The sequence below is a fragment of the Pseudomonas orientalis genome, from assembly GCF_022807995.1.
GTDB lineage: Bacteria > Pseudomonadota > Gammaproteobacteria > Pseudomonadales > Pseudomonadaceae > Aquipseudomonas > Aquipseudomonas orientalis_B.
In genome coordinates this window covers 1,000,851-1,231,536 of sequence record NZ_CP094351.1, presented here as the reverse complement: position 1 = coordinate 1,231,536, position 230,686 = coordinate 1,000,851, and the positions used below count along the sequence as shown (strand labels likewise).

The 230,686-nt window shown below is 60.8% G+C and carries 191 protein-coding genes, 1 other RNA gene, 1 pseudogene and 1 riboswitch (2 of these 194 only partly in view); of the genes and pseudogenes, 87 read left to right on the top strand and 106 right to left on the bottom strand.

Annotated elements, in window-relative coordinates; genetic code table 11:
* Nucleotides 1–1,771, top strand: the 3' end of a protein-coding gene (locus MRY17_RS05320) for a membrane-targeted effector domain-containing toxin (protein ID WP_243353395.1). 4,436 nt of this gene lie to the left of the window's left edge; only the last 1,771 of its 6,207 coding nucleotides appear in the window; the start codon falls outside the window, past its left edge; it ends in the stop codon at nt 1,769–1,771.
* A 134-nt stretch (nt 1,772–1,905) separates the two neighbouring features.
* Nucleotides 1,906–7,086, top strand: a complete 5,181-nt coding sequence (locus MRY17_RS05315) for an NEL-type E3 ubiquitin ligase domain-containing protein (RefSeq protein ID WP_243353394.1) — start codon at nt 1,906–1,908, stop codon at nt 7,084–7,086.
* A gap of 30 nt (nt 7,087–7,116) precedes the next feature.
* Here MRY17_RS05315 and MRY17_RS05310 read toward each other — a convergent pair whose 3' ends face one another.
* The 6 genes from MRY17_RS05310 to MRY17_RS05285 form a co-directional block, all read right to left on the bottom strand.
* On the bottom strand, nt 7,117–8,361 hold the full coding sequence (locus tag MRY17_RS05310) for a hypothetical protein (protein WP_181284690.1): 1,245 nt from the start codon (nt 8,359–8,361) through the stop codon (nt 7,117–7,119).
* Between the two features lie 43 nt (nt 8,362–8,404).
* Nucleotides 8,405–8,887 carry a CS1 type fimbrial major subunit gene (locus MRY17_RS05305; protein ID WP_243353393.1) on the bottom strand — a complete coding sequence of 161 codons (483 nt, stop codon included), beginning with the start codon at nt 8,885–8,887 and terminating at the stop codon, nt 8,405–8,407.
* A 5-nt stretch (nt 8,888–8,892) separates the two neighbouring features.
* Nucleotides 8,893–9,651, bottom strand: a complete 759-nt coding sequence (locus MRY17_RS05300) for a molecular chaperone (RefSeq protein WP_181284692.1) — start codon at nt 9,649–9,651, stop codon at nt 8,893–8,895.
* A 60-nt stretch (nt 9,652–9,711) separates the two neighbouring features.
* Entirely contained in the window at nt 9,712–10,938 is a 1,227-nt protein-coding gene (locus MRY17_RS05295) for a hypothetical protein (protein ID WP_243353392.1), read from the bottom strand.
* A gap of 44 nt (nt 10,939–10,982) precedes the next feature.
* Nucleotides 10,983–13,505 (bottom strand): CS1-pili formation C-terminal domain-containing protein, encoded by a 2,523-nt coding sequence (locus tag MRY17_RS05290; RefSeq protein ID WP_243353391.1) that lies wholly within the window; start codon nt 13,503–13,505, stop codon nt 10,983–10,985.
* Nucleotides 13,506–13,619: 114 nt separating this feature from the next.
* Nucleotides 13,620–14,117, bottom strand: coding sequence for a CS1 type fimbrial major subunit (locus tag MRY17_RS05285; protein ID WP_191951572.1), 498 nt, complete (start codon nt 14,115–14,117; stop codon nt 13,620–13,622).
* A 502-nt stretch (nt 14,118–14,619) separates the two neighbouring features.
* On the opposite strand from MRY17_RS05285, the gene MRY17_RS05280 reads away from it, so the two are divergent.
* Nucleotides 14,620–15,129, top strand: coding sequence for a PadR family transcriptional regulator (locus tag MRY17_RS05280; RefSeq protein WP_181284695.1), 510 nt, complete (start codon nt 14,620–14,622; stop codon nt 15,127–15,129).
* On the top strand, nt 15,126–15,893 hold the full coding sequence (locus MRY17_RS05275) for a siderophore-interacting protein (RefSeq protein WP_243353390.1): 768 nt from the start codon (nt 15,126–15,128) through the stop codon (nt 15,891–15,893). The genes MRY17_RS05280 and MRY17_RS05275 overlap by 4 nt, the downstream gene beginning before the upstream one ends.
* Before the next feature lie 107 nt (nt 15,894–16,000).
* On the opposite strand, the gene MRY17_RS05270 is transcribed toward MRY17_RS05275, so the two are convergent.
* Nucleotides 16,001–16,627 carry a Pr6Pr family membrane protein gene (locus tag MRY17_RS05270; RefSeq protein WP_243353389.1) on the bottom strand — a complete coding sequence of 209 codons (627 nt, stop codon included), beginning with the start codon at nt 16,625–16,627 and terminating at the stop codon, nt 16,001–16,003.
* A 4-nt stretch (nt 16,628–16,631) separates the two neighbouring features.
* Entirely contained in the window at nt 16,632–16,865 is a 234-nt protein-coding gene (locus MRY17_RS05265) for a VF530 family DNA-binding protein (RefSeq protein ID WP_181284698.1), read from the bottom strand.
* A gap of 169 nt (nt 16,866–17,034) precedes the next feature.
* On the opposite strand from MRY17_RS05265, the gene MRY17_RS05260 reads away from it, so the two are divergent.
* The gene (locus MRY17_RS05260; RefSeq protein ID WP_243353388.1) at nt 17,035–19,053 is read left to right on the top strand and encodes a TonB-dependent receptor; all 2,019 of its coding nucleotides are present in this window, start codon (nt 17,035–17,037) and stop codon (nt 19,051–19,053) included.
* A gap of 454 nt (nt 19,054–19,507) precedes the next feature.
* Nucleotides 19,508–21,925 carry a glucose/quinate/shikimate family membrane-bound PQQ-dependent dehydrogenase gene (locus tag MRY17_RS05255; RefSeq protein ID WP_243353387.1) on the top strand — a complete coding sequence of 806 codons (2,418 nt, stop codon included), beginning with the start codon at nt 19,508–19,510 and terminating at the stop codon, nt 21,923–21,925.
* A gap of 100 nt (nt 21,926–22,025) precedes the next feature.
* Here MRY17_RS05255 and MRY17_RS05250 read toward each other — a convergent pair whose 3' ends face one another.
* The 9 genes from MRY17_RS05250 to MRY17_RS05210 all read right to left on the bottom strand — a co-directional run bounded on the left by MRY17_RS05250 (nt 22,026) and on the right by MRY17_RS05210 (nt 30,370).
* The gene (locus MRY17_RS05250) at nt 22,026–23,201 is read right to left on the bottom strand and encodes an ABC transporter substrate-binding protein (RefSeq protein ID WP_243353386.1); all 1,176 of its coding nucleotides are present in this window, start codon (nt 23,199–23,201) and stop codon (nt 22,026–22,028) included.
* Nucleotides 23,198–24,172 (bottom strand): CobW family GTP-binding protein, encoded by a 975-nt coding sequence (locus tag MRY17_RS05245; protein WP_191951576.1) that lies wholly within the window; start codon nt 24,170–24,172, stop codon nt 23,198–23,200. Before MRY17_RS05245 ends, MRY17_RS05250 begins: the two co-directional genes overlap by 4 nt.
* A 235-nt stretch (nt 24,173–24,407) precedes the next feature.
* A complete protein-coding gene (locus MRY17_RS05240; protein WP_191951577.1) occupies nt 24,408–24,710 on the bottom strand; it encodes a hypothetical protein in 303 nt (100 codons plus the stop codon).
* A 13-nt stretch (nt 24,711–24,723) separates the two neighbouring features.
* Nucleotides 24,724–25,473, bottom strand: a complete 750-nt coding sequence (locus MRY17_RS05235; protein ID WP_181284703.1) for an SDR family NAD(P)-dependent oxidoreductase — start codon at nt 25,471–25,473, stop codon at nt 24,724–24,726.
* Between the two features lie 140 nt (nt 25,474–25,613).
* The gene (locus MRY17_RS05230) at nt 25,614–26,375 is read right to left on the bottom strand and encodes an SDR family NAD(P)-dependent oxidoreductase (RefSeq protein ID WP_243353385.1); all 762 of its coding nucleotides are present in this window, start codon (nt 26,373–26,375) and stop codon (nt 25,614–25,616) included.
* Nucleotides 26,376–26,385: 10 nt separating this feature from the next.
* On the bottom strand, nt 26,386–27,726 hold the full coding sequence (locus tag MRY17_RS05225; protein ID WP_243353384.1) for an MFS transporter: 1,341 nt from the start codon (nt 27,724–27,726) through the stop codon (nt 26,386–26,388).
* A 143-nt stretch (nt 27,727–27,869) separates the two neighbouring features.
* On the bottom strand, nt 27,870–28,748 hold the full coding sequence (locus MRY17_RS05220; RefSeq protein WP_003210406.1) for a polysaccharide deacetylase family protein: 879 nt from the start codon (nt 28,746–28,748) through the stop codon (nt 27,870–27,872).
* A gap of 11 nt (nt 28,749–28,759) precedes the next feature.
* Nucleotides 28,760–30,082: an amidase gene (locus tag MRY17_RS05215; RefSeq protein WP_243353383.1), complete on the bottom strand. Its 1,323-nt coding sequence runs from the start codon at nt 30,080–30,082 to the stop codon at nt 28,760–28,762.
* 75 nt (nt 30,083–30,157) lie between these two features.
* Nucleotides 30,158–30,370, bottom strand: a complete 213-nt coding sequence (locus MRY17_RS05210; RefSeq protein ID WP_191951582.1) for a hypothetical protein — start codon at nt 30,368–30,370, stop codon at nt 30,158–30,160.
* 47 nt (nt 30,371–30,417) lie between these two features.
* Here MRY17_RS05210 and MRY17_RS05205 point away from each other — a divergent pair, with 47 nt between their 5' ends.
* The 6 genes from MRY17_RS05205 (at nt 30,418) to cmoB (ending at nt 37,419) form a co-directional block, all read left to right on the top strand.
* Entirely contained in the window at nt 30,418–31,407 is a 990-nt protein-coding gene (locus MRY17_RS05205; protein WP_191951583.1) for a GntR family transcriptional regulator, read from the top strand.
* A gap of 118 nt (nt 31,408–31,525) precedes the next feature.
* On the top strand, nt 31,526–33,943 hold the full coding sequence (lon, locus tag MRY17_RS05200) for an endopeptidase La (RefSeq protein WP_065885938.1): 2,418 nt from the start codon (nt 31,526–31,528) through the stop codon (nt 33,941–33,943).
* A 575-nt stretch (nt 33,944–34,518) separates the two neighbouring features.
* Nucleotides 34,519–34,908 (top strand): protease inhibitor I42 family protein, encoded by a 390-nt coding sequence (locus MRY17_RS05195; RefSeq protein WP_181284709.1) that lies wholly within the window; start codon nt 34,519–34,521, stop codon nt 34,906–34,908.
* A 247-nt stretch (nt 34,909–35,155) separates the two neighbouring features.
* A complete protein-coding gene (locus MRY17_RS05190; RefSeq protein WP_243353382.1) occupies nt 35,156–35,596 on the top strand; it encodes a hypothetical protein in 441 nt (146 codons plus the stop codon).
* A gap of 126 nt (nt 35,597–35,722) precedes the next feature.
* On the top strand, nt 35,723–36,466 hold the full coding sequence (gene cmoA, locus MRY17_RS05185) for a carboxy-S-adenosyl-L-methionine synthase CmoA (protein ID WP_065897503.1): 744 nt from the start codon (nt 35,723–35,725) through the stop codon (nt 36,464–36,466).
* Nucleotides 36,463–37,419: a tRNA 5-methoxyuridine(34)/uridine 5-oxyacetic acid(34) synthase CmoB gene (gene cmoB / locus MRY17_RS05180; protein ID WP_181284711.1), complete on the top strand. Its 957-nt coding sequence runs from the start codon at nt 36,463–36,465 to the stop codon at nt 37,417–37,419. Before cmoA ends, cmoB begins: the two co-directional genes overlap by 4 nt.
* A gap of 142 nt (nt 37,420–37,561) precedes the next feature.
* On the opposite strand, the gene tadA is transcribed toward cmoB, so the two are convergent.
* The 10 genes from tadA to lptF form a co-directional block, all read right to left on the bottom strand.
* Nucleotides 37,562–38,056, bottom strand: coding sequence for a tRNA adenosine(34) deaminase TadA (gene tadA / locus MRY17_RS05175; protein WP_181284712.1), 495 nt, complete (start codon nt 38,054–38,056; stop codon nt 37,562–37,564).
* A complete protein-coding gene (locus MRY17_RS05170; RefSeq protein WP_181284713.1) occupies nt 38,056–39,438 on the bottom strand; it encodes a multicopper oxidase family protein in 1,383 nt (460 codons plus the stop codon). Before MRY17_RS05170 ends, tadA begins: the two co-directional genes overlap by 1 nt.
* Before the next feature lie 249 nt (nt 39,439–39,687).
* Nucleotides 39,688–40,431 (bottom strand): pyridoxine 5'-phosphate synthase, encoded by a 744-nt coding sequence (gene pdxJ, locus MRY17_RS05165; RefSeq protein ID WP_181284714.1) that lies wholly within the window; start codon nt 40,429–40,431, stop codon nt 39,688–39,690.
* Nucleotides 40,432–40,482: 51 nt separating this feature from the next.
* Entirely contained in the window at nt 40,483–41,172 is a 690-nt protein-coding gene (recO, locus tag MRY17_RS05160; RefSeq protein ID WP_181284715.1) for a DNA repair protein RecO, read from the bottom strand.
* A gap of 317 nt (nt 41,173–41,489) precedes the next feature.
* The gene (gene era, locus MRY17_RS05155) at nt 41,490–42,392 is read right to left on the bottom strand and encodes a GTPase Era (RefSeq protein WP_005785147.1); all 903 of its coding nucleotides are present in this window, start codon (nt 42,390–42,392) and stop codon (nt 41,490–41,492) included.
* Complete coding sequence (gene rnc, locus MRY17_RS05150; RefSeq protein ID WP_003188856.1) at nt 42,385–43,074, bottom strand: ribonuclease III; 690 nt, start codon at nt 43,072–43,074, stop codon at nt 42,385–42,387. The genes era and rnc overlap by 8 nt, the downstream gene beginning before the upstream one ends.
* A 147-nt stretch (nt 43,075–43,221) precedes the next feature.
* Entirely contained in the window at nt 43,222–44,076 is an 855-nt protein-coding gene (lepB, locus tag MRY17_RS05145) for a signal peptidase I (RefSeq protein WP_057724726.1), read from the bottom strand.
* A 5-nt stretch (nt 44,077–44,081) separates the two neighbouring features.
* Nucleotides 44,082–45,881: a translation elongation factor 4 gene (gene lepA, locus MRY17_RS05140; RefSeq protein ID WP_003210439.1), complete on the bottom strand. Its 1,800-nt coding sequence runs from the start codon at nt 45,879–45,881 to the stop codon at nt 44,082–44,084.
* A 151-nt stretch (nt 45,882–46,032) separates the two neighbouring features.
* On the bottom strand, nt 46,033–47,112 hold the full coding sequence (lptG, locus tag MRY17_RS05135; protein ID WP_057724724.1) for an LPS export ABC transporter permease LptG: 1,080 nt from the start codon (nt 47,110–47,112) through the stop codon (nt 46,033–46,035).
* Nucleotides 47,105–48,223, bottom strand: a complete 1,119-nt coding sequence (lptF, locus tag MRY17_RS05130) for an LPS export ABC transporter permease LptF (protein WP_057724723.1) — start codon at nt 48,221–48,223, stop codon at nt 47,105–47,107. The genes lptG and lptF overlap by 8 nt, the downstream gene beginning before the upstream one ends.
* 281 nt (nt 48,224–48,504) lie before the next feature.
* Here lptF and MRY17_RS05125 point away from each other — a divergent pair, with 281 nt between their 5' ends.
* The 5 genes from MRY17_RS05125 (at nt 48,505) to rlmF (ending at nt 55,263) form a co-directional block, all read left to right on the top strand.
* Nucleotides 48,505–49,992, top strand: coding sequence for a leucyl aminopeptidase (locus tag MRY17_RS05125; protein ID WP_181283495.1), 1,488 nt, complete (start codon nt 48,505–48,507; stop codon nt 49,990–49,992).
* Nucleotides 49,993–50,139: 147 nt separating this feature from the next.
* Complete coding sequence (locus tag MRY17_RS05120; protein ID WP_243353381.1) at nt 50,140–50,568, top strand: DNA polymerase III subunit chi; 429 nt, start codon at nt 50,140–50,142, stop codon at nt 50,566–50,568.
* Nucleotides 50,569–50,575: 7 nt separating this feature from the next.
* Nucleotides 50,576–50,950 (top strand): DNA polymerase III subunit chi, encoded by a 375-nt coding sequence (locus tag MRY17_RS05115; protein WP_181283493.1) that lies wholly within the window; start codon nt 50,576–50,578, stop codon nt 50,948–50,950.
* A gap of 211 nt (nt 50,951–51,161) precedes the next feature.
* Nucleotides 51,162–54,008, top strand: a complete 2,847-nt coding sequence (locus MRY17_RS05110) for a valine--tRNA ligase (RefSeq protein ID WP_243353380.1) — start codon at nt 51,162–51,164, stop codon at nt 54,006–54,008.
* 238 nt (nt 54,009–54,246) lie between these two features.
* Nucleotides 54,247–55,263, top strand: coding sequence for a 23S rRNA (adenine(1618)-N(6))-methyltransferase RlmF (gene rlmF / locus MRY17_RS05105; protein ID WP_243353379.1), 1,017 nt, complete (start codon nt 54,247–54,249; stop codon nt 55,261–55,263).
* 180 nt (nt 55,264–55,443) lie between these two features.
* On the opposite strand, the gene MRY17_RS05100 is transcribed toward rlmF, so the two are convergent.
* On the bottom strand, nt 55,444–55,725 hold the full coding sequence (locus MRY17_RS05100; protein WP_005785131.1) for an HU family DNA-binding protein: 282 nt from the start codon (nt 55,723–55,725) through the stop codon (nt 55,444–55,446).
* Between the two features lie 397 nt (nt 55,726–56,122).
* On the opposite strand from MRY17_RS05100, the gene yejK reads away from it, so the two are divergent.
* Together yejK and MRY17_RS05090 are read left to right on the top strand one after the other, a co-directional pair.
* On the top strand, nt 56,123–57,127 hold the full coding sequence (yejK, locus tag MRY17_RS05095; protein ID WP_065885922.1) for a nucleoid-associated protein YejK: 1,005 nt from the start codon (nt 56,123–56,125) through the stop codon (nt 57,125–57,127).
* Nucleotides 57,127–57,477, top strand: a complete 351-nt coding sequence (locus tag MRY17_RS05090) for a glutaredoxin family protein (protein WP_243353378.1) — start codon at nt 57,127–57,129, stop codon at nt 57,475–57,477. The genes yejK and MRY17_RS05090 overlap by 1 nt, the downstream gene beginning before the upstream one ends.
* Nucleotides 57,478–58,074: 597 nt before the next feature.
* Here MRY17_RS05090 and MRY17_RS05085 read toward each other — a convergent pair.
* From MRY17_RS05085 to MRY17_RS05065, 5 genes are read right to left on the bottom strand one after another with little or no spacing between them, the layout of a single operon-like run.
* A complete protein-coding gene (locus MRY17_RS05085; RefSeq protein ID WP_243353377.1) occupies nt 58,075–59,052 on the bottom strand; it encodes a FecR family protein in 978 nt (325 codons plus the stop codon).
* Nucleotides 59,049–59,627 (bottom strand): RNA polymerase sigma factor, encoded by a 579-nt coding sequence (locus MRY17_RS05080; protein ID WP_191951592.1) that lies wholly within the window; start codon nt 59,625–59,627, stop codon nt 59,049–59,051. Before MRY17_RS05080 ends, MRY17_RS05085 begins: the two co-directional genes overlap by 4 nt.
* Nucleotides 59,628–59,634: 7 nt before the next feature.
* Nucleotides 59,635–59,961, bottom strand: coding sequence for a DUF3325 domain-containing protein (locus MRY17_RS05075; RefSeq protein ID WP_181285405.1), 327 nt, complete (start codon nt 59,959–59,961; stop codon nt 59,635–59,637).
* A complete protein-coding gene (locus MRY17_RS05070; protein ID WP_243353376.1) occupies nt 59,961–61,535 on the bottom strand; it encodes a PepSY-associated TM helix domain-containing protein in 1,575 nt (524 codons plus the stop codon). The genes MRY17_RS05075 and MRY17_RS05070 overlap by 1 nt, the downstream gene beginning before the upstream one ends.
* Entirely contained in the window at nt 61,532–61,834 is a 303-nt protein-coding gene (locus tag MRY17_RS05065) for a DUF3649 domain-containing protein (protein WP_057724712.1), read from the bottom strand. The genes MRY17_RS05070 and MRY17_RS05065 overlap by 4 nt, the downstream gene beginning before the upstream one ends.
* 170 nt (nt 61,835–62,004) lie before the next feature.
* On the opposite strand from MRY17_RS05065, the gene MRY17_RS05060 reads away from it, so the two are divergent.
* The 3 genes from MRY17_RS05060 to fecA all read left to right on the top strand — a co-directional run bounded on the left by MRY17_RS05060 (nt 62,005) and on the right by fecA (nt 65,858).
* Nucleotides 62,005–62,493, top strand: a complete 489-nt coding sequence (locus MRY17_RS05060; RefSeq protein ID WP_191956422.1) for a sigma-70 family RNA polymerase sigma factor — start codon at nt 62,005–62,007, stop codon at nt 62,491–62,493.
* The gene (locus tag MRY17_RS05055; RefSeq protein WP_191956421.1) at nt 62,490–63,431 is read left to right on the top strand and encodes a FecR domain-containing protein; all 942 of its coding nucleotides are present in this window, start codon (nt 62,490–62,492) and stop codon (nt 63,429–63,431) included. The genes MRY17_RS05060 and MRY17_RS05055 overlap by 4 nt, the downstream gene beginning before the upstream one ends.
* A 90-nt stretch (nt 63,432–63,521) precedes the next feature.
* Nucleotides 63,522–65,858 (top strand): TonB-dependent Fe(3+) dicitrate receptor FecA, encoded by a 2,337-nt coding sequence (gene fecA, locus MRY17_RS05050; RefSeq protein ID WP_191951596.1) that lies wholly within the window; start codon nt 63,522–63,524, stop codon nt 65,856–65,858.
* Between the two features lie 161 nt (nt 65,859–66,019).
* On the opposite strand, the gene MRY17_RS05045 is transcribed toward fecA, so the two are convergent.
* A complete protein-coding gene (locus MRY17_RS05045; protein ID WP_181283259.1) occupies nt 66,020–66,892 on the bottom strand; it encodes a LysR family transcriptional regulator in 873 nt (290 codons plus the stop codon).
* A 104-nt stretch (nt 66,893–66,996) separates the two neighbouring features.
* On the opposite strand from MRY17_RS05045, the gene MRY17_RS05040 reads away from it, so the two are divergent.
* Nucleotides 66,997–68,508: an MFS transporter gene (locus MRY17_RS05040; RefSeq protein WP_181283258.1), complete on the top strand. Its 1,512-nt coding sequence runs from the start codon at nt 66,997–66,999 to the stop codon at nt 68,506–68,508.
* A gap of 54 nt (nt 68,509–68,562) precedes the next feature.
* Here the strand turns inward: MRY17_RS05040 and MRY17_RS05035 are convergent, their stop codons facing one another.
* Nucleotides 68,563–68,973 (bottom strand): HPF/RaiA family ribosome-associated protein, encoded by a 411-nt coding sequence (locus MRY17_RS05035; RefSeq protein WP_124422499.1) that lies wholly within the window; start codon nt 68,971–68,973, stop codon nt 68,563–68,565.
* 213 nt (nt 68,974–69,186) lie between these two features.
* The gene (locus MRY17_RS05030) at nt 69,187–70,134 is read right to left on the bottom strand and encodes a LysR substrate-binding domain-containing protein (protein ID WP_181283257.1); all 948 of its coding nucleotides are present in this window, start codon (nt 70,132–70,134) and stop codon (nt 69,187–69,189) included.
* Nucleotides 70,135–70,271: 137 nt separating this feature from the next.
* Between MRY17_RS05030 and MRY17_RS05025 the strand changes: the two genes are divergently transcribed.
* Together MRY17_RS05025 and MRY17_RS05020 are read left to right on the top strand one after the other, a co-directional pair.
* On the top strand, nt 70,272–71,648 hold the full coding sequence (locus tag MRY17_RS05025; RefSeq protein ID WP_124431601.1) for an L-serine ammonia-lyase: 1,377 nt from the start codon (nt 70,272–70,274) through the stop codon (nt 71,646–71,648).
* Between the two features lie 348 nt (nt 71,649–71,996).
* On the top strand, nt 71,997–72,314 hold the full coding sequence (locus MRY17_RS05020; RefSeq protein WP_181283256.1) for a DUF3509 domain-containing protein: 318 nt from the start codon (nt 71,997–71,999) through the stop codon (nt 72,312–72,314).
* On the opposite strand, the gene MRY17_RS05015 is transcribed toward MRY17_RS05020, so the two are convergent.
* Nucleotides 72,311–72,799 (bottom strand): phosphate-starvation-inducible protein PsiE, encoded by a 489-nt coding sequence (locus tag MRY17_RS05015; protein WP_057724703.1) that lies wholly within the window; start codon nt 72,797–72,799, stop codon nt 72,311–72,313. The genes MRY17_RS05020 and MRY17_RS05015 overlap by 4 nt on opposite strands.
* Nucleotides 72,800–73,222: 423 nt before the next feature.
* Between MRY17_RS05015 and MRY17_RS05010 the strand changes: the two genes are divergently transcribed.
* Complete coding sequence (locus MRY17_RS05010) at nt 73,223–73,483, top strand: YebG family protein (RefSeq protein ID WP_003171979.1); 261 nt, start codon at nt 73,223–73,225, stop codon at nt 73,481–73,483.
* Nucleotides 73,484–73,538: 55 nt separating this feature from the next.
* On the opposite strand, the gene MRY17_RS05005 is transcribed toward MRY17_RS05010, so the two are convergent.
* A complete protein-coding gene (locus MRY17_RS05005) occupies nt 73,539–74,558 on the bottom strand; it encodes a Leu/Phe/Val dehydrogenase (RefSeq protein ID WP_191951597.1) in 1,020 nt (339 codons plus the stop codon).
* A 187-nt stretch (nt 74,559–74,745) separates the two neighbouring features.
* Between MRY17_RS05005 and MRY17_RS05000 the strand changes: the two genes are divergently transcribed.
* Nucleotides 74,746–75,549, top strand: coding sequence for a SirB1 family protein (locus MRY17_RS05000; protein WP_191951598.1), 804 nt, complete (start codon nt 74,746–74,748; stop codon nt 75,547–75,549).
* 87 nt (nt 75,550–75,636) lie between these two features.
* Here MRY17_RS05000 and MRY17_RS04995 read toward each other — a convergent pair whose 3' ends face one another.
* The 4 genes from MRY17_RS04995 to hmgA all read right to left on the bottom strand — a co-directional run bounded on the left by MRY17_RS04995 (nt 75,637) and on the right by hmgA (nt 80,377).
* Nucleotides 75,637–77,001: an MFS transporter gene (locus MRY17_RS04995; RefSeq protein ID WP_243353375.1), complete on the bottom strand. Its 1,365-nt coding sequence runs from the start codon at nt 76,999–77,001 to the stop codon at nt 75,637–75,639.
* Nucleotides 77,002–77,153: 152 nt separating this feature from the next.
* On the bottom strand, nt 77,154–77,789 hold the full coding sequence (maiA, locus tag MRY17_RS04990; protein WP_181283252.1) for a maleylacetoacetate isomerase: 636 nt from the start codon (nt 77,787–77,789) through the stop codon (nt 77,154–77,156).
* 12 nt (nt 77,790–77,801) lie between these two features.
* A complete protein-coding gene (gene fahA / locus MRY17_RS04985) occupies nt 77,802–79,088 on the bottom strand; it encodes a fumarylacetoacetase (RefSeq protein WP_243353374.1) in 1,287 nt (428 codons plus the stop codon).
* Nucleotides 79,089–79,093: 5 nt separating this feature from the next.
* Nucleotides 79,094–80,377, bottom strand: coding sequence for a homogentisate 1,2-dioxygenase (gene hmgA / locus MRY17_RS04980; RefSeq protein ID WP_243353373.1), 1,284 nt, complete (start codon nt 80,375–80,377; stop codon nt 79,094–79,096).
* Between the two features lie 117 nt (nt 80,378–80,494).
* Here hmgA and MRY17_RS04975 point away from each other — a divergent pair, with 117 nt between their 5' ends.
* On the top strand, nt 80,495–81,274 hold the full coding sequence (locus tag MRY17_RS04975) for an IclR family transcriptional regulator (RefSeq protein ID WP_243353372.1): 780 nt from the start codon (nt 80,495–80,497) through the stop codon (nt 81,272–81,274).
* A 1-nt stretch (nt 81,275) separates the two neighbouring features.
* Here MRY17_RS04975 and dacB read toward each other — a convergent pair whose 3' ends face one another.
* Nucleotides 81,276–82,733: a D-alanyl-D-alanine carboxypeptidase/D-alanyl-D-alanine endopeptidase gene (gene dacB / locus MRY17_RS04970; protein WP_191956412.1), complete on the bottom strand. Its 1,458-nt coding sequence runs from the start codon at nt 82,731–82,733 to the stop codon at nt 81,276–81,278.
* Nucleotides 82,734–82,937: 204 nt separating this feature from the next.
* On the opposite strand from dacB, the gene MRY17_RS04965 reads away from it, so the two are divergent.
* Together MRY17_RS04965 and MRY17_RS04960 are read left to right on the top strand one after the other, a co-directional pair.
* The gene (locus MRY17_RS04965; protein ID WP_243352433.1) at nt 82,938–83,243 is read left to right on the top strand and encodes a transposase; all 306 of its coding nucleotides are present in this window, start codon (nt 82,938–82,940) and stop codon (nt 83,241–83,243) included.
* A complete protein-coding gene (locus tag MRY17_RS04960) occupies nt 83,240–84,076 on the top strand; it encodes an IS3 family transposase (RefSeq protein WP_258232403.1) in 837 nt (278 codons plus the stop codon). The genes MRY17_RS04965 and MRY17_RS04960 overlap by 4 nt, the downstream gene beginning before the upstream one ends.
* A gap of 135 nt (nt 84,077–84,211) precedes the next feature.
* On the opposite strand, the gene MRY17_RS04955 is transcribed toward MRY17_RS04960, so the two are convergent.
* From MRY17_RS04955 to MRY17_RS04930, 6 genes are all read right to left on the bottom strand, one after another.
* Nucleotides 84,212–86,626, bottom strand: coding sequence for a TonB-dependent siderophore receptor (locus tag MRY17_RS04955; RefSeq protein WP_191956411.1), 2,415 nt, complete (start codon nt 86,624–86,626; stop codon nt 84,212–84,214).
* 110 nt (nt 86,627–86,736) lie between these two features.
* Nucleotides 86,737–87,672: a glutathione S-transferase family protein gene (locus tag MRY17_RS04950; RefSeq protein WP_191956410.1), complete on the bottom strand. Its 936-nt coding sequence runs from the start codon at nt 87,670–87,672 to the stop codon at nt 86,737–86,739.
* Nucleotides 87,673–87,747: 75 nt separating this feature from the next.
* Complete coding sequence (locus tag MRY17_RS04945) at nt 87,748–88,020, bottom strand: GIY-YIG nuclease family protein (RefSeq protein ID WP_191956409.1); 273 nt, start codon at nt 88,018–88,020, stop codon at nt 87,748–87,750.
* 36 nt (nt 88,021–88,056) lie between these two features.
* Complete coding sequence (locus MRY17_RS04940) at nt 88,057–88,527, bottom strand: nuclear transport factor 2 family protein (protein ID WP_191956408.1); 471 nt, start codon at nt 88,525–88,527, stop codon at nt 88,057–88,059.
* A 90-nt stretch (nt 88,528–88,617) separates the two neighbouring features.
* Nucleotides 88,618–89,253: a response regulator transcription factor gene (locus tag MRY17_RS04935; RefSeq protein ID WP_181283243.1), complete on the bottom strand. Its 636-nt coding sequence runs from the start codon at nt 89,251–89,253 to the stop codon at nt 88,618–88,620.
* A 198-nt stretch (nt 89,254–89,451) separates the two neighbouring features.
* Nucleotides 89,452–90,270, bottom strand: coding sequence for a response regulator (locus tag MRY17_RS04930; RefSeq protein WP_181283242.1), 819 nt, complete (start codon nt 90,268–90,270; stop codon nt 89,452–89,454).
* 409 nt (nt 90,271–90,679) lie between these two features.
* Here MRY17_RS04930 and MRY17_RS04925 point away from each other — a divergent pair, with 409 nt between their 5' ends.
* The 8 genes from MRY17_RS04925 (at nt 90,680) to MRY17_RS04890 (ending at nt 98,385) form a co-directional block, all read left to right on the top strand.
* The gene (locus tag MRY17_RS04925) at nt 90,680–91,303 is read left to right on the top strand and encodes a DUF1120 domain-containing protein (protein WP_181283241.1); all 624 of its coding nucleotides are present in this window, start codon (nt 90,680–90,682) and stop codon (nt 91,301–91,303) included.
* Nucleotides 91,304–91,331: 28 nt separating this feature from the next.
* Entirely contained in the window at nt 91,332–91,952 is a 621-nt protein-coding gene (locus MRY17_RS04920; protein ID WP_191951606.1) for a DUF1120 domain-containing protein, read from the top strand.
* 11 nt (nt 91,953–91,963) lie between these two features.
* Nucleotides 91,964–92,584 (top strand): DUF1120 domain-containing protein, encoded by a 621-nt coding sequence (locus tag MRY17_RS04915; RefSeq protein WP_243353371.1) that lies wholly within the window; start codon nt 91,964–91,966, stop codon nt 92,582–92,584.
* Nucleotides 92,585–92,587: 3 nt separating this feature from the next.
* A complete protein-coding gene (locus MRY17_RS04910; RefSeq protein WP_191956406.1) occupies nt 92,588–93,271 on the top strand; it encodes a DUF1120 domain-containing protein in 684 nt (227 codons plus the stop codon).
* A gap of 34 nt (nt 93,272–93,305) precedes the next feature.
* Nucleotides 93,306–94,010, top strand: a complete 705-nt coding sequence (locus MRY17_RS04905) for a fimbria/pilus chaperone family protein (RefSeq protein ID WP_243353370.1) — start codon at nt 93,306–93,308, stop codon at nt 94,008–94,010.
* Between the two features lie 118 nt (nt 94,011–94,128).
* Nucleotides 94,129–96,564: a fimbria/pilus outer membrane usher protein gene (locus tag MRY17_RS04900; protein WP_243353369.1), complete on the top strand. Its 2,436-nt coding sequence runs from the start codon at nt 94,129–94,131 to the stop codon at nt 96,562–96,564.
* 11 nt (nt 96,565–96,575) lie between these two features.
* Nucleotides 96,576–97,715, top strand: a complete 1,140-nt coding sequence (locus MRY17_RS04895) for a DUF1120 domain-containing protein (protein ID WP_243353368.1) — start codon at nt 96,576–96,578, stop codon at nt 97,713–97,715.
* A gap of 25 nt (nt 97,716–97,740) precedes the next feature.
* Nucleotides 97,741–98,385, top strand: a complete 645-nt coding sequence (locus MRY17_RS04890) for a DUF1120 domain-containing protein (protein ID WP_181283234.1) — start codon at nt 97,741–97,743, stop codon at nt 98,383–98,385.
* On the opposite strand, the gene MRY17_RS04885 is transcribed toward MRY17_RS04890, so the two are convergent.
* Complete coding sequence (locus MRY17_RS04885; RefSeq protein WP_243353367.1) at nt 98,382–99,647, bottom strand: CynX/NimT family MFS transporter; 1,266 nt, start codon at nt 99,645–99,647, stop codon at nt 98,382–98,384. The two genes, MRY17_RS04890 and MRY17_RS04885, sit on opposite strands and share 4 nt — an antisense overlap.
* A 220-nt stretch (nt 99,648–99,867) precedes the next feature.
* Here MRY17_RS04885 and MRY17_RS04880 point away from each other — a divergent pair.
* Both MRY17_RS04880 and MRY17_RS04875 read left to right on the top strand, forming a co-directional pair.
* Nucleotides 99,868–100,179, top strand: a pseudogene (locus tag MRY17_RS04880) (type II toxin-antitoxin system MqsR family toxin).
* Nucleotides 100,176–100,658, top strand: a complete 483-nt coding sequence (locus MRY17_RS04875; protein WP_065885872.1) for a type II toxin-antitoxin system MqsA family antitoxin — start codon at nt 100,176–100,178, stop codon at nt 100,656–100,658. The pseudogene MRY17_RS04880 and the gene MRY17_RS04875 overlap by 4 nt, the downstream one beginning before the upstream one ends.
* A gap of 50 nt (nt 100,659–100,708) precedes the next feature.
* Here the strand turns inward: MRY17_RS04875 and MRY17_RS04870 are convergent, their stop codons facing one another.
* The 4 genes from MRY17_RS04870 to MRY17_RS04855 form a co-directional block, all read right to left on the bottom strand.
* Entirely contained in the window at nt 100,709–101,473 is a 765-nt protein-coding gene (locus tag MRY17_RS04870) for an amino acid ABC transporter ATP-binding protein (protein WP_003171943.1), read from the bottom strand.
* 11 nt (nt 101,474–101,484) lie between these two features.
* Complete coding sequence (locus MRY17_RS04865; RefSeq protein ID WP_016978216.1) at nt 101,485–102,582, bottom strand: amino acid ABC transporter permease; 1,098 nt, start codon at nt 102,580–102,582, stop codon at nt 101,485–101,487.
* Nucleotides 102,583–102,592: 10 nt separating this feature from the next.
* Nucleotides 102,593–103,774, bottom strand: coding sequence for an amino acid ABC transporter permease (locus MRY17_RS04860; RefSeq protein WP_124431570.1), 1,182 nt, complete (start codon nt 103,772–103,774; stop codon nt 102,593–102,595).
* A 72-nt stretch (nt 103,775–103,846) separates the two neighbouring features.
* Nucleotides 103,847–104,878 (bottom strand): amino acid ABC transporter substrate-binding protein, encoded by a 1,032-nt coding sequence (locus MRY17_RS04855; protein ID WP_016978213.1) that lies wholly within the window; start codon nt 104,876–104,878, stop codon nt 103,847–103,849.
* A 345-nt stretch (nt 104,879–105,223) separates the two neighbouring features.
* On the opposite strand from MRY17_RS04855, the gene MRY17_RS04850 reads away from it, so the two are divergent.
* Entirely contained in the window at nt 105,224–105,880 is a 657-nt protein-coding gene (locus MRY17_RS04850; RefSeq protein ID WP_191951615.1) for an alpha/beta hydrolase, read from the top strand.
* 95 nt (nt 105,881–105,975) lie between these two features.
* On the top strand, nt 105,976–107,436 hold the full coding sequence (gene rhlB / locus MRY17_RS04845) for an ATP-dependent RNA helicase RhlB (RefSeq protein ID WP_191951616.1): 1,461 nt from the start codon (nt 105,976–105,978) through the stop codon (nt 107,434–107,436).
* An 84-nt stretch (nt 107,437–107,520) separates the two neighbouring features.
* Here the strand turns inward: rhlB and moaE are convergent, their stop codons facing one another.
* The 5 genes from moaE to MRY17_RS04820 form a co-directional block, all read right to left on the bottom strand.
* Entirely contained in the window at nt 107,521–107,970 is a 450-nt protein-coding gene (gene moaE, locus MRY17_RS04840; RefSeq protein ID WP_243353366.1) for a molybdopterin synthase catalytic subunit MoaE, read from the bottom strand.
* A 2-nt stretch (nt 107,971–107,972) separates the two neighbouring features.
* Nucleotides 107,973–108,215 carry a molybdopterin converting factor subunit 1 gene (gene moaD, locus MRY17_RS04835; protein WP_243353365.1) on the bottom strand — a complete coding sequence of 81 codons (243 nt, stop codon included), beginning with the start codon at nt 108,213–108,215 and terminating at the stop codon, nt 107,973–107,975.
* Nucleotides 108,212–108,685, bottom strand: coding sequence for a cyclic pyranopterin monophosphate synthase MoaC (moaC, locus tag MRY17_RS04830; protein ID WP_243353364.1), 474 nt, complete (start codon nt 108,683–108,685; stop codon nt 108,212–108,214). The genes moaD and moaC overlap by 4 nt, the downstream gene beginning before the upstream one ends.
* Nucleotides 108,686–108,835: 150 nt before the next feature.
* On the bottom strand, nt 108,836–110,230 hold the full coding sequence (locus tag MRY17_RS04825) for a PhoH family protein (protein ID WP_057724660.1): 1,395 nt from the start codon (nt 110,228–110,230) through the stop codon (nt 108,836–108,838).
* Nucleotides 110,231–110,570: 340 nt separating this feature from the next.
* Nucleotides 110,571–111,695, bottom strand: coding sequence for a polysaccharide deacetylase family protein (locus tag MRY17_RS04820; protein ID WP_243353363.1), 1,125 nt, complete (start codon nt 111,693–111,695; stop codon nt 110,571–110,573).
* A 440-nt stretch (nt 111,696–112,135) separates the two neighbouring features.
* Between MRY17_RS04820 and MRY17_RS04815 the strand changes: the two genes are divergently transcribed.
* Together MRY17_RS04815 and MRY17_RS04810 are read left to right on the top strand one after the other, a co-directional pair.
* Nucleotides 112,136–112,768: a DUF1062 domain-containing protein gene (locus MRY17_RS04815; protein WP_124422464.1), complete on the top strand. Its 633-nt coding sequence runs from the start codon at nt 112,136–112,138 to the stop codon at nt 112,766–112,768.
* 55 nt (nt 112,769–112,823) lie between these two features.
* Nucleotides 112,824–113,579, top strand: coding sequence for a thioesterase II family protein (locus MRY17_RS04810; protein WP_199771546.1), 756 nt, complete (start codon nt 112,824–112,826; stop codon nt 113,577–113,579).
* Between the two features lie 42 nt (nt 113,580–113,621).
* Here MRY17_RS04810 and MRY17_RS04805 read toward each other — a convergent pair whose 3' ends face one another.
* From MRY17_RS04805 to MRY17_RS04755, 11 genes are all read right to left on the bottom strand, one after another.
* On the bottom strand, nt 113,622–114,374 hold the full coding sequence (locus MRY17_RS04805) for a creatininase family protein (protein ID WP_124422462.1): 753 nt from the start codon (nt 114,372–114,374) through the stop codon (nt 113,622–113,624).
* Nucleotides 114,371–115,255 (bottom strand): dihydroorotate dehydrogenase, encoded by an 885-nt coding sequence (locus MRY17_RS04800; RefSeq protein WP_191951619.1) that lies wholly within the window; start codon nt 115,253–115,255, stop codon nt 114,371–114,373. Before MRY17_RS04800 ends, MRY17_RS04805 begins: the two co-directional genes overlap by 4 nt.
* Before the next feature lie 70 nt (nt 115,256–115,325).
* Nucleotides 115,326–115,814 carry a nucleoside 2-deoxyribosyltransferase gene (locus tag MRY17_RS04795; protein WP_124422460.1) on the bottom strand — a complete coding sequence of 163 codons (489 nt, stop codon included), beginning with the start codon at nt 115,812–115,814 and terminating at the stop codon, nt 115,326–115,328.
* A 53-nt stretch (nt 115,815–115,867) separates the two neighbouring features.
* Nucleotides 115,868–117,541 (bottom strand): aminotransferase class III-fold pyridoxal phosphate-dependent enzyme, encoded by a 1,674-nt coding sequence (locus MRY17_RS04790; protein WP_199771547.1) that lies wholly within the window; start codon nt 117,539–117,541, stop codon nt 115,868–115,870.
* A 38-nt stretch (nt 117,542–117,579) separates the two neighbouring features.
* The gene (locus tag MRY17_RS04785) at nt 117,580–119,259 is read right to left on the bottom strand and encodes a beta-ketoacyl synthase N-terminal-like domain-containing protein (protein ID WP_124422459.1); all 1,680 of its coding nucleotides are present in this window, start codon (nt 119,257–119,259) and stop codon (nt 117,580–117,582) included.
* Nucleotides 119,260–119,272: 13 nt separating this feature from the next.
* A complete protein-coding gene (locus MRY17_RS04780) occupies nt 119,273–123,076 on the bottom strand; it encodes a beta-ketoacyl synthase N-terminal-like domain-containing protein (RefSeq protein ID WP_191951620.1) in 3,804 nt (1,267 codons plus the stop codon).
* Nucleotides 123,069–126,338, bottom strand: a complete 3,270-nt coding sequence (locus MRY17_RS04775) for a non-ribosomal peptide synthetase (protein WP_191951621.1) — start codon at nt 126,336–126,338, stop codon at nt 123,069–123,071. Before MRY17_RS04775 ends, MRY17_RS04780 begins: the two co-directional genes overlap by 8 nt.
* A gap of 41 nt (nt 126,339–126,379) precedes the next feature.
* A complete protein-coding gene (locus MRY17_RS04770) occupies nt 126,380–131,590 on the bottom strand; it encodes a type I polyketide synthase (protein ID WP_191951622.1) in 5,211 nt (1,736 codons plus the stop codon).
* Nucleotides 131,590–136,758 (bottom strand): type I polyketide synthase, encoded by a 5,169-nt coding sequence (locus MRY17_RS04765; protein ID WP_124422455.1) that lies wholly within the window; start codon nt 136,756–136,758, stop codon nt 131,590–131,592. Before MRY17_RS04765 ends, MRY17_RS04770 begins: the two co-directional genes overlap by 1 nt.
* 67 nt (nt 136,759–136,825) lie before the next feature.
* On the bottom strand, nt 136,826–138,112 hold the full coding sequence (locus MRY17_RS04760) for a condensation domain-containing protein (RefSeq protein ID WP_243353362.1): 1,287 nt from the start codon (nt 138,110–138,112) through the stop codon (nt 136,826–136,828).
* A gap of 174 nt (nt 138,113–138,286) precedes the next feature.
* Nucleotides 138,287–139,780 (bottom strand): MFS transporter, encoded by a 1,494-nt coding sequence (locus MRY17_RS04755; RefSeq protein WP_124422453.1) that lies wholly within the window; start codon nt 139,778–139,780, stop codon nt 138,287–138,289.
* A gap of 442 nt (nt 139,781–140,222) precedes the next feature.
* On the opposite strand from MRY17_RS04755, the gene yaaA reads away from it, so the two are divergent.
* The 16 genes from yaaA to MRY17_RS04675 all read left to right on the top strand — a co-directional run bounded on the left by yaaA (nt 140,223) and on the right by MRY17_RS04675 (nt 160,603).
* A complete protein-coding gene (gene yaaA / locus MRY17_RS04750) occupies nt 140,223–141,002 on the top strand; it encodes a peroxide stress protein YaaA (RefSeq protein ID WP_191951624.1) in 780 nt (259 codons plus the stop codon).
* A gap of 887 nt (nt 141,003–141,889) precedes the next feature.
* On the top strand, nt 141,890–143,206 hold the full coding sequence (locus MRY17_RS04745) for a nucleotide sugar dehydrogenase (RefSeq protein WP_057724657.1): 1,317 nt from the start codon (nt 141,890–141,892) through the stop codon (nt 143,204–143,206).
* Nucleotides 143,207–143,287: 81 nt separating this feature from the next.
* Complete coding sequence (gene alg8 / locus MRY17_RS04740) at nt 143,288–144,769, top strand: mannuronan synthase (protein WP_164484882.1); 1,482 nt, start codon at nt 143,288–143,290, stop codon at nt 144,767–144,769.
* A 38-nt stretch (nt 144,770–144,807) separates the two neighbouring features.
* Nucleotides 144,808–145,974 carry an alginate biosynthesis protein Alg44 gene (locus tag MRY17_RS04735; protein ID WP_124357124.1) on the top strand — a complete coding sequence of 389 codons (1,167 nt, stop codon included), beginning with the start codon at nt 144,808–144,810 and terminating at the stop codon, nt 145,972–145,974.
* Between the two features lie 131 nt (nt 145,975–146,105).
* Nucleotides 146,106–147,485 (top strand): alginate biosynthesis TPR repeat lipoprotein AlgK, encoded by a 1,380-nt coding sequence (gene algK / locus MRY17_RS04730; RefSeq protein ID WP_243353915.1) that lies wholly within the window; start codon nt 146,106–146,108, stop codon nt 147,483–147,485.
* Complete coding sequence (locus MRY17_RS04725) at nt 147,482–148,969, top strand: alginate export family protein (protein ID WP_057724654.1); 1,488 nt, start codon at nt 147,482–147,484, stop codon at nt 148,967–148,969. Before algK ends, MRY17_RS04725 begins: the two co-directional genes overlap by 4 nt.
* Entirely contained in the window at nt 148,969–150,537 is a 1,569-nt protein-coding gene (algG, locus tag MRY17_RS04720; protein WP_191951626.1) for a mannuronan 5-epimerase AlgG, read from the top strand. Before MRY17_RS04725 ends, algG begins: the two co-directional genes overlap by 1 nt.
* Nucleotides 150,538–150,548: 11 nt before the next feature.
* Nucleotides 150,549–151,997, top strand: coding sequence for an alginate O-acetyltransferase (locus MRY17_RS04715; protein WP_124434618.1), 1,449 nt, complete (start codon nt 150,549–150,551; stop codon nt 151,995–151,997).
* 8 nt (nt 151,998–152,005) lie between these two features.
* Nucleotides 152,006–153,115: a mannuronate-specific alginate lyase gene (locus MRY17_RS04710; RefSeq protein WP_191951627.1), complete on the top strand. Its 1,110-nt coding sequence runs from the start codon at nt 152,006–152,008 to the stop codon at nt 153,113–153,115.
* Nucleotides 153,116–153,333: 218 nt separating this feature from the next.
* The gene (locus MRY17_RS04705) at nt 153,334–154,866 is read left to right on the top strand and encodes an MBOAT family O-acyltransferase (RefSeq protein WP_191956390.1); all 1,533 of its coding nucleotides are present in this window, start codon (nt 153,334–153,336) and stop codon (nt 154,864–154,866) included.
* Nucleotides 154,867–154,877: 11 nt separating this feature from the next.
* Nucleotides 154,878–156,065: an alginate O-acetyltransferase gene (locus MRY17_RS04700; RefSeq protein WP_191951628.1), complete on the top strand. Its 1,188-nt coding sequence runs from the start codon at nt 154,878–154,880 to the stop codon at nt 156,063–156,065.
* 16 nt (nt 156,066–156,081) lie between these two features.
* Nucleotides 156,082–156,738 carry an alginate O-acetyltransferase AlgF gene (locus tag MRY17_RS04695; RefSeq protein ID WP_181283217.1) on the top strand — a complete coding sequence of 219 codons (657 nt, stop codon included), beginning with the start codon at nt 156,082–156,084 and terminating at the stop codon, nt 156,736–156,738.
* Between the two features lie 221 nt (nt 156,739–156,959).
* Entirely contained in the window at nt 156,960–158,411 is a 1,452-nt protein-coding gene (locus MRY17_RS04690; protein WP_124369708.1) for a mannose-1-phosphate guanylyltransferase/mannose-6-phosphate isomerase, read from the top strand.
* A 498-nt stretch (nt 158,412–158,909) separates the two neighbouring features.
* Nucleotides 158,910–159,374 (top strand): multidrug transporter, encoded by a 465-nt coding sequence (locus tag MRY17_RS04685; RefSeq protein WP_181283216.1) that lies wholly within the window; start codon nt 158,910–158,912, stop codon nt 159,372–159,374.
* Nucleotides 159,375–159,388: 14 nt separating this feature from the next.
* A complete protein-coding gene (locus MRY17_RS04680; RefSeq protein ID WP_191951629.1) occupies nt 159,389–160,201 on the top strand; it encodes an SDR family oxidoreductase in 813 nt (270 codons plus the stop codon).
* Entirely contained in the window at nt 160,202–160,603 is a 402-nt protein-coding gene (locus MRY17_RS04675; RefSeq protein ID WP_181283214.1) for a DUF4440 domain-containing protein, read from the top strand.
* Nucleotides 160,604–160,759: 156 nt separating this feature from the next.
* Here MRY17_RS04675 and MRY17_RS04670 read toward each other — a convergent pair whose 3' ends face one another.
* Genes MRY17_RS04670 through MRY17_RS04655 form a run of 4 tightly spaced genes read right to left on the bottom strand, consistent with a single transcriptional unit; the run spans nt 160,760 to nt 165,520 of the window.
* Nucleotides 160,760–161,620 (bottom strand): efflux RND transporter periplasmic adaptor subunit, encoded by an 861-nt coding sequence (locus tag MRY17_RS04670; protein ID WP_124357113.1) that lies wholly within the window; start codon nt 161,618–161,620, stop codon nt 160,760–160,762.
* Nucleotides 161,621–161,630: 10 nt separating this feature from the next.
* Complete coding sequence (locus MRY17_RS04665) at nt 161,631–161,831, bottom strand: DUF1656 domain-containing protein (protein ID WP_124422440.1); 201 nt, start codon at nt 161,829–161,831, stop codon at nt 161,631–161,633.
* Nucleotides 161,821–163,998: an FUSC family protein gene (locus MRY17_RS04660; protein WP_243353361.1), complete on the bottom strand. Its 2,178-nt coding sequence runs from the start codon at nt 163,996–163,998 to the stop codon at nt 161,821–161,823. Before MRY17_RS04660 ends, MRY17_RS04665 begins: the two co-directional genes overlap by 11 nt.
* Before the next feature lie 10 nt (nt 163,999–164,008).
* Nucleotides 164,009–165,520 (bottom strand): efflux transporter outer membrane subunit, encoded by a 1,512-nt coding sequence (locus MRY17_RS04655; RefSeq protein WP_243353360.1) that lies wholly within the window; start codon nt 165,518–165,520, stop codon nt 164,009–164,011.
* 229 nt (nt 165,521–165,749) lie between these two features.
* Here MRY17_RS04655 and MRY17_RS04650 point away from each other — a divergent pair, with 229 nt between their 5' ends.
* The 6 genes from MRY17_RS04650 to MRY17_RS04625 all read left to right on the top strand — a co-directional run bounded on the left by MRY17_RS04650 (nt 165,750) and on the right by MRY17_RS04625 (nt 172,596).
* On the top strand, nt 165,750–167,951 hold the full coding sequence (locus MRY17_RS04650) for a hypothetical protein (protein ID WP_243353359.1): 2,202 nt from the start codon (nt 165,750–165,752) through the stop codon (nt 167,949–167,951).
* Between the two features lie 74 nt (nt 167,952–168,025).
* Nucleotides 168,026–168,994, top strand: coding sequence for a LysR family transcriptional regulator (locus tag MRY17_RS04645; protein WP_181282624.1), 969 nt, complete (start codon nt 168,026–168,028; stop codon nt 168,992–168,994).
* A 213-nt stretch (nt 168,995–169,207) separates the two neighbouring features.
* Nucleotides 169,208–170,182 carry a 2-hydroxyacid dehydrogenase gene (locus MRY17_RS04640; protein WP_243353358.1) on the top strand — a complete coding sequence of 325 codons (975 nt, stop codon included), beginning with the start codon at nt 169,208–169,210 and terminating at the stop codon, nt 170,180–170,182.
* Between the two features lie 173 nt (nt 170,183–170,355).
* Nucleotides 170,356–171,258, top strand: a complete 903-nt coding sequence (locus tag MRY17_RS04635; RefSeq protein ID WP_124431546.1) for a chemotaxis protein CheV — start codon at nt 170,356–170,358, stop codon at nt 171,256–171,258.
* 3 nt (nt 171,259–171,261) lie between these two features.
* Nucleotides 171,262–171,744 (top strand): GNAT family N-acetyltransferase, encoded by a 483-nt coding sequence (locus MRY17_RS04630; RefSeq protein ID WP_243353357.1) that lies wholly within the window; start codon nt 171,262–171,264, stop codon nt 171,742–171,744.
* Between the two features lie 108 nt (nt 171,745–171,852).
* Nucleotides 171,853–172,596, top strand: coding sequence for a YkgJ family cysteine cluster protein (locus MRY17_RS04625; protein WP_181282627.1), 744 nt, complete (start codon nt 171,853–171,855; stop codon nt 172,594–172,596).
* Here MRY17_RS04625 and MRY17_RS04620 read toward each other — a convergent pair.
* Nucleotides 172,574–173,383: a transporter substrate-binding domain-containing protein gene (locus MRY17_RS04620; protein ID WP_243353356.1), complete on the bottom strand. Its 810-nt coding sequence runs from the start codon at nt 173,381–173,383 to the stop codon at nt 172,574–172,576. The genes MRY17_RS04625 and MRY17_RS04620 overlap by 23 nt on opposite strands.
* Nucleotides 173,384–173,547: 164 nt before the next feature.
* On the bottom strand, nt 173,548–173,763 hold the full coding sequence (locus MRY17_RS04615) for a hypothetical protein (RefSeq protein WP_065892608.1): 216 nt from the start codon (nt 173,761–173,763) through the stop codon (nt 173,548–173,550).
* 208 nt (nt 173,764–173,971) lie between these two features.
* On the opposite strand from MRY17_RS04615, the gene MRY17_RS04610 reads away from it, so the two are divergent.
* The 6 genes from MRY17_RS04610 to MRY17_RS04585 all read left to right on the top strand — a co-directional run bounded on the left by MRY17_RS04610 (nt 173,972) and on the right by MRY17_RS04585 (nt 183,683).
* Nucleotides 173,972–175,138 (top strand): efflux RND transporter periplasmic adaptor subunit, encoded by a 1,167-nt coding sequence (locus MRY17_RS04610; RefSeq protein ID WP_243353355.1) that lies wholly within the window; start codon nt 173,972–173,974, stop codon nt 175,136–175,138.
* Entirely contained in the window at nt 175,135–178,230 is a 3,096-nt protein-coding gene (locus MRY17_RS04605) for a multidrug efflux RND transporter permease subunit (protein WP_243353354.1), read from the top strand. The genes MRY17_RS04610 and MRY17_RS04605 overlap by 4 nt, the downstream gene beginning before the upstream one ends.
* 31 nt (nt 178,231–178,261) lie before the next feature.
* Complete coding sequence (locus MRY17_RS04600) at nt 178,262–178,939, top strand: heavy metal response regulator transcription factor (protein WP_065885833.1); 678 nt, start codon at nt 178,262–178,264, stop codon at nt 178,937–178,939.
* A complete protein-coding gene (locus MRY17_RS04595) occupies nt 178,929–180,293 on the top strand; it encodes a heavy metal sensor histidine kinase (RefSeq protein WP_243353353.1) in 1,365 nt (454 codons plus the stop codon). Before MRY17_RS04600 ends, MRY17_RS04595 begins: the two co-directional genes overlap by 11 nt.
* 399 nt (nt 180,294–180,692) lie before the next feature.
* Nucleotides 180,693–182,015 (top strand): OprD family porin, encoded by a 1,323-nt coding sequence (locus MRY17_RS04590; protein ID WP_243353352.1) that lies wholly within the window; start codon nt 180,693–180,695, stop codon nt 182,013–182,015.
* 171 nt (nt 182,016–182,186) lie between these two features.
* Nucleotides 182,187–183,683, top strand: coding sequence for a sensor domain-containing diguanylate cyclase (locus MRY17_RS04585; RefSeq protein WP_191951638.1), 1,497 nt, complete (start codon nt 182,187–182,189; stop codon nt 183,681–183,683).
* 73 nt (nt 183,684–183,756) lie between these two features.
* Here the strand turns inward: MRY17_RS04585 and lpxC are convergent, their stop codons facing one another.
* From lpxC to rsmI, 18 genes are all read right to left on the bottom strand, one after another.
* Nucleotides 183,757–184,668, bottom strand: coding sequence for a UDP-3-O-acyl-N-acetylglucosamine deacetylase (gene lpxC, locus MRY17_RS04580; RefSeq protein ID WP_003171886.1), 912 nt, complete (start codon nt 184,666–184,668; stop codon nt 183,757–183,759).
* A 112-nt stretch (nt 184,669–184,780) separates the two neighbouring features.
* Nucleotides 184,781–185,986 (bottom strand): cell division protein FtsZ, encoded by a 1,206-nt coding sequence (gene ftsZ, locus MRY17_RS04575; RefSeq protein ID WP_012722300.1) that lies wholly within the window; start codon nt 185,984–185,986, stop codon nt 184,781–184,783.
* 75 nt (nt 185,987–186,061) lie between these two features.
* Entirely contained in the window at nt 186,062–187,324 is a 1,263-nt protein-coding gene (gene ftsA / locus MRY17_RS04570) for a cell division protein FtsA (RefSeq protein WP_137199717.1), read from the bottom strand.
* Between the two features lie 15 nt (nt 187,325–187,339).
* Entirely contained in the window at nt 187,340–188,209 is an 870-nt protein-coding gene (locus MRY17_RS04565; protein WP_057724625.1) for a cell division protein FtsQ/DivIB, read from the bottom strand.
* A gap of 3 nt (nt 188,210–188,212) precedes the next feature.
* A complete protein-coding gene (locus tag MRY17_RS04560; RefSeq protein ID WP_124357097.1) occupies nt 188,213–189,169 on the bottom strand; it encodes a D-alanine--D-alanine ligase in 957 nt (318 codons plus the stop codon).
* On the bottom strand, nt 189,166–190,611 hold the full coding sequence (murC, locus tag MRY17_RS04555) for a UDP-N-acetylmuramate--L-alanine ligase (RefSeq protein ID WP_181282635.1): 1,446 nt from the start codon (nt 190,609–190,611) through the stop codon (nt 189,166–189,168). The genes MRY17_RS04560 and murC overlap by 4 nt, the downstream gene beginning before the upstream one ends.
* Nucleotides 190,604–191,674 carry an undecaprenyldiphospho-muramoylpentapeptide beta-N-acetylglucosaminyltransferase gene (murG, locus tag MRY17_RS04550; RefSeq protein ID WP_191951639.1) on the bottom strand — a complete coding sequence of 357 codons (1,071 nt, stop codon included), beginning with the start codon at nt 191,672–191,674 and terminating at the stop codon, nt 190,604–190,606. Before murG ends, murC begins: the two co-directional genes overlap by 8 nt.
* Nucleotides 191,664–192,887 (bottom strand): putative lipid II flippase FtsW, encoded by a 1,224-nt coding sequence (ftsW, locus tag MRY17_RS04545; RefSeq protein WP_065885825.1) that lies wholly within the window; start codon nt 192,885–192,887, stop codon nt 191,664–191,666. The genes murG and ftsW overlap by 11 nt, the downstream gene beginning before the upstream one ends.
* Nucleotides 192,884–194,230 carry a UDP-N-acetylmuramoyl-L-alanine--D-glutamate ligase gene (gene murD, locus MRY17_RS04540; protein ID WP_181282637.1) on the bottom strand — a complete coding sequence of 449 codons (1,347 nt, stop codon included), beginning with the start codon at nt 194,228–194,230 and terminating at the stop codon, nt 192,884–192,886. Before murD ends, ftsW begins: the two co-directional genes overlap by 4 nt.
* A 6-nt stretch (nt 194,231–194,236) precedes the next feature.
* Entirely contained in the window at nt 194,237–195,319 is a 1,083-nt protein-coding gene (mraY, locus tag MRY17_RS04535; RefSeq protein WP_057724619.1) for a phospho-N-acetylmuramoyl-pentapeptide-transferase, read from the bottom strand.
* Nucleotides 195,319–196,689 (bottom strand): UDP-N-acetylmuramoyl-tripeptide--D-alanyl-D-alanine ligase, encoded by a 1,371-nt coding sequence (locus tag MRY17_RS04530; RefSeq protein ID WP_243353351.1) that lies wholly within the window; start codon nt 196,687–196,689, stop codon nt 195,319–195,321. Before MRY17_RS04530 ends, mraY begins: the two co-directional genes overlap by 1 nt.
* Nucleotides 196,682–198,145, bottom strand: a complete 1,464-nt coding sequence (locus tag MRY17_RS04525; RefSeq protein ID WP_243353350.1) for a UDP-N-acetylmuramoyl-L-alanyl-D-glutamate--2,6-diaminopimelate ligase — start codon at nt 198,143–198,145, stop codon at nt 196,682–196,684. Before MRY17_RS04525 ends, MRY17_RS04530 begins: the two co-directional genes overlap by 8 nt.
* The gene (locus tag MRY17_RS04520) at nt 198,145–199,887 is read right to left on the bottom strand and encodes a peptidoglycan D,D-transpeptidase FtsI family protein (protein ID WP_163001703.1); all 1,743 of its coding nucleotides are present in this window, start codon (nt 199,885–199,887) and stop codon (nt 198,145–198,147) included. Before MRY17_RS04520 ends, MRY17_RS04525 begins: the two co-directional genes overlap by 1 nt.
* Nucleotides 199,887–200,180, bottom strand: coding sequence for a cell division protein FtsL (gene ftsL, locus MRY17_RS04515; RefSeq protein ID WP_057724615.1), 294 nt, complete (start codon nt 200,178–200,180; stop codon nt 199,887–199,889). The genes MRY17_RS04520 and ftsL overlap by 1 nt, the downstream gene beginning before the upstream one ends.
* Nucleotides 200,177–201,124, bottom strand: a complete 948-nt coding sequence (gene rsmH / locus MRY17_RS04510; RefSeq protein WP_065892620.1) for a 16S rRNA (cytosine(1402)-N(4))-methyltransferase RsmH — start codon at nt 201,122–201,124, stop codon at nt 200,177–200,179. The genes ftsL and rsmH overlap by 4 nt, the downstream gene beginning before the upstream one ends.
* Nucleotides 201,121–201,576 carry a division/cell wall cluster transcriptional repressor MraZ gene (mraZ, locus tag MRY17_RS04505; RefSeq protein WP_004371993.1) on the bottom strand — a complete coding sequence of 152 codons (456 nt, stop codon included), beginning with the start codon at nt 201,574–201,576 and terminating at the stop codon, nt 201,121–201,123. The genes rsmH and mraZ overlap by 4 nt, the downstream gene beginning before the upstream one ends.
* A 354-nt stretch (nt 201,577–201,930) precedes the next feature.
* Nucleotides 201,931–202,284, bottom strand: an RNA gene (rnpB, locus tag MRY17_RS04500) — RNase P RNA component class A.
* 96 nt (nt 202,285–202,380) lie between these two features.
* A complete protein-coding gene (gene rsmI / locus MRY17_RS04495) occupies nt 202,381–203,286 on the bottom strand; it encodes a 16S rRNA (cytidine(1402)-2'-O)-methyltransferase (protein WP_164484881.1) in 906 nt (301 codons plus the stop codon).
* 176 nt (nt 203,287–203,462) lie between these two features.
* On the opposite strand from rsmI, the gene MRY17_RS04490 reads away from it, so the two are divergent.
* The 4 genes from MRY17_RS04490 to MRY17_RS04475 all read left to right on the top strand — a co-directional run bounded on the left by MRY17_RS04490 (nt 203,463) and on the right by MRY17_RS04475 (nt 206,909).
* Nucleotides 203,463–205,274, top strand: a complete 1,812-nt coding sequence (locus MRY17_RS04490) for a penicillin-binding protein activator (RefSeq protein ID WP_243353349.1) — start codon at nt 203,463–203,465, stop codon at nt 205,272–205,274.
* Nucleotides 205,274–205,645: a YraN family protein gene (locus MRY17_RS04485; RefSeq protein ID WP_181282641.1), complete on the top strand. Its 372-nt coding sequence runs from the start codon at nt 205,274–205,276 to the stop codon at nt 205,643–205,645. The genes MRY17_RS04490 and MRY17_RS04485 overlap by 1 nt, the downstream gene beginning before the upstream one ends.
* A gap of 92 nt (nt 205,646–205,737) precedes the next feature.
* A complete protein-coding gene (locus tag MRY17_RS04480) occupies nt 205,738–206,331 on the top strand; it encodes a phosphoheptose isomerase (RefSeq protein WP_003216190.1) in 594 nt (197 codons plus the stop codon).
* Nucleotides 206,328–206,909, top strand: coding sequence for a BON domain-containing protein (locus MRY17_RS04475; RefSeq protein WP_057724611.1), 582 nt, complete (start codon nt 206,328–206,330; stop codon nt 206,907–206,909). The genes MRY17_RS04480 and MRY17_RS04475 overlap by 4 nt, the downstream gene beginning before the upstream one ends.
* A gap of 79 nt (nt 206,910–206,988) precedes the next feature.
* Here MRY17_RS04475 and MRY17_RS04470 read toward each other — a convergent pair whose 3' ends face one another.
* Nucleotides 206,989–207,759 carry an OmpA family protein gene (locus tag MRY17_RS04470; RefSeq protein ID WP_243353348.1) on the bottom strand — a complete coding sequence of 257 codons (771 nt, stop codon included), beginning with the start codon at nt 207,757–207,759 and terminating at the stop codon, nt 206,989–206,991.
* Nucleotides 207,760–208,032: 273 nt separating this feature from the next.
* Between MRY17_RS04470 and MRY17_RS04465 the strand changes: the two genes are divergently transcribed.
* The 4 genes from MRY17_RS04465 to MRY17_RS04450 are packed head-to-tail and all read left to right on the top strand — an operon-like array spanning nt 208,033 to nt 211,469.
* Entirely contained in the window at nt 208,033–208,623 is a 591-nt protein-coding gene (locus tag MRY17_RS04465) for a paraquat-inducible protein A (protein WP_124357086.1), read from the top strand.
* Entirely contained in the window at nt 208,620–209,264 is a 645-nt protein-coding gene (locus MRY17_RS04460; protein WP_124422417.1) for a paraquat-inducible protein A, read from the top strand. The genes MRY17_RS04465 and MRY17_RS04460 overlap by 4 nt, the downstream gene beginning before the upstream one ends.
* Complete coding sequence (locus tag MRY17_RS04455; RefSeq protein ID WP_181282645.1) at nt 209,245–210,894, top strand: intermembrane transport protein PqiB; 1,650 nt, start codon at nt 209,245–209,247, stop codon at nt 210,892–210,894. Before MRY17_RS04460 ends, MRY17_RS04455 begins: the two co-directional genes overlap by 20 nt.
* Nucleotides 210,895–210,908: 14 nt before the next feature.
* Nucleotides 210,909–211,469 carry a PqiC family protein gene (locus tag MRY17_RS04450; RefSeq protein WP_243353347.1) on the top strand — a complete coding sequence of 187 codons (561 nt, stop codon included), beginning with the start codon at nt 210,909–210,911 and terminating at the stop codon, nt 211,467–211,469.
* Between the two features lie 9 nt (nt 211,470–211,478).
* Here MRY17_RS04450 and MRY17_RS04445 read toward each other — a convergent pair whose 3' ends face one another.
* The 5 genes from MRY17_RS04445 to MRY17_RS04425 all read right to left on the bottom strand — a co-directional run bounded on the left by MRY17_RS04445 (nt 211,479) and on the right by MRY17_RS04425 (nt 220,642).
* Nucleotides 211,479–214,208 carry a LuxR C-terminal-related transcriptional regulator gene (locus MRY17_RS04445; protein WP_243353346.1) on the bottom strand — a complete coding sequence of 910 codons (2,730 nt, stop codon included), beginning with the start codon at nt 214,206–214,208 and terminating at the stop codon, nt 211,479–211,481.
* Nucleotides 214,209–214,459: 251 nt separating this feature from the next.
* Nucleotides 214,460–215,824, bottom strand: coding sequence for a DUF1329 domain-containing protein (locus MRY17_RS04440; protein ID WP_181282648.1), 1,365 nt, complete (start codon nt 215,822–215,824; stop codon nt 214,460–214,462).
* Nucleotides 215,825–215,866: 42 nt separating this feature from the next.
* Nucleotides 215,867–217,726: a DUF1302 domain-containing protein gene (locus MRY17_RS04435; RefSeq protein ID WP_181282649.1), complete on the bottom strand. Its 1,860-nt coding sequence runs from the start codon at nt 217,724–217,726 to the stop codon at nt 215,867–215,869.
* Between the two features lie 333 nt (nt 217,727–218,059).
* Nucleotides 218,060–219,742 carry a fatty acid--CoA ligase gene (locus MRY17_RS04430; protein ID WP_243353345.1) on the bottom strand — a complete coding sequence of 561 codons (1,683 nt, stop codon included), beginning with the start codon at nt 219,740–219,742 and terminating at the stop codon, nt 218,060–218,062.
* A 267-nt stretch (nt 219,743–220,009) separates the two neighbouring features.
* Entirely contained in the window at nt 220,010–220,642 is a 633-nt protein-coding gene (locus tag MRY17_RS04425) for a LysE family translocator (RefSeq protein WP_124431519.1), read from the bottom strand.
* Between the two features lie 84 nt (nt 220,643–220,726).
* Between MRY17_RS04425 and MRY17_RS04420 the strand changes: the two genes are divergently transcribed.
* The 3 genes from MRY17_RS04420 to MRY17_RS04410 all read left to right on the top strand — a co-directional run bounded on the left by MRY17_RS04420 (nt 220,727) and on the right by MRY17_RS04410 (nt 223,567).
* Nucleotides 220,727–221,692 (top strand): 2-hydroxyacid dehydrogenase, encoded by a 966-nt coding sequence (locus MRY17_RS04420; RefSeq protein WP_243353914.1) that lies wholly within the window; start codon nt 220,727–220,729, stop codon nt 221,690–221,692.
* Nucleotides 221,693–221,723: 31 nt separating this feature from the next.
* Nucleotides 221,724–222,722 (top strand): class I SAM-dependent methyltransferase, encoded by a 999-nt coding sequence (locus tag MRY17_RS04415; protein WP_181282652.1) that lies wholly within the window; start codon nt 221,724–221,726, stop codon nt 222,720–222,722.
* A 50-nt stretch (nt 222,723–222,772) separates the two neighbouring features.
* Nucleotides 222,773–222,894, top strand: a riboswitch (yybP-ykoY riboswitch).
* Nucleotides 222,895–222,982: 88 nt separating this feature from the next.
* Entirely contained in the window at nt 222,983–223,567 is a 585-nt protein-coding gene (locus MRY17_RS04410) for a TMEM165/GDT1 family protein (protein ID WP_005784895.1), read from the top strand.
* A gap of 149 nt (nt 223,568–223,716) precedes the next feature.
* Here MRY17_RS04410 and MRY17_RS04405 read toward each other — a convergent pair whose 3' ends face one another.
* The 4 genes from MRY17_RS04405 to MRY17_RS04390 form a co-directional block, all read right to left on the bottom strand.
* Nucleotides 223,717–224,535, bottom strand: coding sequence for a M48 family metallopeptidase (locus MRY17_RS04405; protein ID WP_057724598.1), 819 nt, complete (start codon nt 224,533–224,535; stop codon nt 223,717–223,719).
* Between the two features lie 122 nt (nt 224,536–224,657).
* The gene (locus tag MRY17_RS04400) at nt 224,658–225,278 is read right to left on the bottom strand and encodes an SOS response-associated peptidase (protein ID WP_243353344.1); all 621 of its coding nucleotides are present in this window, start codon (nt 225,276–225,278) and stop codon (nt 224,658–224,660) included.
* A 37-nt stretch (nt 225,279–225,315) separates the two neighbouring features.
* The gene (locus MRY17_RS04395) at nt 225,316–225,576 is read right to left on the bottom strand and encodes a putative signal transducing protein (RefSeq protein ID WP_243353343.1); all 261 of its coding nucleotides are present in this window, start codon (nt 225,574–225,576) and stop codon (nt 225,316–225,318) included.
* A 15-nt stretch (nt 225,577–225,591) separates the two neighbouring features.
* Nucleotides 225,592–225,774, bottom strand: coding sequence for a CPXCG motif-containing cysteine-rich protein (locus MRY17_RS04390; RefSeq protein ID WP_191956374.1), 183 nt, complete (start codon nt 225,772–225,774; stop codon nt 225,592–225,594).
* Nucleotides 225,775–225,905: 131 nt separating this feature from the next.
* On the opposite strand from MRY17_RS04390, the gene MRY17_RS04385 reads away from it, so the two are divergent.
* The gene (locus MRY17_RS04385) at nt 225,906–227,069 is read left to right on the top strand and encodes a 1-acyl-sn-glycerol-3-phosphate acyltransferase (protein WP_243353342.1); all 1,164 of its coding nucleotides are present in this window, start codon (nt 225,906–225,908) and stop codon (nt 227,067–227,069) included.
* A gap of 119 nt (nt 227,070–227,188) precedes the next feature.
* On the opposite strand, the gene MRY17_RS04380 is transcribed toward MRY17_RS04385, so the two are convergent.
* Complete coding sequence (locus MRY17_RS04380; RefSeq protein ID WP_181282656.1) at nt 227,189–227,437, bottom strand: hypothetical protein; 249 nt, start codon at nt 227,435–227,437, stop codon at nt 227,189–227,191.
* A gap of 184 nt (nt 227,438–227,621) precedes the next feature.
* Between MRY17_RS04380 and MRY17_RS04375 the strand changes: the two genes are divergently transcribed.
* Nucleotides 227,622–227,831, top strand: a complete 210-nt coding sequence (locus MRY17_RS04375; RefSeq protein WP_181282657.1) for a hypothetical protein — start codon at nt 227,622–227,624, stop codon at nt 227,829–227,831.
* Between the two features lie 57 nt (nt 227,832–227,888).
* Here the strand turns inward: MRY17_RS04375 and MRY17_RS04370 are convergent, their stop codons facing one another.
* Nucleotides 227,889–228,473 (bottom strand): YajG family lipoprotein, encoded by a 585-nt coding sequence (locus tag MRY17_RS04370; protein WP_057724591.1) that lies wholly within the window; start codon nt 228,471–228,473, stop codon nt 227,889–227,891.
* 182 nt (nt 228,474–228,655) lie between these two features.
* Here MRY17_RS04370 and MRY17_RS04365 point away from each other — a divergent pair, with 182 nt between their 5' ends.
* Both MRY17_RS04365 and mqo read left to right on the top strand, forming a co-directional pair.
* Nucleotides 228,656–228,889, top strand: coding sequence for a hypothetical protein (locus tag MRY17_RS04365; protein ID WP_065951627.1), 234 nt, complete (start codon nt 228,656–228,658; stop codon nt 228,887–228,889).
* A gap of 702 nt (nt 228,890–229,591) precedes the next feature.
* On the top strand, nt 229,592–230,686 hold the 5' portion of the coding sequence (gene mqo, locus MRY17_RS04360; protein ID WP_181282658.1) for a malate dehydrogenase (quinone). It continues 444 nt past the right edge of the window; 1,095 of the gene's 1,539 nt are visible here — the first part of the coding sequence; it begins with the start codon at nt 229,592–229,594; its stop codon lies off the right edge, out of view.

Sequence of the window (230,686 nt, the reverse complement as noted above, 5' to 3'; positions counted from 1 at the left end):
CTCTACCGCGCTGTCGCGGGGGGACTACAGGCTGACCATGGCCACGACCTCTCAAACCTTGCCGACGCCCGGCCCCTCGAAAGCCGTACCGCCCCTCCCATCACCCTCTCATTACAGTGCGTTTGATTTGCCCGCGACGTTTAAACCAGACCTGGACGAAATGGTGCACCGGCATGACAGCTTTGACATCCTCTACGGGCCTAGAACGGGAGACCCGTACCACCCGGCACACCAGGCGTTCAAGCAAACACGCAGCCGTCTGGATGAAGCGGCCAAACAGGCTTTTACCGCCTACACGCCCCCGCCACGCCCGGACTTCGCCGACCTCGCCACAGCGAGCAGTGAAGAGGCGTTTATCAAGCAGCTGTATACAAAGACACGGGGGCTGGTTATCGGCGAATCCCATCTTGATACCTCCAGCAAACAGTTCCTGATCAATCACATGAAGCTGCTGAAGAAGGAAGGCGTCGAAACCTTGTACCTGGAGCACCTGCTCACCGATCTGCATCAGGCAGAGCTGGAGCTTTTCTACCGCACGGGCAAGATGCCGAAAAACCTGAAACGTTATCTGAGTGCCCAGGATGCCGGTCATATGCGTGGGTATACCGGCCCCGATACCTACACCCAGGTGGTCAAAGCCGCGAACAAGGCAGGCATTCGCGTGCGTGCGCTCGACTGCACCGCCAGCTATCACGTCAAACGCATGTACGGGGACAAGGCCCGTATGAACCTGTTCAGCTATTTCGCCAATGAGGTGATCAAGGCAGACCAACTGGCACAGGGCCCGCATCGATGGGTCGCGCTCATGGGCGACTCCCACTGTGATATGTACCTGGGTGTCCCGGGCATCGCGCAATTGCAGGATGGCGTCAGCCTGAGAATACGCGATGTTCACCCCACCCAGGCACTGCCACTGCAGCGGGGAGGATGGGAATTGGTCGAGACTCAGATTGGCTCCCCCGGCACCAAAGCCCTGCGCAGCGACTTCAAATTGCACGTCGGTATCACCGGCATGCGCGCGCCGTTTCCAAAAACTGCACCGGACCGCGCCTGGCTGAGAAACGTCGACGACTTCCTGATCGAGCAGCCTTCAGCCAGCCAGGCCAATGTGCTGCACCGTTCCGATAGCGGAGCGATTGTGTCCACCCCCATTCAAATTACCGATACGGGGCAGTTTTTTGTCGAGCGGTGGCCGCAGTTGCAAGGCCGCACCTACATGACGCTGGACAACTTGGTGGAACAACTCAAGACAGCGGTGAATCTGACGCCTGTCTCCAGGGCGTCCCTGCCAAGCGAACAACTGACCATTGTCGGCGAATTTCTGATCGAGCGGCCCTCGGCGAACCACGCCCATCTGCTCAGCCGTTCAATAACAGGAGAGCTGCGTACCCATCCTGTAAAAAGAGACGCTACAGGGCAGTTCTACGTTGAGGATTTTCTGCTGTTGAAAGACAACCGGTACCTGTCGATGGAAGACTTGCTCGACGCCATCGAATCGGACCTGAGCCTGACCGTCATCCCCAGCAAAATGTCACCGCGCGCTCGACTGAGAACGGCTGGCGACTTCCTGATCCAGCGCCGCTCAGGCGGACACATGAACCTGCTTCATCGCTCCAGAACGGGGGATATCGTTTCCAGCCTTATCAGAGTGGACACTTCGGGGCAGTTGTTGATTGATCGCTGGGATCAGTTGCGAGGTACACCCTTCGCGAACGTTGGCGCATTGATCGAGGCCCTCAAGAGAACGTTGAACATGCTGCCTGCGTTCTGATCGCTTGGCCATTGAGCGTGCATTAACGTCAACTGAACGGACGATGTAGTGGTTATGTAGGCCTGGCCTTTGGGTCAGGGTGATTAGTGTAGGTCGGGTTGATCGTCCGACTGTTCATTCAAGGCACCCTGACCATGTTACTCGAACGCCCCTACCGTCATGCCGCGAGCCACGCCAGGCAAGGTATTCACTTTGATTTTATCCAACGCTCGATTCCCGATTGGCTCAGCACCACCACCCTGGCCCGCGCTCGCGCGGTGCAGGCAGCCAGCCCCTATGTCTATGCTCGACTCACGTCTGTCGATACCCGTGCAGACACGGTGTCCAAAGCAGCCATGGCCGACTGTTGGAGATCCAGGAATGCCGTGGATGAAACCTTCAGGTACGTAAAGGACGCCGCCTCATTCGCTGAACCGCTGCTCAAAAAAGCCTTGCGCGACTATGGCGACATCGATGTCAGAAACACCTTTATCCGTCTCTACGCCCCCGCGAAAAACAGCTGGTGGGTCATTGGCGCACTCAAAGGCGTAACCAGCCGAACCGTGTCGTTAATCGACGCCGCACTGCACAACTTCAGCGCCAGCGAGCAGTTTGCCGACTATGCGTTCCTGTCCGGAGCCGACGCGCGCAGCCAGCAAAATAGCCTGACCCTGACCTCCAGCATCAGTGGCCAACCCTTGACCGCGTTGGGTTTCAAGAAGCTGTGCCGCAGCCTCGATATCGGCCGGCAATACCAGACACGGCTGTTGAGCGTCCTGGGTTTCAATAATCAGGTCCAGGCCGACAAGGTACGGCTCAAGGTCATGGCCTGCGACAAAGCCTCGCTTAAAAATGCCGCCTGCATCGCCTTTTCGCAGCAACACATCACCGCCGACGCCCAGCGCTTGCTGTTCGATATTGTCGAAGGCAAGCCCGTCCCGGCGCTGGATGGTACGCCCGTGGCGTATTACAACCTGAGCCTGTTGGATGCCCGATTGAACGGTGTCCTGCTGATTGCCGCGCCACAAGGTCGCGACAAACACATTGAACGCTTGATTGCCTACATCCCCGAGGACCCCGAGCATCCGTTGAAGGAGTACGCCTCGCCGCTCGCGTTCATGAACGAGCTGACGCGCCAATTGCGCGACAGCCCTTCGCCCCCCGATGCAACGGGCCAACCGCAGACCCAGGCCACCTACCGGCAGTTCTTCAGTCAATTTATCGACCACAAACAACGTGGGCATTTTTTCGCTGAGCTGCAAAACCGTCTGTACACCGTGCGGTGGCACCAAAAGGCACGCACCGACAGCGGCCCCAGCTGGCAAACCCTTGCGGTCGACACACCGCAGTTGCACTTCAGCGTGCAAAACATCTTCGAGGATTACCAGAACCGCCCGCCCTCAGGCGATTCCGGGCCCGACACGTTGTGGCATTACCTGTACCGCGTCAAACTCAACAAGATCGTCAACGACAGCCGGGAAATTGCCATCACCACCGCCTATGCAGACCTGATGGCACGCTGGGCCTGGTGGGACAACCTGAGCAAGATCCTGTCGGACATTTCGAATGCCGCCCTACTGGTCGTCACGCCATTCGTGCCATTTCTGGGCGAGTTGATGCTCGCCTACACCGCCTGCCAGGTGGCCAATGACGTGTTCGAAGGCATCCTTGACTGGGCCCAGGGCAAAGGACTGGAAGCCATTGGTCACGTCATGGATGTGGTGGAGGCGGTGGTGCAATTGGGGGTGTGGGCGGGGGCCGGCACGATCGGTCAGGCCATCAATCTCAAGTTATCGCCCTTCGTCGAAAGCCTGCACCCGGTGGAGCTTGCCAGCGGCGAAAAACGCTTATGGAACCCGGACCTTTCGCCTTATCAACAAGACATCAGCCTGCCCAAAGGCATCGAATCCGACGCGCAAGGCGTGTATCAGCATGCTCAAAAACACTGGCTGGCACAGGCTGGCAAACACTATCAGGTCAAGCCGGACCCGCAACTGCCGCACCACCGTGTCGTGCACCCCGCGCGGCCACATGCCTACCAACCAACCGTGCGCCTCAATGGCAGCGGTGCCTGGGTGCATGAAGGCGAACAACCGCGCAGCTGGGACGATCACGCACTGATGCGCCGTATCAGCCCCACCACCCAGGCGCTCGCGACCGAGCAGCTTGAACAGCTGCGTATCATCAGTGGCAGCGAGCCCGACCATCTGCGCCACATGTACGTGCACAACCAACCGTCCCCGCCGCTGCTGGCAGATACCCTCGAACGCTTTCGCGCCGGTCAGTTTGCCCAAGAGTCGACTCGAAAGATGCGCACAGGCCAGGCACTGGAGCCGTACTCCTATTGGTTCGAACAAGCCGTCACCGAGCTCCCCGGCTGGCCGCCCAACAAAGCCCTGGAGGTGTTTCACAACAGCGACCTGAGCGGCGAGTCGCGCAAATATGGCAATGCCGACGCGGGGCCGGCGGATACCTTGACCATCAGCCTGGCCGACGTGATGGCTGCCCGGCTGCCAGAGCGCGTGCTGGGGTTTCTCGACGAACAACAGGGCAATGCGTTGCTGGGCGACACATTGCCCCAGGCCGAACAGGTCCAGGCGCTTCGCAATAAACTGGCGGACTACGTAGATGGCTTTGGCGGTCATATCGCCAAAAGCCATTATCAACTGGGCCAGGTCAGCAGCGACCCGCACGTGGCCCTGCTGCGCCAGAGCGTTCCCGAGCTGCCGCTGAGCAGTGCCGAGGCGTTGCTCAAGCAGGCTTGGCCGGCAGAGTCCGCGATGATGACGGATGAGCAGCGCCTGCCCTTGCGTCTCAAAAGCCTGGCACGCGAACTGGACTTCGACAACCAGGCCAGCCGCGCTGTCGAAGGGCTTTACCCTCATCAGCCCCCCTCGGTGCAAAGCGAACGGTTGGTGCTCAATACCTTGCGCCTGCACAGCGATACGTTCAACAACCTGAAAATCGACCTACGCGACAACAGCCCCAGCGGCCCTTTGCGCTGCAGCGTCGGTGACGCCGATGCGCCCCAGACCCGCACCCTGGTACGCAGCGCAGACGGCAACTACGCGGTGTTCGACGCCGATGCCAAGCCATTGAACGCTGCCGCCACACTGTACGAGTCCCTGCTCTGGACCCTGTCCCAGGACCCGCAACGCACCCCGCCCTACGCCGTCGGCGAAGGTGAGCAGCTCAGGCAATGGGTGATCGAACACAATCAGACGCCAGCCGAACGACGCCTGGCCCTGGCCGAACCACCCGTGCGCATGCAGCCCGAGACCGAGACCGAAGTGCTCCTGGGCGGCGGCGCGTCCTGCAAAATGTCCCGGGTCGACAGCTACGATATGCAGCCCAAAACCATTGAAGAGCGCATCAAGCAGTTACTTCCCGCCATGAGCAAAGACGGGGTTCGACGCCTGTCCATCACGCTGGGCACCGCCGAAGGCGAGCAAACCCTGACGCAAATGGAGACGCAAAAACAACAGCTGTTCCATCAGCTCGATGCTTACATCAAAAGCCCGACGCGCTGGGAAACCACGCTGTTGGAGCCGCAAGTTCGCAAGCGTCGAGTGGAAGTCGCGACCCGCCTCTATGATGGCTGGAGCAACGGCCTGACGATTCATCTTGACGAAAGCTTTGAGCACCGCGGCGGTATCGCCCTGGACTTGTTCAACACCCCCCTGCCCGACGAACTGCCCACCCTCAATGTGCCACTGAACCACATCAGCGACGTGGACCTGCGCGGTTGCGAGTTTTCAGACCGCCACGCCGCCTTTCTCGACAATTTCCCCCATCTGCGCGACCTCGACCTGAGTCACAACCAGCTCACCAGGCTGCCCGAGACCCTCGGCAAGCTCAAACGCCTGCGCCGCTTGCACCTGGAGAGAAATGCCATCGTGCTGGATGAGGCGGCCATGGCGACACTCGCCCGGCTCAAGCGCCTCAAACAACTTGAATTGGCCGGCAATCCGCTGGGGCAGGCACCGGACATCAGCCAAATGCCGGCCTTGAGCCTGCTGAACCTGCGCGATACGCACATAAAGGATTGGCCTGCCGGGCTGGTCGGCCGATCCCGCGCGCGCGGGTTCCAACTGGACCTGAGCGAGAACCCGATCACTCAGTTACCCCATGTCGTGCCAGGCTCGGATGATGCCGACATCATTGCCCGTACACGCCTTGACCAGAGCCGGCTCACCTCGGACTTTCAGGACCTGCTTGCCGAATACCGCGAATCGGTGGGGTTGGACCCGCTACGCTCCTATGCCCCTAAAGGCGAGAGCGAACCCTGGCTGACCTACATCAAACCGGCAGAGCGCGAGCGCCATCGGCAACTGTGGGATGAGATTGAGAAAGAACCGGGCTCCCAGGGCCTGTTTGAAGTGATCCGATCGCTTGAGGAACCCGATGAGTTTCAAACCGAGCAGGACCGCCTGGCCTACCAGCACAATCGGCCTGAATTGAGCCAGAGGGTATGGCGCCTGTTGCGGGCGGTCGAAGCCGACAGCGACCTGCGCGAACGCGTATTCAAGGATACCCGCTACCCTGGGTTGTGCCCCGACGCGGGCGCGTTGATCTTTCAGAAACTGGGGGTTGAGGTACTCGCCAGCGAAGCCTATCGAACCAGCACATCACCACAGGAACTTGAGGCTCGGCTGGCGGTGCTGACCCGCGGAGCCGCTCGCGATGCGTACATGGGCAAAGCCATTGGCGAAGATATCGCCCGACGCCTCAGGCCCAAAGACCAGGGCGGTCTGGGGCAGCGGCTATGGTCGCAAGTGATCGACGGCGAGCATGGAGAAGTCGACGAGGCCGGCATTCATCTGGCCTATCGCAGCACGCTGGCAGAGCGGTTGGACCTGCCGTGGCTATCGCCCCACATGACTTACCGCACACTCGCCGACGTAACCACCGATCAGGTCGAAAAAGTGGCCGCAGCGGTGGCCAGGCTGGAAGAGGGGGACGGCCTGGTCAATCAGATGCTGTTGGACAAAGGGTGGGAGCGCTACCTTGAGCAGCAGCACCCCACCGCCAAATGGAACAACGACACCACCTTCGACCTGAAGTACAGCCAGCTCGATGAATTGCAGGCGCTGCAAGCGCAATACGCCGAGTCGCAGGACCTGCCAGAGACCGATCGGCAAGCCCTGCAGATCAAACTGCGCGACCTGGCCCAAGCCCTGGAAGTGGACGAAGCCAGCGTGTTATCCGGCAACCCGATGACTGCAGAACAGTACGATGCAACCCTGAACGAGCTGGGCTACCGTCATAACCAGTGGCTGCGAGACCTGACTCGCGCTGCGCTGAACCGGGCCGGGAAACGCAAGAATCGGGCTTGATGGGGTGCCGGCAGGCCGCAATAGGCCTACCTAGACCTCCGAATCCCAGATCACCGTAACCACGCCGGTGTAGGTGCTGCCCGGCTGTTTGAGCATCTCTTTCACATCGTCGCGCTCTACGGCGAAGTGCAAGCTGGCCGGTCGATTGTTCACATAATGGCCGGGCTGAAACAGCTCGGTGCCGCTGCCGTCCAGGCGCAAGGGCAGTTTGTTCACAGCCTGGCCGTACGGGTCTTGCAGACCAAACGGCAGGGTCACGCCGACCTGCAGCGGCACCTCATCCCCAGCGCCGTTGCGCAGGCCGCAGGTGTTGCCGATGGCCAGGCTGCACTCGAGCTGCATCTTGAAGCGCCCACTGGCGGAGATGACGAAGGTCTGGTCACGGAACAGTTTCGCCGGTTGCCGCCCACGATTGAGCCAGGCTTGCCAGCCGCCTTCGGGCAACAGCTCCACACGGTTGCCTCCCGGTGGCAGATCCACCTTCAGGCTGTGCTCGACCGACAGGGAGAAGTTGAAGGTCAGCGTGTTGTCGTTGGGTATCATCACATCGCCGAGGTCAAAGTCCCCGCCCGGGCCGACGCTGTAGGAGACCGAACCGCGGTATTCACCGCTGGCCATGCCCAATGGATTGGGGGTCTTGAGCTCATAGCCGTATTCAACGGGGTTATATCTCATCCGTGGAATGGCCAAACCGGGGACCACATTACAAGCGCCTGCGTTTTCCGGAATGGTCCAGAAATACAGCGCGTAATTGATGGACGCCGCGATGTAACGGACGCCTTGGCAAGACCCCGTACCGTAACGCCAGGGATAATCCCAGGAGTTGCCATTGTTGGACCACACTCCGACTCTGGCACCGCCACCCAGGCTCCACCGACCGCCAAAGCCGGCGATCCGCATCTGCACCGTTTCAACCTCACCCGTGGCGACATGCGTCACCTGAACATCGCGCCAGGCCGAAGGCACTTTGAAATACGCGCCTTTACGCGGATCTTCATGGTTCGCCTCGATTTGCGCTATCGAGTCAAACGCCAAGGCGTCGGTACGAATGCTGAAGGTATTGAGTGACTCGCACAGCGCCGGCACATGCCAGGCGCAGATGCCGCTGTGGGGCGTGGTGTTCTGGAATTTATTGACCATGGGGTTGGTCGGGTCCGGGCGAAACACTGCCGAGATCTCCTGGTCCAGCGCTTGCGCAGGCAGGCTCGTCCAGCCCAGGCCCAGCGCCAATGCGCATGGCCCCAGCCATTTGTTGGTTGCGCTAATCAACTGCATAAACACTCCGAATCTGCGGCGCACTGGGTTTCACTCGCCGTGCTCACGGCGCTGGAAAATCGAACATCAAGTGCACCGTGCCGTAATATTCCCCGCCCTTGTAACCGTCCTGCGGTTCGATGGCGGCGATTTCCAATTCGGCGCGGCGACCCGGCCGGGCCTCCTCGGGGCTGAGAACCTGGGTGGAATCGAGGGTCAAGGGCACGCGATTGAACAGCACCTGCAACTCGATACGGTTGCGCCCGCTCAGCAGGTAAGGCGTGTCGCCCAGGCGCGCGGTCACGCCGCCATGGATGTTCTTGACGTCGAAATTCTTGCGCAGACGGCCCAGCCGCGCCGTCGCCAGATCCCACGCCAAGACCTGGTCATGGCCCATCCAGTCCGGTTCGGAGGGCAGTACATAGGCTTCCTCGATCGGGATGGTCACCGACACATCGAAGCTGTGGCGCTCCTGGAACGCCTGCGCCGGCTCGCCCAGGAACATCGGGGTCATCAGTACCGCCAGTGCCGTCAGTTGCTTGAACATTGTCATCACCCGTTGCTGTTGACCGTCATCGGTTTTTTGTCGCGGCCTTCGATCAGTTGGAAGCTGAACTGGCGCTCGGGCTTTTTCTCGAACACCAGCTGACGACCGGGCAGGATGTGGTGCTTGGTGGTGGCTTCGCAGTCGGATTTTTTTGCCACCGAACAGTCCCTGAACTCATCGAGCACCACCACACTGTTGCCAGCGTTGCGCAAGGTGTACTGACTGGCGGTCTGGCTGATCTGCGTATCGAAACGCGTGTTCTGTGGACGCACAAAAAACACCGTGCCATAACCGGCCATGACGTTGACCCCGGCCGCCAGCGCGTCCTTGTACTCGGCCCGCTCTTCATCGGTGACGGCAAAATCGTCTTCTTTTTCCGGTACCACCGGGATGAAGCGCACACGGAAATAGCGCTCCTTGTCGCGCTGGCCCATGTACAGCAAGCGGGTGCCCTGGCGCCCTCCCGCCGGTACGATCAGTCGCGCCGGGCTGGCCATGAGGCCGTCGCGGTTGGTGGCGGCGCCCTTGGCGTCGGTCATCGAGGCAACCGGCACTTCCCTGGAGGTGCCGTCGGCGTTGTAGACGATTTCCAGCACATTGACCTTGATGAACGCGGTACTTGTGCCGCCGTTATAGACACGCTTGAGGTAGGAACTGCGATCGCCCTCCAGGTAGTCGTACACCACCCCGACATTGATCGCCGGCCCCGCCTGGGCGGTCAGCGACAGCAGCAACAGCCCGACCGATAACACTGCATGTTTCATGTTTTATTACGCCTCATTGGTTGAACCCAGCCCAGCGGCTGATGTGCGGTACACGCCCGCCTAGACTTCCGAATCCCAGATCACCGTGACCACGCCGGTGTAGGTGCTGCCGGGTTGCTTGAGCATCTCTTTGACGTCGTCCCGCTCCACGGCAAAGTGCAGGCTTGCGGGGCGGTTATTGACGTAATGGCCGGGCTGGAACAGCTCGTTGCCGGTGCCGTCAAGACGCAAGGGCAACCGGCTCACGGCCTGGCCGTACTGGTCTTGCAGGCCATAGGGCAAGGTCACGCCAACCTGCAGCGGCACCTCGTCCCCGGCGCTGTTGCGCAGGCCGCAGGTATTGCCGATGGCCAGGCTGCATTCGAGTTGCATCTTGAAGCGGGTACTGGCGGAAATGACCACGGTCTGGTCGCGGAACAGGCGCGATGGTGGGCGCCCGCGGTTGAGCCAGGCCTGCCAGCCGCCCTCGGGCAACAGTTCCACACGGTTGCCACCTGGTGGCAGGTCCACCTTGAGGTTGTGCTCCACTCGAAGATCGAAGTTGAAGGTCAGCACGTCATCGTTTGGCAGGTAGAGGTCACCGAAATCGAAATCCTGGTGCGGCCCGACACTGTAAGTAATCGACCCTCTGTAATCCCCGGCTTCCATATCCAGAGGATTAGGCGTACGCAGTTCGTAGGTGTACTCAAGCATGCTGAAACTGGAGGCCGGCACCTCAAACGGCGTCACCAGATTACAAGCACCGGCTCCTTCCGGTACCAGCCAGAACCACAGCCTCAACGTGGCCCCTGCCGCCCACATGCCGGTGTATTGGCACGGAGCCGGTGCGTGCGTCCAGTTGGCAGGTAACGAACTCCAGGCATGCGCGCCCGGTGGGTTAGTCGTGTTGAAGCGGCTGCCGACTCCGGATATACGCATCTCCACTGTTTTGCGGTCGCCCTTGGGTGAGATCACCTCAAAACTGCGCCACTCGGAGGGAACCTTGAACATCAAGCCTTGCCGCGGATCCGCATGATTGGCCTCTATCGGACCGCTGGCGACAAAGTTGATATCCCAGGTGCGGATGCTGAAAATCCCCAACGCCTCACACCTTGCCGGCATATGCCCCGGGCATACCCCGCTTTGCGGGGTGGTGTTGGTGAACTTGTTGACCATCGGGTTGCCGGGGTCAGGGCGGAACTCAGCGGTAATGTCTTGCGTGGCAGCCAGGGACAACGGTGTGAACGAACACAGCGCAGCGGCTAATACGACAGCTCGCCAGGCCGGGCGCTTGATGGGATTGCTCATGGTCAGCTCATGCCTTTGAACACGCGCGGTTCTGAGTAGGAAATTCATCCGGCAGCCTCGGACGCATGGCCGACCTCGGCCAACGTATCCGGGGTGCAACGCAAGTCGCCGATCATCAACACGTCGCTTTCACTCGGCGCGTTGTTCGGGTCGAGGCGGAACTGGCACAGCAGCTGGTTCTGATAACGCACTTGCAGGGTGGGTGCGCTGGCGCTCATCTCCATCGAGAAGAACCCGTCCACTTCGCTGACCCCGCGGCTGGCGTGGTTGATCACGTGGTGGCCGCGCAACGGCACGCCTCGCTCGTCGAGCAAGCGACCGAGCACGGTGACGGTTTTCATCACGGTGACCTTGCGGTAATCCACGCCGCCCTTGTTCAGGTGGTAGCTGGAACGTGCCGGCTGGATATTGGCCGCCGGCGGGTGGTTGCCCTCGAAGTCGAACGCCACGCTGCTGCTCTTGTAGGCGGACACCGGCACGTAGTTGCGCCCTGGTCGCAGGAGGGTGCTGCCGCCGCCCATGTCATCGGCGCGCAGGGCGATCTCGTCGAGGTCGGTTTCCACGTCGATGATCATGCCGGCACCGTTGCCCTGGTGCTGGCTGCTCAGCAACACCTTGCCGGCACCGGCGACCAAGGTGCTGTTGAGGTTCAAGCCACCGCTGAGGTCACCGTTGAAGGAACTGCGCTGCACAAAGCCGTCACCGCTGACCGCCTCCGTGCTGAAGCTGGCCATGCCCGACAGGCCGACGCCATAAGTGTCGGTGATTGCGGTGGCCGAGACACTTTGCAGGAAGTGATCGGTGAGGTCCTGGCGCAGGGTCACCGAGGCATTGTTGTCACGTCCGCCATCGCGGGCGGTGCGGGTGCCGACGCTGCCGGAAATCTGCCGGCCGTCGCGGCCCAAATTGACGCTGACGCTCACATCCACGCCCCGGTTGCGCCGGTCGTTGGTGCCGGCGCTGCCAGGCCGGTCGAACACCGAGAAGCGCCAGTTGGCATCGCTGCCCAACAGGTTGTCGTGGCGGCTCCAGCCCAGGTCGATACCGGCGCCTTCGACATTGCCTTCGCTGTGGGACAGGCGCATGTTCAGGGTGTTTTTCGCATCAAGCCGGTGGTTGACCGACAGCGCCGTGTTGCTGGCCTCACCGACGAAAGTATTGCGCCGCAGACGCGTGCCGTCCGGCAGGGTTTCGTAGGTGTCGCGGGTGTCGAGCCAGCTGCGATTGTGGCTGAACACCAGATTCGTGGCGCCCAGGGTGTAGAGCGCTTGCAGGTCCATGCCGGTGCCGTGGTCCTGAGTCTGGTACAGGTTGGTGTAGAGGCTGGTGTTGTTGGCCACCGTCCAGTCCACCGAACCGCCGTACTGCAATTGTTCACGCACCTGGCGCGCCGACAGGCCGAGGATCACCCGTGGGTGCAGCAGGTAGTTGATGGAGGCACCGGCAGTCATGGCCCCTGAGGCTTGTTCGTCCCAGTTACTGAACAGCTTGGTCTCGCGCCCGGCGAACAGGTTGTAGCGCCACGGGTCGTCAGCGTTGCGCCAGTTACTGGGCTTGTACACCAGTTCCTGGGTGGTGCTGGTGGTGAGACCGTCTTCCACCAGGCGCACTTCCACTTCATAGATGCCGCCGGGCAGTGGCCGGGTGTCGAGCGTTTGCAGGCCGGCCGCAACGGCCTGGGTATTGATCAATAAGCCGTTGCGGTAGATCTCCACCGCAGCCTGGCGGTTGGCGGTGACGTAGATCGGGTACACGCTGGGCTTGGCATTGTTGATAGCCAGGCTGTCGGAACTGCCGTACATCAGGCCCAGCGCCGTGTCGGGGCTGGCGCCGAAGCTGCGCAGTTGACGGGTCAGGCCATCGGAATTGGGGGTGAAATGGCCCAGGCGGAAAAATTGCCCTTCCATTTCTCGTTGGGTGTAGAGCTCGTGGATCGCGTGGCGCATCTGTTCCTGATCGCCACTCTGTCGCGCCAGTTGCAGGTTGAACACCTGGCTCCAGTTACCGACGCTCGAGCTGGCTTGCAACCCGTAGCGGCCGCCCAGCTTGTTGTCCTGGCCACCATTGAGGTTGAGCTGGTTATTGACGATCAACCCCAGGCTGCCGCCTTCCGGTTGCGGGTAGAAGCGTGGAACGTCGTCATTGAGTTCGACATTCTGGGTGATGATTGCCAACTGGGAGTTTTCCAGGTTGTAGAACGCCGAGAGCATTTTTTCCGTGCAGGATTGAGTACAGGCGCCCAACGCCACACCCTTCTCCAACAGGGCTTGCCAGGTGTCGCGGGTGGCGGCCGGGACCTTGCTGTCACCGGTGTCGGTAAATTCAAGCAAGGTGACGCGGTCATCCCGGGTCAACACAATCAGCGCCTCGCCCAGCAATTGCTGGTCAAGGTCTATGCGTACCGCCAACGGCACATCGAAAAAGTGATCGGCAAAACCTGCCGGCAAATTTTGCGCCTGGCTCAGTAGACTGCCGGCAGTCAAAGCGCCTGAGACAGCAGGTGCGGCCAGGACACTCGTACACATCAGCAGCGCGAGCACAGCCGCGATAGGCGTCATCGGAAACATGAACGGAACACTCTGAATGCCAAAAGACTGGAAAGAAACCAGGTCGGCGGACCGAGGAGGGGAAGCCAGCCGACCTGCAAACAAATGCCCGCATTCAGCGGGCATTCATTGGCCTCAAGGCGTCGGCAATACCGCGTCGAATACCACCGGCATCACTGCGGTGTAGGAACCGCGTTGAGTGGCGGTAGGCTTGGCTGCGACGATGCGCATTTCGGCGCCCACGCCCGGGGTGGAGTCCGCTTCGTTGACCACTTCCTGAGGCGTGCCGGTCAGGGTGACGCCGTTGAGGCTGGTGGTGAGCGGGATGTTCTGCGCGGCATCACCATTGAACAGTACAGCCGGACCGCCTTCGATGTAGGCGTGTACCGAACCGTTGGTGTTCTTGATGTCGTAGATGGCGCTCAGGGGCGCCAGCTCACCGCTGACCAGGTTATAGGTCATGGTTTCGTCACGGCCCCAGTTAGGATCACGCGGTTGTGCGTGGAAAACGGTGGTCGGGATGGTTGCCTTGAGGTTGACGGTATGGCTGGCTTCGCCGGCAGCAAAGGCTGTTACCGAAGAAGACAGAGCCAGAACAGCCAGAGGAGCAGCGACAGCAAACATTTTGAACATGGGTCAATACCTGTAGTTGACAACATTATTGATTAGTTCGTCGCCAAGGGCGTCCTTAACAACGAATAACAGCGCCGGTTAGTTCAACCGTGCACTGCCAGTCAATAATCCACGCAAACTAAAAGCAGGTATGCAGGCGTATTCCAATATGCTCGTAGCCCTTGTAAACATGGGCCGCGTGAAAAAGATGGCTTTTTGCCAAAACTTTAAAAGTGTCCGTAGGAATTGAACTACATGGGCATAAAACAGGGTGGACTGATTATCTGTAGGACGCGGACTACATAATAAATAAGTTTGGAACAACTCGGCATATCGCTACCTATTCGAGTGTTAGCTCTAATTAAAGTTATAACTCTAATTCAATCACCCTCCAAGCAACTTTCTACTGAAGGCTGTTGCAGCCGATACGCCAACCTCGCCCGGACCGTTGGTCGGCCAGGGCTATCGCAGGCCTAAAGATATATCTTAAGTTATATCTAAACCTGAACGGAGGATGAGCATCATGAAGCCCGAACATCGCGGTGATTTTGAAAAACGCGGCGGTCGCGGCCCGCGGGTTTTCGCCCCAGGCGACCTGAAGCTGTTGCTGCTGGCGCTGATCGCCGAACAACCCTGCCATGGCTACGACCTGATCCGCCGCATCGAAAACCTGTTCGACGGCGCCTACAGCCCCAGCCCCGGCGTGATCTACCCCACCCTGACCTTCCTTGAAGAGAGCGAGCTGATCAGCGGCAATGCCGAAGGCGGGAAAAAACACTACACAATCACCGACGCCGGTCGTCTCTTCCTGAGCGAGCAAGCCGTTGCCCTGGACGGCGTGCGCATGCGCATCGACGTCAGCAAGCGTTCGCTGCGCGGCCACGACCGCCCGCCACAAATCCACGAGGCGGTGCACAACCTGCGCCATGCCCTGCATTCACACCACGGGCGCTGGAGCCCGGAAGAAATCGATCGTGTCGCGGCGCTGCTCAATCGCACCGCTCAAGCCATTGCTGACGGGAGAGCCCCATGAATACACAAGCCATCCATCGCGTGACCCACGAGATCAAACGCCGCCGCCTGGACGTTCTGCGGGTGGTGGATATCACCCCGCGCATGCGCCGCATCACATTGGGTGGGCCGGAACTGGCGGGCTTTATCAGCCTGGGCAGCGACGATCACATCAAGCTGCTGTTCCCGCAGAACGCCGCCGAGCAGGCCGCGCTGGAAAGCCCGACATTCGCCATCAAGGGCGACGGCCCGCAACCGGCCATGCGTGACTACACGCCACGGCGTTTCGACCTGGGCATCGGCGAACTGGATATCGACTTCGTGCTGCACGGCGACGGCCCCGCGTCCACCTGGGCCGAGCAGGCCCAGGTCGGCCAGCACCTGTATATCGGTGGGCCACGGGGTTCGATGATCGTGCCGGATATCTTCGACAGCTACCTGCTGATCGGCGATGAAACCGCCCTGCCCGCCATCGGCCGACGCCTGGAAGAATTACCCGCCGGGCGCAAGGTGCTGGCGGTGATTGAAATTGCCGATGCCGCGGAGCAACAAGCGCTGCAGAGCGCAGCGGAGGTTGAGATTATCTGGGTGCTGCGCGGTCAGGACGACCTCCTCGCCGTGGTACGCAACCTGACCCTGCCCGGCGGCACGCTGTACAGCTTTGTCGCGACCGAAACCAGGTTGTCGCGCCAGGTGCGGCGGGTATTGCTGGATACGCACAAGGTCGACGAGGAATATCTCAAAGCAGTGGGCTACTGGCGCGCGGAAGGCAGCGACGAGGATTAACCTGTGGGAGGGGGCTTGCCCCCGATGGCGGTGTGTCAGTCACTGTATGTATTGACTGAACCACTGCTATCGGGGGCAAGCCCCCTCCCACATTGACTATGCCCGCTTTAAATCGAGGCAGGTTTGAGAAGCCTGTCCAACCCGATCACGGCCAGCGCAATCAGTAGGAACCCCAGCAAAATCCCCCCGGCATTCACGAACACCTGTGGATAACCCAGGCTGTCCACATCCAGGAACGGATATTGATACTGCCCAAGCATATGCCCGCGCAGCAGCACATAAGCGAAGTACACCAAGGGGTAAATCACCCACCCGGCAATGTGCTTGAGCCGCAGGGTGCCTTTGGGCACGCAGCGCCACCAGTAAATCAGAAACAGTAGCGGCATCACGTCATGCAGCAATTCGTCGGCGATGAACTGAAAGCCTTCGGGACTCCATAAATGCCGTAGCAACAGGTTATAGGCCAGGCTGACCACCACAATGCTCGTGGCGATTGCACTGCTGATGGCCGGCTTGAGGAAAAACCGTTTGGCGGCGGATTCGCGGGTGATCAGCGCATAGCTCAGCACCACGACCACCAGGGTGTTGGTCAATACGGTGAAAAAACTCAGGAAACTGATCAATCCGCCCAACAGGCTGGCGCCGCTGGACCAGCGCGAATACAGGATCAGGTATTGCTGGATCGCCAGCCCCACCCAGCCGGCCAGCGCGGCCGCCGCCACAAAACGCTTCACCGGTTCAATCCAATGGGCGTTTGGTGCGCATCAGCTTGACGTATAACCCTTCGACTTTCTCCCGCGCCCAAGGGGTTTTGCGCAGGAAGGTCAGGCTCGACTTGATGCTCGGGTCGCTTTTGAAACAGCGGATATCAATGCGTTCGGCCAGGCCGGCCCATTCGTAGTGTTCCACCAGCGTGGTGAGGACGTGCTGCAGGGTCACGCCGTGAAGTGGGTCGTTACTTATCGCGGTCATGCCGGGCCTTTTGCGAGAGAGGAAACACAGCCGCGCACCTTAGCCGACGGGGCGTAACGGTGGAAGCACTGCATTGAATATAGCCCGCCGGCAAAAGTTCCCCTTCTCAGCGAAAAAAGAGATGTTATATTGTAACAACTCTTATCCAAGTCCTGCCAAGGAATGTCCGATGTCCGTCTCGTTTTTCTGGCGTTTGTCCCCCCTCGCCGCCGCCCTGCTGATTTGCTCCGAGGCCCACTCTCTGGAGCTGCAACCGCAAATCATCACCGGCAATCCCCTGGGCAGCGAGCAGCTCGCCTCGCCTACCACCGTGCTGGAAGGCGATGACCTGACCCTGCAACAAAAAGGCAGCCTCGGTGAAACCCTGAACAAACAGCCGGGGGTGTCGTCTTCGTACTTCGGCCCAGGGGCCAGCCGGCCGATCATTCGCGGGCAGGACGGCGACCGTATTCGTATCCTGCGTAACGGCGTGGGTGCGCTGGATGCCTCGTCGCTGTCCTATGACCATGCCGTGCCGCTGGACCCGATCAACGTCGACCGCATTGAAATCGTGCGCGGCCCGGCGGCCTTGTTGTACGGCGGCAGCGCCATCGGCGGCGTGGTCAATACCTTTGACAACCGCATCCCCACCGCCGCCATCGAGGGCATCCACGGTGCCGGTGAACTGCGCTACGGCGGCGCCGACACCACTCGCAGCAGCGCGGGCAAGCTGGAAGCCGGCGACGGCACCTTTGCCTTGCACCTGGACGCCAACGCGCGGGAATTCAACGACCTGAAAATTCCGGGCTATGCGCGTAGCCGTCATGCCCCCGACACCGAGGATGGCCCCGGTAAAAACGGCCGCCTGGGCAACAGCGACGGGCGCCAGGATGGCGGCGCGGTAGGTGGGTCCTACACTTGGGATGACGGCTACGCTGGGCTGTCCTACAGCAACTACGACAGCAACTACGGCTCGCCGGCCGAGCAGGATGTGCGCATCCGCATGCAGCAGGATCACTACGCCTTTGCGTCCGAGATCCGTAACCTCCAAGGCCCGTTTACCTCGGTGAAGATCGACGCGGGCTACACCGACTACGAGCACCGCGAGATCGAAGGCGGCGAAACCGGCACCACCTTCAAGAACAAAGGCTACGAAGCGCGAGTGGAGGCCCGTCACCAGCCAATCGGGCCGCTCGACGGTGTAGTCGGCGCACAAGTGACCCGCAACGAATTCTCCGCCCTGGGTGAAGAAGCCTTCGTGCCCCAGACCGATACCAATGCCGGCGCGCTGTTCATTCTTGAGGAAATGCAAGCCACCGAGCGCCTCAAACTCAGCCTCGGCGGGCGCCTGGAGCATACCAGCGTCGACCCGGATGCCAAGGGCAACGCGCGCTTTGCCAATGCCGACAAGACCAATGACTTCACCGCCGGCAGCCTGTCCTCCGGCGCGGTCTACCGCCTGACGCCGATCTGGTCCCTGGCCGCCACCCTGGGCTACACCGAACGCGCCCCGACGTTCTACGAGCTGTATGCCAACGGCGCCCACGTCGCCACCGGCACCTACGAATTGGGCGATGCCAACCTGTCCAAGGAAAAAGCCGTGTCCAGCGACCTGGCCCTGCGCTTCGACAACGGCACCCATAAAGGCAGCTTCGGCGTGTTCTACAGCCGCTTCTCCAATTACATCGGCCTGCTCGGCACTGGCCGTACGTTGAACGATGAAGGTGAAGAGGACGTCGGCGGTATTCCCGAGTACACCTATTCCGGCGTACGTGCACGTTTCGCCGGCTTCGAAGCCCAGGATCACTGGAAACTCGGCGAAGGCGCCTACGGCAAGTTCGCCCTGGAGCTGTCGGGCGACTACACCCGCGCGACCAACCTGGACACCGGCGAAGCCCTGCCGCGCATTGCGCCGTTGCGCCTGAACAGCGGGTTGCTCTGGGAACTGGACCGTTGGCAGGCGCGTATCGATGTGGAACACGCTGCCAGCCAGGGGCGCGTGCCGAGCAATGAAAGCGGCACCGATGGCTACACCACCCTCGGCGCCAGTGCGGGTTACCACTTCAACGTCGGCAGCAGCCAGTGGCTGGCGTTCGTCAATGGCGAAAACCTGACCAACCAGACGGTGCGCTATGCCAGCTCGATCCTGCGCGACATCGCGCCGGCACCGGGGCGCAGTGTGCAGTTCGGCATCCGCACCACCTTCTAACCCTCACCACAACCCCCCCTGTAGGAGCGAGCTTGCTCGCGAAAACCGCCAACGATAACGGCCGCTTCCTGAATAAACGCGGCGCCAGTGGTTTTTCGCGAGCAAGCTCGCTCCTACAGAGGCTATTCAGGCAGCGACTATCTGTCACTGTTACCAAATCTGAAATGATGCATCTTGCGATTCACCCTTCCTCAAAAAGCCCCGCCGCATTATCCTTCGCAACAATCTGAAACGCTTCACCTCCCGGTCGACCCATTTTGCCGAATTTCCCTGTACGCAAAGACAGCGCTGTCTGAAATAGACCTGCGCCTGGGGTGTTATTGCCGACCTGTGGATAACCCGGTTATCCACAGAAAAAACCAAAAAAAGCGATGAACCAAGCCCGCGCCGAATCGTCATCTACAGTGAGTGAAGCACGGGGTTACATAATTCCAACGTAACGGAGAAACACACTATGAGCACTGATGGTGCCTCAAGCCCAAGCCGCCTGCTGCCCAGGTTGCTGGGTGTCTTGCTGCTGATCATGGGGCTGGCCTTGCTGGCCGGTGGGGTCAAGCTGAGCATGCTCGGCGGTTCGCTGTATTACCTGCTGGCCGGTATCGGCATCGCCCTGACCGGCGTATTGCTGCTGGCCACACGCCGCGCTGCGCTGGGCCTGTACGCATTGGTGCTGTTCGCCAGCACCGTGTGGGCACTGTGGGAAGTGGGCCTGGACTGGTGGCAGTTGGTGCCGCGCCTGGCCCTGCTGTTCGCCCTGGGCATCGTCATGTTGCTGCCGTGGTTTCGCCGCCCGTTGCTGCGTGGTCAACCCGCGCCGCTGGGCACCGGCGCGCTGAGCGTAGCCGTGGTGCTGGCGGGCGCTACCGCCCTGGCCAGCCAGTTCACTGAGCCTGGTGAAATGGTCAAGACCGGCCAACTGGACCGCGACGCAGTGCCCGGCATGGCCAGCACTGCGCCGAGCCAGGCCGACGGTGACTGGAATTCCTATGGCCGCTCGGCCTACGGTGACCGTTACTCGCCACTGGGCCAGATCACTCCGGCAAACGCGCACAAGCTGGTGCCGGCCTGGACCTTCCGTACCGGTGACATTCCCGGCGCGGGCGATCCCGGTGAAACCACTGCGGAAAACACCCCGCTGAAAGTCAACGGCATGCTGTATGTGTGTACCCCGCACAGCCAGGTGATTGCCCTGGACCCGGACACCGGCAAGGAAATCTGGCGTTTCGATCCGAAGATCACCACCCAGGGTGCTGAGAACTTCAAGGGTTGGGCGCACATGACCTGCCGTGGCGTGTCGTATCACGATGACGCCGTCTACGCCTCCGAGAAGAGCCCGACCGGCAAGGCCAGCCCGGCCGCCGCGCCGAACGCCTGCCCGAAACGCATCTTCGTGCCGACCGCCGACACCCGTCTGATCGCCCTGAACGCCGACACCGGCAAGATGTGCGAAGACTTCGGTGACAAGGGCCAGGTCGACCTGCGCGCCAATATCGGCAGCTTTGCCCCAGGTGGTTACTACTCCACCTCACCACCGGCCGTGACCAAAAACCTGGTGGTGATCGGCGGTCACGTGACCGACAACGTTTCCATCGACGAGCCAAGCGGCGTGATCCGCGCGTTCGACGTGCACACCGGCAAGCTGGTGTGGAACTGGGACAGCGGCAACCCGAACGACACCACCCCGTTGGCCCAGGGCAAGACCTACACCCGCAATTCGCCGAACATGTGGTCCATGTTCGCCGTGGACGAAAAACTCGGCATGCTTTACCTGCCGATGGGCAACCAGATGCCCGACCAGTACGGCGGCGACCGTACCGAGGATTCCGAGAAGTACGCGGCCGGCCTGACCGCCCTGGACATCGCCACCGGCCATGTGAAGTGGACCGTCCAGTTCACCCACCACGACCTGTGGGACATGGACGTGGGTGGCCAGCCGTCGCTGATCGACATCAAGACTGCTGCCGGCGTCCGGCACGCGGTAATGGCATCCACCAAGCAAGGCAGCATCTACGTGCTGGACCGCGCCACCGGCTGGCCGGTTGTGCCGTTCAATGAAGTCCCGGTGCCACAGGGCGCCGTCGCGGGTGATCGCACCGCAGCTACCCAACCCAAGTCCGAGTTGAACTTCATGCCACCGCCCCTCAAGGAGCGTGACATGTGGGGTGTGACGCCGTTCGACCAACTGATCTGCCGGATCGACTTCAAGTCGTTGCGCTACGACGGCCCGTTCACCCCGCCGTCGCTGCAAGGCTCGATCGTGTATCCAGGCAACTTCGGCGTGTTCGACTGGGGCGGCATTTCGGTTGACCCGGTGCGTCAGATCGCCTTCGTGAACCCGAGCTACATGGCGTTCAAGTCGAAACTGATCCCGGCTGCCGACATTGCCAAGCAAGGCCCGCGCGTCAGCGAAACCGAAGGCGTACAGCCAAACAAGGGCGCACCGTACGGTGTGATCCTCGAAGCGCTGCTGTCGCCGATGGGCCTGCCGTGCCAGGCGCCGGCGTGGGGTTATGTGGCGGCGGTCGACCTGACCACCAACAAGACCATCTGGATGCACAAGAACGGCACCGTGCGTGACAGCTCGCCGATTCCGATCCCGCTGAGCATGGGCGTGCCGAGCCTGGGCGGTACGTTCACCACCGCCGGTGGCGTCGCATTCCTGAGCGGCACCCTCGACCAGTACCTGCGTGCCTATGACGTGAAAAACGGCAAGCAACTGTGGGAAGGCCGCCTGCCAGCAGGCGCGCAAACCACCCCGATGACCTACACCGGCAAGGACGGCAAGCAATACGTGCTGGTCATGGCCGGCGGTCACGGCTCCCTGGGCACCAAGCAGGGTGACTACGTGATGGCGTTCAAGCTGCCGGATTAAGCCAGACTGGCGGTATTAAAAAGGCGGTTACCTTCAACAGGTAACCGCCTTTTTTGCGCAGCTCAATGCTCGTTCCCTCGCTGCGCGCAGGAATGCTGAGTCAAACACGCCGGGCCCGCATGAAATCCCCCCAGCGTCGCACCAGGTAGTTGTGCTCATCCATGACCGAATTCCATACCGCAATATGCCCCATGCGCTGCGCATAGGAGCCGCCGTCGCGCACTTCGCCGATGTCGATCAGCGGCAGGTCGTCGCTGCCCGGCAGTTGCTCCCGCGCAGGCTTGCCCGCGTACCAGTAATCCCACTCCGCACGGCTCAAGTGATCACGACTGCGCGCCGGGTTACCGATGTAATAGCCCTGCCGCGCCATCACCGCCCCGGGCCAGCCCGACAGCCACCAATTCAAGTAAGCATAGGCCGCATCCAGCACCGCGCCCTTGGCATGGCGCGATAATGACAAGCCCCCAAACCAGGCCCGATAGCCTTCACGCGGCACCGCCAGGCGGTATTTCACCCCGGCGCGGTGCAGGCGCATCAAGGTCGGCGACCACAGGCTCTGGATATCGATGCTTGGGCTGAGCATCAATTGCGCCGCTTCTTCGTCATCGGACCAGAACGCCGCAAAGTGCCCTTCCTTCTGCTTGCGCACCAGGATGTCGGCCAGCACATCGATTTCTTCGATGCTCATGTTGCCAATGTCCCTGAAGCTGGCCAGCCCAGCCCCCTGCACCGCCAGCGCGGCGTCCAGGGCGCCGATGGCGGCGTCGCTTTGCAAGGCCGTGCGCGCACGCCACGCGGGGTCCAACAGCCAGCCCCAGCTTTCATTGCCGTGACAAAAACCGTCGGGCATACGCTCGGGACGGTAGGCAAAGCTGTCGGCATTGTGGGTCAGGGGCAGCATGCTGATGCGCTCGGTGACTGTGCTGCCCAGGCTGCCATCGTGCTGCACGAACAACCGCTCGCTGGGCACGCTGCCGCTACCCAAGCGATCATCGGGCGACAGGCGTCCGCGCTTGGGCAGGTCATTGATCTCGTGCCACAACGCGATGCGCCGGGTGTCGATCGGTTGGATCGCCCGGGCCGGCCACACGAAGTCGACGTTATGGAACCACTGGTCGTACAGGTCGTAGCTGTCGGGCTGCATCACGGCGATGCGCTGGGCCTGTTCGACGTCGTGCACCTGGTACACGAGGCGAATGCCCAGTTCCTGCTCGGCCCGCACGCGCAGGCATTCGAGCAAGGTGACCGAAGTGCCGAGGACCCTTAAGGTGATCATGCGGCGAACCGTCGCGAGAACACATCAAAGGAGCGGCGCAACAGCGCAGGGTCGAGGCCGCGCAGGATAAACACCAGGCGCGATTGACGGTCGCTGCCCGGCCACGCCGGCAGATGCACTGGCGCATGCAGGCAGTGCTGCACGCCATGAATGACGATGGGGGCGTTGCTGGCGTTCACGTTGAGCAGTCCTTTGACACGTAGGATTCGTTCGCCGTGGCATCTTAACAGCATCGACAGCCACACCCCGAAACCGACCCAGTCCAAAGGCTGGTCGAAGGTCAGGCTGCACACTTGCGCGGCGCCGTGAGTGGCCGTGGTGGTTTGATGCAGCTGCCAGCGGCTGACTTCAATCGCGGGTTCGGCGCTGCGCAGGCCTTCGCCCAGCAGCAATTGGTCGCCGCTGTGAATGGCATGGGTCTCGAGAATAGGCGTGCCGGCATTCAGCGCCCGCAAGTGCGCGCGCAGTGCCGCGCAATCGCCCGCCAGGTCGGTCTTGCTCAACAGCAAGCGATCCGCCGCCGCCACCTGGGCCAGCCATTCCGGGTGCAGGCGCTCCTGCAGGGCGGCGTGGCTGGCATCCACCAGGGTAATCACCAGGCCGATATGAAAACGCCCGCGCAGTTGCACGTCGTTATTCAACGTGGCCAGGATCGGCGCCGGGTCAGCCAGGCCGGTGGTTTCCAGGATCACCCGCTTGAATGCCGGGATTTCACCGCGCTCGCGACGTTGCAGCAAGGTCAGCAACGCCTCCTTCAGCTCGCCACGGATCGAGCAGCACACGCAGCCGCTGGGCAGCAGTACCGTGTCCGGCGCGACTTCCTCGACCAGCAGATGGTCGATGCCGACATCGCCGAATTCGTTGATCAGCAACGCCGTGTCGCCCAGGCTTTCACCCTGCAGCAGGCGCTTGAGCAAGGTGGTCTTGCCGCTGCCAAGAAAGCCGGTAATGACGTTGAGGGCGATGCTCATTTTTTATACCTCCGCCCCTTGTAGGAGCGAGCTTGCTCGCGAAGAGCTCTGGGACACCGCGTTTATCCAGGATGCACGCGTTATCGTTGACGTTTTTCGCGGGCAAGCCCGCTCCTACAGTGGGTTGTGTTCCAAATCTTTGTAGGAGCGAGCTTGCTCGCGAGAAACCCGAGAGCGCCGCATTAACCCAGACAGCACGCGTTATCGTTGACGTTTTTCGCGGGCAAGCCCGCTCCTACAGTGGGTTGTATTCCAAATGGTCGAGCAGTTTAGGGTCGAGGGGATCCAACGGACGACCGAGCATGTCCTGCGCCGCCTGCCACAGCTGATCCAGGCCGCTGGCCAGGGCTTGTTTGCCGGTGGCGCCCAACAACAGATAGGACGCGCCCTGGAAGTCTTCGACTTTGAGCCGGAACACCGCCAGCACCTGGTTGATCGCCGCGATCCGGCGCAGGCGTTCACGACGCCTGGGCAGCTCGTCGCCCAGGGGGTCGCTCCAGTGCAGGTCTTCACCGAGCAATCCGCAGAGTCCGCACATGACTACACCCCGCTCATGGCATGACATCGCCGGAATTCGGGCCCAGGGTCTGGCCGACGAACAGGTTGCCGCCCGGCTCGCTGGCCAGCAGCACCGCCGTCGGCGCCACTTCGTCGGCCAGGCCGAAGCGGCCCAGGGGCAGCTCCCCGGCCTTGGCGCGCTTCCAGTCAGCGCTGATGCCGCTGACCAACGGCGTCTCGATGGGGCCGGGGGCGATGGCGTTGACCAGCACATTGTCCTTGGCCACTTCCAGCGCCAGGGACTTGGTAAAGCCGATCACACCGGCCTTGGCGGCGGCGTAATGGGTCAGTTCGGCGCCGCCCTTGATGCCCAGTTGCGAGGCGACGTTGATGATCCGCCCCCAACGCTGCGCAAGCATATGCGGCAGGGCACGCTGGCTGGCGACGAAGACGCTGGTGAGGTCGACGCGCAGCATGTCGTTCCACATCTCGATGGACAAGTCGACGCAACGCGCCTGGGTGAGCATGCCCGCGTTGTTGACCAGGATATCGATACCGCCGAACTGCTCGACACAACGGTCGACGCTGGCCTGGGCGCCTTCGACGGTGCCGACGTCGGCCAGGCATTCGAACACCTCGGCGCCGAGGTCGCGGCAGGTGATCGCGGTTTCGGCGAGGCTGGCGGCGTTGCGGTCGGCCAGCACCAGGCGCGCGCCTTCTGCGGCGTAGGCGTGGGCGATGGCGGCACCGATGCCGCTGCCGGCGCCGGTGATGACGGCACGGCGGTGGGTGAGTTGAGGCATGTAAACAATCTCCCGAATAAACACAGTTCCAATGTGGGAGGGGGCTTGCCCCCGATGGCGGTGGGTCAGCCACAGTTGTTTTTCTGAGCCACAGCCATCGGGGGCAAGCCCCCTCCCACATTTTGATCCAGTACAGTCAGTCAGTCCGGCCAGCGCACGGTCAGGCCGCCGTCGATGATGATGCTCTGGCCAGTCAAATAGCTCGACGCTTCACTGGTCAAGAACTGCACCAGCGACGCCACTTCATCGGCCCGCCCTACCCGTCCCAGCGGGATCGCTTTCGCCGCTTTCGCCAAGCCCTCCGGCCCCAGCGAGTTCTTCGTATCCAGCGACTGCGGCGTCTCGATCAGCCCCGGAATCACCGCATTGCAGCGGATGCCCTTGGCCGCCAGCTCCACCGCCAGCGACCGGCACAACCCCGGCACGCCGGCCTTGGCGGCCGCGTAGTGCGAGTGCTCCTGCCAGCCATACACGCCACCGGCAATCGATGAAATCGCCACCAGTGCGCCGCCTTCGTGCATATGCCGCGTCGCCGCGCGGAAGGTGCGCATCACCCCCGTGAGATCGACATTAAGCATCTCGTCCCACAGCGCATCGGTCATCTCCAGCAACGGCGCACGGCGCAGCAACCCGGCGTTGGCCACGGCGTAATCCAGCCGACCAAAATGCTGCACGGCTTGCGCGGCCAGGGCATCCACCGAGGCGGTGTCGCCCACGTCCAATGGCAACATCAGGCACTCGCCGCCGGCGGCCTGCACCAGGTTGACGGTGGCCTGCGGGTCATGCGGGTCAGCCGGGTAGTACCCGCCGACCACCGCCACGCCATGGCGCGCATAGGCCACGGCGAGGGCTTGGCCGATGCCGCTGGCGGCGCCGGTAATCAAGGCAACTTTACGGCTCATCATTGACTCCTTACTGAACGGTTTCCGGACGCACATGGCGCGCGGCGAACATCAACAGGCCGGACAAAAAGCACGGCACGGCGCCGAACCACAGCGCGGCGGTCTGCCAGTCACTGCCGGCGGACAACACTTGGGTGGCACCAAAGCCTGCGATTACCGCACCGATTGGGCCCATGGCATGGATGATCGCGCCGCCGGTGGCGCGGATGCTGGTAGGGAAACTCTCACTGATAAAGAACAGAGCCGCCGAATACGGCCCGATCAGGAAGAACAGGCCCAGGCTGTACAGCCCGACCACCATCGCCATGTTGCTCGGGCCGAACAGCATCCCGGCGAACGACAGGCCACCGAGCATCCAGCCCAGGCCGATCACATTGCGACGGCCAATCTTGTCGCCCATCCAGCCGTGGCTGAGGTAGCCGCAATAGCCCACCAGGTTCGACAGCACGAGGATGATCAGCGAGTTCTCGAAGGAGATGTGGTGCACGCTGACGATCACCGAGGTACCCAGCACGCTGAACACCTGGATCGCCGCCCAGTTGAGCAACAGCGCGGCGCCGATCACCAGCGTGGCACGGCGCGCCGGGCCACGGAACGCGGCCTTGAGACCGGCCTTGCTGTGCTCGTCGTAGTCCACGCCGTAGGTCTGCGCGACGTTCTGCGCTTCGCTCACCGCGCCGCTTTTGCGCAGTTGACTGATGCGTTCATGGATCTGGAACTGCGGGCTCTCCTTGAGCTTGCGCGCCATGATCGCGATGACCACAGCCGGGATCGCAGCAAAGATGAAGCAGCCCTGCCAGCCGATGATCGGCAGCAACAGCGCGGTCAACCCGGCGGCGATCAACGCGCCGACCGGCCAACCGCCCTGCACCAGGCTGTAGATAAAGCCGCGACGCTTGGTCAGCCGCGGGTCTTCGGAGGCGCCGTACAACTCGGTCAAATAGGTGGCGTTGACGGTTTCCTCGGCATAACCCAGGCCGCCCAGCGAGCGGATCAGGATCAGGGGCGACTTGCCCCACGCTCCACCAATCGCCGTCAGCGCCGAGCACAGCGCGGAACCGGCCACGGTGAAAATAATCCCTTTGCGGCGCCCCAGCTTGTCCACGATCGGTCCGATGGCCAGGGCGACCACGGCGGTTCCCACCGCCACCCAGGTCGCGATTTCAGCTTGCTCCACTTCACCCCAGCCAAAATGCCGGCCGATCTCCGGCAGCAAGGTGCCGAACAGGATGAAGTCGTACACCGCAAACACCCAGGCGAAAAACGCGATCCAGGTGGCGAAACGCACCTCCTTGGACGTCAGTTGCCGGGGTTTCCAGCCAGTCAGGTCAAGCTTGTTGTAGATGGACATAGATCGCGCCTCAGGGGGATTAGTGGACCCTGTAGGAGCGAGCTTGCTCGCGAAGAACTCATAGACACCGCATTTATCCAGGATGCGCGCGTTATCGTTGACGTTTTTCGCGAGCAAGCTCGCTCCTACAAGGTGACGCAGGTTCAGGTACGCGGTTGGCGGCGGATGAAGTCATCGGCGATTTCGTCAAAGGTGACGAAGCGCACGCCGGCATGGCTCTGGATGTGTTCGATCAGGCGCTCGAGCATCAGCAGCACTTGCGGGCGGCCGGACACATCGGGGTGGATGGTCATGGTGAACACGGCGTGTTCGTGTTCGCGGTAGACCCAGTCGAACTGGTCGCGCCACATTTCTTCCAGATGACGCGGGTTGACGAAGCCGTGGCTGTTGGGGGCCTTCTTGATGAACATCATTGGCGGCAGGTCGTCGAGGTACCAGTTGGCCGGGATCTCCACCAGGTCGGTTTCTTCGCCGCGCACCAGGGGCTTCATCCAGGTATCGGGGTGCTGGCTGTAGTCGATCTTGGTCCAGGTATCGCCCTTGCGCACGTAATAGGGGTGGAAGTCGTTGTGCATCAGGCTGTGGTCGTACTTGATGCCTTTTTTCAGCAGCAGCTCATTGGTTACCTTGCTGAATTCCCACCATGGCGCCACGTAGCCGGTGGGGCGCTTGCCGGTGACCTGGGTGATCAGTTCGATGGACTTGTCGAGGACGATTTCTTCCTGCTCGGCGGTCATCGCGATCGGGTTTTCGTGGCTGTAGCCGTGCACGCCGATCTCATGGCCGGCGTCGGCCACGGCCTTCATCTGCTCGGGGAAGGTTTCCATCGAGTGGCCAGGGATAAACCAGGTGGTGCGCAGGCCGTAGCGTTCGAACAGTTTGAGCAGGCGTGGCGCGCCGATTTCACCGGCGAACAGGCCGCGGGAGATGTCGTCCGGCGAGTCTTCGCCGCCGTAGGAACCGAGCCAGCCGGCGACGGCGTCAACGTCGACGCCGAATGCACAGAGGATGTCTTTAGCCATGGTGTGTCTCCTTAAATAGTCATTACGGATTCGACGGACAACGCCGCGCGCAGCAGGCGTGCGTCTTCTCCCGTCGGGGCGCTGAGCAGCAACCCGGTGGGCAGGCCCTGGGCATCGCGGCCGCTGGGCAGGGTCACGCCTGGCATGTCGAGCAAACTGCCGGGCATGGTCAGGCGCAGGGTGGCGAGGTTGGTTGTGACGAACAGGTCATCGTCGGCTTCAAGCGCCGCCAACGCCGGGGCGACGTGGGCGACAGTCGGGGTGATCAGCACGGCGCCGTCGAGGTCTTCGAGCAGTTGCCGTTGCAGGCGGCGGCGCGCGTCGGTCAGGTGGATCAGTTGGCTGGCCGGCAGTGAGCGCGCGGCTTCCAGGCGGCGGCGCACGCGTGGGTCGAGCTGGTCGGCGTCGGGGCTGTTAAGCAACGCTTCGTGCAGGGCGAAGGCTTCGAAGGCACCCAGCCAGCCATGCTGTTTGATCAGCTCAAGTGTCGCCTGGAAGGCCGGGCATTCGCGCTCTTCCACCAGCGCGCCGTGGGCCTTGAGCTGCTCCACCGCGCGCAGCAGGTTGTTGCCCACGGCGGGTTCGACATCCTGCTGCGCCAGCACGAAGCGCTGGCCCTTGAGGCTGCGGGCGACGTGGGTGTGGCTGCGACCATGCAGCACGTCGTCGACGGCCAGGGCATCACGCACGCTGCGGCTTATCGGGCCGAGGCTGTCGAGGCTGTGCGCCAGTGGAAACACGCCGTCCCGGCTGTAGCGCCGACTGCTGCTGCGGTAACCCACCAGGCCGTTGAACGCCGAGGGGATGCGAATGGAACCGGCCGTGTCGGTGCCCATGGCGATGGGCACGATGCCAGCGGCCACGGCCACAGCCGAGCCCGAGGAGGATCCGCCAGGGATGCGCGGTTGATCGGTGCAGTGGGGATTGTGCGGCGTGCCGAAATGGGGGTTCAGGCCCAGGCCGGAATAGGCCAGTTCACTGAGGTTGGTCTTGCCCACGCTGACCATGCCGGCGCGGCACAACAGACCGACAGTCGGCGCGTCGAGCAACGCGACGGGCGCATGGCGGCGATAGGCGGCGCCTGCCGTGGTAATGCTGCCGGCCACGTCGAACAGGTCCTTCCAGGCCAGCGGCACGCCATCGAACACGCTCAATGGCTGGCCGGCGCGCCAACGCGCGGCAGAGGCTTGGGCTTCACGGCGGGCGCGCTCGGGCGTCAGGCTGATAAATACCGACGGGACCTGGCTCGCCTTATCGAGTGCCTGTTCGAGGGCTTGCACCGGGTCACTGCGACCGCTGGCGAAGTCCTCGGCCATTGAAGTGGCGTCTGACATCGGGATGACCCTCATAAAACGTATATATTAATAAAATGTACATTTTATGAAGGCAGCTTTCGTGCCAGTCTTTGTTCAACGGGTTTTGCCAAGGCTGGAATTTTCCACCCGAGCCACGGGGTAGAGGGTTTTGTCGAAGGAACAAAAGCCGGGTGGGTCGTCGCCGAAGACGATGAGTGAAATAATGTATCTTTTATTAATAAGTACATTTTGGTGCAGAAAAGTAACAATTTTTCTGTCGAGGCCCCAAAAACGTGCCGCTGACGTGGCGCAGAGTGACAGGCGCATCTATGAGAGAATCCCCGGCCAATCGCCTCTACACCTCTGAGAACGCAATGAAAGCAGTGTCCGCCTCGGCCTCCCGTTACGCGATGATTCACACCGTGATGCGCGACGCGATCGTCAACGGCACCGCCCGCCATGGGCTGGTGTTGCTGGAAGCGCCGCTGGCCGAGTTGTTCGGCACCAGCCGCGTGCCGGTGCGCAAGGCGCTCGACCTGTTGCATGAAGAAGGCTTGATATGCCGCTTCAACGGCCGGGGCTACCTGATCAACCCGCAAGGCCTGGCCATGGAGCCGCTGCGCCTGCCCTTGAGCCATGCGCACCTGGGCCTTAACGGTGAGGACGAGTTGGTGGACACGCGGCCGCTGGGCGAACGCATCGTCGAGGAAATCGGCGCGGCGCTGTCCACTTGCATTGCGTTCGGCCACTACCGCCTGGACGAGCAGGCCGCCGCCGACCATTACGGCGTCAGCCGCGCGGTGGTGCGTGAAGCGCTGATGCGCCTGCGCGACCGTGGCCTGGTAGAGAAAGAGCCCTACTCACAATGGCTGGCGGGGCCCTTGACCGCGCGGGAAGTCACCGAAGACTACGAACTGCGTGCTTGCCTGGAACCCGAAGCCCTGCGCCAGAGCGCGCCCAACCTCGACCGCGAGCTGCTTGAAGCCATGTTGCAACGCGTGCTGGACGCCCAGGACAGCCCGCAGTGCAGCCTGGAAACCATCGAGCGGATCGAGGAGGATTTGCACCAACGCTGCCTGGCCGGCCTGCGCAATCGCAAGATCGCGGCGCTGATTCGCCAGGGGCAGAGCCCGATGATCATCAGCCGGATCTTTTATCGATTGCTGGGGATCGGCGCCGATCCGGCGATGTTGGCCGAACATCGACTGATTCTTGAGTTGCTGCTGCACGGCGCGTTTGATGCGGCGGCGCTGAATCTGCGTGAGCATTTGCAACGGGCCAGTCAAAGGATGTTGCAGCGCTTGAAAGTGTTATCGGTGTTGCCGGAACAGCCTCTCCCTGCGTACCTGCACAAAATCAGCTGACCACTCGTCCAGCGTGGTTCTGAAAATCTCATTCAATATGTTGCTAACTCACCCCCACCATTGAAACCACCACTGCCCTGCCCCATCTAAGCACCATACTTCCTGATGCAGGTGCCCCATGAGCGACCAGCAAGACATCCCTGATTACGACTTGAACGACTACGCCGACCCCGAAAACGCTGAATCCTCGTCCAACACCGGCCTGGCCCTGCCTGGGCAGAACCTGCCGGACAAGGTTTACATCATCCCGATCCACAACCGGCCGTTTTTCCCGGCGCAAGTGTTGCCGGTGATCGTCAACGAAGAGCCCTGGGCCGAGACCCTGGAACTGGTGAGCAAATCAGACCACCACTCCCTCGCCCTGTTTTTCATGGACACACCGCCCGAAGACCCGCGCCATTTCGACACCTCGGCCCTGCCGCTGTATGGCACGCTGGTCAAGGTGCACCACGCCAGCCGCGAGAACGGCAAGCTGCAATTCGTGGCCCAGGGCCTGACCCGCGTGCGCATCAAGACCTGGCTCAAGCACCACCGCCCACCGTACCTGGTGGAAGTCGAATACCCGCACCAGCCGAGCGAGCCGACCGACGAGGTCAAGGCCTACGGCATGGCGCTGATCAATGCGATCAAGGAGCTGCTGCCGCTCAACCCGCTGTACAGCGAAGAGTTGAAAAACTACCTCAACCGCTTCAGCCCCAACGACCCGTCGCCGCTCACCGACTTCGCCGCCGCCCTGACCTCGGCCACCGGCAACGAGTTGCAGGAAGTGCTCGATTGCGTGCCCATGCTCAAGCGCATGGAGAAAGTGCTGCCGATGCTGCGCAAAGAGGTCGAAGTCGCGCGCTTGCAGAAAGAACTGTCCGCCGAAGTGAACCGCAAGATCGGCGAGCACCAGCGCGAGTTCTTCCTCAAGGAACAGCTCAAGGTCATCCAGCAGGAACTGGGCCTGACCAAGGACGACCGTAGCGCCGACGTCGAACAATTCGAGCAGCGGCTGGAAGGCAAAGTGCTGCCGGCCCAGGCGAAAAAACGTATAGATGAAGAGTTGAACAAACTCTCCATTCTCGAAACCGGCTCGCCGGAATACGCGGTCACGCGCAACTATCTGGACTGGGCCACCTCGGTACCCTGGGGCGTGTATGGCGAAGACAAACTCGATCTGAAACACGCGCGCAAGGTATTGGATAAGCACCACGCGGGCCTGGACGACATCAAGAGTCGTATCCTCGAATTTCTTGCGGTGGGGGCCTATAAAGGCGAAGTCGCCGGTTCCATCGTGCTGCTGGTGGGCCCGCCGGGCGTGGGCAAGACCAGCGTGGGTAAATCCATCGCCGAATCCCTGGGGCGGCCGTTCTACCGTTTCAGTGTCGGCGGTATGCGCGACGAGGCCGAGATCAAGGGCCATCGCCGTACCTACATCGGCGCCCTGCCCGGCAAGCTGGTGCAGGCGTTGAAAGATGTGGAGGTGATGAACCCGGTAATCATGCTCGACGAGATCGACAAGATGGGCCAGAGCTTCCAGGGCGACCCGGCTTCAGCACTGCTGGAAACCCTGGACCCGGAACAGAACGTCGAATTCCTCGACCACTACCTGGACCTGCGTCTGGACCTGTCCAAAGTGCTGTTCGTGTGCACCGCCAACACCCTGGACTCGATTCCCGGCCCGCTGCTCGACCGTATGGAAGTGATTCGCCTGTCGGGCTATATCACCGAAGAGAAAGTTGCCATCGCCAAACGCCACCTTTGGCCAAAGCAGTTGGAAAAAGCCGGCGTCTCGAAAAACAGCCTGAGCATCAGCGATGGCGCCTTGCGTGCGTTGATCGACGGCTATGCGCGGGAAGCCGGTGTGCGTCAGTTGGAAAAACAACTGGGCAAGCTGGTGCGCAAGGCCGTGGTCAAACTGCTGGATGAGCCGAATTCGGTGATCAAGATCGGCAACAAGGACCTGGAAAGCTCCCTGGGCATGCCGGTATTCCGGAATGAACAAGTGCTGTCCGGCACCGGTGTGATTACCGGCCTGGCCTGGACCAGCATGGGCGGCGCCACCCTGCCGATCGAAGCAACGCGTATCCATACGCTCAATCGCGGCTTCAAGCTCACCGGGCAGTTGGGTGAAGTGATGAAGGAGTCCGCAGAAATCGCCTACAGTTTCATCAGCTCGAACCTGAAGTCGTTTGGCGGTGATCCGAAGTTCTTCGATGAAGCCTTCGTCCACCTGCACGTGCCGGAAGGTGCCACACCCAAAGACGGCCCGAGCGCGGGTGTGACCATGGCCAGCGCGTTGCTGTCACTGGCACGCAACCAGCCGCCAAAGAAAGGCGTGGCCATGACCGGCGAACTGACCCTGACCGGGCATGTGCTGCCGATTGGCGGAGTACGCGAGAAAGTAATCGCGGCGCGGCGCCAGAAAATTCACGAACTGATCCTGCCGGAGCCCAACCGTGGGAGTTTTGAAGAATTGCCGGAGTATTTGAAGGAAGGCATGACCGTGCACTTTGCCAAGCGCTTTGCGGATGTGGCGAAGGTGCTCTTCTGACAGTTATGTAGTGCCTGAGCTGGCCTCATCGGGGGCAAGCCCCCTCCCACATTTTGACTGCATTCCAAAAGGATGTCCTCGGTCAAGTGTGGAGGGGGCTTACTCCCGATAAAGCATACTGCAGCGCCCAAACGTAACCACGATGCGAAGCGAGTCGCTCTTGATCTTGATCTTAGGCGCCCCGTTAAACCACGCTGGCCGAACGCAGGCTTGAATCCGTGGGTAACCCGGCAGGACGCCGGGTTAGCCGCACTGGGCCATGGATGGCCCATTGCGGCGGCCCACGGATTCAAGCCTGCGTTCGGGCACACCGAGCATGAGCGAGGTGCCGAGTGGTGGGGCAAGAGCGTTTTGCTTACTTTTGCGCTTTTCAAAAGTGAGCCGCTGTAAAAGCGGAACCATTAGCAGCCGTGACCGCAGAAACGGATATGTACTCAGTCCAATCCAGCATCCTGGTCGGCCCAGAGGCCGCCATCGGGAGCAAGCCCCCGATGAGGCCAGGCCTGCCCCCTTCTGTCACAACCTGACCCATCTTCGGTTATGCTCGCCCTTCGTCGTGTATAAACGGAGCCTCCATGACCGCTGCCCGCCTGCTTCTTCCCTTGAGCCTTGCCCTGCTGGCCGCGTGCGCCAGTGCGCCGAAGCAAAACGTCACCGTGGACAACCAGAGCGCCTGCCCGCTACCGCTTAAAACCGGACAAACCCTGATCCTCACCCTGCCCAGCAATCCCACCACCGGCTATCGTTGGGCCATTCAGGATTCCGCCGGCGGCGTGTTGCGCGCGCTGAGCCCTGAGGTGTACAGCAGCAGCGAATCCGGCGTGATCGGCGGCGGCGGTCAGTCGACCTGGCGCTTCCAGGCGTTCGCCGCCGGCCAGGGCCGTCTGCGCCTGACCTCCCAGCAACCTTGGGAACCAGAGGCAGAACCTGTCGAGACCTTCGACTGCGCCATTACGGTGAACTGACAGGCCCTGGCTGGCTCTCGCGTTGACGATAGCTTGGCCAACGAAATGGCCGCCTCCGCTTCCCATGTTGGTCCAAGCTACACCACGAACGTCCATCTAACGCATGAGCGATATATGTCAGCGGGCAAAAACCTATAGCAAATTCATATAAAAAACTGTCAGTTCCAACAGTACGCCATACCATTTTTTCTCGTAAATTGAATTTCATTGGGGGAGCAGAAAGCTCACCTTATTTGGGAGAATCGTTATGAGTACTACCCTTTTAAATATGACAAAAGGCCCTACAGAAGGACATTTCATCGCGAAAATCTCGGGGGCTCAAGTTTTTAACGCTAATACCCTGTACTTGGGTTACTCGGGCGATAGCTTGTCTCTTTACGGTACTGACAGTGATGAGGACGCGCTCCTGACATCCGTAAACATTGACGTGGCAGGAAATATAGTAAGCGGTACCTATGAGTACAAAAAGCACAGTGATTTCCGAAATGTATGGGTGCGCTACAATGGTCTGCCCTATATATTCGTTACGGAATCGGCAACGTTGCATATCACCGCCAACCACTCGATAAAACACGCTCATGGCACGTGTAAGATTACTGCTGTCGCATTTAACGACCCCGACAATCGCATCATCGTAGAGGCCGCATTCGATCTCAAGGGAGGAAACGGAATCCCTGTCAGTTCATGATAAACACCTTGGCAGAGCCTGTTGACCATCCCCTGCTCTACCTGCGCGGTTTATCAGACAAACCGCGCATCCCCCCGCCAACTTGGCTAAAATGCCGGCCTTTCCCCCTTCGTCGCCGGAACAACCGTGAGCAAAGAACCCGATCGCCTATTCGCCCAGCCCCTGCCCCAGGTGCCGGACTTCGCCTTTAACGAGGACGTGGTGCGGGTGTTCCCGGACATGATCAAGCGCTCGGTGCCCGGTTACCCGACCATCGTCGAGAACCTCGGTGTGCTCGCCGCCCAGTTTGCCCAGCCGAACAGTGTGCTGTATGACCTGGGCTCGTCCCTGGGTGCAGTCACTCAGGCCCTGCGCCGCCATGTGCGCACCGAGGGCTGCCGGGTGATCGCGGTGGATAACTCGACGGCGATGGTCGAACGCTGCCGCCAATACCTCAATGGCCAGGACTCGATGTTCCAGGAGTTATTGCCGGTGGACGTGATCGAGGGCGATATCCTTGCCCTGCACTTCCAACCGGCCTCGGTGGTGGCGCTGAACTTCACCCTGCAATTTATCGCCCCCGATGAGCGCCTGGCGTTGCTGGGGCGTATCCGTCAGTCGCTGTTGCCGGGTGGCGCATTGATCCTCTCGGAAAAGCTGCGCTTCAATGATGCCCAGGAGCATGGGTTGCTGACCGACCTGCATATCGCGTTCAAACGCGCCAACGGCTACAGCGAACTGGAAATCGCCCAGAAGCGCAGCGCCATCGAAAACGTCATGAAGCCCGACAGCCTCGAAGAACACCGCGAACGCCTGCTGGCGGCCGGGTTCTCGAAAGTCGTGCCGTGGTTCCAGTGTCTTAACTTTGCCTCGTTGATTGCCTTGCCATGATTGATTTGTCTCCCCTCGCCCGCCATCTGGTGGGCACTCCTTTGGCCGTGTGGGCCCAGGGCCTGCAAGCGCAGCTCGATAGCAAGATGGAAAAAGGCCATGGCGACCTGGAGCGCTGGCAGAGTGCTTTGGACGCACTGCCGAAGATCCTGCCCAGTGAAGTGGACTTGTTGAACGGCCTGGTGCTGGACACTGAGTGCGACGACGACACTCGCGCGCAGATGCACACGGCGCTCATGGGGCTGAGCCCCTGGCGCAAAGGCCCGTTCCACCTGTTCGGCGTGCATGTGGACACTGAATGGCGCTCTGACTGGAAATGGTCCCGCGTGGCGCCGCACCTGGATTTGAAGGGCAAGCGCATCCTCGATGTGGGTTGCGGCAACGGCTATTACATGTGGCGCATGCTCGGCGCCGGCGCCGACAGCGTGATTGGCGTGGACCCCAACTGGCTGTTCTTCTGCCAGTTTCAGGCGGTGCAGCGTTACCTGTCCGAACCCAGGGCCTGGCACCTGCCGTTCCCGTTCGAAGACCTGCCGGCGAACCTGGAAGGCTTCGACACGGTGTTTTCCATGGGCGTGTTCTATCACCGCCGCTCGCCGATCGAACATTTGCTGGCACTGAAGGACACACTGGTCAAAGGCGGTGAGCTGGTATTGGAAACCCTGGTGGTCGAAGGCGATCAGCAGCAGGTGCTGGTGCCGGAAGACCGCTATGCGCAGATGCGTAACGTGTGGTTCCTGCCCTCCGTTCCGGCGCTGATGCTGTGGCTGCGCCGCGCGGGTTTCAGCGATGTGCGCTGCGTGGATGTGAGCGTGACCACGGTTGAGGAACAGCGCGGGACGGCGTGGATGAAGTACCAGTCGCTCAGTGATTTCCTCGATCCCGAAGATCACAGCAAGACCATCGAAGGGCTGCCGGCGCCGATGCGGGCGGTGATCATCGCCAGGAAGTAGCGGTGAGTTATCACTGAATATATGGAGATCCAAATGTGGGAGGGGGCTTGCCCCCGATAGCGGTGTATCAGCCATGGATGTGGTGACTGACACTCTGCTATCGGGGGCAAGCCCCCTCCCACATTTTTATCCTCAGTGTTCTTTAGAGTGGAGGCTTGGCCCGGCGAGCCTTGAAGAACTCACTCAACACTGTGCCACATTCCTTGGCCAGCACCCCACCTTCAAACAGGACCCGATGGTTGAGAAAGCCCTGGGTAAAAAACTGCCCCTGGCTCTGCACGATCCCCGCCTTCGGTTCCAGCGCGCCATACACCACCCGCGCCACCCGCGAATGCACGATCAACCCGGCACACATGCTGCACGGTTCCAACGTCACATAGAGCGTACTGCCCGGCAGGCGGTAATTGCTGACGGCCTGGGCGGCCGCGCGGATCGCGACCATCTCGGCATGGGCGCTGGGGTCGTTGCCGCTGATCGGGCAGTTAAAGCCGCGGCCGATGATCTCACCGTCCTGCACCAGCACCGCCCCCACCGGCACTTCACCCAGCGCGGCGCCCTGGGCGGCGAGTGCCAGGGCTTCGCGCATGAAGTCCTGGTCGCGGCTGCGGTCGATGATCGCCGGGCGAATCTGGCGCATCACGCCACCTCGATGGCGGCCATCAGGCCGGTTTCCATATGGTCGATCACATGGCAATGGAACATCCACACCCCCGGGTTATCCGCCACCAGCGCTACGCGGGCGCGTTCGTTCTTGCCCAGCAGGTAGGTGTCGGTGAAATACGGGATGACCTTGTGCCGGTTCGACGCGATGACCTTGAAACTCATGCCGTGCAGGTGGATCGGGTGCTGGTACTGGGTCATGTTCTTCAGTTCGAAAATGTAGCTCTTGCCCTTCTCGAGCTTGGCGATGGGGCGGTCGGCGCAGGTCTTGTCGGTAATATCCCAGGCCTGGCCGTTGATCTGCCACAGGCTCGGCGGCTTGCCGTTGTCAACATTGACCGACACCGAACCGACCCACTCGAAATTGAAGTTGAGTTTCTCGGCATTGGCCAGGTCCGGTTCGGCAACCGGGTTGGCCGGCAGTGCCGGGGGCCAATCGGTGGGCGCGTCGGTGTTGGTCACCGAACGGAACGTCCCCAGGCGCACCGGGCCATTGCGGATCGACAGTTCTTCACCGGCCGGCGGCGCCTTGATCGCCAGGCAGATACGCATGCCGGGGCCCAGCCAGTACTCCTTGCCCAGCGGACGCGGCTCGATGGGGTTGCCGTCCAGCGCGTAGATCTGCGCGTCGACGCCCGGAATGTTGATGCGATACGTCAGGGTGTTGTCGAGGTTGAGCAGGCGCACCCGGGTGATCTGCCCGGCCGGCAGGTCGATCACGGCCTGGGACACGCCATTGATGGTGGATAAACGCCCCGCCGTACCGCCACGCGCCGCCTCACGGGGAATGCTGAAGGCGACAAAGGCGCCCTCTTCGTCCACGTGCCAGCTTTTCAGGCTGAGGGTGCGTTCGTGTTTGAAACCGGTGGGCTCGCGCTCTTCGATGATCAGCGGTCCGACCAGGCCACGGCCGAGTTCTTCGCTGCTGTTGACGTGCGGGTGATACCAGTAGCTGCCGGCGTCGGGCACACGGAACTTGTAGTCGAAGTATTCCCCTGGCAGTACCGGCAATTGCGAGACGTAAGGCACGCCGTCCATCTCCAGCGGCAGGCGGATGCCATGCCAGTGGATGGTGGTGGCGACCGGCAGGTGGTTGATAAAACGCACCCGCAGCCACTCGCCCTGGCGTACGCGTAACTCGGTGCCGGGCGCCGAAGGGCCGAACGCCCAGGCCTGGGTGGTGTGGCCCGGCACCAACTCCACGTCCAAGGGCGCGGCGATCAACTCGTAATCGTGCCCCGCCTCGGATTCCGCGACCTTCCCCAGCCAGTATCGGTAGCCGCCACCGGCACCGACGCCCACTACGGCCAGGCCGGCAAGACCCCCCAGGATTTGTCGACGGGAAAAGGATCGGGACACAACAACCTCACGTAGCTGCCGCAGGCACAGGGTCTGCAAAGGGCTGATACGATACACCTGCGAGCGCTAAACAGTAAGGGTTCGCATTGCCGCATGGCGCAATTCGGCAATCCACCGTGGACCCAATGTGGGAGGGGGCTTGCCCCCGATTGCGGGGTATCAGGTAAGAATAGGCTGACTGACACACTGCTATCGGGGGCAAGCCCCCTCCCACATTTTGAACTCCATTGGGTCTTATAGTGTGTTCGCTCAGGTTCTGGCGGCCGCCAGGATCAGCGCCTTCATCTCGGCCACCGCGCCTTTGAAACCGACGAACAGCGCGTGGGCCACCAGCGCATGGCCGATATTCAGTTCGTTGATGCCCTTGATCGCCGCCACGGCTTCGACGTTGTGGTAGTGCAGGCCATGGCCGGCGTTGACGATCAGGCCTTCGTGAAGGCCGCAGTTCACACCGTCGATGATGCGTTGCAGTTCTTCGGCGACGTCGGTCGGCGTGGTGGCATCGGCATAGCGACCCGTGTGCAGTTCGATGGCCGGGGCGCCGACGCGGCGTGAGGCCTGGATCTGGCGCTCGTCAGCGTCGATGAACAACGACACTTCGCTGCCGATCTTCGACAGGCGCTCCACGGCAGCCTTGATCCGCGCTTCCTGGCCGGCCACGTCGAGACCGCCTTCGGTGGTCAGTTCCTGGCGGGTTTCCGGCACCAGGCAAATGTGCGCCGGGCGGATGCGCTCGGCGAACTGCATCATTTCTTCGGTCACGCCCATTTCGAAATTCATGCGGGTTTGCAGCACGTCCTTGAGCAGCAGCACGTCGCGCTCCTGGATGTGGCGGCGGTCTTCGCGCAGGTGCACGGTGATGCCGTCGGCGCCCGCTTCTTCGGCGTCCAGCGCGGCCTTGACCGGGTCAGGGTAGCGGGTGCCCCGGGCCTGGCGCAGGGTGGCGACGTGGTCGATATTGACGCCAAGAAGAATGCGATTGCTGGTGCTCACGGAAGCGCTCCTGAAAAGGGAAAGAATCGGTGCACAGCATACACGGGGATGTCAGGGCTTTCGAAACAACTCGCGACTGACCAGCGGCCGCCCGCCCAGGTGCACGGCCAGGGCCTGGCGCATCAGGCGCTTGGCGGCGGATAAGGCACCGGGGGCGGTCCAGTCCGCTTCGCTCATGGCCAGCAATTCGGCGCCCTGGAACAGGCCGGGTTGCAACAAGTAAACGCGCTCAAGCCCCGCATCCACTTGCAGGCGATACAGACCGTCGGCAGCGATGGGATCGCCGTGCACGTCGTTGGTCAGTTCAAAACCGTAACCCAGGTCATCCAGCAGACGCCACTCAAACGCCCGCAACAGTGGCTCCAGGGCACGGCCTTCAGCAAGAGCGAGCAAGGTGGCGGCGTAGTGATCGAAGACGGCCGGGTGCGGGTCTTCGGCGGGCAGCAGGCGGATCAGCAGTTCATTGAGGTAGAGCCCGCTGAACAGCGCATCGCCATTGAGCCAGGCAGACGTGCCGACGCTTTCCAGGCGACCGACGTTCTTCAGCTCGCCCTTGCCGCGAAACTCCACGTCCAGGGCCACGAACGGCCGCGCCAACGTACCGGCCTTGCCCCGCGCGCTGCGCAAAACCGCGCGCAGGCGGCCCTGGGGCGTGAGGAAGTCCACCAGGGCGCTGGTCTCACGGTAGGCGCGGCTGTGCAGCACATAAGCAAGCTGGCTGGGAGGCGGGGATTGGGACATGGGCTCTCGATCTTGAAACAACATCAACCTGATGTGGGAGGGGGCTTGCCCTAATGCCAGTCAGTTAAGCATACGCCGCCCTCTGTAGGAGCGAGCTTGCTCGCGAAAAACGTCAACGATAACGCGCGCTTCCTGAATGAACACGGCGCCTGTGAGTTTTTCGCGAGCAAGCTCGCTCCTACAAAAAGCCTTAACTGACTGGCATTAGGGCTTGCCCCCGATGGCAGTGTGTCAGTCACTTATCTGTTAACTGACCCACTGCTATCGGGGGCAAGCCCCCTCCCACATTTTTTTAGCCCTGTGGTGCATTCAGGACCTTACAGGTCGCCGTAGCCCAGCGAGCGCAGTGCCCGCTCATCATCGGACCAGCCACCCTTAACCTTCACCCACAGGTTCAGCATGATCTTGGAGTCGAACAGCAATTCCATGTCCTTGCGCGCCTCGGTGCCGATGCGCTTGATGCGCTCGCCCTTGTCGCCAATGATGATTTTCTTCTGGCCGTCACGCTCGACGAGGATCAACGCATGAATGTGCAAGGTCTTGCCCTGCTGCTTGAACTCTTCGATTTCAACGGTGATCTGGTACGGCAGCTCGGCGCCCATCTGGCGCATGATTTTCTCGCGCACCAGTTCCGCGGCGAGGAAGCGGCTGCTGCGGTCGGTGATCTGGTCTTCCGGGAAGAAATGCTCGTTTTCCGGCAGGTAGCCGGCGATCACGCGCTCCAGGGCTTCGAGGTTGTGACCGTGCTGCGCCGAGATCGGCATGATCTGGGCATTCGGCAGTTGTTCCTGCAACCAGGTCAGGTGCGGCATCAGCTCGGCTTTGTCTTCGATACGGTCGGTCTTGTTCAGCGCGACGATCAATGGGCCGGTCACATACTGCACGCGCTCGAGGACCATCTGGTCTTCGTCGGTCCACTTGGTGCGGTCGACCACGAAGATCACCACGTCGACGTCTTTCAACGCCGCCGAGGCGGTCTTGTTCATGTAGCGGTTCAGGGCTTTCTCACCGCCTTTGTGCATGCCCGGCGTGTCGACGTAGACCGCTTGCACGTTGCCTTCGGTCTTGATGCCCAGCATGTTGTGGCGGGTGGTCTGCGGCTTGCGCGACGTGATCGCCAACTTCTGGCCGAGGATGTGGTTGAGCAGCGTGGACTTGCCCACGTTGGGGCGGCCAACGATGGCGACATAGCCACAGCGTGTTGCGGTTGAATCAGTCATGGCCATTCTCCACGCCCAGGGCAATCAGTGCTGCGGCGGCCGCTACCTGTTCGGCAATACGACGGCTCACACCCTGACCTCGGCTTTTTTCGTTCAGTAAGGTGATTTCACATTCCACGAAGAACACGCGGCAATGCGGCTCACCCTGGATATCCACCACTTCGTAGCGTGGCAGTTCGCAACCGCGGGACTGCAGGTATTCCTGCAGGCGGGTCTTGGGGTCCTTGTTGGTGTCGACCAGCGTCAGGCTTTCGATTTCAGACGCCAGCCAGGCGACCACGCGCTCCTTGGCCGTCTCCATCCCCGCATCGAGGTAGATCGCACCTATCAGTGCTTCCAGGGCATCAGCCAGGATCGACTCGCGACGGAAACCGCCGCTTTTCAACTCACCGGAACCGAGGCGCAGGTACTCGCCCAGGCCGAAACCTCGGGCCAGCACGGCCAGGGTCTCACCTTTTACAAGGCGTGCGCGCAGGCGCGACAGCTGGCCTTCGCGCGCTTGAGGGAAACGCTCGAACAGCGCCTCACCGGCGGCGAAATTGAGGATGGCGTCACCGAGGAATTCCAGGCGCTCGTTATTGCGCCCTGCAAAGCTGCGGTGTGTGAGGGCAAGGACCATCAATTCCTGATCCTTGAAGGTGTAGCCGAGCTGGCGCTCGAGACGACTGAGAGAAACGGTCACGGTTTATCCATATCTAGTTGGTGGCACCGGCGGCCATCGACGATTGACGCAATGTTCAAATTCAAATCCTGACTGGTGCCGCAGGGCGTCGGAAAATGTCCAAGCCCCAGAAAAGCATTCGGCGCTGTGATCACAGCGCCGCCTGTATTACCTGATCAGCCCCACCCGCGAGAAGTTCGGCAGGTGGCTGAGCTTGGGTTCCGGCCAACTCATCCAGACCGCGAAGGCTTTGCCGACGATATTCTCGTCGGGCACCATGCCCAGCAGGTCCTTGGGAATATTGGGGTCATCCCAGTAGCGGCTGTCGTTGGAGTTGTCGCGGTTGTCGCCCATCATGAAGTAGTGCCCGGCAGGCACTTTCCATTGACCGTCGGGCATCGCGCGGTAGCGGCTCATTTCCTTGCGGATCTGGTGCTCTACCGCGCCGAGTTTTTCCTGGTACAGCTCGGCGCTGCCCAGGGTGTTCGGCTCGGCGCCCAACAGTTTTTCAGCCACCGACTCGCCGTTGATGAACAGACGCTTGTCGCTGGTGTAGCGGATCACGTCGCCCGGCAGGCCGACCACACGCTTGATGTAGTTGACGTTCGGGTCGCTCGGGTAGCGGAACACCATCACATCGCCGCGCTGCGGGTCACCGACCTCAATGACCTTCTTGTCGATCACCGGCAAGCGGATCCCGTAGGAAAACTTGTTCACCAGGATGAAGTCGCCCACGTCCAGGGTAGGCTTCATCGACCCCGAAGGGATCTGAAACGGCTCCACCAGGAACGAACGCAGCACCAGCACGATGAACAACACCGGGAAGAACGACTTGCCGTATTCAACCAGCAAGGGCTCTTTGTTCAGCTTCTCGATCACCACGGCATCGGGCTGGCTGACGCTGCCCTGATAGGACGCGATAGCCGCCCGCCGACGCGGGGCGAAGAACACCAGATCGAGCAACGCCAGGAAACCACAAACGGCAACGGCGATGACCAGCAACAGCGGGAAATTTAGCGACATAGGACCTAACTATCCAACCTGAGCACCGCAAGGAAGGCTTCTTGTGGAATTTCCACATTACCCACTTGCTTCATGCGTTTTTTACCGGCCTTTTGCTTCTCAAGCAGCTTGCGCTTACGGCTGACGTCACCACCGTAGCATTTGGCCAATACGTTCTTTCTGAGTGCCTTGACGGAGGTCCGCGCAATGATCTGCCCGCCAATGGCGGCCTGGATCGCAACGTCGAACATCTGACGCGGAATCAGCTCTTTCATCTTCTCGGTCAACTGGCGACCTTTGTAGTGCGCATTGTCCTTGTGCACGATCAGTGCCAGGGCATCCACCTTGTCGCCGTTGATCAGTACATCCAGCTTCACCAGATTGGCCGACTGGTAACGGTCGAAATGGTAGTCCAGCGAAGCATAGCCGCGGCTGGTGGATTTGAGACGGTCGAAGAAGTCCAGGACCACTTCGTTCATCGGCAAATCGTAGGTCACTTGCACCTGAGTACCGAGGAACAGCATGTCGTGCTGCACGCCACGCTTCTCGATACACAGGGTGATGACGTTGCCCAGGTGTTCCTGCGGCACCAGGATATTGGCGCGCACGATCGGCTCACGCATGTCTTCGATCGAAGACAGGTCTGGAAGCTTGGACGGGTTGTCGACGTAAATCGTTTCACCGGTTTTCAGCGCCAGCTCGAAAATAACGGTCGGCGCGGTGGTGATCAGGTCCAGGTCGTATTCGCGCTCCAGGCGCTCCTGGATGATCTCCATATGCAGCATGCCCAGGAACCCGCAACGGAAGCCGAAGCCCAGTGCGTCGGAGCTTTCCGGGGTGTACTGCAACGACGAATCGTTGAGGGTCAGCTTTTGCAGGGCTTCGCGGAAGTCTTCGAAGTCGTCGGAACTGACCGGGAACAGACCGGCGTAGACCTGTGGCTGGATGCGCTTGAAGCCTGGCAGCACGTCGACGTCAGGGGTGGAGCTCAGGGTCAGGGTGTCACCGACCGGCGCACCGTGGATGTCCTTGATACCGGCGATGATGAAGCCCACTTCGCCGGCTTTCAGATCAGTGGTGGCCGTGTGCTTGGGGTTGAACACACCGACGCTGTCCACCAGGTGGATCTTGCCGGTGGACTTGACCAGGATCTTGTCGCCCTTCTTCACGCGGCCATGGCGCACGCGCACCAGGGACACGACGCCCAGGTAGTTGTCGAACCAGGAGTCGATGATCAACGCTTGCAGCGGATCTTCGTAGTTGCCGGTTGGCGCGGGAATGGTCTTGACCAGGCGCTCGAGCACTTCGTCGACGCCCAGGCCGGTCTTGGCGCTGCACTCGACGGCGTCGGTGGCGTCAATGCCGATGATTTTTTCGATTTCTTCTTTTACACGGTCCGGATCGGCTTGCGGCAAGTCGATCTTGTTCAGCACCGGCATGACTTCCAGGCCCTGCTCGATGGCGGTGTAGCAGTTGGCCACGGACTGGGCTTCAACGCCCTGCCCCGCGTCCACCACCAGCAGCGCGCCTTCGCAGGCAGCCAGGGAGCGGCTGACTTCATAAGTGAAGTCGACGTGGCCCGGGGTGTCAATGAAGTTCAACTGGTACTTGATACCGTCTTTGGCCGTGTAGTACAGGGTGACGCTGTGGGCCTTGATGGTGATCCCGCGCTCGCGTTCGAGGTCCATGGAGTCCAGGACCTGGGCTTCCATTTCACGCTCGGCAAGGCCGCCGCACATCTGGATGAATCGATCGGCCAGCGTCGACTTACCATGGTCAATGTGGGCGATGATGGAGAAATTGCGGATATGACTCAAATCACTCACGGATCAACACTCAAAAAGGCTGCAGGCAGATTGCCCGCTGAAAAATAGCCGGGAATTGTACCTGATGCTCGGGCCAGACGTCATCTTTGCTGACCAGAACAAAAATGCCCCGCAGGGATAAGCGGGGCATTTTTTATGCATAAGCGCGCAATCAGCCGGCTCGGCGCAACAACCAGAACCCGGCCACGGCGCAGATAAATGTCGGCACCAGCACCGCGAACAACGGCGAGAAGCCGAACACCAGGCTCGACGGCCCCAGCAAATCCTGGGCGATACGGAAGGTAAAGCCCACCAGCACCCCGGTGAATACCCGCTGGCCAAGAGTCACCGAGCGCAACGGGCCGAAGATAAAGGAGATCGCCATCAGCACCAGCGCGGCGGTGACCACCGGTTGCAACACCTTGACCCAGAACGCCAGCCAGTAGCGGCCATTGTTCAGGCCCTGGTCCTTGAGGTAATGGATATAACTCCAGAGACCCGAGATTGGCAGCGTTTCCGGGACCATGATCACTGTGTTGAGCAGTTCCGGCTTTAGCGCGATGTCCCAGGCCTGGGTGGGCGCATTGACCACTTCGGTACTGGCATTGACGCCCTGGCCCACGTTGTGGAACAGCGTGGTGGTCACGTCGGTCAGTTGCCATTGCGCACCATCGTACTGCGCACGCTTGGCGAAGCTGGAGCTGAGCATGTGCCGCTCTTTGTCGAACGTGTAGCGCGTCACCCCGATCAACAACCCACCGGGCTGTACGGCGTTGATGTGGATGAACTGGTCACCCTGGCGGTGCCACAGGCCGTGCTTGGAACTCTGCGCGTCACCCGAACCCTGGGCCAGGGCGCGATTGGCCTGGGCGGTGGCTTCGGACGGTGGCGCGACGTATTCGCCGATCAGCACGCTGCACGCCATCAACAGCAGCATGGGTTTCATGACGGCCCAGACGATACGCCCGATGGACACGCCCGCCGCGCGCATGATGGTCAACTCGCTGTTGCTGGCCAGGGTGCCCAGGCCGATCAGGCAGCCGATCAGGCCGGCCATCGGCATCATGTCGTAGAGACGACGCGGCGCGGTCAGCGCCACGAAGCTCAATACATCGGTGACGGTATAGGTATCGGTGACGTTGCCCACTTCATCGATGAAGGCAAACAGCGAGGCCAGGCCCAGGATAATGCCCAATACCGCCAGGATGGCGATCAGTACGCTGCTACCAATGTAGCGATCGAGCTTAGCCACGAGCCAACTCCTTCAGGCCACGACGGCTCTTCATTTTCAAACGGATAGGTTCCCAATAGAGCAGCCCCAGGCCGATCACCAGGAAAATCCCGTGCACCCACCACAGACCCAGGGCGGGCGGCAACTTGCCCTTCTCCAGGGAGCCACGGGCGGAAATCAGGATGGTCAGGTAAGCCATGTACAGCAGGATTGCCGGCAGCAACTTGAGGAACCGGCCCTGACGCGGGTTGACGCGTGACAGCGGCACCGCCATCAAGGTCACGATAAACACCAGCAGCGGCAGGGACAGACGCCATTGCAGCTCGGCAATGGAGCGCAGTTCCTGGCTGCCGAACAGCGAGGCCGTGGGCAGCGCGTCGCGATCGGTGACTTCATCGCTGATATCGGGCTTGGGCAGCATGACGCCGTAGGAGTCGTATTTGATCACGCGGTAATCGGCCAACCCCGGGCTGCCATCGTAGCGATAGCCGTTGTCCAGGATCAGGTAGCGGCTGCCATCGGCGCGCACTTCCTGGCGGCCACCGTCGGCGACCAGAATCGAGATGCCACGGTCTTTCTGGTCCTTGCCGAGATTTTTCTGGGAAATGAACACACCGCTCAGGTTGGAACGGTCTTCGGTCATTTCTTCGGTATAGGTCACGCGCGTACCGTCGTTGAGCGCCTGGAAACGCCCGGGCTCGAGGGTGTCGAACTCGGTCATCGCGTCCTGCTTGTTCAACAGCAGCTGGAACTGCATGGCCCCTTGCGGCGCCAGACTCAGACTCAACCAGGCCACGACCAGCGCAACGCCAGTGGCCGGCACCAGGGTCATGGCCAGCAGGCGTTGCTGGCTCATGCCGGTGGCCGACAGCACGGTCATCTCGCTCTCGAGATACAGCCGGCCATAGGCCAGCAGGATGCCGAGGAACAGGCCGAGCGGCAGGATCAGTTGCAGAAAGCCCGGCAGGCGAAAGCCCATGATCAGGAACAGCGAGCCCGGATCCAGGGCGCCCGAGGCCGCCTGCGCAAGAAATTTGACGAAACGACCACTCATGATGATGACCAGCAATACCGCACTCACGGCACTCAGGGTCAACAGGACTTCGCGGGATAGATAACGGAAGACGATCAAACCAGACACTCCAGGGTTGTCAGGCTAAGGCGGCCAAACAAGCAAGCATACCGAGTCGGCCCGTTTGCGCGGGCCGGCTAAAAGATGGCGCATTATCCTGTGATTGACCGCGCCTGTCACTGCGCAACCTCATGCGCATGCACAAAGCGTGCTTCGAGGGTTGTCAGGCTTCGCCTGCGAGGTTCAAACTGCGGCCTTTGTCGCTGGCGGTTTACAAGGCTGCCACGCTTTTAAGCCTGGGTACGCATGCCAGGCTCACCGACCTTATAAGGGACCCGAAAATGGAATTGGTTGTAAAAAGCGTTAGCCCCGAAACGTTGAAAACCGCCACCCTCGTGGTCGCTGTCGGCGAAGGCCGCACACTCGGCGTTGCCGCCAAGCAACTGGATGAACTGAGCGGCGGCGCTATCAGCGCCGTGCTCAAGCGCGGCGACCTGGCCGGCAAAGTCGGCCAGAGCCTGCTGCTGCAGAGCCTGCCGAACCTCAAGGCCGAGCGGGTATTGCTGGTGGGCGTGGGCAAGGACGCCGAACTGGGTGACCGTCCGTTCCGCAAGATCATCAGCGCCATCCTCACCACGCTTAAGGGCCTGGGCGGCAGCGACGCGGCACTGGCACTCGATGAAATCATCATCAAGGGCCGTGACAGCTACGGCAAGACCCGCCTGCTGGCCGAAAGCCTGGTGGACGGCGGCTACGTCTTCGACCAGTTCAAGAGCGAGAAAGCCGAACCCCGCGCCCTGAAGAAAATCACCCTGCTGACCATCAAGGCCGCCCAGGCTGAAGTCGAGCGCGCCGTGACCCACGCCACCGCGATCGCCAACGGCATGTCGTTCACCCGCGACCTGGGCAACCTGCCGCCGAACATCTGCCACCCCACCTACCTGGGCGAACAGGCCAAGGCGCTGGGCAAGGAGTTCAAGGGCCTGAAAGTCGAGGTCCTGGACGAGAAGAAGATCAAGGAACTGGGCATGGGCTCGTTCTATGCCGTGGGCCAGGGCAGCGACCAGCCGCCGCGCCTGATCGTGATGCAATACAACGGCGGCAAGAAGTCCGAGAAGCCTTACGCCCTGGTGGGTAAAGGCATCACCTTCGATACCGGCGGCATCAGCCTCAAGCCGGGCGCCGGCATGGACGAGATGAAGTACGACATGGGCGGCGCCGCCAGCGTGTTCGGCACCCTGCGTGCCGTGCTGGAACTCAAGCTGCCGATCAACCTGGTGTGCATCCTGGCCTGCGCCGAGAACATGCCGAGCGGCGGTGCTGCCCGCCCAGGCGATATCGTCACCACCATGAGCGGCCAGACCGTGGAAATCCTCAACACCGACGCCGAAGGCCGCCTGGTGCTGTGCGACGCGCTGACCTACGCCGAACGCTTCAAGCCGCAGGCGGTGATCGACATCGCCACCCTGACCGGTGCCTGTGTGGTTGCCCTGGGCGCCCACACTTCGGGCCTGCTGGGCAACAACGACGAGCTGATCGAGCAACTGCTCAGCGCCGGCAAGGCCGCCGACGACCGCGCCTGGCAGTTGCCGCTGTTCGATGAGTACCAGGAGCAACTGGACAGCCCATTCGCCGACATCGCCAACATCGGTGGCCCCAAAGCCGGCACCATCACCGCAGCCTGCTTCCTGTCGCGGTTCGCCAAGAACTTCAACTGGGCGCACCTGGACATCGCCGGCACCGCATGGGCCAGCGGCAAGGACAAGGGCGCCACTGGTCGTCCAGTACCGCTGCTGACCCAGTACCTGCTGGACCGCGCCAAGGCCTAACTCTGTAGGAGCGAGCTTGCTCGCGATGGTCGTTAACGATGACTCGGGAAACCAGGTTGATCGCGGCGACCTTGCGTTTTTCGCGAGCAAGCTCGCTCCTACAAATTCCGGGACGGTCATCGTGCCGTCCCGGTTTCAGGAACCGCAATGACCCAAGTCGACTTCTATATATTGCCCAGCGCCGACCCGTCCGCGCGCCTGGACTTCGCCTGCAAGCTCACCGAAAAAGCCTGGCGCATGGGCCATCGCATCTACCTGCATTGCAGCGATGCCGCCCAACGCGACGACCTCGATGCCCGCCTGTGGCGCTTCAAGGGCGAAAGCTTCGTACCCCACGGCCCTGCGGAATCGGAACCGGACGGCGTGGTTGTCCTGGGTTTGGGCGACAGTTGCGGCGGCCACGATGACCTGCTGGTCAACCTCGACCTGAAAGTGCCGCCCTTCGCCAAGGCATTCGCCCGCGTGGCGGAAGTGGTGGTGGAAGACCCGGCTATTCGTCAGGCCGCGCGGGAGAGTTTCCGTTTCTACCGCGAACAGGGCTATCCTCTGCAGGATCACCGGCTACAACGACTTTGAGTACATGATGGACACGCCCAACCCGCTGAAAAAAGACGACCACCTGCTGGACGACCTCGAGTCGATCCGTCAGTTGCTGGGTGATGATGGCTTGCAACCGCCGCTGTTGACCGAAGCAGTCGATGCCGAGAGCCAGATTCCGCTGTTGTTCGACATGGTCGGCAACAAGCCTGTTGCGCCGCAGCCAGCCATGGCAGAACCCGCTCCCGCCGCGGAAAAAGCCCCCGACGCCCTGCTGCTGCACCTGGACAACGAACTGCGCGCCGCCGCGCAATTGATCATGCAGGATGTGATCGACGACTATGCGCCGCATATCGAAGCCGAAATCAAGCGGCGGATGGATGCGCGAATGGAGCGACTGCTCAGCCAGTACCAGTCCTGAACCAAACCGGGATCCCCTGTGGGAGGGGGCTTGCCCCCGATAGCGGCGAGTCAGCAGTCTATTTGAAGCTGACACGCCGCCATCGGGGGCAAGCCTCCTCCCACATTTGGTTGCATACACCTTAAGCCCTGTCTTCGCCTCGCCCTGCGCTCTATCCCCCGTTATACTTGCCGGCTTTCCTGAATAAATGCCAACTAGGGTCCCGCCGCGCATGGATAAGACCTACCAGCCCCACGCTATCGAAACTTCCTGGTACAACACCTGGGAGTCCGAAAACTATTTCGCCCCACAAGGTGCGGGCGACTCGTACACCATCATGATCCCGCCACCGAACGTCACTGGCAGCCTGCACATGGGCCATGGCTTCAACAATGCGATCATGGATGCGTTGATCCGCTTCCGCCGCATGCAGGGTCGCGACACCCTGTGGCAGCCGGGCACCGACCACGCCGGTATCGCCACCCAGATGCTGGTGGAACGCCAGCTGGAAGCCACCGGCCAGAATCGTCACGACCTGGGTCGCGAGAAATTCCTCGAGAAAGTCTGGGAATGGAAAGATCAATCCGGCGGCAATATCAGCCGTCAGATCCGTCGCCTGGGTTCGTCCGTGGACTGGAGCCGCGAGCGCTTCACCATGGACGACGGCCTGTCGGAAGCCGTGAAGGAAGCCTTTGTACGCCTGCATGAAGACGGCCTGATCTACCGCGGCAAGCGCCTGGTCAACTGGGACACCAAGCTGCACACGGCAATTTCCGACCTCGAAGTGGAAAACCACGACGAGAAAGGTTTCCTGTGGAACCTCAAGTACCCGCTGGCCGACGGCGCCAGGACCGCTGAAGGCAATGACTACCTGATAGTTGCCACCACGCGTCCGGAAACCATGCTGGGCGACGCCGCCGTCGCGGTTAACCCGAACGACGAGCGCTACCAGGCGCTGATCGGCAAGTTCGTCGAGCTGCCACTGGTCGGCCGTCGCATCCCGATCATCGCGGACGACTACTGCGACCCTGAATTCGGCACCGGCTGCGTGAAAATCACCCCGGCACACGATTTCAACGACTACGAAGTCGGCAAGCGCCACAACCTGCCGCTGCTGAATATTTTCGACAAGAACGCCGCCGTATTGCCGGCCTGCCAGGTGTTCAACCTGGACGGCACGCTCAACGACAGCATCGACGGCAAGATCCCGGCCGAATATGCAGGCCTGGACCGCTTCGAAGCGCGCAAGCAGATCGTTGCCGCGTTCGACGCTGCCGGTTTGCTGGTGAGCGTCGACGACCACGGCCTGAAAGTGCCGAAGGGCGACCGTTCCGGCACCGTGATCGAGCCGTGGCTGACCGACCAGTGGTACGTGTCGACCAAGCCTTTGGCTGAGCCGGCCATTGCCGCCGTTGAAGACGGCCGCATCGCGTTCGTGCCTAAACAATACGAAAACATGTACTTCTCCTGGATGCGCGACATCCAAGATTGGTGCATCAGCCGTCAGCTGTGGTGGGGCCACCGTATTCCGGCCTGGTATGACGAGTCGGGCAAGGTTTATGTAGGTCGCGACGAAGCCGAAGTGCGTGCCAAGAATAATCTGCCCGCAGACCTGGTATTGAATCAGGACAATGACGTACTGGACACCTGGTTCAGCGCCGGCCTGTGGACCTTCTCCACCCTGGGCTGGCCGGAAAAAACCGCGTTCCTCGAAAAATTCCACCCCACCGACGTGCTGGTCACCGGCTTCGACATCATTTTCTTCTGGGTTGCCCGGATGATCATGCTCACCATGCACTTGGTGAAGAACGACGACGGCACCCCGCAGGTGCCGTTCAAGACCGTGTATGTCCACGGCCTGGTGCGAGATGGCCAGGGCCAGAAGATGTCCAAATCCAAGGGCAACGTCCTGGACCCACTGGACATCATCGACGGCATCGAACTCGAAGCGCTGGTACAGAAGCGCACCTCGGGGATGATGCAGCCGAAAATGGCGAAGAAGATCGAGAAACAGACCCGCGACGAATTCGCCGACGGCATCGCCAGCTATGGCACCGACGCCCTGCGCTTCACCTTCTGCTCGCTGGCCTCCACCGGTCGCGACATCAAGTTCGACATGGGCCGCGTCGAAGGTTATCGCAACTTCTGCAACAAGATCTGGAACGCCGCGCGCTACGTGCTGGACAAAGGCGAAGACTGCGGCCAGAACGGCGAAGCCTTTGAGCTGAGCCTGGCCGACCGCTGGATCATCTCGCAGTTGCAACGCACCGAAGCCGAAGTGACCCGCCAGCTCGACCAGTTCCGTTTCGACCTGGCCGCCCAGGCCTTGTACGAGTTCATCTGGAACCAGTATTGCGACTGGTACCTGGAACTGTCCAAGCCGGTGCTGTGGGACGAAAACGCGCCGGTCGAGCGCCAGCGCGGCACCCGTCGCACCCTGGTGCGCGTGCTGGAAGTGGCGTTGCGCCTGGCGCATCCGTTCATGCCGTTCATCACCGAAGAAATCTGGCAGCGCCTGGCGCCGCTGGCCGGTATCGAAGGCAAGACCATCATGCTGCAGCCTTGGCCGGTGGCCAATGAAGCACGCATTGATGAGGCCGCCGAAAGCGATATCGAATGGCTCAAGACCCTGATGCTCGGCACGCGCAACATCCGCGCCGAGATGAACATCGGGCCGGGCAAGCCGCTGGCCGTGTTCGTCAAGAACGCCAGTGCCGAAGACCAGCGTCGCCTCAGCGAGAACGATGCGCTGCTCAAGAAGCTGGCAAAGCTGGAGTCGATCACCGTATTGGCCGATGGCGCCGAAGCACCGCTGTCCGCTACCGCGCTGGTCGGCGATATGGAAGTACTGGTGCCGATGGCCGGCTTGATCGACAAGGGCGCGGAACTGGCCCGTCTCGACAAGGAAATCGCGCGTCTGCAAGGTGAAGTGCAGCGCGTGGGCGGCAAGCTGTCCAACGCGGCGTTCGTCGACAAGGCGCCGGCAGAGGTCATCGACAAGGAACGCGCCAAGTTGGCCGAGGCTGAGCAGGCTTTGGGCAAGCTGGCGGAGCAACATGCGCGGATTTCCAGCCTGTAAGGCTTGAGTCGCGTAAAAAAAGAGACCTTCGGGTCTCTTTTTTTTGCCTGATCGTTCCCGATGTCCTGCTGGGAATGCAGTCAATGTGGGAGGGGGCTTGCCCCCGATGGCGATGGGTCAGTTAACAGATAATTGACTGACACACAGCCATCGGGGGCAAGCCCCCTCCCACATTTGACCGGGCAAGGCTCAAGATGTGTGACAATGCCCGCCACTTTGAGCCAACACCAGAATCAACATGACCGCCCCCAGCACACCCAAACCACCGCGCAAGAAGCCTAACACCGCTGCAACGGCCAAGCCCGTCGCACCACGCAAAGAGGCTACCCTGCATCCGCGCAACCGCCACACAGGCCGTTACGACTTCCAGGCGCTGATCAAGACCACGCCGGAACTCGCGCAGTTCGTGATCATCAATCCTTATGGCAAAGAGAGTATCGACTTCGCCAGCCCGGACGCGGTGCGGGTGTTCAACCGGGCGTTGCTCAAGTCGTTCTACGGCATCCAGCATTGGGACATCCCGGCCGATTACCTGTGCCCGCCCGTGCCGGGGCGTGCCGACTACGTGCACTTCCTCGCCGATCTGCTGGCCAGCACCAACGAGGGCAAGATTCCGCGCGGTTCCATCGTCAAGGTGCTGGATATCGGCATGGGCGCCAACTGCGTGTACCCGCTGATTGGCTACATGGAGTACCGCTGGAACTTCCTCGGCTCGGAGGTCGACCCGATCGCCGTGGCCGCCGCCAAGGCCATTGTGCAGTCCAACGACCTGAGCAAAGTCATCCAGCTACGCCAGCAACCCAACCCCAAGCACATCCTGCTAGGGCTGCTGGAGCCTGCGGAACGCTTTGACCTGACCATGTGCAACCCGCCGTTCCATGCGTCCATGGACGAAGCCACCAAGGGCAGCGAACGCAAATGGCGCGCCTTGGGCAGAGCCGACCCCAAGCGCAAGTTGCCGGTGCTGAACTTCGGTGGTCAATCGGCCGAGCTGTGGTGTGAAGGCGGCGAAGCGCGTTTCGTAACGCAATTGATCGCCGAAAGCGCGCATTTTGCCCACAAGGTGCTGTGGTTCAGCACCCTGGTGTCAAAAGCGTCAAACTTGCCCGCGATCGAGACGGCGCTGAAAAAGGCCGGCGTATTGGAAAGCCAGGTAGTGGAAATGTCCCAGGGGCAAAAGCAAAGCCGGTTCGTCGCCTGGACCTTCCAGACCAAAAACGAACAGCAGATCTGGCGCCAGCGCTGGGTGCGTTGACGCCAACCCTGTAGGAGCGAGCTTGCTCGCGAAAAACGCCAAGGCGCCGCGTTCAACCAGGACGGGCGCGTTATTGTTAACGTCTTTCGCGAGCAAGCTCGCTCCTACAGTAAGACGTAAAATCGCAGGCAACAAAAAACCGTGCCCGGATCACTCCGGAGCACGGTTTTTTACTGCGTCTTACTTGTTAACAGCGTCGGTCAGGCCTTTGGCCACAACCAGCTTGATAACTTTCTTGGCAGCGATTTCGATGGCAGCGCCAGTCGAAGGGTTACGGCCGGTACGGGCAGGACGCTCGGTCACTTTCAGCTTGCCGATACCTGGCAGAGTGATTTCGCCGCCGTTTTCCAGCTGATCGGCAACGATCTGGCCCAGTTGGTCCAGCGCTGCGCGCGCGGTGGTTTTCGGCGCGTCGATAGCTTCAGCGATATCAGCGATCAGTTGGTCTTTAGTCAAAGCCATTGTGGTGTTCCTTCCCTATCAAATTCATATGGATTGCAGAGTGCAGTGTCAGCCGTCGAGCCCGACCGTGTCGGCCTGGCACCCCGGCTATAACCTTTGGAGAACGGGGTTATAGATGCTTGAAACGGGGATTGGTTCGACCTGACAAATGCTGAATGCACGCTTAACGCCGAGACTTGGCGTAAGACGGGGCAAAACTAGCACAGAGACGGGGAAATATCCGCCTCAACATACCCATTTGGTCAGCTTTATCGCTCTAAAGCGTGAAAAAACCCCATATCCACGGTGGGAGAACATCCAAAACGCCCTTCCAGGCGCGTCTTGACCAACGGGTGCGGTACACTGGGCAACTTTTTGGGGGAGGCTCACCGCTCCCCTTCAACCAGCCGAGAAGCCTATGCCGATCCGTCATTGCATCGTCCACCTGATCGACAAAAAACCCGACGGCACCCCCGCAGTTCTGCATGCCCGTGATTCGGAGCTGTCCGAATCGGCCGCCATCGAGAACATGCTTGCCGACCTCAACGAGAGCTACAACGCCAAACAAGGCAAGGCCTGGGGTTTCTTCCATGCCGAGTCCGGCGCGCACCCGTTCAGCGGCTGGTTGAAGGAATACTTTGACGGTGGCCAGGATTTCACCACCTTCAGCCGTACTGCGGTGGAACATCTGCAGAAACTGATGGAGGAATCCAACCTGTCCACCGGCGGTCACGTGCTGTTCGCCCACTACCAGCAAGGCATGACCGACTATCTGGCCATCGCCCTGCTGCACCACAGCGAAGGCGTGGCGGTGACCGACGAACTGGACGTGACCCCATCGCGCCACCTGGACCTTGGCCAACTGCACCTGGCCGCGCGGATCAACGTGTCCGAGTGGCAGAACAACAAGCAGTCCAAGCAGTACATCTCGTTTATCAAGGGCAAGAACGGCAAGAAGGTCTCGGAGTACTTCCGCGACTTTATCGGCTGCCAGGAAGGCGTTGACGGCCCGGGCGAAACCCGCACCCTGCTCAAGGCGTTCAGTGACTTCGTTGAAAGCGAAGACCTGCCAGACGAATCGGCCCGCGAGAAAACCAAGACCCTGGTGGACTACGCCAGCAGCCAGGCCAAGCTCGGTGAGCCCATGGGCCTGGAAGAACTGTCCGGTCTGATCGATGAAGAGCGGCCTAAAGCGTTCTACGACCACATTCGCAACAAGGACTACGGCCTGTCGCCGGAGATCCCTGCCGACAAACGCACCCTCAACCAGTTCCGCCGCTTCACCGGCCGCGCCGAAGGCTTGTCCATCAGCTTTGAAGCCCACCTGCTGGGCGACAAGATCGAATACGACGAAGCCGCCGGCACCTTGATCATCAAGGGCCTGCCGACCCAACTGACCGACCAGCTCAAGCGCCGCAACTGATGCTTGGCGGGGTCTTGAAGAAAGTCCTGCTGGTGTTGCTGGTGGTGGTGGTGATTCAGAACTGGGGCAAGGTCGAGCGGCTGTTCAACCCGTCGCAGGTGATGTCCGAGCAGGTACGCGCCTCGGCGCGTGTGGTGCTCTATTCCACCGAGTGGTGCGGCTACTGCAAGCAGATCCGACGGTTTCTGGACCAGAAGGGAATCCCCTACCAGGCCGTCGATATCGAAAAGGACGCCCAGGCGCGCAAGGCGTATGAAGCGCTGGGCGGCGGCGGGATTCCGTTCGTGGACGTCAACGGCACCTTGATCCGCGACTACAACCCCGAGGCCATCATGGCCGCCCTGAAATAACCCGACCCTCGAACACACCGCAGATCAAATGTGGGAGGGGGCTTGCCCCCGATAGCGGCCTCAGGACCGACCAGGATGTTGGTGTCGATCCCGGTCCAAATGTGGGAGGGGGCTTGCCCCCGATGGCGGCCTCTGGGCCGACCAGGATGCTGGATCAGACTGAGTACATATCCGTTTCTGCGGTAACGGCTACTTAGGGTTCCGCTTTTACAGCGGCTCACTTTTGAAAAGCGCAAAAGTAAGCAAAACGCTCTTGCCCCACCACTCGGCACCTCGCCTGGGCTCGGTGTGCCCTCTCTCCGGCTTGAATCCGTGGGCCGCCGCCACGCGCCATCCATGGCGCGGGGCGGCTAACCCGGCGTCCTGCCGGGTTGCCCACGGATTCAAGCCTGCGTTCGGCCAGCGTGGTTTAACGGGGCGCCTAGGATCAAAAGCAGATCAAGAGCGGCTCGCTTCGCATCGTGGTTACGTTTGGGGGTTACAGAGTGGTGTAGATACCTATCCTCGATAGCAGTGTGTCAGTCAGCCTATCTGTAGCTGATACATCGCAATCGGTGGCAGGCCGTTGACCGTGCGGAGTTGAACGGCGCCGTGCGCCTAGCGCAACACAATCACCCGCCCCAGCAGGGTGTGCTGCTCGAAGCCGAGGACCGCTTGCAAGGCCTTCAATACGGCGGCAGGGTCGTTGCTTGGAAAGCTGCCGCTGACGCGTCTGGCGCCCACCTCATCATTGAGCAGGAGGATTCGGCCCGGATAGTAACGTGCGAGGTCTCTGACCACCTCGGCCAGCGGCGCCTTGTAGTAATTGAGCCAACCGTCGCGCCAGGCCAGGCGTGATTCGCTGTCCACCGAATGCAGCGGCTCGGCTACACCGTCGGCGTAGGCCAGTTGCTGGCCTGCCGTCAGAATTTGCTGCGGCGCCTGTGCGGACGGCGTTACGCCAACCCGGCCCGACAGCACCGTCACCTGGGCCCCTGCCGGTTGCAGGCGCACTTCGAACTGCGTGCCCAGCACCCGCGTTTCGCCATCGCCCGCTTCGACCACGAAGGGCTGGCCGGTGTGGACAACACGGAAAAAGCCGGCCCCGCGACGCAATTGGATATGCCGCTCGCCGTGGCTGAAATCCACGGCAATCGCGCTGTCGGCGTCGAGGGTGACGTGGGACTGATCGGCCAGGATGACGGTCCTCACCTCCCCTGGCGCCGTCACGTAATCGGCAGCCAGGTCGTCGACCCAGCGCGACGGCTGCCAGCCGGCGCCCATCGACACCATTAACAACAGACAGGCCGCCATCGCCAAGGCGCCAGCCCCACGCACCACGCGTGAGCGCCCGGAACGGCGCATCGCATCGAGGTAGCCCTGCAAGGCCTGTGCGTCTTCGTCGGCCAGGGTGCGTGCCGGGACTTCGCTCAATTCCCACAGCACCTGGGCCCGGGCGTAGGCTTCGACATGGGCGGGGTCGGCCCGCAGCCATCGGCTGAAGGTGACTTGATCGCCGCTGCCGGGCTGGTCGTGCAGCCGGCTCAGCCAGTCGAGCGCGGCCTGTTCCTGGGCGGGCGTGGGTGTGACGTTCACGATGCTTTCCCTGGCGTACGTGGAGGCGCTGGTTCAAGAAGGCTCGCCTTGCAGGCCTGCAGGGCGCGCATCATATGTTTTTCCACAGCGCTTTGGGACAGGCCCATGGCCTTGGCGATCTCTGCGTATGTGCGCCCGTGAATGCGGTTGAGCAGGAAAATCTGCCGGGTGCGCTCAGGCAGACTGCGCAAGGCGGCCTCGACATGCCGCAGATCATTGCCCGCTTCGAGGGCCGCCTGGGGTTCGCAGCCCTGGTTGTCCTGTTGCTCCGGCAACCAACCCTCACTGCTGCGCACGCGGGCGCCTTCGCTGCGCAAATGGTCGATGGCGATATTGCCGGCGCAGCGCAGCAGGTAGGTGCTGAGTTCTTCGACCTGCACCAGCGGGCGACGCCAGAAGCGCAGGAACAGGTCTTGCACCAGGTCAGCCGCCGTGGCGCGGCAACCGACACGGCGGCTGACCAGCGCCTCCATCTGCGAACGCTGGGACAGGAACACCTGGAGGAAATGCGCACGTCCACCGGCCGCGTTCGGGTGCGAACTGTCTTGGGGTTCGGGCGGCGGGCTGATCACCATGGGCCGCTCAGAAAAGGCCAAACGCCGCGACAGGGCTGGCCAGCAGGCTCACGCCCGCGAGGATCAAGGCCAGCCGTGGCCGGTATGGTAGCAGCAGCACCAGCAGCAAGGCGCTGAGCATCAACACCGCGCACCACTCCACCAGGCCCTGCCCCCAGCCGGTGGCGGCCACCGCCGGCCAGATCGACAGGCTCAGCAGCAGCCAGCCGAGCGCACGCAGCCCCAGGCGCCGCGCAGGCGTGGGTTTGCTGCGCAGCAGTTCGCCGTGATGACGGTCGGTGGCCAGGCACAGCGCGGTAAACCCGGCGTAGCACAGCAGCAGCGCGAGCAGCATCAGCTGGCCTCCTGCTTGAACGCCAATGCACGTGCGTGTTCTGCCCTGGGCAGCGACACGGCGCAGCGCTGCATCTTCCAGGCCGCCCATGCCAGGAACAGGCCGCTGGCCAGGCAGGTCAGGTCGAAGCCGGCCATGGCCCAGTCGCCGCTCATCAGCGAGGCGCCCAGGTGATACGGCGTGGTCAGGGCGTTAAGCAACGGGATGGTCACAAACAGCAGCGCGCCCAGGCTCAGTTGCTCGACCCAGCCCTGACGACCGCGCCGCAGCATGGCATGCACCAGGCTCAGCCCCCAGGCGATAAAAAAGCTCTGCACTTCCCAGTCGGAACGTTCGGCCACGCCCACCGGCAACAATCGATTGGCCCAGAAAAACGCCGCGACGGCGATCATCAGCCCCGACATGCTGGCGATGTTCAGCACCTCCACCAGCCGCAGCTCAAAGGGCATCACACCGGTTTTTGCGTGTTTGAGTTGACGCTTGCCCAGCCATATCACCAGGCCTGTGCCGATCATCGCCGTGCCCGCCAGGCCGCAGATGAAATACAGCCAACGCAGCACCGGGCCGGCGAAATGGCCCATGTGCAAGCCGTAGAAACTGCCACCGATGACCGACGGCAACGACGGTTCGCCACTGACCCGCAACACCTGCCCCGTGGTGCCATTGAACGAAACGGTGCTGCCGAAATCATGCACCACGCTGTCGGAGCCAGCGCGAAACACGTTTACCGAGGCGTTGACGTCGCTCGGATTATTCACCGCCAGGCGCCCGACATGCCCACCCGCCCACTGTTGCTGCGCCTGCTGGTACAGCGGCCACAACGGCAGCAACGTGCCCGGCTGGCCGAGTGCGGGAGCATTATCGGAACTGGGAAACACTTCATTGAAGAAGGCACGGCTGTCATTGCCATAGGAGGCCACGATCGGCGCCGGCATGACCATGCTCATGAAAATCACCAGGCTGCTATAGGTGATCATCAGGTGAAACGGCAGCACCAGCACGCCCACCGCGTTGTGTCCGTCCAGCCAGGAACGCTGGCCTTTACGCGGGCGGAAGGTGAAGAAGTCCTTGAAGATTTTCTTGTGGGTAATAATGCCGGTGATCAGCGCGACGAACATCACCATGGCCGCGAGGGTCGACAGCCAGCGGCCCCATGGGTAAGGCATCTGCAGTTGGAAGTGGAAGCGGTAAAAGAATTCACCGCCCATGCTTTCGCGGGCCTGGACAGCCTGGCCGCTGACCGGGTCGAGGACTTTCTGGATGAAATTGCCGCGCTTGCCGGGGTCGACCTTGTCTTGCCACATCACCGACAGCCCGGGGTCGCGATTGGTGGGTAAGGTAATGAACCAGCGCGCGGCCGTGGGCGCCTGTTGCTGCAGATAGCTTTGCGCTACGGCGAGGCTGCGTGCGTCGTCCACCGGATGGGCCTGGACTTCGGGCTGCATCCAGTGGGTAATTTCGTCTTTGAAATAGGCCAGGGTGCCGGTCAGGAAAATCGCAAACAGCAGCCAGCCGAAGATCAACCCGGCCCAGGTGTGCAGCCAGGCCATGGCTTGGCGAAAACCCTCTTTCATGTGCGCACCACCCAGAACCCAATGCCCGCCAGGGTGGCGAGCAGCGCGCTCGGCAGCATCACCCCCGCCCAGGCGCGCCACGCGGTGCGGCAGGCGAAACACCAGAGCACCGCCAGCAGGTAGAACACGAATGAGCTCATCATGCCGACGATCACCGCGTCGGCGCGCGCCGTCGGCAACCACAGCGCGAGGCAGATAGCGGCCAGGGAGGCCATCAGATAACCGCCGAGCACAGCCGCCAGTACGCGCGAAGTGACCGCGAGGCGATAAGAGGCGGGCAGTGAGGTTTTGCTTTTCATGCGGCAGGCGCCAAGTTCATCAGCGCGCAATATTAATGATAAATATTCTCATAAGCAAAAGAGAACGGATGAATCACCTGCTCGGGTCGATTGCCGAACCGTGTTTGCGGCCCTACAATGCGAACAATTCTTGTTCTCTAAAGCATGCCAATGCCGATGGAGTGATCACGTTGCCACCGTCCACCACCGTCGAAGTTCTGTACAACGACCATCACCACTGGCTCACCGGCTGGTTGCGACGCAAGCTCGGCTGCCCGCAAAACGCCGCCGACCTGGCGCACGACACCTTCATACGGGTCCTCAGCGCCCGGGAAACACCCACGCTGACCGAACCGCGCGCCTTTCTCACCACGGTCGCCAAGCGCGTGCTGTTCAACTACTACCGTCGCCAGGACCTGGAACGCGCCTACCTCGACGCCCTGGCGCAAATGCCGGAACACGTGGCGCCGTCGGAAGAAGACCGCGCAATCATTCTGCAAACCCTGGTGGAACTGGACCAACTGCTCGACGGCCTGCCGGTCCAGGTCAAACGCGCCTTCCTGCTGGCCCAGCTCGATGGCCTGACCTATGCGCAGATCGGCGCGCAACTGGGCATTTCCATCGCCACGGTCAAGCGCCACCTGCATAAAGCCGCCCTGCGCTGCTACTTCGCCCTATGAACGTCTCGACCCAGGTGGCTGAACAAGCCGTGCACTGGTTGCTGCAAATGCAGCAAGGCGCGCTCACCCCACGCCAACAAGCAGCCTGGCAGCAATGGCTGGAGGCACATAGTGAACACCAGCGCGCGTGGGACCAGATCCAGCGCGTTAACCAGCGCCTGCGCGGCCTGCCCTCGCCCCTGGCGCACGCGGCGTTGAATGCCCCGACATCCACCAGTCGGCGCCAGGCGCTGAAGCTGCTGTTGATCCTCGGCGCCGGTTCGGCGGCAGCCTGGAGCCTGCGCCAGCAACCTATTTTGCCGCCGTTGACGGCTGACTACCGCAGCCCTGTCGGCCAGCGTCGCAGCGTGCAGTTGGCCGACGGCAGCCAGTTGCAGCTCAACACCGGCAGTGCGGTGGATGTGCATTTCGATGGCCACCAGCGCCTGATCCGCCTGCTCGAAGGTGAAATCCTGCTGACCGCTCGCGCAGGTACCACGCCGCTGCGCGTGCTGACCGGCCAGGGTTTGCTCACCAGCCAGGCGGCGCGCCTGAACGTGCGTCAGTTCAATGACCATACCCAATTGGCGGTGCTCGATGGCCATGTCGAAGTGATGCCCAACCATTACAGCGGCCTGCCGTTGAGGGTGGACGCTGCGCATCAGATCAATTACACCCGCAAAGGCTGGGACAGCCCTCGCCCCACCGACACCAACAGCGGCGCCTGGGCTGACGGCATGCTGGTGGCCGCGCATATGCGCCTGGAAGATTTCCTCGGCGAACTCGGGCGCTACCGCCGCGGCCAGCTCAATTGCGACCCGCAGGTGGCAAACCTGCTGCTGTCCGGCAGTTATCCGCTGGATGACAGCGAACGCATTCTCGACTTGCTGGAAGTCAGCCTGCCGGTAACCGTGCGGCGCTTTACCCGCTATTGGGTGACGGTTCAGGCCCGTGCGTGAAATTGTTTGAAAAACCCTGAGCCGTTTTTCCTGCCTCGCGTGACAGAGAAGGAAAGCCACCTTGATCCTTCCTTCTCAGGACCGCTCTTCATGCCCCTGCAACCGACGCTTCTTGCCCGTACCCTGCGCCAACTCCTGCTCGGCGCCAGCCTCAGCCTGACCGTGCTGCCCCCGGTGATGGCGGCCGACACCAAGGCCTATCACATCGCACCGACGACTCTGGAAGCGGCCCTGAACCAGTTCGGCCGCGAAGCCGGCGTGCTGGTGTCCTTCGGTTCCGAGGTCACCGCCGGCCGGCAAAGCCCTGGTTTGACGGGCACCTACAGCACCGCCGAAGGCCTGAACAAACTGCTGGAAGGCAGTGGCCTGCAAGCCCGCGCCGAGGGCGACAACGCCTACAGCCTGCAACCGGCCGGTGCCCCGGCCACCCTCGAGCTGCAGACCTCCAACGTGGTCGGCGACTGGCTCGGCGATGCGGCGCAGACCAACGTGTTCGAGCATCCCGGCGCCCGTGACGTGATCCGCCGCGACGAATTCGAACGCCAGGGCGCAACCCAGGCCCGTGACGTGCTCAACCGCATCCCCGGCGTCAACGCCCCGGACAACAACGGCACCGGCAGCCATGACATGGCGCTGAACTTCGGTATTCGCGGACTCAACCCACGCCTGGCATCACGCTCCACGGTGTTGATGGACGGCATTCCCGTGCCCTTCGCACCCTATGGCCAGCCGCAACTTTCGTTTGCACCGATCAGCATGGGCAACATGGACGCGGTGGACGTGGTGCGTGGCGGCGGCGCGGTGCGCTACGGCCCGCAGAACGTCGGCGGCATCGTCAACTTCGTGACCCGCGCGATTCCGGATGCGCCCACCGTCAAAGGCGGCCTGCAAACCGAAACCAGCCCGTCCTCCAGCCACGACGGCTTCAAGACCACCGGCAACCTGCTGGCCGGCGGTACCGCCGACAACGGCCTGGGCGGCGCGCTGCTGTACTCCGGCACCCGTGGTGGCGACTGGCGCGAAAACAGCGACACGCGCATCGACGACCTGATCCTCAAGGGCAAATACCAGTTGGATGACGCCAACAGCTTCAACGCCATGGCGCAGTACTACGACGGCCAGGCCGATATGCCCGGGGGCTTGAACGTCAACGACTACAAGGCCGACCCGTACCAGTCGACCCGCCCCTACGACAAGTTCTGGGGCCGCCGCACGATGTTCAACGTCGGCTACCGCTACGAGCAGGATCGCCGTGAATTCACGGTCAACAGCTTCTTCACCAAGACCCTGCGCAGCGGTTACCTCGATCAGGGCAACTTCCTCTCGCTGTCACCCCGCGAGTATTGGGTGCGCGGCCTGGAAACCCGCTTCGCCCAAGGCTTCGACCTCGGCCCCACCACTCACGAAGTCGGCGTCGGCTACCGCTACATCAACGAAGCCGGCCATGAGTTGCGCTACCGCACGCCGATTGCCGTCAACCAGCAAATCCCCACCACCGACAGCCGCAACGACCGCGACACCCGTGGCGGCACCGAAGCCAATGCGTTCTTCATCGACGACCGTATCGACATCGGCAAGTGGACCATCACGCCGGGCATCCGCTACGAGATGATCGAGTCCCAACAGACCAACAACCTGAGCAACGTCAAATACAAAGGCGACTACAACACCGCGCTGCCGGCGTTGAACGTGCTCTACCACCTCACCGACGACTGGAACCTCTACGCCAACACCGAAGGCTCGTTCGGCAGCGTGCAGTACAGCCAGATGCCCAACCGTGTGAGCAGCGGCGAAGTGAAACCGGAAAAAGCCCGCACCTGGGAGCTGGGCACACGCTATGACAACGGCGGCCTGCGCGCGGAAATCGGTGCGTTCCTGATCAACTTCGACAACCAGTACGACAGCAACCAGACCAACGACACCGTGATCGCCCGCGGTGAGACGCGGCATCAGGGCATCGAGTCGAGCATCAACTATGCCCTCGACGGCGTGAGCCCGGCGCTGGCCGGCTTCGACGTGTACGCCACCTACGCGTATGTCGACGCAACCATCCGCGAAGACGGCCCGAACAAAGGCAACCGCGTGCCCTTCTCGTCCAAACACAAAGGCACCCTCGGCGTGGGTTACACCGAAGGCCCGTGGAAGCTCAACCTGGACAGCAGCTACCAGAGCAGCCAGTTCGCCGACAACGCCAACACCCGGACCGAAAGCGCCGACGGCGCGAACGGACGCATCCCCGGCTACATGCTGTTCAGCAGCCGCGCAGCGTATGACTTCGGCCCGCAGCTGTCGGACTTGAACGTGGCGGTCGGGGTTAAGAACATCTTCAACAAGCAGTACTACACGCGCTCGTTCGACGATAACAACAAGGGTAAGTATGTGGGTGAGCCGCGTACGGTGTATGTGCAGACGTCTATCGCGTTCTGACTGGAATCTGCAGAACAAAACAGAACCAACTGTGGGAGGGGGCTTGCCCCCGATTGCGGTGGATCAGCTACAGACAAGCTGACTGACACACTGTCATCGGGGGCAAGCCCCCTCCCACAGTTGATCCTCAGTGTGTTCAGGATTGGAGTGCATCCGAAGCTCTAACTTCCCGCCAGGCAACTGGGGGTAGCCGCAACCAGCGCATCGATGGCGCACCGTGTCTTGGCCGGCATGTGCGGTGCCGTCGGCCAGATCACATGGATGGGGGCCGGCTGCTCGCGATAGCCTGGCAGCACCGCTTCCAGTTGCCCGCGCAGCGCATAGTGGGCAATCAACCAACTCGGCAACCAGGCCAGGCCAACGCCTGCAATCGCCGCATCGGCCACAGCCTGGAGGTCGTCCAGCACCAGGGGCGTGACCAGGCGCGAGCGATGGGCGGTATTGCTGCGGTAGGCAATACCTCGATGCACCGCCAGGTCCTCGATACGTTCAATCCGCTCACTGCGCTGCAGATACGCCGGTGACGCCGTCAGGCCCATGACCTGCTCTCCCAGACGCCGCGCATTCAGACGGTCGGTATCCGGCAACGGGCCGATACGCACGGCAATGTCGAAACCTTCCTGCGTCAGATCGATCATGCGGTCGGAGAAGCTGATATCGATCTCGAGTTCCGCGTAGAGCTCCATCAAGCCCCACAGCGCAGGCGCGGCATAGTGGTGACCGAACGCCAGCGGCAAACTCGCCCGCAAGCGCCCGCGCGGCTGCTGACGGCCGCTTTCCAGCACGGACTCGGCCGCCTCCAGTTCCGCCAGCGCGCGTAGACAATGTTCGTAGTACGCCTGCCCATCCTCGGTCAGACGCTGGCGGCGCGTGGAGCGTTGCAGCAGGCGGGTGCCCAGGCGCGCTTCAAGCCGCGCCAGGCCCTTGCCTACCGCCGAACGCGTGAGGTTCAGCCGCTCGGCGGCGGCGCTCAGGCTGCCGCTCTCAACGACTTGCAGAAACAGCACGACACCATCGAAACGTGGGGTAGACATCGCAGATTGTCGCCTTGAATTCCCATATAAAAGGAAAAGTTATCGCCAATAAAGAAAACTATTCCCGAGAGAATAATCCCTCCCTCTCTCTTAAGGAACTGCGTATGCCACCCGCCGCCGCTCTACCGGCCCTAAGCCCGGCGCATGCCGCCAGAAATGGCCTGGCGCTCACCGCCGTGTGCCTGGTGGCCTTGATGTTCGGCCTGGAAATCTCCAGCGTACCGGTCATCCTGCCCACCCTGGAACGCGAACTGGGCACGGGGTTTCAAGATGCCCAGTGGATCATGAATGCCTACACCCTTGCCTGCACCAGCGTGCTGATGGCGGCGGGCACCCTGGCCGATCGCTTTGGCCGTCGACGCTTGCTGGTGCTGTGCCTGTGGGTGTTCGGCCTGGCTTCACTGGCTTGTGGGCTGGCCAACAACGCATCAATGCTGATCGTGGCGCGCTTCGTCCAGGGCATCGGCGCCGGCGCGATGATGATCTGCCAGTTTGCCATTCTGTCGCACTTGTTTCGTGAACCGGCGGCACGCGCCCGGGCCTTCGCGATCTGGGGCGTGATTGCCGGGGTGGGCCTGGGGTTCGGGCCGATGGTCGGTGCGCTGATCCTGGCAGTCGCCGATTGGCGCTGGGTGTTTCTCGTCCACGTGCCGCTCAGCCTGTTCACCCTGGTGCTGTTGCGCATCAGCGTGCAGGAATCCTGCGACCCGGCCAGCCATCGCCTCGACATCGCCGGCATGCTGACCTTGACGCTGTCGGTGTTCGCCCTGGTCTACTTCATCACCCAGGGCACCGAGCACGGTTTCGCCACACCGGCCATGCTCGGCTGGGCCGGCCTGGCGCTGGTGGGGTTGCTGCTGTTTATCGTGGTTGAAAAGCGCAGTGCCCATCCGATGTTCGATTTCTCGGTGTTCCGCATCCAGCGCTTCAACGGTGCGCTGATGGGCTCGATTGGCATGAACTTCAGCTTCTGGCCATTCATGATCTACCTGCCGCTGTATTTCCAGGCGGGCCTGGGCTACGACACCCTGACCACCGGCGGTGCCCTGCTCGCCTACACCTTGCCGACCTTGCTGGTGCCACCGCTGGCCGAACGCCTGGCCCTGCGCTACGGCGCCGAACGCATCATCCCGCTGGGCCTGGCAACCATGGGCGCAGGGTTTCTGGCGATGGCCGTGGCCAATCTCGCCGCGCAGCCCGGCACGCTGCCGGTGCTGCTCAGTTGCGTGATCGCGGGCACTGGCCTGGCGCTGACCAACTCGCCCACCACCAACACCACCACCGGTGCCGTCTCGGCTGATCGCGCGGGCATGGCCTCGGGCATCGACTTCAGCGCCCGGCTGATCACCCTGGCGCTCAATATCGCGCTGATGGGACTGGTGCTGTTGCTGGGAATCGGTCATGAACTGGCCAATGTGCTGCCCGCAAACACTGCGTCGGATTGGCCGGCGCTGAGCCAGAACATTGCAGCAGGCAAGTTGGGGTCTGCGGGTTTGGCATTCGAAGATGCCCAGGCGGCGCTACGCAATGGCGCCGGTTGGGTGATGCTCTTTGCCGGCTTGGGTGCGTGCGGGCTGGCGCTGCTCTGCCGGTATTTCTTCAAACAGCGCCGTTAAATGAAAACGGGCCTGCATGCGCAGGCCCGTTTTCAATGGGGAGTCAAAAAACTATCAGCCGTTGAAGACGGCCCGTTCTTTTTCCAGAAACTCCTGTTCAAGCTCATCTTCATTGACTTTGGTGGTCGGCTGGTTTTTACCGGCAGCGCGGGGCTTGCCTTGCAGTTTGCCGAACAGATGTTCCAGCGCGTGGTCGAGCTTGGTGGCCGCACCGTCGATCGCTTGTTCCAGCGTATCGGCCTTGTGCAATACCGAAATCGCTTGATGGCCTTTTGGACGTGCCTCCAGACGGCAACTTAAATCGTGGGGACCGGGCTTGTCGCCGTTCTCATCCCGCAGATAGACCTCCACACGGGTCAGGTCTTCTTCATAACGTTCGAGCGTGCTCTCAATGGTGGTACGTACCCACTCCTCCAGTCGAATGCTGCTTTCAATATGGTTATCGCTATTGACTTGGATTTGCATAGTTCTTCCCTTATTTCAGCTAGCTCGCCAGAGATCACAAACTGCAACACCGGGGTGGTGAAACCATGACCTCCTGATTACACAATTGAGCACCTGCTGAAACATTTCAACCCCTTTGCAAAGATAAATCCTACATTACAAATTAACCCTGACGACGAGCGAGAACACTGGTAGGGTGGGGAGTTAGTTACAACTTCTTATGTCCTGTTTTCCTCACAATTGCGCCGCTCCCAACGGGTGCAAGGCGCGAAAAACCCCCGCTTCTTCCACCAGCCAGTCGTGCACCGCCCGCACGCCGGGGTGACTCAATGCACCCGGCGCATACAGCAGCACGTAGCGTTTATGGTTGGGCACGGCCAGGCCAAACGGCACGATCAGGGTGCCGCGCTCCAGCTCATCATTGAGCAAGGTGCGCCGCGCAATCGCCACGCCCATGCCGGCAATGGCGGCTTCGATGGTCAGGTGATTGCGGTTGAAGGTGTGCCCGCGACGCACATCGGCATCGCGGTAACCGATTTCATTCAGGTAGAACTCCCACTCGGCATACTCATAACTCCCGCGCCAGGCGGTGATGTCGTGCAACAGCGGAAAGTGGGCAAGGTCGGCCGGTCCATGCAGTGGCGGCCGGCCACGCAACAGGCTGGGGGCGCACACCGGAAATATCTGCTCATCCAACAGGGCTGTGGATAACAATCCGGGATAGCTGCCGTCGTTCAGGTCGATGGCCAGGTCGAAATCGCCCTCGTGCAGCGCGACGCTGCTGTCTTCGGCAACCATGCGCAACTGAATGTCCGGAAAACGCTGCTGCAAGCGTGGCAGGCGCGGGGTCAGCCACTTGCCGAGAAACGACGGAATCGAGCGCAGACGCAAGGTGCCGCTGATCATCCCGGCGTCAAGACGCTGCAACTCGGCGTCGATGCTGCCATAGGCCTCCCCTACCACCGCCGCCAGACGCTGCCCTTCGGCGCTGAGCTCCACACCCCGTGCGCGGCGGTGAAACAGTCTGAAGCCCAGGCGCTCTTCCAACAGACGGATCTGCTGGCTCACCGCGCCCGGTGTGATGTGCAGCTCTTCGGCGCAGCGGGTGAACGAAAGGTGCCGCGCAGCACAGGAAAAAACATGCAGCCAGGAATAGGTCTGGCCATGAAGGGGCCGGGTCATAGCGTTTAGTCCTGCTAAAGGGTGTCTTAGGATAATTCGTTGGTCAGTGCCAATCCAGAGGATCAGTATCTCGCCAACTCCGCCTGCTCTACAAAACATGGCAGCGATTCCTACTCCATTGCTTGTAAGGCTTTAGCATGGCTATCAGCGTTTTTGATCTATTCAAGGTGGGCATCGGCCCCTCCAGTTCACATACCGTCGGTCCGATGCGGGCTGCCGCGACCTTCGCCCAGGCACTGGCCGACCAGCAGTTGCTCGGCCAAACCCGGCGCGTCGAAGTGCGCTTGTACGGTTCGCTGTCTGCCACCGGCGTCGGCCATGCCACTGACCGCGCCTGCGTGATGGGCTTGATGGGCGAATGGCCGGATCAGGTCGACCCCACCTCAATCAACGCGCGCATCCAGCAACTGCGCGAGTCCGGCCAGTTGTTGCTCGCCGGCCAACAGGCCATTGCCTTCGACTGGCATACCGACCTGCTGCTGCTCGATGAAAGCCTGCCCTACCACCCCAACGCCATGTCCCTGCACGCCTACGGCGACGGCGGCCTGTTGAGCGAGCAAACCTACTACTCGGTGGGCGGTGGTTTCATCATCGAAGCGGCCGAAGCCGCATCGGGCATCGCGCCGACCAGCGACGTAGAACTGCCCTACGACTTTTCCAGCGCCGCTGAACTGCTGGCCTTGTGCAACAAGCACGGCCTACGGGTTTCGGAATTGATGATGGCCAACGAACGGGCCTGGCGCAGCGACGAAGACATCCGTAGCGGCCTGCTGCATATCTGGTCGGTGATGCGCGAATGCGTGGAACAGGGTCTGCGCGATGAAGGTATTCTGCCCGGTGGCTTGGACGTCCCGCGTCGTGCGGCGAAATTGCACCGCAGCCTGCTGGAAATCGGCAAGCCCAATGTGATCACGTCGACCTTGTCGGCCATGGAGTGGGTCAACCTGTTCGCCCTCGCCGTCAACGAAGAAAACGCCGCCGGCGGGCGCATGGTCACCGCGCCCACCAATGGCGCGGCGGGGATCATTCCTGCCGTGCTGCATTACTACATGAAATTCAACGCCGACGCGTCTGACGATGACGTCGTCAATTTCTTCCTGGCGGCTGCCGCCGTCGGCATCCTCTGTAAAAAGAACGCCTCGATCTCCGGCGCCGAAGTCGGCTGCCAGGGCGAAGTGGGCTCGGCCTGCGCCATGGCCGCCGCCGGGCTGGCGGATATCCTTGGCGCCACCCCCGAACAGTTGGAAAACGCCGCCGAAATCGGCCTGGAACACAACCTCGGCCTGACCTGCGACCCCGTCGGCGGCCTGGTGCAGGTGCCGTGCATCGAGCGCAACGCCATCGCAGCGGTCAAAGCGATCAACGCCACCCAAATGGCCCTGCGCGGCGATGGCAAGCACTTCATTTCTCTGGACCGGGTAATCCGCACCATGCGCGACACCGGCGCCGATATGCATGACAAGTACAAGGAAACTTCACGGGGCGGCCTGGCGGTCAGCTGGGTGGAGTGCTGATTGCGCCGTCTGCGATCGTTTTCTCGACATTGCCCTGAAACAGGTCACTTCCCCCAAGCACAACACAGTTCAAATGTGGGAGGGGGCTTGCCTTGATGCCGGTCTGTAGGAGCGAGCTTGCTCGCGAAAAACGTCAACGATAACCCGTGCTTTCTGAATGAACGCGGTGCCTGTGAGTTTTTCGCGAGCAAGCTCGCTCCTACAAAAATCCTCCCCAGCACCTGTACGGCACGCCCCTTGCTGTAGAGCTTTTGAGGAAAACGGACTTTGGCCGGTGGTCAGGCAACGCGAACTATTACCGACACCGGTCGTCAATGACTGCATGTTCTTATCAGGCGGTAACGCACCATGGACAACCCTTTTCAGATCATCACCGACACCTTCAGCCCACAATACCGCGTCAACCTGAGCATCCAGCGGCTGGACGGCAGCATCATGCTCACCCTCTCCGACGACAGCGGCGTAGTGGCCAAGCGCATGATCAGCGCCGAACAACGCAACGACCCGCAACGGCTCAAGCGCCTGGTGCAAAGCATCCAGTTTGGGATTGCCATTGAGCAGGGTCATAGCGCCATGGAAATCCTGGAGCTGATGACGGACGACGACAGTCACAAACTCCTGCAGCGGCCGCCTACCCGTCATCTGCCTTTCAGCGTCGGGCTTTAAAGCTCGCCCTTCTCGGTCTCCAGGCTCGCCTCGCCCTTGCGACGCGGGCCTTCGACTTTTACCGAAGGAAACGCCGACGACGCGTAGCGCACCACCAGAATGGCGAAGGCCAACAGCAGAATCCCACCGCACAAGTAGATAATGCCCACGTCCGGCGGGTTGTGATGGGATACGTTGGAGATCAGCAGACGCGTCAGCGCGGTGATTGCCACGTAGATCAGGAAGCGCACGGGCATGTGGTTGGTCTTGAAATAAATCCCGACCATGGCGCCCAGTTCGAGGTAGATGAACAGCAGCAAGATGTCATCGATCTTGATGTGCCCGTTCTCCAGCATCCCCAGAAATTCCATCACCGCCGCCCAGGCGGTCACTGCACCAATGGCGAACAGCGCCAGGTAATGGAACGACTCCACAAACAGATTGCCCAGCGACTCGGCCAGCCCATGGACTTGCTGACGCAGCTTCTCGGCCCAGTTGATTTTCACGATGATGCTTCCTTAGGTCGGTTCGACCGGATAATGCGGGGTGCAGGTGACGGTTGTTCTGCATGCAGAAAAAAGGCCAGAGGCAGGTAGTGAGATGGTGGCGGGCTGATATTAGGCACTTAATCAGCCGGAGGGCGCCCAGATCGTTCCCAAGCTCCGCGTGGGAATGCCGCTTGGGACGCACCGCGTCCCGCAGACCAGCGCTTGGTTGACGCGGAGCGTCACGGGATGCATTGCCACGCAGAGCGTGGGAACGATCGACATCTCAGCGTGCTGTGTGAAATTTCCGGTGCAGCAAACCCCCGTTTCCCAACTACATTAAAAACCTGCTATCCAAACCCCGGCGTTTGGCTTATGCTTTTCGCTGTATATAAATACAGTAGTCGCAAAAGACAACTATCGTAAAGGCATGTGAGGTGGTGAATGGCCGTCGAAGTGGTATACCGCAGCAGCCGAGATCTGGAGCGTTTGTTCATGGATAAAGCCGAAGCTGATCGTCATGACAAGATGCTTGAACTCGCTGAGTTGCTGGCAGAAGTGTTGCAAAAAGCCGTGCCGTCCTTGAGCGAGCAGCAGGTGGAAGAAGCCGGGATCTACATGGCGAAGAACCGCGATGTGTTTGCCAAGGCGTTCAAGAGCCAGCCGGACGCGTTGTCCGAGTTGCTGAACGCGGCGGCGGAATAAAAGCCCGAATTGAACAGGCCCTGAATCCTCGATTCAGGGCCTTTTTAATGCCGGGTCAGGGGTAGAGCAGGCGCTCGGCGAGTTCGTCCGCGACCCGTGCCGGGGAGCGCTTCTCAGCTTGGGCATGGGCGTAGATTTCGGTCAGGCGCCTGCCGATGTTGGACAGGTGTGCGGTAATGCTCGGCAGCTCGGCGCCGCTGTGTTTGAGCGCGACGTAGATCAGGCCGCCGGAATTGATCACGTAGTCGGGCGCGTAGAGGATGCCGCGGCCTTCCAGCTGATCGGCGATGTCCAGGTTGGTCAACTGCGCGCTGGCGGAACCGGCCACGGCGGCGCAGCGCAGTTGGCCGACGCTCTGGCGATTGAGCACCGCACCCAGGCCGCAAGGGGCGAGGATGTCGCAGGGGGTGCTGAGCAAGGCGTCGTTGGCGATGGGGTGCGCGCCCAGTTGCTCCATGGCCAGTTGCACCTTGCCGTGGTCGATGTCGCTGACCAGCAACTCGGCGCCCGCCGCATGCAGTTGTTCGGCCAGGGCATAACCGACGTTGCCCAGGCCCTGCACCGCCACGCGCAGGCCTTCGAGGTTGTCACTGCCCAGGCGGGCCATGGCGGTGGTGCGGATGCCGGTAAACACCCCCATGGCGGCATGGGGCGCGGGGTCGCCGGCAGCGCTGGTGCTGGTGACGAAGCGAGTGTGTTGGGCGATGCAATCCATGTCGGCGACCGAGGTGCCGCTGTCGATGGCGGTGATGTAGCGACCGCCCAATTGCTCGACACAGCGACCAAAGGCTTCAAACAGCGCAGCACGACTCTCCACATGGGCCGGGCGCAGGATCACCGCCGTGCCGCCGCCTACCGGCAGGCCGGCCAGGGCGGCTTTGTAGCTCATGCCTTGAGCCAGGCGCGTGGCGTCGGCCATGGCTGTTTCATCGTCGGGATAAGCCAGGTAGCGGCAACCACCCAAGGCAGGGCCCAGGCGGCTGTTATGGATGGCGATGATCGCCTTCAGCCCGGTCACCGGGTCGACGCTCAGGTGCAGCGATTCCAGGCGGGTGCTGTGCATGAGCGCAAACATCGTCGTGCTCCCGAATCACTTCTGGTAGTGGCCCAAGTATAGGCTTGCGGCAGAAAAGTGCTGGATTGCGCTGGAATAAGCCGCCCGATTTTGTGAGATCTGCGACATAAGTGAGTGGGATATTTCTCAAGATGCTGGACGAAAATTCACAGCAAGGCTAAAACGAGAGCATCCGCCGGAGAATGCAATGAATCCCCGCACAGCTTTTTTCGCCTGCCTGGAGCGTTCGCCCCCTGCGCTGTTCGAAGCCGCGCTGTGGGTGGCTGCCGAACACGACGCCGCCGTGCAGCCGTTGCTGATCCTGCAGGAATTCAGCCTGTTGCAACAGCAGGTCAACCTGGGCATGCCGCTGCTGCCGGCCGATGAGCTGGGGCAACCGTTGCTGCGGCGCATGAATGACCTGGGGTTTGCCCAGGATGATTTCACACCGTTGCGCCCCGCCGCCGCCTTGCTGGACAAGGTGTTGCAGCGCAAGCGCGGGCAACCCTTGGCCATGGGTCTGATCGCCCTGGAGCTGGCGCGACGCCTGGACATCCCCATGGTCGGGGTGAATTTCCCCGGCCACTTTCTGTTGCGGATGCCCGGTGCCGATCACCTGCTGGACCCCTGTGGTGGCCGACGCCTGTATCCCAACGACTGTCGCGAACTGCTGCATCGCCAATACGGGCCGAATCTTAAGTTGCAGGCCGAGCACCTGCATACCGCCGAGCCTCGCGCGATCCTGCAGCGGCTGTCACGTAATCTTCGCCAGCTCTACCTGGCCAACGACGAGCCCCTGGCCGCCCTGGTGGATGCCGAGCGCGTGCTGGAACTGGGCAATGCCAGCGCCGCCGATTACCTGGCACGCGCCAGCCTGTATCAGCGCCTGGACTGCCCGAGCGCCGAGCGCTTTGACCTGGAACACGCATTGATGCTCAGCGAAGACCCGATCCAGCGCCTGCGCCTGACCGAGCGCCTCGGCCATCTGCCGCCCAATTCAGTGGTGCATTGACCCAACTCCCAACTGTAAAACCCAGGACACCCCGTTTAACCAGGATGCCCGCGTTATCGTTAACGTTTTTCGCGAGCAAGCTCGCTCCTACAGTGAGCGATTGAGAATATCGCCAGACAATGGGGGGTTCGGTTTAGTGGGTCCCGGCGAGCGCACCTGGATAATCAGCAATGCTGCAATCACCGCAGGAATCGCGCAGAAAAAGAAAATCTGCTGCACCGGGATATGCATCGCCAGCAACAGGCTGCCGAACAACGGCCCCAGAATCGATCCGAAACGCCCTACGCCCAGCGCCCAGCCTGTGCCGGTGGCGCGCACGTGCGCCGGGTAGAAATTGCTGGCGAACGCATTGAGGGTCAGTTGCCCGCCGATGATGCAGAACCCGGCAGCGAACACACAGGCCACCAGGTAGCCTGGATTGTCATGATTCAGGCCCAGTAACACTGTGCACGCCGAAGCCGCCGCCAGCACCCCGGACAGCAGTCGCACCTTGCTTTTCAGGCGGTCGGCAAACCAGGCCATGAGGACGGCGCCCAAGGTGCCGGCGAACAGGAACATTGAAGTCACCAGATTGGCCTGGTTCAGCGCCAGCCCGCTCTCGAGCAGCAGCGAAGGCAACCAACTGATCATGAAGTACAGCAGGATCAGGCTGACGAAAAAGGTCGCCCAGATCAGCAACGTCGGGCGTGCGTAGCCATTGCGAAACAGCTCCAGCACCGTCAGTTGGCTGCCCTGCTCCTGGCGATTTTCGGCTTCGCTGGCAGGCGGCGGTTGCCAATCGGGCAACATGCGCGCGGTAACTTTGCGCAAACGCAGGTAGGGCGGCGCATCGCGCAGCAAACGAGGCAGGGACTCGGGCAGCAACCACAGCAGGAACGGGAACAGCAGCAACGGCGTCACCCCACCCGCCAGAAACACCGCCTGCCAACCAAAACCGTCGATGAACCCGGCCGCCACGAAACCACCCGCCGCGCCGCCGAACGAGAAGCCGCAGGCGGCCAGAGTCACCATCAAGGTACGCATGCGTGGCGGCGAGTATTCCGACATCAGGGCCATGGCGCTGGGCATTGCGCCGCCCATGCCGATGCCGCAGATAAAGCGCGCGGCCATCAACGTGGTCAATGAACTTGCAAACACCATCAGCACGGTGAGGCTGGCGTAGATCAACACACAGCCCAGCAGGATGCGTCGCACGCCGAAGCGGTCCGCCAGCGGCGTCACCAGCAGCGAGCCCAGAGTCAGACCAAACAGGTTGGCACTGAACACCGGCCCGAACGCGGCTTTTTCCAGGCCCCAGTCCCTGGCCAGGGCCGGCACGACATAGCCCAGCACTTGGGCGTCGTAGCCGTCGGTCACCAGCAGCAATGCCAGCAACACAAGGATCAGCCACTGGTAGCGCGACACCGGACGGGCGTCGAGTGCTGCGCGGAAGCTGGCAATCTGATTGTGCATCGCAAGGTACCTTTATTTTTATTAGGTTGGCACGATCAAATGTGGGAGGGGGCTTGCCCCCGATAGCGGTGTGTCAGTTGCAAATTTATTGCTGATACACCGCAATCGGGGGCAAGCCCCCTCCCTCATTTGGATCTATGCAGTTTTGAGCGCTATGGGGTGTCAGGCTGGTTGGCGGGGTGGGCCTGCACGAAGGCTGGATGCTGGGTAGCCAACGCCGCCACTCGCTCAATGCGCGGGTACGCACCCAGCGGCACCTTGAAACGTTCGGCGGCATACAACTGGGGAATCAGAAACACGTCCGCCAAGCCCGGCTGCTCGCCAAAGCAGAATCCTGTGTCGCCAATCAACTGCTCCACCGCGCCCAGGCCCTGGCTGATCCAGTGCCCGATCCACTCAAGCAGTTGCGCTTCATCGTGTCCCCACTGGCGCAACAGGTTCTGGGTGCTGGAGTTGTGCAACGGGTGAATATCACAGGCGATGATCGAGGCCACCGCGCGTTCATGGGCGCGGGCGGTCAGGTCCTTGGAGAGCAGCGGTACCTGTGGATAACATTCCTCCAGGTACTCGATGATCGCCTGGGATTGAATCAACAACGCACCCTCATCGTCGCGCAAGGCCGGCACGCGCCCTTGCGGATTGATCGCCAGGTATTCGGGCTGGCGATTGGCCCCTCCGGCCGGCACCAGCAGATTGACCGGCACTGCGGTGAAATCCAGGCCCTTGAGCGCCAGCGCGATGCGCACCCGGTATGACGCGGTAGAACGGTAGTACGTATACAGTTCCATGACCCTGCCCTCTCAGCGTGCCGCAATCACAGTGCCGCGGCACTCACCGAAACCGATGGAGGCGAAACCTTCACGCTTGCAGCGGGCGCGCAGGATGATTTCATCGCCGTCTTCAAGGAATTTGCGCACCTCACCGGAAGCCAACTCGATCGGCTTTTTGCCGCCCTCGGTGATCTCCAGCAGGCTCCCGAACTGCCCAGGCTGCGGACCGGACAAGGTGCCCGAACCAAACAGGTCACCGGCCTGCAACTGGCATCCGTTGACGCTGTGGTGCGCCACCATTTGCGCCACGGTCCAGTACATATGCTGGGTATTGCTCAAGGTCAGGCGATGGGCCGGCAGGTTCTGTTCACGCATCGAGGCGGTGGTCAGCAGCACTTCCAATTCGATATCGAAGGCGCCGGCCTTCTGATCGCGAACGTCCAGCAGGTACGGCAGCGGCTGCGGATCGCCTTCGGGACGCGGCGGTTGCGCCTTGCGAAATGGCTCCAGCGCTTCGGCCGTGACCACCCACGGCGAGATACTGGTGATGAAACTCTTGGACAGGAACGGCCCGAGCGGCTGGTATTCCCAGGCCTGGATATCCCGCGCCGACCAGTCGTTGAGCAGGCAGAAACCGGCAATATGTTCGGCCGCATCGCCAATGGCGATTGAGTCGCCCATGGCATTGCCCTGACCGATCCAGATACCCAGTTCCAACTCATAGTCCAGGCGTGCGCAGGGGCCGAACGTCGGCTCGGACTGGCCGGCGGGCAAGGTCTGTCCTTTGGGACGACGCACCTCGGTGCCCGATGGGCGAATGGTCGAGGCACGGCCGTGATAGCCAATCGGCACGTACTTGTAGTTGGGCAACAGCGGGTTGTCGGGACGGAACAGCTTGCCGACGTTCTGCGCGTGTTCAATACCGACGTAGAAGTCGGTGTAGTCATTGATCCTGGCCGGCAGGTGCATCTGGCAGTCAGCGGTGCGGTGCAGCACTTGCGCTTCACGGGTTTGCAGAGTGCTGCCTTCGGCCAGCAGTTCCAGCAGGCGCTCGCGCAACGCCACCCGAGGACCGCGACCGAGCTCGAAAAAAGCGTTCAGTTGGCCACCGGCAGTTGCTTCCACTGCTCGCCGCGCTTCACCGTCAAACTCATCCAGCGCCGCGTGCAGGTCGAGAATCGCGTCGCCAATCGCAACGCCACTGCGCGGCGCCGAGCCATTGATGCTGAACACCCCCAGCGGCAGGTTTTGCAGGGGGAAGTCCGCGTGACCATTGGCTGAGGCCACCCAGCTGCGGGTCTGCGTTGGTTGAGTCATGGGGGTTATCTCCGATTCGGGTTGAAGGTGGCGGGCAGCGCGGCCCAGCACGCGTCGTAAGAGGGCTGCAATTGCGGGCATTGCAAGGCGAACTGTGTCGGCCGCAGCACTTGGCTGGTCTCGAACATGAAGGCCATGGTGTTATCGATCTTGTGCGGTGCCAGCTCGGCATTGATCGCCCGGGTGCAGGTTTCGCCATCCGGGCCGTGGGCGCTCATGCAACTGTGCAGGGATGCACCGCCGGGCAGGAAGCCCTCGGCCTTGGCGTCGTAGGCGCCCTGGATCAGGCCCATGTATTCGTTCATCAGGTTGCGGTGGAACCACGGCGGCCGGAAGGTGTTCTCGGCCACCATCCAGCGCGGCGGGAAGATCACGAAGTCGAGGTTGGCCAGGCCATGCACGCTGGTGGGCGAGGTCAGCACGGTAAAGATCGACGGGTCAGGGTGGTCGAAGCTCACCGTGCCGAGGGTGTTGAAGCGGCGCAGGTCGTATTTGTATGGCACGTTGTTGCCGTGCCAGGCGACCACGTTGAGCGGCGAATGGTCGAGCTCGCAGGCCCACAGCTCGCCGAGAAATTTCTGTACCAGAGGGGTCGGTTGCTTGAGGTCTTCGTAACGGGCGACCGGCGTGAGGAAGTCGCGCGGGTTGGCCAGGCCGTTGCTGCCAATCGGGCCAAGGTCCGGCAGGCGCAGCGGCGCGCCGTGGTTTTCGGCGACATAACCGCGTGCCTGGGCGTCGAGCAGTTCGACGCGAAATTTGAGCCCGCGCGGCAGTACCACGATCTCCAACGGCTCGACTTCCAGCACGCCCAGCTCAGTGGCGATACGTAAACGGCCCTGTTCAGGCACGATCAACAGTTCGCCGTCGGCATTGAAAAACACCCGCTCCATCGAGCGATTGGCGCGGTAGTGGTAGATGCTGATCCCTGCGGGTTTTTCCGACCCGCAATTGACGACCATCCCTGCAAGACCGTCGACAAAGTCAGTCGGCTCACCGGGGATTTCCAACGGGTTCCAACGCAACCGGTTCGGCGTCACCGCGCCCAGGGGCCCACCGGCCAATTGCCGCCCCAGCTTGGTGAAGGCGGGATGATTGGCCGATGGCTGGATGCGGTACAGCCAGGTACGCCGTGCTTCACTGCGCGCCATGGTAAAGGCGGTGCCGGAGAACAGTTCGGTGTACAGCCCGTAGGGCGCTTTCTGCGGCGAGTTCTGGCCAACGGGCAGCGCGCCAGGCAAGGCTTCGCTGGCAAATTCATTGCCAAAGCCCGACAGGTAGTCGAGGTTCATGGAGCATCCTCTGGGTCAGTTGTTTTTGTCGTAATCCAGTTACGCATAACGTAATTTGATCGCCAGGAAGCGTCAAGCTATAAAGACGCCACTTATCTTTCGGATTCTCGCTCCCCCATGGAAAAGCCCCGCGACACCGGTAAACAGAAAGTCCGCTCGGCCGAGGTGGGCACCGATATCCTCAAGGCCCTGGCGCAACTGTCGCCGTCCACCTCGTTGTCGCGCCTGGCCGAGCATGTGCAGATGCCGGCGAGCAAGGTCCACCGCTACTTGCAGGCGCTGATCGCATCGGGCTTTGCCGAACAGAACCCCGCCACCAACCACTACGGCCTGGGCCGCGAAGCATTGCGTGTGGGCCTGGCTGCGTTGGGCAGCATGGATGTGTTGAAGGTCGGCGCAATGCCGCTGGCGGAACTGCGCGATGAGTTGAATGAAACCTGCTTTCTGGCGGTGTGGGGCAACCAGGGGGCGACCGTGGTGCAGATCGAGCCGGCGGTGCGCGCCGTCACCGTGGTGACACAGCTGGGTTCAGTCCTGCCGCTGCTCAGTTCATCCACTGGCCTGGTATTCAGCGCCTACCTGCCGTCGCGCGAGACCGTGGAATTGCGTGAACGCGAGATCCAGGCCGGTACCGCCCACGCCCTGGCGGACGATGCGCCCTACGCCACCCTCTGCGAACAGATCCGCAGCCGTGGCCTGCATTTTGTGCATGGCTTGCTGATGCCCGGCGTGGATGCGCTGTCAGCGCCCGTATTCAACGCGACCGGGCATGTGGCGGCGGTGATGACGGTGGTCGGCCCCACCTCGCTGTTCCACGCCGATGAAGAAGGCCCGGCGGCGCAGCATTTGCTGGCGGCGACCCGGGCCGTGAGTTGGCGCATGGGCTATCAGCCTTGAATCATTCGTCCCAGCGCGACAGCGCCACTGCCATGCGGTCTTCCAGCGCTTTGACCTGCGCACCGGCCACCACGTAGTTGTTGGTCAGCATCGAGAACACCAGCCTGCGCCCGTGGGCGTCGGTGACGTAGCCGCTCAATGACGAAACGCCGGCCATGGAGCCGGTCTTGGCGTGCAGATTATTTTCGGCCGGGGTGCCGCGCAGACGATAACCGAGGCTGCCACCGGTCATGCGGTGCGTGTTTCCGGCAACCGGCAGCGCGTTGTACCAAGCGTTGAACCACGGCTGTTTGCCGGCGGCCAGCAGCAGGTCGGTAAGGGTTTGCGACGACACCAGGTTGCGCCGCGACAGGCCGGAGCCGTCGACCTGACTGAGCGTGGTGGCGTCCAGCCCCTGGCGTTTGAGAAACTCGGCCACGGCTTCCGCGCCCGCCGCTGCCGTGCCGCTGTTGGCGGTTTGACGCCCCATGGCCTTGAGCAAGGCTTCGGACATGTTGTTGTTCGAGAGCTTGAGCAGCGGCACGATCAACGCCTGCAACGGCGCAGATTGGTGCTCGGCCAGCAGCGTCACCACCGCAGGGCTCGCCCCGCCCATCACTCGCCGCCCCTGCACCGTAATGCCTTGTTGCGCCAAGGCGTGTTCAAACAGATTGGCCACCAGTTGCGTCGGCTCCCAGACGCTGACCAGTTGCTGGCTCTGCCGTCCCGGGGTCACTGCGCCGCTGAGCTGCAACAGGTTGGTGCCATGGCGGCGATTGATCCCGTAGCTGTTGCCCGGCCCGCTGACGGCGCGGTTGCTCAGTTGCAGGTAGTCGGTAGGCGGAAAGATGTCGACGCTGACAGGCTGGCCAACCCGCACCGGCGCCTTGGCGGTGACCAACACGCTGCCGGCATCAAAGTCCGTATTGGGCGACACCGTCAGCGCGGAAATCTGCGCGCCGTAGTAGGTGGTTTCATCGTCATGGGACCAATCGATACCCAGGCGTTCGGCATCGAACCAGGTGTCGTCGAACACCAGGTCGCCCTGCACCTGACGTACACCCTGGCTGGCCAATTGCGCCGCCAGCGCCTGATAGTCGGCGTACTGAAGGGTCGGATCCCCCAGGCCGCGCAGATAGAGATTGCCGGTCAGGCGATCGCCCTGGCGGATGCCGTCGCTCAACAGCTGCGTGGCGAAGCGGTATTGCGGCCCCAGCACATCCATCGCTGCGGCGGTGGTCAGCAGTTTGAGGTTGGACGCGGGCACCAAGCGTGTGCGCGGATTGTGCTGGTAGAGCGTGCTGCCGCTGCGGGCGTCACGCACCATCAGCGAGACCGTGGCGCCTTGCAGCGCCGGATCGGCCAGCAGCTTGTCGAGAGTCGCGGGGGTGGAGGTCTGCGAAACGCTGGCGCAGCCGCCCAGTAAGAAGCTCAAGCCGACCAGCAGGGTGCTGGTGTGTAACCATTTTGCAAAATGCATCAGTCGCGTTTTCCATAAGCATCGAATGCCCGCAACGCTAACAGCTCAGGTGTCAATGTGGGAGGGGGCTTGCCCCCGATAGCGGTGTGTCAACCAACATTAGTGTTTGCTGACACACCGTCATCGGGGGCAAGCTGATCTGGCCTAATGAAATTGGACACATCAATAGGGCGCTATGATGGCGCCCAAACCTGAGGTGTACAGATGATGCGAAAGTCCTATTCCAGTGAGGTCAAACTCAACGCTGCAAGCATGGTGCTTGATCAAAATATGTCTGTTCCCGAAGTTTGCGCCAGTTTGGATATTGGCCCTACGGCTTTGCGCCGCTGGGTCGAACAGGTGCGTAAAGAGCGCGCCGGATCCACGATGACGGGCACCAAGGCAATTACTGCCGAACAGAAGAAAATTCACGAACTCCAGGCCCTGCTCAGGCAAAAAGACCGGGATATCGAAATCCTAAAAAAGGCCAGTGTTCTCCTGCTTTTGGACTCCAAAGATCATTCCCTCTGATCAGCGAGCTAGGCGAACAGTACGGCATTACAGATTGCTGCCGCGTTTTTGAAGTCAACCGCAGCAGCTACTACGCCTGGCGCCAGCGCCAGGGAAAAATCAACCTGGAGCGCGAAGCGCTCAAGGTTGTTCTCGTTAAGTACCACAAGGCCTCAAGAGGATCGGCTGGAGCGCGAACCCTTTCTGAAGACCTGCGAGGTGCAGGCCATCAGGTGGGGCGTTACATGGCTCGCAGCTTGATGAAGGAAGCCGGGATTGCCAGCCGCCAACGCAGGCCCCACAAATACAAATCGTCAGGCGTGGAGTCTCTGGTGGCTGAGCATGAACTGGAGCGCGAGTTCTACGTAGCGGACATCAACAAGGTCTGGTGCGCGGACATCACCTATATCCAGCTCGGTAAGCGCTGGCTCTACTTCTCGGTAGTTTTGGACCTGTTTGCCCGCCGAGTGGTGGGGTGGTCGTATTCACTGGTCGCCGATGCGACGTTGGCTACTGAGTCACTGCGCATGGCTGTTGAATTGAGAGGGAGGCCTAAAGGTGTGCTGTTTCATTCCGACCAAGGCTGCCAGTACACCAGTCATAAATTCAGGGCTGAATTGCAGGCCCATGAGCTCAAGCAGAGCATGAGTCGAAAAGGGCAGTGCTGGGATAATGCCCCGATGGAGCGTTTCTTTGGCAGCTTGAAGTCCGAGTGGGTGCCCGAGAAAGGCTACAGCTCGGAGTACGAAGCTCGGGCAGATATCAACCGATATGTGGCGCGCTACAACAGTGTAAGGCGCCACAGTTACAACGGTTACCACTCACCGATAGCGGCGGAAAAGCTAGCGGCGTGAAAACCGATAAGAATGTCCAAAATTACTGGACCAGATCAAGCCCCCTCCCACATTTGATCCTCGCTGCTTTAAGCATTTCGTTCGCTTAACTGACTGGCATCAGGGCAAGCCCCTCCCACACAAAGCGAACCGCAGTCAGAACGTCAGGGTGCTGGACACCGATACCTGCCGCGCATCGCCAATAGACACGAACTGCGTATTCACCGAAGAGGTGTAATAGGTGCGGTCAAACAGGTTCTTCACGTTGAGCTGGAACTTGACCTTCTGCCCGTCAAGTCGGGTGTCATAGCTGGCGAACACATCAGCCACGGTATAACTCGGCAGTTCGAAACTGTTGGCCGCGTCCCCTGCCCGCTCACCGACATAACGCGCGCCGGCGCCGACGCGCAGTTGATCACCGCCCAGGATACTGCCGAAGTCATACACCGCCGACAGCGAGCCGGTGTTTTTCGCCACGTTCTGCAAGCGATTGCCCTTGAGGCTCGGGTCTTCGGTGACCTCGGCATCGGTGTAGGCGTAGCTGCCGATCAGGCTCCACTGGTCGGTCAACTGGCCGCTGGCATCCACTTCCAGCCCACGGGAGCGCACCTTGCCCGCCACGCTGTAGACCGAGGTCAAACCGTCGCCCACCTGCACCAGCACATTGCGTTTGTCGATGGTGAACAGCGCCGCGCTCGCGGTGATACGCCCCGGCAGGTCGAACTTGGTGCCCAGCTCCCAGGCCTTGGACTCTTCCGGGTCGAGGCTGCCATCCAGTACGGTCTTGTTGGCCAGCGGCGCGATGGTGGAGTTGGGTTTGAACGACTCGGTGTAGCTGCCGTAGAACGACAACTCATCAGTGTAGCGATACACCAGCCCGGCGCGCGGCACCCATTTCTGGCCGTTGCCATCGGTGTTGGCGGTGAACGGCACGCCTTTGCCGGCGTATTGGTCGTACATCTGGTAGCGCGCGCCGCCGACCAGGATCCACTGGTCGTTCAGGTGAATGGCGTCCTGGAAAAACAATGAATCGCTGCGCAGCAGGTCGGTCTGGTTACTGTCCGGCGCGCTGACTTTGGAGCCCGCCACTTCGTTGCCGTACACCGGATCGTTGTAGTTGAAAACACCCCGCGGCGTCTGGCGGATCAGGTCGGCGCGGTAGATTTTGCGGTACTCGTCATCCAGGCCGAACACCAGGTCATGTTGCATACCCGCCACATTCACCTTGCCTTCAAGGCTGGCGGTGGCGAAGCGGTCGGTGGTCAGCGCGCCCTGGGTGCCGTCCATGCTGCGGGTCAGGGTGCCGTTGGTGTTGACCTTGACCACGCGTACCTGGCTGGCGTCGTAGGTCTCGCGGTTCCAGCTATAGCCAAAATGGGCTTTCCAATCGTCGTTGAGATCATGATCGACGCTGAGGCGGTACAGATCGGAGCGGCCTTCCATGTTGTTGAACGGCTCATCCAGACGGCGGGTGGCGGGGATGTTCAGCGGATGGTTGGTCCTGGGATCGATGGCGGTGCCACGGTCGAATGGCGAGAGAAATTCGCGGTGCTCATAGGCCAATACCACTTGGGTGGTGTCGCCGTACCATGCCAGCGACGGCGCCACCAACGTCTCGCGGTGGGTGCCGTAGTTGCGCCAGTAGTCTTCATCTTCATGGTCGACGATCAGGCGATAGGCCAGGCCGCTGCCACCCAGTGGGCCGGTGGTGTCCAGGCTGCCGCCGCCGCCGTTCTTGCCGCTGCCGAAGGTCGAGCCGCGCGCGGTCAGGGCAGTGGACTGCAGCAGTTCGGGCTTTTTGCTGACGATATTGACCACGCCACCGGGGTCCTGGATGCCATACAGCAACGACGACGGGCCCTTGAGCACTTCGACGCGCTCGGCCGTCGCGTTCAAGGCACGCCCCTGCACCACCGGCATGCCGTCCTTCATGATCGAGCCGTTACGGTTGTCGCCAAAACCGCGCAACATCACCGCGTCCTGGGTGCTGCCGAGGGTGTTGGACTGGGTGATACCGCTGATATTGCCCAGCGCGTCATCCAGGTTGCGCGGTTGCTGGTCGCGCAGTGCTTGGGCCGGGACTACGTTGACGGTCTGCGGGGTTTCCAGCAGCAGGCCATGGGAACGCATCACCGAGCTGGTCGGCGGCGGCTGGTAGCTGGTGCTGTCCTGGGTGAGGTTGGCGCCGCTGATGGTGGTAGCGCCGAGATTGACCGCGCCGTCGGTAGGCACAGGTTCCAGGGCCAGGGTGCGGGCGTCGATCTGGCGGAAGGTGAAACCGGATTGGCTCAGCAGGCGTTGCAGGGCCTGGGTCGGGCTCATTTGCCCGCTGACTGCCGGGGCATTGAGGCCGTAAGGCGCTTCATCGGTATAGATCACGCTGATGCCGGTGACCCGGCTGAAATCGCTCAGGGCCTGGGGCAGCGGCTTGGCCGCCAGGGCAAAATTGAACTGGGCGCTTTGTTGCTCCTGCGCCTGCGCAACCGCCAGGGGCAGCAGGGCCACCCCCGACACCATCAGTACCGAGGCTCCCAGCCACTGTTTGACCCAACCGCCCGCCGTCGACTTCATGCTGTGAGAACCCGTGTAGAAAACGCTGTTAATGCGAATTGATCGCAGTTTCATGCACTACACGGATGGGCGGGCGATTTACCTCACTTGAGCTGGCAATTATTTTTCAGCTATTGCGCCTGAAGGCGAAAACCCCAGCGAGGGAAATGCACATGCACGGTACCGCCACGCTCATCAGTACGGCGCAGGATCAACTCTTCGCGCCCGGCAAACAGCAACTCACCGGCCACGGGGTCGACGCCATAGTCGACCGCCGCGATAGTCACGTGCTGACCCGCCTTGAAGCCGTTCAGGTCCTCGAACCCATCATCCGGCAGCGGTGCCGGGGTCGCCTCGCGGGCGATCTTCAAGGCTTGATCTGCCGTCATCTGGCTGGCGGTGCCGTGGCCGAAGCCCAACACACGCTCCAGCCAAACCAGCACGGCCGGATAAGCATCCACCAACGGCGCGGTAACCGGCGTGGCCTTGAGGAACCACAGTGAGTGGGCCAGGGCAAAGTCGGCAATCGACGGCGCGCCGAACAGGAAGTCGCCGGATTCACCCTGTAGCTGCTGCTCCAACCGCGTCATGATCGCGGGCCACTGATGCTTGGCCAGCTCAGCCGGGAGCTTGCTGGCCGTGCCGCCACTGAACAACGCGGCGCGGTCAGCGATGAAGGCTTTGATGGCCTCCGGTGGCAGCTTGCCAAAGCGCACCGCCACCGATTCCGGCTGGAACACCAGGCTGACGGCATGGGCGAACACCACGCTGTCGGCCCAGGTGGCAAAGGTCTGGGTAATCATTTCCTGGCCCAGCGGAAACAGGGCCGGCGAGGACTTTTCCTGCTCCAGGCGGCGAGCGATCAGCGCGGTGTCACAGTAGATGTCCGCCCCCACCTGCAGCACCGGAGTCTTGCGGTAACCGCCGGTCAAGGCCGTCAGGTCAGGCTTGGGCATCACCGGCGAAATGTGCACGGAATGCCAGGACAGCCCCTTGAAGCCCAACAACAGCCGCGCTTTTTCCGCAAAGGGTGAGGTGGGGTAATGATGCAGGATGAGCTCAGACATACGGGTTTCCGCTTGGCGAGTGAGTGCGCAGATTACCGCGCAACAACCCTCGACGGTGTGATGGGCACCTATCAGTCAGCGTGATGAACCACCCGCTGCCAGGCACTCCTTGGCGCTCTTCTTCAATTTCTTGATCAAGCGCTCCTGACGCAACGCCTCGCCCTTGCTCGCGCATTGCTCGGTGTACACCAGCGCCACTGCCGGGCTGGACAGAAAAAACCGCGCGCCCTTGCCGCTCTGGTGGGAGGCAAACCGGCGCACCGGGTCGTTGCTGATGCCGCAATACAACGCGCCATTGGCGGCGCGCACCAGGTAGACGTACCAGGGCTTGGGTTCAGGTGTGCTCACGGACAGATTCGGCAAGGCAAAGGGGCGCGCAGTTTATCAACGACTGGCCTGGAATGCCTTCAGGCCTTTGTTCGCCTGGGCGCGCACAGCGTTTCGCACCAGCGGCGTCCAGCCCAGCAGCAGGCCCTTGGTGCCCAACGCCTGGCGCGACCAGCGCCACAGGTCGAAGTGGTCATGGTGCTCGCAGATCCTGCCATCGCGAAAGACAAAGCGCGCCTGAATATCATTGACCACGGTATTGCCGGTCGCGCTGAACAAATAGGTGGCCACCCAGTGTGCGCTGCCGGTGCGTTCGTCGCTGCGTACCTGGTCGAACGTCAGGGAAAAATCCTTGGCCCGCGTCGTGAGCATGCGCCACATATCCCCCGCATCACCGCCTCGCAGTTCGCCAAAGGCCGGGTCGCTGAACACCACGTCATCGCTGTAGCAGGCAACCATGGCCTCGGCATCCAGACGCTGGAAGGCGCTGTAGAATCGGCTGATCAAGGCGTTATGGGCATCACTCATGGGCAGGCTCCGCAGGGGTCGAAAGAGTAGGCGCACGATAAGCCGCCCACGCCGCCATGGCTACTGTCATTCGCCAGGCAAATGGGCGGGCTACGGCGCTATGCCGGTACTGCGGGCGTAGGCGAACAAGTCAACGTCGGTGGAAATACTCAAGCGCTGCATGGCCGTGCTCTTCTGCTTGCTGATCGTGGAGACGCTGCGGTTGACCTGGGCTGCGATCTGGCTGACGGTCATGCCGCTGGCCAACATGCGCACCACCTCGCGCTCCTTGCCGGACAACTGGGGCTCCTGGGACTGATCACCCGTGCCGGCCTCCACCAGTTGCACCCGCAAGCATTCGCTGGCGAAGGTCTGCCCGGCCTGTACCGCCTTGATCGCCAGGGGCAACTCCTTGGCCGAGGCGCTTTTGGCAACCACCGCCCTGGCGCCATGGGCAAAGGCGGCGCGCAGGGTGGCGACGTTGGCGAACATCGTCACCAGAATCACCGGCAACTGCGGATACTGGCGGTGCAGCAGGCCCAACAGGCAATAACCATCGGCCTGTTGGCCGCCGGGCATGGCGAAGTCTGTGACCAGCATGTCGCATGGCGTATGACTCAGCACCCCTAGCAGCTGATCGGGGCCGTCGGCTTCACCGACCACCTTGCATTTGCCATTCGCCTCGATCACGACTTTTTGCCCGACTCGGACAATGGGGTGATCGTCAGCAATAATTACTCGAAGCATAGGTACCCACGAATGATGGCAACTTGAATCCGCGCAAAATACCTCTGCCTGCGATCATCAACAACTGCTAACAAAGAGCCGCTTGCGGCCGGGCCCAATGTTCAGTAGCGGCTCCTTTTTGGACTACAAAACAAAAGGAAAACACCTACAGGCAAAACTAGATCGGCGTATAGATAAAGCGCTCTGCAACAGCATTCTTCAAACGTCGGACAGGTAATGGAGATAGGTGCACAGCTGTGCCTCGAACCCTTCCAACTGCGCTCTGTGCGCAGCAACGCCATCACACTGGACCTGTTTGATCAAACTCACGGCGCTGGTTTCAAGGCCCGTGCCTCCCAGAAACACCAGACTGCCAATCAACCGATGCAGATGCTCGGCGGTCAGTGATGCGTTCAACGTCGCACGCGCATGACGTAACACACGCAGGTCTTCCCAAGCCTCCACCAGCAGGCTTTCCAGCAATTGGTCGACAATAAGGTCGCTGCCGAACGTGGCGACAAGCGAGGCACGGGTTGGCCAATTCACAATCGGCACGGCGGCTTCTTTTACAACGCACGGGTCGTCATCGCCCGGCAACCAGCGCACCAGCACGGCGTGCAGTTGTTCAAGGGTCAGTGGCTTGACCAGCCAGGCGTCCATGCCGGCCTGGCGACAACGTTGGGGACTGTCGTTTTGCAGGTTGGCGGTCAAGGCAATGATCGGCACTCGCTTCAACCCGTTTTTGCGCTCGTGCCGGCGAATGGCGCGGGCCATGCTGTAGCCGTCCATGAGGGGCATCCTGCAATCGCTGATGACCAGGTCGAAGGGCCGATGGGTAAAGGCGTCCAACCCCATGAAGCCATCGGCGGCCAGTTGATGTCCGAGTCCCAGTTTTTGCAGCAGCCACCCCAACAACAGGCGATAGGCTGAATGATCCTCCACGACCAGAACATTCAAGTGCTGCCAATGAGGCGGGGGGACAAAAGGCGGTTTGACTGTCCGGTTCGCTCCTGCGGTTGAACCTCCTGGCGAACCCATCAGTACCTCTTCGTGGTTGTTAATTCGGCAGCGATTCGCGGCATTGACGCAGTCGCCAGGGCGACCTGCCATGCGACAGCATCAGACACACTCTTTTGAAGGTTATCGCCCCTCAACCTATAACCTTTCGAGTACGTTCAAGCCGATACAACAACTACGAAAAACGCTGCAGAAATAGCCCTCCGAATAGCGTGCCAGCCTCGCTTCGCCAATGTCGTATTAGTTGTATTTGCGCCTCGCAGCTCCCTCGCTAAATTATGCCCACCCCAAAAAGAGGGAAAGTTTGCCACTCCCCCGGCAACCGCGAAAAACATCGAGACCGCCGCCAAGTCAACCACTCGCCCACACAGGGCCGGGCGCTGACCTGTACGCGCCTCTATCTGCCAGACCTGCGATGGAACAATTTGAAATGAAAACCTCCGTATCCCTACTGAGCAGTGCCCTGCTGCTCGTCATGACATCTTCAGCGTTCGCCGCCAGCAGCGTCGACCTGACCGTCAAAGGCTTGATTACGCCCAGCGCCTGCACGCCCAGCCTGCCAGGTGATATCGACTTTGGAAAAATCGCGGCACAAGACCTGGACCTCGACAAGAGCACCTATCTGGAGCGCAAGACTGTGCAACTGAGCGTCAACTGCGATGCCGCAACACTGTTCGCCATTGAGCCCATCGACAACCGCGCCGGCTCGGCCATGTACGGCGCCGCCTTCGGCCTGGGCATGATCAACCAAAACCAGAAGTTGGGCATGTATCAATTGGCCTTCAGCAACCCCGTCGCCGAAACCCCATCCACGTTACTGGCCATGTACAACGCCGACGGACGCTGGGTAACGCTGCTGCCTGACGATGGCATCGCCCCCAACGAGCTGGTGGCACTGGGCAGCCGCGGTGAAAGCGGTTGGGCACCGCACCCGATCAAGGACGCGATGCTGGACGTCACGCTCTACACAGCGATCGCTCCGGCAAAAAATCTGACCTTGACCGACGAAGTGGCGATCGACGGCTCCGCGACCTTTGAAGTCAAGTACCTGTAACCCCCACTAACCCCACAGGATGTGACCTATGGTTAGCCCTCCCCTCGCTACTCTCACTGCGGCTCTGCTGCTGTTCGGCGCCGGCCCGGTATTGGCCGCCAGCAGCCATGACCTGACTGTCAAAGGCATCATCACCCCCAGCGCCTGCGCGCCCATGGTCTCCGGCGGCACCATCGACTTCGGCAAGGTATCGGTCAAGGACCTCAACCCCGACACCTACACCGACCTGCCCCGGGAAACCATGCTGTTGAACGTGCGTTGCGAAGGGCCGACCATTTTTACCCTGAACACCATCGACAACCGCGCCGGCACCACCGCCAGCCACTTCAGCTGGCATGGCCTGGGCGTGACCCCCAACGATGAAAAAGTCGGCGATGCCGGGCTTGGCCTGTATATGCCGGTGGCCGATGGCGTGCCGGTACGCACCATCACCTCCAGGGATGGCGGCGTGACCTGGATGCCTTCGGTAATGCTCAGCCATACCCTGTTGACGGCGGTCGCCGACAACGACGGCCTGGCACCGATTGCGGTACAGGAACTGGACGCCGAAATACGCCTGATCACGCACATCGCTCCCGCCAGCAACCTGACGCTGACCGACGAAGTGCCCATCGACGGACACGCCACCGTGCAAGTCAATTACCTGTAAGGAGCCTACCGATGAACACCCGATTGACCACCCTGGCCGCCAGCGTGCTGTTGCTCCACTCGGCCACCACCTTTGCCGCATCCACCGTGGACCTGACCGTCAAGGGTCTGATCGTGCCCAGCGCCTGCACGCCGAGCCTGTCCGCTGGTGGTGTGATCGACCACGGCAAGATCTCCGCCAAGGACCTGAACCCGGAAACCCCGACAGTCATCGGCAACCATACCCTGGTCCTGGCCGTCAATTGCGACGCCGCGATCCAGTTCGCTCTGCACTCGATCGATAACCGTGCCTCCTCAAGTGTCTCTTCGACTTACGGCCTGGGCTTCGTCAATGAAACCCAGAAGCTCGGCGGATATAACCTCACGCTGGCCAATCCGCTTGCCGAAGATGGCGTAGTGGTGCAACCGATTGCATCGTCCGATCAAGGCAACACCTGGTTCAAGGAAAAGTTCTGGGATCCGGGCCTGTACATGTCGGTCGCCGCAATGGATGACGACAGCCAGCCGCTGGCCGTCAAAGACCTGGTGGTCGATCTGCAAGTGCAGACCTTCATTATGGGCACCGCCGGGATGGACCTCAGCAACGAAGTCACCCTTGACGGTTCCGCCACTCTCGAAGTGAAGTACCTCTGACCCATGGCCGCTCATCCCTTGAACACCGACAGGCATGGGCGGCATCCGGTGTTGCCCGTGCTCACGGCATGGGGGCGTAGTGTGACCATCGTGCTTGGCCTGACCGCGATGGTCGAAGCCCACGCAGCTTCAGCCGTCGACCTCACAGTGACCGGCCGGGTAACCCCGGATGCCTGCCATGTCGAGCTGAGCCATGACGGCACCGTCGATCACGGCAGGATTGCTTCCCACAGCCTCAACGCCGATGAGTTCACCGTGCTGCCGGTCCAGACGCTCGGCCTGCGTGTGCAGTGCGCCAGGCCCATGCTGTTTGCACTGGTTGGCATCGACGAACGCGCCGACTCCTCGTCGGCCCCCGATTATTTCTATGGGCTGGGCAGGAACATTCATGTCCCCGAGGAGCGCCTCGGCTCGGTGGCATTGGCCTATCGCAACGCGGTGGGCGATACGCAGGCCATGCAGGTCTTGGCGTCCAGAGACAACGGCGAAAGCTGGTCACAGGAGCCTAACGCCTACCCGCGCGCGTACATGGCCTTTGCACCGGCGGGAGACCGGCAACCCGACTTCATCAGCCAGTTGATCGTCCAGCTTCAAGTGAGCACCGCCATCAACTTCTCGCGTTACCTGACCCTGGATCAGGAAGTCCCGCTCGACGGCGCCATCGTCCTGGACCTGCGCTACCTCTGATCGATCCTCTTTTTGGCTTAATGGAAAACCCGTCATGACGACGACATTCTCAAACACCGCAGTCGGCCTCATCGCCTTGCTACTGATACTCGGCGATCAGGTAAAAGCCGACGGCATGGTCCCGGACACTTCGGTGGTGATCGTGCATGAGGCCGAAGGCGAAGCCTCGGTATCGGTGACCAATACCGACAGCCAGCTCGCCCTGCTGCATGTCACCTTGCAGGACATTCCCGAAGACACCGAACCGCTGCTGGTGGTGACGCCGCCGCTGTCGCGGGTCGAGGCGTCCAAATCCCAGCTGGTGCGTTTCATTCTGCAGAACCGGCAACCGTTGCTCACCCAACGGCTTAAACGCGCGGTCTTCGAAGGCATGCCCCAGGGACGCGCAGCCACCGCCGCCGGGCACGCCCGCGTGGGCGTGACTGTGCGCCAGAATCTGCCGGTCATCCTGCACCCCAAGGGCCTGGCGCCAAACCGCACGCCCTGGACCGACCTGACCTGGACACTGCGCGAGGGCCAACTGCAAGTGCGCAACGACACACCGTATGTGGTGCGACTGGCGCAGGAACTGCACCTGCTGCCAGGCGACGGCAAGGCCATGCTGCCGCGCACCTATGTGCTGCCCGGCGAAGCCTTGAGCGTCCCGGCCAGCGGTAGCCAGGCCCATACGGTAAGGCTGCAACCGGCCACCGTATACGGGTTTGCGGTCAAGGCTTACGACGCACCGATCAGCTTCTGACGGAACACCCCGGGCGGCCTGCCAACTGCGTCGCCTGAGTAACGAAGTGACGGCTTATTGATCGTCACCGGAACGCCAGGCTCACAAGGCCTGCGCGCTCACTACTCGAGTACCTTGCGTGAAAACAGTATTGAGTTACCGTGACGGCGAAGCCGTGCCCGCTCCCTCTGCCTGCCCTGCCTTGGCGCTGGTATTGCTGCTGTGTGCGCTGATACCCGCCAAAGTGTGCGCCGAAGACTCCAGCCCGTCAGGCTTCGATGCCCAGACCTTGCATCAACGCGGCATCGACCCACAACTGGCCAGCCTGTTGCTGGCCGCACCGCGTTACGCGGCCGGGCAACATACCGTCAACCTGCGCGTCAACGGTCAGCGTCGTGGTCGGTTGGCGGTGAATTTCGACCAGCAGGGCAATCTGTGCTTCGACCGCGCCTTGCTCGATGCCGCCAATCTGATGCCGCCCAGTGGGACCGAGAGCTGTCATGATTTTCTTGCGCAGTACCCGCAAACCCTGGTGGAGCCAGACCCGGCGACACTGACGGTATCGCTGGTGGTACCCACCAAAGCCCTGCGCCCGGTACAACAGGATATCTCCGGCTACGAAACCGGCGGGTTTGCCGGCCTGCTCAACTACGACCTGAGCGGCTTCTACAACCGCTTCGGCGATGACGCCAGCCGCTTTGGTTCGGCCAATACCGAGGTGGGGTTCAATGCCGGCGACTGGATCGTGCGCAGTCGCCAGGTGCAGACCTGGCAGGATGGCCTGTCACGTAGCACCCATCTGGAAGCCTATGCCCAACGCACCTTCGCCAGCCACCAGGCGGTACTGCAGGCCGGGCAAATCAACCTGTACAACCCCGTGCTGTCCGGCGCGCAGATCACCGGCGTGCAGGTGCTCACCGAACACGCCCTTCAAGAACAGGGCCAGGGCGCGCTGATTCAGGGCATCGCCAACAGCCCGGCCCAGGTGGAAGTGCGCCAGAACGGCGCGTTGATTCATTCCACCGTGGTGCCCGCCGGGCCGTTTACCCTGACCGATGTGCGTCGCTTGAACACGCGCTCGGACGTCGAAGTCACGGTCAAGGAAAGCGTTGGCGGTGAGCGGCGTTTCACCGTGCCCGCAGCCATGCTCGGCCTGGGCCTGCCGGCGCCGGGTTACTCGGTCGCGGCAGGCCGGGTGCGCAATGTGGGCGATGCCAAAGGTGATGATCCATGGGTGGTCAGTGCCGGCTGGACCGGCACCCTGCACCCGCAGGTCACCCTAGGCACGGGCGTGCTGGCAGCCCGTGGATACCGTTCGACAGGCGCGAGCCTGGGCTGGCTGCCGTGGCTGGACAGTCAGATCCAACTGTCCACACAAGTGTCGAACACCCAGACGCAGGAAAAGGTGTCCGGCGTACAGACCGATCTGTCCTGGTCCCAGCGCCTGAGTGAGCAATGGTCCGTCAGCGCCGCCAATTCCTGGCGCAGCATAGGCTATCGCGAACTCGAAGAAAGCACTTACGCGCGCGACGCCAACAACCGTGATTCGCGCTACCGCGACCAGCAAAGCCTCAACCTGGGCTGGTCCCATCCGAAGCTGGGTGCGTTCAGCGCCGGGGTTTCACGCTCAGCCAATTTTGCCGGCGACAGCAGCAGCCGTGCGCTGGCCTCCTGGGGCACAAGCCTTGGTGCGGTGTCGTTGTCGGCCAGCGCCGAATGGCAAATGGGCGGCCGCCAGCAGCAGGACAACGCCGTGTACCTGAATATCAGCGTACCGCTGGGCGAGAGTCGCCGGCTACGCAGTTGGGTGCGCAACTCCGGTGGCGACAACCGCACCGGCCTGGGCATCACCGAACAGATCGACGACCAACTCAGTTATCGCGTCAGCGCCGAGCACGACAGCAGCGACCATCAAGTTGAAGCCACCCTTGGCGTGTCCGCGCTGCCGCGCTACAGCCAGTTGGATATGAGCTACAGCCGCTCCGATGCCGAGCGTTCCAGTTACCAGGGCAGTGCGCGCGGTGGTGTGGTGCTGCACGGCGCAGGCGTGACCCTTTCCCCCTACCCGGTGCGTGACACCTTCGCCCTGGTGTCGGTGGGCGATATGAGCGGCATCAAGCTCAGCACTCCCAGCGGCCCGGTGTGGACCGACTGGCAGGGCCAGGCCGTGGTGCCGCAAGTGGCTGCCTACGGTCGCAGCGCGGTGGAAGTGCAAACCCGTTCATTGCCGCGCAACGCCGATATCAACAACGGTCTGGCAATGATCTCGGCCGGACGCGGCGCCGTGGAGCGCGTCGAATTTGGCGTCGGCCTGACCCGCCGTTTGCTGCTCACCGTCAGCACCGAACAGGGTGCACCGCTGCCCGCAGGCGCTTCCGTCAGCAGCGGCAATGGCGAGTTCATCACCCTGGTGCAGGAAGGCAGCCAGGTGTTTTTACCCAATGTGCTGGGCCAACCGATGCTGTGGATAACCACTCCCGAAGGCGGCCGATGCCAATTGCGCTACTCGCTGCCGGAAAAAGCCGACCCCTCGGTGTACTTCGAAACGGCCCCCGCACGCTGTCACGCACCTTGAGGATTCCCGCCATGTCCCTTGCAACCTGTCTGCGTCAATTGTGCCTGTGGCTGTTGATCGGCGTCGCCGGCACTGTCCAGGCCGTGGAAGAATGCCAAATGAACGTCAGCGAACCGCTGCTGGACTTCGGCCTGATGAGCCGCCTGGCGCAAAGCGACAGCGCACCGGAACGCCTGCTCGGCGAACGCCGCCTGAGCGTAACCGTCAACTGCCCACAGGCCCAGGACCTCAGCCTGTTCTACCGCGCGCTGGCCGCCAGTGCGCAACGCCTGCAGTTTACCGAGCACGGCAGCTATGCCGTTGAGGTGGGTGATGCCCTGCTCGACGGCCGGGCGGTGGAGCTGGGTTTGCTGCCCGCCGTGGGCCAGGCACCTGTGGTCAGTGGCGGCGCAGTGCAGTGGCGACCCGGCCATGGCATCGCACCGGTGGAACGGGACGTTGTGCTCACGGGGAAAACCCTGGCGCTGCTGTTGACCTTGCGCGCCTGGGCCGACCCTGCCGCCACCCAAGTGCGCGATGCGACCACCTGGGAAGTCTCCGGGATGCTGTACGGCCCGCGCCACGGGCGCTACCGCGAACTGACACTGCGCGCGCATTTTGCGCCTGTCGCCTGCCTGCCAACCTTGTCCGACCAAGGCCTGGTGGACTACGGCACCCTGTATGCCAAAGACCTCAACGCCAGCACTGAAACACCTTTGCCCACCCGCACCCTGCGCCTGAACGTGACCTGCGACGCGCCGATCCGCTTCGCCCTGCGCATGAAGGACAACCGCGACGGCTCGGCCACCGGCGGCACGGATGAAACCGCCTATGGCCTGGACCTGGATGCCAGCCGCAACAAGATCGGGCGCTTTTACCTGACCATCGATCCTGCGGAGTTCAGCGCCGATGCCTTCCCCTCCTTGTACCGCACCGACTCGACCAGCAATGGCGTGGCGTGGAGCAGTTCCACCGCGCGGCAAATCCCCATGGCTGCCAACAGCATCATGGGTTTTACCGACAAACCCGGCGTCACCACCGGGCCGGACGCCCTGCAGACCCTGACCGGCACGATGCGCATCAAGACTTACCTGGCGCCGATGCAAACCCTGGACCTGCGTGACGTCGTGCGTATCAACGGTTCCGGCACGCTCGAAATTGTCTACCCCTGACCCATGACTGTGAGGAGTCCGTCCCATGAAAACCCGCATTCTTTCCGGCCTGTTGTTACTGGCCTGTGCGCCCGCTGCGTTGGCCGCATCGGCCGTGGACCTGAGTGTCCACGGCCTGATCATTCCAGCTGCCTGCCTGCCGCAGCTTTCCAGCGGCGGCCTGATCGACTACGGCAAGATTGCCCAGCAGGACCTGAACCTGGAGAGCGCCACGCGCCTGCCCGCCAAGACCCTGCATATCGGCATCGCCTGCAACGGCCCCGTCCGCTACGCCCTGCGCATGCGCGACAACCGGGACGGCTCGGCCATGGTCAACAGTGAGATCTACTACGGGCTGGGGTTCGATCACAGCGGCAACCGCCTGGGGGTCTACTCCCTGACCTTTGACCCACGCCAAACCCAGGCCGGCAACACCCCGCAGGTCTATGGCACCGAGTCCACCACCGCTGGCCTGGCGTGGCGCACCTCCAACCTCAACCCTATCGACATCGGCTCGCGAAGCTACCTGGGCTTCACCGAGGTGGAAGGCAGCGTCAGTGGGCCGACGGCCATCGCCATCCTGGGGGGCACTGTCACGGTGCAGACCGTGATCAATGCCCGCAAGCACCTCGACTTGAGCGTGGAGACCGCGCTTGATGGCTCGGCCACGCTGGAAGTGGTGTACCTCTAGACGTGCTCGCTGGTGACTTGCACGTAGCGTGCACGCCCGGCACCGAGGCCCGCGACGATGGCGCCCAGACCAAGCACGGCGAAGATCCAGCCGATGGCTGTCCAGCCGCCGGTCCAGTCATGCACCAGGCCGACCGCGAAAGGGCCGAGGGACGCCAGGGTGTAACCGATGCCCTGGGCCATGCTCGACAGGTTCGCAGCCACATGGGAATCGCGGGAGCGCAACACGATCAGGGTCAGCGCCAGGCTGAACGTGCCGCCCTGCCCCAGGCCCAGCACAATCGCCCAACCCCACAGGCCATCCAGCGGTGCGTAAAGACAACCGAACAAACCGCCCAGGGTCAGCAGCATCACCACCACGATTGCCAGGCGTTGATCCTTGCCTCGCGTTGCCAGCCAGGGCGCGGCAAGGGAGCTGAACAGCTGCACGATGATCGACCCCGACAGCGCCAGCCCGGCTTCGGTCGCGCTCAGGCCCCGGCCGATCAGGATCGACGGCAACCAGCCGAACACGATATAGGCCAGGGAAGATTGCAGGCCCATGTACAGAGTGACTTGCCAGGCCAGCGGATCACGCAATAAACCTTTTACGCGATAGGCCACATGATGGGCACCGTGTTTCTGTCCAACCTGCGGCAACCAGACCAGGGCCGCTACCAGGGCCGGCAGGATCCAGAAGCCCAGGCCGATCTTCCAGCTGTCGCCAAAGAAGTGGCTCAGCGGCACAGAGGCACCTGCCGCCATGGCGGCGCCCAGGCACAGGGCCATCGTGTAGACACCGGTCATGGCACCGGCCTGCCTGGCGAAGTCGCGCTTGACGATACCCGGCAACAACACGCCGATGATGCCGATGCTCGCACCGGCAATCAGGCTGCCGGCGAACAGGCCCACCTCGCCGAACGAACCGCGCAGAATGATGCCGGCGGCCAGGGTCAGCAGAATCCCCAATACCACGCGCTCGGCGCCAAAACGTCGCGCCAGCAGCGGCGCGGTCGGCGCGAAAAGGCCCAGGCAGAGCACCGGCAAGGTGGTCAGCAAACCGGCCTTGGCGGCCGACAAGCCCAGGCTGCTGGAGACTTGCGCCAGCAGCGGCGACAGGCTCGACAGCGCCGGGCGCAGATTCAGCGCCACCAGGACCAGGCCGAGCAACAGCAACCAGGGTCGGGCCACGCTCGGCTGCGCGTGTTGCACAACCTCGTCGTCGGCCTCGGCGTCAATCAGCAGCTCTTCAAGTTCAGTCTTGCGTGGGGTTTCAGGGTTCATTGATCAACTGCCGGCAGAGGGATTTGGCGCGTTGCGGGTCTTGCCAAGCGCAGTGCCTGCAGATCGCCTGCAGTACGGCCAATCATGGGATGAATTTTCCCACAGGCTATTCGGAGCTGCCTACAAAGGCAACGCACTAGGGTTCCTGGGCAGCAAAAGGAGCAGTATTTTCGATTGGTAAAATTACCCTCAGAGGGTAATTATTGGACTCAGGTGTCTTATGGAAAAGTACACACCTCATTACGATTTGGCGGTGATAAAGGCGGATGTCAGGCGGCTTGGCTTCAGAGCCTTTACCGCGACCGCACGGCTGAGCGGTAAAGACCTTGGCCTGGATATAGGAGAGATGCAGGCAGTCATCTACGCGCTGAAAAGAACGATGCTGTACAAGTCGATGACAAGTTATGACGATCATCGTGCCTGGCAGGACGTTTACCACATTTGCTCGCACGGTTTGGAGATCTAAATAAAGGTGACTTACCGTCCAGGCGACGGACCTCCGGTGATCTCCTTCAAGGAGAAAAACACATGAAAAGACAACAATGTTGCAGTTGCGGAAGGCAGGACGGGATGCTTCATTTCTCGGGACGCAGCGAGACAATGGAAGTGAAAGGCTTGCTTCGCCGTATCGACAATTTGTCTGGGTGGGAATGCGAGGCGTGTGGAGAAGTGCTCCTCGATCCGCAAGACGCAGAACGCTATTCGAACCTGTGCGATGACATAGTCCACACCTTCCGGCGAATGATCGGCACAGAGCTGAAACGCATACGCCGCAAATTGCATCTGTCACAAAAGGAAACCGTGGAACTGTTGTCAGGTGGCGGGCACAACGCGGTTTCTCGCTACGAACGCGGCGAAGTATTACCACCCAAGTCACTGGTCATACTGATGCGCTTGCTTGAGCGTCATCCACACTTGATGGTCGATGCGAAAGTCCTGAGTGAAGGTGCAGACCTGCGCAATTCCAAGAATACGGTACATAGAGAACATGAAACCCTGACAACACCTTGAGAACAGACGCAAAAAACCCGGCGTAAAAGCCGGGTTTCTTTAAGCTGCAATCAATGCAGAATCTGGCTCAAGAACAACTTGGTCCGATCATTCTGCGGGTTATCGAAGAAGTCATTCGGCGCCGCCTGCTCAACGATCTCGCCTTTGTCCATGAAGATCACGCGGTTGGCCACGGTGCGCGCAAAACCCATCTCGTGGGTCACGCACAGCATGGTCATGCCGTCTTCGGCCAGGCCGATCATGGTGTCCAACACCTCCTTGACCATTTCCGGGTCGAGTGCCGAGGTCGGCTCGTCGAACAACATGATCTTGGGCTTCATGCACAGCGCGCGGGCAATCGCCACACGCTGTTGCTGGCCACCTGAAAGCTGCCCCGGAAACTTGTGGGCCTGCTCCGGAATGCGCACGCGCTCCAGGTAATGCATGGCGATTTCCTCGGCCTTGCGCTTGGGCATCTTGCGCACCCACATCGGCGCCAGGGTGCAGTTCTGCAGGATGGTCAGGTGCGGGAACAGGTTGAAGTGCTGGAACACCATGCCGACTTCACGGCGGATCGCTTCGATCTGCTTGAGGTCGTTGGTCAGTTCCACGCCGTCGACCACGATACGGCCCTGCTGATGCTCTTCCAGACGGTTGAGACAACGGATGGTGGTGGACTTGCCCGAACCCGACGGGCCGCACAACACGATACGCTCGCCCTGCTTGACGTTGAGGTTGATGTCTTTCAACACATGGAACTGGCCGTACCATTTGTTGACGCCCTGCATCTGGATAATGCCTTCAGGGCTCACAGGCTGTTTGATCGCTTCGCTCATAACAACAACTCCTAACGCTTGTGGCCTGTGTCGAGCTTGTGTTCCAAATGAATGGAATAGCGCGACATACCAAAACAGAAAATCCAGAACACCAGGGCGGCGAACACGTAGCCTTCGGTGGCCATGCCCAGCCATTTGGGGTCGGCGGCGGCTTGCTTGACGCTGTTGAGCAGGTCGAACAGGCCGATGATGATCACCAGGCTCGTATCCTTGAACAGCGCGATAAACGTGTTGACGATGCCGGGGATCACCATCTTCAGCGCTTGCGGCAGGATCACCAGCCCCATGCTGCGCCAGTAACCCAGGCCCATCGCCGCGGCCGCTTCGTACTGGCCCTTGGGGATCGCCTGCAACCCGCCGCGCACCACTTCGGCCACGTAGGCCGACTGGAACAGGATCACGCCGATCAAGGCGCGCAGCAGCTTGTCGATGCCCATGCCTTCGGGCAGGAACAGTGGCAGCATCACCGAGGACATGAACAGCACCGTGATCAACGGCACGCCGCGCCAGAATTCGATGAAGGTCACGCAGACCACCCGAATCGCCGGCATGTTCGAACGCCGCCCCAACGCCAGCATGATGCCCAGCGGCAACGCGCCGGCAATGCCGACGGTGGCGATGACCAGGGTCAGCATCAAGCCGCCCCACTGGCTGGTGGCCACGTTGGTCAACCCGAACGCGCCGCCGTGCAGCAGGAAGAATGCGATGATCGGGTACAGCACCAGAAAGCTCAGGCCATAGACCGCCTTGCGTTGAAAGCGCGAGATGAACAACGGCGCCACGCCGACAATCGCCAGCCACACGGTGAGGTCTACGCGCCAGCGCAGATCGCCGGGGTAGTAGCCGTACATGAACTGGCCGAAGCGCTGTTGGATGAACACCCAGCAGGCGCCTTCCTTGGTGCAATCGGCGCGGGTGGTGCCAACCCAGTTGGCGTCGATGATCGCCCAACTGAGGATCGGCGGTACCACCAGGTAGATCAGGTAGAACGCGAGCAACGTCAGCAGCGTGTTGAGCCAGCTGGAGAACAGGTTGGCGCGCATCCATGCCATCGGCCCGAAGACTTTGTTCGGCGGCGGCATATCCGGTTTGAATGTATGTGAACTCATGGGCGTTTCCTCACCGCTCGATCAGCGCAATGCGCTTGTTGTACCAGTTCATCAGCAGGGAAATGCTGATGCTGATCGCCAGGTACACGCTCATGGTGATGGCAATGACTTCGATGGCCTGGCCGGTCTGGTTGAGCACCGTGCCGGCAAACAGCGAAACCATTTCCGGGTAACCGATACCGGCGGCCAGCGACGAGTTTTTCGCCAGGTTCAGGTATTGGCTGGTCAGCGGCGGAATGATCACCCGCAAGGCTTGCGGGATGATGACCTTGCGCAGCGTCGGCCCGGGGCGCAGGCCCAGGGAGCGCGCGGCTTCGGTCTGGCCGTGGCTGACCGACTTGATGCCCGAACGCACGATCTCGGCGATAAACGCGGCCGTGTAGACGGTCAGCGCCAGGGTCAGTGCCAGCAGTTCGGGAATCAGTACCCAGCCGCCGACAAAGTTGAAACCTTGCAGCTTGGGCATTTCCCAGTGCAGCGGTGCACCGAAAATCAACGCGCACAACGCCGGGATCACGATGAACAGCGCCAGGCCCGCCCAGAACTTATGAAACGGAACACCGGTGGCTTCAAAGCGCTTGTTGGCCCAACGGGTCATCAGCACGATCGCCGCAATGGCAACCACGACGCTGACCACAAACGGCCAGAACCCGTCAGCGGCAAGCGCCGCCGGCATATTCAGGCCACGGCTGCTGACGAAGAAGGTGTCACCGAAATTATGGCTGTTGCGCGGCCCCGGCATGGTCAGGAACACCGCGAAGTACCAGAACAGGATCTGCAGCAGCGGCGGAATGTTGCGGAACACTTCCACGTACACGGTCGCCAGCTTGTTGATCATCCAGTTCGGCGACAGCCGTGCCACGCCGATGACAAACCCGAGCAGTGTCGCCAGGATCACGCCAATAAAGGTCACCAGCAAGGTGTTGAGCAAACCGATCACAAACACCCGGGCATAGCTGTCCGATTCGGTGTAGTCGATCAGGTGCTGCGCGATGCCGAAGCCGGCACTGCGCTCAAGAAAGTCGAAACCCGAGGTAATGCCCCGGTGTTGCAGGTTGGTCTGGGTATTGTTGAAGAGGTACCAGCCCAGCGAGACCACCGCCACAATCGTGATGATCTGGAAGAGCCACGCACGCACTTTGGGATCGCTGAAGCTGAGCTTCTGCTTGGGTGCGCCGATTTGATTTTGCATGAAGTGCCCCGGAAAGAATGGAACAGAACATCACCCGGCGGTTGGCCCACCGGGTGACAGAACCATCAGCGATCAGCGCACAGGCGGTGCGTATTGAATGCCGCCGTTGTTCCACAGCGCGTTCAGGCCACGGTCGATTTCCAGCGGGGTGCTCTTGCCCAGGTTGCGCTCGAACACTTCGCCGTAGTTACCGACTTGCTTGACGATCTGTACCACCCAATCCTTCTTCACTTTCAGGTCTTTGCCGTATTCGCCGTCGGCACCGAGCAGACGAGCAACGTCCGGGTTCTTGGTGGACTTGGCTTCAGCTTCGACGTTCTTGGAGGTGATACCGGCCTCTTCGGCATTGAGCATCGCGTAGCCAACCCAGCGCACGATGGCCAGCCACTCGTCGTCGCCGTTACGCACGACCGGGCCCAGGGGCTCCTTGGAAATGGTTTCCGGCAGAACCACGTAGTCCTTCGGTGCGGCCAGCTTGCTGCGCTGGGCGAACAGTTGGGACTTGTCGGAGGTCAGCACGTCGCAACGCCCGGATTCCAGCGACTTGGCGCTTTCATCGGAGGTGTCGAAGGTGATCGGGGTGTACTTGAGGTTGTTGCCACGGAAGTAGTCGGAAACGTTCAGCTCGGTGGTGGTACCGGCCTGGATGCAGATGGTTGCACCGTCCAGTTCCTTGGCGCTTTTCACGCCCAGCTTGTTGTTAACCAGGAAACCGATGCCGTCATAGTAGGTGATGAAGCCCGGGAATTTAAGGCCCATGCCCGCATCGCGGGAGCTGGTCATGGTGGTGTTGCGTGACAGGATGTCGACTTCGCCCGATTGAAGCGCGGTGAAACGCTCCTTGGCGTTCAACTGGCTGAACTTGACCTTGGTCGCGTCGCCGAAAACGGCAGCGGCCACAGCGCGGCACACGTCAGCGTCAATCCCGAGGATCTTGCCGCTGGCATCCGGCACCGAGAAACCCGGCAGGCCGTCACTCACGCCACATTGTACAAAGCCTTTCTTCTGCACGGCGTCCAGGGTGGCGCCAGCCTGGGCAAAACCACTGACACCCAATACAGCGGCCGCGGTCACGATGGCCAGGGTGGATTTCAATACCTTCATTCAAACCTCCAGTTGCTCTTGTTGTGTCGGAGCTCCAACCTCAGCGCACCCTTATGAGGCGATATCGACCCGTGTTGGCTTTTTTTGGGGTCAAGCAGCATGAGATCTTTGCGGTAATTCCAGTTGCTTTCCCACAAGCGGCAGTCACTGATAGTGTTACCGTCCTAGGAGAGTTCTGACATCGACCTACACATAGCAAGGCCCGTACCAGAGTGCTGGCTGAGTCGCTGAGCGCTCTGTTCAATGGCAAAAGATTCAACCTTGCGACATTCTCTTAACAGATCAACCTGTCGCGCACCGTTGCGACGCACCCAATCGGAGCGCCTGCACATCTATGGAGCAAACATGACCGAACCCTTGATTCTAGAGCCCACCAAGTCCGCAGACGCCTGCGTTATCTGGCTGCATGGCCTGGGCGCCGATCGCTACGACTTCCTGCCGGTGGCCGAACTGCTGCAGGAAACATTAATGACCACCCGCTTCGTTTTGCCCCAGGCGCCCAGCCGCCCGGTGACGATCAACGGTGGCTACGAGATGCCGAGTTGGTACGACATCAAGGCCATGAGCCCGGCCCGTTCGATCAGTCTGGACGAACTGGAAGCGTCGACCAAAATGGTCACGGATTTGATTGAGGCACAGAAGAGAACCGGGATAGACGCTTCGCGCGTTTTCCTGGCTGGCTTCTCTCAGGGCGGCGCAGTGGTTTTCCACACTGCGTTTAAACAATGGCAGGGCCCCCTGGGTGGGGTCATCGCCCTTTCCACTTACGCGCCAACTTTCGACGATGAGCTGGAATTATCCGCCAGCCAGCAACGCATCCCGGCCCTGTGCCTGCACGGCCTATACGACGAGGTGGTACAGAACGCCATGGGCCGCAGCGCCTATGAGCATTTGAAGACCCGTAGTGTCACCGTGACATGGCAGGAATACCCAATGGGCCACGAAGTGTTACCCCAAGAGATACACGATATCGGCACTTGGCTGGCTGAGCGCCTGCGCTGATCCCCGCGTTTATGTAGTTGTATGACAGACGCACTACGCCGCGCCCGATTCTTGCATTACACTGGCCGGCGTACATTCCTTAACCAATTAATGAGATGACCGTGCTCAAAGCACTCAAGAAGATGTTCGGCAAAAGCGAGGCTGAGCCGCTCGCGCCTGTTCCCAGTGCTCCCGTCCCGCCAACCGGCAGCCGCAATGACGGCAGGCAGCCCGCACGGACGGCAGCCGTCGCCCAGCCGAACGTGACAGCGCCTGAACAGGCAAAACCGGTTGAGGCCGCTGCCGCGCCAGTCGCGCCAAAGCCTCGCCGCGAACACGCCCCGAAGCCGGTCGTCATCCCGTGGAAGCTCGAAGACTTCGTCGTCGAGCCCCAGGAAGGCAAGACCCGCTTCCACGACTTCGACCTGGCCCCGGAACTGATGCACGCCATCCAGGACCTGGGCTTCCCGTACTGCACGCCGATCCAGGCGCAGGTGCTGGGCTTCACCCTGGCCGGCAAAGACGCCATCGGCCGCGCCCAGACCGGCACCGGCAAGACCGCCGCGTTCCTGATCTCGATCATCACCCAACTGCTGCAAACGCCGCCGCCCAAAGAACGCTACATGGGTGAACCGCGCGCGCTGATCATCGCCCCTACCCGGGAGCTGGTGGTGCAGATCGCCAAGGACGCCGCCGACCTGACCAAGTATACCGGTCTCAATGTGATGACCTTCGTCGGCGGCATGGACTTCGACAAGCAGCTCAAGCACCTGGAAGCCCGCCACTGCGACATCCTGGTCGCCACCCCGGGCCGTCTGCTCGACTTCAACCAGCGCGGCGACGTGCACCTGGACATGGTCGAAGTGATGGTGCTGGACGAAGCCGACCGCATGCTCGACATGGGCTTTATCCCGCAAGTGCGCCAGATCATTCGCCAGACCCCGCCAAAAGCCGAGCGCCAGACCCTGCTGTTCTCCGCGACCTTCACCGAAGACGTGATGAACCTCGCCAAGCAATGGACCACCGACCCGTCCATCGTCGAGATCGAAGCGCTCAACGTCGCCAGCGAAAACGTCGAGCAGCACATCTATGCGGTGGCTGGTGCCGACAAATACAAGCTGCTCTACAACCTGATCAACGACAACGGTTGGGAGCGCGTGATGGTATTCGCCAACCGCAAGGACGAAGTGCGCCGCATCGAAGAGCGCCTGGTGCGCGATGGCGTCAACGCCGCGCAACTGTCCGGCGATGTGCCGCAGCACAAGCGCATCAAGACCCTGGAAGGCTTCCGCGAAGGCAAGATCCGCGTGCTGGTGGCCACCGACGTGGCCGGGCGCGGCATTCACATCGACGGCATCAGCCACGTGATCAACTTCACCCTGCCGGAAGTGCCGGACGACTATGTGCACCGTATCGGTCGTACCGGGCGTGCCGGGGCTGCGGGTGTATCGATCAGCTTTGCCGGGGAAGATGACTCGTACCAGTTGCCGTCGATCGAGACGTTGCTGGGACGCAAGATCAGCTGTGAGACGCCGCCGACGCATTTGCTGCGCGCTGTAGAACGCAAGCGCCCTTAAGCTCAAATGCAATAAAAGTGTGGGAGGGGGCAAGCCCCCTCCCACACTTTGATCTCTGCTGGTTTTGAGATTTGTCCTGGCTGGCTATTTCCAGCGATCTGCTGCCGAGTGATCACTGGCCCGCCCTTCAACCCAACGCGCACCTTCTGGCGTGGTCTCTTTCTTCCAAAACGGCGCCCGCGTCTTCAGGTAATCCATCACAAACGCACAGGCATCAAACGCCGCCTGACGATGCGCACTGGCCGCCGCCACAAACACAATCGGCTCACCCGGCTCCAGCGCGCCGATGCGATGCAGCACCTCCAGCTTGAGCAACGGCCAGCGCTGTTCCGCTTCCACCGCGATCCTGGCCAGGGCTTTTTCGGTCATGCCGGGGTAGTGTTCCAGAAACATCCCCGACACCTCGCGTCCGTCATTGAAGTCGCGCACATAACCGACAAAACTCACCACCGCGCCCACGCCGATATTGGCCGCGTGCATCGCGTTCACTTCGGCACCGGGATCAAAGGCCTCGACCTGCACACGAATGGCCATGCTCAGCCTCCGGTCACCGGCGGGAAAAACGCGACTTCATCGCCGGCTTGCAGCGGTTCGTCGAGCGCGCACAACTCTTGGTTACGGGCGCACATCAGGCTGGTTTCGTTGAGCACCGCAAAGTCCGGTCCACCCGCCAAGGCTTGGCGTACGGCGTCGACGGTCGCGAAGTCGCCTTCCATCTCCAGCGAATCCAGGCCAATCGCTTCGCTGTAACGCGCAAAAAACAATACGTTGATGCTCATGCCTGGTCCGCCTTGAAATGCCCGCTTTTGCCGCCGAGCTTTTCCAGCAGGCGAATATTTTCGATGATCATGCCACGGTCCACCGCCTTGCACATGTCGTAGATGGTCAGTGCCGCGACGCTGGCGGCGGTCAGGGCTTCCATTTCGACGCCGGTCTGGCCGGAGAGCTTGCAGCGCGCCAGGATGTAAACGGCATTGTCACCGTCGGCGCGCAGTTCGACCTTGACCCCGGTGAGCATCAGCGGGTGGCACAACGGGATTAGATCGCTGGTTTTTTTCGCCGCCTGGATCCCGGCAATGCGGGCCACGGCAAATACGTCGCCCTTGGGGTGGGCGCCGTCGACAATCATTTTCAGGGTGTCGGGCAACATGCGCACCCACGCTTCGGCCACCGCCTCACGGAACGTCACGGCTTTGTCGGTGACGTCGACCATATGGGCGCGACCTTGGGAATCGAGATGAGTCAGCACAGCGATACTCCTGATCAGGAGCAGCGATTGTAAACCTATCGCCGATCAAAATGTGGGAGGGGGCTTGCCCCCGATGACGGTGGGTCAGTCAACAGAGATGTTGAATGCACCACCGTCATCGGGGGCAAGCCCCCTCCCACATTGATCGCGTTACAGGTGAGACTCTGCGTATTCGGCCAGAATCGAACGTGGCACGCCCTGCAGCGCGATATGCACGCCGTTCGGGAAATCCTTGAAGCGTTCCGTCAGGTAAGTCAGCCCGGAGCTGGTCGCGGACAGGTAAGGGGTGTCGATCTGCGCCAGGTTGCCCAGGCACACCACTTTGGAACCGGCGCCGGCACGGGTGATGATGGTTTTCATCTGGTGCGGGGTGAGGTTCTGGCATTCATCGATCAAAATCAGACTCTGCTGGAAACTGCGGCCTCGAATGTAGTTGAGGGATTTGAACTGCAACGGCACTTTGCTGAGGATGTAGTCGACGCTGCCATGGGTGTTTTCGTCATCCATGTGCAAGGCTTCGAGGTTGTCGGTGATCGCCCCCAGCCATGGCTCCATTTTTTCCGCCTCGGTGCCGGGCAGAAAACCGATCTCCTGGTCCAGGCCCTGCACGCTGCGGGTGGCGATGATGCGGCGGTAGCGCTTGGTCACCATGGTCTGTTCGATGGCGGCGGCCAGGGCGAGGATAGTCTTGCCCGAGCCTGCCGCACCGGTCAGGTTGACCAGGTGAATGTCCGGATCGAGCAGCGCATACAGCGCCAGGCTCTGGTAGATATCACGCGGTTTCAGGCCCCAGGCTTCCTGGTGCAACAGGGGTTCCTGATGCAGGTCGAGGATCAGCAACTTGTCGACCTGGATCTCTTTGATCCAGCCCACGAAGCCCTGCTCGTCGACAATGAACTCATTGATATGCACCGCCGGCAGGTTGTCGATCAGCTGTACCTGGTGCCAGGTGCGACCGTGGTCCTGGCGGGTTTCGACTTTGCTGACGCGGTCCCAGAACGAGCCGGTCATCATGTGATAACCACGGGACAGCATCGACACGTCGTCAACCAGTTGGTCGGTACTGTAGTCCTCGGCCGCGATCCCGCACGCCCGGGCCTTGAGGCGCATATTGATGTCTTTGGTCACCAGCACCACGCGCAGGTCCTTGTCGCGCGCATGCAGGTCGATCAATTGGTTGATGATTTTGTTGTCGTTCAGGTTTTCCGGCAGCAGGCTGTTGGGCTCGTTGCGCTTGCTCATCAGGATCGACAGCAAGCCCTTGGGCCCGCTCTTGCCGCGCTGGATCGGCACGCCGACTTCAACGTCCTCGGGCGAGGCTTCGCCCAGGGTCTTGTCGATCAGGCGGATGGCCTGGCGGCATTCGGCGGCAACGCTGTGGTGGCCGCTTTTGAGTTTGTCCAGTTCCTCCAGCACGATCATGGGGATGGCGACGTGGTGTTCTTCAAAGTTAAGCAGTGCGTTTGGATCGTGAATCAGTACGTTGGTATCAAGCACATAAAGGATTGGCTGGTCGGAAGAAGGGGTGCGTCCATGATCATCCATACTCGGTCACCTTTGTGGGAGCCAGTCGACGCAATACCTGGGCGGTGCTGCGCCTCGATTCGACCACCGACTGCACCTTGAGTGAGGTCAAGTGCAGTGCCCACATGAGGAGTCTTGGAAGACGCCACCTGTGCTGCAGGTTTCGGCGGTCTGACTTCGTAATACCGCAAAACCCATGACAGGAAAAAGCACTTTGACGCTTTTTTGAAGTTTATTTTTCAGGATGACGAATAGCACTAGCCGAGTGCCAGGTACCCCGTTAAAGTCGGAAGTCCGCCTGCATCGAAATGTCGCGGCAAATCACCCCAGAAATCTCCCTCGACCAGAAGAACCGGGCATTTCATCGAAATGCTTCACGACAGTCCTGCCAGCCCAAGCCGCTCTGCGCCGTTGTCTGCAACACCATTGGCAGTGCCGCCCGCGCCTTGTCCTGGGTGTCGTGAAACACAATCACGCCTTTGCGCCACAGCAGCATCAGCGTCAGCACCCGTTGCGCCGACTCGTCGGCCTTGAGCCTGCCCGGATCGTCCTGGGAATCGATATCCCATAACGCCACTTGCAGACCTTGAGCCTGGAAGAATCCCTGGCTATTCGCGCGCCGCTGCCCGTAGGGCGGTCGGAACAGCGGCACATAGTTTTCCGGCAGCAGGTTTTGCACCAGTGATGCGCTGCGGGTGATGGAGTCCTGCCAATCGACCCAATGGCTGTGAGAGCGATACTGCCACCCCTGGATACCTACGCACTGCCCCTGATACAACGCCTGCACATCCGCGACAGAACTGCGCTCCACGCGGGTTTGCAGGCTGCTGCCAAGGGTGAAGAACGTGGCGTTCATCTTTTGCTTGCGCAGGTAGTCGGCGAGCCAGTCGGTATTGCCGCCGACCGTTGCCGGGCCGCCGTCGAAGGTCAGCAGGAACATGCGATCGTTGAGCTCGTCGCCATTGCGTTCGTGATCACCAAAGCGCGCCACTTCGCTGCTGATCTGTGGCAACAGTGCGGCCTTGCGCAGCAGTTCATCGAGATAGCGCTCATGAAAGTGCCGGCTGGGGGCGGCCCAGCCTATATAGAAAGAGTCGTCACTGACGTCGAACTTGCCGGCCTGTTCGCGCAGGTCGTCCATGTTTTCCACCAGGTAGCAGAACGAAGCGTCTTCCTCGCAGCTTTGCTGGGCGAATGTGTAGTTCTCCAACAACCGTTGCCAGAGTTGGCGACGCAGGTCGTCGATGGCGGCCAGGTTGATGATCTTCAATCCCAGGCGCTGTTTGAGCGCGGTTTCGTCCTGGGCTTCGCTGGCAATCAAACCATGGGCAAACATCAGGGTTTCCGCACGCGAGGCCACGTCGAACAGCGCCGGGCTGCCAAGCTTTTCGGGCCAGGTACCACGGTCCAGGCTGGCCACGTCAACAGGGGCCGCGTAGGCGTTCAGGCATAACAGGCATGCCGATAACAGAAGCGTTATTCGCACACAGCATCATCCTTTGCAAAGTTGTCGGGCACTATAACCGATCACCGAGAAAAGGATCAGCCAGACTCGATTTCATCTCCCGACCGAAGTGCGGGTCTACTAACGCTGCGGCCACCCTGGCCGCTATAAACCTCATTGATTGTGATTGAACAGCGCCTCGTGGCCACTTGAAGCACACGCTGCTTCAAACATAGAAGCCTGTACCGCGCCACACCCACTTTTACAACGCGCCCTATTAGCCACGCTGGCGCCGTTTACTCTCATGGATAAGCATTTGATCAAATGGAACAGCCCCTTCGCCTACACAAATTTACATAAAGATACAAAAAAAACACTCAGTAACAAAAGACTCTTCTAAGCTAAATCGTTGCATGTACGAACCACTTGCCCTGCCACGTGCGAAGCGTTAAATTCAAGCAGCATTTCTCAAGGATGAAGATATGAAAAAGGGAATTATTCATTGGCTAGTGAAGCCTATTGGGTGTCAGTCAATAACAAAGCGTTGTCCGACGTGCGAGATAAAAAAACTTTTCTATCCCTCAGGGTGTTTCCGCGTTAACGCTCAGAAAAAAACGCTGGACGTGTGGAATATCTACAAATGTGAAAAATGCAACTACACGTGGAATATAGATATATTCCCACGCATCAACACCAATAAACTCAACCCTGAGTTGCTCGAACATTTCACACAGAATAATATCGAACAAGTCCGTCGTTACTCATACGACTACCCAATCTTAAAGAAAAACAATGCCGAACTTGGTCCGATCCCGGAATTCATCATTGACGGTTCCGACCCCTATGCGCTTAGCGATACAGACATCGTCGAAATTCAAATACTTTTTGAATATTCCATACCTGTTCGACTGATCAATATACTCACTCGTAAACTATCGCTTTCTCGCGGCGAAGTCACCAAACTTGTAGATCACCGCGTAATTCTGGATATCGCCCCGCAGGACCTCAATAAAAAACTCAAAAAAACGTTAACCTTTCGATTTGACTTGCAACACTTCTACCAGATTGACCCGCCCCTTTGCACATCGATCAGGGAGCCGCTGGAAAATCAATAATTTCGACAGTCTGATTATCATCAGATATTCGTTTCTATTTCGGAGTATGCCAGCAGTGCTGATCACGACTCAACCTTCGCCGAACAAACTCAATTTAATTTGTTTTCCCTACGCGGGGGGCAATTCAAATTTCTATCTGCGCTGGGGCAAACAGCTAGGCCACGATAGTGTTATCCATCCCGTCCACTTGCCCGGTCGTGGCAACAACATAAAAACCCCTTCATTGAGTGATATGGATTACTTGATCAATATACTTTCACGTGAGCTCACCGCCTTTCATGACATGCGTTTAGCCTTCGTGGGAACGAGTATGGGAGGTTGGATTGCCTACCATCTAGCGCAAAAATTTTCCCGCCTGCATTCTCCTCTATTTCCCGAATGCGTTGTTCTCTGCTCAACGGCCTCGCCTGAATACCGGGTTGCTTTGCCCGACCTTGACGACATTGATGCCGAGACCGCGCTTTCGCGAATTAAAAACTTTAACCCAGCCTGCATGAAAACGCTTCGCCACCCTGAACTCGCTTCACTCTTCCTCCCTGTTCTGCAAGCCGACTTCAAACTTTGCCGCGAATGGAAATTTGAAAACACACCGCGCCTCAACTGTCCCATCATCGCATTTCATGGCGAACAGGACAGCTTGGTTTCAAAAGAAATGATGCATAACTGGCACACGCTGACGGATCAATCCTTTGAGTTGACCCACGTCCAGGGCGACCACTTTTTCAGTGAAACGCCTCCCGCGGAGTTCTTCGCTCACCTCAAAAAAAGACTCAACGATTTTTCCGCCGCCAACTCGCTGGTTCAGTCATAAAAATGTAAGTGCGCCATCTTCCATGGCGCACTTATTTTTAAGCTACGCCTTCTCTGTGACCATTTTTCTTACGGCTTGCCGCACATGGTCGAATATCAGTTCGCCAATGCGCGCGCTCGAACCAGACGTTTTCGATAATACCCCTCTCGTGGACGACTCAGGCGCAAGCGGTAGGCTATATACCCCACATTGTGGAGGGTGTTCGTGATCCGGTCGGTCGGAGGATACCAGTTCGGGCCTCAGGTGCATCATTAAACTAGTTTCAGTAACACCGGCATGTTCAGCGTGCCAGCCGGGAAAATCGGGTAGATTGTCGACAACCCATGCATTGCTGACCATGCTCCACCAACTGAAGGCCAACACAGAACGCTCGGCGAATGCCCCCGAGCTGCGAACCCTGTCTAGCGCCTCGAAGATGAAACCCTCATTTTCATAATGCCCATTTATAATCACTATTTGTCCGAACGGCAGTGCACTCAGGCTCTTCAACGCGTCTGTCAAGTAGTTAACAAATGTGCAACCGTCAACAAATACTGTGCCGGGAAACTGGAGCCCTCCTCCACTTTGTGGCAACGACCGAACGGATAAAGGCTGTACCGGTAGAATAATGCCACGGCAATCGAGCGCCAACGCTTTTGCGAACGCTTCGGGAATGATGGTATCAACGTTCAATGGTAAGTGAGGCCCATGCTGCTCTACACCACCAATGGGCCAAATCAATGTGCGACCGTTCACACTCGAACATATCGACTCACTTGAAAACTCTGCAAAGTATTCCAGGCCATCGGCTCTCATTCTGCTGCCTCCGCGACAAGTACGTGTTCACAGTTCGACTCATATTCTTGCGTAATACGCTCAAGCGTTGTGAACATATCGCTGTGTAAGGCCGAATACACTTGAATCGTTTCGGCACCTGCCAACATATACTCGTGCACATCCAAGCCACTTTGCACGCCACCACTGCCCATGATTGGAATAACGATCCCCCGTTGCCGAAGATCATAGATAGCTGCAAGCACCATTGGCTTGATTCCGGGACCGGAATATCCACATATGCCTCCAAGTACCGCTTTTCCTTTGACCAGATCGAACGCTATTCCGGAAATGGTATCACTAAGGGTCACCGCACTTGCGCCTCCGTCTATAGCCGCGTGTACTCGCTCGTGAAGGGATTGTCCCAGTGAAAGCTTTACCGAAAAATGGACGTCGGTATTTTGTCGCACCGCCTGCGCATAAGCGTAAACACGCTCGGGTGTATCTTCCATCACATCATCGGCATGTAAGCAAGAGATTCCCAACTCCAAGGGACAGTCACTGACCTCGCGAATACTATCAACCAAAGATCCTAACGCATCAGGAAACGGTGCATGCACAGAGGCAATAATTGGAAGACGTTCTTGCTTAAACTGGCTCAACAACCCGAGCCAATCGTCCACTTTTCTTTTCGAATAGTTTGTATTATTCAGCAGCCCCGTCCCGATGGAATAGATACGCTCCGAATGATTTTTTTCAGAGATCGGATAAATGGTTTTTGTGACAACCGCGCCTGCACCCCGCTTTACTAACTGACGGATATTTTTCGCCTGATCCGACAGTAATCCAGAACCGACAATAATGGGTGACTTCAAACTCATACCCAACACACTGTAATCCGCTACCTTGCCTTGATTACTCATTACTTGATCCCCGTGATCATTACATCAATCCTTTATGCCGGACCGTATCTGATACGCTATTTCAATGCGATCAGGCAGCTATCAAGCCTTGAAGTATTTCTCCAATTTGTGCTGGTCGCTTACGAAATTCCTGCACATCAAGCTTGGACAATTTACAAATATGCTCAAGGCCCTTAAGCAAGTGACTCCCTCCCTCCACTATCGGCAGCTCAGTTACCAACAACACAGGCCGCTTCAAGGCGGACGCCCAACCAAGCTCAATATGAGTGCCATCCGTACGCAATAACTCACTGCCTGCCAGAACCGGTAATATCGGCATGAACACATCGCACTCCTGCATCCAGGCGAAATCACGCTTGGATACCATTTCAGGAGTAAACGCCGGGGTATCCACACCAAATCGTTCAGCTTTATGTGCCGATAACACTTGCCCATTCAGCTGCGTCACAGCCTGGATGGCAAGCTCAATCGTCTCTTTCAGTTCTTCATGGAAGCCGTCTCGACGGATCGCAAATTGAATAGGACCACCAATAAAAACCTTTAAATTTCGCAATGGCATACGCACCCCTGCCTTTTTGGCTGTTAGTAATACTAAGTTATCGGAATCTCGACTTATCGCTGCTGACTTGACACAGCGATACCTTGCAACTCGTCAAGACTTTGCACGAATGCATCGTATACTTTGCTCAGATGGACATCTTCATGCGCCGCCGACAGGAACCAGCATCGCCATTCCCAGATATAAACACCACGCATAAGCAAGTTATAATAGAGTAAATCCATGTTCTCTTTATGAACCAGACGAAAGAACGAACTGAACACGCGTGCTTCAATATTAATTCCGCGTGTCTGGAATAGGTCATTCAACCGTGAGGTAAACGCTTCGGCTTTCTGGTTCAAATTCTGGGTGAACGCCACCCCACCGCGCTTTATCTGAAGCAGGGTAGCCTTGGCGGTTGCCATTGCGAGCGGATGCTGGAAAAAGGTCCCGCCAAAAAATGTAGGTTCCACGCCAGGGTAGCTTTCATCACCGAAATTCCAATTGCCACCGTCAATCGCATCAAGGCTTTGCCCACGGCCGGCAACCACACCTAACGGCATACCGCCCCCGATGGTCTTGCCGTACGTGACAATGTCAGCCTCAATTCCATAGAGGCCTTGTATACCTGCCGGATGGACACGAAAGCCGGTGACAATTTCGTCGAAGATCAACAGCGTTCCAACCTTGGCCGTTGCGTCACGCAATCGTCGAAGGTAGCTCGGGTCGGCAAGGCCCGGATCACGAGTCGGTACTGGCTCGATCAACACAGCCGCGACTTCGCTGCCGTGGGTGGCAATAAACTCCAACGCCAGTTCGGAACCAAATTCGAATACGGAAACATCAGCCACCATATTTTCCGGAATCCCGACAGAAATCGGCTTGGTTTTCGCCCCGGCTTCAAAACGATCTACCGTCGCTAGAACTGCATCCCAGTGTCCATGGTAACTGCTGGAAAACAGCACGATATGGTTGCGTCGTGTGGCTGCACGAGCTGCGCGCACAGCATTCATAATAGCTTCCGTGCCGCTGTTGACGAATGCGACCCGGTCCATGCCAGTGATTTCACATACGAGCTTGGCGACTTCCAGTGCCTCTGCATGTCGAGTACCCAGTCCGAACCCCTGGTCTATCTGCGACTTCAGCGCGCTGTTGACGAACTCTGGCGAATGACCGTAGAGATGAGAGCCAAACCCCATGGTCATATCCACATAGTCATTGCCGTCGATATCACGCACCGTGGCACCGTCGAAGCCGGTACAGACCAACGGGTAGAGCAATTCCTTGACTGACGGCTTGAAGCCAATGCCCGAACGGCTATCCGCAATCCGGCTGCGTACCTCGACGGCATGCGCCTTGGACTTCTGTGTCTTGGCGTTATACCGAGGAATAAAATCGTCCAGGTATTGCTGGCGTGCGGCCGTTTCGACCGGTGCGCTACTGCGGCTCATCCATTGAAACGGCCGCGTTTTCGCGGATTTCTCGACGACAGGCTCAACGTCCACTTCAGAACGAGCATCAATATGGCTCGCCAGTTTGCCGACTGTCTGCAGCTCCGAAAAAAATTGCCTTACCGATAGCTTTACGCCAAACGCTTTTTGAATGGGGGCAATCGCTTCAAACAATAACAATGAATCCGCCCCCAACTCTGCCAGTGGAGTATCTCGCCCAAGAGATTCAGCAGGCAGCTCAAATACTCTGGCAAACAAGTCAGTCAAAACCTGCTCGGTGGTTTGCAAATTACTCATATCAATCCCTCGCTCCATGAATGATCAAATTATTCGCTTCAAATAGGCGTCGCAGATAACGGGTAGGAGGGCAGCGCCAGCCTGCGTCGCTTCTCTTGCCCGTAAAACACTGTCCATTCCAGTGACCCGCCCTGCTGCCACGCTGTGGCCTGCGAGACAATCGGGGCTTCGCGCAGGCTATCGTCTGCTACAAAGACGGATTGCCGCTGCATCAAGCCCAGTCTGAGTTCGGACAGCGACCCGGCAATGACAACCCTGCGGACAGCCAAGTGCTGCCGGCCGCGCTGCAAGGTATAGGCAACGTCGGCCAGCTCGGTGTCAGGATGCTGATGCAAATATTCCAGCAAGTTGGTAGCCAGGTTCCGCAATGTGGCTTCATTTGCCGCACTGATCGGGACCAAATGCAGTGGCTCGTAGGTCGGCATGGAACGCTGCGCGGGAGGTGCTACCACGATCATGTGAACGTTTGTGCCACCTATACCAAAGGAACTCACGCCTGCGGCTCTGACTTCATCGCTTTCGGGCCATGCAAGGGTCTGCTCGGCTACCGCAAACGGTGAATGTGGATCGCTCAGCGCCTCACATGGTCGATCACAGTTGGCTGTCGGCGGAATGATCCCCAAACGGACTGCATAGATAACCTTGATCAGACCTGTAATACCTGAAGCACAGTCTGCGTGGCCCAGGGTCGACTTGACGGAACTGATCGCACAACTGCGCGCAGGTACATCGCTGAATACCCGGGATAGGGCCCGTAGCTCAACGGCATCGCCGACAGGCGTGCCTGTCCCATGCGCCTCAACCAGCCCCACTTGAGCCGGCCCCAAACCTGAACTGAGTAAGGCGCTGCGGATCACCGACTCTTGACCTGATACGCTCGGGGCACTGTATCCGGCCTTATCCAAGCCATCATTGTTGATGGCAGACCCCTTGATTACCGCCAAAATTGTATTGCCGTCACGTTCGGCGTCCCGCAGGCGACGCAAGCCAACAAAACCGACGGCATCGGCGAACAAGGTACCGTCGGCCTCCGTGTCGAATGCGCGCACTTGACCCTGCCGGGACAAAATGCCTCCTTCATGATGCAGATATCCTTGATGCGCCGGGTATCGCACGCAGACCCCACCTGCCAGTGCCATGTCGCACTCATCCGCGACCAGACTCCGGCATGCCAAATGCACGGCTACCAATGAGCCGGAGCAAAAATTTGCGATATTCAATGCCGGCCCGGTGCAGTCCAGTTTGTAAGCCACACGTGTGGCCAGAGCATCACTGGATCGCCCCGCAAGCGACAGCAACGCATCAGCGCTGCTTTCATGCGCAGCCTTGGCGTGCTGCTCGTGCCACGTGTCAGGTCTGGTTCCTACAAACACCCCGCAGCGCCCCGCATCACTGCCACGACCGTAGCCTGCCTGCTGTAACGCCTGGTGGCAGACCTCCAGGCACTGGCGTTGCTGAGGGTCCATTCGCGAAGCTTCACGGGGTGTGTAGCGAAAATAGCTGTAGTCGAACATTTCCGGCGCTTCCAGGAACGCACCGCGCGGAACAAATGTCGAGCCTTCCGGCGGGTCAAGTAATGCCTGGTCGTAGCTCGATACCAACTCACGTCCTTCAACGATGGCTCGCCATAGCTCATCGCACGATGCCGCAGAGGGAAACCGCCCTGCGACACTGACGACGGCAATATCCAGGGGTGCAGAAGCCGTTGATCTATTCATGCGCCAACTCCATTTAGCCTTGATGTTTTTTTTGCCATTGTTCAACTTGACGCGACAATGTGGATACGCTGGCCGATTCGAAGAGATCCACCATAGATAGCTTGACCCCGAAGTGGCTGTTCACACTTCGAATCAAACCGGCCCCTACCAGCGAATCTCCGCCCAAATCGAAAAAGTTGTCCTGGTCCTCGACAGGGCAGTGCAATACCTCTCTCCAAAGCGCCGCCATACGCACCTCGACGGGATCTTGCGATACCAGTGGCGCACCTGGCGCGTCTGCTACGGTTTGCTCGCAGGACGCGGCGAGGCGGCTCTCCAAAGGCACGGTCGACACGACGAAACGGGTGTGATCCAGGTAGTTCGCGAAAATAACGTCCAGCGCTTCATCCACGTCCTCAAGGGCCAGTGGACGGGCCCGATGGGTACCGTATTTGAAACCCTGCGAATGCTCCCATCCCTCCCATCCATCCCAATCGATCGCAAAATACGGACGGCTCTCACTGGCCAGTGAACGCCAAGTCGCACTGGCCTCGTTTGCCGCAGCGTAGGGAGCAAGGCCAAGACCGCCGGCAAGAACAGCAAGGGATGAAACAAAACAGCCGAACAGCAATGGCCGGTCAGCAAACCATTCGTGAAGATGTCGCGCTCCGTCCCATTTAGGCGCCATCATCAGTTGCCACTGCGCACGTGTTGTCTTGTTCAACCAATGCACTGTGCTGTCACCGGAAAAACCCGCAGCATGAACAAAACAGTTGGGCACCATTCCCTGCTCACCGAGCAAAGCCAGTTGCGCATCCAACGATTCCCGGTGACTGACGTCAGCGTGGATGACTTCCACACGCACACCTGAATCACGCAATACTGCTAGCCGCTGCTGATAAAGCGCCTCGGTATGTTGCGCTCGCTCGCCAGGACGACGAACCAGAATCAGATCCGCTTGGCATTTACGCGCCAGATAGTGCGCCATGCCAAACCCCACCGAACCCAGGCCGCCAGTGACCAGGCAAACGCGATGCGGTGAGTCTTTTGCAGGAGACGGGCCAGGCAATGGGCGATGCGTGATGTTCCAGGGGACACCATGGCGTAGCGCGAACACTGCTGCCCCACCGCCCAGGATGAGTGCCCTTGCCACATCACGGGCAATGGTGGGCGTACTGAGCGCTTGCCGGCTGACATCGAGCACGTTCACCACAATACCCGGCAACTCTTGATTAATGGCGGCGATGCACGCCAGCGCCATGGATCGAGCTGGACTAGCGGTTCCTTCGCCAAAAGGGTCTGCAAAACCAGCCCCGACCAACGTGAGCGCAAGTGTTGAGTTGTGGTGCAACGACCACTGCTTGACTCGCTCACACAACTGCCAGGCAAGCGCAGGGCTGTCGTCGTCACAACGGTCATCATCCAGGCACCAGACAATGTGCTTGGGCGAATCTTCGCCAACCTCTTCTGCAAGCGTCGCTTCATGGCCCAAGGCGCGAAGCTCGTCACCGAGCGCCAGCAAGTCAGGCTGCTTGGCGCCGAGCAAGCAAAAGCGGCGTTTGACGTCGGACCGGGTCATGCTGCAAAGACGTTGCCCTCGCTCCCACTGTTCCACATACACCAGTCCTTGCCGGGCGTCCCCCACTGAGAGAGTTTGCGCCACGGGCGGCGCGTACCAGCAGCGCCGGTAGCGCATCGGCGGTATCGGCAACACACTGTGTGGCACCTCCAGGCCTGCCCGCAAACCTGACCAGTCAATGGACACACCTGCACGCCATAATTCGCCCAGCACCCCCCGCAGCCCTTGATGCGGGGCCAACCGCCAGGTATCCACGCATAGCGCAGCGAATGTGTCCTGCATATCCGGCTCAAGACTGAGGACCTGCTCACCAGGCCGGGCCTGGAAGCTGTCACGCAAAAGGTACGCGTTTCCCCAGGCTTGCGATGCCAACAACGCGTCGCTATTCGCAGCTGCCAGCAACTGCTGCATGCTCAAGCGCCCTTCATGGCAATCAACCGCCAGGCGCATGCGCGATGTAACCAAATAGGCGACAGGCGTCATCACCAAGCGCCTCAGGCAGCGAAAGGCAGCAAGTGTTGCCAGGTTGAATGCCGCTTCATTGTCGGGTGTGTGCACAAGCGCCTGGCGCATCCGCTCTTTATCCGGAGCATTGTCTGCACCGGGAAGCTGCTCAAGCAAACAGCCGAGCTCTTGCTGATAAGCGGGCTCATGCTCGAGGGCTTTGAGCAGATGAGGGCCTACGTCTATAAGCAGTTGGCTCGGTTCGCCGGTGGTTTTCGCAATCGCATAGCGACGCGCCTGCAAAGTGGCGATCAAATCAGTGTTGTTCCGGGCTTGCACAGCGAGACGCCAGGAATACTGGGTACGCCCTTCGGCAAAGCCACGGGCCACTTCATCCAGTGGCGTGTCCGGAGCAGCGTTCAATTGCTCGGTTAAGTCCTGCGCCAACTGTTCCACGCCTTGAACATCACGGGCACTGAGCAAAATGGTCTGCCAACCCGGCACAGCCACCCGCGGGACTCGCTTTGGTGCCTGTTCGAGGATCATGTGGACATTGCTCCCGCCGGCACCGAAAGAACTGAGCCCTGCTCGTCTGATACCTGCGACCGGCCACTCCATTGGCTGGGTATTGATGATGAACGGAGTGCTGTCCAGGCGCAGGGCTGGATTGATTCGGTTGAAACTCGGGTGCGGGGCAATGCGCCCGGCATCCAGCGCGGCGACAGTTTTGGCTAACCCGGCAAATCCCGCCGCAGCAGCTAGGTGGCCCAGGTTGGCTTTGACCGAACCCAGAGCACAGAACTCACGACGATCCGTATGCACTGCAAATGCCTGGCACAGCGCGTTGAACTCGATGGGATCTCCCAGGCGGGTACCGGTGCCATGAGCCTCTATCATCCCCAACGACTCCGGGTGCACCCCGGCAATGGCTAACGCCTCGAGAATCAGCTGTCGCTGCCCCTCTACGCCAGGGGCGCTGAACCCTGCTCGAGCCGCTCCATCATTATTGGTGGCAGAACCAAGAATCACGGCCTGGATGCTGTCACCGTTACGCAGAGCGTCGTCCAGCGGGCGCAACGCCACGAGGCCGGCACCATCTCCGAAAAAAGTACCCGATGCGTTCTCATCGAACGGGCGACATGCGCCGTCGCGGGAAAACATCAAGTCCGGGTGATAACTGTAGCCAGGGCGCGAATGCGCATGCACAGACACCCCGCCCGCAAAAGCGACTTCACACTCCCCCAACAAAAGACTCTGAATGGCGCAATGTACCGCCGACAGAGATGTGGAACAGCCTGTCTGCACGGTCACACTGGGCCCTGTAAAGCCCAATTTGTAGGAGATACGTGCGCACAGATAGTCTTTGTCGTTAGTCAGCATCAGTTCAGTGCCGTGGGGAGACACCAAGTCACACTCTCCCCCTATCACGTTGCTCAAATAGCTGTTCATCGAGCTGCCGGCGAACACTCCGATGCGTGGACGATGCAACGGGTTTCCCAGCCCGGTCTGCTGCGCCAGTTCCCAGGCGCATTCCAAAAGCAAACGATGCTGAGGGTCCAGCAGCTCTGCCTCTCGCTGGCTGATGGCAAACAACTCGGGATCAAATTGATCGGCATACTCCAGGCAAGAGTCGACCGGTACATAGTTCGACGCGTTCAGCAGCGCGTCACTGACTCCCATCGCCCTCAGGCGAGCGGCTGTATAGCGCGTGGAACACACGCGTCCGGCAAGCAGATTCTGCCAAAGCGTACGTAGATCCCGCGCCTGCGGTAACCGACAACTGACGCCGATAATGGCTATGGCTTGATCAGACATCTTGACCTCCTCGAACAGGGGCTTGAGCCTCGCGACGTCTATGAGCGAGCGTGTGCCGTCGTCGATCAGCGCTGTACGATTCACCAGGGCTTGCTGTATCTCCTTGCAAAAAAGCGCTCAGGGAGCGAACAGTAGGAAAGCGGAACAGGTCCGATGCCAGTAACTGCCGCCCTTCAGGCCATTGCTGGAGCCTGGCGTGCACCTGCATCAATGCGATGGATGTACCGCCGATTTCAAAGAATGCGTCGTCCGCACCGATATCGGCTTTGCCTATGACATCACACCATATGGTTGTCAGGCGCTCACGCCAGCCGTCACCTCTGCCTTGAGCGCTGTCGGTAGGGGTCACATCCCCATCGACAGGTTGAGGTGCCGCCCATCGCTGCTTTACTGCTTGTCGATCCAGTTTCCCGTGGCGATTGATGGGGATCGATTGCGCAGACACGAACCGAGCAGGTTGCATATAGGCAGGCAGCCACTTGCGCAGGTGTTCACGCAAGTTTCGCTCGTCGGGGAGGGCTGCACTCTCAACCGGCCTCGTGACCGCTACCAGCCGCTCATGGCCCGCTGCACTCTCCAGAAAAACCGCCGCCTGCCTGACCTGCTCGTGAGCCTCCAGGCATCGCTCGATTTCACCCGGCTCGACACGATGACCATGCACTTTGATCTGGTCGTCCAGACGCCCGCAGAAATGCACCCGCTCACCATCCCAATAGCCCAGGTCTCCTGTGCGATAGGCACGATGACCGGGCAAATAGGGATCGTCGATGAAGCGCTCTGCGGTCAGCGCTTCCATCCCGACATAACCGCGGGCCACACCTGCTCCGCCGACGATGATTTCACCCGGTTGTCCAAGCGCACAAACTTGCTGTGGATCACCGATATACAAGGTTGCACAGGCCAATGGCCGGCCCAGGGGCACGACGGCATAACGAGCCAATGCCTCGGTAACCTTTTCAATGCTCGCATACACAGTAGTTTCAGCAGGGCCGTAAAGATTCCACAGTGTCCAGTGATCACTCAAATAGTGCCTTGCAGTTTCACCTGGCAGAGCTTCTCCGCATATCAACCAATGTTTCAGGGAAGCCAAGACGGGTCTGTGCGAGAATTCAGTCAGCATGCTCTTCAAGCCGGATGGCGTCTGAGTTACCACATTCACGCCTGCGCTATCCCATAATGCCAGCAGATGATCAGGCTGATTGCGTAGGTGCGGGGGTACGATAAGCAGGCTGCCGCCCGAACACAGAGCGCCCCATATTTCCCAAACCGACAGGTCAAAACTGGTAGCGAGCGTCCAGCTCCAGACCAGCCCATCCTCCACATCCAGCGCCTGGAAAGTGGCCTCCAAAAGGGCAACGATGCTGTGATGTTCTACATCGATGCCCTTGGGTGTGCCGGTGGAGCCGGATGTGAACACGCTGTAGGCCAAGCCGTCGGCGGTGCTGTTGTCAAATAACCGTGGTAGGACGTCGCCGGCGGCATCCTGCACCGCATGCATATCGAGGGTCACGACCGGCCACGCGCCCTCTCGCAATGTCTGTGTATCGCCAATAACCGCTGTTATCTGCGATTGCTCTATGATGCAACATAGCCGCTCGCTGGGCAGTGCGGGATCAAGAGGGACATAGCCCGCCCCCGTGCGCAGAATCGCAAGCATCGCGACAACAGCGTCGATACCCGGAGACAAGGCAATCCCAATACGTTGCGCATCCCCATGCAAAACCTTTTCAAGGCGATTGGCGAGCCGCAGACTGTGCATTTGCAACGCTTGGTAATCGAGCGTCTTGTCCTGCTCACGTAGCGCTATCCGGTCTGGGTAGAGCCGCACATTACGGTCAACCCACTCAACCAGTGACACAGCCCCCACTGCATCACGTGGGCACGTATTGAGCGGCCCGGACATCACATTGAAGTCTTGTTGCGGCGAATCCACGAGAGCGCTCGACTCAAGGTCAGGGCGTATCAGCAAGCGATCAATCAATTCTGTCAAGTGCCCTGCGAACGTCTGGATTCCAGCGAGGGAAAATTGCCGTGGATCGGCTTTGATGACACAACGCAGTTCGTTCTGGGCGTCAACGAACTCCAGGGCGATGTCCACCTGACCCTCTTGTTGATTAAGCTTGCAGGGCGATAACGACAAACCAGCCCACGAAGCCCGAACGGACGATGGCGCCATAGTAAGATCGACCCAGCGTGACTGCCCCGTCTGCCCCAACATGTTGACGGTGGTTTGGAACAATGGGTTGCGCTCAGGTACCCGGGCAACCTGCAAGGCAACCAACGCCCTGCTCAAATGGAACTGACGGTGGTCCAGCGCAGAAAAAAAATCCGACCGCGCTTGTCGAGTCAACACGTCGAATGAAGCCTGCGTATTCAAGCGCACGGGCAGCACGGTGAACAGGCCACCGACGGTATTCTGGAATTGGGCATCGCGCATGGATGTGGGTATGCCGACCACCACATCGGTGTTGTCGCTTGCGCGGCCGATAGCCACGGCCCAGGCCGACAGCATGACGGTGAAGATAGAGACACCGCTCGCGGCCGCGTAGTCCCTTATAGCTGCATAGCGGGCTGAATCAATCGAAAAGTAATGACTGGACGCTGTGTTATCCCCATGTCGCCAGCGTTGATCCCAGTTCAGCGCAGCTGGAGGATGCTTGAGATATTCCAGCCAGTAGGCATCAGTCGCATCCGCAGATGCCGCGGTCAGTGACCGTTCAAGCGCCAGATACTCACTGAAAGGTTTGCCAGGCGAGAACCAGCACTGCAGGTCGCTGTCCAGTTCATCGAGATATAAACACTCCAGTTGATCGAGAATGATCCCCAAGGAAGTAAAATCAGCAATGATGTGGTGAGCACAAATCACCAAAACCCACGCGTCGGCGCCGCACTCGAAAAGCCCGAATCGCAGACTGTTGTCAGTGGATAGATCGAACGGCCGATAGTGCCATTCCTGGACTTTTACGGCCAGATGCTGCTCGTCCCAGCCCTGCGCATCAACGTGCATCAGCGGTGCACTCAACTCCTCGTTGAACAACACCCCGGGAACTCCGTCGACGCCAGGAAACGTGCAGCGTAACAGCGGCGTTCGGGACACCAGCCGACGGATCGCCAACTGGAGTGCCGTAACATTCAGCGCTCCGTTCATCCGCACCGCCAACCCCGTGTTGTAGCGTACATCCTGCGTTGAACTGTGTGCCAGAAACCAAAGTGCATGCTGTTGAGCCGTCAATTCGACGCTCATCGAATTCTCGATATCCATAAAAAACGAAGCTCCTTTACCCTGGTTGCGCTCAGGTTTTTTCAGAAATGCTTCAGCAGTTTTTCCACGACATCATGTAACGTGGGGCTGTCGAAAAAAGCCGATATGGGCAGCGTCTTACCGGTGCGTTGACGCACACGCTGAACAATTGCCACGGCGGTCAAAGAGTCCAACCCAAGCGCTATCAGTTCCGTATCAAGAGTGAGCGCACCATGGCTGACTACCGGCGCGAGCTCTTCGATCAAGAGCTGAGTCATGGCACGCCTCTTCTCGGACTCGTCCAGCGCGCGGCTATCACGCTCCAACCCTGCGGACACCGTCGCCGGTCTCGATTTCAGCGTGGAACCGGTACCTGAAAGGGCGCGGAGTGCCGAGAGCGATATATCTGCCGCCACCAACGTCGGATGGCAGGATGAATGTGCACGTAGCGCAATGGACGCAACCTGATCGGGTTCAAAAAAATTGAAGCCCATGTGGCGAAGTTGTTCTTGATGGGCGGGCGCGAGCCGCGCAGTCATTCCACCTGACCAGGGTCCCCAGCCGATAGCTGTGCCAGGCAGCCCGCAGCTATGGCGATAACGCATCAACGCCTCAATAAAAGCGTTGGCTGCCACATAGGCACTTTGCCCAGCGATACCGATACTGGCCGATACGGAAGAAAATGCGATGAACCAGTCCAACGCCATTTCCCGGGTCGCCTGGTGCAGGTTCCATGTGCCCGCAACCTTGGGCTCAAGTACCTGGCGCACTACGTCAGGATCCAGCCTGGCCAGCACGCCATCCTGGATAACCGCAGCCAGGTGGTAGATACCTTTCAAGGGGCGACCGCTTCGTTGCACTGAGCGCATCAGCGATGCCACATCTTCAGCGATCGCTACATCGCCCTGGAATAATTTCAGGTGCACACCTTTTTCACTCAATAAGCTGACTTGCTCAAGCAAGGCATCAGAGGGCCGGCTTCGACCCGTGAGGATCACATATCGCGCCCCGGCCTCTACCAGATGGCTCATCAGCGTCTGACCGGTTTCACCGAAACCTCCCGTGATCAGATATTGCCCCTGGGCGTCAATGCTGGAAGCAGGCTGCTCAAGGCCCTGGAGTGCGCAAGCCTCAAGCGCTTGGACGGCACCTTCCGAGATGCGCATGACCGGCTCTTGGGGGCTACCGGAAAGGACACGCGCGGTCAAATACAGGCTATCGTGCTCATCGATGTCCACAGGCAGGTCGAGTGACGTGCATCGGATGCCCGGATACTCTTTGCCGATCACCCGAACGATGGCAGCAGATGCACTGGCTACCAGGGAGCTGCTTACATCCGGAGGTGGCGAACTATAGACGCCCTGAGTGAGTACAGAGATGCTCGCCCCCCCTTCGCGCTGATCCTGCAGTTCAACCAGTAAGCGCAGTTGCTCAATGTCAGCTGCGATTCTTTCGCCCAACACATCTGCAGGACAGTCAGGAGTACCTGCCAGATAGAGTATGTGCTCGACAGGCTCAGACAACTCTTGCGCCTTTGTCGCGCTGACGGCTCGATGACCCAGTTCTTCCAACACCGTGACCAACTGGCCTACGAGTGCTCCACGTCCAATAATGGCGAACGACCGCTTGTCGGCGATGGCTTCGAGTGCTTCGCTCATCGCCTTCCAGCCAAAGTGGTACAAAGGCTCCCGCGCCTCGTTCTGGGTGCCCAGCAGCGCCGCCCGGCGGGCCCGTTTCATCATTACGTGACGCAGGTCGGCAACAGTATTTCCTTGCTCGTCAGCCAGAGTCAGGTTTCCGGTGAGTACTTCTGTAGCGGCACCGAACTGCTGGCTTGTCAGATCAATCACCCCCCACATCCTTCCTTCGGGGATGCGCCCCAGTGTCAGTTGATCGACAGAGAGCGGAATGAACAGGTCCAACTCAGGCAACCGCTGCCAGTAACCGGCGAACAGCGCCTGGAAACAAGAGTCCAGCACGCCAGGTTCGAACACAAGCCCCTCAGCCTTTGCGGGAAACGTCTCTTCAAGAAGTAGGAACAACTGCCGCTGATTCTGCGACAGCCACATCTGGCGAATCTTGCGGAACTTCGCTCCCAACTGCAGACCTGCGGACCTCGCCTTAGCGTAAAATTGCGGCACATCGAGTTCGACGGCCTGTGCAATCTCGTCGTGCAGACGCCCAAGGTTCAAGTTGACCAAGGTACCTGGCGCCTCAACCAACGAACCCGTCGACAGCAGGTCGCCGGCCTGCCCTTGTCCAACGCTGATCGAGAAATCGTAGGCGGTTTTGGGCTCAGTCTGGCGCTGCAACTCAATATGGACCGCCGCGTGATCCTCACGGGCCATCAACAGCGGTCGTATAAATGCGACATCATTCAACTGCGGCGCATGCATGCCTAGGTCTTCGATTGCGTGGCTCAGCAACACACACAGGTGAGCGGCTCCAGGCACCACTACGCTGTCAAACATGCAGTGATCGCCCAGCAACGGACTGGAGCCTGCCCCCCATTGCGCACGTAAAGCGAGTCGGGACGTACCTTTGGCCAATTTTCCCTTCAAATGGCCAGTGGAACCATGCAGCGGTGCCGCCCCCCCAGGCAAGTTAAAGTTCCGGTGTTGCCACTCACGACTCACCCTCAGGCCGAACGCAACCGGTACCAGGTTCTGACCCGCCTCGTACAGTCCGATCTTCAATTGTTCCAAACCCTGGGAGGGTGATCGGTTTTTGTTGAGCGTAGCCATCGCTCGTACGGGTCGTTTATGCCGCGCAAGAGCCCCCTTTATGTGTTGCACAAGCGAAGCATGAGGACCGACCTCGACGAAAGTATCGGCTCCCAGGTTGGCAAGACTTGTGACAGCCTGTTCAAAACGCACGGGCAGTACCGCGTTATGCACCCAGTAGTCGGCATCCAGCACTTCGGCGTGTATCGGCAGGCCGGTACTCGAAGACACGAAGGCCAGGGAGGCCGGTCGATGTCGGAGGCGGGCAAACCCTTCTTTCAGTTCAGCGGACAATCCTTGCATCAACGGACAGTGGAAAGGGTAATGGGCATTGACCGGAATGAGTTCCAGCTCTGCCACCGCGAACGCCGCGAGCAATGCCTCGGCGCCCTCTGCTGTCACGGAAATGATAACGGTCGTGGGGCTGTTGATCGCCGATATCGTGGCATCCTCTCGTTCGCCCAGTAAGTCACGGACGATGTGTTCAGAGGCCAATGCGGCATACATCCGACCTTGATCGCGCAGCTTCTCCATACAACGCCCGCGATGAATTACGGCGGTCAACGTTTCTTTCAGGTCAATAATTCCTGCGCAGCAAGCAGCGGAAAACTCTCCCACGCTATGGCCCATCACCGCCGTGGGTTGCGCACCCCATGCCTTGAGCATTTCAAACAATGAGACCTGAATGGACACGATACAAGGCTGCGCCAGCTCCGTACGACTGAGGTCCGCCTCGGTATGCCTGGAGATGGTATCGATCAGTGACCAGCCTGCAACCTGTTGGATGATCTCCTCGCATTCCTGCATCTTTGCTTTGAACGCAGGCTCCAGCCCCGGCAAGTCGTCGACCATACCCGGCCACTGAGCGCCCTGCCCGGAAAACACCACCGCCAGACCATTGCCGACACCTGAAGCGGGGCACCCTTGAGCTATCCACTGCTGCAATGAATCAAGCAGTGGTGCGGCCCCCTCGACGATAAAGGCTTTTCTAAAACCATTCGGCTTTGCCTGCTCAACCAGGCTCGGGATATCCAGTTGCAGTGGCCGATCGGCAGGCGCCTGTTCCAGGCTCATTGCCAGTTCCTCGGCTCGCTCTCGCAATGCAGAAAGCGTCGATCCCGACATAGGGACGATCCTTGAAAAATCCGGGATCGCACTGCCCCGTGCGTTTTTTGGTGCACGGCCCAGTACGACTTGCGCATTGGTACCCGACCATCCGAAAGAGCTGACTGCTGCGTACTGGGAGCCCTCCTCGCTGATCGGCCACGGTACGGTATCGAGAGGAAACTCTATTCGACGCTCATCGAACTCCATGTGTTTGTTCAGGTTTTCCAGGTGCAACTGCCCGGGAATGCAGCGATGTTGCAGGCATAGCACCACTTTGATCAAAGAAATGATGCCTGCGGCAGCTTCGCAGTGCCCGATATTCGCTTTCAGCGAACCGACTCTACAAGCGCGCGTATCAATCCGGGAGGCCAGTACTCTGTCCAGGGCAGCCACTTCTATCGGGTCACCCAGCTTGGTTCCCGTTCCATGCGCCTCTATATATCCAAGGTCGTCCGGGCCCAGCTTGGCCTGTGACAACGCCTGGCGCATCAGCTCCTCCTGGGCATGACCATTTGGCGCAGTCATCCCATTGGTTTTGCCGTCCTGGTTCACGGCTGATCCGTGAATAACTGCCAGGACGGGATCGTTATCGCGCAATGCGTCACTGAGTCGTTTGAGTACTACTACGCCGCAACCGTCACTGCGAACAATGCCGTTGGCACGATCATCGAAGGGCTTGCAGCGGCCGTCCGGAGCCATCAAGTGCATCCGAGAAGTGGCGATAGAAAACTGCGGCCCAAGAATGATATTGACCCCACCGGCGATCGCTTGCTCGCACTCCTTGAGCCGCAGGCTCTGGCAAGCCTGGTGCACAGCTACCAAGGATGAAGAGCATGCCGTGTCGATGGAGATGCAGGGGCCCTTCAGGTCGAACAAGTAGGCCAGGCGCCCGGCCAGGACGCTATTGGATACCCCCGGGCCACTGAATGCATTGACTCGCTTGAAGTCTTGAAACAGCTGTCTGGCGTACCCGTCGTTGTAGTTGACCACTCCTGCAAAGACACCGGTACGACTACCGCGCAGTTTTTCCTTGGTCAAGCCCGCCTGCTCCAGTGCTTTGTATGCCACTTCGAGGAAAACCCGTTGCTGTGGGTCCATATGAAGTGCCTCCTCGGCACTGATCCCGAAGAAGTCGGCATCGAAGGCTAAGGCATCAATGATGCCTGCCCAACGCGTTGCGACCGTTCCCTCGACCAGCGGATCTGCATCATAGAGCTCGTCGCTGTTCCAACGTGCCGTTGGAATCGGAACGATTGCATCACGCTTCTCAAGCAGCAGTGTCCATAAGGCTTGCGGTGAGCTGGCACCGGGTACGCGACAATCTGCACCTATAATCGCTATGGGTTCACTGGTCTGGCGCTCGAGTGCCTGCTTGAGTTCACGTACGGCAGCCAAAGCCTGTTTGACGGCCGAGGATGACTGCTCATTTGATTTCTGATCCATCAGTACTCTCCCATTTTGTACGTGCTTTTGATCGTGGCCAGTTCATCCAGCAACTGCGCCATCAATGCATCCTCACTGTCCTCGACCTCATAAGTGACCGGCTCGACGGGAGGAGGCTGGGCGACGGTGGACGCTGGCCAAAGCAGGGTTTCCAGATAACTGGCAAGAGAAGAAACGGTGGGGTAGTTCCACAATACGGTGGCCGGCATTCGCACGGACAACTCATTCTGCAGCCGGTTACGAACCTCCACACCCAGTAACGAGTTGACTCCCAGCTCACTAAGCGGAGTGTCCAGCGGTACCTGCTGCTCCTGCTTTTGCAGCAGCGTTGCAACGAAACGCCTTATAACTTCACGTAGCTGGGACTGGCGCTCTTGCAACACGTATTGCGTACGCTGCGCAACAGGTGCGAATCCGGCGTTGCCGAGTTCCGCAGGACCGCTGTAACGCATGATCGCAAGTACGCCTTGAGCGTCGGAACAACGATTCAAGACATCGAGCCCTTCGGACATGCTCATCTTCTGCAACCAGGAAAAATCCAGGGCTGGATCAAGTTTTTCCAGCAACCCTTTGTCCTGAAATGGGCCGTAGCACACGCTCAAGCCCGGAAGCCCGCGCGCACGACGATAGCCGACGAGGCCATCGAGATAGGCGTTCGCAACCGCATAAGAAGCATGGTGTGGGAACCCGAACAGCGCCGAGATCGAAGACACCAGGACGAAGCGCTGGATCGGCCACTCGGCGCTGATGGTATGTAGATTGAGGGCACCGACTTTCTTGGCGGCCAGGGATGCTTCAAAGTCCGCAGGGGCGACGGTGGCGAGAGAGCACGCGTGCAAAACGCCAGCCGCATGGGTAATGGCTGTCAGAGGCCCCAGTACCTGAGCACTTTCAAAAATAATTGCGCTCAAGCTTTCAAGGCATGTGACATCACCGGTACGCAGCAGAATGTCAGCTCCAGCATCACGCAGATCGGCAACAACTTGCTCTGCATAGGCTGATGGCTGGGTGCGTCCGACCAGAAGAAACCTGCGCTCGCCTTGCCTGGACAGAGACTGCAGCAGCTCCAGGCCCAACGCACCTAATCCACCGGTAATCAGGTGAAAGCCGGTCGGGTTGTTTTCAGGTGGCCGCTTCGCGCCTACCGCATCGGTTGACTCGATCAGCCTGGGTGTGAACTGGTGCCCTTCGCGCCAGGCACTTTGATCCAGACGGGTAGAGATACTTGCACACAATGCCTCGATTGCGTACTCACCCAACCCACCGCTCTCGGTGGGTGGATCAAGGTCAATCAATGAACAATGCACATTGTTCAACTCCAACTGTGCGGTTCGGATCAGCCCCCATGCCATCGCAGCGTCAGGGTTGGCGCCCCCACTACCGGCAACGGCTTGGGCACCCTGCGTAACGAACAGAAGGGACGGACATTTTCCGGGCATCGATTGGACGTACTGCACAAGCCTGAGTGCGGTGGCCAGGCCAGGGCTTTGAACGGCAAGATGCTGGTCCGCTTCCCACACGAAGACAACTGTCTCGATGCAATGACCATCAAACAAGACAGCGAAATCCGGCTTGCCCCCTTGCTCGTCTCGCCCTATCTGAGCGTCACCCTCCAGGATGACACCACTCGGATTGCACCACGCAGCGTTTGAAAATGCCTGCTGCGACTGTAATTTCTCCTTCACCTCAGGGTCAGCAAACACCAGCAGTTTTTGCACAGCTTGAGACATGCCTGGTGTCTCGTTTCTCACCCAGGTGAGCCGATAGGCCGCCGCCGTTTTTTGCGCACCAATTTCGGCAGGATGAAGGGACGGCGATATCCCAGCGGACCGTTGGACCATTGCAGGTAGCGTCAGCAACGGTTGTTCACGCCCAGGGCTGTGATCAACAGATTTACCAGCGAGGTAGCAACGAATGATCAGCTTGAGAAAAATACGTGCCGGACAGCGCTGTTCGCCCGAACCGCGCGGTGACATGTGAATGCCTTGCTTGTCAGCGTGTATCGAAGAGTCAAGGAATGCACTCGATGACCCCACGCCGCAGACGAAGTCATTGAGCGTCATCCGACGTTCTATCAACTGAACAACACCTGCGCCATTGTCGCAAGCGCAGTAATGGTCGAAACTCACGCCCCATTCAGCCAATAGGGCAATACAGCCCATTTGCTGGGCGGCGGCCTCCAGCATGGGCGAATCGATCTGTTGATCCTGCCCAGCCAACATCACGCGTGAATATTCAATGAAGAACGTATTGAAGTGCCTGAGCCAGGTACACATTTCTTCGTCAAATGGCGCGCTGCCGGTGATCGCCAATACACCTTGCGCAAGGCCACGGGTGTCATGGGCGACAGACTCCGCTTGCGCAGCGCTGTCAAACAGAAACTGTATGGCTTCTTCATGACTGCTCACGATCAGCGCCAAGCGATAGCGACATTGGTCGGCGCATTGCACCAGGGCTTTGGCGCAATCACCCAAAGTGGGGGAGTCTTCACTGCCCAACCAATGGGCGATACTCACGCAGCGGCGACGCAAGGCATCAATCGAATGCCCTGAAAGCAACAACAGATGCAAACCGTTCCACGGATCGCCAGTCGAATCGGCTTGAGAACATTGCTGCGACGCTTGCCCGATGGATAATTTTTCGACTTGCCCCTTGCGCCCACTGATCAGGACGGCACGCTCTGTCCCCAGCACGCTGAGTGCGTCACTGAGGCTAAGGCTGAGAACAGAATGCGCGGCTACTTCCACCAGGGCCCCTTCACTTCCGGTGATTGCTTGTTGCAAGGCGTCAAACCAATAAAGAGGGCGACTGATCGTATCCCCCCAATAACCATCAGGCAGACGGCTCAAAAGCTCCCCTCCACGTATGCCCGAATAAAATGGCAGGACCGCGGTGGAGCTTGGCACGTCACCAAGCATCTCGACCAACCGCTGGCGATCGGCGCCACTGACTTGCCCATGCACGCTCACAGTGCTTTTGATCATGCTTAATTGAGTACCTGCCCGACGGCAATACGATTCAACATCGCGCAGGGCCTGCAGACTGCCGGTGATGACCGTCGCGCTTGCGCAATGCTGGATGGCACAACGAGCACTGCTCTGCCGCTGTTCGAGGAGTTCTTGGGTAGCAGACCAGTCAAGCTTGACCAGTGCCATGGAGCCCGGGTGCAGATGCGCCCATTGGGCCTGCGCCAGAACAATGCGCAAGGCATCTTCCAAGTTAATCAAACCGGCGACATGCGCTGCCGATATTTCTCCAATGCTATGCCCGATAACCCCGCTGGGTTGCAGCCCGTTGGCAAACCAGACTTCACTGATGGCCAACTGCATCACCAAATGGCATGGCCACGCGATGCGCACATCGGTAAAGGTTTCCTGATCGTCATATAGGCGTTCGGCCACTGACCACCCTGCAAGCTGCCGGACCAGGCGATCACACAATGTGACAGTCTTTCTAAACTGCGGGTGCAAACGCGCGTAACTTCGGCCCATGCCCTGCCAGTGCGAGCCCTGTCCGGCGAATATCAGGAGCGCGCGGCCGCCTTCAGTAGTCGGCGCATTCGCGTACGGTGCCAATGCAGCGTTGAAATCCGATTCACGAACGGCCATACGATTGACGACCTGATCAGATACACAAGGCCATGTCTCACTGACGATGACATGGGCATTCGTGCCACCAAAACCGAAGGAACTGACCCCGGCGGTGGGATTGAAGGTTTCCCAGGGCAACGCGCTGGTGACCAGTTGCAGCCCAAGCTTTTGCCAATCGATGGCCGGATTTGATGTTTCGTAATTGAGATGGGGCGGAATCATGCGATAGCGCATTGCAAGCAGTACTTTGATCAGGCCCGCCATACCGGCCGCTGCTTCGCTGTGCCCGATATTAGTCTTCACCGAACCTATCAGAAGAGGTTCGGTGCGCTCTGCACCTTGACAGTAAGCCGCTGAAATCGCTGCGACTTCAATCGGGTCTCCCATCGCTGTTCCTGTGCCATGGGCTTCTACATATTGTACCTCGGCAGGCAGCAACTCGCCCTGGGCACAAGCCTCTCGTAATAATTGCTGTTGGGCAGTGACAGAGGGCGCGGTCAGGCTGGCATGAAAGCCATTGTTATTGACAACCGATGACCTGATGACGCCCCAGACAGGGCCCGCCTCAATCAAGACCTGCGATAGCCGACGTACGATCAGTACACCGCAGCCCTCGGCCCTGACATACCCGTCTGCAGCGGCGTCGAAGGTATGGCAAAGCCCAGTATCTGACAGGCCGCCAAAACGTCGCATTGCCTCAAAACTCTGAGCAGCCAGCAGCAGGTTGACCCCGGCGACAATGGCAAAATCACAGTCATTATTCCTGATGGCCTGACACGCCAGATGCAGTGCCACCAAGGAAGATGAACACGCCGTGTTTACCGTCAGGCTCGGCCCGTTCAAACCCAGTACGAAGGACAGTCGGGCCGAAAGAATACTGGTATCCATGCCCGTGGCGCTCTGCGCAGTCATCTCACTCGGTGTGATGTGATGAGCAAAGTCAGACCACATCGCTCCAACGTATACCCCGCCGCGCTGCCCCTTGATTTTCTTCGGGCTCATACCGGCCTGCTCGAGTGCCGACCAACTCAACTCCAGGAGCAGCCGCTGCTGAGGGTCCATACAAGACGCTTCGTGGGCGCCTATACCGAACTGTTCAAAATCGAACGCGGAGACCTCGTTCAAAAAACCCGCCGTCTCGCCAGGGTCAACGTGCCATGGACTGCCGGGAGCCTCCGAAAAATGAGCGGGGTTTAAAGGGCCAACAGCATTCAGGCCATTAATCAGAAGACTCCAGTAGGCGTTGGCATCCATAGCCCCGGGAAACCGACAAGCCAAACCACTGATTGCCAGCGGCTCTGTTTTGTCACCACTGCTTCTTGGCACTTCGACATCATCGGCGTGTCCCGCAATGTGCCGAGCCAGCTCTGCGGGCGTGGGGTATTTCCAGAACAGGGTTGGATCCAGATCCATGCCCAACTGCAATCCAAGGCTCGCCACCAGCCCGGTAATCTCTATCGAATCAAGCGCAATATTTCCCAAACGCTCATCTTCGTGCACCTGCGCCATACCCGATACCAGAGCCAACTGCTCCAGAATCAGCGCCAGCACTCGTGAATATTCCCTTGGCTCGCTCATGCAGAACTCCCTTTCGCAACCCGTGACGCTCCTGTCACTTGGCAGTGCCTATCTGCTTACTCGACTATCAAGTTTCGCAGGCCGTTTTTTCAAATGAGGTCAATAGGTCTTCGATCAGTTCATCCATTGATAACCGCGCAGCAACACGAGGTGTCGCACTTAATGAGACGTGCATCTGCTGCCCATAGAGTTCAATGTCCAGCCCCAATGCCAGCTCGAATGGCTCCTGTGAAAGGCGCTCAATATGGATGCCCTCAGGCGCTAGCTCGTAACCAATTAACGAGGCACCGGGACGTTGGTCGGATACAAAATTGAATCCGATGCAAGGCAAGACAGTCGGCGCCGACTGCTTCTCACCTCCAAAATAGCGCGCGGCGAAATCTTCCGCGTTTGACAGCCCTCTCCGGAGCTCTTCGTCTACCGATTGAAGCGTCTTTGTGAACGAACGATGACGGTCCAAGGAAAAGGTGACCGGCAGAGGGAAGGAGACCGAGCCCACCAAATCCGTGACAGGCGTCGCCCAATCACCGACAAAATGGGGACTGACCCACATTAGCAACCCGACATTTCCAGTGCTCTGGACCTTGGCCAAAGACTGTACCCAACACGCCAGTAAAAAATCGGACAAGCCGATTCCAGCCTCAGCCGCATGGGCGCGCACCGCTGATAAGTCAGCTCCGCATATTCGCCGCTCTTTTCTAACCACTTCAGCCACCGTGCAGGTGCAAGCCAGACCATAGGTAAGCTTGTCCAATAAACCTGAGCCAGGTTCAAAAGGGATGCCGACAGACGGCTCAGGAGCTAGTTGCCTGTGTCTGTCCAGAAGCTCTTGGGCAAAAATTTGATAGGTCGCGCAAGGCTCGGCCTCCAGGGCTTTGCCTGCCAGTAACGACTTATAGGCTCGGGACAGCTCACGCCAGATAATACGACTGGAGATGCCATCACATACCAGGTGATTAAAAATGATGACTAGCCGCTGTTCGCTTGCGCACTGCGCATCGAACAGGCAATAACGCAAAAGCGGCGGTTGGTCCAAAGACATCGAAGCCCGCACTTCATCGATATAACTGACCAACTGATCGCGTAGTTCCAAGGGGTGGCGTGCAGCTGGGCGCACTTGAAACATGCGATCTGCTAATAGGTCGCAAGGATCACAGAAGCGCATGCTTAACTCGTCATTTTTAGAGATGAACGACGCGCGCAAGGTCGGAAATTTATGTAAAAGATAGTTAACAGCGCCACTCAGCGCGTCTGCATCCAGGCGAGAAGTCGGAACCAGAACATCTCCCACACAATGCTTTTCAATTTCCAGAGTAGTACTAACGTCGTACAACTGACCCAGAAGCAAACGCATAACCCCACCTCTCTTAAAGCAATAATTCCATTTATTACTAAAGCAGTGAACGCAATACTATTCGACGATCGAATTAACAAAAGCAAGTTTCATCACATTGCATTGAGAGACAGTACCCTCACATTCGCAGTATCCGCTTCACAACAGTCAAGCGGATACCTAGCGAATGGCTATTTAACTTTCTGACGTAAGGCCTCGACGGCAATTGAAAGTTACTAATGCAGCGGCCAACAATAGAAAGACAATCGCGGCCGCCATTACTGAGAATACCGAGTTTTCAAAAGCCAATCTTGCATTGACCATCAAGGACTCACCTGCTGAGCCAGGCATCTGCTCTGTTAGCAGAATTGCACTGTCAATTCCGTCTCTTGCCAACTGCGGGCTGACCGTATCCGCCGGGACAACGAGCGTTCGACTGTAAACTGCCGCCATCAGGCTGCCCATTATCGCAATCCCAAGCCCCCCTCCAAGCTCATATGAGATTTCTTCAATTGAGGCGGCCATCCCGGCGCGCTCTGGAGGCGCAGCGTCCATGATGGTATTCGACGCCGCAGCCATGCTGGCACCTACACAAGCCCCGAGCAGAAACAAACACGCCAGCTGCAGATATATTGCATAGGAAAAGCTGATCATGAACAGCCCTATGCCGATGGCATATACGACCAGTATCGACGAGAGGAAGCGGTCGCTTCGAAAGCGCGGCAGGAGCCATCCACTGAGCGGACTACCGACGATAGCCCCCAGCGACAACGGCAGGAAATAAAGTCCCGTTTGCAGGGGCGTGAGCCCCAAGACAAGTTGGAGTCTCTGGCTCAGAACCAGGTTAATACCCATCAGGCACCCTGCTACTACCAACCCTGCTATAACCGCCGAAGAAAAAGCCGGGTTGCTAAAGACCTGCATATCAATCAGAGGATGCTCGCTCGCCCGCTGACGCCTGGCGAAAAACCATGCAAAAGCCAGGCAAAGAAGCAAAGCCAATGCCGCATCCATCATTGAAGGTTGTTGCTTTGAAAACTCTTTGATCAGGTAAGCAAAGCTGATCAAAACCACCATTATTTGCAGCGATGCGATCAGGTCCCATGGTCGAGCGGACGCATTGCGCACATTCTTTATCAGGCATAGCGTCAAGAGGCACGCCACTACCACAATTGGAACGTTGATCAGAAATACTGATCCCCACCAAAAATACTCCAACAGTGCGCCACCCAGTAATGGACCTGCCGCCGCTCCGCCCGAAGCCACTGCAGCCCAAATACCGATGGCGAGGGAACGCTCCCTGTCATCCTCAAAAGACAAACTAATAATGGCTAATGTTGCGGGCATCATTGCCGCCGCCCCAATACCGAGAAGAGCACGAGCAAAAATCAGAACAGCAGCCGTAGGAGAAAAAGCGGCTAACAGCGAGGCCCCTCCAAAAATCAGCAGCCCGATGATAAACAGCCGTTGGTGACCCACCCTGTCCCCCAGGGTCCCTGCGCCTAGCAAGAGACCCGCTACGACTAACGGATAGATATTCACAATCCACAGTTTTTCATTTGTGGACGCTTGGAGTTCGTGGGTCAATGTCGGCAGAGCGATATACAACACCGTCATGTCAATTGCGACTAAGAGCAATGCAATAGAAACAATTGCAAGCACCAGCCACCTGTACTTTACCGTATCCATACGTTTTGAAATTCCTTACCTACACATCAATTAACTTATTAAGTACCAGCGCGAATTTGGTGCCAAGACTAGTCCAGATCCTCAAACCCTGCAACCTCGGGCCGGTTGAATTTGTAAACTCAGTGCTGCGATAGAGACAAGCAAATTTTCACTCAGACAACTATCTTAGTCCTTCATCTATCGACATTTTTTGCGAATCAGGTCGCAACCACGCATGTCTCTCCAAGGCTGACGATATATTTAGTAACAACATGGCTGAATGGATCACATATCTGATTGGCTCCGAGTAAGCGCAGCCACTTCATGCCGTGCAAATCGCGGGCACGCTTGGACAAATACCGGGATCGGACGATGCCCAGGGTTGAGCAGCTATCACGACGATAGGTGGAGTTGAACGCCCCAACCCCCTAGAATCCCGCCCACGATTCCAGGAGCCAACTTCATGCTGATGGTGATTTCCCCCGCCAAAACCCTCGATTTCGAGTCACCGCCGGTCACTGCGCGCTTCACCCAGCCGCAGTACCTGGACCATTCCCAGGAACTGATCGAGCAACTGCGCGAACTGAGCCCGGCGCAAATCAGCGAGTTGATGCACGTCTCCGACAAGATCGGCGGCCTCAACGCCGCGCGTTTCGGCAGTTGGACCCCAACCTTCACCCCGGCGAACGCCAAGCAGGCGCTGCTGGCGTTCAAGGGCGACGTGTATACCGGCCTGAATGCCGAGACCTTCAGCGAGGCCGATTTCAGCTATGCCCAGGACCACCTGCGCATGCTCTCGGGCCTGTACGGCCTGTTGCGCCCGCTGGATTTGATGATGCCGTATCGCCTGGAGATGGGCACCAAGCTGGCCAATGCCCGTGGCAAGGACCTCTATGCCTTCTGGGGCACCCGCATCAGCGAGTGGTTGAATGAAGCACTGGCCGCGCAAGGCGACGAGGTGCTGCTCAACCTGGCTTCCAACGAGTACTTCTCGGCGATCAAGCGCACGGCGCTGAAGGCGCGGATCATCAACACCGAGTTCAAGGACCTGAAGAACGGCCAGTACAAGATCATCAGCTTCTATGCGAAAAAAGCCCGGGGCATGATGAGTCGGTTTGTGATTGAAGAACGTATCAACGATCCGGCCAGGCTCAAGCAGTTCGATGTGCAGGGTTATCGCTTCAATGCGGAGCAATCCAAGCCGGACAACCTGGTGTTTTTGCGCGATCACGCACCGGAATAAGGCCTTGCCCTACTCTTTCGGGCGATAGGTTCCACCTGTGGGAGGGGGCTTGCCCCCGATCGCGGAGTGTCAGTCACCGAAGTGTTGACTGAGCCACCGCTATCGGGGGCAAGCCCCCTCCTACATTTTGATGTGTTCCAAATCAACGAATCGTCATTTATTTGGCGCCATAAAACCATCCCGACACAACCCTAAAGATTTCTTCACTCGACATTCATCATTTTTTTTCGTAGTGGCACCCTTTTTTTAATTCAGTAGTGGCACAAAACTATCCCCGCGCACCAACTCCCCACAACTACTGGCTTAAATAGCAAGTGCTATCAATATACTACCAGTGCCATCTTTCCCAATATTTCAAAAAATTTCCGGAAACAGGATGAGCGGCCTGGAACTTCGTCCTGAAGCACCGCTCATACCACCGGTAACGAAATTCTCTGCTGCTGTAAGAGATGACTTACATAACGACCAACGGAAGCAGTCAAGTTGTCATAAAGCACTTTGACTCTATGGTCACAACATCAACTGATCGAGTTAAGGGTGGCGATAAGTACGCATTGCTATCCCTACAGGCCAAGGAAGCGCTGACCTAAATGAGCCCGTGCAAAAACCCAAGGTATTGATAAAAAAGGCATTTTGCCTGTATCGATACCCTTGCCGCACCGGCGCCGGAGCCTTCCTCCAAGGAAGCACGGCTGCATTTCAGGGCAAGCCCCAATAATAAGGCCTGGTTGCGCACAACTTGAGTGCAATAGTTAGTCACTCGTTATTCAACATGCCTGCACGCGGTAAGTCGGCGTCTATTCGCCCAACTTTCGCGGCATCAGTGACGCTTGCAAACATGAACTCCGGCCATCTAATGGCATGATTTAAATACAGAGGTAATTGCGATGCGCATCAGCATATTTGGTTTGGGTTACGTTGGCGCCGTGTGTGCCGGTTGCCTGTCTGCCCGCGGCCACGAAGTGGTCGGCGTAGACATCTCCAAGGAAAAGATCGACCTGATCAACGCCGGTAAATCGCCGATCGTTGAACCGGGTCTGGGCGAGCTGTTGAGCCAGGGTATCCAGACCGGCCGACTGCGTGGCACCACCAACTTCGCCGAAGCCATCCGCGATACCGACCTGTCGATGATTTGCGTGGGCACGCCGAGCAAGAAAAACGGCGACCTGGAACTCAACTACATCGAATCGGTATGCCGCGAGATCGGTTTTGTCCTGCGCGACAAGACTACCCGCCACACTATCGTGGTGCGCAGCACCGTACTGCCGGGCACCGTGGCCAATGTGGTCATCCCGATCCTCGAAGACTGCTCCGGCAAGAAAGCCGGCGTCGACTTCGGCGTGGCGGTCAACCCGGAATTCCTGCGTGAATCCACCGCCATCGCTGACTACGACCTGCCACCGATGACCGTTATTGGCGAATTCGACACCGCCTCCGGCGATGTCCTGCAGTCGCTCTACGAAGAACTCGACGCGCCGATCATCCGCAAGGACATCGCCGTTGCCGAGATGATCAAGTACACCTGCAACGTGTGGCACGCCACCAAAGTCACCTTCGCCAACGAGATCGGCAACATCGCCAAAGCCGTCGGCGTCGATGGCCGTGAAGTGATGGACGTAGTGTGCCAGGACAAGACCCTCAACCTGTCCCAGTACTACATGCGCCCGGGTTTCGCTTTCGGCGGCTCGTGCCTGCCCAAAGACGTGCGTGCCCTGACCTACCGCGCCGGTTCCCTGGACGTGGAAGCGCCGCTGCTCAACTCGCTGATGCGCAGCAACGAGTCCCAGGTACAGAACGCCTTCGACATCGTCTCCAGCCACGACAAGCGCAAAGTCGCCCTGCTGGGCCTGAGCTTCAAGGCCGGTACCGACGACCTGCGTGAAAGCCCGTTGGTAGAGCTGGCGGAAATGCTGATCGGCAAGGGCTACGACCTGAGCATCTACGACAGCAACGTCGAATACGCCCGCGTGCACGGTGCGAACAAGGACTACATCGAAGGCAAGATCCCCCACGTGTCGTCCCTGCTCAACTCGGATTTCGATGATGTGATCAACAACTCCGACGTGATCATCCTCGGTAACCGTGACGAGAAGTTCCGCGCCCTGGCGCACAACGCGCCGGAAGGCAAGCAAGTGGTCGACCTGGTGGGCTTCATGTCCAAGGCCACCAGCGTGAGCGGCCGTACTGAAGGTATTTGCTGGTAACAGCAACGGCAAGTTTCAGGCTGCCAGCGGCTTACCCCAGCGCTGGCAGCCTGAAGCCTCCTCCCCTTCCGGATGACGCTTATGTCCAAGTTAAAACATGTATTGCTGCAAGCCGCCGGCTGGCTGTTGTTTCTCAGCCTGCTGATGGGACTCGCCCTGCTGTTGCCGGCGAGCACCTTCGATTCGCAATCGAAGAACTTTATTTTCCTGATTGGCGCCGTGGGTATCTGGCGCTACTCGATGGGTGCAACGCATTTCTTTCGCGGCATGCTGTTCCTGTACGTGGTGTACCCGCACCTGCGCCGCAAAGTGCGCAAGCTGGGCAAGGCCGCCGACCCCTCCCATGTGTTCCTGATGGTCACCAGCTTCAGGATCGACGCGCTGACCACTGCGCAGGTCTACAGCTCGGTGATTCGTGAAGCCATCGAGTGCGGTTTTCCCACCACCGTGGTCTGCTCGCTGGTGGAAATGTCCGATGAACTGCTGGTCAAGAGCCTCTGGGAAAAAATGAACCCACCGGCTCACGTCAAGCTCGACTTCGTGCGCATCGCCGGTACCGGCAAGCGTGACGGCCTGGCCTTCGGTTTCCGCGCCATCTCGCGCCACCTGCCGGATGACCGCGCCGTGGTGGCCGTGATCGATGGCGACACCGTGCTCGCCGAGGGCGTGGTGCGCAAGACCGTGCCGTGGTTCCAGCTGTTCGGCAATGTCGGCGGCCTGACCACCAACGAATTCTGCGAAGTGCGTGGCGGCTACATCATGAGCGAGTGGCACAAACTGCGCTTCGCCCAGCGCCACATCAACATGTGCTCCATGGCCCTGTCCAAGCGCGTGCTGACCATGACCGGGCGTATGTCGGTGTTTCGCGCCAGCGTGGTGACTGACCCGGGCTTTATCGCCGACGTGGAAAGCGACTCGCTGCAACACTGGCGCCTGGGCCGCTTCAAGTTCCTCACCGGTGATGACAAGTCCAGCTGGTTCAGCCTGATGCGCCTGGGCTACGACACCTTCTACGTGCCGGATGCCGCGATCAACACCGTGGAACACCCGCCGGAAAAGAGCTTTATCAAGGCCAGCCGCAAACTGATGTTCCGCTGGTACGGCAACAACCTGCGCCAGAACTCCCGCGCCCTGGGCCTGGGTGTACGCCGCCTGGGTCTGTTCACCAGCGTGGTGCTGTTCGACCAGCGCGTGTCGATGTGGACCTCCCTGCTCGGCCTGACCGTGGCGATCATCGCCACCTTCAAGTACGGCGGCGCGTTCATCCTCGCGTACCTGCTGTGGATCGGCATCACCCGCCTGATCCTGACCCTGCTGCTGTCGTGCTCCGGCCACAAGATCGGCCCGGCCTACCCGCTGATTCTCTATTACAACCAGATCATGGGCGCGCTGGTGAAGATCTACGTGTTCTTCCGCCTTGATCAACAGTCCTGGACCCGCCAGGACACCAAACTGACCCGCGATTTGGCCAGCTTTCAACGTTGGTTCAACACCTGGTCGTCTCGGACCATGACCTTCTCCGCCGGCAGCATCTTCGTTGCCGTGTTGCTGATGATGGTCTGACCCTGCCAAGCCTGAATTAACCAAGGAATTACACCGTCATGAACAGCCAAGTAAACGCCAACGTTGTCCACGAATCCGAAGCCCAGCGCCAGCACGCCCGGGTCAAAATCCCGGCCAAGCTGCGCTTCTTCAACAGCGACCGCACGCCGACCGAAGCCAAGGTCATCGACCTGTCCGCAGGCGGCCTGGCCTTCACCGCCACGCAGCCGTTGACCATCGGCCAGGTGCACAAGGGTCGCCTGCAGTTCGTCATCGATAACCTTGGCCTGGCGATGGACGTGGAGCTGCAGATCCGCTCCTACGACCGCCAGACCGGCCGCACCGGATGCCAGTTCCAGAACCTCGATGCCCAGGATATCTCCACCCTGCGCCACCTGATCACGTCGCACTTGTCCGGCGACATCGTGACCATGGGCGACGTGCTGGCTACCCTGCAACGCGACAACTTCACCAAGGCGCGCAAGGTCAAGGACGGCGGCAGCGGCATGACCGCGTTCGGGCGTCTGCGCGCCGTGACCTTCAGCCTGGCGATTTTCCTGGTGGGCCTGGCCGCCTTCGGCTTTGTGTTCAAATCGCTGTACGGCATGTATTTCGTCAGCCACGCCCAGGCCGGCCTGGTGAGCGTACCCGGCATGAACGTAACCATGCCGCGCGACGGCACCGTGCAAAGCCTGCTCAAGGGTGACGCGGTAGCGGCCAAAGGCGCGCCACTGGCAACCTTCAGCACCAGCATGCTCGACGTGCTCAAGGGCCACCTGGACGAAGACCAGCTGCAACCGGCCAAGGTTGAAGAGCTGTTCGGCAAGCAGATGACCGGCACCCTGACCTCGCCGTGCGATTGCGTGGTCGCCCAGCAACTGGTCGCCGACGGCCAGTACGCCAGCAAGGGCGATGTGATCTTCCAACTGGTGCCGCGTGGCAGCCAGGCCAATGTGGAAGCCCGCTTCAGCTATCGCCAGTTCGGTGACGTGCGCCCAGGTACGCCGGTGAGCTTCCAGGTCGCCGACGAAGAACAGGTGCGCACCGGCACCATCGTCAGCAGCACCAGCTTGAACAGCGCCGACCTGTCCTCCGACATCCGCGTGCAGATCAAGCCGGACGCCCCGCTGGACAGCACCTACGCCGGCCGCCCGGTGGAAGTCACCAGCGACCGTGGTCCTTCGCTGAACTGGCTGATCGATAAAGCCATGGCTCACGGTCTGTAAGCGAGGACATGCCTGTGAACCCTATTTCAAGAACAACACAATCCCTGTGGGAGCGGGCTTGCTCGCGATGGGATCAGCGCGGTTTGCCTGATGCACCGAGTCGCCTGCATCGGGGGCAAGCCCCCTCCCACATGGGTTCGGTGGCGTTGCTGGCGGTTGCGGTGAGCCTGGCCGGTTGTGCCGGCTTGCCGGATCAGCGTCTGGCCAACGAAGCGCTCAAGCGTGGCGACACCGTCACCGCGCAGCAGAATTACCAGCAACTGGCAGACCTGGGCTACAGCGAAGCCCAGGTGGGCCTGGCCGATATCCAGGTCGGCACCCGCGATCCGGCGCAGATCAAGCAAGCCGAAGCCACCTACCGCGCTGCGGCGGACACTTCGCCGCGGGCCCAGGCGCGTCTGGGTCGTCTGCTGGTGGCCAAGCCCGGCGCCACCGAAGCCGAACACCACGAAGCCCAAATGCTGCTGAAAAAAGCCTTTGCCAATGGCGAAGGCAATACCCTGATTCCGCTGGCGATGCTGTACCTGCAATACCCGCACAGCTTCCCCGACGTGAATGCCCAGCAGCAGATCAGCCAATGGCAGGCCGCCGGTTACCCGGAAGCCGGCCTGGCCCAGGTGCTGCTGTATCGCACCCAGAACACCTACGACCAGCATCTGGATGACGTGGAGCGCATCTGCAAGGCCGCGCTGAACACCACCGATATCTGCTACGTCGAGCTGGCCACCGTCTACCAGAAAAAAGCCGCGCCGGAAAAACAGGCCGAGCTGCTCAAGCAGATGGAAGCCGGCTACAGCCGTGGCACCGTTACCGCCCAGCGCGTCGACAGCGTGGCACGCGTACTCGGCGATGCCACCCTCGGCACGCCGGACGAGAAAACCGCCCAGGCGTTGCTTGAAAAAATCGCCCCCGGTTACCCGGCATCCTGGGTCAGCCTGGCGCAACTGCTCTACGACTTCCCCGAACTGGGCGATGTCGACCAGATGATGAAGTACCTCGACAACGGCCGTGCCGCCGACCAGCCACGCGCCGAATTGCTGCTGGGCAAGCTCTACTACGAAGGCAAGTGGGTACCGGCCGACGCCAAGGCTGCCGAGGCGCATTTCGAGAAAGCCGTGGGCCGTGAAGTGGCCGCCGATTACTACCTCGGCCAGATCTACCGTCGTGGCTACCTGGGCAAGGTCTACCCGCAAAAAGCCCTGGACCACCTGCTGACCGCAGCGCGCAACGGCCAGAACAGCGCCGACTTCGCCATCGCCCAGCTGTTTTCCCAGGGCAAGGGCACCAAGCCCGACCCGCTCAACGCCTATGTCTTCAGCCAGTTGGCCAAAGCCCAGGACACGCCGCAAGCCAATGACCTGGCCACCCAGCTTGAAGCGCCGCTGACCCCTGAACAACGCGCCGAAGGCCAACGCCTGGTGCAACAGGAGCTGGCCGCCCGCGGCACCCTGGCCCAGAGCACGCTGCAACTGCACGCCCTGCAAGAAGAAGACGGCGAGGAATCCCTATGAAGCTCAACCCATTCGTCAAGGCCGGCATCGGCCTGTCCTTCGCCCTGCTGTGGTCGTGCCCGACCCTGGCCGCGCTGACCGAAGCCAAAAACTTCGGCCTGGAAGTCAAAGCCACCGCGCAGTCCGAAGACGACCGCGACCTGGGCACCCAGAAAGGCGGCGACGTCAACGGTATCGGCCTCGACCTGCGCCCGTGGATCTACGGCGAAAGCGGCGCGTGGAGCGCCTACGCCATGGGCCAGGCGGTGGTGTCCAGCGACATCATCGAGACCGACACCCTGCAACCGTCGGCCGATGACACCACTGAACAATCGAGCAACGACGACCGCAAGGCCAAGAAAAACTACTTGGCCCTGCGCGAGTTCTGGGTCGGCTACAGCGGCTTCACGCCCTACCCCGGCGAGATCCTCAAGTTCGGTCGCCAGCGCCTGCGCAATGACGACGGCCAATGGCGCGACACCAACATCGAAGCGCTGAACTGGACCTTCGACACCACCCTGCTCAAGGCCAATGTCGGCGCCGCCGAACGCTTCAGCGAATACCGCACCGACCTCAAGGAACTGTCGCCGGTCGACAAGGACCGCCAGCACTTCTACGCCGACGCCGCCTACCAGTGGACGCCGGGCCAGTGGATCGGCCTGCGCGGCCACCACACCCACGACGACGGCAAGCTCGACTACGCCGAACCGGGCGTGGCCAGCGACCCATTGGACAAGCGCGAGAACGGCGACCTGACCTGGCTCGGCATCGAAGCCAACAGCGACGCTTACAACTGGCGCAACACCAACACCGTCAATTATTGGGCCAGCATCACCGGCATGCGTGGCGACCGCGACACGGTCAACGCCTTGAACGCCGATGGCAGCCGTCCCACCAATGCCAAGCGCAGTGATGACGTCAGCGGCTGGGCCACCGATATCGGCGTGCGCCTGCGCCTCGACCCGCAGTGGCAAGTCGGCGCGGCGTATTCGCGCGCCAGTGCCGAGTACGAGCAGAACGGCCTGCAAAGCAACCGTTCGAACTGGACCGGTACCCAGTCCCGCGTGCACCGCTTCGGTGAAGCGTTTCGTGGCGAGATGAACAACATGCAGTCCATGAGCCTGTTCGGTTCCTGGCAACTGCGCGAGGACTACGACGCCAGCCTGGTGTACCACAAGTTCTGGCGCGTGGACGGCAACAAGCCGGTGGGCAGCAACGGCATCGACGCGGTGCAGAACAACACCGACGACGTCACCGGCGCGATCCTCTCCAGCACCTCCCTGCCCCTGGAAGACGGCAAGAAGGACCTTGGCCAGGAGATGGACCTGGTGGTCACCAAGTACTTCAAGAAAGGCTTGCTGCCTGCGGCGCTGAGTCAGTCGATCGACGAGCCATCGGCCCTGGTGCGCCTGCGCGCCGGCGTGTTCAAGCCGGGTGACGCCTATGGCAGCCAGGTCGACTCCTACATGCACCGCGCCTTTGTCGACGTGGTCTGGAAATTCTGATGGGAGCCTGCGCAATGAATGCTCAAAGCCTACTCGTCGCGGCAATGCTGGTGGCCAGTGCCCCGGCGTTTGCCGACACGGCGGCCAAGGCGCCGACCATCGCCAAGGAACTGCAACAGGCCAAGACCTACACCATTTCCAGCCCGCCCACCGCGCCGCTGGAAATGGCCAAGCCGGCGCTGCCCGACCTGTCGGGCTACACCGCTGCGGCCATGGAAAAAAAGATCGTCAGAAGCAAACCGGGCAAGATCAGCATCCGCCGCATGATGCAGGAGGACGCGCTCAAGGACTTCATCGGCGGTGACAACAAGATGGCCGAATGGGTGGTGCGCCAGCACGGCATTCCCCAGGCGATCTTTGTCGACGACGGCTACATGAACCTCAAGGACCTGCTGGGCAAGGTGCCCAAGCAGTACTTCAGCGAGACATCGCCCGGTGTGTTCCTGGCCAAGTTGCCCATCGTGGTCGGCCGCAAAGGCATCCTCGATATCGACAAGAACACCCAGGAACTGCGCCTGTCCCAGCAAGCCGGCTCGTTTTTGATCAACGACGGCCAACTGTTCGTGCATGACACCAAGGTCACCGGCTGGGATGAAAAAACCAACGGCCCGGCACTGTTCAAGTCGCCCAAGGAGTTCCGCCCGTTCCTGCTGGCCTGGGGCGGTACCGAGACTTATATCTCCAAGACCAAGATGGCCAGCTTCGGCTATGCCAACAGTAAGTCGTACGGGGTGAGTATTTCCCAGTACACGCCGAACATGGCCAAGGTGCTCAAGCGTCCGGAGCCGACCGGCTGGATCATCGATTCCGAGTTCTCGGACATGTGGTACGGCTTCTACTGCTACGAAACCACGGGCTTTGTGATCAAGGGCAATACCTACAAAGACAACATCGTATACGGCATTGACCCCCACGACCGTTCCCACGGCCTGATCATCGCCGACAACACGGTGTACGGCACCAAGAAGAAGCACGGCATCATCATTTCCCGGGAAGTGAACGACAGCTTCATCTTCAACAACCGCAGCTACGACAACAAGCTGTCGGGCCTGGTGATCGACCGTAACAGCGTCAACAACCTGATCGTCGACAACGAGATCTACCGCAACCACACCGACGGCATCACCCTCTATGAGAGCGGTGACAACCTGCTGTGGGGCAACAAGGTGATCAGCAACCGTCGCCACGGTATTCGTGTGCGTAACAGCGTGAACATCAAGCTCTATGAAAACACTGCAATGGCCAACGGCCTGACTGGCGTGTATGGCCACATCAAGGACTTGACCGACACCGACCGCGACATCGCCCTTGACCCGTTCGACGCCAAGGTCTCGCTGATCGTGGTCGGCGGTGAACTGGCGGGCAACGGCAGCGGGCCGCTGTCCATCGACTCGCCGTTGAGTATCGAGCTGTACCGCGTGTCGATGCTGGCGCCGACCAAATCCAGCGGCATCAGCTTCTCCGGCATTCTGGGCGAGCGCCAGGAAGAAATTCTCGACCTGCTGGTGCGCCAGCAGAAAGCCGTGCTGATCGACCCCGTCGAACGCCAGACCGAACTGCAGGACTGAGGATGACCCTTATGCACCCACACATGATCAAACTGCTGAGCCTCTCGGGTCTGACCCTCGGCCTGCTCGCGGCCAGCCAGGGCGTGCGCGCCGATGAAGTGAAGGCACCGACCTTCACGGCCGAACCGTGCTGCAGCCTGTGCCCGGCCGCCCACGACGCGAAGAACTACACCACGCGCTACCAGCAGAACTTCACCACCCTGGTACAAGCCCAGGGCGACTGGCTGTTCCGTACCCAGGAAGACCTGCGTACCGAATTCGACACCACCCCGGCCGGCTACAAGCGCATGCAGCAGTTGCACGATGCGTTCAAGAGCAAGGGCGTGGAATTGGTGGTGGTCTACCAGCCGACCCGTGGCCTGGTGAACCGCAACAAGCTCAACCCCGAAGAAAAAGCCCAGTTCGACTTCGACAAGGCGCTGGGTAACTACAAGACCATGCTCGGCCGTTTCGCCAAGATGGGCTACGTGGTACCGGACCTGTCGCCGCTGACCAACGAGCAACTGCCGGATGAATTGCCGGCCCACGATTTCTACTTCCGTGGCGACCAGCACTGGACCCCGTACGGCGCCCAGCGCACCGCAAAAATCGTCGCGGCCAAGGTCAAGCAGATGCCGCAATACGCGGAAATCCCCAAGCGCGAATTCGAGACCAAGCGCTCGGGGCGCATGGGCAAGACCGGCACCCTGCACAACATGGCCGGGCAACTGTGCGGCACCAGCTATGCGATCCAGTACATGGACCAGTTCACCACCGAGCCCAAGGGCGAAGCCGGCGACGGCGACCTGTTCGGCGACTCGGGCAACCCGCAGATCACCCTGGTGGGCACCAGCCACAGCGGCAAGAACTACAACTTCGCCGGCTTCCTGCAGGAAGAAATCGGTGCCGACATCCTTAACGTCGCCTTCCCCGGCGGCGGCCTGGAAGGCTCGATGATCCAGTACCTGGGCAGCGAAGAGTTCCAGAAGAACCCGCCGAAGATCCTGATCTGGGAGTTCTCGCCGCTGTACCGTCTGGACCAGGAAACCATCTACCGCCAGATGATGGCGCTGCTCGACAACGGCTGCGAAGGCAAGACCGCGCAGATGTCGGCCAGCACCACGTTGAAACCGGGCAAAAACGAACTGATGGTCAACAGCGCGAACAAAGACCTGCGCAACGCCAACCATCAGGTCGATATCCGCTTCGCCGATCCGTCGGTGAAAACACTGCAAGCCACCCTCTGGTACATGAACGGGCGCCACGAGGACATCAAGATCGAGAAACCCGAAACATCCGATACAGACGGGCGTTTCGCCTTTGAACTGCGCACCGATGAAGACTGGGCCTCGCAGAACTTGCTGGCTGTGGAAGTGCAGGGCCCGGAACAGGGTGCTGCCGCGCAGAAGGTCGAAGCGAAAATTTGCACACGCAACGTATTCCCAAGCGGCGGTCAGCAGACCGCCCAACTCGGGAAGTGAGGTTACCTATGCAAAAGTTATTGCTCCCTACCCTGCTGGGCCTGGCCATCTTTGCCGGCTCCGTGAATGCGGCCGCGCCACTGCGTCCGCCTCAAGGCTATTTCGCCCCGATCGAAGCGTTCAAGACCGGCGACTTCAAGGAAAACTGCGACACCATGCCGACGCCCTACACCGGGCCTCTGCAATTTCGCAGCAAGTACGAAGGCTCCGACAAGGCTCGCTCGACGCTGAATGTGCAGTCGGAAAAAGCCTTTCGCGACAGCACCGCCGACATCACCAAGCTGGAAAAAGACACCAGCAAACGCGTGATGCAGTTCATGCGCGACGGCCGCCCCGAGCAGCTCGAATGCACGCTGAACTGGCTGGTGTCGTGGGCCAAGGCCGATGCCTTGATGTCCAAGGACTTCAACCACACCGGCAAGTCCATGCGCAAATGGGCACTGGGCAGCATGGCCTCGGCCTATGTGCGTCTGAAGTTCTCCGAGTCGCATCCGCTGGCCAACCATCAGCAGGAATCGCAACTGATCGAAGCCTGGTTCAACAAACTGGCCGATCAAGTGGTGAGCGACTGGGACAACCTGCCCCTGGAAAAAACCAACAACCACTCCTACTGGGCCGCCTGGTCGGTAATGGCGACCTCCATCGCCACCAACCGCCGCGATCTGTTCGATTGGGCCGTCAAGGAATACAAGGTCGGCGTGAACCAGGTCGACGACCAGGGCTTCCTGCCGAACGAACTGAAGCGTCAGCAACGCGCCCTGTCGTACCACAACTACGCCCTGCCGCCGCTGTCGATGATCGCCAGTTTCGCCCTGGTCAACGGCGTGGACCTGCGCCAGGAAAACAACAGCGCGCTCAAGCGCCTGGGCGACAAGGTGCTGGCCGGGGTGAAAGACCCGGACATCTTCGAGCAGAAGAACGGCAAAGAGCAAGATATGAAGGACCTCAAGGAAGACATGAAATTTGCCTGGCTTGAGCCCTTCTGCACCCTCTACACCTGTGCCCCGGAGGTGATCGAACGCAAGCACGGCATGCAACCGTTCAAGACCTTCCGCCTGGGCGGCGACCTGACCAAGGTCTACGACCCGACGCATGAAAAAGGCAAAAAAGGCAGCTGACGGAACGCGGTAAAAAATGTGGGAGGGGGCTTGCCCCCGATGACGGTGTAACAGTCGCCATCTGTGTTGAATGACACACCGCTATCGGGGGCAAGCCCCCTCCCACATTTTTGAGCCGGTTTCGACAGTGAGATTGCAACACAACCCTCCCCGAATTTCGTGGGGGGTTTGGGGGGGCTGCGGCCCTTGACTGTTGGTTTAAACATGGAGAGATCGGGATGGTTTTCTCGTCCAATGTGTTCCTGTTTCTGTTCTTGCCGATCTTTCTCGGCTTGTACTATTTGAGCGGGCAACGCTATCGCAACCTGCTGCTGCTGATTGCCAGCTACGTGTTCTACGCCTGGTGGCGAGTGGACTTCCTGGCGCTGTTCGCCGCCGTCACGCTGTGGAACTACTGGATCGGCCTCAAGGTCGGTGCCGCCGGTGTGCGCACCAAACCGGCGCAGCGCTGGCTGCTGCTCGGCGTGGCCGTCGACCTGTGCATTCTCGGCTACTTCAAGTACGCCAACTTCGGCGTCGACAGCATCAATGTGATGATGAAGTCGGCGGGCCTGGAGCCGTTTATCCTCACCCACGTGCTGTTGCCGATCGGGATTTCGTTCTACATCTTCGAGTCCATCAGCTACATCATCGACGTGTATCGCGGCGACACCCCGGCAACGCGCAACCTGATCGACTTCGCGGCGTTCGTGGCGATCTTCCCGCACCTGATCGCAGGCCCCGTGTTGCGTTTTCGCGACCTGGCCGACCAGTTCAACAACCGCACCCACACCCTCGACAAGTTCTCCGAAGGCTGCACGCGGTTCATGCAGGGTTTCATCAAGAAAGTCTTTATCGCCGATACTCTGGCGGTGGTGGCCGACCATTGCTTCGCCCTGCAAAACCCGACCACGGGTGACGCATGGCTGGGCGCATTGGCGTATACCGCGCAGCTGTACTTCGACTTCTCCGGCTACAGCGACATGGCCATCGGCCTGGGCTTGATGATGGGCTTCCGCTTCATGGAAAACTTCAAGCAGCCGTACATCAGCCAGTCGATCACCGAGTTCTGGCGGCGCTGGCACATCAGCCTGTCCACCTGGCTGCGCGACTACCTGTACATCACCCTGGGCGGCAACCGCAAAGGCACGCTGACCACCTACCGCAACCTGTTCCTGACCATGCTGCTCGGTGGCCTGTGGCACGGTGCGAACATCACCTACATCGTGTGGGGTGCCTGGCACGGCATGTGGCTGGCGATTGAAAAAGCCATCGGCCTCAATACCGCGCCGCGCAGCTTCAACGTGCTGCGCTGGGCCTTCACCTTCCTGCTGGTGGTGATGGGCTGGGTGATCTTCCGCGCCGAAAACCTGCACGTCGCCGGGCGTATGTACGGTGCGATGTTCAGCTTCAGCGAATGGTCGCTGTCGGAACTCAACCGCGCCAGCCTGACCGGCCTGCAAGTGGCAACCCTGGTGGTGGCTTACGTAACCCTGGCGTTCTTCGGCCTGCGCGATTTCTACACCAATCGCCCTGCCGACAAGGCCAAGCCGGCCGACCCGAGCCTGATCAAGGCCGTACCGGGCGACAACCCCGGCAGCATCCACGAGCCCGGTTTCAGCGTGGGCCGTGACGCCGCCGTGCAACCGGCCTACTGGACCGCTGACTGGCCACGCTACGCCATGCGCGCTGCGGTGCTGCTGCTGTTCGTGGCGTCGATCCTGAAACTGTCGGCGCAGAGTTTCTCGCCGTTCCTTTACTTCCAATTCTGAGGGAGCCGACCATGACCCGTTCATTACGCATCCTCTATATCAGCCTGTTCCTGGTGCTGCTGCTGGCACTGGGCGCCTGGTCGCTGCGCAGCTTCTCTGGCTTCAGCACCAATGCCGATGCCACTGTGCTCAACGGTCGCTGGACCAAGGCCGTCGAGACCCATTACGACGACGAGTTCCCGATCAAGCGCCTGGGCACCAACCTGTGGGCGGCGCTGGACTACAAGCTCTTCAATGAAGGCCGCCCTGGCGTGGTGCTGGGCCGCGATCACTGGCTGTACAGCGACGAGGAATTCAACCCCGCCGTCAACGAAGACCAGAACCTGCAAGGCAACTACGCGCTGGTCGAAGGCGTGCGCCAGAAGCTCAAGGCCCAGGGCATCCAATTGGTGATGGCAATCGTGCCGGCCAAGGTGCGCCTGTACCCCGAACACCTGGGTGAAGTGAAACCGGCAAGCATCCACGCCAACCTGTATCAGGACTTCCACGCCCGTGTCGCGGCAGACAACATCCCCGCCCCGGACCTGCTCGGCCCGCTGCAACAGGCCAAGCTCGCCGGCAAGCAGGTATTCCTGCGCACCGACACCCACTGGACCCCGGACGGCGCGGAAATCGCCGCCAAGCAATTGGCCAAGGCGATTGCCGACAAGACCCCGCTGAGCGGCGAGCCGCAGCGCTTTGTCACCGAAGCGGAAAAGACCGAACCGCATAAAGGCGACCTGCGTCTGTTCCTGCCCCTGGACCCGCTGTTTGAAAACCTGATGCCGCCCAAGGAGCCGCTGCAAAAACGCGTCACCCACCTGGCCGAAGACAAAGGTGATGACGCGCTGTTCAGCGACAGCGAAACCCCGGTGGCCCTGGTAGGCACCAGCTACAGCGCCAACCCCAACTGGAACTTCGTCGGCGCCCTCAAGCAAGCCCTGGGCAGCGACGTGGTCAGCTACGCCGAAGACGGCCACGGCCCGATCCTGCCGATGCTCAGCTACCTGAAAAGTGACGACTTCAAGAACAGCCCGCCCCAGGTGCTGATCTGGGAATTCCCTGAACGCTATCTGCCCGTCAACAACGAAATCGGTGATGCCGACCCCGCGTGGGTTGCGCAGCTTAAACAAGCCGGTTCGCGCCAACAGAACATGGCAAGCAACACCCCTGCTTTTAAAAATCAGAAATCCGAGACGCCCGACCGGGCGCAAAACTGAAAGAGAGGTAACTCACATGACTTTCACTACAACTCCTCGTCGTCTCGCCAAGACCCTGGCTATCGCCGCCGGCCTGAGCTTCGTATCCCTGTCCGCCTTCGCCGGTGGTGACGCTGCGCTCTACGGCCCGACCGCGCCAAAAGGCTCGAGCTTCGTGCGCATCTACAACGCTTCGAACCAGGAAGTCAGCGCGACGGTTGGCAGCACCAACCTCAGCGACGTTGCGCCGCTGGCCAGCAGTGACTTCAGCTTCATGCCGGGCGGCGACTACAGCGCCAAGGTCGGCAGCCAGACCGTGCCGGTGAAACTCGCCGCCGATCACTACTACACCCTGGTCAATAACAGCAGCGGCCAGCCGCAGTTGATCGAGGAGCCGCCGTTCAAGAACAAGCAGAAGTCCCTGGTGCGCGTGCAGAACCTCAGCGACAAGGCCCTGACCCTCAAGACTGCCGACGGCAAGACCGACGTGGTCAAGTCGGTGGCCGCCAAGGGCCGTGGCGAGCGTGAGATCAACCCGGTGAAGGTGAGCCTGGCGCTGTATGACGGCGACAAAAAGGTCGGCGATGTGAAGCCGGTTGCGTTGGAACGTGGTGAAGCGGCGGTGCTGTACGTCACCGGCTCCGGTTCGAGCCTGTCGCCAGTCTGGGTGAAACGCCCAGTGTCGACCCGCTGATTATTTCCCGAACTGAACGCAATCTACTGTAGGAGCGGGCTTGCCCGCGAAGAACGTCAACGATGACGCAGCGCCTCTGGTTTATCGCGGTGCTCTCAGATTTTTCGTGAGCAAGCTCGCTCCTACAGGGATTGCGGTTTCAGTTCGGACCGAGACAAAAACAAGAGTGAAACGACAAACCTTCGTAGCTCTGACCCAAACTGATTCAAGGAGAAACACCCATGATCCCAGTAATCCTTTCCGGTGGTAGCGGCTCACGTCTTTGGCCGCTTTCGCGTAAACAGTTCCCCAAGCAATTCCTGGCCCTGACCGGCGAGCACACGCTGTTCCAGCAAACCCTGGAACGCCTGGTGTTCGAAGGCATGGACTCGCCCATCGTGGTCTGCAACAAGGATCACCGCTTCATCGTCAACGAGCAACTGAGCGCGCGCAAGCTTGAGTGCCAGCGTATCCTGATGGAGCCGTTCGGTCGCAACACCGCACCGGCCGTGGCCCTGACCGCGATGATGCTGGTCAACGAAGGCCGTGACGAGCTGATGCTGGTGCTGCCTGCCGACCACGTCATCGACGACCAGAAAGCCCTGCAACGTGCGCTGGCCCTGGCCACCGTGGCAGCCGAGCGCGGCGAGATGGTGTTGTTCGGCGTGCCGGCAACCCGTCCGGAAACCGGTTATGGCTACATCAAGTCCACCAACGATTCGCTGCTGCCCGAAGGCGTGAGCCGCGTGCAGCAGTTCGTGGAAAAACCCGATGAAAAACGCGCCGTCGAGTTCGTTAAAAGCGGCGGTTACTTCTGGAACAGCGGCATGTTCCTGTTCCGCGCCAGCCGTTTCCTGGAGGAGCTGAAAAAGCACGATCCGGACATCTACGACACCTGCGTACTGACCCTCGAGCGCAGCGAGCAGACCGCCGACACCGTGACCTTCGACGAAGCCACCTTCGCCTGCTGCCCGGACAACTCCATCGACTACGCCGTGATGGAAAAAACCCAGCGCGCCTGTGTGGTGCCATTGAGCGCCGGCTGGAGCGACGTGGGCTGCTGGGCCTCGCTGTGGGCGGTCAACGATAAAGACGCCAACGGCAACGTAAGCAAAGGCGACGTGGTGATCCAGGACAGCCGCAACTGCATGGTGCATGGCAACGGCAAACTGGTGTCGGTGATCGGCCTGGACAACATCGTGGTGGTGGAGACCAAGGACGCGATGATGATTGCCCACAAGGACAAGGTCCAGGGCGTCAAGCAGATGGTCAACACCCTCAATGAGCAAGGCCGCAGCGAGACCCAGAACCACTGCGAAGTCTATCGTCCGTGGGGCTCCTACGACTCGGTGGACATGGGCGGGCGCTTCCAGGTCAAGCACATCTCGGTCAAGCCGGGGGCGTGCCTGTCGCTGCAGATGCACCATCACCGCGCCGAACACTGGATCGTGGTCAGCGGCACCGCTGAAGTGACCTGTGACGACAACGTGTTCCTGCTGTGCGAGAACCAGTCCACCTACATTCCGATCGCCTCGGTGCACCGCCTGCGCAACCCGGGCAAGATCCCGCTGGAAATCATCGAAGTGCAATCGGGCAGCTATCTGGGTGAAGACGACATCGAACGCTTCGAAGATATCTACGGTCGCTCGACGCCGATTGAACGTGGCGTGTCGGTGAAAACTATCGCGCAGTAAAACAGTCGTACAAGAAGCCCTCACCCAGCCCATTGCGTCCCCTATCCGCAGTCGGCTGGGTGGGGGCTTTTTTTTACGCGCTACTTGGGCAGCGACTCCCGGCTGCTTGAGTGATTGCAACGATCCTGTTTGTTTAACAGCCCGATGACTGCAGTGGCCAGTCCCGCCAGGGAGTTCACGACACTGGCAGCGACCGGCCCGGTGCAGCCGCTCATGCATCCGTTATTTTTGGGTTCGGTGGCGGTACTGCGCGGGGGTATCTGCGTGCCGACCGCCGAAGCAGCGCCAGCTTGATCCGTCGCTGCTGGACCGGGGGCGTAAGGCGCCGAAGGAGAGTTTGCTATGTTCATGAAGAGCCTCTGAGTGGATGGAAACAGCCGGAGTGTGACCTCACTTGTGTGAATAGCCGCCAGCAAACAGTTCCACCTTTACCTCGTCCGATAGGCAAGTCGCCTGCCCCGCAGTACGATGGCTCACCCCAATCGCGAGGCAGTGACTATGTTCTTCGGCGTTCTCCTGGTCATCACCTGGCTGGTCCTGCTGCTGCGCTATCCGGCCAAGGCCTTGCCGGTGTCGCTGGCCGCTGCCGTCGGCCTGGGTTTCGTGGCGGTGTGGGTGGTGTGGCTGGACAACCGCGAAGCCAAGCAACTGGCCCGCCTGGAATTGCGCATTACTTACGCCCCTCAGGAATGCCCGGCCGACCGTCCGTTAAAACTGACCCTGAACAACGGCAACGACGTCCCACTGGCCGAACTGCGCTGGCGCGTCGCCGCCTATGCACCGGGCGATACCGTCAACCTGGCCGACAACGTCTACGCCGCGCCGCGCTATCGCGGCCCCGGCGAATTGCAAGCCGGTGCGACCTGGGACGACTGCCTGCCCGCCCCGCCACTGCGCCCCGGCTACCGCCCGCAAACCCTGGAATTTCGCGCCGAGCACCTGCAAGGCAGTTTCTCGGACTGACAAAGGATTGATCCATGCCCAACGTACTGATCACCGGTTGTTCCAGCGGCATCGGCCGCGCCCTGGCCGACGCGTTCAAAGCCGCAGGTTTCCAGGTGTGGGCCAGCGCCCGCCGCAGCGATGACGTCGCCGCCCTCGCCGCCGCCGGCTTCCACGCCGTGCAACTGGACGTCAACGACCGCGCCGCCCTGCATCGCCTGGGCGAACAGTTGGGCGAGCTGGATGTGCTGATCAACAACGCCGGCTACGGCGCGATGGGACCGTTGCTCGACGGCGGTACCGAGGCGATGCAGCGCCAGTTCGAAACCAACGTGTTTTCCATCGTCGGCGTGACCCAGGCGCTGTTCCCCGCGCTGCGCCGCAGCAAGGGCCTGGTGGTGAATATCGGCAGTGTTTCCGGTGTACTGGTGACCCCGTTCGCCGGCGCCTACTGCGCGTCAAAAGCCGCCGTACACGCGTTGAGCGACGCCCTGCGCATGGAGCTGGCGCCTTTTGGCGTGCGGCTCATGGAAGTCCAGCCCGGCGCGATCAATACCCGCTTTGCGAAGAACGCCGGCGCCCAGGTCGAGCTGCTGATCAACGAACAATCGCCCTGGTGGCCGTTGCGCGACGGCATTCGTGCGCGCAGCCAGGCCTCCCAGGACAAACCCACCCCCGCCAGCGAGTTTGCGGCGGATGTGCTCAAAGCCGTGCAGCAAACGCAGCCACCGCGCCTGTTGCGCTCGGGCAATGGCAGCCGCGCGTTGCCGTTGATGGCGGCACTGTTGCCCAAGGGGTTGCTGGAAGCCGTGCTGAAGAAACGCTTTGGTTTGAAGGGGAGTTTGTAAATGATTGATTACAGCGATTTTTTTGAAGAAGTGATCCAGACCCACGTCGAGATCGAGCAATGGTTTGCCGGCGTTGCGCCCGAGGGCACTTTGCAGAACTTGCTGGCGCGCTTCTCGCCCGAGTTCAGCATGGTTGCGCCTGCCACCGGCACGCGGGTCAACCGGGCCGGGGTCGATGCGCTGTTCACGCGCCTGGGCGGGATGCGGCCGGGACTGAAAATCACCTTGAGCGAGATGGCCGGGATAGACCGGCATGCGCGCGGGGCCACGGTGACTTATCGCGAGCATCAGGTGGATGACAGCGGCACCCGCACGGATCGTCGCGCCACGGTCGTGTTTGAGAAGCAGGCCAGTGGCGCGCTGCTTTGGCGGCACTTGCATGAAACCTTCATCAAGGCATAACACGAGTCTAAATGTGGGAGGGGGCTTGCCCCCGATGAGGGAGTGTCAGTAAGCACATCTGTGACTGGCCCACCGCCATCGGGGGCAAGCCCCCTCCCACAGGGTTCCGCGCGGTACCTAAAAGTCGTGTAGATGCTCACACCCCTCCCGCATTTTTTAGTTTTGTGTCGGGTTTACGATGACTGTGCAGGTAATGCCCGCCGCCAACAACACCCCCTCCGGGACCTCATCGATATGAATGCGCACCGGCACGCGCTGGGCCAGGCGCACCCAGTTGAAGGTCGGGTTCACATCGGCGATCAGTTCGCGGCTCTCGGGGTTGTCGCGGTCGTAGATGCCACGGGAGATGCTTTCCACGTGACCCTTGAGGGTCTCGCCGCTCATCAATTGCATATCGGCCGTGTCACCGACTTTCACATGGGGCAGCTTGGTCTCTTCAAAGAAGCCATAGACCCAGAACGAGTTCATATCCACCACGGCCATCTTCGCCTCGCCGATGCGCGCGTAGTCGCCGCGATGCACATTGAGGTTGGTGACATAACCGTCGACCGCCGCCACGACGTGGGTGCGTTTCAAGTTCAGTTCAGCGGCTTCCAGTTGCGCCAGCGCATGCTGATAATCGGCCAGGGCCGAATCGGCGATGTTGCTGGCGTCGTCGCGGTTTTCCCTGGAGATCACCAGGGCATCCAGGTCAGCGCGGCGGTGGGCGTTGAGCTTGCGCATTTCCCAGGTGGCTTTGCGTGACGCCACCAGTGACTGCGCCTGCTTGACCGCAATGCGGTAATGCTCGGGGTCGATCTGCATCAGCAGGTCGCCCTTTTTTACCAACTGGTTATCGCGCACCGGCACGTCGACCACTTCGCCAGTCACGTCGGCGGCAACATTGATGATATCGGCACGCACGCGCCCGTCGCGGGTCCAGGGCGTCTGCATGTAGTGCACCCACAACGTGCGGCCAATCCAGATCGCCAATGCCAGCACCAGCAGGGTTGCGAGCAGGCTGAAAAACTTTTTCATCGGGGCATTCTCAACGGTAGACGCTCAGCGCCAGGGCGCCGAACAGGCAAACGAACAGGCTCAGGCGCAGCAACGCCGGGTGCCAGAAAAACCGATACAGGTCGAACCCGGCCAGGAAGCGGTCAACCGCCCAAGCCAGCCCCGCTGCGATCAAAAACATCAGGGTCATGGTCGGCATATAGATACCGTGGAAGGCAATTTCACGAGGCATTTGCAGATCCTTTGAGCGCCGCCAGCGGCGATTGCGGGTCCATCAACGAGGTGCGGATAAAGTGCAGGTAGCTTTTCACCCGGCGCAGCGCCGAAGTGTCGAAGTGCGGCGCGAACGGTTCGTCGGTGGCCTGCACGCGGCTGATCGCATGGTCGACGGCGATCAGCCCGCGCTCCAGGTTGCTGGCGCTGGGTTGCAGGAACAGCCGCACCAGCGAGCGACCCATCACGCGGATCGCCTGGCGCCACGGCTGGGATTCGGCGTACGCCGGATGCACCGGCAAAATCGCCTGCTCTTTGCGCAACTCGATGATCGCGTGGCCGACCTCCAGCACCACGAACATCCAGCGCAGCAGGTCGCGCTGCACCTGCGGCTGGCCGGCGGCGAGGCCATAGGCCTGGTGCAGCAGGTCGCGGGTGCGGCTTTCGAAACTCGACGCCAGGCCCTTGAGCTTGCCGCTGATCGCGTACACCACTTGCTCACGCAGGTCCTGCTCCAGGCGCCGCCACAGCCAACGGCTGTTGGGCGGCAGGATGATCGCCCCGGCCGCCGCGCACACCAGCATGCCGATGACCATGGCGATGTAGTCGTTGATGAAGGTGTAGGGGTTATAGATCGTCAGGTTGTCCGGCACCGAACCCGTGCTGAAGAAGATCAGCAAGCCCACGCCGACCCCGGCGTACTGCGCACGTGAAGCGAGAAAGGCGCCGAAAATGATCACCGGCGCGAGCATCACGCACAACAGTGGGAAGCCATCGATCCAGGGGAACACGAAGAACATGTCGACGAAGCCGACCAGCGCACCCATCAGTGTGCCGCAGGCCATCTGGAACGCCATGCGCTTGGGGTTGGGCGTGGCGGCGGACAGGCCGACGGTGGCGGCGGCGATCAAGGTCATGGTTGCACCACTGGGCCAGGCAGTGGCCACCCAGTAGCTGCCGAGCACGATCAGGATGAACGAGGCCCGTATGCCGGCGGCGGCGCAGGCCAGCCAGTTGGTTTTCGGGGTATAGACCTCGCTCCAGTCTTCCCGCGCATGGCGGTGATCGGCCAGGGAGGCGTGGGTTTGCGCGTAGTTGTGCAGGTCGTCGACAAAGCGGTACAGCAGCTCGTAGGCGGTATGAAAATCCAGTTGCTCGGCTTCGGTGGGCTCGCCTTGCTGGAAGGCCGCGCGCAGGCTGCGCACCTGGGCCGGCAAGCTGTCCTTGTAGGTGCTGAGCACGTTGGCCAGCCGCGCCGCGTCGGGGCTGGTCAGGGCACGTGCGGAAAAACCGTCGAGTACTTCGGCAAGGTCCTGCAGGCCGGGCTTGATCGCGGCCACCACGTGATCGGCGGCGTCGGCGCGCAGCCGCGCCAGCAGCTGGTGCAAGGCGTTGAAGCGCGTGGTGAGGCTCATGAATTCGCTGTTGAGGCGACTGAGCCGCCCGTTGCGCCGACGCATGTGCGGGTCTTCGAACACAGTGACGCTGCGCAAGCCTTCCAGGCCCACGGCTTCGGCGATAAAACGCACGTTGCTGGCCTCGAACCCTTCACGCTGGCTGCGACCCCGCAGACCGTCGGTGACGAACAGCGCGAACACCCCGAAGCGTTGATAGAGCGCATTGCGCATCGCGGCGCTGGAGGTTTGCGGCAGGATCGCGGCGCTGACCAGCGTCGAGCAGAGAATCCCCAGGGAGATCTCCAACACCCGCCACACCGCCGCCATAAAGGCGCCGTCCGGATGGGCCAGGGCCGGCAGGCCGACCATCGCCGCCGTGTAGCCGGCGAGCACAAACCCGTAGGCGCGAAAGTTGCGGTTACGCGTGGCACCGGCGGTGCAGACGCCCACCCAGATGGCCAGGGCGCCGAGGAACAGTTCGGTGTTCTGTGCAAACAACGCGATCAGCACCACCATCACCGCCGACCCGGCCAGCGTGCCGAGGAAGCGGTAAAAACTCTTGGCGAACACCTGGCCGCTCTGCGGTTGCATCACGATAAACACCGTGATCATCGCAGTGCGCGGCTGCGGCAGTTCCAGGCGCATCGCCAGCCACAGCGTGAGGAATGCGGCAAGCAACACCTTGAAGATATACACCCAGGTCACGCCATCGCTGCGTGCCCAGTCGAAAAAACCACGGCGCCACTCAAGGGCGTGCAGCCAGCGCAGGGGTGCAGGCAAGGAGGTCATCGCCATTTACTCAGTGATCGAACACGGCCAGCGCCGCAGGAGTCTTGCTGGGGAGAGTTTTGTCGTCGCGCGGTACATCGTCGCCGGCACCGAGGCCACCGCCCAGGGCGGTGACCAGTTCGGCGTGGGCGCTCAGGCGCGCGGCCTGTACCTGTTGCTCTGTCTGCTGCTGGCGGAACAGCAGGGTCTGGGCGTTCAGCACATTGAGGTAGTCGGTAAGGCCGCGTTGGTAGGCGATGGTGGCGATGTCGTAGGTTTTCTGCGCCGACGCCACCGATTGCGCGGCAAACAACGCTTGCTTGTCCATGGACTCGCGACGGATCAACTGGTCGCTGATGCCCTTGAGCGCATCGACCAGGGTCTGGTTGTAATGGGCCACGGCACTGTCATAACCGGCGCTGGCTTCACCCAGCTCTGCGCGTAGACGCCCGCCGTCGAAGATCGGCAGGGTGATCGCCGGGCCGACGTTGTAGTTGAATTTCTTGCCCGCCAGAAACGCCAGCATGCCGCCGCCGGTGGCCATGTAACCGAGGCTGCCGACCAGGTCGACGTTGGGATAGAAGCCCGCGTGGGCGACATCGATACCCCGCGCCTGGGCCGCCACCTGCCAGCGACGGGCGACTACGTCCGGACGCTGGCCGAGCAACTGCGCGGGCAAGGTCGAGGGCAACTTCAACGGCGCGGCAAGCGACAGGCTCGGGCGTTGCAATTGCGCGCCTTCACCCGGACCTTTGCCGGCCAACGCCGCCAGCTGGTTGCGGCTCAGGGCGATCTGCTCATCCAGCGCGTCCAGTTGACGGTGGGTTTCGGGCAGCGGGGTTTCGGCCTGGCTGACCTCCAGGTGCGTGCCGATCCCGGCGTTCAGGCGCTTGGTTGCCAGATCCAGGATCTGCTGTTGCTGGGCCAGGGTGGCCGCGACGATACCGCGCTCGGCGTAGTGCAAGGACAACTGGATATAGGCGCGCACCACGTTGCTCTGCAACTCGAGCCGGGCCTGGCGCGCCTGGGCGACGCTCATATGGGCGAGGTCCACGGCACGCTCGGTGGCATTGCTTTCGCGGCCCCACAGGTCGAGGGCGTAACTCAAGCCCAGGGACGCGTTGTTGTCCCACGTGTTCGCACCGCTCAACTCGCCAGGGCCGTAAAACTGATCCTTCGGCCAGTTGTGGCGCTTGAGCGTGGTGTCGCTGTTGATCTGCAGGGATTCTGCCGACTCGGCTACCCCGGCCATCGCCCGCGCTTGACGCACCCGTGCGGCGGCCACGGCCATGCTGGGGCTGTCTTGCGTGGCGAGTTCGACCCAGCGGTCAAGCTGCGGATCGCCGTAGGCCCGCCACCATTGGACGCTGGGCCAGTGGGCGTCGCTGGCGGCGCGCTGGATCGCTTCGTCGGTGGCCAGGTGGCTGGCGCTCAATGACTGGCCCTGGGGGCCAATTCCTGCGGTGCCGATGCAGCCACTGATGGCGAGCGTAAGGGCCCAAACACTGAGAGTCTTCAGCTCTCTGCTGATGCGACGCGGCACGGCTTGCGAATTCCTGAGGTGGTTGACGCGGGGAAAGTGGCGCAATTCTAGGGGGCAGGACCGGGAACGATAAGCAGGCATTTCTGTGAATCTTTATTACCGTTGCGACGATAATCCAGGCGGGGCATGCGCGGTTCAGACAGTTTTCCAGGGGGACGGGAATTCGACCTACATCGTCCTGCGTCACCCGCCGGCACAATCCTGAGCCCCCCGGCCTCAGGAGCACTTGATGCTTTCAGTACTCAGCCCAGTGTTGCCGCGCCACTCGGCACAGGACATCACCGATGCCGATGCCTTGAGCAGGCAGTTGCCCGGCATGTCCGAATCCCCGGGTCCCCTTCTGCTCCCTCTGCGACGCGATGTGCGCCGGCTAGCCGACCATGTACTGGAAAAGCTGGTACCCCTTGCCGGCTATCGTCGCGACCAGGCCGAGATAGAGGCGCTTCATCGCACACTCTGCAACGGCGAGCCGCAGTTGGCGGTGACGGCCGATGAGCTGGCCGGCGCCTATGCCTTTTTTAAAAAAGCCGAGCACCTGTTAAAGCCTCATCGCAACGGTCAAAACCCGCCTATCGAAACCGGCTACACCCTGTGCCGGGCCTTGAAATGGCAATTTCGCGCAGCCATCAGAGAGGGCAAGCACCAGGGTTTGACGCATGAGCTGCTGCCTTCGCTGAACTATATTCGCGAGGGGGGCGAACGCATCAACCATCGTCATGTGGGCTACAACTTTTCGCTGGAATCAACGCGACAAGTCACTGCGGGCCCCCACCTGGCGATTGATTCGCACCTGGAAGTTACCGCCGACCAGCGCGTCAAGAGCACCCGAACCATCGCCTTGCAGGTCAAGCTCAAATCAGCGCTGACGAATCTGAGTCAAGCAAGGTCTGACCAGCAGTTCGGCCTCGCCCATGTATCCTCTCGCGAGTACGCGAGCCTGGAACATTACGCAGATAACCGCAGTGGTTCCGTGAATACCTCGCTGAGCGAAAGTGTCGCTCGCACCGTCGTGAACCTGGGCAGCCTGTTGAGCGACCAGCGCAATCTGCACAGGGACAGAGCTTACGCAGCCCTGAGCCAGCCCTATGTGCGCGACGCACTGACCCATGCCGGCCTGGCCGAGGGTGGGCTGCCGCGTCTGCAAAACACCGCAGCACCGCTCCTCACTGAAAAAGGGCTGGCACTGAAGGTTGACAGCAACATCGCGGTGGATTGTTTCAGCGTACTGACGGTTAACACCACGTTAGCGCTGACGCTGCAACGTACCCGACTGCGCAAAGACCTGGATATTCTTGGCCTGTGCGAGATGTCGCCCGCGCTGGCACAGCACCAACTGGCCATGCGCGTGAAGTATCACGACGACCCTGTCACGCTGCTCGATGAAATGAACACCCACGTAGCGTCAAGCAGCCGCCTGTTTACCGAGCAGGCCTGTGCGCCGGTACTGGCCTCGGAATTGAACGCCAGCCTGCACAAGAGCCAGCGGCAAGCCCGCGCGCTGCTGGAACGTTATGTATCACTCAAGGCGACCTGGCGTATCGACCCAGACCTGGACGGCCGGTTTCGCACTGCAATCAACCAGAATCGGGCGCTGCTTCGGCCCGAAGCCTTGAAAATATACAAGCTGACCGCCGAGTGCCAGACGCTGAGCGGCTCAGCGGGTGCCACCGCGTCGTCGCGCGCGGGCGCCGGTAGAGGCGTGACGATCGAGGTCAGCCACCGAAGGCTGGATGATCCGCACTTGAGCGGTGACTACCTGGTCCTGGACATCGCCCCGATCAAATCCGTGGAGGCGGTAAAAGAAACCCTGCGCCAGGCGCTCTCAAGCATTGGCCAGCAGACGTTCGACTGGGAGCATCTGGTCCGCTCAATCAGCGCATCGCTGCTCGACCCCGCCATCCCGTCATCCACCCAAGTGCTGGTTAAAATAAAGCATGGCGAGCCGGTGACGCTGCTCACCCGCCATACGGTCAACAAACACCGCGAACTGGCGCTGCCGGAACAGCTCAAGCAGCACAGCGACCTTGACCTGCAATCCCTGCGTACACGCAAAACCTTGCTCAAAGAACAGTTGGGCGACCAATCGCTGGATCACCTTTTGCCTGTCGCCCGCCGCTATCTGCACACGCCCGATGAGCGATCGGGCTGGGACGCTTACTTACAGCGCCACGCCGATGACATTCAGGCGCTGTTGGATTCAATCGGCCGGCAAACCCTCGGTACGGTGCTCAGTGCCGAGCTCGACGAGTTCAAACGCATCAGTCCGGCACTCGCCTTGGCGGTAGAAACGCTGGCCCAGCAGGCACACGCCGCCGTTGAAGCGCCCACCGCCGAACACCGCACTGAGGCACTGGACGCCTTCAATCAGCTTCTGCTGGCCTACCTGCCGCACTACGAGGCGAAAGTCAGTGAAGCCTGGACCCTGTCCTGAAGCGCCAGGCCGTGCGGATACACACCTGCGCGCAACTTCATGTCACAATTTGCCATCTCCCTTGAGAACACCCCATGGACACCTTGCAAAACATGCGCGCGTTCAGTTGCGTGGCAGAAGCCGGCAGCTTTACCGCCGCCGCCGTGCAACTGGACACCACCACCGCCAACGTCTCGCGCGCGGTCTCAAACCTTGAGGCCCACCTGCAAACCCGCTTGCTCAACCGCACCACCCGCCGTATCGCACTGACCGAGGCCGGCAAACGCTATCTGCTGCGCTGTGAGCAGATTCTCGCCTACGTCGAGGAAGCCGAAGCAGAAGCCAGCGACGCCCATGCGCGCCCCGCCGGACAATTGAAAGTGCACACCATGACCGGTATCGGCCAGCATTTCGTGATCGACGCGATTGCCCGCTACCGCCGCACCCACCCCGATGTGACCTTCGACCTGACCCTTGCCAACCGCGTGCCGGATTTGCTCGATGAGGGCTACGACGTGTCCATCGTACTGGCCAGCGAACTGCCGGATTCGGGTTTCGTCTCGCAACGCCTGGGCATCACCTACAGCATCGCCTGCGCCTCGCCCGAGTACGTCAAAGCCAAGGGCTGCGCACAGCGGCCCCAGGACTTGCTCAACCACGCCTGTCTGCGCCTGGTCAGCCCGGTGATCCAGTTGGACAAATGGACCTTCAACGGCCCTGAAGGCCAGGAAAGTGTGGCGATCAACACCTCGCCGTTCCTGGTGAATTCGGCCGATGCGATGAAAACCGCCATCACCAGCGGCATGGGCGTCGGCCTGCTGCCGGTGTACGCCGCCATCGAAGGACTGCGCACCGGCACACTGGTGCGCGTGATGCCAACCTACCGGTCCCAGGAGTTGAACCTGTACGCCATCTACCCGTCGCGCCAATACCTGGATGCGAAGATCAAGACCTGGGTGGAATATCTGCGCGGTTCGCTGCCGGAAATCCTCGCGGCGCACCAGGCGGAGCTGGTGGCCTATGAGTTGAGCGGCGGTTTGGGTGGCGTGCGGATGGCGAACTGATTACTGCCGGACAACACAGATCAACTGTGGGAGAGGGCTTGCCCCCGATGGCGGTGTGTCAGTCAAAGATGCTCAGACTGAACCACTGCTATCGGGGGCAAGCCCCCTCCCACATTAAGAACCTACCCTCTTTAGGGTTGCGGTGTCCTGACAAAGCGGATCGGGAATGTTAGCGTGCCTGGCATTCTTTCGTAGTCGATGAGCCCGCCTGCCATGAAAAAGACTGTCCTCGCCTTCAGCCGTGTCACGCCGCCAATGATCGAGCGCCTGCAAGAGGATTTCGAGGTGATCGCGCCCAATCCCAAGCTGGGCGACATCAACGCGCAATTCAACGAAGCCCTGCCCCATGCCCACGGGTTGATCGGTGTCGGCCGCAAGCTGGGCCGCGAACAGCTTGAAGGTGCGCGCCACCTGGAAGTAGTGTCCAGTGTGTCGGTGGGCTACGACAACTACGATGTCGCGTACTTCAATGAGCGCGGGATCATGCTCACTAATACCCCTGACGTACTCACCGAAAGCACCGCCGATCTGGCCTTCGCGTTGTTGATGAGCAGCGCGCGCCGCGTCGCCGAACTCGACGCCTGGACCAAGGCCGGCCAGTGGAAAGCCAGCGTCGGCGCTCCGTTGTTCGGCTGCGATGTGCACGGCAAGACCCTGGGCATCGTCGGCATGGGCAATATCGGCGCGGCCGTGGCCCGCCGTGGGCGCCTGGGCTTCAATATGCCGATCCTGTACAGCGGCAACAGCCGCAAGAGCGCGGTCGAACAGGAATTGGGCGCACAGTTTCGCAGCCTCGACCAGTTGCTGGCCGAGGCGGATTTCGTCTGTCTGGTGGTGCCCCTGAGCGACAAGACCCGTCACCTGATCAGCCACCGGGAGCTGGCACTGATGAAGCCCAGTGCCATCCTGATCAATATTTCCCGTGGCCCGGTGGTGGACGAGCCGGCGCTGATCGAAGCCCTGCAAACCCAGCGCATTCGTGGCGCCGGGCTGGATGTGTATGAAAAGGAACCGCTGACCGAGTCGCCCTTGTTCCAACTGAGCAATGCGGTGACCCTGCCGCACATCGGCTCGGCGACCGGTGAAACCCGCGAAGCCATGGCCAACCGCGCGCTGGACAACCTGCGCAGCGCCTTGCTCGGACAGCGCCCGCAGGACCTGGTGAACCCGCAGGTGTGGAAAGGCTGACACCCCCCACTGTAGGAGCGAGCTTGCTCGCGAAAAACCTGAGAACGCCGCGTTAAACCAGATTCGCTGCGTTATCGTTGACGTTCTTCGCGAGCAAGCTCGCTCCTACAGTTTTCGGGGTCAGGGCCGATAACGGTGTATAGATCGTCATCCCTGATCCCCAGAAGGTTTTTATGTCCACCACCAAAGCCCGCGCAGACTCATTGTCGCTTCTGCTCTTTACCTTGCGCAGCGGCAAGCTGATGGCGATCAACCTGCTGAAAGTCAGCGAAATCATCCCCTGCCCCCCGCTGACCAAACTGCCGGAGTCGCACCCCCACGTCAAAGGCATTGCCACATTGCGCGGTAACTCATTGGCCGTGATCGACCTGAGCCGCGCCCTCGGCGAGATGCCGTTGCAGGACCCGAACGGCGGCTGCCTGATCGTCACCGATGTCAGCCGTTCCAAGCAGGGCTTGCATGTGCAGGCGGTGAGCAAGATCGTGCATTGCCTGACCACCGATATCCGTCCTCCGCCCTATGGCTCCGGCGGCAATCGCGCGTTCATTACCGGTGTGACGCAGGTGGAAGGTGGCCTGGTGCAAGTGCTGGATATCGAAAAAGTCATCCATGGCATCGCCCCGGCGCCGATCGAAGCCGCGCCGACCGACCTGACCATGGAAGAAGCCGAAGTCCTCGGTAACGCGCGCATTCTGGTGGTCGACGACAGCCAAGTGGCGCTGCAGCAATCGGTGCATACCTTGCGCAACCTCGGCCTGACCTGCCACACCGCGCGCAGCGCCAAGGAAGCCATCGATGTGCTGCTGGAGCTGCAAGGCACCGGCGAGCAGATCAATGTGGTGGTGTCGGACATCGAAATGTCCGAAATGGACGGCTATGCGCTCACCCGCACCTTGCGTGAAACCCCGGACTTCCAGCAGCTCTATATATTGCTGCACACCTCCCTGGACAGTGCGATGAACAGTGAGAAAGCGCGCCTGGCCGGCGCGGATGCGGTGCTGACCAAGTTTTCCTCCCCCGAACTGACCAAGTGCCTGGTCGTCGCTGCGCAAACCGTGGCGCAAAAGGGTTTGTAAGCCTTGGCTGAATATTTCCAGCTGCTGCGTCGCGATCTCACCGGCAGCCTGCCTGCCCCGCAGTGGCCGGCCGGTACGCAACTGGATCACTACCGTGATGAATCGGCCCCGGCGATTCACGCGGTGTTGTGCATGACCCAGGATCAGGGCGGTGGTCGGGTAGTGAGCCTCGAGCAGTGGCGCCGGCAATTTGTTGTCGATGCCGAGTTCGACCCCAGGCTGTGCCTGGTGGCCAGCAATGCTGATGGCATGCTCGGCGTGGCCGTCTGCTGGACCAGCGCCTTTATCAAGAACCTCTCGGTACACCCCTGCGCCCAGGGCCAGGGGCTGGGCCGGGCGTTGTTGCTGCATGCCTTCTACGTGTTCAAGCAGCGCGGCGAACCTTATGTGGATCTCAAGGTGCTGGAGCGTAATCTGCGCGCGCGAAAATTGTATGAAAGCGCAGGCATGCGCTTCGTGCTGCGCGACATGGTTGCCGACGACTGACGCCCACTGGCGCATTATTTGCTTCCAGAGAGCCCAAGCGGTGGACAGAGGCCAAAACCCGTCACTGCTCACGCTTGCCCTCTGACCTTGCTCGGTGACAGATCCGCCATGAACACTCATTTTTCCTGCGTAGGTTGTGGCAAATGCTGCTCCGATCACCATGTGCCCCTGACCCTTGAAGAGGCCCGTCACTGGGCGGCGGACGGCGGCAACGTGATCGTGCTGGTCGAAGGTTTTCTGGCCAGCGGCCTGGGGTTGCCCCCGCAGCAACGTGAACATGCCGAACGCCGTTCAGTGGTGGTGCCCAGCGGCAATACCGAAGCATTTGTGGCTATCACCTTTGCTGCATACAACGCCGGACGCTGCCGGAATCTTGACGAAGACAACCGCTGCGGCATCTACGAACGACGCCCGTTGGTGTGCCGGATCTATCCGATGGAGATCAATCCGCATATCCCGTTGAACCCGAGCGCCAAGGATTGCCCGCCGGAGTCCTGGGAACAGGGGCCGGCGTTGATCGTCGGCGGTGAGCTGATGGACGCTGAACTGGCTGAACTGATCCGCCGTTCGCGCCAGGCCGACCGTGATGATGTGCAGACCAAGGAGTCCGTGTGCGCCTTGCTGGGGATTCGTACCACGGCGCTCAAGGGCGACGGATTCACCGCGTACCTCCCGGATATGCAGGCATTTGCCCAGGCCATCGACGCGGCTACCGCCCAGCCGGCGCCGGCCAATCAGTGGGTGTTTCATGTGTCCGCCATGGACATTGCCGAACGACTGCTGGACGCCGGGGCGCAGATTGCTACCGAGGTGCCGGCCAATTACGCGTTTATCCCGTTGCAGGCGGCCTGAGCGTTGATGGGTCAATAGGCGTTGTGTCGAGGCGGTAGGGCTGGAGGATGCGCTGGTATTCGCCGTTTTGCTTGAGTTGCTCCAGGGCATGATTGAGTTCGGTACGCAAGGCGGTATCGGTCTTGCGCAAGGCAATTGCGACACTGGCGCCCAACAGCTCGGACGACACCGGGGGGCCCATGAACGCGAAATCCATGCCTTCGGGCTTGTCGAGCAAGGCTTCGCGGATTTCCACAGCGCCTTGCAAGGTGGCATCGATCTCGCCCGCGAGGAGGCTGCCCACCAGTTGGTCATTGAGCCAGAAACTCTTGATGTGCACGCCCGAAGGCGCCCAGCGTGCCAGGGCAAAGGCTTCCCGGTTGCTTCTTAACAGCACCCCGACGCGCTTGCCCTTGAGTGACTGCCTGTCCGGGCTCAAACCTGAGTCCTTGCGTGCCACCAGGCGGGTGGTGATCGGGTAAAGGTCATCGCTGAAATTGACCCATTGCCGTCGGCTCAAGGTCGGCGCCATCCCCATGATCGCGTCAAATTGCCTGGCGTCGAGGGCGGCGAAGTTTTCCATGACGACCTGGTCGACCCAGGTGCAATGCACATTGAGCTGCACGCACAGGGCGTTACCCAGTTCGATATTGAGCCCCACCAATTGCCCTTGCGGGTTACGGCTTTGAAAGGGAGGGAAATGCGCAGCGACGGCGAAGCGGATTTCGCGTCGCGGCGGCTCGGCGGCAGCCACGGCCTCCACCGACAGCAAGAGGGCAAGCACCACACAGAGGCGTATCAGGGCCACGGGAAACGTCCTTTTCCAGAGAGAGCGGCAGCGCCAGGTCCCGATACAGCTGATCAGGGCACGGCGATGCCGGGCAAGCTTTCAAGAAACGGTCGCGGACCTACAAGCAGAAATATCGACGCGAGTTGTAGGCAAATGCCTATACGCACTTACAGGCATTACTCTCAACGTTTACCCATTGAACGGCGTGTACCCGGCGGCGCCATGCCGGGTGTCTTGGTATGGCCGTTCCTGGCGCCACCTTTGTACCAAGGCTGGCCGGCCTGCTTGGCCCCGGCCAGTTCTCCCGGTTTGAAAGGAAACTTGAACGCCGGGATTTCGGCTTTTTCAACGCCGTCGGCGTCGACCGCTTCAACGGGGGGTTGGATCGGGGAAGTCATAAGGGCTCCGGCGCAGCAATGTGTGTAAAGGCGAGAGTATACGGGGCCGGAGCTTTCAGCGGTAAGCTTCAAGCCGCAAGTTAAAAAGCTCAGCTGTCGCTGCTGTCAGTTTGCAGTCACCTTGCTGACCGGCTTAGCGAGTTATAAGGCACTCACACAAACTTGCAGCTTGCTTGAAACTTGCAACTGCGCCCGCGGCGTTCATCCTATGCACATGAAACGAAACATGGCCCTGCTGGTGGGCGCCCTTCTGGTTCTGGCAGTGACAGCCTGGACGCTGACGCGACCCACCAAGGCCAGGCTGGCGGCCCCCAGTGCGATTCCAGTACGCGTGGTGAGCGTGGCGCAACAGGATGTACCCCGGTTCGTCAGCGGCATCGGCTCGGTGTTGTCGCTGCACAGCGTGGTGATCCGCCCGCAGATCGACGGCATCCTCACTCGGTTGCTGGTCAAGGAAGGCCAGCGGGTGAAGGCCGGCGACTTGCTGGCAACCATCGATGACCGTTCGATCCGCGCCAGCCTCGACCAGGCCAGGGCACAATTGGGGGAAAGCCAGGCGCAGCTGCAAGTGGCGCTGGTCAACCTCAAGCGCTACAAGACATTGAGTATCGACGACGGCGTGTCGAAGCAGACATATGACCAGCAACAAGCACTGGTGAACCAGCTCAAGGCCACCACGCAGGGCAACCAGGCGGCGATCGATGCGGCTCAAGTACAACTTTCCTTCACCCAGATTCGTTCTCCTGTCAGTGGCCGCGTAGGCATTCGCACGGTGGATGAAGGTAACTTCCTGCGCATGAGCGACACCCAGGGGTTGTTCTCGGTCACCCAGATCGACCCGATTGCGGTCGAGTTTTCCCTGCCGCAGCAGATGTTGCCGAGCCTGCAAGGCCTGATCGCCGCGCCCGAGAAAGCCAGCGTGAATGCCTACCTGGGCGCCGACACCGACGGCCAGACCGGCGACTTGCTTGGCGAAGGGCACTTGAGCGTGATCGACAACCAGATCAGTTCCAGCACCGGCACCCTACGCGCCAAGGCCGAGTTCCCGAACAGCGCGCAGAAGCTGTGGCCGGGGCAACTGGTGACCGTCAAGATCCAGACCGCCGTCGACAGGGACGCCCTGGTGGTGCCGCCGACCGTGGTGCAGCGTGGCCTGGATTCGCATTTCGTCTACCGGCTCAACGGTGACCACGTCGAAGTGGTGCCGGTGCAGGTCAGCTACCAGAACAGCGAGGTGAATATCATCAAGGGCGTGCAGGCCGGGGATGTGCTGGTCAGCGACGGCCAGTCGCGGCTCAAGGCCGGCGCCCGGGTGGAAGTGCTCAAGGAGCCGCCGCAAGTTATCCAGACCGCCGATGCCAGGGTGCAGCCATGAGCGGTAGCCGCTCGCCCTCGGCCTGGTGCGTCGATCACCCGGTCGCCACCCTGCTGCTGACATTCGCCTTGGTGCTGCTGGGCATCATTGCCTTCCCGCGCCTGGCCGTCGCGCCACTGCCGGAAGCGGAATTTCCGACGATCCAGGTTACCGCCCAGTTACCCGGTGCCAGCCCGGACACCATGGCCTCCTCGGTGGCGACGCCGCTTGAGGTGCAATTCAGCGCCATCCCCGGCATGACCCAGATGACCTCCAGCAGCGCCCTGGGCTCAAGCCTGTTGACCCTGCAATTCACCCTGGACAAAAGCATCGACACCGCCGCCCAGGAAGTGCAGGCCGCGATCAACACCGCCTCCGGCAAGCTGCCCGGCGATATGCCGAGCCTGCCCACCTGGAAGAAGGTCAACCCGGCCGACAGCCCGGTGCTGATCCTCAGCGTCAGCTCCGCCAGCCTGCCCAGCACCGAACTGAGCGACTACGTTGAAACCCTGCTGGCGCGCCAGATCAGTCAGATCGACGGTGTCGGCCAGATCAATATCACCGGCCAGCAACGCCCGGCGATTCGCGTGCAGGCCTCCCCCGACAAACTCGCGGCGGTCGGCCTGACGCTCGCGGACATCCGCCTGGCCATCCAGCAGTCCAGCCTGAACCTGGCCAAAGGCGCGATCTACGGCGCCAACAGCGTGTCGACCCTGTCGACCAACGATCAACTGTTTCACCCTGACGAATACGGCCAGTTGATTGTGTCCTACAAGAATGGCGCACCGGTGCAGTTGCGTGATATCGCCAGGGTCATCAACGGTTCGGAAAACGCCTACGTGCAGGCCTGGTCCGGCGATACGCCGGGGGTCAACCTGGTGATTTCGCGCCAGCCGGGCGCGAATATCGTCGACACGGTCGACCGCATCCAGCAGGCACTGCCACGCCTGGAAGCGATGCTGCCGGCCTCGGTGCAGGTCAGCGTATTGACCGACCGCACCAAGACCATCCGCGCCTCCCTGCATGAAGTGGAAATGACCCTGCTGATCGCCATCCTGCTGGTGGTGGCGGTGATGGCCTTGTTCCTGCGCCAACTGTCGGCGACGTTGATCGTGTCGGCGGTGCTCGGTGTTTCGCTGGTGGCCAGTTTCGCGCTGATGTACGTGATGGGCTTCAGCTTGAACAACCTGACGCTGGTCGCCATCGTGATTGCCGTGGGCTTTGTGGTGGACGATGCGATTGTGGTGGTGGAGAACATCCATCGGCATCTGGAGGCCGGGCTGGGCAAGCGCGAGGCCGCGATCAAAGGCTCGGGCGAAATCGGCTTTACCGTGGTGTCCATCAGCTTCTCGCTGGTGGCGGCCTTCATTCCGCTGCTGTTCATGGGCGGCGTGGTCGGTCGGCTGTTCAAGGAGTTTGCGCTGACGGCCACCTCGACCATCCTGATTTCGGTGGTGGTCTCGCTGACCCTGGCGCCCACCCTCGCAGCACTGTTCATGCGGGCGCCGACCCATCATGCCCATGCCACACCCACGTTCAGCGAGCGCCTGCTGGCCGGTTATGCGCGCAACCTGCGCCGCGCCCTGGCCCACCAACGCAGCATGGCGCTGATCTTTATAGTGACCCTGGCCCTGGCCGTGGTCGGCTACGTGTTTATCCCCAAGGGATTCTTCCCGGTGCAGGACACCGGTTTTGTGCTCGGCACCAGCGAGGCCGCGGCCGATGTGTCGTACCCGGACATGGTCGCCAAGCACAAGGCCCTGGCTGACATCGTCAAGGCCGACCCGGCGGTGCAGGCGTTCTCCCACTCGGTGGGGGTCACCGGCAGCAACCAGACCATCGCCAACGGCCGCTTCTGGATTGCCTTGAAAGACCGCGCCGAGCGTGACGTGTCCGCCAGCCAGTTCATCGACCGCATCCGCCCGCAGTTGGCGAAGGTGCCGGGCATCGTCCTGTACCTGCGCGCCGGCCAGGACATCAACCTGAGCTCCGGTCCCAGCCGCGCCCAGTACCAATACGTGCTCAAGAGCAATGACGGCCCGACACTGAACACCTGGACCCAGCGCCTCACCGAAAAACTGCGTACCAACCCGGCGTTTCGTGACCTGTCCAACGACCTGCAACTGGGCGGCAGCATCACCCACATCACTATCGACCGCCAGGCCGCCGCGCGTTTCGGACTCACCGCCACCGATGTCGACCAGGCGCTGTATGACGCCTTCGGCCAGCGCCAGATCAACGAGTACCAGACCGAAATCAACCAGTACCAGGTGGTGCTGGAGCTGGACCGCCAGCAGCGCGGCAAGGCCGAGAGCCTGAACTACTTTTACCTGCGCTCGCCGCTGACCAACGAAATGGTGCCGCTGTCGGCGCTGGCCAGGGTCGACCCGCCTACGGTGGGACCGCTGTCCATCAGCCATGACGGCATGTTCCCTGCCGCCAACCTGTCGTTCAACCTGGCGCCCGGCGTGGCCCTGGGCGATGCAGTGATCATGCTCAACCAGGCCAAGAACGACATTGGCATGCCCGCTGCGATCATCGGTAATTTCCAGGGCGCGGCCCAGGCGTTCCAGAGTTCACTGGCCAGCCAGCCGTGGTTGATCCTCGCGGCACTGGTGGCGGTCTACATTATCCTGGGCGTGCTGTACGAAAGTTTCGTGCACCCGCTGACGATCATTTCCACCCTGCCCTCGGCGGGCCTGGGCGCGTTGATCATGCTGTGGCTGCTGGGCCAGGATTTTTCGATCATGGCCTTGATCGGCCTGGTGCTGCTGATCGGCATCGTCAAGAAAAACGGCATCCTGATGATCGACTTCGCCCTGGAGGCCCAGCGCGTGCGCGGCCTGCCACCTGAGGATGCGATCTATGAAGCCTGTGTCACGCGGTTCCGGCCCATTATCATGACCACCCTCGCCGCCTTGCTTGGCGCGGTGCCGTTGATGCTCGGTTCCGGCCCCGGCGCGGAGCTGCGCCAACCGCTGGGCATCGCGGTGGTCGGTGGCTTGCTGGTGAGCCAGGCGCTGACGCTGTTCACCACGCCGGTCATATACTTGTACCTTGAACGTTTTTTCCACAGGCCCAAACCGGCGCTCGCGCTGGCGACCACACACTGAGGCCAAGGCCCCGCCCTGGAACAAAAGGCTGATGCGCGTCCTGATTATCGAAGATGAAGAAAAAACCGCAGACTATCTGCACCGCGGCCTGACGGAGCAAGGCTACACCGTCGACGTGGCGCGCGAAGGCGTCGAGGGCTTGCACCTGGCGTTGGAGAACGATTACGCGGTGATCGTGCTCGACGTGATGCTGCCGGCACTCGACGGTTTTGGCGTGTTGCGCGCCTTGCGCGCGCGCAAACAGACCCCGGTGATCATGCTCACCGCCCGCGAGCGCGTGGAAGACCGTATCCGTGGCCTGCGCGAAGGCGCCGACGACTACCTGGGCAAGCCGTTTTCCTTCCTGGAACTGGTGGCGCGCCTGCAAGCATTGACCCGGCGCAGCGGCGGCCATGAACCGGTGCAGGTGACGGTGGCCGACCTGTGGATCGACCTGATCAGCCGCAAGGCCAGCCGCAACGGCGTGCGCCTGGACCTGACCGCCAAGGAGTTTTCGTTGCTCAGCGTACTGGCGCGGCGCCAGGGCGAAATCCTGTCCAAGACGGCCATCGCCGAGATGGTCTGGGACATCAATTTCGACAGCGACGCCAACGTGGTCGAAGTGGCGATCAAGCGCCTGCGTGCCAAACTCGACGGACCTTTCGAGCACAAGCTGCTGCACACCATTCGCGGCATGGGCTACGTGCTGGAGAATCGCAGTGCCGGCTAATTCCATCGCTCTGCGCCTGAGCGGCATGTTCACCCTGGTGGCGCTGCTGATCTTCGTGCTGATCGGCGGCGCGCTCTACCAGCAAGTGGATCGCGGCCTGGGGTTGTTGCCGGGGGCGGAGCTGGACGCGCGCTACAGCGTGCTCGAATCCTCGGTGAACCGCTTCGGTACGCCGGAGCATTGGGTCAAGATAAAGGCCAAGCTCAAGTTGCTGGGCGAAGAAGACAAGCGCATTCGCTTCTGGGTGGTCAGCAGCGACCCGAATTACGAATACGGCGAGCCCGATGCGCAGATTCGTGCGTTTGCCCAAGGCCCGACCAGTAAACGCGACCTGCGCCTGCCCGGCCACGATTACCCGTTCAAGGTGCTGGTCAGCCAGTTTGCCGCCAAGGAGCAACGCCCGCCGCTGCGTTTCATGATCGCCATCGACACCGAGAACTTCCGCGCCACCCAGCACCATCTGCTGGTGGCGCTGGTGAGCCTGGCGCTGGTCGGCGTGGTCATGGCCTCGTTGCTGGGTTTCTGGGTGTCGCGCATCGGTCTCAAGCCCCTGGAAAAGCTCTCGGCCGAAGCGCAAAAACTCGCGCCGCCCAAGCTCTCCGGGCGCCTGCAACTGTCACCGCTGCCGCCGGAACTGAGCCAGTTCGTCAACTCGTTCAATGCCACCCTTGATCGTGTCGAGCAGGCTTATTCTCGCCTGGAATCCTTCAACGCCGACGTGGCCCATGAACTGCGCTCGCCGCTGACCAACCTGATCGGCCAGACCCAGGTGGCACTGACCCGCGGTCGTTCGGCCGAGCATTATTTCGAGGTGCTGCAATCGAACCTGGAAGAACTGGAACGGCTGCGCTCGATCATCAACGACATGCTGTTTCTCGCCAGCGCCGACCAGGGCAGCAAGGCCACCAAGCTGATCGAAAGCGCCTTGGCCGATGAAGTCGCCACCACCCTCGATTATCTGGACTTCATTCTGGAAGACGCCCGGGTCGAAGTGCGCGTACACGGCGATGCACGGGTGCAGATCGAAAAGGCCCACCTGCGGCGTGCACTGATCAATCTGCTGAGCAACGCCGTGCAACACACCGCGCCCGGCCAGGTCATCGATGTGCACATTAAGGTGCAGGGGCAACAGGTGATGATCGGCGTAACCAATCCCGGCGAGGCGATTGCCGACGAACACCTGCCGCGCCTGTTCGAACGTTTTTATCGAGTGGACGCGTCACGCAGTAACAGCGGCGCGAATCACGGGCTGGGGCTGGCCATCGTCAAGGCGATTGCGCTGATGCATGGTGGGGATGTGTTTGTGCGCAGCGAGGGCGGCGGCAATACCTTCGGCATTACCCTGCCCGTCTAAATCTTGAGAACACCTCAGTCAACTGTGGGAGGGGGCTTGCCCCCGATTGCGGTGTGCCAGCTACAGATGAGTCGGCTGATCCACTGCCATCGGGGGCAAGCCCCCTCCCACAGTTAGATTATGTGCATATCTCCTGGCAACTGTTGCGATTTGGGCAACAGTCATTATCTTGTTACACTCTATATCGCAGCGCTCACCTGCGTTACTTTGACGCATCGATGAGCGCGACGGCAAAGGCAGCTGACCCTCACCCGAATTTCCCTCGACTTATTTCCAGGGCTCTACACTGGGAATCTGTCTTAAAGCCGCTGACTTCAGCGGCTTTTTTTTGCCGTGAAAAAAGGCCGGGCACACCCCCACGACACTGGCCGTTCATGCTTGATCAAAGGAGCTCCACCGGTGAAGAACTCGCTGACGTTCACCCCGTTATTCCTCGCAATCGCAGCAACGATCACCTCCCTTGCCCACGCGGCAGACCCTGCCCCCGCCGAAGGTTTCGTCGAGGGTTCGCACCTCACGCTCAACACCCGCAACTACTACATGAACCGCGACCGCCGCGACCTTCACACCGATGACAGCAAGGAGTGGGGCCAGGGCTTTATCGGCACCTTCGAGTCCGGCTACACCCAGGGCACCGTCGGTTTTGGCCTGGACCTCAACGCCATGCTCGGCCTTAAGCTCGACGGCGGTGGCGGCACGGACGGCTCCAGCATCCTTCCCTACGGCAGCGGTAACGGCAAGGCACCCGGCTCGTTCTCCACCGCCGGCGGCACCTTGAAAATGCGTGCGTTCGATACGGAGTTGAAGGCCGGCGACCTGTTCCTCAACAACCCGGTGATCGCCGGCGGCATGACCCGCATGCTGCCCCAGACCTTTCGCGGCGTAAGCCTGAGCAACCACAGCCTCGACGGCTGGATGTTCGAGGGCGGCCAGGCCAGCTTTACCAAGCTCTACAACCAGAGCGGCCACCGGCGCATCGGCACCAGCTACGGCGCGTTGCCGGCCAACGCAGACAGCCAGCACCTGAACTGGGCCGGTGTCTCGTTCAGCGGCCTACCCGGACTGACCAGCAACCTGTACGCCGCCGAGCTCAAGGACGTGTGGCACCAGTACTACTACGACCTCGAATACACCTACGCACTGAACGACCTGGTCAGCCTGACCCCAGGCCTGCACTACTACCACACCCAGGATACCGGCCAGGCCCTGCTGGGCGACATCGACAACAACACCTATAGCCTGCATGTCACTCTGGGCGTGGGCAACCACAGCGTCACCGCCGCGTATCAGCGGGTCAACGGCAACACGCCGTTCGACTACATCACCCAGGGCGACAGCGTGTACCTGGACAACTCCCAGCAATACTCGGACTTCAACGGCCCCAACGAGCGTTCGTGGAAGTTCAAGTACGCCTATGATTTCGCCGGTCTGGGCCTGCCGGGCCTGACGTCCGCCGTGTCCTATATCAGCGGCAAGACCGACCTCACCCGCGTCGACCCCAACAGCCGCGGCTACGCCAGCTGGTACAGCGCCGATGGCAAGAATGCCAGGCACTGGGAGCGGGACATCGACGTGAAGTACGTGGTGCAAGGCGGCAAGGCCAAGGACCTGGCGGTGCGCCTGCAATGGGCGACGAACCGGGGTGGCGACGGATATTCGGCGGTGGATCGGGATGTGGATGAGTACCGGGTGATCGTGGACTACCCGATCAACGTGTTCTGACACAGGCCGATCAAATGTGGGAGGGGGCTTGCCCCCGATAGCAGAGTGTCAGCAAATTATAGGGTGACTGGCCCACCGCTATCGGGGGCAAGCCCCCTCCCACATTGGGTCCTGCAGCATATTCCGGAGTTGCTACTACGCTAAGGGCATCTCAACGCAGAAGTACGCCCGATGAGCCCAAGCCCTGCCCGCCCTACCCGCCGCCCGGAGCGCCTGCTCATCCTGAGCAGCACCCTCACGGTATTGCTGATCGTCGGCATCGTCACCGCCCTGTTGATTCGTGAACATGCCAACACCTTGCAGACAGCCAAGCGCACCGCCAATACCATCACTCAGTTGATCGACGCCGATGTGCTGCGCAACGTCGAGCTGTATGACATGGCCCTCGAAGGCCTGATCGCCGCGACCGCGCGCACCGACCTGCAGGGCCTGTCGCCCAGCATTCGACACCTGGTGCTGTTCGACCGCTCCGACGCAGCGCCGTATAAGGGCGACATCCTGCTGCTGGATTCAAGCGGCGAGGTGATTGCCGACTCTTCCCTGCTCACACCCAAGGCCAGCAACTTCGCCGACCGCGACTATTTCCAGGTCCACCGAGGCGACTCCGACATCGGGCTGTATATCAGCCGCCCGTTCATGGCCCGCTGTGAATGCGAAGACCCATGGCGCATTGCATTCAGCCGCCGGGTTTCTTCAGCAGACGGCGGCTTTCAAGGGGTGGCGGTCGCCTCCATGCGGCTTTCATACTTCCACCAACTGTTCAGCAGTCTGAATATCGGCGCCGGCAGCACCATCAATCTGCTCAACCACCAGGGGATCCTGCTGGCGCAGGAGCCGTTGCTGGAAGCGGACATGATCAATGAGGACCTGAGTTCGCGGCCCAATGTGGCACGCATGCTGCGCGAGCGGGACGGCAACTTTCGTAGCGTATCCAGTGTCGATCACCGGGGGCGGCTCTACAGTTTCTCGAGTGTGGGTAATTTGCCGCTGATCGTCGCGGTGGCCTTGGCCAGCGACGAAGTATTCGCGCCCTGGCGACGCGCAGCGTGGCTGGTCAGCCTCGCAACGGGGGTGCTGTGCATTGGCCTGTTATGGCTGACCTGGGCGCTGTGCATGGAGCTGCGACGGCGCCAGCGGGTCGAGCAGGTACTGTCAGAACTGGCAGGTACCGATGCCCTCACCGGACTGGCCAACCGCCGTACCCTGGACGAGCGCCTGCGCCTGGAATGGGACCGCGCACAACGCTCGACCGAACCGCTGACGGTGCTGATGATTGACGTCGACCACTTCAAGGCCTTCAACGACCGCCATGGCCATCAGGGCGGCGATGATGCGCTGCGCGCGGTGGCGCAGGTGATCGACAGCAATATCCGCCGCCCGGCCGACCTGGCAGCGCGTTATGGCGGTGAAGAATTCGCGGTGGTATTGCCCCATACCGACGCCAAGGGCGCCTGGGTCATCGCCGAGCGTATCCGCCAGAGCGTCCAGCACTTGCCACGGATGGCCGGGGATGAACAGCCTATCACGGTGAGCATCGGCATGAGCACCTGGCACAAGCACAGCCGTAATACCCTTGAGGATCTGCTGTTCAAGGCCGACCAGGCGTTGTACGAGGCCAAGCACAGTGGGCGCAATCGAACGATGGATGCGACAACCCTGCCCGTGTAGGAACGATCTATCAGCGCATAAAAAAAGGCCACCCGAAGGCAGCCTTTAAAAACTAAAGAAAGAGAGTTGTTACTTACACCGCCGCAACGGGACGCATGTAAGAGATCGGTGCGGTGCTGGCATCTTCGAAGGTCACAACTTCCCAAGCGTCTGTCTGCTCAATCAACTTGCGCAGCAGCTGGTTGTTAAGGGCGTGGCCTGACTTGAAGCCTTTGAACTCGCCTATCAGGCTATTGCCCAGCAGGTAGAGGTCACCGATTGCATCGAGGATCTTGTGCTTCACGAATTCGTCTTCATAGCGAAGGCCGTCTTCGTTCAGTACACCATCCGCGTCGACCACAATGGCGTTTTCAACGCTGCCGCCGAGTGCGAGGTTGTGCTTGCGCAGGTACTCGATGTCACTCATGAAACCAAAGGTACGGGCGCGGCTGACTTCTTTTACGAACGAAGTGCTGGAAAAATCCACGCTTGCACTCTGGGTGCGGTCACGGAATACCGGGTGATCGAAATCGATCTCAAAGCTCACTTTAAAGCCTTCGAACGGGACGAAGGTGGCGCGCTTGTCGCCGTCTTCCACTGTCACTTCCCGCAGAATGCGAATGAACTTCTTGGCTGCGTCCTGTTCTTCCAGGCCGGCAGATTGAATCAGGAATACGAAGGGTCCAGCGCTGCCATCCATGATCGGGACTTCGGACGCGGAGAGCTCGACGTAGGCGTTATCGATGCCCAGGCCAGCCATGGCCGAGAGCAAGTGCTCCACCGTATCCACTTTGACGTCACCGTTGACCAGTGTGGTCGACATCGTGGTTTCGCCAACGTTTTCCGCGCGAGCAGGAATCTGCACCACAGGGTCCAGGTCGGCACGCACAAACACGATGCCGGTGTCGACAGGTGCAGGCTTGAGGGTCAGGTATACCTTCTCCCCGGAGTGCAGACCTACACCTGTGGCACGAATAATATTCTTCAGAGTGCGTTGTTTAATCATGGCTTGGACCGCTTCAGCGCAAATTGCGAACTGGTATCAACAAAGGCTGGCGATAATAGCAGACCAGACCTTTGCTGAACACCAATCACCTTCATAGCCCTGATACATTCCATCAATCGGCCTGACGACGCAGGAATGCCGGGATATCCAGGTAGTCCAGATCGTCTTGCGGATTCGGGCTACGGGACGCCGCAGCACCGGCCTGAGCCTGGTTGCGCATCACGGTCGGACGGTCCAGGTCACGGTAGTTCACCGACGGCAGTTCCTGGCGCGAAGGCGCTGGAGCGGCAGCCGACTGGCTGGCGTGGCTGGCCTGGCTGTTGTGCAGGGTGTTGTCGATGACCTTCACAGGTTTCTCGATTTTCGCACCCAGGCCGGTCGCGACCACGGTCACGTGCAGTTCGTCGCGCATGTCCGGATCGATAACGGTACCGACCTTGACCATGGCGTGCTCGGAAGCGAAGGCTTCGATGATGCTACCCACGTCGGAGTACTCACCCAGGGACAGGTCGGGACCTGCGGTGATGTTCACCAGGATGCCGCGCGCACCTTGCAGGTTCACGTCTTCGAGCAGCGGGTTGCGGATGGCCGCTTCAGTGGCTTCGCGTGCACGGTTCGGACCGCTGGCGCAGCCAGTGCCCATCATCGCCATGCCCATTTCGCTCATGACGGTACGGACGTCGGCAAAGTCGACGTTGATCATGCCCGGGCGCTTGATGATGTCGGAGATACCGCGAACGGCACCAGCCAGTACATCGTCAGCCTTGGCGAACGCGGACAGCAGGCTTGCGTCCTTGCCCAGGATGGTCAGCAGTTTCTCGTTGGGAATGGTGATCAACGAGTCGACGCTTTCAGACAGCAGACGGATACCTTCGTCGGCGATCTGCATGCGCTTGCGGCCTTCAAACGGGAATGGACGGGTCACGACAGCAACGGTCAGGATCCCCATTTCCTTGGCCACTTCGGCAATGATCGGCGCTGCACCGGTACCGGTACCGCCGCCCATGCCGGTGGTGATGAACACCATGTTGGTGCCCTGCAGCACTTCGGCAATACGCTCGCGGTCTTCCAGGGCGGCTTGACGGCCGACTTCCGGATTGGCGCCAGCGCCGAGGCCCTTGGTCACGGCTGTGCCCAATTGCAGGATGGTCCGCGCGCCGATGCTTTTCAGCGCCTGGGCATCAGTGTTGGCGCAGATGAATTCAACGCCTTCAATGTTGCTCTTGACCATATGGTTGACAGCGTTGCCGCCGCCACCGCCGACACCGATTACTTTGATAACCGGGCTAGCGGGGATGTTGTCTACGAGTTCAAACATGTTCCCTCTCCTTTCGTTTTCTCTAGTTTTTTCGCCTACTGCTTGTTACGGGTGCTGCGGTGTCGCGGTAACTCTTTAGAAATTGCCTTTGACCCAAGCCTGCAGCCGCTCAAACAACGGCGCTTTGGCTTCGTCATCGCTGCGGTAGCTGTCACGGATGCTCGGGCCCGACAGGGAAATGCCGTCGGTCTGCTTTTGCAGCCCGTACAACAGCAAGCCCACACCGGTGGAATAAATCGGGTTGCGCACCACGTCGCCCAGGCCCTTGACGCCATGGGGCACGCCCAGGCGCACCGGCATGTGGAAGATCTCTTCGGCCAGTTCGACCGCGCCTTCCATCTTCGAGGTGCCACCGGTCAGCACAATGCCGGCCGGGATCAAATCTTCGTAGCCGCTGCGGCGCAGCTCGGCCTGGATCAGGGTGAACAGCTCGTCGTAGCGCGGCTCGACCACTTCGGCCAGGGCCTGGCGCGACAGTTCGCGCGGTGGACGATCGCCGACGCTCGGCACCTTGATGGTTTCACCGGCACCGGCCAGCTTGGCCAGCGCACAGGCGTAGCGGATCTTGATTTCTTCGGCGTACTGGGTCGGTGTACGCAAGGCCATGGCGATATCGTTGGTGACCTGGTCGCCGGCAATCGGGATCACGGCGGTGTGACGGATCGCACCCTCGGTGAAGATCGCGATGTCGGTGGTGCCGCCGCCGATGTCCACCAGGCAAACGCCCAGTTCTTTTTCGTCGTCGGTCAGTACCGAATACGCGGACGCCAGTTGCTCAAGAATGATGTCGTCGATTTCCAGGCCGCAGCGGCGCACGCATTTTTCAATGTTCTGTGCGGCGTTGACGGCGCAGGTCACCACGTGGACCTTGGCTTCCAGGCGCACGCCCGACATGCCCAAAGGCTCACGAACGCCTTCCTGGTTATCGATCACGTAGTCCTGCGGCAGGGTGTGCAGCACGCGCTGGTCAGCCGGGATCGCCACGGCCTGGGCAGCGTCGAGGACGCGCTCGAGGTCCGCCGAGCTGACCTCACGGTCGCGGATAGCCACGATGCCGTGGGAGTTCAGGCTGCGGATATGGTTACCGGCCACGCCGACGAACGCCGAGTGAATCCGGCAACCGGCCATCAGCTGCGCTTCTTCGATGGCGCGCTGGATCGATTGCACGGTGGACTCGATGTTCACCACCACGCCTTTCTTCAGGCCCCGGGACGGATGCGTGCCAATACCGACGATTTCGATCGTGCCGTCTTCACCGACCTCGCCGACCAGCGCCACCACCTTGGAGGTGCCGATATCGAGACCGACGATCATTTTGCCGCTTTGCACGTTTGCCATGGGTCCTGCCTCTTCTTAATTCTTCGCGACAGCGGGTTGTGCTGCCGTGGGCGCTACCGGCACACGCCAACCGACGGCCAGGCCGTTGGCGTAACGCAGGTCGACGCTCGCAATGTTCGTAATCTGTTCTTTCAAGGTTTTTTCATAGATGGCAATAAAGCGGCGCATCTTTTCCACCAAGCGGTCGCGTCCCAGCAACAACTCGATGCCCGGGCCGGAACTGCCTGCCCCGGTCGTCAGAAACCAGCTGCCCCGCTCACGCAATTCCAGGCGTGCAATGGAGAAGCCCAGTGGCCGCAGCATCTGGCTCAGGGCCTGATACTGCTGCATCACTTGCTGTTGCGCCCGCTGCGGCCCGAACAACTGCGGCAGGTGCTCATAGTTCGCCACTTCACGCGGCGCAAACGCCTGCCCCTGGTTGTTCAACAGCGCACCGTCGCCCCAGCGGGCCACGGGCAGTTGCTCTTCCAGGCGGATCGTCACCTGGTCCGGCCATACGCGGCGGACTTCGGCGTGGGCGATCCACGGCATCTGTTCCAGTTCGGCGCGCATGCCGGCCAGGTCGATGGTGAAGAAGCTCGCCGCCAGGAACGGGCTGATCCGCTGCTGCACCGCTTGCTGGCTGATGTAGCTCAAGTCGCCCTGCACGCTGATCTTGGTGATCGGCCGGTCGGCATACGGCAACAGGCGCTGCGCGCCCTCGTAGGTACCGAAGCCCAGCACCACCAGCAACACCGGCCAGAACAGCGCCTTGATGAAACCAAAGTTGGCTTTGGGCAGGCGCGCCGACATCGGCTCTTTGGCCACCATGCGGCTGGCACCCCGTGGCACCGGCTTGCGGCTCGGTGCTTGTGGGGGCTGATGACGAAGCGATGCGCCTTTCATGTATTAGCCTCTTGGCTCGATGCTTGCGGCCAGGATCGCCAGCACCAACTGCTGAAAATCCAGGCCGGCGGCACGGGCAGCCATGGGGACCAGGCTGTGGTCGGTCATGCCCGGTGCGGTGTTGACTTCCAGGAACCAGAAATTGCCCTGGTCATCCTGCATCACGTCCGCCCGCGCCCAACCGGCGATACCCAGCGCCTCACAGGCTTTCGCCGTGAGGTCCATCAGTTGCTGTTCCTTGGTTGCGTCAAGACCGCAGGGAATCCGGTACTGGGTATCGGAAGCCACGTACTTGGCGTCGTAATCGTAGAAAGTGTGGGGCGTGCCCAATGCGATCGGCGGCAATACCTGGCCACGCAGGGTGGCGATGGTGTACTCGGGACCCTGGATCCACTGTTCCACCATCACTTGCGAATCGTAGGTGCTTGCCGCTTTCCATGCGTCGATCAATTCGGCGGCCGAGTTCACTTTGGCCATGCCGATACTGGAGCCTTCATGGGCTGGTTTGACGATCAAAGGCAGGCCCAGTTCCTTGGCCGCAGAAATACAATCGTCTTCGCTGCACAGCACGGCGTGACGCGGCGTCGGAATCCCCAGGCTGTGCCACACCTGCTTGGTGCGCAACTTGTCCATCGCCAGCGCCGAGGCCAGCACGCCGCTGCCGGTGTAAGGGATGCCGGCGCACTCAAGCAGGCCCTGCATGCTGCCGTCTTCACCGCCACGGCCATGCAGAATGATGAAGGCGCGGTCGATCTTTTCGGCCAGCAGACGGGCGAGGAAGTCATCGCCCACGTCGATGCCGAACGCGTTCACGCCAGCGCTTTGCAGCGCCTCAAGCACGGCATTGCCGGACTTGAGCGACACTTCGCGCTCGGCGCTCTTGCCGCCGAACAGCACCGCGACGCGACCGAAGTCGGCAGGCGCGACAGTGGAGGACAGGGAGGCGTAATCAGTGATCATTTCGACGTCCCCTTCTGGGCTGCAAACAGCGGGCTGGCGAGCAATTTAGGCGCAAGACCACCGATATCACCGGCACCCTGGCACAGCAGGATGTCGCCGGCGCGCAGCAGCGGCTTGACGATCGGCGCCAGGTCCACGCCACGCTCGATGTAGATCGGGTCCAACTGCCCGCGCTGGCGGATGCTGTTGCACAGCTTGCGGCTGTCGGCGCCCGGGATCGGTTCTTCACCGGCCGGGTACACCTCCATCAGGAGCAGCACGTTGGCATCGGCCAATACATTGACGAAGTCGTCGTACAAGTCGCGGGTACGGCTGTAGCGGTGCGGCTGGTAGACCATCACCAGGCGGCGCTCCGGCCAGCCACCACGCACGGCCTTGATCACCGCGGCAACTTCGGTCGGGTGGTGACCGTAGTCGTCCACCAGCATCACGTCGCCGCCTTCGACCGGCAGTTGACCGTAGACCTGGAAGCGCCGGCCGACACCGGCAAAGCGCGACAGGCCTTCGACAATGGCTTCATCGCTGACGCCCTCATCGGTGGCGATGCAGATGGTCGCCAGGGAGTTCAGTACGTTGTGGTTGCCCGGCATATTCACCGAAACATCCAGCGGCTCGCGGTCGGGGCGCAGCACGGTGAAGAAGGTCTGCATGCCGGCCTGGCGCACATTGATGGCGCGCACGTCGGCGTCTTCGCTGAAGCCGTAGGTCACGGTCGGACGCTTGACCTGCGGCAGGATCTCGCGCACCACCGGGTCGTCCAGGCACACCACCGCCAACCCGTAGAACGGCAGGTTGTGCAGGAAGTCGACGAAGGTTTTCTTCAACTTGTTGAAGTCACCGTCGTAGGTTGCCATGTGGTCTTCGTCGATGTTGGTGACGACGGCGACCAGCGGTTGCAGGTGCAGGAAGCTCGCGTCGCTTTCATCGGCTTCGGCGATCAGGTAGCGGCTGGTGCCGAGTTGGGCATTGGTGCCGGCTGCATTCAGGCGGCCACCGATGACGAAAGTCGGGTCAAGGCCACCGGCGGCGAACACCGAGGCGATCAGGCTGGTGGTGGTGGTCTTGCCATGAGTACCGGCGACGGCGATGCCATGGCGGTAGCGCATCAGTTCGGCAAGCATCTCGGCACGCGGCACCACAGGGATACGGCGTTCGAGGGCGGTGGCCACTTCCGGGTTGGAGGTGTTCACGGCGCTGGACACGACCAGCACGTCAGCCTCGGCGGCGTTCTCGGCACGGTGGCCGATGAAGATCTGCGCGCCAAAGGACTTCAGGCGCTCGGTGACCGGCGACTCTTTCAGGTCAGATCCGGACACTTGATAGCCCAGGTTGAGCAATACTTCGGCAATCCCGCACATGCCCACGCCGCCGATACCGACGAAGTGGATGCGACGGATGCGGCGCATTTCCGGTTGCGGCATGGCTTTCTGATTCTCAACCATGAGCCACCTCCAGGCAGATATCGACCACGGTGCGGGTTGCGTCAGGTTTGGCCAGGCGGCTTGCGGTGCTCGCCATGCTGTTGAGTCGTTCCGGTTGCATCAAAACCTCGGTCAGGCGTGCGGCCAAATCGGCGGCGCCAGTCGTTCTTTGCGGCAGCAGGAAGGCAGCGCCCTCCCCGGCCAAATATTCGGCGTTGCGGGTCTGGTGATCGTCGATCGCATGGGGCAGAGGCACCAGCAACGACGGCAGACCGGCGGCGGCCAGTTCACTGACGGTCAGCGCACCAGCGCGACAGACCACCAGGTCGGCCCAGCCATAGGCGTGGGCCATGTCTTTGATGAAGGGCTTTACGTTCGCCTCGACACCGGCTTCGCGATAGCGCGTGGCGGTGACTTCATCGTGGTTTTTGCCAGCCTGATGGAAGATCTCCGGGCGCAGCGCTTCAGGCAGTTGCGCAACGGCTTCAGGCAGCAGTTTGTTCAGCGGCTCGGCACCCAGGCTGCCGCCGAGGATCAGCAGGTGTACCTTGCGTCCGGCCAGCGCGTCACGGGCAATGCCCATGAACAGCTCGGTGCGCACCGGGTTACCGGTGGTGCGGCGTTTGTCCGAAGCCGCGAAGGTGTTTGGGAAGGCTTCACATACCCGCGCGGCCAGGGGCACCAGCAAACGGTTGGCGGTGCCGGCGACGGCGTTCTGTTCATGGACAATCACCGGTACGCCGGCGAGCTTTGCCGCCACGCCACCGGGGCCGGTCACATAGCCGCCAAAGCCGAGCACGCACACCGGCTTCAGTTCGCGGATAATCTTGCGCGCCTGCATCACCGCCTTGAGCAACACGAACGGCGCCTTGAGCAGGGACAATTTGCCCTTGCCGCGCAAGCCGGTAACGTTGATCAGGTGCAGCGGCAACCCGGCACTCGGCACCAGCTCGTTCTCGATGCCGCGCGGCGTGCCCAACCAGTGCACGCTGTAGCCACGGTTCTGGAATTCGCGCGCGCAGGCCAGGGCCGGGAACACATGGCCCCCGGTGCCGCCGGCCATGATCAGCACGTTAGCGCCCATGGGTCGGCTCCTCGGCGAAGTCGCTTTCGCTGAACTCCATCTCTTCGCTGCCCAGATGCGTACGACTTTCCCACTCGATGCGCAGCAACAAGCCCAGGCAAGCGCAGCAAATCACCAGCGAACTGCCGCCGTAACTGAGGAACGGCAACGTCAGGCCCTTGGTCGGCAGCAAGCCGACGTTCACGCCGATATTGATCAGGAACTGGCCGATCCACAGGAACGACAAGCCGTACGCCACATAGGCGGCGAAATACTGTTTGGCCTTCTCGGCCCACAGGCCGATGTACATGCCGCGCACGCACACAAATACGAACAGCGCGACGGTGCACAGCGAACCGACCACGCCCAGTTCCTCGGCGAGCACCGAGAACACGAAGTCGGTGTGCGCTTCCGGCAGGTAGAACTGCTTCTGCACGCTGTTGCCCAGGCCCACGCCCAGCCACTCGCCGCGCCCGAACGCGATCAATGCCTGGGTCAGCTGGTAGCCGGAACCGAACTGGTCGGACCACGGGTCGGTGAAGGTAATCAGGCGCGCCATCCGGTAGGGTTGCGCCTGCACCAGGATCGTGACCGCCGCGACCGCCAGCACCACCATCAAGGTAAAGCGGAACAGGCCGACGCCGCCAAGGAACAGCATGGCGGCTGCGGCGCCCATCATTACCACCGTGGCACCGAAGTCGGGCTCCATCAGCAGCAGGCCGGCCATGGGCAGCAGCACGATGAATGGCTTGAAGAAGCCCATCCAGCTTTCGCGAACTTCTTTCTGACGGCGTACCAGGTAGCCGGCCAGGTAAATCACCACGAACACCTTGGCGATTTCCGACGGCTGTACGTTGAACGCACCGAAGCCGATCCAGCGCATCGAACCGTTCACCTCGCGGCCGATGCCGGGCAGGATCACCATGACCAGCAAGCCGAACGCGCCGATCAGCATCAGCCAACCCAGGCGCTGCCAGGTGGCGATCGGAATCATCATGGTGACGATGCACGCGCCGAGGCCGATCACCAGGTACACCAGGTGACGGATCATCATGTACAGGGTATTGCCCGACTGCACGGCGGCCACTTCGGAAGATGCCGAGGTGATCATCACCAGGCCCAGGCCGAGCAGCGCCAGGCAACCGGCGAGCATCGGGAAATCCAGGTCGATGCCGCGCCCGGTAATGATCGGCGACGGGTACGGCTTGATGATGTTCTTCAGGTTGAGGCTCATGCCAAAGCCTCCACGGCGCGGGCGAACAGCTGGCCGCGCTCTTCATAGTTCTTGAACATGTCGAAACTGGCGCAGGCCGGCGACAGCAGCACCGCATCACCCGGCTGGGCCAGGGCATTGCACTGGGCAATCGCATCGTCCAGGGACGTGGCGCGCACCTGCGGCACGGCGTCGCCCAGGGCGGCGGCGATCAGGTTCGCATCGCGGCCCATCAGCACCACGGCGCGGCAATGCGCAGCCACCGGGCCTTTAAGGTCCTTGAAGTCGGCACCCTTGCCGTCGCCGCCTGCGATCAGCACCACCTTACCGTCGATATCGGCTCCCAGGCCTTCGATGGCCGCCAGCGCAGCCCCGACGTTGGTGGCCTTGGAATCGTTGTAATAGCTGACGCCATCGAGGTCGCGTACCCACTGGCAGCGATGCTCAAGGCCGGCGAACGTGCGCAGGGCGGCGAGCATGGCGTCGAATGGCAGGCCGACCGCATGGCCGAGCGCCAGGGCCGCCAAGGCATTGGATTGGTTATGGGCGCCACGGATTTTCAGTTCGCGTACCGGCATCAGGTTCTGGAATTCGAAGGCCAGGTATTTCTCGCCGTTCTCTTCGCGAATGCCGAACGCCTTGAAGTCGGGCTTGCTCAGGCCGAAGGTCCAGCATGGCATGCCCTCGCCTATCAATGGACGACTCAGGGCATCCTGGCGGTTGACCACAAATTGCCTGGCGCCGCGGAAGATCCGGTGCTTGGCCAGGTGATAGGCCGGCAGGCCGCTGTAGCGGTCCATATGGTCTTCACTGACGTTCAACACGGTGGCCACTTCGGCCCCCAGTTCGTGAGTGGTTTCCAGCTGGAAACTCGACAATTCCATCACGTACAGCTCAACGTCGTCGCTGAGCAGGTCCAGTGCAGGCATCCCCAGATTACCGCCCACCGCCACGCGCTTGCCGGCAGCCATCGCCATCTCGCCGACCAGGGTGGTCACGGTGCTTTTCGCGTTGGAGCCGCTGATGGCCACGATCGGCGCCCTGGCATTGCGCGCAAACAGGTCGATATCGCCGGACAGCTTCACGCCACGCGCAGCGGCAGCTTGCAGGGCCGGTGTGGCCAGCGCCAGGCCGGGGCTCACGTAGAGCTCATCGGCGCGGCACAGAAATTCGACATCCAGTTCGCCACAGCGCACTTCCACGTGCGGGTAGTCACGGCGCAGCGTGACCAGCTCCGGTGGATTTTCCCGCGTATCGGCCACGGCGAACGACGTGCCCCGGTTCGCCAGGAAGCGAACCAGGGACATGCCGCTCTTGCCGAGGCCGACAACGATGCGGAAGTGGTCTGAAGCGATCAGGGACACTCGTTTCTACCTCAGTTTCAGGGTGGCAAGGCCGACCAGTACCAGAATCACGGTGATGATCCAGAAACGGACGATCACGCGTGGCTCGGGCCAGCCCTTGAGTTCAAAGTGGTGGTGAATCGGCGCCATGCGAAATACGCGGCGCCCGGTCAATTTGAAGGAAGCCACCTGGATGACCACCGACAGGGTTTCCATCACGAACACACCGCCCATGATGAACAGCACGATTTCCTGGCGCACGATCACCGCAATGGTGCCCAGCGCCGCGCCCAGCGCCAGTGCGCCGACGTCGCCCATGAACACTTGCGCCGGGTAGGTGTTGAACCACAGGAACCCCAGGCCGGCGCCGATCAGCGCGCCGCAGAACACGATCAGCTCGCCCGCGCCCGGTACATAGGGAATCAGCAGGTATTCAGCGAATTTCACGTTACCCGACAGGTAGCAGAAGATGCCGAGCGCGCCGCCCACCATCACCGTCGGCATGATCGCCAGACCGTCGAGGCCGTCGGTCAGGTTCACCGCGTTGCTGGAGCCGACAATCACGAAATAGGTCAGCACCACAAAGCCGATGCCCAGTGGGATGCTGGCGTCCTTGAGCATCGGGATGATCAAGGTGGTTTCCACGGCGCTTGGCGCGGTGGTGTACAGGAAGATCGCCGCCGCCAGGCCGAATACCGACTGCCAGAAATACTTCCAGCGGCTTGGCAGGCCCTTGGAGTTTTTCTCGATCACTTTACGGTAGTCATCCACCCAGCCGATCGCGCCGAACAGCAGGGTCACCAGCAACACCACCCACACATAGCGGTTATGCAGGTCAGCCCAGAGCAAGGTGCTGACGCCGATGGACGACAGGATCAACGCACCGCCCATGGTCGGGGTGCCGGACTTGGACAGGTGCGACTGCGGGCCGTCATTGCGAACCGATTGACCAATTTGCAGGTTCTGCAGGGTGCGGATCATCCACGGCCCCAGGAACAGCGACAAACACAGCGCGGTCAGCACACCCAGGATCCCGCGCAGGGTCAGGTACTGAAAGACCGCGAAGCCTTTGTGGAACTGTTGCAGATACTCAGCCAGCAGCAGCAGCATTAATGTTTCTCCGTACTTGAGCCACACAAGGCTGCGACGACGTTTTCCATCACCGCGCTGCGCGATCCCTTGATCAAAATGGTTGTCTGTTTATCGTGCTCGGCCGCAGCCAACGCCTGGATCAATTCAGCCTGGCTCGCGAAATGGCGCGCGCCGGGACCGAAGGCGTCTACCGCGTGAGCCATGTTCGGGCCGACCGCGTAGAGCGCGTCGACTTTACCGGCGGCATAGGCGCCGACCTCGCGGTGGCCTTGCTCGGCCCAATCGCCCAATTCGCCGATATCGCCCAGTACCAGCACCTTGCGGCCCTCAAAGCCTTTGAGCAGATCCACGGCGGCATTGATGGAAGATGGGTTGGCGTTGTAGGTGTCGTCGATCACGCGCATGCCGTTACTGGCCAATTGCGCCACGGTGCGGCCCTTGACCGGCTGCACCGCGCCCAGGCCCGTGGCGATGCCGAACAGCGAAACACCCAGGGCGTGAGCGGCGGCGGCGGCGGCCAGGGCGTTGGCGACGTTATGGTTGCCCAGCAGGTTCAGTTGCACATGCTCATTGCCCTGCGGGGTATGCAAGGTAAAGGACGGGCAGCCCCGCGCATCGACGGTAATGTTCGAGGCGTGGAAATCGGCCGCAGCGTTCAGCACCGCAAACGTCAGCACCTTGCGACCGGCGGCACGTGCACGCCAGGTTTCGAACGCCTTGTCATCCAGGTTCAGTACAGCGCTGCCCGAGGCGCCGAGGCCCTCAAGGATTTCACCCTTGGCTTCCACGATTTTTTCCGGGCCGCCGAACTCACCGACATGGGCGGTACCGGCGTTGTTGATAATCGCGACGTGAGGCTTGGTCAGCGCCACGGTGTAGGCAATCTCGCCGATGCGTGATGCGCCCAGCTCGATCACCGCCGCCGTGTGTTCCGGGGCCAGCTCGAGCAGGGTCAGCGGTGCGCCGAAATCATTGTTCAGGTTGCCACGGGTGGCGAGCACCGGCCCACGCGTGCGCAATACACCGGCCAACAGCTCTTTGACGGTGGTCTTGCCACTGGAGCCGGTGACGGCGGCTACCGGCTTGTCGAAGGCGGCGCGGTTCAGCGCGCCCAGTTGACCCAGGGCCAGGCGGGTGTCGGCAACCAGCAACTGCGGCAAGGTGGCGTGCGCCACTTCACGCTGCACCAGGGCACCCACGGCGCCTTTGGCGGCGACCTCATCAAGGTAGTCGTGACCATCGAAACGCGGGCCTGCGAGGGCGACGAACAACTGGCCGGGCTTGATATTACGGCTGTCGATACTGACGCCATCGAACGTGCAATCGCTGGACAGCACGCGGGCCGACAAGGCCTGGGTCAGCTGGCTGAATGTCATCGCCTTAAGCATGGGCGGCCTCCCAGGCAGTCAAGGCGCGATCGGCCTCGACCAGATCGGAAAAGGCATGGCGCTCGCCATTGATTTCCTGGTAGTCCTCATGCCCTTTGCCGGCCAGTACCACTACGTCATCCGCGCTGGCGCCGGCGATCAATTGAGCGATGGCTGCGCCGCGACCGGGCACGAAGGTGACGTTGCCGGTGTCTTTGAAGCCTTCGCGGATATCGTCGAAAATCCGGCCGGGGTCTTCGCTGCGCGGATTATCGTCGGTCACCAGCACGCCGTCAGCCAGGCGCTCGACAATCTCGGCCATCAACGGACGCTTGCCGCGATCGCGGTCGCCGCCGCAGCCGAACAGGCACAACAGCTTGCCCTTGGCATGCGGGCGCAGCGCCAGCAGGACTTTTTCCAGTGCATCAGGGGTGTGGGCGTAGTCGACCACCACCAACGGTTGCGTGCCGCCACCCAGGCGCTGCATGCGACCGGCCGGGCCTTGGAGCTTCGGTAGCACCTTGAGGATTTCGTCGAGGGCGTAATCCAGACCGAGCAGCGCGCCGATAGCGGCGAGGACATTGCTCAGGTTGAAGCGACCAAGCAAGGTGCTGCGCACATGGTGTTCGCCCTGAGGCGTGACCAACGTAGCGCGCACGCCTTCGTCATTGAAATGGGCCTCACGGCAATACAGGTAGGCGCTGGAATCTTCCAGGCTGTAGCTGATCAAGCGCGCCTCGCTGTCTTCGGCGGCCAACTGGCGGCCGAACGCGTCGTCGAGGTTGACCACCCGGCACTTCAGGTCATTCCAGGCGAACAACCTGGCCTTGGCGGCGGCGTACGCCTCCATGGTGCCGTGGTAATCCAGATGATCCCGGGACAAGTTGGTCATCACCGCCACATCAAACGCCAACGCCGTGACGCGACCCTGGTCCAGACCATGGGACGAGACCTCCATCGCAACCGCCCTGGCGCCTGCCTTTTTCAGGTCGGCCAGGGTCGCTTGCACGGCAATCGGGTTCGGCGTGGTGTGCAGGCCGCTTTGCAGCGCACCGTAAAAACCGGTGCCCAGGGTACCGACGATGCCACAATGCTGACCCAGCAGGTCCAGCGCCTGGGCGACCAGCTGAGTCACGCTGGTCTTGCCGTTGGTGCCGGTCACGCCCACCAGGTTGAGGTGGCGGCTCGGCTCGCCATAGAAGCGCCCGGCAATGTCGGACAACTGCGCGGCCAGGCTCTTCACCGGAATCAATGGCACATCGGTGATCGGCAGCACGGTGGCGCCGTCCACTTCATAGGCCACGGCGGCGGCGCCACGCTGCAGGGCGTCGGCGATATGCGCACGGCCATCGAATTTGCCACCGGGCACCGCCAGGAACAGGTCACCGGCGCGTACCGTGCGGCTGTCCAGGCTCAACTCGCGGATCAACAGATCGCGGCCGGCGTGGGCAAAAATCTTGTTCAGGCTAAGAGACATCAGCCGCGCCCTCCATTGGCTTTTACCGCGGCCACCGGCGGTGCGGCGTTCGCTTGCTGGGTCGGCGGCAGATTGTCCGGCGTGATGTTCATCAGGCGCAGGGTGCCGGACATCACTTTGCTGAACACCGGCGCCGAGACCAGGCCACCGAAGTAACCGGCCTTGCTCGGCTCATCGATCACCACGACGATGGCGTAGCGCGGGTCGCTCATCGGGCCGAAACCGGCGAACAGCGAGCGATAGGAATTTTCCGCATAACCCTTGGTGCCAACCGAGGTTTTACGCGCGGTACCGGACTTGCCGGCCACGTGATAAGCCGGCACCTGGGCGCGGAAAACGCCACGCGGCGCCTCGATCACTTGTTGCAGCATGCCTTGCATGGTCTTGGCGACTTTTTCCGGAATGACCTGAGTGGCTTTCGGCGCTTCGTCAACATGGATCAGGCTCAACGGAACCATGCGGCCGTTATTGGCCAATACAGAGAAAGCGTGGGCCAGCTGGATCGCGGTCACCGACAGGCCATAGCCGTAGGACAGCGTGGCGGTCTCGGCTTTTTTCCAGTCGCGATAGTTCGGCAGGTTGCCTACGCGCTCACCGGGAAAGTCGAGGCCGGTGGGTTGACCCAGGCCGATTTTTTGCGCCAGGTGGTAGATGGTTTCGCCACCGATATCGAAGGCGACCTTACTCATGCCTACGTTACTGGAGTTGATCAGGATGCCGGTCAGATCCAGCACCGGGCCCTCGGTGCGAGACACGTCACGAATGGTGTACTTGCCCAACTGCAAAGTGCCTGGATACACCTCTACCTTGTCGCTGGGCTTCCAGCGTCCGGTTTCCAGGGCGGCACTCATGGAGATGGCTTTCATGGTCGAACCCGGCTCGAACACGTCGATCATGGCGCGGTTGCGCATCATCGCCGGTTGCAGGTTGCGGCGGTTGTTCGGGTTGTATGTCGGCTGGTTGACCATGGCGAGGATCTCGCCGGTCTTCACGTCCATGATCACCAGGCTGCCGGCTTTGGCGCCGTTTTCGATGATTGCGTTACGCAGTTCGCGGTTGGCCAGGTATTGCAGACGCAAGTCAATCGACAACGCCAAGGGCTTGCCGGCCTTGGCGTTCTTTGTGACCTGTACATCCTTGATCAGTCTGCCGCGCCGATCCTTGATGACCTGGCGCTTGCCCGGAACGCCGGCCAGCCATTCATCGTAGGCCAACTCGACCCCTTCGCGGCCATGGTCATCGATATCGGTAAAACCGACCATGTGTGCAGTGGTTTCCCCGGCCGGGTAGAAACGACGAAATTCCTCGATGCCGTAGACACCGGGAATTTTAAGGTCGAGCACTTGCTGACCCTGCTCAGGAGTGAGCCCGCGAACCAGGTAGATGAATTCTTTATTGGCCTGGGCTTCCAGACGCTCGGTCAGCGCTTTGCGATCCTGCCCCAGGGCTGCGGCGAGTTCGGGCCACTTGTCCTTGGCCACCTGCAATTCCTTGGCGTTGGCCCACAGGGTAGTCACCGGCGTACTCACGGCCAGGGGCTCGCCATTACGGTCGGTGATCAGGCCGCGGTGCGCGGGAATCGGGATATGCCGCAGGCTACGGGCATCGCCCTGGCCGATCAGGAAGTCACGGTCGACGACCTGCAGGTCGAAGATCCGCCAGACGATCGCGCCGACCATCAATGCCAGCAAGCCGAGCATCAGGCGGAAGCGCCATGGATAGAGCGCGCCCTCGAGCTTCATCATGGCGCCACCATGCGAACGTCGGCCGCGCCAGGAATGTGCATTTTCAACTGTTCGGTGGCCAGCACTTCGATACGGCTATGGGCCGTCCAGGTGCTCTGCTCCAGGATCAGCCGGCCCCATTCCGCCTGCGCCTTGTCGCGCACGCTCAATTCCCCATAGAGGGTGTTGAGCAACTGACGATTCCAATGCGCGCTGTAGGACACCGCAATTGCGGACACCAGCACGCCGACAAACAGCAGCAACATAAAGAAGCTGCCGCCCGGCAGGGGTTTGGCGAAAAGCTTGCTCACCGCAACTTCTCCGCGACGCGCATGACGGCGCTACGGGAACGTGGATTGGCCTTGAGTTCGGCTTCGGAGGCGAACTGCGCCTTGCCATGGATTTTGATTTTCGGCACAAACGCTTCGAAACGCACCGGCAGGTTGCGCGGCAGGTTGTCGGACTCGCCCTTGACCAGACGACGCATAAACAGTTTGACGATGCGGTCTTCCAGGGAATGGAAACTGATCACCACCAGGCGCCCCCCCACTTCCAGCGCCTCGAGGGCAGCCTCGAGGCCGGCCTCCAGATCGCCCAATTCGTTATTGACGTGAATGCGCAAGCCCTGGAACGCACGGGTTGCCGGGTTCTTGCCCTTTTCCCAGGCCGGGTTGGCAACCTTCAGCACTTCGGCCAGGTCAGCGGTGCGTTCGAACGGCTGGATCTCACGGCGCTCGACGACAGCGCGGGCCATGCGGCCGGCAAAGCGCTCTTCACCGTATTCCTTGAATACCCGGGCGATTTCTTCCACGGGCGCGGTGGCAATGAACTGCGCGGCGCTGACGCCACGCGTCGGGTCCATGCGCATGTCGAGGGGGCCGTCGTTCATGAAGCTGAAGCCGCGCTCCGGGTCATCGAGCTGCGGCGAAGACACGCCCAGGTCGAGCAGAACCCCGGCCACCTTGCCTGCCATGCCGCGCTCGGCGACTTCGGCGCCCAGCTCGGCAAAGCTGCGCTGCACAACGACAAAGCGGCCGTCTTCGGCCGCTAGCGCTTGCCCGGTGGCAATCGCTTGAGGGTCTTTGTCGAACCCGAGGAGTTTACCGTTGGGCCCGAGCTGGCTGAGTATCAACCGGCTGTGCCCGCCCCTGCCGAAGGTGCCATCCAGATAGCAGCCATCCGCGCGTACGGCGAGAGCCTCAACGGCTTCGTCAAGCAGTACGGTGATGTGGTTAAAGCCGCTATCAATAGTCACAGGATCAAATCACGCAGTTCATCAGGCATGGCGCCCGGTTGTTGAATAGCAGCCAGGTCAGCTGCAGAAACAGCATCCCAGGCATCTTCGTCCCACAATTGGAACTTGTTCAGCTGGCCTACCAGCATGGCGCGCTTGTCGAGCCGGGCGTATTCGCGCAAACGCGGAGGCACCAGGAAACGACCGCTGCCATCGAGCTCAAGGTCGACGGCATTACCGATCAGCAAACGCTGGAGGCGGCGGTTTTCTTCACGCAATGAAGGCAGCGCGCGCAACTTGGTTTCAATCAACTCCCACTCATCGAGGGGGTAAACACACAAACAAGGATCAACAGCGTCAATCGTGATGATTAACTGCCCCGAACTTCGCGAAATGAGCTCGTCACGATACCGGCTCGGCATGGCGAGACGGCCTTTTGCATCGAGACTGATAGCGTTAGCTCCGCGAAACACAGATGCGTTTCTCCAAATTTTAGCGTTTTACGTTCAAAAAACCCACTTTGTGCCACTTTCCGCCACTTGCGCACACTATAGGAATGCGCCCACCACACCGTCAAGGCGCGGATACAAGGAAAAGCCTTACAGAACGGAGATTTACGAGCGTAAAGAGAGGAGAAACCCGACTTCGGCGTTGTTTTTGACTCAACAAGCGCAAAAAACTCAAAGAGCTGAGGCTCAAAGTTAAAGTAATTTATTAAGAGTAAGATTTTTTTGGTATTACGAAGACGCATCTGCCAATGATTTGGCAGGGAGGGATTCTTGCGTTACTACCGGTTTCTGCCCGAGATTCGGACAAAAGGAAAAAAGGTGGAGAGTCGATCTGTAAGCCGGGTTCTGTCTTGAACAGTCATTCGTCTACGATGGCCATCACTGGACATCTTTAGCAACCTACCCGGTCCCAGCGCGGGCCACGCCTTGGGACCCTATTTGGTCTTGCTCCAAGTGGGGTTTACCTAGCCACGAACTGTTGCCAGTCGTGCGGTGCGCTCTTACCGCACCTTTTCACCCTTACCGGCACCGAAGTGCTTAGGCGGTTATTTTCTGTGGCACTTTCCGTAGGCTCACGCCTCCCAGGCATTACCTGGCACTTCGCCCTATGGAGCCCGGACTTTCCTCCCCCCCCTAATTTTCATAGAGGGCAGCGACTGTCCAATCGACTCTCCGCCGCGCAGGTTAACGGCACGACGGCTTCAGGACAAGTATTAAAAGTGCAGCATTGCCACCACGTTCGGACGAAACACCGGCGTGGCCCCGGAACTATTCGGCTTTCTGTTTATCGAGCGCGGCCTGATACAACACATTCTTGCGCAGACCGGTAATTTCCGCCGCGAGGGCAGCAGCGCGTTTGAGCGGCATTTCCTTGAGCAGCAGATCGAGGATGCGCATGGCCTCGCTACCCACCGCGTCCTCACTCTCAGGCGCCGTCCAGCCGGCCACCAGCACCACGCACTCGCCACGCTGCTGATTGCTGTCGCCTTCGACAAACCCACGCAGTTCTTCCAGGGGCAAGCCCTTGAGGGTTTCAAAGGTCTTGGTCAACTCTCGCGCCAGCAGCGCCAGGCGCTCGCCGCCGAATACCAGTTCCATATCCTGCAGGCATTCCAGGATGCGGTGCGGCGCCTCGTAGAAAATCAGGGTGCGCGGCTCTTCCTTCAGCGCCTGAAGACGGGCGCGACGCCCTACTGTCTTGGCGGGCAGGAAGCCTTCGAATATAAAACGGTCCGACGGCAAGCCGGCTGCAGATAATGCGGCGATCAGCGCGCACGCTCCCGGAACAGGCACTACATTGATACCAGCGGCGCGCGCCTGGCGGACCAGATGGTACCCAGGATCGGAAATCAACGGCGTGCCCGCATCGGAGATCAGCGCAACATCATCACCCGCCAGCAAGCGGGTGATAAAACGGCTGCCCTCCTCACGTTCATTGTGCTCATGGCACGCCGCCAGTGGCGTGCTGATTCCAAAATGCTGCATCAACCGTTGGGAGTGCCGTGTGTCTTCCGCCGCGATCAATTTAACCTCGCGCAGCACCTTCAAGGCCCGGGCGCTGATGTCGTCCAGGTTGCCAATGGGCGTCGCCACGACAAAAAGCGAGCCTGCAGTGGAATTCAAAGGACCTGGAGCAGTCAAAACGCACACCTCGATGATTGGCAAAGGCCACATTGTAGCGCGTCGACGCGCTGAAAATATGCCGTCACGGCAGATGTCGTTTCAGCCACTGTTAGCAAGTCGCAACAATTGCACGACCTAAATCCACGGTTTCACGCCACGAACATCGCGCCTGGGCCAGTGCTTGGGTACACTTCCACGCTAATTTGATCGGTATCAGGAACACTTACATGATCGCTTGCCTGCGGCTGCTCTCCGCCCTCTGCCTCGCTGCCTTGCTGGCCGCTTGCGCCAGCTCGCCCTCCTCGAGTCTTGGCGACCTTCCACGCACCCCGGATGCCAGTATCGAGCAACTGCTCGAACAGGCCACCTCCGCCAGCACGCCGGAAAAGGCTGCGTTGCTGCGCCTGAGCGCGGCTGACCTGGCCTTCCGGCAGAACAACCCTGGCCGCTCCTCGCAGATCCTTGCCCAGGTGCCCCTGACTGTTCTGAAGCCGGCCGCGCAGATATTTGCCAGCACGCTGGCCGCCGAACTGGCGATGACCCGCAACCAGCCCAAGGCGGCATTGACGGCGCTGGACCATCCCAGCCTGCAAAGCCTCAAGGAGCTGCCCGCCGATCAGCAGGTGCGCACCGGCACCGTGCATGCCCGCGCTTATGAAGCCGACGGCCAGACCCTGGCCGCAGCGCGCGAGCGTGTCGCCATGGCATCTCTGCTCAGCGGCGATGCGGCCAACAGCAACCATGAAGCAATCTGGGCATTGATTGCCGCACTGCCGGCCGAGCAGTTGCAAGCCACCGGCAACCCGACACTGGACGGCTGGATCACCCTGGCCCAGGCGGTCAAGGGCGCCGGCACGCTGGAGCAGCAGCAAGCAGCCATCGACACCTGGCGCGCGCGCAACCCCGGTCATCCGGCCGCCGTGCAATTGCCGACGCCGTTGACCAAGCTCAAGGAACTGGCCAGCCAGCCATTGAACAAAATCGCCCTGTTGCTGCCGCAGGAAGGTGCCCTGGCGTCAGTCGGCAAGGCCTTGCGTGAAGGCTTCATGGCCGCTCACTATCAGGCCGAACAGGCCGGGCAGAAGCCGCCCGTGATTGAGTTTTACGACAGCTCGCGCCTGACTTCCATCGACGACTTCTACGCCAAGGCCCAGGCCGCCGGCGTGCAACTGGTAGTCGGTCCGCTGGAAAAGCCGCTGGTCAAACAGCTCAGTGCTCGCCCGCAGTTGCCGATCACCACCCTGGCGCTGAACTACAGCGAAACCGATCAAGGCCCGGCGCAACTGTTCCAGTTCGGCCTGGCCGCTGAAGACGAAGCCCGCGAAGTGTCGCGCCGCGCCCGTGCCGACGGCCTGCATCGCGCCGCCGCCATGGTGCCCCGTGGCGAATGGGGCGAGCGTGTCTACAAAGCGTTCCGTCAGGATTGGGAAGCCAATGGCGGCACCGTCATGGGCGTCGAGTATGTCGATCAGCCGGTGGCACTGGCCCAGCAGATCGCCGACCTGTTCCAGTTGCGCAAAAGCGAAGGTCGCGCCAAGAGCCTGCAAAACACCGTCGGCACTGACGTTGCCGCCCAGCCGTCGCGTCGCCAGGACATCGAGTTCATCTTCCTGGCCGTCACCCCGCAACTGGCCCAGCAAATCAAGCCGACCCTGAACTTCCAATACGCCGGTGATGTGCCGGTCTATGCGACTTCCCATGTATTCAGCGCCAGCGGCGACCGCAACCAGTACCTGGACATGACCAACGTGATGTTCTGCGAAACCCCCTGGTTGCTCAACACTACCGACCCGCTGCGCAATCAGGTTGCCGCACAATGGCCGCAAGCCAATGGCAGCCTGGGCCGTCTCTATGCGATGGGCGTCGATGCGTATCGCCTGGCGCCACGCCTGGGCCAGCTCAAGGCACTGCCGGACACCCGAGTCGACGGTCTCTCCGGCAACCTGGGCATCAGTGCCAATCAGCGCGTTGATCGCCAGATGCCATGGGCCAAGTTTGTCGGCGGCGAGATCCAGCGCCTGCCGGACACCCCGCGCTGATGCCCGAGCGGTCCAGCGCACAAAGCGGCAAGGATGCCGAACTTCAAGCGTTGAGCTACCTGCAACAACAGGGTCTGCGCCTTCTGGCGCAGAACTGGTTATGTAAACGCGGTGAGCTTGATCTGGTCATGCTTGACGGCGATACAGTAGTATTCGTCGAAGTCCGCTACAGAAAACACGCACAATGGGGTGGCGCGCTCGCCAGTATCGATGGGCGCAAGCGTCAGAAGCTGATACTCGCCGCGCAGTTTTTCCTGCTCAAAGAGCATCGGTGGGCCAATTCCCCCTGCCGTTTCGATGTGGTTGCCATAGAAAGCACACCGTCGGGGCCTGCTGATCTGAACTGGCTCAAAGATGCCTTCGACAGCTGACTCACCCGGCACCTTCACCACACACTTTTGCTCTTTGCTTTGCGGGCTGCACATTTCCGTGTCAAACAGCCGCGCTAATTAAGGTCACACAGATGGACATGCAATCCCGAATTCGCCAGCTTTTCCAGGCCAGCATCGACACCAAGCAACAGGCGATGGACGTACTTGCACCGCACATCGAGCAAGCCAGTCAGGTCATGGTCAATGCCTTGCTCAACGAAGGTAAAATGCTTTCGTGCGGTAACGGCGGCTCGGCCGGTGACGCCCAGCATTTTTCCTCCGAGCTGCTCAACCGCTTCGAGCGCGAGCGCCCGAGCCTGCCGGCGATCGCCCTGACCACCGACACGTCGACAATCACCTCGATCGCCAACGACTACAGCTACAACGAAATCTTCTCCAAACAGATCCGCGCCCTCGGCCAGCCGGGTGATGTGCTGCTGGCGATTTCCACCAGTGGCAACTCGGCGAACATCATTCAAGCGATCCAGGCCGCACATGATCGCGAAATGATTGTCGTAGCCTTGACCGGGCGCGACGGCGGCGGCATGGCCTCGTTGCTGCTGCCCGAAGACGTGGAGATTCGCGTCCCGGCCAATGTCACTGCACGCATTCAAGAAGTCCACCTGCTGGCGATCCACTGTCTGTGCGATCTGATCGACAGCCAACTGTTCGGGAGTGAAGAATGACCGTTAACCGCCTTAGCCTTTTGGCCATCACGCTGTGCCTCGCCATCAGCGGTTGCAGCACGGCAATCACCGCAACACGGGACACCCCGATCCAGGACGACCGGGGCACACGCACCTTCGGCAGCACCATCGATGACTCGCTGATCGAAACCAAGGTCAAGGTCAACGTCGCCAAAGCGGCTACGGACCTGGGCAACGGCGCATCGCGCATCGTCGTGACCAGCTTCAACGGCGTCGTGCTGCTGGCCGGTCAGACGCCGCGCGAAGACCTCAAGGCCCAGGCTGAACAGGCCGCCTCGGCGGTTCAGCGGGTCAAGAAGGTCCACAACGAACTGCAGGTCATGGACCCGATCACCCTGCTGGCGATCAGCAACGATGCGTTGCTGACCACCAAGATCAAGGCGCAGATGCTCACCGACAGTGCCGTGCCGGGCTCGCGTATCAAGATCGTCACCGACAATGGCATCGTCTACATGATGGGCCTGCTGACCCAGGCTGAAGCCACTCGCGCGGCCAACCTGGTACAGGGCGTGTCTGGCGTTCAAAAAATCGTGAAGGTGTTCGAATACATCGACTGATGTAACCAGCGTCTAGCCACACCCACAAAAAAAGGGCGCCGTGCAGTCAATGCACGGCGCCCTTTTTTGCAGCAGTTGTTTACTGGTATTGCGAGTACGGGTTGCCCTGGAACTGGTTGTTCTGCTGCGGCGCTGGCTGCTGGCCCGGCTGGCCGTACTGCTGGCCGGGGATCGGGCCAAGGTTCACTTCTACGCGACGGTTCTGGGCACGGCCATTGACGTCGGCGTTACTGGCAATCGGATTATCCGGGCCGGCACCACGGGCGCTCAGGTTGGCGGCACTGACGCCCTGGGAGGTCAGGTAGTTGGCCACGCTCTGCGCACGGCGCTGGGACAGGTCCATGTTCAACTGACGGCTGCCGGTGCTGTCGGTGTAGCCAACGATCTGGATGGTGTTCTGGTTGAACTGCTTGAGGGAGCTGGCCAGGTTGTTCAGCGGCTGGTAGAAGCTGCTGGAGATGGCGTCGGAGTTGGTAGCGAAGGTGATATTGCCGGGCATGATCAACTTGATCTGGTCACCCTGGCGCTGCACTTCAACCCCGGTATTGGCCATGCTTTCGCGCAGCTTTTTCTCTTGCTGGTCGGCGTAGTAGCCATAGCCGGCAGCGCCGGCACCGGCAACCACTGCGCCAATCAGCGCGCCCTTGCCACGGTTGTTATGATCGATGGCTGCACCGGCCAATGCCCCGGCCAGCGCGCCGAGGCCGCCGTACTTGGCGGTCTTGCTCATGCCGCTTTCGGAACCATTGCCGGCCTGTCCCTGGCTGCCATCATACGGATTAGGTGAAGCGCAGCCGGACAACAGGGCTACGGCGGTAGCAACAACAAGCAGACGACGCGGAGTGAACATGAAGGAAGCTCCTACTTTTGCATTCTGTGATGCAGAGGACATGGGCAACGGACCTGTGCCGGGTTTGGAACACGACAAGCGGTAAAAATTCCGTGAGAGCGGTGCAAACCGGATTCATCCAGGCCATGGAGATTCAAGTGTAGGAGGGACAGCGCCCGCCCGCAGCATCAGATACGCACAAAAGGATAATCGAGCCTTCGGGCTGCTAAGCTACCCGAACTCAGCCCACGGCGATGATCCACACCGCAGTCATTTGTATCCGGAGCAACACGTATGGCAACCCAACAGGTCATCTGCGAGCACTGCGACTGCGTGTACCAGAAAGTCACGCTCGCCCGGCATCAAAAAGCCCTGTGCCTACGCTGCGACGGGGTACTGCAGCGCTATAACGGCCTGTCGGTGCAACAGCGCCTTGCGTTGACGGTCACCGCGGCAGTGCTGTGGGCGTTCGCCAATTTCTATCCGGTGATGAGCATCAGCCTGCAAGGCTTGAAGAATAGCGCGACCCTGTGGGATTCGGTGGTTGCGCTGAGTCTGGGGCCGATCACGTTTATCGCCCTGGTGGCGGCGATTTCCATCATCATCGCGCCGGTATTCCAGTTGCTGCTGCTGATCTGGGTATTGAGTTTCGCCCTTACCGGCAGGCGCTCGCCGGCCTTCAAGCTGTGCATGCGCTGGCTGGAAGCACTCAGGCCCTGGAGCATGCTGGAGGTGTGCCTGCTGGGCGCGATGGTGGCGGTGTTCAAGCTGGCCGGAATGCTTGATGTGATACCCGGCATCGGCCTGTTCGCGCTGGCCGTCCTCAGCCTTTTACTGATCCGCATCGCCGGGCGCGATGTGCGCGATCTGTGGGACACCCTATGAATTCACCGCCCACCGCCCGCCAGCTCAACCTGTGCCTGTGTCACACCTGCGGCCAGCCCTGCGACATGCGCTTTGAGCCCACCGAGTGCGACCGCTGCGGCGCGCCCTTGCACCGACGCAAGGTGCAGTCCCTGACCCGCACCTGGGCCTACCTGCTCACCGCGCTGGCCTTTTATGTGCCGGCGAACATATTGCCGGTAATGAACACCACCATGCTCGGTTCCGGAGCGGACAGCACCATCATGAGCGGCGTGCTGGAGTTCTGGCAGCATGGCGCCTGGGACATTGCGCTGATCATTTTCATTGCCAGCATTGCCGTGCCGGGTATCAAGTTCGTATCGCTGGGATTGCTGCTGATCACCGTGCAGCGCAATAGCCGGTGGGCGCGCAAGGAGCGTTCGAAGCTGTTTCGGTTCATCGAGCTGATCGGCTACTGGTCGATGCTGGATGTGATCGTGGTCGCACTCGTCGCCGCGCTGGTGAAGTTCCAGGCCCTTGGCAACATCGAGCCGCGCCTGGGCATTTTGTTTTTTGGTCTGGTGGTCGTGTTCACGATGCTGGCCGCCATGAGTTTCGATCCCCGGCTGATCTGGGAAAATCCACACCATGAGGAGACCTCGGATGAGCTCATCCAAGGCTGACAACACGGCGGGGCAACCCGCGATCAAGACACGTCGCTTCAGTGTTTCGCTGGTATGGATCCTGCCGATTGTCGCCGTACTGGTGGGTATCTCGCTGGTGGTCCACAGCATGCTGCAGGAAGGACCGACCATCACCCTCAACTTCAAGACCGGCAGCGGGCTGGTCGCCAACAAGACCGAAGTGAAATACCGCAACGTGGTCATTGGCCAAGTGACCGGTGTCGCCTTGAGCGATGACCAGAAAAGCGTCAATGCCACCGTCGAACTGGTCAAGCAGGCCGAAAGCTTCACCCGTGAAGACTCCAAGTTCTGGGTGGTGCGCCCGCGCATCGGCGCCGGTGGCGTATCCGGTATCGATACGCTGCTGTCCGGCGACTATATCGGTGCCGACATCGGCCAGTCCGATACCCGTGCCAAACAGTTCAAGGGCCTGGAAAACCCGCCGCCCATCACCTACGGCGAGCCCGGCAAGCGTTTCACCCTGCATACCCAGGGCCTGGGGTCGCTGGATATCGGCTCGCCGGTGTATTACCGCAAAATCCCGGTCGGCCAGGTGGTTGCCTACGCACTGGACAGCGAGGGCAAGGGCGTAAATATCGAAGTGTTCGTGCATGCGCCCAATGACGCCTACGTCACCGAAAATACGCGGTTCTGGAACGCCAGCGGCGTCGACCTCAGCGTCGGTGCCAATGGTTTCGAGATGAAGACCGAATCGGTGTCGTCGATGTTGATGGGCGGCATCTCCTTCCAGGCACCGCCCTACAGCCCCAACGACAAACCGGCCGGGGAAAATCAGAACTTTGAGCTGTTCGAAGACCAGCAAAGCGCCCTTGCCCCGCCCAATGGCCAGGGGCAATACATGGTGCTGCGCTTTGACCAGGCCCTGCGTGGGTTGAAGGTCGGCGCGCCGGTGGAGTTCCTCGGCGTCGAGTTCGGCAAGGTGGTCTCGATCAACCTGGATTTCGACGCCCGCAAACGCAGCTTCCCGGTCAACGTCGGCATCGTGATCTACCCGCAACTGCTCGGCCAAGCGCACACCAAGCTGCTCAAGGCGATGAACAACAACCCTGACGATGAGGCCGCTGGCGTGCGCCTGATCGGCAGCTTCATCGAAAACGGCCTGCGCGCCCAGGCCCGCAGCGGCAACCTGCTGACCGGCCAGCTCTACATTGCCCTGGACTTCTACCCCAAGGCCGAGAAAGTCGCATTTGATCCGAACCAGCGTCCCGTGGGCATCCCCACCCTTCCCGGCAACCTGGAACAGTTGCAGGAGAAATTCGAAGGCATCGTCAACAAGATCAGCCAACTGCCCGTCGAGCGCATTGCCGGCAACCTCGACGCCAGCCTGGTCGAACTGCGCAAGGGGCTGGCCCAATTCAACGCCAAGACCCTGCCTGGCGTGCAGACCACCCTGGGCGACGTGAGCAAGACCCTGCAATCGGCCAGTTCCACCCTGGCCGAAGACTCGCCGCAGCGCGAGCAACTGACCCAGACCCTGGATGAAGTGGCGCGCATGTCGCGCTCCTTGCGCGAGCTGTCGGATTACCTGGGCCGGCATCCGGAATCACTGATTCGCGGTCGCGCCGATAACGCCGCGCCTCTGGACCTGCAAGGGCCACCCCGCAAATGACTATTGGAGCCGCTATGACGTTGCCGTTGAAAATCACCTGGGTGACCGCCCTGCTGCTGCTCGGTGCGTGTAGCAGCGAACCCATCGCGTTCCACACCCTGACGCCTGCGCACTGGAACAACGCCCCGCGCACGCAGGCCGCGGGTATACGCATTGAAAGCATCACGGTGCCGCCTCAGGTCGACCGAGCACAGATCGTGATCCGCGAGGGCGACAGCGGCCTGGCGATTCTGGAAACCCAATGGTGGGCGGCCAGCCTCGCCGACGAGCTGAAGAGCGCGCTGGTGGACCAGTTGGCCAGCAGCGATGCCCGGCAAGCGGTGTCGTTGCGTGTCGAGGTGCAACGCTTTGATTCGGTGCCTGGGCAATACGCGCTGCTCGACGCGCGTTGGCGCCTCAGGCCGGTCGGCGCGGGTGATCGTCCTGGGCTGACCTGCCGCTCAACCTTGCAATCACCCGCCGGCCCGAGCATCGATGACGTGGTGGTGGCGCACCAGAACAACCTCAAGCGCTTCGCCGCGCTGATCAACAGCGCCGCAGGCTCGTCCCTGACGCAGTGCCCGAGCGCACAATGAGCGGCGCAATCAGCCGAGCAAGCCCATCGACTTGGCCCGCGCCACCGCCTGGGTGCGGCGCTCCACGCCGAGCTTGCTGTTGATATGGCTGGCGTGGGTTTTCACGGTGTGCAGGGAAATGAACAGCTGGTTGCTGATCTCCTGGTTTGAACAGCCCTGGGCAATCAGTTGCAATACCGCCAGCTCCCGTGCGCTCAGGGTTTCATGGTGAGGCACGCTCTCAATGGCGGCGATTGCCGGTAGCAGTGCCAGCAACGCCTGGTTCATCAGAGCCTGTGGATGCTTGCCCAACTGCCCGCGCATCCACTCCGGGTAATGCTCCAGCAAGCGCTGGAACGGTTGCAGCGCGCCTCCCGCGCCGGCTTCGAGTGCGCGGGCCAACACCGGCCCGGCCTTGTTTTCATGACCGCATGCCAGCAGCAAATGCGCCTGCTGGGTCAGCGCCATCAGGGCAATCATCTGGCGCCCGCTATCGAGCGCCTGTTGCGCCAGGTGCTCAAGCCGTTGCAGCGCCTGCTCGGGCTGGTGGCGAATGGCGTCCAGCGCGGCCTGTTGCAGCTCCACATGCTGCGGCAAGTGCGGGTGAAACTCCGGAGCGGCCGCCGCATCCTCACCGGTGTAGGTCTGGCCCAGCCGGGTCAGCCAGGCGTCCGCCAGGTCAGTGCGGCCCTGGGCCAGCCACAGCTCGCATTTGATCAGGGTGATCATCGCCAGGTAGTAGATCGGCGGCACGTCCCAGATATGCATCAATCGTTCAGCCTCGGCCAGCTCGCCAAAGGCGGTGGAAAAATCCCCACGTCGACCTTCGAAGCTGGCGATCACGCAATGCCCGATCAGCACACTGATATCCCGGCAGGCGCGGGCTTCCGTCAGGCCGGCGCGCAACCGCGCAAGGCCGGCTTCGGGCTGGTAACGCAACAGCAACAAGTAGCCTTCATAGAGCGACAACCGCGCGCGTACGGCATACAGCCGCTGGGCCGCCAGCCCGTGCAGGCGCTGCAGGCCCTGGCGCACTTCGTCCAGGGCACGCAGGACCTCGCCGCGCGCCTGCAGCACCCGGGCCCGGTCGTAATGTGCCAAGGCTTCGAACAGCGGGTTACCGACACGCTGCGCCAACTCCAGGGATTCGCGATTCAGGCCGCGGGCACGCCACAGATCGGCGTCGACAATCGCCAGGTTGGACAAGGTGGACAGGCACATCAGCCGTTGGCCGTAACGTTTGTGCGGCAGACTCTCCAATGCCTCGTTGCAATAGCGCTGGGTCAACTCGCGGTCGCCGCGTCCACGGGCGATGATCCCGCTCAGTGCCAGCCACTGGGCCAGCATGGATTTCTGCGCGGTGGCCGACGGCGCCGGCAGGAAGCGGCTGAGGTAGCTGGATAGCTCCTGCGCCGCATCCAACTGGCACGCCAGCCCCAATGCCCAGCTGTAGAGCACGATCAAGCGCGGCGTGCTGATCAACAAGCTGTCGGGCAAGTCCATTTTCCAGCGCAGCAACATGCCGACATTCTGTTCCGCCAGCAACTGCTCCTCGGACAGGTTCTGCACCAGGTTCGCCGCCACATCCAGGTGACCGGCACGCAGCGCCTGCTCTACCGCCTCATCGATCAAGCCCTGGGCGTTGAACCAGCGACAGGCCCGCAGGTGCAGACTGGCCGGCGGCGGCGTGGCGCTCTTCTCGCGCCGGGCACGCAGCAAATCGGAAAACAAATGGTGATAACGGTACCAGTGGCCCTGCTCATCCAATGGCACCAGAAAAACCTGATGGGCCTGCAGGTAGCGCAGGATGTCCGAGCTGTCATGGGCCTCGCGGACCGCGTCGCACAGCTCGCTGCAAAAGCGCTCCTGGGGCGCGGTGTCGTACAGAAACGCCTGCACATGCGCCGGCAGGCAGTCGATGACCTCTTCGAGCAAGTAATCACGAATCAGCCCTTCGCCCCCGTTCAGGCTTTGTGGCAGAGCGCCATCATTGCCGGCTTCGGAGGCCGCCAGCAGCCAGAATCGCAAGCCGGCGACCCAACCCTCGCTACGGCGGATCAGGTTTTCCAGAGCCTCGCCGCGCAACGAGCTGCTGTGCCGGCGCAGCACGGCCAGGGATTCGTCATGGGTCAGGCGCAGGTCTTGCTCGTGCAATTCCAGCAGGTGCCGCGACAGGCGCAGGCGCGCCAGGTGCCAGTCCGGACGCTGGCGGCTGGTGACCAGCACCACCAGGCCATCGGGCAAATGATTGAGGAAAAATTGCAGGCAACGGTCCAGCACCGGGCCCTGGGCCAAATGGTAGTCATCGAGCACCAGCAACAGCGGCGCCTGGACGGACAAATGCATCGTCAGCTCATCGAGCAGGCCATCGAGCCATTCTTCAAAGGCGAAGGGTTGGTGACGCTGACGCATTTTCAGCAGGCCCAGGGACTGGGCACCAAGCTGCGGGAAATACTCGCGCAAGCCTTCAAGCAGGCGCTCGAGAAAACGGCCAGGGTCGCTGTCCCGCGGGCTCAGGCCCAGCCACAGGTTTTGCCAGTGGGCCGGCAGGCTCTGGCAGAACTCGACCGCCAGGGAACTCTTGCCGAACCCCGCCGGCGCGCTGACCAGCAACAGTCGCCCTTCCAGGCCGGCGCCCAGGCGTTCGCACAGGCGTGGGCGCAGCACGTAGCCGTCGGGCAGCGGCGGCCTGTAGAAACGGCCTTCCAGGCTTGGAATCACCGCGCCGGCAGGCCCCTGGATTCGGGACAGATCAGTCATCGCCGGGCTCTTGTGGAAGGCTGTTGTCGGCACTGCAGATGTGCGCAGACTAGCGGTAAAAGCGGCGCGATTGTAGATCTTTGCAACAAATGCCTGAAAAAGAACTGCGACAAAAAATATCCCCACAGCACCCCAAACAAAAATGTGGGAGGGGGCTTGCTCCCGATGGCGGTGGATCAGTCAATACAGGCATCGACTGTCACGCCGCTATCGGGGGCAGGCCCCCTCCCACATGGGGGTATCAGCGCAGGTTAGCGAACGCCGTCCTGGCGCAGCGCTGCCGGGGTGAAGTCGCTGGTGGTGGCGGTGAAGCCGAAGTCATAGGCCTGCTTCTCTTCGTTCTTCATGCCCAGGGCCAGATAGCGGCCGGACTGCAAGTCGTAGAGGGTTTCCAGGGCGTACCACGGCACTTGTTTGTCGTAGTAGTTCTCGGCATGGGCTTCAGCGACGCGCCACAGTTGGCCACGGCCGTCGTAATGGTCGATCACCGATGCTTGCCAGGTGTCTTCGTCGATGTAGAAGTCACGCTTGGCATAGATGTGGCGCTGGCCCTCCTTCAGGGTGGCGACCACGTGCCAGACGCGGCGCAGCTCGTAGCGCGTCAGGTCCTGATTGATGTGGCCGGCCTTGATGATGTCGGCGTATTTCAACTTCGGATCGTCGATCTTGTAGCTGTTGGCGGCGATGTAGATTTCCTTCTTGCCTTCCAGTTTCCAGTCGTAGCGGTCCGGCGCGCCGTTGTACATGTCGAGGTTGTCGGAGGTGCGCAGGCCATCGGCGGCCGTACCCGGCCCGTCATAGGACACCTGCGGCGCCCGGCGCACGCGGCGTTGCCCGGCGTTATAGACCCACGCCGAACGCGGTTCCTTGACCTGGTCCAGGGTCTCGTGCACCAGCAGCACACCGCCGGCCAGGCGCGCTGGTGCGGTGACTTGCTGCTTGAAGTAGAACAGCACGTTGCCCGGGTTTTTCGGGTCGAAGTCCTTCATTTTGTCGCGGAACACGAACTGGTCGCGGAAGTACACCAGGCTGTAGGAACCGTTGGTTTGCGGGGTAGCCTGGGTCACCAGACGGGTGACGCTGCCGCCGCGATAACGGGTGATGTGGTTCCAGATCACCTCGACGCCGCTTTTCGGAATCGGGAACGGCACCGCCGTCTCGAAGTTTTCCAGGCCGTTGCCGCCGGACACCAGGTTCGTGGTGGTGGCGTTCTTCTTGATGGAGGCGAACACCTCAGCCGGCACCGTGGCGCCGCGATGGGTCGGGTACACCGGCATCTTGAAGCTGTCCGGGTAACGTTTGAACATCGCGTACTGCCCGGGGGCCAGTTTGTCCTTGTATTGCTCGACGTTCTGCGCGGTGATGGTGAACTGCGGTTGTTCGCTGGCGTACGGGTTGGCCAGGAAACCTTTGGAATCCACAGCACCTGCGTTAGTCGGCATCGGCGACCATTTCGGGATGGTGCCGGCCGCGTTGCCGGCCATTTCGGCGCCCATCGGGGTCAGGGTGGTGCCGAGCTTGGCGGCTTCATCCGCCGACACTGCCGCCATGACGTTGCTCGCCAGGATCGACAGTCCAAGCACACCCACGTGCAACAGACTTTTAGTTATTTTCATGTTCTGGACTTCCTGAATACATACCACTTGAAAAGAGTGTGCTTAGAAGTTGGCGCCAAAGCTCAACGCGACAAAGTCACGGTCATCCACGGTGCTGAACTTGCCACCAAAGAAGTTGGTGTAGGCCAGGCTCGCGGTGTAGGTGTTCTGGTATTCGGCATCCAGGCCCAGGCTGACCGCCTTGCGCCCTTCTTCGAAGTTGCCGCCAGGGCCCGGCGAGTAACCTTTGACGTCATGGGACCAGGCGACGTTGGGCTTGAGGTTGACGCCGGCGAACACGTCCGGGTATTCCCAGATGGCACGGGCGCGGTAGCCCCAGGACGTTGCGGTGGTGTAGCCATCGTTGTTGCAGTTGGTGTTCAGGCCGGCTGCGTTGGGCAGGCCGGCACCGGTTGCGGTGGAGTTGTTGAGGGCGTTGCAGAACCCACCTGGCAAGGTGCCTGGGCCAAATACCGGGTCGCGGCCATAGCGGGCCTGGGATTTGCTTTCGAGACCGCCCACATGGGTCACACCGATTTCACCGACGGTGGTGAGGCGGCTGGCGCCCATCACCTGGTCGAAGAAGTGCGTGAAGGTGGTCTGGAACTGGGTCACTTCCTTGCGGTTGTAGCCATGCAGGTCCTGACCTGGCGAACCCTTGAGCACGGACGCATTGCCAAAGCCCGGGATCGGCGTGACACCGGCGAACAGAATGTCGGTGGTGCTCAACTGCACCGGCGCATTCGGACGGTAGCTCAATTCACCGCTCCAGGCCGTGCCGGTAGGCAAGGTGGTGGAGAAGCTCAGGCCGTAGAGGCGGATATCTTCCGGGTACTCGACGAAGTAGTTCGAACTGCCCGCCACGATCAGCGGTCGCAATGCCCCCAATGGCCCCAACGGACGGGTGTAGGCCGCCGATGGCGCACCCTGTGCGCTGAAGATCGGCGCACGGCTGTGGTAGTTCATGAAGTAGGCGCCGAACTCGGTGTCCAGCGGCTCGAAGTTGTAGCGCATGGCCACGCCGAACTGGCCGCTGTCGCGGGCATCACGGTCCGGGCCACGGCGCACGAGTACGCCTTCGCTGTTGACGTCCACACCCAGGGCGCCCAGGGTCGGCAGTGCCGCGGCAGGGATGGTCGAGCGCTTGTTGAGTACCCGCAGGTTGTTGCTGCAGCCGTCGGAAATCACATCCGGCTGCGAGAAGAAGGTGCCGCAGTTGTCGGTAACGGTCTGGTCCCATTCCAACTGGTAAAACGCCTCGGCCGACAGGTTGTCGGTGAGGCTCTGGGACACGTAGAACATGTTGACCGGAATCAGGCCTTCCTTGATCTCGGCGCCCGGACGACGGAATGCGGAAACATCGATCGGGTTGATGGAGTTGATACCGCCGCCGATGAAGGTACTTTCGCCCCAGCTCACCACCTGCTTGCCAAAACGCACGGAACCCGGCGCATCGGCAATCGAGTAGTTGTGGTAGACGAACGCGTCGAGGATCTGCCCGCCGGAAGACTTGGCGCCTTCCTTGCGGTTGTTGTCACTGATGTCCTTGAACAGACGGCTCTCGTCCTTGAGTTCAAAGTCGTACCAGTACTTGCCACGCACAAACACACCGGTATCGCCGTACTTCAGCTCCAGGTCGTGAATACCCTTGAAGATCTTCGAGAAGGTTTCTCCGCGCTTGAAGTTCAGGTGTCCGTCGTCCGAAGTCTGGGACAGTCCCCTGCCGCCGTTGTTGGCGCCGATCAGGTCGCGATTGGCTTTGGATGTGCTCCAACTGGCGCCTACCGACAGGGATGAGTCAAAACTCCCTTCGATTTCACCGATGTTGAAACTGACGCCGAATGCGGGCCCGGCGAGCGTAGAAGCGAGACTGACGGCCAGGGGCAGACGTGCCCGGCGCCAGAACTGGTTTACTGAGGTCATCGACGCTACTCCATGTGCACTTTATTGTTATGGCAGCGAGCTTTTTCGCAGGTGCATGTAACGGCCGGGATACAACGATTCCAATGCCGAGCGACAACCGGGCCACCCTCACCCGAAGCGCAACATCCGCGAAAAACTCTGAAAGGGACTATAGCCAGCAGGGGGTAGTGCTTGATCCCTCTAAAGTGTGATTTGCATCACCGACCCGTCTGCCCCGACCCTTTCGCCACGCCGACGAAGGTCGACGCGGCAAGGATGGCTGAAATTTGGCAAATCACAAGTAAAGGCCTGAGATAGAGCATTGTCGCCCTTGAACAGGCGCGGCAAACGGCCTCATAGGGTCGACAGGAACGCGCTGTTGTTGGCCTGCCATTGGATGATGTCCATACGGATACGTTTTTTGTCGAGCTTGCCGACGCTGGTCTTGGGAATTTCAGTAACAACGGCGATCTGGCTCGGAATCGCCCACTTGCTCAAGTGACCCAATTCCACGAACGGCTTGAGGTGCTCCTTGAGTTCACGGGCCCCTATCGCATGACCATCACGCAGCACTAACAGGGCAAACGGGCGCTCACCCCACTGCGGGTCGGCAATACCCACCACCGCTACTTCGCGTACCGCCGGGTGGCGGCTGACCAGGTCTTCCAGGGCCAGGGACGAGATCCACTCGCCGCCGGTCTTGATCACATCCTTGATGCGGTCACGGATATCGATCACGCCAAACGCGTCCAGGGTGGCGACGTCACCGGTGTGCATCCAGCCACCGGCCCACAGCTCGGCGCCCTTTTGCGGCTCGTTGTAATAGCCCTCGGTGAGCCAGGGCGCACGCAGTACCAGCTCGCCCTGGGATTCGCCGTCGGCAGGCAGGAAGTTGCCGTCGGTGTCCATGATCGCCGCCTCCACCAGCGGCCCGGGCACACCGGCCTTGATCCGGTAGGTGGTGCGTTCGTCTTCGCTGCCGGCCATCAGCTCGGCATTGAGGTGGGCACAGGACACCAGCGGCCCGGTCTCGGACATACCGTACGCGGCTGTCAATTGAATGCCACGGGCCTTGGCGGCTTCGTACAGCGAGCGGTTGAGCGCACTGCCGCCGATGACGATTTTCCATCCGCCGAAATCCACGTCCTGGGCGGCCTTGGCATTGAGCACCATTTGCAGGATGGTCGGCACGCAGTGGGAAAAGGTGACCTTTTCCTTGCGCCACAGCTCCACCAGGTATTCGGGGTCGTAGCGGCCGGGGTAGACCTGCTTCAAACCGAGCATGGTCGCCACGTAAGGCAGGCCCCAGGCGTGCACGTGGAACATCGGCGTGATGGGCATGTACACGTCGCTGGTACCCAGCAAACGCACGCTGTCGACACTGCCCATGATGGTCGCCACACCGATGGTGTGCAGCACCAGTTGGCGGTGGGTGAAATACACGCCCTTGGGATTGCCCGTGGTGCCGGTGGTGTAGAAGGTGGTGGCCACGGAGTTCTCGTCGAAATCCTCGAAGTCGTACGCCGGGCTCGCCGCAGCCAGCAGGGTTTCGTACTCGCCCACCAGGTTGGGCAGGTCGGCCGTCTTGCTGTCGCCGTCGGTGATCAGCAAGGTCTTGTCGACGCTGGTGAGCTGCCCGGCGATCGCCTGGTAAAGCCCCACGAACTCGCTGTTGACCAGCACAAAGCGGTCGTCGGCGTGATTCATGGTGTAGAGGATCTGTTCCGGCGACAGGCGCACGTTGATGGTGTGGATCACCGCGCCGATCATCGGGATGGCGAACATGCATTCCAGATAACGGTGGCTGTCCCAATCCATCACCGCAACCGTGTCACCGGCCTTGACCCCGGCTTCGGTCAGTACGTTGGCCAGGCGCGCGACGCGCTCGATCAAGGTGGGGTAGGTGTAGCGCAGTTTGTCGCGGTAGATGATTTCCCGGGTCTTTTCGTAACGGGTGCCGGACATCAACAGGCGTTTGATCAACAGCGGGTATTGGTAAGCGCCTTCGGCGGGCGGGATAACACGGGTCTGCAACATACGAATCCCTTTTATGACTGCGCGGTCTTGGCGTGAAGACCTGCACTGTAGAGAGGTTATGTTGCAGCTAAATCAGCCAAAGGAATGATTTGCAGAGCGCAGCAAATGCTAGCTTTGCGCCACTATCTCCAGTTTATGAAGATCCCAATGTGGGAGGGGGCTTGCCCCCGATGGCGGCATTTCAGCCAAGTATTTATTAGCTGATCCACCGCTATCGGGGGCAAGCCCCCTCCCACATTTTCTACCGTGCCCGCTCAAGGGCAGAGATTACTTCATGCTCGTGAACGCCAGCTTCACCCCGATCGCAATCAACACCGCACCCATGGTGCGATCAAACCAATGCCCCATCTTCGCAAACCCGGCGCGCACGCGCTGCTGGCTGAACAGCATGGCCACCAGGCAAAACCACAGCGCTGTCGCCACTGCCAGGTACACGCCATAACCGGCCTGCACCGCCAGCGGTGTGTGCGGATTGATCACCACGGTGAACAGCGACAGGAAGAACAGCGTGGCCTTGGGATTCAAACCGTTGGTTACAAACCCTGCGGTGAACGCGCCACGGGGCGTGCGTTCGCCCGCCTCGCGATGCAGCTCGCCTTCCGCCGGCGGCCTGGCCGGTTGCGCACGCAGCGCCTTGAAGCCGATATACAGCAGGTACGCCGCCGCCGCCCATTTCAGCGCATTGAACAGCACAATGGACTGGGACACGATCAAGCCGATACCCAGCAGCGAGTAGCCGACGTGAAGAAAGATCGCCGAACCGACGCCCAGCGCAGTCCAGGTGCCGGCACGACGGCCATGGGTCACGCTTTCACGCACCACCACGGCGAAGTCGGGCCCGGGGCTGGCCACCGCCAACAAGTGAATCAAGGCTACGGTCAAAAACTCGGCGGCGTACATGCGCACTCCATTAAGTAACGGATTATTTCATCTGATAGGCTCAGCAGATTACGCCTTCGAACCTCGCCGCAAAAGGTACAGTTGATAATGAACAATCGCCGTGCTGTCTTCCTCGATCACCCCTCCCTGGATCTCGGCGACCTCGACCTCAGCGGGCTGCATGACTGCTTCAGCGAGCTGCAGCTGTTCGAGCAGACCACGCCGCAGAATCTGCTCGAGCGCTTGCAGGGTGCTCAAGTCGTCATCACTAACAAAGTCCCGCTCAGCGCCGAACTCCTGGCGGCCTGCCCCGGGCTCAAGCTGATCCTGGTGTCGGCCACCGGCACCAATAACATCGACCTTGAAGCCGCCCGCGCCCAGGGCATTACCGTGAGCAACTGCCAGGGTTACGGCACGCCGTCGGTGGCCCAGCACACGATCATGCTGCTGCTGAACCTGGCCACACGCTTGAAGGACTATCAGCGCGATGTCGCAGCCGGCAAATGGCAGCAGGCCAGGCAGTTCTGCCTGCTGGACTACCCGATTGTCGAACTGGAAGGCAAGACGCTGGGCCTGCTCGGCCATGGCGAACTGGGCAGCGCCGTGGCACGCCTGGCCGAAGCCTTCGGCATGCGCGTGGTGCTGGGCGCAATTCCCGGGCGCCCTGCCCGCGCCGACCGCGTGCCGCTGGATGAACTGCTGGGGCAGGTCAATGCGCTGACCTTGCATTGCCCGCTCAACGAGCACACCCGCGATTTTATCGGGGCTCGCGAGCTGGCACTGCTCAAGCCCGGCGCGTTTATCGTCAACACCGCACGCGGCGGCTTGATCAATGAACAGGCGCTGGCGGATGCGCTGCGCAGTGGGCATCTGGGCGGCGCGGCCACCGATGTGTTGAGCGTCGAGCCTCCGGTAAATGGCAACCCGCTGCTGGCCGGGGATATCCCTCGGCTGATCGTCACGCCCCATAACGCCTGGGGCAGCCGTGAAGCGCGGCAACGGATCGTCGGGCAATTGAGCGAAAACGCCCTGGGCTTTTTCAACGGCGCCCCGCTGCGGGTCGTCGCTTGATAAACTGCGCCCCTTTTTCAAGGAGCAGACCATGGATCCGCGCAGTGAAGTACTGCTTCGCCAGGCCGAACTTTTTCAGGGCAAGCTGCTGCTGGTGGGTTTGCCTGCCGACGACTTGCTCGGGCGCTTGCCCAACGCACACGGCTGGTGCTGGCATGCCGGCGACCAGGCAGCGCTCGACGCCCGCTTTGCGCAGCGCAGCCAGTTCGGTGTGAATGTGCCCGAGCGCGAATTCGACGCGGCGGTGATCTTCCTGCCCAAGTCCAAGGACCTCACCGACTACCTGCTCAATGCCGTGGCCGCGCGACTGCCCGGCGCCGAGCTCTTTCTGGTCGGTGAGAAAAAAGGCGGCATCGAAAGCGCCGCCAAGCAACTGGCACCCTTCGGCAAACCGCGCAAACTCGACAGCGCGCGGCATTGCCAGCTATGGCAGATCACCGTGGCCAACGCTCCCCAGGCCGTAGAACTGGAGAGCCTGGCGCAGGTGTTCGAGGTGCCCTTGGCCGAAGGCCCGCTGAAAGTCGTGAGCTTGCCGGGGGTGTTCAGCCACGGCCGTCTGGATCGCGGCACCGAGTTGTTACTGCAACATCTGGACAAGCTGCCCAGCGGCCATCTGCTGGACTTCGGTTGCGGTGCCGGCGTGCTGGGCGCGGCCGTCAAGCGTCGCTATCCGCACAACACCGTGACGATGCTGGATGTGGATGCGTTCGCCGCCGCCAGCAGCCGCCTGACCCTGGCTGCGAACGGTCTGGAAGCCGAAGTGCTGACCGGTGATGGCATCGATGCGGCACCTCAGGGCCTGAATGCGATTCTAACCAATCCACCGTTCCATGTAGGCGTGCACACCGATTACTTCGCCACGGAAAATCTGCTGCGAAAAGCCGGCAAACACCTGGCAAAAGGCGGCGAACTACGCTTGGTCGCGAACAGTTTCCTCAAGTACCAGCCATTGATCGAAGAGCACTTGGGCATCTGCGCGATCAAGGCCGAGGGCAATGGCTTTCGCATCTACCGGGCCAAGCGTCCCTGACGGGCGTTTGAAAAAGAAGGCTTGCCGAATGGATTTTGCCTAGGCAGAATCCGCTCCGTCCTAGGGGAGTAGTCTCCCACGAGCGCCATGCTCGTCCGGCATACGTCAACATACTTGGTCAGCAGACCATGGCGTATGCGACCCAGGAGTCCGCACAGACGGACCGGGGTCTGACAAGACCTATGACACGCACACCTTACCCGGGGCGGGAAGGCTGTACGTGTCATAGCCGTGTCGACCCGCCCCTGGAAACCTACCTGATGCTGGATTCACTGCTCGTTCCTACCGCAATCGTTGCCCTGGCCGAAATCGGCGACAAGACGCAACTGCTCGCGCTTATTCTCGCCGCTCGCTTTCGCAAGCCCTGGCCCATCATCGCCGGCATCGTCGCCGCGACCCTGGCCAACCATGCAGCTGCCGGCGCGGTGGGGGCCTGGTTCGGGAGTTTTTTCTCCGATGCGGTACTGCACTGGATTCTTGCGGCGAGCTTCTGCGCCACGGCGTTGTGGACTCTGGTGCCGGACAAACTCGACGATGACGAAGCCAGCACCACCCGCAAGTTCGGGCCGTTCCTGACCACGCTGATTGCGTTCTTCCTCGCGGAAATCGGTGACAAGACCCAGATCGCCACGGTGATGCTGGCAGCGCAGTATCCGGAGTTGTGGCTGGTGATTATCGGGACCACTTTAGGCATGTTGATTGCCAACGTGCCGGTGGTGCTGGCGGGGAATTTCGCGGCGGAGAAGCTGCCGCTGACCTTGATTCGGCGTTTGGCAGCTACGGCGTTTTTTGTACTGGCGATTGTGGCGGTGTACAAGGCCATGCAGAGCAGCGGCTGGATTTAAATCTGCAAATCCAATCCAATGTGGGAGGGGGCTTGCCCCCGATAGCGGTGGGTCAACTGATGAATACTTGGCTGAGAGGCCGCCATCGGAGGCAAGTCGAATCGTCGCACCGCCCCTCCCACATTTGGATCTTTATCAGGCTTGGAATATCAGGACTTCTTGGCCTGCTGGTACAGCGGCATCACCTTCGGAATCGCCGCCTGCAATGAGGCGATACGGCTATCAGACGCCGGGTGAGTGCTCATGAATTCCGGCGGCGCGCCTTCGGAAGCCTTGGCCATCTTGTTCCACAGCGTGATAGCCGCGTTCGGGTTGTAGCCGGCGCGGGCGGCAAGCTCCAGGCCGATCAGGTCGGCTTCGTTTTCATTGCTGCGGCTGTTGGGCAAGGTCATGCCGTAGTTGGCCACGGTATCGGCCAGCGCCAGGCTGTCCTGGCCGAGCCCGAATATCGCGCCGGCGCCCTGCTTGGCCATCTCGATACCGTAGGCCTTGGACATGGCTTCGCGGCCGTGTTCACGCAAGGCGTGGGCGATTTCATGGCCCATCACAGCGGCGAGTTCATCATCGGTGAGCTTGAGGTTGTCGATCAACGCGCTGTACACCAGGATCTTGCCGCCCGGCCCGCAGTTGGCGTTCATCTCATCGCTCTTGATCAGGTTCACTTCCCACTTCCATTGCGCCGCATCCGGACGGAAGGTCGGGGCCTGGGCAATCAGACGATTGGCGATAGCCTGCACGCGCTTGGCGTTGGCGCTGGTCTTGTCCAGAACCCCTTTGCCACTGGCTTCGCCCAGCGTCTGCTGGTAAGACTGGGCATACATCTGGTCGACTTCCTGGCTCGACAGCATGCTGAACATGTACTGCTTGCGCTCAACCCCAACCGCACCGCCGCTGGTGGTGTTGACCGACTGACACCCTGCCAGCAGCATCGCTGCAACCAACCCGCTTACCGCCAATGACTTTTTCATGAATACGCTCCCTGGAAACATGGCGCGTATCGTAGGCGGACATTTGTATCGGCGCCAGATACAACAGACATTTAACCGCTGTATTTCGGATCCAGCTCACGTGCCGGTAGATAAGTTCAGGATCAAGCCGGGGTCAGGCACTCGGGCCCATTGAGCCTGGGATCGTTGACCATGTTGGCCAGCACCCGCTCGCGCAAAACGGCGGGCTCACTGGCCAACAGACTTTGCAGCACCTGCAGCGGCGTCTCGGGATCCAGCCAGGCGGCCTGCCCCGCTTCATCCAGAATCAACGGTCGGCGCTGGGCCTGCGCCGCTTGAGTGACCACCGCCGTGCTCAGCCACACCTGCTCCTGCACGGGATATGCTTCCCAGATAGCCGCAAAAAACAGCGTGGAGCCCTCCCCCGGCGTCAGCCAGTATGGGCGTTTGCGCTGGGTGCCGCGCCATTCGTAAAACCCGTTGGCCGGCAGCAGGCAACGACGCTGGCGGAACGCCTCGCGGAACATCGGCTGCTCGGCCAGGGTTTCGGCGCGGGCATGGGCAGGCGTGCGCGAGAGGTCGGTGAGCCACGGCGGCGTCAGCCCCCAGCGCGCGCGCGCCAGGCTGAGCTGGCCGTCGATGGCGCGCTGGATCAACACCGAATCATTGGGGGAAATGTTCCACTGGGCCTGCTGGTCGGCCGGGAAACCCGGCAAGGCAGCAAAGGCGGGGTTCCAGCGAAACAGGGCATAACGTCCACACATGGGGCAACACGACTCTTGGGGTAAACCGACCGACAGCCTAACAGACCAGTACGTCGGGGAAGCTGTCGGGTTCATCCCCGGGTATGGGTTGCGCGCCGATATAGCCCGTGATCAGCTCGCGGGCACTGGCGGCCTGGTCATTATCGACTTCCAGCCCGAGCAGGCCGAATATCGGCAGTTCGCCGGTGCCGCCGAGCAAATGGCGGCCCACCAGGTGCGCCTCGATGCCTTCGCTGGCAAGCATCTGTTGCAGCAGCTCGCCTTCCATGAGGTTTTCCGGTTCGTAGATTCGCTGCATGGAAATACCTGTTGTTTATTCGTTCTCGCTGCGGGTTTCGAGCATCCACTCGTTTCCATGAACCTGCAGGTCGAAAGTGATGGGTCGGCAGCACACCTGACAGTCTTCTATATAAACCTGATCACCGCCGGACAAATCCACCGTCGTTTCGACCCTTTCCCCACAATAAGGACAATCGTACAGCGCAGTTTCCAGCATCGCAGTCTCCCAGGTGACTTGTGCGTATAATCGCCGGTCTATTGACAGGGCTATTCCCGGCTGAGTCCGTTTACTCACGCCGCCCCTGGTATTTCCTTACTTACCCTAGCCGTTTCCAACAAGAGAGCATGATGGGCGAATTCGATACCATCCGACCTTACAACGACAGCGAAGTCCCGGCAGTGCTGGACCGGCTGTTCAGTGACAAGGCCTTTCTGGACATACTGACTCACTTTCGCTTCCCGCGCTTTGCCGGCGCGCTGGGCTGGCTGCTCAAGCCGATGATCGCACGCAAGCTGCGCCGTGAGTTCGCCGGCGTCACCACCGTGGCCACGCTGCAGGATAAAGTCGAGTATTACGTCGACCACACCATCGACCGCGCGACCGACGGCGTGACCTACACCGGCGTCGAGCAATTGAAATCCGGCACCGCCTACCTGTTCCTGGCCAATCACCGCGACATCGTGATGGACCCGGCCTTCGTCAACTACGCCGTCTACCACGCCGGCCTGCCGACGCCGCGCATCGCCATCGGCGACAACCTGCTGCAGAAGCCCTTTGTCAGCGACCTGATGCGCTTGAACAAGAGCTTCATCGTGCACCGCTCGATTACCGGGCGAAAGGAAAAGATGGCGGCCTACCAGTTGCTGTCGGCCTACATCAACCATTCGATTCGCAACGACTGCCAGTCGATCTGGATCGCCCAGGCCGAAGGCCGGGCCAAGGATGGGGATGATCGCACCGAATCGGCGATCCTCAAGATGTTCCACGTCAGCCGCAAGGACGAGCCGTTCGCCGAAGTTATCCAGTCGTTGCACCTGACACCGGTGTCGATCAGCTATGAATATGATCCATGCGACGCCGCCAAGGCCCGCGAGCTGTATATCCGCGCCACCACCGGCACCTACTGCAAAGCGCCGGGCGAGGATGACGTGAGCATTGCGCTGGGCATCACCGGCTACAAAGGCCGGGTACACGTGAATTTCGCGCCGCCGATTACCGAGCGCTTCGAAGACACCAAACTGCTGGCTGCCGAAATGGACCGGCAGATTCTCGGCGGTTACCGGTTGTTCCCGGTGCACTACCTGGCGTACGCCCAATGGCACGATGCCGACCCGCAATTGGATGTGCCAGAGGCCGAAGACGTATTCCCGGCCGATGAGCTGGCCAAGGCGAAGGCCGAGTGGCAGCGGCGCTTGAACGAATGCCCGTCAGAGCATCGTCCGTATCTGGTGACGCAATACGCGACGCCGGTGCGCAATCAATACCGGGTCAAGGCAGGGATCCCCCTGTAAACATCGAACAAAATGTGGGAGGGGGCTTGCCCCCGATTGCAGTGTGTCAGTAAGCCTATCTGTATCTGACCCACCGCTATCGGGGGCAAGCCCCCTCCCACATTTGTCTGCAGGTGTTCTTAGAAGTGGGTGCTGAGCCAGGACATGGCCAGCGCCACTCCCAAGCCGGTGAACCCGACGCGGTAAGCCTGGCGATGCGCCCGTTCGGTGCGCGTGTCCAGAAACAGCATCGGCTGGTCAATGGCGCGTTCTTCACTTTGCGCGGTGAGTTCGGCCATCGCCCGTTGCGCCAGCAGGCGAGTGATAAACAACAGTATGGCGCCGCAGCAGGCAACCATCAGGGCAACAGCATTGATCAGCAGCGCCATCGTAAAACCTCGGCGAGACAGTATTCGGGTATCGGTCCAGATACGAACCTGAACGATAGTGGCTCCCTGCGCCTTTAATGCTCCCTCCCCATTGACGGTTTAATGTATCCAGTAATTTACAGCGTCACCTGAACGTCACCTTAACGGGCCACTCTGTTGCCCTTCGACGTTTGAGGAGCTTGTCATGCTGCACGCGCAAAACCAGGACCGGCTGTATCTGATCGCCCCGAGCGATGAACAGGAAGCACTGATCGGCGGCCTTGCGTTCAATGTCCAGGACCGCCATTGGCTGGTGTATTGCGCCCTCGCCGGGCACCCGCATGCCGACCTGCCGGAGCTGGATTTATTCACGGGCGTGAGCATGCTGGATTTTTACGTTGATACCGCCGCGTGAATGCGGCAGGCATAAAAAAACCGGGCTCAGCGATGAGCCCGGTTTTCTTTGACCAGCTTACTGTGAACTGAGCAACTGGCCGATGCTTGGGTCCTTGAACAGCCGGGTCAGGGCATCGCTGAGCACGTCGCTGACCAGCTTGGTGTTGGTTTCCTGATTTGGCGACATGCCGAAGCGCTGGTTGAGGGACGCGGCATAACGGCCGCTGTAGCGTCGGGTACCGGCGCTGACGTCGGACTTGAAGGTTGCGCCGATGGACGCTTCGGTCACATACAGGCCTTCCTTGGGCGACTGGTATTTCAGCTCGGCCAGGGTCACGGTCAATTGCGGTGCACCTGGCGAATTGGTCGGGGTAAAGCCCAGCAAGCGCACGGCGGCTTCTGCCTGGGCCTGCAACTTGGGCAGCACGTCCTGGCCGGTTACCGAAATCAGCGCGGTCTCCGGGTACAGGCCACCACGGGAGCCGAGGGTCGGCGACGGACGACCGTCCACTACACGCACCGACACGGGCTGGCCGTGACCGACCGGGGCCAACTGCGCCGTGACTTTGGGTTGCGGGCTGAGTTGTTGCGGGCTGTTGGCGCAGCCAACCAAAGCCAAACTGGTCACAGTGATCAAACCGAACAACAGGCGTTGCAACATACTCATTTCTCCAGGACTAGGCGCAGACAGGTCGCCAGTATAACGGTGCACGCGCATCACCCACCAGCGATCCTGAACCTCGGCTGAAGGCATCGGCAAATTACAATTTCGCATAAAAGCGTCATTCCAATGTCATGCCAGACTGACAACCTTCAAGCATGTAACGCAACCGGTACATCGCCATGCGCCTTCTCAAGTCCCTGTTCCTGTCACACAGCCGCCACCGCCACTTTGCCTTGCTCGATGCCCACGGTCATTGCCTTGCGTTCAAGCAATGCAGCCTGCCGCCCGTCGGTGAAGGCTGGGTCGAAGTGGCTGAGACCCATCTGGGCTGGATGCACCGTCCGCTGCCCGCCAGCGCCAGGGTCAGCCCGCAATTTGTACGCGCACAATCGCGCCAGGCGTTGGCCTCCTGACCGGCGCACTAATAAAAGTCATAAAACACGCCCATTTCCCTGGCGTTCTTCGCTACAATCTCCCCCCGATTATAAGGACGTCTCCTGATCGGGCCCCGCAGCATCGTTATTGCCTTGGCATTAACCTCCAAATCGCCCACAGAGAGCCGCCCACACAGATCGAGTGAAGCTGGCGTGCTTGCTGTTTCCTGTGCAAACCACCCGTCTTTATCGAATCTGCCAGAGCTGCCATTGCGCTCGGCCACTTGAGTTGTTTGCCCGTTTCGCGGGCCAGGTGCCAGGCTGGGGCAGCCCTTTTTTGAGGTTCACGTCTTCAAAAGAGCGTGAAAAAAACGGGTTTTCACAACTTCACAAGAGTGTGGCGAGCAAATGAATAGTTTGGCGTTTGTACAAGCACCATCAGCGTCTGAAACAGCCCAACACAGGACCGAACGCTCCTCGATAACCGGAGCTTGAGCCTGTCCGCTACGGATTGATTGCACGAATCGCACGCTTTGACCATAAGTCGAATTGCCACAGGCGCCCATGAATGCGTTCATAGGCGGATTAGCCGGGCAGGAAGCGTGCGCTGAAGTTGCAAGGAATTGCGAAACGGACATGGCGATCCTGGCCATGGGTAACCTGGGGCAACACGTGAACCGCCCCGTCACTCCTGGCAGCCATGCCATCAATTTGGTGCTGCAGATTTTGGAGACGCGTTAAATGGCGCATAACGAAGCAGTCGACGTAGTTCTGGTAGGGGCCGGCATCATGAGTGCCACCCTGGCCGTGCTGCTCAAAGAGCTCGACCCCGGCCTCAAGCTGGAAGTCGTTGAGCTGATGGACTCGGGTGCCGCGGAGAGTTCCAACCCGTGGAACAACGCCGGTACCGGCCACGCCGGGCTCTGCGAGCTGAACTACACGCCGCAGGCCGCCGATGGTTCCATCGACATCAAGAAAGCGGTGCACATCAACACCCAGTTCGAGGTCTCGAAGCAGTTCTGGGCGTATCTGGCCAAAAAAGGCACCTTTGGCTCGTGCAAGTCCTTTATCAGTCCGGTCCCGCACTTGAGTTTCGTGCAGGGCGACAATGGCGTTGCCTTCCTCAAGAAGCGGTTTGAAACCCTCAGCCAGCACCATGCGTTTTCGGACATGCATTACACCGAGGACCGCAGCGAAATGGCAGAGTGGATGCCGCTGATGATGCCGGGCCGCCCACTCGATGAAAAAATCGCAGCAACCCGCGTGATGAATGGCACTGACGTCAACTTTGGCGCCCTCACCAATCAGCTGCTCAACCACCTGACCAGTGCGCCGGACGCCCAGGTCAAGTACTGCAAGCGCGTCACCGGCCTCAAGCGCAATGGCGCCGGCTGGACCGTCAGCATCAAGGACGTCAACAGCGGCAACAGCCGCGAAGTGGATGCCCGGTTCGTGTTCCTCGGCGCCGGCGGTGCGGCGCTGCCGCTGCTGCAGGCGTCGGGCATCGAAGAAAGCAAAGGCTTCGGCGGTTTCCCGGTCAGCGGCCAGTGGCTGCGTTGCGACAATCCGGAAGTGGTCAAGCAGCACCAGGCCAAGGTCTATAGCCAGGCCGCCGTGGGTTCGCCACCGATGTCGGTGCCGCACCTGGACACCCGCGTGGTGGATGGCAAGAAGTCGCTGTTGTTCGGACCCTACGCCGGGTTCACCACCAAATTCCTCAAGCACGGCTCGTTCCTCGACCTGCCGATGTCGATTCGCGCCGGCAACATCGGTCCGATGCTGGCTGTGGCCCGCGACAACATGGACCTGACCAAGTACCTGGTCAGCGAAGTGCGC

Excerpts from the sequence above, each read along its gene's own strand:
- MRY17_RS05315 (WP_243353394.1), top strand. The coding sequence starts at position 1,906 with ATGTTACTCGAACGCCCCTACCGTCATGCCGCGAGCCACGCCAGGCAA.
- MRY17_RS05310 (WP_181284690.1), bottom strand. The coding sequence starts at position 8,361 with ATGCAGTTGATTAGCGCAACCAACAAATGGCTGGGGCCATGCGCATTG.
- MRY17_RS05305 (WP_243353393.1), bottom strand. The coding sequence starts at position 8,887 with ATGTTCAAGCAACTGACGGCACTGGCGGTACTGATGACCCCGATGTTC.
- MRY17_RS05300 (WP_181284692.1), bottom strand. The coding sequence starts at position 9,651 with ATGAAACATGCAGTGTTATCGGTCGGGCTGTTGCTGCTGTCGCTGACC.
- MRY17_RS05295 (WP_243353392.1), bottom strand. The coding sequence starts at position 10,938 with ATGAGCAATCCCATCAAGCGCCCGGCCTGGCGAGCTGTCGTATTAGCC.
- MRY17_RS05290 (WP_243353391.1), bottom strand. The coding sequence starts at position 13,505 with ATGTTTCCGATGACGCCTATCGCGGCTGTGCTCGCGCTGCTGATGTGT.
- MRY17_RS05285 (WP_191951572.1), bottom strand. The coding sequence starts at position 14,117 with ATGTTCAAAATGTTTGCTGTCGCTGCTCCTCTGGCTGTTCTGGCTCTG.
- MRY17_RS05280 (WP_181284695.1), top strand. The coding sequence starts at position 14,620 with ATGAAGCCCGAACATCGCGGTGATTTTGAAAAACGCGGCGGTCGCGGC.
- MRY17_RS05275 (WP_243353390.1), top strand. The coding sequence starts at position 15,126 with ATGAATACACAAGCCATCCATCGCGTGACCCACGAGATCAAACGCCGC.
- MRY17_RS05265 (WP_181284698.1), bottom strand. The coding sequence starts at position 16,865 with ATGACCGCGATAAGTAACGACCCACTTCACGGCGTGACCCTGCAGCAC.
- MRY17_RS05260 (WP_243353388.1), top strand. The coding sequence starts at position 17,035 with ATGTCCGTCTCGTTTTTCTGGCGTTTGTCCCCCCTCGCCGCCGCCCTG.
- MRY17_RS05255 (WP_243353387.1), top strand. The coding sequence starts at position 19,508 with ATGAGCACTGATGGTGCCTCAAGCCCAAGCCGCCTGCTGCCCAGGTTG.
- MRY17_RS05250 (WP_243353386.1), bottom strand. The coding sequence starts at position 23,201 with ATGATCACCTTAAGGGTCCTCGGCACTTCGGTCACCTTGCTCGAATGC.
- MRY17_RS05245 (WP_191951576.1), bottom strand. The coding sequence starts at position 24,172 with ATGAGCATCGCCCTCAACGTCATTACCGGCTTTCTTGGCAGCGGCAAG.
- MRY17_RS05240 (WP_191951577.1), bottom strand. The coding sequence starts at position 24,710 with ATGTGCGGACTCTGCGGATTGCTCGGTGAAGACCTGCACTGGAGCGAC.
- MRY17_RS05235 (WP_181284703.1), bottom strand. The coding sequence starts at position 25,473 with ATGCCTCAACTCACCCACCGCCGTGCCGTCATCACCGGCGCCGGCAGC.
- MRY17_RS05230 (WP_243353385.1), bottom strand. The coding sequence starts at position 26,375 with ATGAGCCGTAAAGTTGCCTTGATTACCGGCGCCGCCAGCGGCATCGGC.
- MRY17_RS05225 (WP_243353384.1), bottom strand. The coding sequence starts at position 27,726 with ATGTCCATCTACAACAAGCTTGACCTGACTGGCTGGAAACCCCGGCAA.
- MRY17_RS05220 (WP_003210406.1), bottom strand. The coding sequence starts at position 28,748 with ATGGCTAAAGACATCCTCTGTGCATTCGGCGTCGACGTTGACGCCGTC.
- MRY17_RS05215 (WP_243353383.1), bottom strand. The coding sequence starts at position 30,082 with ATGTCAGACGCCACTTCAATGGCCGAGGACTTCGCCAGCGGTCGCAGT.
- MRY17_RS05210 (WP_191951582.1), bottom strand. The coding sequence starts at position 30,370 with ATGCGCCTGTCACTCTGCGCCACGTCAGCGGCACGTTTTTGGGGCCTC.
- MRY17_RS05205 (WP_191951583.1), top strand. The coding sequence starts at position 30,418 with ATGAAAGCAGTGTCCGCCTCGGCCTCCCGTTACGCGATGATTCACACC.
- lon (WP_065885938.1), top strand. The coding sequence starts at position 31,526 with ATGAGCGACCAGCAAGACATCCCTGATTACGACTTGAACGACTACGCC.
- MRY17_RS05195 (WP_181284709.1), top strand. The coding sequence starts at position 34,519 with ATGACCGCTGCCCGCCTGCTTCTTCCCTTGAGCCTTGCCCTGCTGGCC.
- MRY17_RS05190 (WP_243353382.1), top strand. The coding sequence starts at position 35,156 with ATGAGTACTACCCTTTTAAATATGACAAAAGGCCCTACAGAAGGACAT.
- cmoB (WP_181284711.1), top strand. The coding sequence starts at position 36,463 with ATGATTGATTTGTCTCCCCTCGCCCGCCATCTGGTGGGCACTCCTTTG.
- tadA (WP_181284712.1), bottom strand. The coding sequence starts at position 38,056 with ATGCGCCAGATTCGCCCGGCGATCATCGACCGCAGCCGCGACCAGGAC.
- recO (WP_181284715.1), bottom strand. The coding sequence starts at position 41,172 with ATGTCCCAATCCCCGCCTCCCAGCCAGCTTGCTTATGTGCTGCACAGC.
- era (WP_005785147.1), bottom strand. The coding sequence starts at position 42,392 with ATGACTGATTCAACCGCAACACGCTGTGGCTATGTCGCCATCGTTGGC.
- lepB (WP_057724726.1), bottom strand. The coding sequence starts at position 44,076 with ATGTCGCTAAATTTCCCGCTGTTGCTGGTCATCGCCGTTGCCGTTTGT.
- MRY17_RS05125 (WP_181283495.1), top strand. The coding sequence starts at position 48,505 with ATGGAATTGGTTGTAAAAAGCGTTAGCCCCGAAACGTTGAAAACCGCC.
- MRY17_RS05120 (WP_243353381.1), top strand. The coding sequence starts at position 50,140 with ATGACCCAAGTCGACTTCTATATATTGCCCAGCGCCGACCCGTCCGCG.
- MRY17_RS05115 (WP_181283493.1), top strand. The coding sequence starts at position 50,576 with ATGGACACGCCCAACCCGCTGAAAAAAGACGACCACCTGCTGGACGAC.
- MRY17_RS05110 (WP_243353380.1), top strand. The coding sequence starts at position 51,162 with ATGGATAAGACCTACCAGCCCCACGCTATCGAAACTTCCTGGTACAAC.
- rlmF (WP_243353379.1), top strand. The coding sequence starts at position 54,247 with ATGACCGCCCCCAGCACACCCAAACCACCGCGCAAGAAGCCTAACACC.
- MRY17_RS05100 (WP_005785131.1), bottom strand. The coding sequence starts at position 55,725 with ATGGCTTTGACTAAAGACCAACTGATCGCTGATATCGCTGAAGCTATC.
- yejK (WP_065885922.1), top strand. The coding sequence starts at position 56,123 with ATGCCGATCCGTCATTGCATCGTCCACCTGATCGACAAAAAACCCGAC.
- MRY17_RS05090 (WP_243353378.1), top strand. The coding sequence starts at position 57,127 with ATGCTTGGCGGGGTCTTGAAGAAAGTCCTGCTGGTGTTGCTGGTGGTG.
- MRY17_RS05080 (WP_191951592.1), bottom strand. The coding sequence starts at position 59,627 with ATGGTGATCAGCCCGCCGCCCGAACCCCAAGACAGTTCGCACCCGAAC.
- MRY17_RS05075 (WP_181285405.1), bottom strand. The coding sequence starts at position 59,961 with ATGCTGCTCGCGCTGCTGCTGTGCTACGCCGGGTTTACCGCGCTGTGC.
- MRY17_RS05070 (WP_243353376.1), bottom strand. The coding sequence starts at position 61,535 with ATGAAAGAGGGTTTTCGCCAAGCCATGGCCTGGCTGCACACCTGGGCC.
- MRY17_RS05065 (WP_057724712.1), bottom strand. The coding sequence starts at position 61,834 with ATGAAAAGCAAAACCTCACTGCCCGCCTCTTATCGCCTCGCGGTCACT.
- MRY17_RS05055 (WP_191956421.1), top strand. The coding sequence starts at position 62,490 with ATGAACGTCTCGACCCAGGTGGCTGAACAAGCCGTGCACTGGTTGCTG.
- fecA (WP_191951596.1), top strand. The coding sequence starts at position 63,522 with ATGCCCCTGCAACCGACGCTTCTTGCCCGTACCCTGCGCCAACTCCTG.
- MRY17_RS05045 (WP_181283259.1), bottom strand. The coding sequence starts at position 66,892 with ATGTCTACCCCACGTTTCGATGGTGTCGTGCTGTTTCTGCAAGTCGTT.
- MRY17_RS05040 (WP_181283258.1), top strand. The coding sequence starts at position 66,997 with ATGCCACCCGCCGCCGCTCTACCGGCCCTAAGCCCGGCGCATGCCGCC.
- MRY17_RS05035 (WP_124422499.1), bottom strand. The coding sequence starts at position 68,973 with ATGCAAATCCAAGTCAATAGCGATAACCATATTGAAAGCAGCATTCGA.
- MRY17_RS05030 (WP_181283257.1), bottom strand. The coding sequence starts at position 70,134 with ATGACCCGGCCCCTTCATGGCCAGACCTATTCCTGGCTGCATGTTTTT.
- MRY17_RS05025 (WP_124431601.1), top strand. The coding sequence starts at position 70,272 with ATGGCTATCAGCGTTTTTGATCTATTCAAGGTGGGCATCGGCCCCTCC.
- MRY17_RS05020 (WP_181283256.1), top strand. The coding sequence starts at position 71,997 with ATGGACAACCCTTTTCAGATCATCACCGACACCTTCAGCCCACAATAC.
- MRY17_RS05010 (WP_003171979.1), top strand. The coding sequence starts at position 73,223 with ATGGCCGTCGAAGTGGTATACCGCAGCAGCCGAGATCTGGAGCGTTTG.
- MRY17_RS05005 (WP_191951597.1), bottom strand. The coding sequence starts at position 74,558 with ATGTTTGCGCTCATGCACAGCACCCGCCTGGAATCGCTGCACCTGAGC.
- MRY17_RS05000 (WP_191951598.1), top strand. The coding sequence starts at position 74,746 with ATGAATCCCCGCACAGCTTTTTTCGCCTGCCTGGAGCGTTCGCCCCCT.
- MRY17_RS04995 (WP_243353375.1), bottom strand. The coding sequence starts at position 77,001 with ATGCACAATCAGATTGCCAGCTTCCGCGCAGCACTCGACGCCCGTCCG.
- maiA (WP_181283252.1), bottom strand. The coding sequence starts at position 77,789 with ATGGAACTGTATACGTACTACCGTTCTACCGCGTCATACCGGGTGCGC.
- fahA (WP_243353374.1), bottom strand. The coding sequence starts at position 79,088 with ATGACTCAACCAACGCAGACCCGCAGCTGGGTGGCCTCAGCCAATGGT.
- hmgA (WP_243353373.1), bottom strand. The coding sequence starts at position 80,377 with ATGAACCTCGACTACCTGTCGGGCTTTGGCAATGAATTTGCCAGCGAA.
- MRY17_RS04975 (WP_243353372.1), top strand. The coding sequence starts at position 80,495 with ATGGAAAAGCCCCGCGACACCGGTAAACAGAAAGTCCGCTCGGCCGAG.
- dacB (WP_191956412.1), bottom strand. The coding sequence starts at position 82,733 with ATGCATTTTGCAAAATGGTTACACACCAGCACCCTGCTGGTCGGCTTG.
- MRY17_RS04965 (WP_243352433.1), top strand. The coding sequence starts at position 82,938 with ATGATGCGAAAGTCCTATTCCAGTGAGGTCAAACTCAACGCTGCAAGC.
- MRY17_RS04955 (WP_191956411.1), bottom strand. The coding sequence starts at position 86,626 with ATGAAGTCGACGGCGGGCGGTTGGGTCAAACAGTGGCTGGGAGCCTCG.
- MRY17_RS04950 (WP_191956410.1), bottom strand. The coding sequence starts at position 87,672 with ATGTCTGAGCTCATCCTGCATCATTACCCCACCTCACCCTTTGCGGAA.
- MRY17_RS04940 (WP_191956408.1), bottom strand. The coding sequence starts at position 88,527 with ATGAGTGATGCCCATAACGCCTTGATCAGCCGATTCTACAGCGCCTTC.
- MRY17_RS04935 (WP_181283243.1), bottom strand. The coding sequence starts at position 89,253 with ATGCTTCGAGTAATTATTGCTGACGATCACCCCATTGTCCGAGTCGGG.
- MRY17_RS04930 (WP_181283242.1), bottom strand. The coding sequence starts at position 90,270 with ATGGGTTCGCCAGGAGGTTCAACCGCAGGAGCGAACCGGACAGTCAAA.
- MRY17_RS04925 (WP_181283241.1), top strand. The coding sequence starts at position 90,680 with ATGAAAACCTCCGTATCCCTACTGAGCAGTGCCCTGCTGCTCGTCATG.
- MRY17_RS04920 (WP_191951606.1), top strand. The coding sequence starts at position 91,332 with ATGGTTAGCCCTCCCCTCGCTACTCTCACTGCGGCTCTGCTGCTGTTC.
- MRY17_RS04915 (WP_243353371.1), top strand. The coding sequence starts at position 91,964 with ATGAACACCCGATTGACCACCCTGGCCGCCAGCGTGCTGTTGCTCCAC.
- MRY17_RS04910 (WP_191956406.1), top strand. The coding sequence starts at position 92,588 with ATGGCCGCTCATCCCTTGAACACCGACAGGCATGGGCGGCATCCGGTG.
- MRY17_RS04905 (WP_243353370.1), top strand. The coding sequence starts at position 93,306 with ATGACGACGACATTCTCAAACACCGCAGTCGGCCTCATCGCCTTGCTA.
- MRY17_RS04895 (WP_243353368.1), top strand. The coding sequence starts at position 96,576 with ATGTCCCTTGCAACCTGTCTGCGTCAATTGTGCCTGTGGCTGTTGATC.
- MRY17_RS04890 (WP_181283234.1), top strand. The coding sequence starts at position 97,741 with ATGAAAACCCGCATTCTTTCCGGCCTGTTGTTACTGGCCTGTGCGCCC.
- MRY17_RS04885 (WP_243353367.1), bottom strand. The coding sequence starts at position 99,647 with ATGAACCCTGAAACCCCACGCAAGACTGAACTTGAAGAGCTGCTGATT.
- MRY17_RS04875 (WP_065885872.1), top strand. The coding sequence starts at position 100,176 with ATGAAAAGACAACAATGTTGCAGTTGCGGAAGGCAGGACGGGATGCTT.
- MRY17_RS04870 (WP_003171943.1), bottom strand. The coding sequence starts at position 101,473 with ATGAGCGAAGCGATCAAACAGCCTGTGAGCCCTGAAGGCATTATCCAG.
- MRY17_RS04865 (WP_016978216.1), bottom strand. The coding sequence starts at position 102,582 with ATGAGTTCACATACATTCAAACCGGATATGCCGCCGCCGAACAAAGTC.
- MRY17_RS04860 (WP_124431570.1), bottom strand. The coding sequence starts at position 103,774 with ATGCAAAATCAAATCGGCGCACCCAAGCAGAAGCTCAGCTTCAGCGAT.
- MRY17_RS04855 (WP_016978213.1), bottom strand. The coding sequence starts at position 104,878 with ATGAAGGTATTGAAATCCACCCTGGCCATCGTGACCGCGGCCGCTGTA.
- MRY17_RS04850 (WP_191951615.1), top strand. The coding sequence starts at position 105,224 with ATGACCGAACCCTTGATTCTAGAGCCCACCAAGTCCGCAGACGCCTGC.
- rhlB (WP_191951616.1), top strand. The coding sequence starts at position 105,976 with ATGACCGTGCTCAAAGCACTCAAGAAGATGTTCGGCAAAAGCGAGGCT.
- moaE (WP_243353366.1), bottom strand. The coding sequence starts at position 107,970 with ATGGCCATTCGTGTGCAGGTCGAGGCCTTTGATCCCGGTGCCGAAGTG.
- moaD (WP_243353365.1), bottom strand. The coding sequence starts at position 108,215 with ATGAGCATCAACGTATTGTTTTTTGCGCGTTACAGCGAAGCGATTGGC.
- MRY17_RS04825 (WP_057724660.1), bottom strand. The coding sequence starts at position 110,230 with ATGGATGATCATGGACGCACCCCTTCTTCCGACCAGCCAATCCTTTAT.
- MRY17_RS04815 (WP_124422464.1), top strand. The coding sequence starts at position 112,136 with ATGAAAAAGGGAATTATTCATTGGCTAGTGAAGCCTATTGGGTGTCAG.
- MRY17_RS04805 (WP_124422462.1), bottom strand. The coding sequence starts at position 114,374 with ATGAGAGCCGATGGCCTGGAATACTTTGCAGAGTTTTCAAGTGAGTCG.
- MRY17_RS04800 (WP_191951619.1), bottom strand. The coding sequence starts at position 115,255 with ATGAGTAATCAAGGCAAGGTAGCGGATTACAGTGTGTTGGGTATGAGT.
- MRY17_RS04795 (WP_124422460.1), bottom strand. The coding sequence starts at position 115,814 with ATGCCATTGCGAAATTTAAAGGTTTTTATTGGTGGTCCTATTCAATTT.
- MRY17_RS04790 (WP_199771547.1), bottom strand. The coding sequence starts at position 117,541 with ATGAGTAATTTGCAAACCACCGAGCAGGTTTTGACTGACTTGTTTGCC.
- MRY17_RS04785 (WP_124422459.1), bottom strand. The coding sequence starts at position 119,259 with ATGAATAGATCAACGGCTTCTGCACCCCTGGATATTGCCGTCGTCAGT.
- MRY17_RS04780 (WP_191951620.1), bottom strand. The coding sequence starts at position 123,076 with ATGTCTGATCAAGCCATAGCCATTATCGGCGTCAGTTGTCGGTTACCG.
- MRY17_RS04775 (WP_191951621.1), bottom strand. The coding sequence starts at position 126,338 with ATGGATATCGAGAATTCGATGAGCGTCGAATTGACGGCTCAACAGCAT.
- MRY17_RS04770 (WP_191951622.1), bottom strand. The coding sequence starts at position 131,590 with ATGGATCAGAAATCAAATGAGCAGTCATCCTCGGCCGTCAAACAGGCT.
- MRY17_RS04765 (WP_124422455.1), bottom strand. The coding sequence starts at position 136,758 with ATGAGCGAGCCAAGGGAATATTCACGAGTGCTGGCGCTGATTCTGGAG.
- MRY17_RS04760 (WP_243353362.1), bottom strand. The coding sequence starts at position 138,112 with ATGCGTTTGCTTCTGGGTCAGTTGTACGACGTTAGTACTACTCTGGAA.
- MRY17_RS04755 (WP_124422453.1), bottom strand. The coding sequence starts at position 139,780 with ATGGATACGGTAAAGTACAGGTGGCTGGTGCTTGCAATTGTTTCTATT.
- yaaA (WP_191951624.1), top strand. The coding sequence starts at position 140,223 with ATGCTGATGGTGATTTCCCCCGCCAAAACCCTCGATTTCGAGTCACCG.
- MRY17_RS04745 (WP_057724657.1), top strand. The coding sequence starts at position 141,890 with ATGCGCATCAGCATATTTGGTTTGGGTTACGTTGGCGCCGTGTGTGCC.
- alg8 (WP_164484882.1), top strand. The coding sequence starts at position 143,288 with ATGTCCAAGTTAAAACATGTATTGCTGCAAGCCGCCGGCTGGCTGTTG.
- MRY17_RS04735 (WP_124357124.1), top strand. The coding sequence starts at position 144,808 with ATGAACAGCCAAGTAAACGCCAACGTTGTCCACGAATCCGAAGCCCAG.
- algK (WP_243353915.1), top strand. The coding sequence starts at position 146,106 with ATGGGTTCGGTGGCGTTGCTGGCGGTTGCGGTGAGCCTGGCCGGTTGT.
- MRY17_RS04725 (WP_057724654.1), top strand. The coding sequence starts at position 147,482 with ATGAAGCTCAACCCATTCGTCAAGGCCGGCATCGGCCTGTCCTTCGCC.
- algG (WP_191951626.1), top strand. The coding sequence starts at position 148,969 with ATGGGAGCCTGCGCAATGAATGCTCAAAGCCTACTCGTCGCGGCAATG.
- MRY17_RS04715 (WP_124434618.1), top strand. The coding sequence starts at position 150,549 with ATGCACCCACACATGATCAAACTGCTGAGCCTCTCGGGTCTGACCCTC.
- MRY17_RS04710 (WP_191951627.1), top strand. The coding sequence starts at position 152,006 with ATGCAAAAGTTATTGCTCCCTACCCTGCTGGGCCTGGCCATCTTTGCC.
- MRY17_RS04705 (WP_191956390.1), top strand. The coding sequence starts at position 153,334 with ATGGTTTTCTCGTCCAATGTGTTCCTGTTTCTGTTCTTGCCGATCTTT.
- MRY17_RS04700 (WP_191951628.1), top strand. The coding sequence starts at position 154,878 with ATGACCCGTTCATTACGCATCCTCTATATCAGCCTGTTCCTGGTGCTG.
- MRY17_RS04695 (WP_181283217.1), top strand. The coding sequence starts at position 156,082 with ATGACTTTCACTACAACTCCTCGTCGTCTCGCCAAGACCCTGGCTATC.
- MRY17_RS04690 (WP_124369708.1), top strand. The coding sequence starts at position 156,960 with ATGATCCCAGTAATCCTTTCCGGTGGTAGCGGCTCACGTCTTTGGCCG.
- MRY17_RS04685 (WP_181283216.1), top strand. The coding sequence starts at position 158,910 with ATGTTCTTCGGCGTTCTCCTGGTCATCACCTGGCTGGTCCTGCTGCTG.
- MRY17_RS04680 (WP_191951629.1), top strand. The coding sequence starts at position 159,389 with ATGCCCAACGTACTGATCACCGGTTGTTCCAGCGGCATCGGCCGCGCC.
- MRY17_RS04675 (WP_181283214.1), top strand. The coding sequence starts at position 160,202 with ATGATTGATTACAGCGATTTTTTTGAAGAAGTGATCCAGACCCACGTC.
- MRY17_RS04670 (WP_124357113.1), bottom strand. The coding sequence starts at position 161,620 with ATGAAAAAGTTTTTCAGCCTGCTCGCAACCCTGCTGGTGCTGGCATTG.
- MRY17_RS04665 (WP_124422440.1), bottom strand. The coding sequence starts at position 161,831 with ATGCCTCGTGAAATTGCCTTCCACGGTATCTATATGCCGACCATGACC.
- MRY17_RS04660 (WP_243353361.1), bottom strand. The coding sequence starts at position 163,998 with ATGACCTCCTTGCCTGCACCCCTGCGCTGGCTGCACGCCCTTGAGTGG.
- MRY17_RS04650 (WP_243353359.1), top strand. The coding sequence starts at position 165,750 with ATGCTTTCAGTACTCAGCCCAGTGTTGCCGCGCCACTCGGCACAGGAC.
- MRY17_RS04645 (WP_181282624.1), top strand. The coding sequence starts at position 168,026 with ATGGACACCTTGCAAAACATGCGCGCGTTCAGTTGCGTGGCAGAAGCC.
- MRY17_RS04640 (WP_243353358.1), top strand. The coding sequence starts at position 169,208 with ATGAAAAAGACTGTCCTCGCCTTCAGCCGTGTCACGCCGCCAATGATC.
- MRY17_RS04635 (WP_124431546.1), top strand. The coding sequence starts at position 170,356 with ATGTCCACCACCAAAGCCCGCGCAGACTCATTGTCGCTTCTGCTCTTT.
- MRY17_RS04625 (WP_181282627.1), top strand. The coding sequence starts at position 171,853 with ATGAACACTCATTTTTCCTGCGTAGGTTGTGGCAAATGCTGCTCCGAT.
- MRY17_RS04615 (WP_065892608.1), bottom strand. The coding sequence starts at position 173,763 with ATGACTTCCCCGATCCAACCCCCCGTTGAAGCGGTCGACGCCGACGGC.
- MRY17_RS04610 (WP_243353355.1), top strand. The coding sequence starts at position 173,972 with ATGCACATGAAACGAAACATGGCCCTGCTGGTGGGCGCCCTTCTGGTT.
- MRY17_RS04605 (WP_243353354.1), top strand. The coding sequence starts at position 175,135 with ATGAGCGGTAGCCGCTCGCCCTCGGCCTGGTGCGTCGATCACCCGGTC.
- MRY17_RS04600 (WP_065885833.1), top strand. The coding sequence starts at position 178,262 with ATGCGCGTCCTGATTATCGAAGATGAAGAAAAAACCGCAGACTATCTG.
- MRY17_RS04585 (WP_191951638.1), top strand. The coding sequence starts at position 182,187 with ATGAGCCCAAGCCCTGCCCGCCCTACCCGCCGCCCGGAGCGCCTGCTC.
- lpxC (WP_003171886.1), bottom strand. The coding sequence starts at position 184,668 with ATGATTAAACAACGCACTCTGAAGAATATTATTCGTGCCACAGGTGTA.
- ftsZ (WP_012722300.1), bottom strand. The coding sequence starts at position 185,986 with ATGTTTGAACTCGTAGACAACATCCCCGCTAGCCCGGTTATCAAAGTA.
- ftsA (WP_137199717.1), bottom strand. The coding sequence starts at position 187,324 with ATGGCAAACGTGCAAAGCGGCAAAATGATCGTCGGTCTCGATATCGGC.
- MRY17_RS04565 (WP_057724625.1), bottom strand. The coding sequence starts at position 188,209 with ATGAAAGGCGCATCGCTTCGTCATCAGCCCCCACAAGCACCGAGCCGC.
- MRY17_RS04560 (WP_124357097.1), bottom strand. The coding sequence starts at position 189,169 with ATGATCACTGATTACGCCTCCCTGTCCTCCACTGTCGCGCCTGCCGAC.
- murC (WP_181282635.1), bottom strand. The coding sequence starts at position 190,611 with ATGGTTGAGAATCAGAAAGCCATGCCGCAACCGGAAATGCGCCGCATC.
- murG (WP_191951639.1), bottom strand. The coding sequence starts at position 191,674 with ATGGGCGCTAACGTGCTGATCATGGCCGGCGGCACCGGGGGCCATGTG.
- ftsW (WP_065885825.1), bottom strand. The coding sequence starts at position 192,887 with ATGAGCCTCAACCTGAAGAACATCATCAAGCCGTACCCGTCGCCGATC.
- mraY (WP_057724619.1), bottom strand. The coding sequence starts at position 195,319 with ATGCTGCTGCTGCTGGCTGAGTATCTGCAACAGTTCCACAAAGGCTTC.
- MRY17_RS04530 (WP_243353351.1), bottom strand. The coding sequence starts at position 196,689 with ATGCTTAAGGCGATGACATTCAGCCAGCTGACCCAGGCCTTGTCGGCC.
- MRY17_RS04525 (WP_243353350.1), bottom strand. The coding sequence starts at position 198,145 with ATGTCTCTTAGCCTGAACAAGATTTTTGCCCACGCCGGCCGCGATCTG.
- MRY17_RS04520 (WP_163001703.1), bottom strand. The coding sequence starts at position 199,887 with ATGAAGCTCGAGGGCGCGCTCTATCCATGGCGCTTCCGCCTGATGCTC.
- rsmI (WP_164484881.1), bottom strand. The coding sequence starts at position 203,286 with ATGTGGCCTTTGCCAATCATCGAGGTGTGCGTTTTGACTGCTCCAGGT.
- MRY17_RS04490 (WP_243353349.1), top strand. The coding sequence starts at position 203,463 with ATGATCGCTTGCCTGCGGCTGCTCTCCGCCCTCTGCCTCGCTGCCTTG.
- MRY17_RS04485 (WP_181282641.1), top strand. The coding sequence starts at position 205,274 with ATGCCCGAGCGGTCCAGCGCACAAAGCGGCAAGGATGCCGAACTTCAA.
- MRY17_RS04480 (WP_003216190.1), top strand. The coding sequence starts at position 205,738 with ATGGACATGCAATCCCGAATTCGCCAGCTTTTCCAGGCCAGCATCGAC.
- MRY17_RS04475 (WP_057724611.1), top strand. The coding sequence starts at position 206,328 with ATGACCGTTAACCGCCTTAGCCTTTTGGCCATCACGCTGTGCCTCGCC.
- MRY17_RS04470 (WP_243353348.1), bottom strand. The coding sequence starts at position 207,759 with ATGTTCACTCCGCGTCGTCTGCTTGTTGTTGCTACCGCCGTAGCCCTG.
- MRY17_RS04465 (WP_124357086.1), top strand. The coding sequence starts at position 208,033 with ATGGCAACCCAACAGGTCATCTGCGAGCACTGCGACTGCGTGTACCAG.
- MRY17_RS04460 (WP_124422417.1), top strand. The coding sequence starts at position 208,620 with ATGAATTCACCGCCCACCGCCCGCCAGCTCAACCTGTGCCTGTGTCAC.
- MRY17_RS04455 (WP_181282645.1), top strand. The coding sequence starts at position 209,245 with ATGAGCTCATCCAAGGCTGACAACACGGCGGGGCAACCCGCGATCAAG.
- MRY17_RS04450 (WP_243353347.1), top strand. The coding sequence starts at position 210,909 with ATGACGTTGCCGTTGAAAATCACCTGGGTGACCGCCCTGCTGCTGCTC.
- MRY17_RS04445 (WP_243353346.1), bottom strand. The coding sequence starts at position 214,208 with ATGACTGATCTGTCCCGAATCCAGGGGCCTGCCGGCGCGGTGATTCCA.
- MRY17_RS04440 (WP_181282648.1), bottom strand. The coding sequence starts at position 215,824 with ATGAAAATAACTAAAAGTCTGTTGCACGTGGGTGTGCTTGGACTGTCG.
- MRY17_RS04435 (WP_181282649.1), bottom strand. The coding sequence starts at position 217,726 with ATGACCTCAGTAAACCAGTTCTGGCGCCGGGCACGTCTGCCCCTGGCC.
- MRY17_RS04430 (WP_243353345.1), bottom strand. The coding sequence starts at position 219,742 with ATGTTGCAGACCCGTGTTATCCCGCCCGCCGAAGGCGCTTACCAATAC.
- MRY17_RS04425 (WP_124431519.1), bottom strand. The coding sequence starts at position 220,642 with ATGTACGCCGCCGAGTTTTTGACCGTAGCCTTGATTCACTTGTTGGCG.
- MRY17_RS04415 (WP_181282652.1), top strand. The coding sequence starts at position 221,724 with ATGGATCCGCGCAGTGAAGTACTGCTTCGCCAGGCCGAACTTTTTCAG.
- MRY17_RS04410 (WP_005784895.1), top strand. The coding sequence starts at position 222,983 with ATGCTGGATTCACTGCTCGTTCCTACCGCAATCGTTGCCCTGGCCGAA.
- MRY17_RS04405 (WP_057724598.1), bottom strand. The coding sequence starts at position 224,535 with ATGAAAAAGTCATTGGCGGTAAGCGGGTTGGTTGCAGCGATGCTGCTG.
- MRY17_RS04400 (WP_243353344.1), bottom strand. The coding sequence starts at position 225,278 with ATGTGTGGACGTTATGCCCTGTTTCGCTGGAACCCCGCCTTTGCTGCC.
- MRY17_RS04395 (WP_243353343.1), bottom strand. The coding sequence starts at position 225,576 with ATGCAGCGAATCTACGAACCGGAAAACCTCATGGAAGGCGAGCTGCTG.
- MRY17_RS04390 (WP_191956374.1), bottom strand. The coding sequence starts at position 225,774 with ATGCTGGAAACTGCGCTGTACGATTGTCCTTATTGTGGGGAAAGGGTC.
- MRY17_RS04385 (WP_243353342.1), top strand. The coding sequence starts at position 225,906 with ATGGGCGAATTCGATACCATCCGACCTTACAACGACAGCGAAGTCCCG.
- MRY17_RS04380 (WP_181282656.1), bottom strand. The coding sequence starts at position 227,437 with ATGGCGCTGCTGATCAATGCTGTTGCCCTGATGGTTGCCTGCTGCGGC.
- MRY17_RS04375 (WP_181282657.1), top strand. The coding sequence starts at position 227,622 with ATGCTGCACGCGCAAAACCAGGACCGGCTGTATCTGATCGCCCCGAGC.
- MRY17_RS04370 (WP_057724591.1), bottom strand. The coding sequence starts at position 228,473 with ATGTTGCAACGCCTGTTGTTCGGTTTGATCACTGTGACCAGTTTGGCT.
- MRY17_RS04365 (WP_065951627.1), top strand. The coding sequence starts at position 228,656 with ATGCGCCTTCTCAAGTCCCTGTTCCTGTCACACAGCCGCCACCGCCAC.